Here is a 230,686-nt window from a genome sequence, read left to right on the forward strand (position 1 = left end):
CCAAAGACCTGGTCGCTTCGTACCTGCCGTACAACTACAAAATCGAAACGGTCAGCGGGATGTTCTTCAACATCTTCAACTTCGACAACGGCAAGAGCTGGTCGACCCCCTGGGTGGTCGACGATCCTGCTTTCTACGTCGGCCGTCGTTAATCTAACTCGCTGGCACGGCGGAAGCGTCCGACGCGATAGCTTCCGCCTTGGGCATCGGCAGCAGGTAACCTCGCAGCGATTCGACCGTCCGCGGTCCGATACCTTTCACGCGCTGCAGGTCCGAGTGATCGAGAAACGGTCCCTGCATTTCTCGCGAATCCACAATCCGCCTGGCCAACGTTTCGCCAACCCCCGGCAACTGAGCGAGTTCCGACCAATCGGCCTGGTTCACATCGACCAGAAACCGATATTCGACGCTGGGTGCCTGGTCGATGTCGATGTAGTCGATCGACCGCATCTTCTGCATGCCGAAGTAAGCGGCCCCGGAAAGCACCGTCATCACCAGGATCGACGCAATCACAAGCTGATCGCCGCGGCGCAGAAACCACCGCATAACGATTCGCTCTTCCGGTTTTTGCCGCCTGGTACCCATGTCACCCCTTGGTCGTGAAGCTCCCATTATCGACAATGAATCGCACCAGGGCGAGCAAGAATGTGTCGCCCGTCGAAATCCCCTCGAAAATGCAACGAAAATCATGGCCAAACAGTTCCATCAAGTCGCCTGGGATGACCTGCTGCAGGACGATAGCCGACAACTTCTCGACCTGGCCGTGCGCGAGGATTTAGGCCGCGAGCACGACTGGTCGACCCTCAGCCTGATTCCCGAATCGGCCACCGGCGAAGTCCGCATCGTGGCTCGACAGGAAGGGGTACTCGCCGGCAGCCGAATCATCGACTTGATGATCGACGAACTGGAACTCGATATCGAAGCGACCTATCACCACAGCGACCGCTCGGCCATGCAGCCCGGCGACAAGCTGATCACCCTCGGCGGCAGCGTGCGTGATTTGCTCACCACCGAACGCATCGTCTTGAATTTCCTCGGCCGCCTGGTCGGGGTCGCCACGCTTACGCGCACGTACGTCGAGCAGGTCCAGGGAACAGCCGCCCAGGTATACGACACCCGCAAGACCACGCCGGGCTGGCGTCGTCTGGAAAAGTATGCCGTGCAGTGCGGCGGGGGAACCAATCACCGCACCGGTTTGTACGAAGCGGTGATGTTGAAAGACAATCACCTGGCCTGGTACACGCAGTTCACCGGCAAGTCGGCCCAGCTTGGCGACCTGGTTGGCATCGTGCGGCAGTTTCTGATCGATCAACTGGGCGAGACCAACGGCGCGCGACGGATCATTGAAATCGAAGTCGATCGAATCGAACAGCTCCAGCAGGTACTACCCAGCAAGCCAGATATCATCTTGCTGGATAACATGAACTGCGAAACGCTCCGCGCCGCGGTCGAGCTTCGTAATCAGTTGGCTCCGGAAGTCGAGCTGGAAGCATCCGGCGGAGTGAATCTACAGACCATCCGCGGCATTGCCGAAACAGGCGTCGAGCGGATTAGCGTCGGGGCTCTGACGCACTCTGCGGTCAACGTCGACTTGGGATACGATTGGGGCTGATCGCCGCTGGCATGTTGCTTTTTTGCAACACGCCCCCCGAGCGATGCGGTCTTTTTTCGATTATCTGCGGCAACTCTCGTCGCGAAAATTGACGACGACCAGGGCAAACCTAAGTTTCAGACGGACCCTCAGGCATACGTAATGGCCTGACACCCTCGCTTCACGCGGCGTCTGAAACTCGGAATCATGCCTACAATCGTCACCCTAAACCGTCTCCGCACTGGCTTCTCGCTGATGGAAGCTGTCGTCGCGATGTCGATTGTGGCGTTTGCCAGCAGCGTGCTGCTGCTGGGTGTCGAAGCGACCATGGAGTCGGTCCACGAGCAGGAAGAGATCACGATCGCCGATGGCCTGGCCCGACAGATGCTCGACGAGATTCAAGGCCAAAGCTGGGTCGATCCCGCTTTGCGTTCCCACCCCTATCAGACATCGCTCTCGGCCTCGCCCGACGAACTGCTGGGGCCTGGCCGATCGAAGTTCGACGATACCGACGACTACAACAATTACAAAGCGACCCCTCCGGTGCATGTCAACGGCAAGGCTCTCGCAGCGACGGACTCGTCAGGAGACACCCTCCCGGAAGCATTTCGCCCGCGCAGCAATTTTTTGTCTAGCTGGCGGATCACGGTCGAGGTCGCTTATTTGAACGAAAACAATCATTCGGTTCAGGTCGCCGATTACCAACCCACGAATTACCGCGTGCTGATTTGCCGCGTCTATCGCCAGAACCGCGACAACACCCGGCGCGAGGTCGTCTCCCGCGAACGAGTCATTTCATACATTCCCGCCCATGACTAACCGCACCCACAATCCGAAACGAGGTCTCTCGTTGGCCGAGCTGTTGGTTGCTAGCGCGGTGATGGGAATTATCTGCCTGTCCTTTGGCACACTGGCCATGTCGGTCCAGATGGCCAACGAGTATTCGCAGGAAAAGAACCTCGTCGGTCAGCATGCCCGGGTCATACTGCAGCGGATCGAACGCACCATGCAAGGTGCCCACGCCACCGAGAGCTTCCCAGGCATTCTCCCGATCACTTACTACTATACGAGCTACGACTTTCCTCAAGCGGTCGCGATTTGGGACCCCGCAGGGGATGCACTTTCGAGTTACCCGCAGGTCTCCGAACTGGTCCTCTTCGCGATCGACCCGCAAAACCCGAATCAACTTCTCGAGATCCGAAACAAACTCGATACGCGCACGGCTCCGGGTCTTGCCGATGAAGCTGGCTGGCGAACGCTCGTTGCCGATCTGATCGATAGCTCAGACAGCGAGATCGTCGAAATCAGCGACTTGCTACGAGCCGGTAAAGCCGGATCGAACTATTACAGCACGCTTCGCTTTCAAACGCGAGTCGTTCCTAGCGATGCCGACATCGCGGCCGCTCGGGCAGGCTCGCTTGATTGGGAAGATCTGAACTGGGCCACCAGTATTTATTCGTCCAAAGCAGGCGTCCGCCAGGTCTGGTGTCACTTCGAGTGGCAACTGGTTCCCAGTTCGGACGTTAGCCAGCACAGCGGCCTGCGTGAACAAGCGGTTCCGTTCTTTGGTTCCTCGGCCATCTATTACCAGGTGACGAAATAGCCATGAACATTCATCTCCATCCCCCTCGCCGCCAGGGCTTTGCTGTTGTGATTGTCTTGGCACTGTTGTCGGTGACGCTGGCGTTGTCGTATTCGATGATGCGTGTGCAATCGACCACCAGTCAAATCCAGCAGAACATGAGCCGCCAGGCCGATGCCCGTCAAGCGGCCATCTCTGGCCTCTCGGCCGGCATGCGCGAGATGTACGAAAGCGACTGGGGCGGAATTGACTCGACACTGCAAATGAACCTGGGCAACAATCGCTCGTACCAGGTCAGCTACCAATCAGGCGACGCCTGGCTGGAAGCCGACGACCCGGACTACTCTGAGAAGCCCTTTCGCGTGACCGTTGTCTCGACAGGATACGCGTTCGACACCATCAATCCGACGGTACGTTCCGAGTACAAGATTCGCGCCGTGGTGCAGCTTGTCCGCCGAAAGCTACAGTCCAACCCTAGCAGCTATGCTGCCGCCGCAGGACATTCGATGTACAGCCACGGGACCGGCACCAATACGCTGGAATCTCCCACCCAGGTTCACGGTAAAACGTTCATCAACGGCAAGCTCAATCTTTGCGAAGACTGGGAAAAGACCAATCGGCCATTCCACGGCTTGATTGACGAAATAGCCATTTACGACCGCGACATGGGCAGCTTTGAAATCTTTACGATTAGCCTGGTTGGTAATCTTACCAACTCGACCCTTTCCAGTGCCTTGTCGACCACCGGCATTCGGCATTGGTGGCGATTCAATGAAGCGAGCTCTTCGGCGACGGTCGCGACCGACTCCGCCGGTTCACGCAACGGAACCTATCAGGGAGGCGTCTATCCTGGCATCGATATCGGTGGCGGCAACAAGGCCGTCTACCTCGATGGTGTCTCGGGACGCGTCGATTTGGGGAATATGTCGCTTCCCAACCCGTACAACTTCACGATCATGGCTTGGGTCATGCCGATGACCCTCACCGGCAACAATGAAGACGGAAGAATTCTTTCCAAGGCCACGCATACCAATGCCAACAACCATCAATGGATGCTCAGCACGACAAGAAGTGGCGGATATTCCTACCCCAGGGTTCGCTTAAAAACGTCGAGCAATTTCTACGAACGAGTCCCCAACAGCGGCGCATTGTCGACCAATTCCTGGGTCCTTCTGACGCTCACGTTCAATTCCAGTACGAACCAGGCCAAGTTGTACGTTAACGGAACGCTGCGAGATTCATGGACCGCCTACGGCATTCCTCAATCTTCCAGCGACATCCTGGCCTGGATCGGCGACAACCCACCTGGCTCGGCGAGAACCCGTTATTTAGAGGCCACCAAAAGCCTGGCCGATGCCGATCAGGGAGATTATCGTCCGCTGGCCGGGGATGTCACGCTTTCCAGTGATCGCAACGAATTGAGCACCGCGCTGACCGTCAGTCGGCAACTGGGATGCAACCTTTCCTACACTTCGACACCTACCACTTCCACAAGTGGCTCGACATTCGCCGGCTCGACGTATCGCCTGTACCCAGGCGGCAAAGAGTACACGATCCCCTTGCTCAGTTCGACCGTCAACTATCAAACGCTCGAACCTGATCTCGATACCAATCCACTGGGAATCTTTCGCAGCTCTGGTACGGTTACCCTGGATCATGCGACCACTTTGCGTGGAACGTTGATTGCGCAGAATTCAGGCAGCGATATTCAATTGCGAGGAAACCCGCTCACCATTAAAGGGGTTAATCTACCAGCTCTCGACGGAGATTCGACCGTCTATCAGTTGCCGACCCTACTCGCGAGCGATGACATTCACGCCCTCTACAGCGTCAACGCTACGATCGAAGGCGCTGTGGCTGCGATCGGTGACTTGCAGATCGATAACCTGTATACCAGTTCATCGCTTCAACTTACCGGTCAGGCCTACGTCGACCAGTTCGACCTGAACGCCAAAACCGAGTGGGCCGCGGTTGCCTACTATTCCTCGTACTATTTAGCCAACTTCGTCAACTACGTGGGGCATTCCAACACGTCGGCGAACTTCGCCAGCTGGTTGAACGAAACAACCTCTGCGAAATTCGAGCATAAGGTTACAATCGATCTGCCTGAAACGGCTCCGACCTACCAATGGCTAGACCTCGGCCAACCGATCTACCAGAAGGGGGACAGCGATACAGGCCTCGTGTGGGAGCTCGTCCGTTGGAAGGACGACGGCGGCATTTAAACCAAAGGAGTTTGAACATGAACGATACCCAAAAACGCTGGCAACTGTTGATCATTGCAAACATCGTTTGCCTGGCTGGGGGATGGTGGTACTCGCAAGGGCACGCGGCACCGCCGGAAACGAAACAGCCATTTGCCAACGCGGTACAACAGCGAGAATCGATGATTCGACTCTTGCAGGAATCGAATCAACTCCTGCGCGAGCAAAACATGTTGCTCAAGTCTGGCAAATTAAAAGTTCAAGTCACGGAATCGAAGTAAATCGATGCTCGCTACGACGACAAGTAATTCGCTCCAACCGCCGCGCATGCGTCGTGGGCTGACGTTGATCGAGATCTTGATCACCGTGGCGATCCTGGGGATCCTGGCCGCGGCCATCATTCCCCAATTCGGTGCGACCGCCCCGGACCAGGTACGGGGTGCGGCACAGATCGTTGCGGCCGACATGGAATATGCCCGTTCGCTGGCGATTTCTAACAACTCGACCTACCTGGTCACCTTTCACAAAACACGAAATGGCTACGTCCTGACCCATTCCGGTACGAATACCTCGCTGGATACCTTGCCGGACAATCCATTTCGCAAGCCTTCGGATGATGAGAAGTCGCTGATCGTGCTCCTCTCAGATTTCCCGCACGTCGGCTCAGGTGCCAGAATCGGTGCAATCGTCACAGACGAACCATCGCCCCAAGAGGTCACTTCGATTGAATTCGACACGCTCGGTCAGACCACGCGAAAGCAACCTACACTTATTTGGCTTTCCTCCAGGGCTGGGGCGGAGGAGATCTACTTGCCGATCGAGATCAATCCGGTAACCGGGCTGACCACCATTGGCGAGATCACGAACGTGGCCCCAAACATTTTGAGCGCAAAAGCCTCGACCTGATCGTACGCCAGCCGAACTTTAGCGGCCGCGTCCGTGGCCCGGCTTTCGGTTTCCCTACGACTGCTATGATTCGGCTTCCCTTAGCTCGCTACAACCCGATCGGCATCGACATCGGTTCTAAATCGATCAAGATGATCCAGTTCGCTAAGGACTACAGTTCGATCCAAGAAGCGACGTCCGTCGACTTTCCGGAAGACGTATCGGCCGAGAAGGACTTCGACACCTATTTAGACGTGTTGAACCAAACCCTCCAGCGTGCGCGGACGGGCCATAATTTCCGTGGGAACGACGCGATCATCTGCATTCACCAACGCGATTTGTTCCTGCATAACATTCGCGTCGGAAAGAACGACACCAAAGCCCTGTCCAACATCGTTCACCAGGAAGCGGCCGACCGCATTCCTTACTCCATGCTCGATGCCGAAATTCGCTTTGTCGAGTCCGAAGAGATTCGCCAAGGCGAGCAGATCCTGCGTGAAGTCATCATCATGGCCTGCTTCCGACCCAAGCTCGAAGCGATTCTCGAAACGTGCGAAAAGAGCGGTTTCCGCCCCGTTTCGGTCGATGTCGAACCGATGGCCATCTTGCGATCGTTTACCACCCAATACCGGCGCGAAGCCGACGAAGAGGACCGTGTCATCTACCTTCATGTGGGCTATACCAACACGCTGGTCATCATCGCCCAGGGGAAGCAGGCACTGTTCGTCAAGTACATCGATGTCGGCGGGCGGCACTTCGACGAAGCCGTTGCCCGGCAACTCGACATGAGCTTGTCCGACGCCGTCAACCTTCGCAAACACAACTCCGACCGTCGCCGTTCGCAGCAGACACCGGAAGTCGAACGCAGCGTTATCAACGCCATGCGAGACGAACTCGAACGTTTGCAGTCCGAACTGGCCATGTGCATTCGGTACCATAGCGTGACATTCCGCGGCAAGCCGCTGGTCCGCATGGTTCTCTCCGGCGGCGAAGCCACCGAGTCTCTCCGCACGGAACTACAGCGTGTCACCGGAATCGAAACCGATTTGGGCGACCCACTGCGTATTTACGAAACAAGTCTGAACCTTGGCCGACGTTCGCAATGGGATGTCGCCGCGGGTCTGGCTGCCCGGCAGTTGGGAGGCTCGAAATGACTTCCGACGAAATCGAATTCTTGCCGAAGAAGTACCGCGAAAAACGCAAGAGCCACAACTTTCAGGTCTCGCGTTTGCTGTTGATCGTCGTGATCGTGGCAGGCATGTCAGCCGTCCTGCTGTACCAACTGGCATCGCTGCATGCGGTGAATCTTCAAGTATCAGCGCTCGACTCGCAGCACGAAAAGATCATGCAACTGATGCAGGAAGTCGAACGCAGCCGAGCGGAGGTCGCCGTCAAACGACATCACGCCAAGCTGCAGACTTTCCTCGACCATCCCTATCCGAAGTCGCAGATCATCGCCGCGATCGCTAACCCGCTTCCAACCGAGATCACCATCACGCGGCTGCAGGTCACGGTCGAACAGCTGGCTGCTACCAGCGCCAAGCCTCCTTCCGAAAAGGGAAAGAGCGTTCCGCAAGGACACCCGATGGTATTAGACCTCAAGCAACTGATCGGCGAAGCCAAAGCGCATCGCTGCACGGTCGAAGTCGAAGGAACCACCGACGATACTTCGTGCCTGTACACGTTTCTCGCCTCGCTTCACCAGGCCGAGATTATCGAGTCGGCCAAAATCGAGTCGATCGACCCCCATCAAAAGTCGGACGGTAGCGAGTTCTCGAATTTCACCGCCCATGTCAAAGTCAAACGTGGCTACCTGAATCACTTCGAGACCCTCGTAGGCCGCACGATCGAAGCCGCGCCCCTTGCCGAGGGCATCCGATGAAATTAGACCTGACCAAAAGTTCGACCTCGATCCTGCTGGTAATCCTGGGACTGCTGGCCACCTTCGTGATGCTGGTTTACCTGCCGCTTAATCGAAGCATCGCCGCGGCACACGACGCGCTGGAACTGAAGCAATCGCTCGTCAGCCAGGAAGAGTCGCTGCTAGCACAAATTCAACGCCACGCCCAAGAGCTGGAAGATGTGAAAGCGTACACCAAGGACTGGGAAGAAGTCCCCAACGCGAACTTCTACCTCAGCCAACTACTGGGCGAGATCTCGCAGCACGCCAAGCAAGCCGGCACCGACGCGCTGCGTCTGGAACCAGGCCAGGTTATCGAGATGCAAGCAGTGCAGCGTATCCCGGTGCGGCTGGGCTGCAGCGGCACCTTTCAAGAGATTCACGACCTTGTCGGCAGGATCGAAAGCCTGCCGTATAAGATCTGGCTTCGCCAAATCGAGCTAGCACCCAAGAGCGAGCAACAACGCGACCTTACCTGTGAGATGGAATTTGAGGCTTTTATCGTCTCGGTAAAGAATTCGCATTAGGAAGACTATTCCGTAAGTCCGATAAGACGAAAGAAGAGATGCCCCGGTATCTCGTCCAAACTGTGAATATTCAAAAACATACCAATCAACTGACTCGAGAAATCAAACGGAATCCTGCCAAGGCAGCGGTCCTGGGTGGTTTGCTTTTGGTCGCTATCTGGTTCTGGTACCCTCTCGTCCAAAAATGGATGGGCAGCGGCACCCGCAGCGTGGCGAACAAAACCGAGGAGCAAGACCTGGTCATCCCACAGGCGACAACACTTCCCACCCCGGAAGCGTCTGCGGCCCCCAAGCAGGCTCCTATCGGCAAAACCGACTGGCGATCGATTGCCCAGCAGATCAGTGACGATCCCTGGATGAAGAAGGGAACGTTACGCCACGAGAACTTCGATCCGTTTTTTCCTGAGCCGGAACCCAAGACGATCCTGACCTCGACCCGTGTCGAGACAGACTCGACTCCCGATTTGGACGTGCCGCCGGAAACGGCCGGACTGGTCGTTACGTCGGTCATCGTGGGTGGTCGCGTTCCCATTGCCCGAATCAATAACCAGAACTACCGCGTCGGAGACACCATCCGTGCCACCGATGCCAACATCCAATACACGCTCGTCCAAGTGCACCCATGGGGCGTCTCGTTAAAGGGATCTCAACGAGTCCATGAGTTGCCCATCGACGAAGTAACCCTGACGGACAATCACCGATTGGTCCTCCGCAACGGAAACTTGATTTCCCCCGAGAACTGAGATCCGCCATCGACATGGAAGTCGAATGAAAAAATTTCTAATTCTATCGCTGCTGCTGGTCAGTACCTCTGGCGGGATTGCCTTGGCAATCTTCCTGGAGTCGTGCGATTTATCTCAGTGGGAACTCCCGACATTCCTGGCCCAGCAAACGCAAGTAGTCGCGCCGGCGGATCCCCAGCCTGAAGTCGCTATCACTACGCCAACGGTACACATCGATCCGGCCGTTCGCCCCGCCTCGCAAATCGAACTCGAACCACGCGTGACGCAGCAGTTCGATCTCGAAGCGATCAAGAAGACCCTGGAAGACTCGCAGGCCACGCAGCAAAAGATGGCCGACTCGCAAAATCGTTCGTGGGAAGTCGTGAACAAGGCGATCGATTCCATGAAGGAAGTCGCCACTTCCAAAGTCGAAACCAGTAAGCCCGAAACGCAAACCACCGCCGTGCAAGCTCCGCTGCCGGTGGAAGAAGCTCCGGCACCCAGCCCCAGCGACAACCTGCTGCCGCGTCCCACGCAGCCCCGCATCATCCCCGATGAAGGGGACGACAAGCTGACGATCGTGATTCAAGACAGCGACATACGCGAAGTCCTGGAACTGCTCAGCGAACAAGGGCAACTCAACATTCTGCCCAGCCAAAGCGTGCAAGGCACCGTCTCCGCTTCCCTCACCAAGGTCGACGTTCGCACGGCACTAGCCGCCATCTTGCGTTCGACCGGGTACGTCATGCAGCAAGAAGGGGACTTCATCTACGTCGGCACGCCGGCAGACATGCAGAACATGCAGCGTCTGCAAGACCAGATCGGCACACGCATCTATCGCCTGAAATATATCCGGGCCATCGAAGTGCAGACGCTGATCACCCCCATGCTGACCGAATCGGTCGGTTCGCTCAGCATTTCCACCGAATCGAAGATAGGCATCGCCGCCGACGCCAACAACCCCGGCTCCGACGACTACGCCGGCGTCGAAACGGTCATCATCCGCGACTACGAACAGAACCTCGCCAAGATCGACCGCGCGATCCTCGAGATCGACTGCCGACCGCTGCAAGTTGCTATCGAAGCAATGATTCTCAGCGTGCAACTGGATGACTCGCTCGACATGGGCGTCAGCTTTGAAGCACTCCGCCAGAACAACAACATTCGTCTGATCTCCGGGTTTCCTCCGCAAAGTCTCGCCTCGTTGGATCTCACCGAAGGGGGGCTCAAGCTCGGTTACCTCGACGCCAACTTGTCGCTGTTTGTCGAAGCGTTGGAAGCGGTCGGCGAAACCAACGTGATCGCCGCGCCTCAACTGCTGGTATTGAACAAGCAACGCGCTGAAATCCTGATCGGTGAACAAAAGGGCTATATCAGCACGACCGTCACCGAAACGGCCTCGACCCAGTCGGTCGAGTTTCTGGAAGTGGGTACGCAGCTGCGTATCCGTCCTTTCATCACCAACGACGGCATGGTTCGCCTGGATGTTCATCCGGAAATCTCGACCGGCGAAGTCCGTGTCGAATCAGGCCTCACCATTCCCGACAAAGAAGTCACCCAGGTCACCACCAACATCATGTGCCCCGACGGCAAAACGGTGGTCATTGGTGGTCTGATCAAAAGCAGCCAAACGAAGTCAACTTTCCAGATCCCTTACCTGGGCAGCTTGCCGGGGGCAGGGCTCCTCTTCCGTCAAAAGCATGAAGAACTCGAACGCCAGGAACTGATTGTTCTGATCACGCCACGTATCGTCGATCCGAACCACATCAACAACGACGGCGAAAAGGCACGCGACCTGTTCGAGTTGCAGCACGAATACAGCGCCGACAAGATGAGCCCGCTCAGCAAGCGGCACATTGGCCGCAACTACTATCGCCTGGCCACCTCGGCCTGGGCCACCGGCGATGCCTATTCGGCCCTGCGATACGTCAACCTGGCGATTCACTACGACAACCAACTGCTGGAAGCGGTTGCCCTGCGTGACGAGATCACCACCCAGACCGGCCTGGGAGACCGCACGGTTCATTCCCACTTGAAAGAAGGCCTCGCTCCATGGAACCATCCCCATGGTGTGCAAGTCTCGCCGTGGCACCTCGACCAGATCGAATCAGGCCCGCCGATTTCGTCCGACTACCAACCGCCGGAACTGATTCCCAATCCGCGGATTGTCCCCCATCAATAGTTAAGTCGTCGCTATGCTCACACGTTCGGTCACCTTGTTGATTCTGACGGCTACGATTGCTCAAAGCATCGGCTGCGCCATTTCGCCGTCGATCCGCCAGGCATTCATGGACCCAGGCAAAGAGCAGCGCGAGCGCAAGCAAGAGATTCATCGCCTGGTTGACCAGCGGCATATCCAAACACGTCTGCAAGCGGCCTCGGCCATGCTCGATGCCGGTCGTTATGCCGACTGCGAACGTGTGCTGGCCGAGATCGAAAAGATCGACCCCAACTGCAAAGAGATGGTCCTGGTTCGCGGCGAAGCGTTGATGGCCCAAAACAAGTTTGCCGAAGCCGCCGCAATCTATGATAAGGTTCTCCAGGCTCACCCCGCCGACGCCAATCTGCATCACTTGCATGCGGTGGCCCTCGAACTCTCTGGCGACTCAGTCTCGGCCATGCTGGCCTTTCAACGGGCCGCGGAACTCTCGCCGGACAGCTCATTGATTCAGCTCAGCCAGATTCGCACCGAAGCCCCTGGCACGACCACGCGCTGACCTCTAAGCTACAAACGAACCGCGTTTCGTTACCTTAGCATTGTTAGCCGCGCGTCATGAACATCCTGGCACTCGAGCCCTATTACGGCGGCAGCCATCGTGCCTTTCTCGATGGCTGGATTGCCCAGAGCCGCCACGCGTGGACCTGTTTGACGCTGCCTGCCCACCACTGGAAATGGCGGATGCGGCACGCGGCGATCACGTTTGCGGATGAGATCGCACAGCGCCCTGACACGCACTTCGACGCGATCTTCTGCACCGACATGCTGAACCTGGCCGCGTTCCGCGGTCTGGCTCCACAGCCAATCGCGAGCCTGCCGGCGATCGTCTACTTTCACGAGAACCAGCTAACCTACCCCGACGATACGCGCACCCAGCGTGACTTCCATTACGCATTCGATAACTTCCAAACCCTGCTGGCCGCCGACCAGGCCTGGTTCAATTCCGCCTACCATCGCACCGAGTTCTTCACGCAGTGCCGGGCATTCCTGAAAAAGTTTCCCGACTACACGTTAGATGCTCATCTCGATCGCGCGCACGAGAAAACCATCGTCGCAGCGCCAGGCCTGCCTGAGATCACGCCGAATCAACGAGACCACAACTTCGCTTGTCCGCATATCGTGTGGGCGGCACGCTGGGAGAAGGACAAGAACCCCGAAGGCTTCTTCGCCGCGATGATCGAACTAAAGCAGCAAGGTCAACCCTTTCGCTTGAGTGTCGTGGGAGAGTCGTTCCGCGATACGCCGCCGATCTTCGAGCATGCCCGCGAGCTTCTGGCCGATCGTATCGACCAGTGGGGCTTTCTTGCCAGCCACGACGATTATCTTCAGCTACTTCGCACCAGCGACCTCTTCGTCTCGACCGCCGTGCACGAGTTCTTCGGCATCTCAGCCGCCGAGGCGATTCTCGCCGGAGCCATGCCCATCTTGCCCAATCGCTTGGCCTATCCCGAGCTTGTCGACGGCCAGCCGAACTTACTCTACGACGGCACAACCGCCGGCCTGATCGCGCACCTGCGAAAGCTGTGCGAGGACGAGGCCTTCCAAGCGGCTGCGACGGGGCAACTATCACTGGTCACCCAGAAGCTCGATGCCCTGCGTTGGTCGCAACTGGCTCCCGTGTATGACGAACATCTGCAGCGGGTCGTCGATCGGACGACTGCCCGATAGGGGGACCGCGCAACGGTAATCCTTTTGACAAACCAGCCCTCTTCCAGTAGGCTGAGATCGACATCAAGCCCGAATTGCCATGCACACTGAATAACTCTTCTTCCTCTTGGCAATTCCCCATCCCGCCCCTTAGAAGATCCGTGCCCTTATGAATCGCTTCTTCAGTTCGCTCATCGCGCTGATTGCGTTGGTTCCTGCCGCTTTGGCAGTTGCAGACGAGCCGATTAGCTACTCGCGCGACATCAAGCCGCTGCTCTCCAACAGTTGCTACACATGCCATGGGCCAGACCAGCACACGCGCGAAGCCGACCTTCGTCTCGATATGCGCGACGCAGCGATCAGCCACGCGATTGTCCCTGGCAAGCCAGGGGAAAGCGAACTGATTGCCCGAATCGCAAGTAACGAGGCCGATACCCAGATGCCGCCGGCCGAATCGAATCGCCCTCGGTTGACGCCTGAGGAAGTCGACCTCATGCGGGAGTGGATCGCACAAGGGGCCAAGTATGACGAGCATTGGTCGTACATCCCTGCCCAGCGCCATCAGATTCCTGAAGCCAACCGCACGTCTCCGATCGATTACTTCATCAACCAGCGACTTGCGGAGAAAAACATCACGCCGGCCAGCAAGGCCGATGCCCGGACCTTGATTCGCCGACTCTACTTCGACTTGAATGGCCTGCCCCCCACCTCCGCCGATGTGGCCATCTTCGAGGCCGATCCATCCCCCCAGGCCTACCAAATGTATGTCGACAGGCTGCTCGCCTCGCCACGCTTCGGCGAACGGATGGCCATCCACTGGCTGGACCTGGTGCGTTACGGCGACTCGGTTGGCATCCACGGCGACCAGGAATGGAGCATGTCGCCGTACCGCGACTATGTCATTCAGTCGTTCAACGAAAACAAACCGTTCGACCAGTTCACCATCGAACAGCTCGCCGGCGACCTGCTGCCCGATGCGACCCGCGAGCAGCAGATCGCCTCTGGCTACAACCGCTTGAACATGATCACCGCCGAAGGAGGTGCCCAGGCCAAGGAGTACCTGGCCAAGTATGCCGCCGACCGCGTTCGTACAACCAGCACGGTTTGGCTCGGCGCTACGATGGGATGCAGCGAGTGCCACGATCATAAGTTCGATCCTTACACAATCAAGGAGTTCTACGAGTTCGCCGCCTTCTTTGCCGACTTGAAAGAGCAGGGGGTCTACAGCGGCAGCAGCCGGACCAGCTACTGGGGACCGAACATCATGGTCCCCACCGACGACCAGGCAACACGCTTGCAAGAACTCGACCAACAAATTGCGGCTCTCGAAAAACAACTGCAAACCGATACGCCAGAACTGGCCAGCGACCAGCGTCAATGGGAAGCGGAACTTCCCGCAGCCGCCGCATGGCATCCCTTGAAACCAACCAGCCTCACATCGAAACCGGAAGTCACCTGGAAGCAGTTGGACGACGACTCCCTTCTGGCCACCGGAGCCAACCCCGACAAGCCAACCTACGAACTTCAGTTCACGACCAATCTCCCCAAGGCGACCGCCATCCGCCTGGAAGTCATGCCCGACGATTCGCTGCCGGCCAAAGGCCCCGGACGCGCTGGCAACGGCAACTTCGTTCTTAACGGCTTTCAGCTTTCGGTCGATGACAAGCCGGTCGCACTGCACTCGGCAACGGCCACCCATGCCCAGGATGGTTGGGCACCAGGCGGCTTGTTGTCCGCAAAGCCGGGCGACGGCTGGGCGATCTTGCCGCAGGTTGGAAAGGCGAACGAAGTCGTCTTCGAACTGAAGGAAGACCTCGCGCTAACGCCTGCCAGCAAGCTGACCGTCACCATGACGCACAACTATGGCAGTAGCCATGCGATCGGCCGGTTCCGCATCTCGCTGGTCGATTCGCCACGTCCTGTGCTGGCTGGCAAAGGAGTGGGAGTTCCCAATGACATTCGCGCAATCGTCGATCTTCCCAACAACCAGCGCACGCCCGAGCAGCAGCAAAAGCTGGCCACTTTCTATCGGACGATCGCCCCACGGCTGGATCAGGCCCGGAAGGATCTGGCCGCGCGAAAGGAAGACCATAAAAAGCTGACTGATTCGATCACCACCACGCTCGTCTCCGTGTCGGTCGAACCGCGCACCATGCGGGTTCTGCCGCGCGGCAATTGGTTGGACGACAGTGGCGAGATCGTTCAGCCGGGCGTACCTGGCTTTTTGGGGTACGATATCGAAGCCGGCGATCAGCGGGCCACGCGGCTCGATCTGGCACATTGGCTGGTCGATCGTCGCAACCCACTCACCGCGCGGGTGTTTGTGAATCGCTTGTGGCAACTGATGTTCGGCCGCGGCCTGGTCACCACCTCCGACGACCTCGGCTCGCAGGGATCGGTCCCCAGCAATCCGCAGCTACTCGACTGGCTGGCCGGTGAGTTCGTCGACAGTGGCTGGAACGTGAAACACATCATTCGCCTGATCGTTCTTTCCGACGCTTACCAGCGGTCTTCTGCCCGCTCGCCCGAGCTGAAACAAAAGGACCTCAACAATTCGCTGCTGGCGGCTCAGTCTTCGTTCCGTCTGCCGGCCGAAATGATTCGCGACAACGCTCTCGCGTCCAGCGGACTGCTGGTCGAAAAGCTGGGGGGCGAAAGTGCTCGGCCTTATCAGCCCCCTGGTTACTGGTCGCACCTCAACTTTCCGATGCGTGAGTATCAGCGCGATCATGGCGATAATCTTTATCGTCGCGGGCTCTACACGCATTGGCAGCGAACCTATCTGCACCCGAGCCTGGCGGCATTCGATGCACCAACGCGGGAAGAATGCACCGTTCGCCGAAACCTTTCAAACACACCGCAGCAGGCCTTGGTGCTGATGAACGATCCCACCTACGTCGAAGCTGCCCGGGCCCTCGCCGCGCTGCTGATCCAGCAAGGGGGTGATACGCCGCGCAACAAAATCAACTTCGGTATGCAGGCCGTGCAGCAGCGGAATGCTTCTGACGAGGAAGCACACATCCTGCTCGACATCTACCAGAAGCATCACCAGCAGTACGCGGCCGATAACGACGCGGCCCGCAAGCTGCTGGAGGTAGGCGAGTACCAGGTTCCCGCTGATATCGATCCCGCCAACCTGGCTGCCTGGATGTCGGTGGCTCGCGTTTTGTTGAATTTAAACGAGACGATCACTCGGTATTAGTGCCGCGAAGCAGGCACCTGTTCCGATTTATCCCCCCATAGGCGATCCCATGTTCGATCCACACGAAGCCGCTATCCGACAAACCAGGCGTACCTTCCTTGGGCAAGGCATGGCCGGGCTCGGTACGGCGGCGCTCGCTTCGCTGATGAATGCCTCGACCGCGCATGCCAACGAGGCACCAGGGCTGTTCCCCAACTTCGCTCCGAAGGCGAAGCGGGTGATCGTCCTGTGTCAGGCGGGTGGTCCTTCGCACCTGGAAACGTTCGACGAAAAGCCGGAGCTGAAGCGTCTCAACGATCAGCCGATGCCCGAGTCGTTCACCAAAGGGCAACCGATCGCGCAGCTGCAAGGGCGGGCCCTCAAGTGCTACGCGCCTCGTTTCGACTTCAACCATTACGGCGAGTCGGGGCAGTCGATTGTTTCGCTATTCCCCAAGATGGGCGAAATCGCGGACGACCTGTGCATCATCAACTCGATGGTGACCGAGCAGATCAATCACGACCCGGCGCATACGTTCATGAACACCGGCACGTCGATCTCTGGCCGACCGTCGATGGGTTCGTGGGTGCAGTATGGCCTAGGGAGCGAAGCGGACGACCTGCCTGGCTTCGTCGTGCTGACCTCAGTTGGCAAGGGAGGCCAGGCCCAGCCAATCGCGGCGCGGCAGTGGCACAGTGGCTTTCTGCCGAGCCGTTACCAAGGGGTCGAATTCCGCTCGACCGGAGATCCGGTTTTGTACGTGCAGAACCCGCCTGGGATTACCACGGGGCGTCAGCGCGACGTTGTCGATGCCGTCAACCAGATGAACGCGCTGCGGCAGCCGATGCTGGACGATCCCGAGATCGCCACGCGAATCGCCCAGTACGAACTGGCGTTCAAGATGCAGACCAGCGTGCCGAGCTTGATGGACGTCTCGGGGGAACCGCAGCACATTCTCGACATGTACGGCACGAAGGGGGCTGACGGAACGTTTGCCGCGAACTGTTTGCTCGCCCGGCGGCTGGCCGAGCGCGGCGTCCGTTTCGTGCAGTTGTATCATCGCGGCTGGGACCATCACGGCGGCATCGAACGCGGCATGCAGATCTGTGCTTCCGAAGTCGATCAGGCCTCGGCCGCGCTGGTGACCGACCTGAAAAACCGCGGGATGCTCGACGAGACGCTGGTGGTCTGGGGTGGCGAGTTCGGCCGCACCCCGATGGCCCAAGGGAGTGGCCGCGACCATCACATCAAAGGCTTTTCGATCTGGATGGCTGGCGGCGGCATCAAGGGGGGCATCAAGTACGGCAAGACCGACGAACTGGGTTACAACGCCGTCGAAGACATCGTCCACGTCCACGACTTCCACGCGACGCTGTTGCATCTGCTGGGCATCAACCACGAAAAACTGACCGTCCGTCACCAAGGGCGCGACTTCCGTCTGACCGACGTCCATGGCCGCGTGGTGAAAGAGATCTTGGCGTAACGGTTCTTGCGGAACCTCCGGCCGCTGCTCCGCTTGCGGCGGATCTGGTTGCTTGGCCGGTGCCTTCTCAGGCTGTTCGGCCAGTTGCCTTCGCAGCTGGTCAAGCTCTTGCTGCTGCTTTTGAAGGATCTCGTCTTGCTTGTCGCAGACATCGATCAGGCGCTGAAAGAGCGCCGCTTCCCGCTGCGCACGAGTCGCCGGCGAGCCATTGGAATGGGGGTGAGAGTGGTGAGACATAGCAATGCTGCTCCGAAAAAAAGGAATACGGTGATCACGCGAACAGCGCGTGATGTGTTTGTGTTGAACAATTCGTAAGAAGCCTGCAAAGGTGCAGGAAATAACGCCCAGGCCAAAGCGGGCACAGGACTTAGCACGCCCAAATCAAGAGCGACTGGCGGGCTGATGCATGTAATTTATTTGGCAAGCGCTTCCGTTAAAAAGTACGCCTGGGAAATTTTCTGGGAAAAAGTTTGGGGGGGGGAATCGTCGGCACGAAATGCCAACATTCCCCGGGTGAAAGTGAACGCGTGCGTGTATCATTGGCCTCTGGCCAGTGCGAATCAGGTACCCGCCGGCCGAAGAGGTGAGGTATTGTACTGAGTGACTCAGGGAGACAATTTCATCTTGCAGGGACTCATCGAACAGAAGTTCCGAGGTGTATCGTCTGAAGATGGAAGCCGCATCGCACTGGCCAGAGGCCAGTGGCACACGGCGAGTCGAGTCTGGCTTGGAAACCATTCCGCCGGACAGGATGGTGAGCGTATCATTGCACGACTTGATGTTCGTCCATCAGACGTTAGCGGAGTTGGAAACAAAAGGGGACGGGGGTCTTCTTCAGGCTCTCTTGTTAAACTGCAATTAAAGCCCCCCGTCCCCATTTTTGCCCTCCAATGATCTGAATAGAAATTAGTTATGAAGACAACTAAGGCTCTGGCCCCACCAAGTGCTCCTCGCATCAGTAAACTGCAAGATCATTTCGAGATCGAGTTTCCTGACGACTATTTGACATTCTTAAAGGAAAACAATGGTGGGGTTCCAGATTTGAACGTGTTTTCCATGAGAGGGTATGACTTTGTCGTGGAACGATTTCTACCAATCCTAGACGACCCGAGACAAGACAATGAGCATGGTTGGTATGATATTTCTGTTGTAACATCGCAGCTAGATTGTCGCTTGATCGATGACGAAGATTCGACTGGGATGAATGTCTTGCCAATCGCGGCGCTATTTGGGGGCGATTTTGTTTGCCTAGACTATAGGGAATCGGCATCTCCCTGCGTTTCCGTATGGAAGCATGAGACCTCAGATGAGTTTTCACCTGACCTAATCACGGTTGCCAACTCATTTACAAGTTTCTTGTCGATGTTCGTCAAAGCCGCCTTGGAGTAACGGCGGGGCAGCACTGGCAAACAACTTGAACTCGACGCAAGTCAGGCTGATACCCAGTTGCCCCGCCACACAACACGCTCTGCCGAAAAGGAAGCCGCATCTGCCATGAGTTATGACATCGCCGTTTGGGATTTGCCTCGGACATTCTCACGTCAAGAAGCGAACCAAGCATGGAGCGAAATGTTCGACGGCGACGACACGTCGGAACTGCTGGAGGACTCACCCAAGATTGACGCGTTTCAGCGTGAGCTTGAGGAGAAGTATCCTCAGCTCGACACGCTGCCTGACGACCAGCTTGACGCGTCTCCCTGGTCTTGCGAATTCGGTCCGGAGGGGCCGACGTTGACCCTCTCGTATGCCTGGTCTAGAGCCGAGGAGATCGCCCACGTTGTTTTCGATCTCGCGATGAAGCACAACCTGGCGGTGTTCGACTTCAACTCGGAATTGATCTACATGCCTCCGGGCCTGATGACGCCGACCGATTGCACGCTTGAGTCGCCCCATCTGCTCAAGACGATCCCAGCCTATCCCGAGATCATACCGGACATCCTGGATATCCTTGTCGGCCGGCAAAATCCCTACTTGATCGTCGATCGCGGAAATGAGTTCTACATTCAAACCATGTGGACCGAGGAGGGCTACCTGCTGGAGTATCGCAGTGGCAGCGAAGCGGAACACTACGAGTCACCCCAGCCACTGAAAGCGGCCGAGGTCGCCCGCATCATCCAGGGTTACCTTACCCATAGCTCTTGGCAGGATGGCTGCACGTTTGAACGTGTGATGCTGTGAAAGTTGAACCGCGTAGCAAAAGACGTCCCGCGTGTCGCGGAGTCCGGGCGTGGCTGGCGCAGGTCGCCGATGCCGTTGAAAAGGGTGAACGACCCGACTTAATCGACGCATAGCCAACACCGGCGCATAGAAATGAATTAGCGTGAGAACATGCAAGAAGAAGACTTCGACATCCTGTGGGCAAATCTGGTCGAGCGATCGTACAAGCCAGGCTCCGCTGCGTTGTCGGAATGCGAGTGGAACTTTTACGCAGTGAATTTGTTGCGAGGCTCGGTCCCGAGAAGCGGTTTCATCGGCTATTTCGAGAACTTTACGGGCCAGGAAATTCTCGACGCCCATGCCGGCCTCAAAGCACTTGGACTCGACTCGGTTCTCGCCCTGCTGGAGAAAGCCGAAGCGGTGGTTCTGGGCGGCAAGCCGATCTTGCCGAGTGCGTCCCCCTTGGAGATCATCCCCAGTTCATTGACCGAAGAAGAGTACGAGCAGGCCATTGACCGAATGGATGAAGCGCTCGGCCCCGTCTCTGAGGCATTCTACGCCCAGGAGGAAAGCATCTGGAATGCACTGTGCCAGTATGCCGATGAGAACAACCTGAAGCCTAGAAGTTAGGCGAGCGTAACCGGCGGCTGGGTGGCACTGATGATGGCTAACGGATTGCACGCCCAAGCAGACTTGGGCGTGGCACCCCGGGATTTCTTTGATCGGGTCGTGTGGGTTACGCCTTCTTCACGAATTCCGATTTCAGCGCCATCGCGCCGATGCCGTCGATCTTGCAGTCGATGTCGTGGTCTCCGCCGACGATGCGGATGTTCTTCACCTTGGTCCCCCCTTTGACGACGCCTCCTTTGAACTTCAGGTCTTTGATGACCACGACCGTGTCGCCATCTTCCAGGACGTTGCCGTTGGCATCGCGGGTAACGTCGTCATCGGCGGCGGCTGCCTGATCGGTGGCGGACCACTCGTGACCGCAGGTTGGGCAGACTAGCAGAGGTCCGTCTTCGTAGGTGAATTCGCCTTGGCACTGAGGGCAGTTGGGGAGTTGGCTCATGATTTGTTTCCCTGATGAAGTGAGAGGATCTCTCGATTGTCATGAATCAGCGCCGCATGAAAAGAGGTGTCCCCCAAAAGAGCCTGGCCGTGCATGGCGTGTGCCTGCGAGTTTGCAGCGAAAAGAAGACCAAGTTATCATTTCAATACTTTCCCTAATCCCACTTCCCACCTGACGAGTAATCCTTCTCATGCTGCGATTTCTAATAGTTTGCGCTATGGCCCTTGCCAGCTTCGCTACGTTGGCGTCTTCGAGCGATGCAGCGGATAAGCTTCCCAACATTGTTGTGATCTTCATCGACGATATGGGGTATGCCGATATCGGGCCGTTTGGGGCCGAGGCTTACAAGACGCCGAATCTCGACCAGATGGCGGCCGAGGGGCGGACGTTTACCGACTTCTATGTCACCCAGGCCGTGTGTTCCGCTTCGCGGGCTGGGCTGATGACGGGTTGCTACAACGTGCGAGTTGGCATTCAAGGAGCGCTCGGGCCGAACTCGAAGATTGGGATCAACCCCGAAGAGATGACCATGGCCGAACTATGCAAGCAGAAGGGCTATGCGACGGCTTGCTTCGGTAAGTGGCACCTGGGGGATAAAGAGCCGTTCCTGCCGCTGCAGAATGGGTTCGACGAATACTTCGGGCTGCCGTACTCGAACGATATGTGGCCTTACCATCCTGGCGTGCGGCATCTTTCCGAAGAGGAACGCCTGAAGCGTTGGCCGCATCTGCCGCTGTTTGAGGGCAACGAGGTCGTTAATCCGAAGGTCGACGGCACCGCCCAGGAACAACTCACCACGCAGTACACCGAGCACGCCGTCGCGTTCATCGATAAGAACAAGGACAAGCCGTTCTTTTTGTACCTGCCGCATAGCATGGTGCACGTGCCGTTGTATGTTTCCGACAAGTTCAAAGGCAAGTCGGGGGCAGGGCTGTTTGGAGACGTGGTGATGGAAGTCGACTGGTCGGTGGGTCAGGTGCTGGATGCGTTGAAGCGAAACAAGATCGACGACAACACGCTGGTGATCTTCACCTCGGACAATGGCCCGTGGCTTTCGTACGGCGACCATGCTGGCAGCGCGGGGCCGCTGCGTGAAGGGAAGGGGACCATGTGGGAAGGGGGCTGCCGCGAGCCCACCATCATGCGTTGGCCAGGCAAAATTCCGGCCGGCACCGTTTGCGATACGCCAGCGATGACGATCGATATCTTCCCGACGGTGGCCAAGCTGATTGGGGCCGACCTGCCGGAGAAGCCGATCGACGGCAAGAACATCTGGCCCCTGATCGCCGGCGAAGAAGGTGCCCAATCGCCGCACGATGCGTACTACTTCTACTATGGCAGCGGCCTGAAAGCCGTTCGTAGCGGCAAGTGGAAGCTGGTCTTCCCGCACGAATACCGCACCATGGCCGGCAAGCCAGGTGGGACCGGCGGCATCCCGGCCAATTACTCGAATGCCACCACGCCGCTGGCCCTGTTCGATCTGCAAGCGGACGTCGGCGAGCAGCACAACGTCCTCGATCAACATCCCGATGTCGTCAAACAGCTAGAGAAGCTGGCCGACGGCATTCGCGAAAAGCTGGGGGACTCGCACCAAAAAATAAAGGGGACGGAAAACCGTCCCCCAGGTCGCATTTAAGCGAGTCAATCTAACGCGGTGGGCGTTCTTTCTATCTTTCAGCAGCCATACAAGGCACCGCCAATCACTTTCCTGGCGGTGCCCACAATCGCTGTCATACCCTCTCCACAATCTGACCAAGGAGAGGATGAAACAACCTCCAGGTTCAGCGCGACCCGCCCACATGCACACCAAGAGAGGGGCAGTTAACCTTGTAACCAAGAACACGCAACACGTTCTTAACACAAGGGTATTAACATAAGGAGCAATACCAAGTTCATACCGCTAATGGCACTTCTGGTTACTTAGAACGCGATGACACACGTGCCCAGTACAATTGTTTGGGGGTTTATCCTCAATTCGTCGCGGATCATCGAATCGCTCGAGAAAAACGGTCGAATACGCGTTGCCTGTTGGCTCGGTCAAAAGGAAATCACGAGCCTGCACATGCACCCCGAGAAATGCCTCTCGGCAGGCTCTGGGATTTGTGATCGGCAGGTATTCGAATCGATGTTGCCGCACTTCCCCATTTTCCAGCGTCTCTACTTGCGGCACGCGCGACAGAAGACACAGATCGGAACGCCGTCGTTGCATGATCTGCAGGACCGTTTTCGATTCTACTGCGACTACCTTTTCGACCTGCTCAAGAGAACCGAGTGTGAGCTGATTCTATTCTCGAACATTCCTCACGAGGGAGCCGACTTCGTCTTATATGAACTCGCCAAGTTACTCGGCATCAAAACGCTGATGACGTTTCAGTTACCGTTTCCCAATCGACATCTCATTCTAGAGTCGGCCAACGAACTAGGAGACTACTCCCAGTATCCGCAGCTACGCGAACCGGAACGGATCTCGATCCCCCGAGAGTTTAAGAAGTATCATTTCTATATGAAGAGTTGGCATAGCCACGAGAAACGTGTCCTGGGGATCATACCGGAAATCTATCTCAAGCCAGCACATCAACAACATATTGCTCAGCTGATCTACCAGCGTTACATCAAGTCCCCCGTCACAACCTTTTACAACAGTTCCCACAATGCAAGATTCCGCAAGCGGGTTCGAAAGTGTTCCGTTGTCCCCAATCTTTCCGAACCGTTTGTTTACTTTCCGCTTCACCTTCAACCCGAGCTGACCACCGACGCAATTGGCGGCAAGTACGCCGACCAGGCGCTCGCCATTGAAGAACTTCACGCCATGCTTCCCCAGGGCTGGAAAATCTACGTCAAAGAGAACCCCAAGCAGCGGGCATTTGCACGTGGCCCCTTCTTTTTTGATCGAATTCGACGCATCCCGGGTGCTCAGATCGTGCCGCTAGAGACAGACACGTACGAGCTCATCAAGCATTCTCAGTTCGTGAGTTCCATCACCGGCACCGCCGGCTGGGAAGCAATCACCGGAGGAAAGCCCGTTCTCGTTTTCGGCAAGGCCTGGTACCGAAAACTACCAGGTGTCTTCGAATTTCCCACCAGCATGTCTGCCGAGCAAATCGCCGCGACAGAAATCGACCATTCGCATTTAGAGGAATCGGTTGCCGACATGCTGAGTCGTTCTTGTATCGGAGTTACCGATCCACACTACTCTCTAATCGTCGACAATTACGACGAGGATACCAACGCCTCGTTAGTCGCATCAACGCTGGGGGATCGAATTGCCATGCAGTTTGCATCCCCCGTGGTTTCATGCTAGAAGTCGGCTGACGGAGCCATTCACGACATCTATCCGAGCCGAAATTACTTGCGGCTCTGTCGGCGGCGATCTGTTTCTTTCAGCAGGATCTTACGCAGACGGATGTGGTTTGGTGTGACTTCGACCAGTTCGTCGTCCTCGATGTATTCCAGGGCGACTTCCAGGCTCATGTCTCTCGGTGGACGAAGTACGATGTTTTCGTCCGAGCCAGAGGCCCGCATGTTGGTCAGCTTCTTTTCCTTGGTGGGGTTCACGGTCAGGTCGTCGCTGCGCGAGTTCTCGCCGACGATCATCCCTTCGTACACTTCGTCGCCGTGACGCACGAACATGTCCGAGCGTTCCTGCAGCGCGAACAAGGCGAAACCGACAGCCTTGCCGGAAACCATGCTGATCATCGCGCCGTTGGCTCGGCGAGGCACTTCGCCTGACACCGGCTGGTACGATTCGAAGCGGTGATTGACAATCGCTTCGCCTTGCGTGGCATTGAGCAACTTAGTACGCAGACCGATCAAACCACGCGACGGAATCGTGAAGATCACCTGGCTGTAGTCACCGCGGGGCTGCATTTCGACCAGTTCGCCGCGACGTTCGCCAACCAGTTCCATGACCGGGCCCATCTTTTCCGATGGCACTTCGATCACCAGTTGTTCGTAGGGCTCTTCCTTCACGCCGTTGTTATCACGCATGATCACCTGCGGCTTGCCGACCGCCAGTTCGTACCCTTCGCGGCGCATCGTTTCGATCAGCACGGCCAGGTGCAACACACCACGACCGCTGACCAGAAAGCTATCGCCAGATTCGCCTGGACGAACACGCAAAGCGACGTTGCGTTCGAGTTCTTTTTCCAGACGATCTCGCAGGTTACGCGAGGTGACGTACTTGCCGTCTTTGCCCAGCAGCGGCGAGGTGTTGATGGTGAACATCATCTCGAGCGTCGGGGCATCGACCGCCACGCGCGGCAGCGGCGTGGGGTTTTCGATGGCACAGATCGTGTCGCCGATATCGATGTCTTCCAGACCGGTCACGGCGATAATATCACCGGCACCTGCTTCGTCGACTTCGATACGTCCGAGGTTTTCAAACGCATGCAAGGCGACGATGCGTCCGCGTTCGAAGGTGTCGTCGGCCTTCGAGATCATCACCGACTGCCCCTTCTTGATCTTGCCCGACTTGATGCGGCCGATCGCGATACGGCCGGTATACTCCGACCAGTCGAGCGTCGTGACGCGCATCTGTAGCGGACCGTCCGGGTTGACGTCGGGACCGGGAATGTGCTTCAGCACCAGGTCCAACAGCGGACGCATGTCCCCTTCGCGGACGTCAGGGTCTGGCGAAGCGAAGCCAGCCTTGGCACTGGCGAACAAGTACGGGAACTCGGCGATGTCGTCGGTGGCACCCAGCGAGAGGAACAGGTCCAACACTTCATCGACCACTTCGTGCGGACGGGCATCGGGCTTGTCGATCTTGTTGATCAGCACGATCGGCTTCAGGCCGCATTCCAGCGCTTTGGAAAGCACGAACCGCGTTTGCGGCATGGGACCTTCGGCGGCATCGACCAGAACCACCGCACCGTCGGCCATGCTCAGCACGCGTTCGACTTCACCACCGAAGTCGGCGTGCCCAGGCGTATCGACGATATTGATCTTCACCCCTTCGTAGGGCAGGGCAATGTTCTTTGCCAAGATCGTGATACCACGTTCCTTTTCCAGGTCGTTCGAGTCGAGAATTCGCTCGCTCGAAAGCTGGCTTGCCCGGAACTGACCGCTTTGGTGCAGCAGGCAGTCCACCAGGGTCGTTTTACCATGGTCAACGTGGGCAATAATGACAATATTTCGTAGGTCGTCGCGTCGCATACTGGTTCGTGCTTATAAGGCAGGCCTAAACTTCCCCGTCCAAGAACCGGAAATCCTATCAGATTCACCTAATTTTGGGGTAGGGGACCCGCCCTTACATTCGCAAATCCGCAGGAAAGGGGCTGGGAATTCTCAAATCGATAATCCCCTCAAGCCCCCATTTCCCCAGAATCGACCCCATCCGGGGAGGTCCGCGCGATCCACAGCAGGGCAGAAACGAGGGTCAGGCCGTCTACCACGTCCGCCGATTGCCCTAGGCGAAATCCCCTCGTCCCTCTCGATTCGGCCTGACAATTGCACTACGAGGTCGGTGTTGTCTCCACCCAATTGCTCAAACCACGATCCCGGGCCAGTCTCCGATGCAAACCTTTCGCTGCCAGTGCGGGCATAAGTTGTTCTTTGGAAGCTCCTTCTGTGTCTCTTGCCAAGAGACCGTCGGCATGTGCCCCACGTGCCGCCAGGTGACCGCTTTGAAATCGCTGGACAACGAGACCTGGCAGTGTATGAACCAGGCCTGTGGTCAGAAGCTGAAGCTCTGCCGGAATCGCGTCGAGTACAAGGCCTGCAACTGCACGATCGCCATCGAAGAGCCAGACCAGGCCTATTGCAACTACTGCCGGTTGAACCAGGTGATCCCCAATCTCTCGATCGAAGGCAACCTGGTGAAATGGCGTCGTCTGGAAGCGGCCAAACGACGCGTGCTGTATGGAGTCGAGTCGAATGGACTCCCGATCGGCGATCCCAGCCGCAACGATTACTTACCGCTGAAGTTCGAATTCAAAGAAGACGATGCCCGGCCGGTTTCCACCGGACATGCGTGCGGCCTGATTACGATCAACCTGCAAGAGGCCGACAGCGTCAAGCGAGAACAAACGCGCGTCGAATTCGGCGAACCCCAACGAACTCTGGTCGGGCACTTCCGGCACGAGCTCGGCCATTATTACTGGGACATGCTGGTCGAACCCTCGAAGCTGGAGGCATTTCGCCAACTGTTTGGCAACGAAGAGAACCCCACGTACGCCGACGCACAAGCTGCGTACTACGCCAACGGCCCTCAGCCCGATTGGCAGTCGCGGTTCATTTCGGCGTACGCCAGCATGCACCCGTGGGAAGACTTCGCCGAGAGCTTTGCCGCCTACCTGGATATGACTTCGATCGTCAGCACGGCCCAGTCCTTTCCGCGGATCAACGCGGCCGTTCCGCCTGATGACTTCGATGCGTGGCTCAAAGCGTATCGCGAGATCGGCGTGATGGCCAACGAGTTCAACCGCGACATTGGCCTTTTAGATCTTGTGCCTGAGGTCTTCAATAAGCTGGTGATCGAAAAGCTGCGGTTCATGCACGACTTGCAGGAGATCCGCGTTCAATCGCCGGAAAGCTCTGGCTCGTCGTCGTCATCCTGATCCTCTTCGGCACGACCCGATGTTTCCACGATCTTGGGAACCTTGTGATCGTCCAGCGGCACGAAACGCAGCGTTTCGCGCGGGGGATCGCAGATCCCGTTCTCGAATTGGATGGCCGCCCAACGAATGTCGCCGGGACCATCCATCGTTTCGCCATCGTTGATGATCGCTCCGCTTTGTACCAGGTAATTCGACGCATTGCGGAGGAAGTTGGCAACGTCGTTCACTTCGTAATCGTCGACGACGAAACAGGCCTCGATATCGGGGACTTCCAACTGCCAGTTGCCAACCGTATCCATCAGTGCCCAAGTCTCGTCGATGTTGAACAGTCGCACATTCGACCAGATATCCAGCGGTAGAAGTTCGTTGGCCCAGCCATAATTCAAGCTGTTGCGGAAGCTGTCTTGATCGAGCAGCACTTCACCGTTGGGGTTGTAATAGCACAAAGCCCCTTCCAGGTTAAGCAGGGCCTGGACAAGCTTGTTGTTGAATTGCAGTTCGGCGATCGGATCGTATTCTTCCGGCAGGCACTTGGCGTCTTCCCCTTTGCCGATCACGTAACTGGTTCGCAGTCGCACGAATCCCCGGTGACGCTCGACTACCTCGGGGGCGTCGCGCCAGGCCCACGACTGCTGTTCCGCCCGATCGAGCCCGCCCGGGTAGGCAAAAGGCCCGAAGTGCCCCATCGACCAGGCCCCGAACACCATGAACTCTGTCTGGGGATCCCCCATGCCATCGGGCCACTCGTGATCGACCGTGTCGACGGTAACCGTTCCGCCGGTGGCTTCGTCGAACATGACCAGGGCACTTGCGCCCCCCATCGCCCATTCTTCGCTTTCTTCACGTATCCCCAGCACTTCAAAGTCACTTAAAGCCGACGCCACCTCGGCGATTGAAACGGGGCGATCCAGCAGTACGCAAACCCCTTGCGTGAAGATTCCCTTGGCCATGACGCGTGCCTTCGTTGGTGCAGATGTCGCGGAAGTCGTTGCGATGCCAAGCATACGCCTAAGTCGATAAGGCGTCAAACATTAGCGCACCTCATCACGTTGTCAGGAAATGCGGCAAAACAAGCTTCCCTCAGAATTGGGCATGAGCTAAAAACTGGGCATACCTATTGGCTTAACCATCGCTGAGATCCACCCATGGTAAATATCACGGAAATCGCCCCCGATCTGTTCCGCCTTTCGGTGTTCGCTGCTGAGTTGAACATGCAGTTCAACCACTTTCTCGTGCGGGACGATAAGCCGCTGCTGTTTCATACGGGACTCAAGGGGATGTTTCCGCTGCTTTATGAAGCCGTGGCCAAGATCATCGATCCGGCGACGCTGCGGTATATTGCCTGGAGCCACTTTGAATCGGACGAATGCGGAGCACTCAACGAATGGTTGAAGGTTGCCCCCCACGCCGAGCCGGTCTGCACGCTGATTGGCAAGCTGGTCAGCGTCGACGACTTCTCTGATCGCCCCGCCAAAGGGATGACACCCAGCGATGTGCTGGAAACGGGCAAGTATCGCTACCGGTTCTATCCATCGCCCCACATTCCGCACGGTTGGGATGCGGGCGTGCTGTTTGAAGAGACCACGAAGACGCTCTTCTGCTCGGACCTGTTTCATCACTTTGGCGACACGGCACCGCTGACCAGCGATTCGCTGATCGAACCCACCCAGCACGGCATGCAGCTGCTGCAGCAAGGTCCGTTGGCCGGGTACATGCCGTACACCTCGCAAACCGAAGGAGTGCTACGGCAATTGGCCAATTTGAAACCAGAAACTCTGGCCGTCATGCATGGCTCTTCCTACCAAGGGGCAGGGGACCAGCTACTGTTGGACCTGGCCGGCGTTATCCAGCAGACGTTCGATCAGAGGGCCGGATAACGCAGGCCTGCAGTTCCAATTACTTCAAATCGAAGTCGATCTTCCCTTCGCCTTGCGGAATATCCGCGGTGAGGGTGGTTCGTTGGTTGTACTCGGCCGGGATGGTCTCTTGGGTGGCGACCAGACCGGTTTCGTCCGGCTTACCAACGGGCTTCGGCGAGCGAATGAGGACCTTCTTCTTACCGGGCGTCACCCTGGCAGTGTAGGTGCCGGCGGAGATCTCGGCGAATGCTTCCGATCCGTTACTGATGTCCTCAGGCGAGGTAAATTGAATTTGCCCCGACTCTAAAGGGGTACCATTCAGCGTGACAGTACCGGTGATTTCGCTGGTTCCCGCGAAACGATCGTCGGATGTTCCTTGTTGACAACCCAAGACGGAAAGACAAAGCATAACAAGAACAAGGCGTAGGCAACCCGCCATGATATCTACTCCTGGAATGAAAAGCTGGCGATGAAAAGAGGCGGCAAGTCGAACGGCTGACCGCGCGACTTGCCGCAAAGATCCGTCTAATGCGATTTAGAATGGGTCGAGCACATTGCCATCGTTACGCACGGCAAGATTGCCAAGGGTCGTGTTATTGATCGTTTCGGCGATAAACCGCACCGATCCATCCCCCAGCAAACCGAGCACGCCACCAGCGTGTGGCGAACGGAGCGGGCTGTTCACGCCCATGTTTTGGCAAACGCCATCATCGCAGGCTGTGGTGAAGAACTGATTCTTGCCTGGGTTGACCTTGTAACGCACCGTAACCGTATTAAATACACGCCCATCCGCGGAGGTCGGCAGTACGGTCGTGTTGTTGTTGCTACCTTTGCAACCCATCGCAAAGCCATGCTGACGGCCTGGGCGATAATCGATACGCGTTGTGGCATCGTTGTAGACGTAGTCCCCCACTTCGCTCACCATCAGCGTATTGCTACTTCCGTCAGTGATCGAACCGAACTTGCTTTGCGAGTTGTAATACAAAATTCCGTTGGTGGCAGCGGTGCCGTATGCGGTGTTTGTATACTCGGTCGCCCCCGATATGCCACCAAAGCCATTGACCGCGCCGGCAATGCCTACGTAGTCAGGAATCATCGAATACGGAGCACTCAGCGACGTCTTGTCAGGCAGGGCACTCGACGGACAGACGTAGACGTCGAAAATCGGCGTTTTACCGGTTCCGTTACCTACGGCGTTGGTGATTGCGGTGGTGTTGTAGCCGGCTCCGGAGCCGAAGTTCCCGGCCTCGTAAGCGTTACCAAGTTCGATCTGCGGCATGATATAGACCAGCCACGACATGCCCCAGTTGTTTGTCCCACCGGTACCAAATGGCTGCCGATCGTTCGATGCCCCGGGGGGGAAGCGGCCATAAGTGTCGTGGAAATTGTGCAGCCCCAAGCCATGCTGCTTCAGATTGTTTGTGCACTGCATCCGCCGAGCGGCCTCGCGGGCTTGCTGCACAGCCGGCAACAACAATGCAATCAGCACGCCGATGATCGCAATGACCACCAGCAACTCAACTAATGTAAAACCTCGATAAGTTCGCATAACCTAGCCTCTTCCCGATACTCAATGAAAAGAACGTACGACATGAAAAGAAAATACGACAATAGTGGCCTTAGGAGCCCCCAATAAAGCGCACGGCTATTATTCCCAATATTTACAAAAAACACACGATCAGAAACAGGGTTTCGTTAAAAAATGCCCGATATGCAAATTTATATTTAATCGCAGAAATTTATTGACACTCCAGCAAGACAGGAGCCAGCAGCAGGCACGACCGTTTTGCCCAGGTCGTAGCGAGAAAAAAGCTGCCCTAGAGTGTCAGGCGTTACTTTTTGCACGCTCCGGCAATCGCACAGCTTGTGCAAGAATCGCCACATCCGCCTGCTTTCTCTGCCGTCCCACAGCCAGGACCGCAGCCTGTTTCCAGCAGATCAGAAAACTGGCTGATGCCAGCAGCCGCGTTGTAGGTCTCGGCCAGGCGACCAGTTAGCTCGGCGACTTCTTCGGGAACGTCGCCCAGGAAGTAGAAATAGAGCGAGCCCCCGTCGAACAGTTGCTCGACCTCAAGCAGAGGGACGCGGATACCACGCTCGGCCAGTTCTTTCTCGCAGGCCGCGAACGCTTCCTGGCGATTGCGTTCCAGACGAGCCAGGATCAGGTTGTCTTCCACGGTCATGCCGCGGACGATCGAGCCGTCGCTGTCGGTTCCCTCTGACTCGCCAGCCGGGCCGAGGATTTCGCCGACTTCGAGCCCGCGGGAAGTGCGACAGATGACGCGCATACCGCGAACATAGGCAATCGCATCGACCGATGTGAACCTGCCGACATGCCCCAGCACGCTGACGCGAACAAAATGATGACGCCCAATGGCCGTTTCTTGTACCAAAATGGTCTCCTTACCCTCATTTTCACTGATCGTCGCAAGCTTGCCAAGTGTCGGCAGGCACTCACCTTACAATTCACCGCCAACCGTTTTAGAATGGGCACTTGGCCTAATCGGCCAAAAGTTGCTATTTCAATCGACCGTTAAAGAAGAGTACGCCGCCGATGTCAATGTCGACGCTATCGTGGTCCGCCTTGGCCGAAGAAGTCTTGCGTGGTCATCAATTGACCGTGGAAGAAGGTCTTTCGATCCTCCATTCGTCTGACGACGAGTTGCTGGACGTGATGTCCGCCGCGTTCAAGATTCGTTGCCAAGCGTTTGGCAAAACGGTACAGCTTTATCAACTGATGAACGCCAAGAGCGGCCTGTGCCCGGAAGATTGCGGCTACTGTTCGCAGTCGAAGGTCTCAGACGCCGAAATCCCCAAATACAACTTCCTCAGCCGTGACAAACTGATGGAAGGTGCCAAGATCGCCGCCGAGCGTGACGTGAAGACCTACTGCATCGTCATTTCGGCCCGCGGCCCGAACGAACGCGAAATGAAAGCCGTCGAGACGATTGTGCCGGAGATCAAGGAAAAGTACGACCTGAAGATCTGCGCCTGCCTGGGCCTGTTGAGCCCCGAACAAGCCGATCGCCTGAAGGCCTGCGGTGTCGATCGCGTGAACCACAACGTGAACACCAGTGCCGAGTACTACGAGAAGATCTGCTCGACCCACACCTATGCCGACCGCATCGAGACCCTCAACGCCGTCAAGAACGCCGGCCTGGAGATGTGCAGTGGTGGTATCGTGGGGATGGGTGAGTCAGACGAGGACGTCGTGAAGATGGCTCTCGAACTGCGCGACCTGGGCGTGCACTCGATTCCGGTCAACTTCCTCAACCCGATCGACGGCACACCGCTGCAGGGCCTGGGCAAAGACCTGACCCCACGACAGTGTCTGCGGATCCTGGCCGTTTACCGCTTTGCCAATCCCACGGCCGAACTGCGCATCGCTGGCGGTCGCGAGATCCACCTGCGAAGCCTGCAGCCACTGGGGCTGTACGCGGCGAACTCGATCTTCCTGGGTGACTACCTGACCACGCCAGGGCAGACCGCGGAAGACGACTACAAGATGCTCGCAGACCTCGGCTTCACCGTCACCAAAACGGAAGAAGTCTCGATCGGCTCGGCCAACTAGCACCGCGTTGGTTCATCGACACGCCCTCTCTTAGCCCTGGAAGGGCGACCGAAACTGCAATAATTGTTTTCGGTCGCCCTTTCAGGGCTCTTTGTTTTTCGAGACGGCTACCAGAGGCTTTCGACCCTGGCTACAATCGGCTGCCCTTTCAGGGCGTAAGAGAGAACCACGCTTGCACTCCCATTCCAGCATACTCGCACGTTCGTTTTGCTCTCTTTGCCAATTCCGGGCATAATGCGAGTTCTCTTCGGCCAATGCTCTGATCCTCGTTACCCACGGTACGTCATGATTGTTCGAATCCTCTTGGGACTGATCCTCGGACTGGCGAGTACATCCCATGCGTTTGCGGACCTGGTTCTCTACAACGTCCCAGGCACAAACCTGGTTTTCATCCTGCAAGGGCGAGCCACCGTCAACCCCGGGGCGACCGTCACCTTCCGGCATCCGACGTTCGGCAATCTGTTTATGAATGCCGCGGACGTGAAGATCTTCAAAGTCCGCAGCGTTCAGTCGCAAGTGACCAACCATTTAAATACGGCCAAGGCAGCCGGTGACTTGAACCAATGCCTCGAGGCGGCTCGTGAAGCGTTGAAGATCGGCAAGCTCGATCTTTTCTACCAGGCCTGTAAAGCGGCGTGGGAAATCAACCCGAACGACGACCGGGTAAAGAAGCTGGTCGAACTGAAACAAGCGATCGACAAGCCGGTAGCGATCGATCCGGCACAGGAAAAGATCATGCGCGACTTCACCAAGAATCGCGCCGACATGAAATTCGTCCGCAGCAAACACTTTCTCCTGCTGCACGACACTTCCGACCGCAAGGACGAACGCACCGACATGACGCGTGCCCAGGAACGGCTGGAGCTTCTGGAAACGGTTTACGAAAGCTTTTTGATGAAGTTCTGCCTGGAAGGGGTGGAACTGGATGTGCCTGACAAGCTGCTGATGGTGGTCCTCTTTGCCGAGCACGAAGAGTACCTGAAGTTTGTTACGCTGTTGGGCCCAGACCTGGCATCGGCGGCCGGTTTTTATCATCGCATCGATAACGTGGCCGTCTTCTACGACCAAGGGACCGACCAGTCGTTCGAACTGCTGAATGCTTTGAATCATCAGCTACAAAGTGATCGAGACGAGATCCGCCGGCGCAAGCTGAGCGGCCTGGCCGACGTGGTCCGCTTTGCCGATACGCTGAGCCTATTGATTGAAGTGAAGCGAGCGAACCTGGACATCGAAGTCGTCAGCCACGAGGCGACCCACCAGCTATCGGCCAACACCGGCCTGATGCCAGGTGACTCTCCCATTCCCGTTTGGGCCGCCGAAGGACTGGCCACCTATTTCGAGTCTCCCAAGCAAGCGGCCTGGAGCGGCATTGGTGCGGTCAATGCGGAACGCCTGGAATGGTACCGCGAACTGGCTCCGCTGACGAAGATCTCGAACATCGATTTCATCGTATCCGATCAACTCTTCACGCGTTCGGCTAACAACTTCACCACGCTGCACGCCTACGGCCAGTCATGGGCACTGACCCACTTCCTGATGGAAAAGCACTTCGACAAGCTGGTCGCTTATTACCGAGAGCTCGGTAAGCTCCCCAAAGCAACCCATACCACCCCCGAAGAGCTGCAAAAGGTGTTCGACAAGGTCTTCGGCAAAGACAAAACAGCCCTCGACAAAGAGTGGCGATCGTACATGCGATCACTGAAAACCGACCTGGAAAAAACACTGGCCGAAGCGAAGTAACGCTTCGGCCTCCCAGGTCCCATGGGACCGGCCTACAAGCCTTCGCCGATCTTCAGCAGCTTGCCGGTGGCTGGCGTTTTGCTTTCGTCTTTGCCGTCGCCGTTGCCGAAGAGAGTGATGAACAACTCCCCTTCATTGTTGAACGCCAGGGCCGTGGGCTGGTCGAGGTCGAGCAGTTTGGTCGCTTTCACAACCTGCTTGCCATCACGACGCACGGCGTCCAGGCGGTACAGACCTCCTTGCTTCGGATCGGCCCAACTGTAATCGACCGCGTAAAGCCGGCCGGTCTTGGGGCTAAAGGCCAGGCCCACCAGGTCGAACACTTCGGCCGGCAAGCTCAGCAGCAGGCTCTTCGACTTCTGATCGTAGAAGGTCAGCAGGCTATCTTTCTGATCGTTGATTTCCCCCATCTGACCTACCACAACTTCTCGCCGAGGGCTGATCGCGATGGCGGCCGGGGCGTCGACATTAACGCTCTCTTTCGTGGCGATGAAGCGTTCGAGCTTGCCGACCTTCTCCTTGTCGACCGTTACCCGAGCTACCCAGCCCTTCTTGTCGTCGCCGTTAGCGGTGGTGTAAATCTCGCCAGCATCGATCGCCACGCCGTAGAAGTTTCCTTCGCCTGGGATATCTCCTTCGGCTGCCAGGGGATTGGTCTTCTGCCCGGCATCGGCGGCGAGGGCCTCTTTGCCGTTTTCAGGAACGTCGAAAATACGAATGACTTCTTCACCATCCTTCAAGCTACCGTCGCCAACCACCAGGCGGTTCTTGTCCAGGAATGCCAACCCCAAGGGACCGATCTGATAGACGGGGCCTTTGCCATATTCGTCGGCAGGAAAGTCTTTCACGACGACTTCCGCTTTGCCGTCGACCACGCGAATAACCTGCGAAGCGGCTGTCTCGGCGACGAATACCGTGCCGGTTTCCGGCTGAACGGCGACACCGCTGGGGCACTTCAGTCCCTCGAGAATAACCTCAGGCTTGATCTCGGCTTGGGTGGAAGCAACCAGAAACAGAACAAACGCCAGCGGCAGGGAAACTCGGTGAAGCATAACAGTCCTCGTCCATGTGATCGTGAAGCGACTTAGCCGTATAGTGTGGCCCACCTGCCGACCGATTCCAACCATGGGCGCACAAAAAAAGGCGAACCGTAGTTCGCCGCACTTGCCCTCTCATCCTTACCCTCTCCCCCGAAGACGGTGGAGAGGGGACGAGAGCGAGGTAAGTACTATCACCCTTACGCGCCGATTCCGTTGGCTTGTTCGTAGGCGGCGATCTTGTCTTCCAATTCCAGCGTGCTGGCAATGTCGTCCAGGCCTTTGAGCAGCTTGTGACGGCGGTGCTCGTCGACGTCGAACGAATATTCCAGGCCGTGTGCGTCGCTGATCGTTTTCGTCTCCAGATCGACGGTCAACCTGTAGCCGGGATACTTGGCAAATCGCGCGAACAACTCGTCGACCTGCTCTTCGCTGAGAGCGATCGGCAGCAAGCCGTTCTTGAAGCAGTTGTTGTAGAAGATGTCGGCAAAGCTTGGTGCAATGACAGCGCGAATACCGTAGTCATCGATCGCCCACACGGCATGTTCGCGGCTCGAACCACTACCGAAGTTGCGACGCGCGACCAGAATCGAAGCCCCGGCAACGGCGGGGTGATTCAGCTCGAATTCGGGATGCAGTTCGCCGTCGTCCATGAAACGCCAATCGAAAAACAGGAACTGGCCGAAACCGGTTCGTTCGATACGTTTCAGGAACTGCTTGGGAATGATTTGATCGGTGTCGACGTTGGCCCGATCCATAACGGCGACAACGCCGGTCTCTTTGACAAATGGTTGCATGATACTGAACTATAAAAAGAGGGTTGGTCGTTCGCTTCGGATAGCAGGGCTTATTTAAAATCCCACTCACGAATGTCAACAAAATGCCCGGCGACACCTGCCGCGGCGGCCATTTCGGGGCTGACCAGGTGGGTTCGGCCACCACGTCCTTGACGCCCTTCAAAATTACGATTGCTGGTCGAAGCACAGCGCTCGCCTGGTTCCAGCTTGTCGGGGTTCATCGCCAGGCACATGCTGCAGCCAGCTTCTCGCCATTCAAAACCAGCCTCGGTGAAGATCTTGTCGAGACCTTCTTCCTGGGCTTGCAGGCGAACCAGACCGCTGCCCGGCACCACCATCGCGTGAACGTGGTCGGCCTTCTTGTGTCCCTTGACGACACTCGCGGCGGCACGCAGGTCTTCGATCCGACCGTTGGTGCACGATCCGATGAAGACGCGATCGATGTTGACAGTCGACATCGGCTCGCCAGCTTTCAGGTCCATGTATTCCAGGGCCAGTTCGGTCGAGCGGCGTTCGGTCGCGTCGGCGAAATCGCCAGGGGCCGGAACCGGCTTGTCGACGGCACAAACCTGACCAGGGTTGGTTCCCCAGGTCACTTGCGGAGCGATGTCCTTGGCGTCGAATTCGATCACCTTGTCGTACTTCGCACCAGGGTCCGAAGGAAGATTCTTCCAACGCTCGATAGCGGCTTCGATATCCTTCGGAGCGAACTCACGGCCGCGGATGTAATCGTAGGTGACGTCGTCCGGAGCGATCATACCGGCACGGGCACCTGCTTCGATCGACATGTTACAGACGGTCATCCGCTGTTCCATGGTCAGGTTGCGGACTGCTTCGCCCGTGTATTCCAGGACATACCCGGTACCGCCGGCGGTGGTCAGGTGACCGATCAAAAACAGCACGAGGTCCTTCGCCGTGACGCCGCGAGACAACTTGCCGTTGACGCGGAGTTCCATCGTCTTGGGGGCGGTCTGAATGAGCGTCTGCGTGGCGAGCACGTGTTCGACTTCGCTGGTACCGATGCCGAATGCCAACGCGCCGAAAGCACCGTGCGTGGCCGTATGGCTATCGCCACACACGATCGTCATGCCAGGCTGCGTGAGCCCCAGTTCGGGGCCGATCACGTGGACAACGCCTTGCTTGACGTCGTTCAGGTCGAACAGCTGAACGCCGAAGTCTTTGCAGTTCTGACGCAGGGTGTCGATCTGCTGCTTCGAGATCTCGTCGACGATCGGCAGCGAGCGATCGGTGGTGGGAACGTTGTGGTCGGGAGTCGCCTTGGTCAGTTCAGGACGGCGAACCTTACGACCGGCCAGTCGCAGGCCTTCAAATGCCTGTGGGCTGGTCACTTCGTGAACCAGGTGCAGGTCGATGTACAGCAGGGCCTGCTTGTGAGGTTCGGCGTCGACAACGTGGTTGTCCCAGATTTTCTGGAACATGGTACGGGGGGCGTTTTCCGCGATCATTCGTCTTTCCCCTAACGGCTTTTGCTAGGTCCACAAAGAGATTCACGAGCGAGACGGGGTTCGCTCGGTTTGCCGCCGCCCTCTATGGACAGGGTGGAGAGCAGGGCATAAGGGATAGTCCAGCATTATAGCCGGATTTCATCAAAACGGGAGGGGCAGGGGGGCAAGCCCCAAAGAAGGGGCCATGCCAGGGTCATTCGCCGCCTGTAAGCATTACCCGCGAATCGCAGCGATCCGAGTTTCGTCGGTCGGCTGGGCTTCTTCCCCCGGCTGAGGGCATTCGGCGATCGTTTCGTTCTCGGTCCACCACTGCACGGCATCGGCCTGGAGCCAACTGCCGGAAGACTCGCAGCGGTCCAAAGCGGCAGCCATGTCGAGGATCGACTGGTACCGATCGTCCGGATCTTTGGCCAGGCACCGCATCACGATCGCTTCCAGATCGTGCGGAACCGACGGAACGTGCTCTGACGGGGGTACGACCGCTTCGTGAGCGTGGGCGATGATCACCTTGATCGGCCGATCGTACTCGAACGGAGTGTGACCGGTCAGCATGAAGTATGCCAGGATGCCGACCGAGTAGATATCGCTGCGGGCATCGGGTTCGCTTTCGCCGCTGGCCTGCTCGGGAGACATGAACAACGGCGAACCGGTGATCATCCCTTCCTGGGTCAGGTTGGAATCTTCGGTCGATGCGATCGGCTTGGCCAGGCCAAAGTCCAACAGCTTGGCGACATCGTAAAAACCACCACGCTTGGCCGCGAACACGTTGGCGGGCTTGATGTCGCGGTGGATCATTCCCTGCGAGTGGGCTTCGTTCAATGCGTCGCACACCTGACGCAGCAGGTGAATCACGCGCCCAGGAGACAACGGCCCAAACCGCTTGACCAGGTCCGAAACGTTCAGCCCCGGCAGGTATTCCATCACGTAGTAGAACGTACCGTCTTCGGTGCGGCCGTAGTCGTAGATATCGATATTGTTCCAGTGCGAAAGCTTCGACGAGGCGTGCACTTCCCGCTCGAAACGGGCCAGCACGTTCGAGTCGCCTGCCTTTTCGGGGCGTATGATCTTGATCGCACAGGGGCGTTTCATCAGGTAATGATGTGCCAGGTAAACCTCGCCCATGCCGCCAGCCCCCAGGCTGCGACTGAGACGATACTGCCCAAGCTGCTTCGCATGGAATGCTTCGGTTCGCAGCATGTTGATCGTGTACACACCAAACACGGCGACCGCACCACTGATGATCATCTTCAAAGCCACTTCGGCCAGAATTTCCGGGTTGCCATACATGATCGTGTAGCAAAGTTGATCGGTCATCCAGGCGTAACCCAACAGGCCCAGCGGCGCGACGACCATCGCTCCGATGACAATCGCGGCCCTCTGCCAGGTGTTGGGAATGAACAGGGCATAGATGAAGATCAACAACATCCACCCTGGTGCCGGATTCTGAATCATCTGGTACTCACGCACACAGAGATGCATCGAGTTGTACTGGGCCAGCAAAAGTAAGACGGCCGGCAGACCAAATGTGACGATCTCTTGCGAACGCAACAGTCCCTTGCGGACATCACACCGCGGGCACAGCAAATAGCCTGTGGTGGCCAGCAGCACCAAAAGCCCCGCATGCAGGGCGATCAGAAACGGACTTTCCGTTGCGTTGTCGACAAATGCGAAGTCGTAGACGTGCCACACGAAGTAGATGGCAAAAATGCCAAACATGACGAACGTCGCAACCCTCAAGCGAAGTCGCAACAGCGACTGAGTTAGCCGCGAGAAGTGGGGACTGGACGACGACCCTTCCACCAAAGCAATATGGGGCGAGGAAGTGCTCGTCTTATCGACGCCAGAATCGCTAGGCGCAACGACGGTCTCCTCAAAGTGCCGATCCATCGAGTTTGGGGGAGTCGAATCAGTCATAGAGTCAATTTAGAAAGCATCTCGCAATTCTAGCGGAGCATCCGTCCGACGATTTATATTAACGTGTTCGATATCATTAGGCGAATCTTAATCCAACTCGCGGTTCTAACTTTTCAGATAGCCGCTATCAGCGATTCGCAGCAAATTCGCAGTAACCAACAATTCACACCCTTGAATCAGTATTACCGGTGATGTCCTTACCCTCAAGGGGAATCGACCGCTCCGCTGGTTCATGATCCTATTCCTTTTAGTAGCGCTTACTCGAAAAGACACGCCGATGGCTGAAAATGTTCTGCTTTCTTACGAATCTCTCCGCCAGAAGCTGGCCGATCAGTCTGCCGTTGTGGGGGTGATCGGCATGGGTTACGTCGGGCTGCCGTTGGTCAAGACGTTCGCCGACTGTGGTTTCCGCTGCTTGGGCTTCGATACTGATCCTAACAAAGTCGACAAACTTCACCGTGGGGAAAGCTACATAAAGCACATCGCAAGCGAGTGGATTGCCTCAAATGTTAAAATGGGGCGTTTCTCGGCAACTTGCGACAATGCCCGGATGGCCGAGGCCGATGTGCTTTTGATCTGCGTGCCCACCCCGCTGGATAGTTCCCGCGACCCCGACCTGAAGTACGTCGAGCTCACCGCCGAGGCCATCAGTAAGTCACTACGCCAGGGACAGCTTGTGGTCCTCGAAAGCACGACCTACCCCGGCACCACGCGGGATGTCGTGCTGCCGATTCTCGAGCGAAGCGGTCTGAAGCCTGGTGTCGATTTCTTCGTCGCCTACAGTCCCGAACGCGAAGACCCAGGCAATCCTCAGTTTTCCGCCGCGAACATCCCCAAAGTAATCGGCGGGCTTGAAGAGCACAGCCTGAAGTTGGCCTGCGAGCTATACGAGAAGGCGATCGTCGAGATCATCCCGGTCAGCAGCCTGGAAGTGGCCGAGGCGTGCAAGATCCTTGAGAACACCTACCGAGCCGTAAACATCGCGTTGGTGAACGAACTGAAGGTGCTGTTCGATCGGATGGACCTCGATCTGTGGGAAGTGATCGACGCGGCCAAGACCAAGCCGTTCGGGTTCCAGGCGTTCTACCCGGGCCCAGGCCTCGGTGGGCACTGCATTCCGATCGATCCGTTCTATCTCAGTTGGCTAGCCCGCAAACAAGGCATGCCGACGCGCTTCATTGAACTGGCCGGCGAAATCAACACCAGCATGCCGCAGTTCGTCGTGCAGAAACTGATGTTGGCCCTGAACGCCGCCGGCAAGGCCGTCCGCGGCAGCAAGATTCTGATGCTGGGTGTAGCCTACAAACCCAACGTCGACGATCCCCGCGAAAGCCCGGCCTTCGCGATCATGGAACTGTTGGAACCGCTAGGGGCCGAGATCCAATACAACGATCCGTACATCCCCCAGTTGCCGAAGATGCGGAGCTTCGAGTTCTCCCGCAAGGAAAGCATCGAGCTGACGTCCGAGAGCCTGGCTGCGGCGGATGCCGTACTGATTGTCACCAATCATAAGGATTACGACTGGGAGTTTATTGCCAAGCACGCCAAGCTGGTGATTGATACACGCAACGCCCTGGGGAAGATTGAGCAGCGTGGCAACATTCGCAAGGCTTAACTCCGGCCAGATGAGAAGTTGCCTAATGGCAAACTGAAAAAGCGGCAGTACTATGCCTCCCCCCTTGGTGTATACTGGCAACTACTCCCTTGCCGTCGATTCCTGAAACGGACTTTTGATATGTCGATTCTTCGCTACTCCGTCACTGCTGCTTTCAGCTTGACTGCGATCGTGATGGCCTGTGCTGCGGCCCATGCCCAGAACATCAACTATGCCACGAACCAGTCGAACTACACCTTCAAAAGCAAGCACGGCAACTTCGAGTTCACCGGCAAGGCGCTCAAGCGAGAAGGGGAGTACGTCCTGTTTCGTAACACCGACCGTACCGAGATCTGGATGCCGGTCAAACACCTCAGTAGCGAAACGCTCGCCTACTTGAAGTATCTCAACGGCGAAGGCCCGGCACCGACCGGCATTACGGCCTTGCCGATGAACGACTCCACTACCGGCCCAGCCACCGGAGCGATGGCGAACAACAGCGCCGGCGGTACCTCGACCGACAACGGTACTTCCACGCCGATGGACACCAAGCCGGCCGATCCCGGTAAGGGAGACCCCGACAAGATCTACACGCCTGGCACGCCAATCGATGTGCTAGTCGACAGCAAGTGGTATCCCGGCAAGGTCTTTGCCCGCCGTCCTTCGGACAACGCCTACTTCGTTTCGTACAGTGTTGATGGCCGACCGAAATCGGCTTGGATTCCTGCCGTCGAGCTTCGCCCTCAGGGTGGCGAACAGCCGATGACCGACAGTCCCATGACGGACGAACCGATGACCGACAAGCCGACGGAGGAAGCCCCAACCACCGACGATACGACCTCCGGCGATCTCCCTTCGTTCACAGGCAAGCAGGTAACGGTAACCGCGAAAGATCCGGTGGGCTACGTGGTCGGCCCGGTGCATAAAGGGGATGTCATCTCGCTGCAGTATGTTTCCGGCAAATGGAAAACATGGGGCGGCATCGCCAGCGCCTCGCCAGACGACGAAAATGTTGCCGGTGGCGACAAATGCCGCATGGGCATTTGTGCCTTGTTCCCCAATAACGATCTGCAAAAGCTGACGCTGGTACCAGGGCTAACGGTGAATAACCCGTTCAGTTGGACGGCCGATAAAGACTACGAGAAGATCATTCTGCAGGTCAACGACGACGACGGTGACTTCGCTTCCAATCCGGATAAAGACGTCACCTACGCCATGTCGATCGAGCGGGCCGCCGCTCAGTAAACCGTAACTTTAGGCAGCGCGGCGAACCGGGCTAGTGGTCATCGCTTCGATCTGGCTCATGCTGTAGCGACCGAAGCTGAGCTCTCCCTTGGCATCTTTCACTTCCCACAGCACCAGGCTCTTATCGTTGAGCATCCGCGGGATCCACGAGATCGACTGGCGGATGCTTTCGACATCCTGGTCGGCTGAAATGATCAGCAACTGCACGTCTCGGAACGCGTTCGCCACGCGGGGCAGGGCACTGGCAGCGTCGCCGGGAACAAGCTGAACTTTGGCTCCCAGGGCATTGAGCGTTTTGTGGGCGGTCTTCAGCGGAATACCATCGCCACCGGGGCGACCTTCGAACATGTCGATGCCCAGGAACTGGATTTGGCAATCTTCGGCGTAGAGCTGAGCGAACTCAATGATCTCTTGAGCACGCTGGGTCTTCCCCAAGCCAACCTCCGCGATCTTTACGATCGGAGCATGCTGGCGGATCCACGAGTAGATTTCTCGCTGATGGACCGGCTTGGAAAACCACGACTTCAGCAAATAACGAAAAACACGCCCGGCAGCCAATTTTGATTCCCTTCAAAACGACGCCCATACTTTTAGTAGAAAGACACGAACGTTTTTTCGGCAGAACGACGGCCTGGTCCGCAGTTTTTCCGCGGCTACCTGCAAAGGGACAGACGGCTCCCCTTAAAGCTTTGGCAGATTGCCTAAACCAACTATGCGTGGGACATACTTTCCTCACTTCGCAAGGCGTAAGCGATCCCCGGTACAAACCGTCCAATGTAGGTAATTCTTACGCCTGGGTATCGCACGTTTCCTGGAATTGATAAGCTTCGAGGACCCAAATGGTGCGCTTCGGCGCCCGGAAGGCCGCGCTGACAGGAAGCAGGTTGTCGGCCGACTCCAGCTGTCAATTTGAAGTGAAGAGTGTCGTTTGTGAAATACGCATCCATAGGTCCCATCTCTACTTACCTTCCCCAAAGGATTGAGACCAACCAGCAGCTCCAAGACGAATTCCCGAGCTGGGACATGGATCTCATTTATACCAAGACCGGAATCGCATCGCGTCATATCGCCGAGCCCGGAGAGACTGCGTCCGATCTGGGGGTGAACGCGGCCCAGCGGCTGTTCGAAGAGCACAACATCGATCCGCAATCGATCGACTTCCTCCTCTTCTGCACGCAAACGCCTGACTATCCCCTACCAACGACGGCCTGCCTGATGCAGCAGCGACTGGGGCTACGGATCTCTTGCGGAGCGTTGGATTTTAACCTGGGGTGTTCAGGGTTTATTTATGGCCTGTCGCTGGCCGAGGGGCTCATCCGTGCTGGCATCGCCAAGCGTGTCCTCTTTATTACGGCTGAGACCTACTCCAAGTACATCGATCCCGACGACCGCAGCCTGCGGACGATTTTCGGCGACGGAGCCGCGGCGACACTGCTGGAAGCCAGCAGCGAACCAACGCTTGATGGCTTCCACTTTGGTACCGATGGCAGCGGTGCCGACACGCTGATGGTGACCGACGGTGGTGCCCGCCTGGCTGAAGACGCCCACACGCCGCGGCATCGCAAACGCTGGAACAGCCGCTTGTACATGGATGGTCCCGCTTTGATCAACTTCACCGTCGGGGCGATTCCCCAGTTGGTGCAAAGCATCTTCGCGGCCGCCGGGATTCCGAAATCAGAGGTGGAACTCTATCTATTTCATCAGGCGACCCGTAAAATGCTGGAGCAGTTGCAGGAAGCCCTGGAGATCGAACCCGATCGTATGCCCATTGTATTAGAGACTGTAGGTAACACAGTCTCGGCGACGATTCCCCTGATGATTCACGACTTGCGACAGCAGAATCGACTGACCAAAGGATCCAAGCATCTGCTGGTGGGCTTTGGCGTCGGTTGGTCCTGGGGCGGATGCATCTGGCACGATCATTACGGCAACGGTGATTGACCCGTTTGTTCTGACTCCTGAGGAGCTACGCCAGCGATGCAATCTTTGGCCGGACAATTTCTGATTGCGTCTCCCTACCTTCCCGATCCTAATTTCCTGCGAACCGTCGTCTTGATGGTTCAGCACGACGACGAAGGGGCCCTGGGGCTGGTGCTTACTCGCCCGATCCATGTCACCGTGCAGGAAATCTGGAAGAACGTCTCTGGCGAGAGCATCGACGCCCCCGAAAACGTGCTGCAAGGGGGCCCGGTCGAAGGTCCGTTGATGGCCCTGCATCAGGAAGAGAAACTCGCGGAGCTGGAAGTGATTCCCGGTGTCTACTTCTCGAGCCAGCGCGAGAACATCGAACCTCTCATCCGCGAAAGCCGCAACGAGTTCCGCTTGTTCCTCGGCTACTCTGGCTGGGGTGCCCAGCAACTGGAAGCCGAAATGGAAGTGGGAGGTTGGCTCACGCTGCCGGCCACCAAAGAGCAGGTCTTCGAGACCAACAACGACCTCCTCTGGAAAAGCGTCTCCGGCGAAGTGGGCACGAACATCATGCGCGAATCGCTCAACCTGAAACGCATGCCGCAAGACCCGAATATGAACTAACCGGTCGGCGAAGTGAGATGTTCCCGAAGGTAACGTAGGGTGCGAACAACGCAGCTAGTTGCACCATGTAAAACGCTAAGTTAGTAACGCCCTCGCATGCATTCTTCCGTCAGCTCCAAAGGAGCGACCGTTAATAGCCAGGGGCGGTAGCCCCTGGAAAGCCTAATAAAAACGTCTTAAGCCCCAAGGGGGCGGCCGAACGGATACTCGCGCATTCGGCCGCCCCCTTGGGGCTTAGGACTCATTGTGGTGGCCATCGATACCAGGGGCTTCCGCCCCTGGCTATTAACGGTCGCCCCCTTGGGGCTGGCAGGCGATGGCTGACCGCGTTCGTTGGCCGAGTGCCAGGCTCAATTCTGCTTGAGCGTGCTGTGATACTGGCTGAGGCTTACAGGACCGGCGTTAGGCCAGTTCCATCTTGAAGGGGGAGAGGTTTTCGATACCGGTCTCGGTGACCAGGTAGTCGTTTTCCAGCCGCATGCCGAACTTCAGTCGGGCATCGTAGAGGCCTGGTTCGCAGGTGAAGACATCGCCGACGGCGAAAGTATCATCCCAGCATGAATTCAGGTGCGGGGCTTCATGCGGGTAAAGGCCGATGCCGTGCCCCAGGTGATGAGGGAACTCGCCGATGGGGGCTGCTTTGAGGATGTCTTGAACTTCCAGGAACAGTTCTTTGCAGCTCTTGCCGGGCTTCACGACCGATTCGAGGTGAGCGAAGACCTTCATGATGTAGGTCCATGCTTCCTGCTGCTCGTCGGTGGGCTTGCCGTTAACGGCGATCGCGCGGCTGTTATCGGCAAAGTATCCTCGGAAGGCCGGCCCCAGGTCGAGAATGTACAGTTCGCCATCTTCTACGCGGCGATCACGGGCAGGTCCCCCCATCTCGCCGCTGGCGTAGTCGTTGCCGGTACCGGTCAGGGCTTCGCCAAACTGCACCACGGCGGCCGCTTGCAACTGGTTGAAGACTTCCAGCTCGTTGATGCCGGGGCAGATGATCTCGCGGGCCTTTTCGTACATCTTCTCGGTGCCGCTGATGGCCATGCGGATCTTGGCCAGTTCATCGGCGTCTTTCTTGCGGCGTTGCCGGTAGATTTCAGGCTCAACATCGATCAGCTCAGCGCTGAACTGACTGGAAACGTGAACCGGGTAACTGGAGTACTCTACCCCAAGACGTTTGATCGAGCCAGCTTCTTTTAAGATCGCGAGAAGCTGTTGGCTGGACGCGGCGCGTTGATCGTTTCGCAGGGTGCAAAGCCACTGAGCTTCGTACGTGCGAATCTCGTCGGCAGCGGCCGTTTCGGGGGCTTCGTTCGGAGCGACCAGGGCCAAGCGGCCATCGGCAAACAGGACAGCGGCGGGCGAAAACTTGAACTCGTAGCGAGGGCCGGCCAGCCATTGGACGTGCTCGTTCTGCGTGACAACGATGGCGTCGAGCGATTGGCTTTCCAATGCGTTCAACAGGCGTTTTTGACGGCTACGGCAGGCCTCGACGTCGATTCCAAGCATGATTGTGCTCCGCTGCAATGATCTTGGTGAGATAGGATGAATGCGGAGGACAACCTAACAGCCTGGGAGCACGCTGAAAAGTATGCCCAAGCGCTGAATTTCCCGATCCCCAGTGCGAGCAAAGATTTGCAGCGCGCAAAACAAGGGCCGCCCCCGGGAAGGCGCGGCCCTTGCTTGCGATCTTGATGGCTATTCGCCTCCGTCGAGCGATTAACCTTCCAGATCCGAGTTGAAGTCCCAGTCGGCGAACAAGTCGTCGACCTGGGTCGAGTCGTCTTCGATGGCGAAGTATTCGGCCCCTTCAACCGAATCAACCAACAGCAGCGAGGCATCGTCGACCAGGATGGCCACGGCCGAATCCAGTTCTTCGATTTGCTGTTGTACTTCGCTGGACGAAGAGGTGGTTACGCGGACGCCGTTGCGGATCAGTTCGCTGTAGACGGCCGGCGAGATCGCGGCTTCGTAGCCGGTACGGCCACTGACGCTTTCAACATCGACCACCTTATCGAACACGAACCCGACAGGGCTTTGGGTTTCGACCACTGGGGCGATCGTTTCTTCCACGATGGCCTGCGTGGTTACCGTGGCATGCAGAGCAGCCGTTCCACCCAATACCGAATGACCGGCGAGGGCCGAATCGTAAGCCGTTTGCAGGATCTGGACATCCAGAGCCGAAATCAGCTTGCGTTGACCTGGATCGAGGGCAGCATTCATCACGTCGCCCATGTGCTCGGTTGCATCCAGGTGCTGAGCATAGTCATCCAGGACGGCGACAAAGTCGGAACCGATGAAGAGTTTGTTCCCTTCGTGATCGGTTACCACGTTGTCTGCGAAGCCAGCGTAGTGCGACATGAAGCCGTACAAGTGACCCAGTTCGTGCAGGATCACGGTGTACAAGTCGTACTGGCCTTCAGCTGGGCCACCTTCCAGGTCAGAGCTCCAACCCAGACCGGCACCATCGTCATCCAGCGTCAGGATACCGAACTGCGGCAGGCCGTTTTCGTCCAGAGCCAGGAGTTCTGCTTCACCCAGTTGGGCATCGCCGAAGTCTTTCACCACCAGCTTGACGTCGATTGGATCTTCCCAACCCAGAGCTTCTTGCCAGTCGCTGACGGCTTTGTCGAAGACTTCCTGCAGGCTGTCAGGCCCATTCAGTTCGGCTCCCTTACCAACCCACATCTGGGTGAAGGTTTCAGGGTACTGAATGCTTTCCGCATTCAGCTTGTTCTTACCGTAGTTCTGGATGAAGGCCGAGAAGTCGCCCAGGCCAACCTTACCGTTGTTATCGAAGTCCAACGCGGCCAGCATGGCGGTGTCAGCGGTTAGCGTCGACTTGCCGTAAGCACTGATGAACTGGCTGAAGTCCGAGATGCCGATCTTGCCGTCGTCGTTGGCATCGTAGGCAACTGCCCAGACATCGACGTCCGCCACTTCGGTTACCCCAGGAACCACTTCGCCAACTCCGCTGAGCAGCAGCTTGGTGTTGGAAACAGACAAGCCGAGCGACTCGGCGGTCAGGTCGCCACCGACCGAGACGTCGATGCCGTCGCCTGGCAGCGATTCGAGCTTGACGCGGCCCAGCAGGACGAACGAGCCGTTGCCCAGGTCGTACTGCTGAGACTGGCTGCCCAGACCGGTGATCAGGCCGTTGGCATCGTCGATCGTACCGGTGCGGCCGACACCCATCGACGAGGCGTATTCGATCTCAGTAGCCGTGAACAGGTTGGTGTTGTAGGCCAGGTCGAGCGAACCACCGTAGAGACCGGCGGCATCGGCCGTGTTGCCCCAAACTTCAACCCACAGCGAATCCCATTCCGAGGCCCAGTCGACATTATCAGGCAGCTCGGCTACCTGGCCGTTGGCATCGGTACCGGTACGGGTCTTGTTGACCGTGACAAACAGGCCGGAACCATCTTCCAGCGGCTGTCCATCCTTGGCGAAGACGGTACCTTGCAGCGGTACTGCACCACCGGCCGTCGCCACCACGGTTCCATTGAAGAAGAAGTTGACCGGAACCGACGAGCCACTGACGTCGAAGGTGCCGGAGATGATTCGGTTGAGGTCCAGGGTCAGGACGTAACCGCCAGCTCCGTTGCCTTCAATGCTGGAGCTTTCCGTGCCGTTGGTTGCCAGGCTGAGGCCAGCCAGGGTCTCGCGTTCCGCAACACTCGCACCTGCACCATTGAAGGCGGTCTTGGTCTGAATGTCGGCGAAGCCGGCAGAGATTCCCATGCCGAAGGCCGACGAGTCGAAGCCTACGTTACCGTTGAATGGATTGCTGCCCAAAACCACTTCCGGGCTACCGGCGATACGGATGACTGTTTCTCGCACGGCGACGAAGTGATCGGTAGTGATGGTGCCGCCATTGCCGGCATCGACCGACTGGTGAGCTTCCACGCCGAAGTTACCGGCACTGGTACCGTTGACGATCGGGTTACCGCCGTCGACGGTTGGTTCACCTGGCGTGTAATTTCCGCTATCGGCCAGGAACAGTTCGGTACCGATGATCTCGAACGAGCTCGGGTTCGTTGGACTGCCGTTGAACAGGACAAAGATGTTACCGGTGAAGCTCGATTGATTCCCGGTACCGTTTTGTCCGATCACTTCCAGGCCACCGATGGTGCTGACCTCAGGAGCCCCTTGAACCGCGAGGACGGCTGGGCTGTTGTTGGCACCTGACACGACGGTGAACTTGGTGGCATCGACGATTTCAACCGGCGTGCTGGCGATGGTGATCTGCGACATGTTGATATCGGTTTCGATATCAGCGGTTCGCGGAATGCCCGTTTCAGGGTCACCACCCATCACGACGTCCGCTTCGTCGGCACCGTTGAGGGCGATGCTCGTTTCAGGATCGCTGAAGTTGATCGAAACCAGGTCATCGACACTGCCGATGCTAACACCTGCCTTGGCTCGCAATTCGAGGTAGCCAAGACGGACATAGCTGCCGTCGCCACCAATCGAGTTGAAGCCTGGGATTGGCGGTTCCAGGTCGAGCGGATCTGCCGAACCGAAGAAGGCATTGAAGTTATCGACCGAACCGTTCGCCCATGTGATCGGGTCGCCACCTTCACCCAAAGCCTGGGCCGGGGCCACGATCGAAATCACGTCGACCAGGTCGTCACGGTATTCCAAGCCCAGAACCACCAGGCGGAAGCCTTCGATCCAGGCGTTGCCGTCGGCGACATCATCTTGGCCGACCAGGGTGGTACCCCAGATTTCGACGAAGAAGGTTTGCTCGTCGGCGAAGCGATCGGTTGCCGTTGGCAGGCCAGCGGAGTTGACGCCGTCGAACCCACCGGTGCTATCCATGGTTGGATTGAGCACAGGAATGAACTGGAAGTCAACCGACTTTTCGTTGGTGACCGAGACGGTGATGTTGAGCGGCGTGGTTGCCTGGAGCATGTCCACGGTGTCTTCCACAGCGATCAGTTCGATCTCAGTCGGAGCTCGGTCCTGATCGACACCGAAGTATTCAAACGTCACGACCAGTTGATCGTTCACGTTGTCGAACACGGCACTGACGATGTGGCCTCCAGCGGTGAAGTCTGGGGTGTCCATATCGAAATCGGTGTTCACCTGCAGCAGGATGTCATCCCCTTCAGGATCGGTGTAGAAGCTGGAGACATCAATATCAAAGCGTTTTTGGAACGTCGACCCGGCACTTCCGTCGGCGATTTCCTGAGCCGTCAGGTTCGCTTCATCAACGATCGGCAGGGCAAAGTCGGCCCCGATGAACTCGGGAGCTTCGTTGACGTCGCCCACGTTGATGGTGAACGACTTGGAATCGAACAGCTTGTTCGTGCCTTGCGTTGGACCGCCGTTGTCGGTCACCTTGATTTCGAGCGTGTAACTCTGCGTGGTCTCGAAGTCGATCGTGGAATTATCCGCGATCGTAATGTTACCGCTGCTGTCGATCGCAAAGACGCCGTTCGGATCGCCACTGACGATTTCATACGTAAACGTGTCGACGATCGTGATATCTGGATCGCTGATCGCCACCGTACCCACCGCGGTGCCGTTGGTGTCGTCTTCGACGATGCTGAACGGACCTGGGTTGTTGGTGATGACCGGGGCTTCATTGATATTGTTGATGGTCACCGTGATCGACATCGGCGTCATGTTCATCGCTTCGTCGATCGCGAACACCGTGAAGGTGATCGTGCTGTTCTGCTCGAAGTTCAGATCGGTACCATCCTGGATGCGGATGTCGCCGTTGTTGTCGATCGAGAACGTGCCGGTTGGATCGTCGATGCTGTAGGTAACCGTTTCCCCTTCGGGATCGGTCGCCGATACGGTCTGTACGATGGCAGTACCATCAGGCGTGTTTTCATCCAGCGAGAAGTCGTAGTTACCCTGATCGAAGGTAGCTGGCGGGTTCTGGAAGACGCGAATCGTCAGCGTGAAGGGAGCGAAACCGAGATCGGTGTTCGAGTCGAGTCGGTCACCGCCAACCCCGTCGTTGTAATCGAACGTCAGGGTGAAGAAGCGTTCCTGGTTCACGAAATCCATGTCCGGAACGTTCTGGATCAGCGAGATCGTGCCGTCGCTACCCAGCGCGAAGTACTCGTAGCCGGTACCACCCATCGTAACCTGCGAGTAGTTGATCGTATCCCCTTCAGGATCGGTCACCGTCAGCACGCTGGAGATGTTGCCAACGGCAACGGGCGTACCCGAGAACTCGTCGTCGACGTCAGCAAACGAGATATCGAACGGATCGGTTGGGGTGTCGTAAATCGGCAGTTCGTTCTTTGCGTTGATTGCGATGTCGATCGCGCCGGTAACGGTGCTGTTGGCTTCGCCTTGGTTATCGTTGGCGGTAATCGTCAGCGTGATGCTCGGCGGAACTAGCCCCTCGAAGTTGAGCATTTCAGCTTGATCGACGACGATCTTACCGTTTTCGATCTTGAACGCACCGGAAACGTCGGTGGAGGTTCCTGTTACGACGGCCGAATCAATGGTGTAGGTCAGGTTGGCAGCAGTGTCGATGTCGGCGAATGCACCACTAAGGGTGTACACTTCGTCGCCGGAATTGGTCGTGAACGAACCAGTTGACGACTGGACGAATTCGTCGACGTTCACGCCCGCTGGGGCGGTGAAGGTTGGCGTGTTGTTTTCGTCGGTAACGGTGATGGTGATGGTCTTGATGGTTTCGCGGCCGACGAAGTCGGTGGCAACCAGGTCGATGTTGAACACACCACCGGTTGCTCCCATCAGGTTGACGTCGATGAACGTCAAGTTGTCGGCATCGGCGACGACCAGTTCGTAGGTGTCGTCGTTCGGGTCGCCGGTACCGTTGTCGCTGACCAGCTGCAGAGCGAACAAGTCCACCAGGGCCTGGCTGGAGTTTGTAGCACTAGGAGCCAGGCTGAACGTGATGGCATCGTTCTCGGCATCGGTTGCAGTGACGATGACCGAAGGATTGAGGCTGGCTCCAATGATGATGCTGCCATCGACGTTTTCTTCGATGGTAAACGCGTTGCCAACCGGCGAGGTGAAGACAGGAGCTTCGTTGTCGGTGACCTTAAACTGCAGCGTGTAAGGACCGGTGCTCAGGTCCTGGTGATCCGTGAGGGTCGCGTTGTCGTCGTCCATGTAGAACGTGATCGTAAAGATACGCTCACCGTTCACGTCGAGATCGCCCTGGGTCAATTCCTTCAAAAGGGTGATCGTGCCGTCGGAGTTCAGACGGAAGAAGCCGTCGACATCCTCAGCGGGCACAGTGAACATGTCGTCGCCGGCATAGGTGAGAACATCACCTTCTGGATCGACCAGGCCGATATTACGAATGACATTTCCGACTTCGCCGACTTCATCGACGTCGAGCAGGGAAATGTTTGGCGTCAGGTTAACCGTACCACCGTCAATGGCCGGCAGTTCGTTCCGGTCGGTGAGCGTGATATTGACCGTTGCATTTTTGGTAATCGCGCTTCCCAGTTCACCGCTTCCCAGACCGTTCGCATTGTCTGTAACGGAAACCGTGAGGGTAAACGACTTCTGGCCGTCGACTTCCTCGAAGTCGAAGACCGAGTTATCGAGAACCGTGATTTCACCCGTCGCGGAATCGATCGCGAAATATGCCGAATCCCCACCTGGAACGATCGCGTAGGTCAGATCGCCTGGGGCATCATCGTCGGCATCGACGTCCGTTGCGGAAATGAAACCAACCGAGTCGCCAATATTGGCATCTTCAGGCAGTTGATCGAAGGTGAATGGATCACTATCGAATACAGGGGCTTCGTTGACATCCAGAACATTGATGGTCAGCGTGATGCTGGTGGTCAGTACCGAGCCCACTTCACCCAGCCCATTGCCGTCCAGGTTGTCGGTAACGTCGATATCGAGCGTGTACTGCTGCGTGCCTCCTTCAAAGTTCAGGGAAGCCGTGCTAATGACGGTGATCTCGCCGGTTGCACTGTCGATTTCAAAGACACCGACCCCACTGCCGCCGGTGATGGCGAACGTGAACGGTGGATCGTCTTCATCCACGTCGGTGGCGGTTACCGTGGCAACGAGCGTTCCATCGGCCGAGTTTTCGGCCACGTCAGCCGTGGTGCTGCTGGTGATAACCGGAGCTTCGTTGACGTCGATCACATTGACGGTGGCAATCTGGGTTACGGTGTTCACGCCACCGACTTCACCGGTGAGGTTATCGGTAACCGAGATTTCCAGTGTGTAGGAAGTGTCGGTTTCGTAGTCGAGCGTGGCCGACTTGACGGTCACCACGCCGGTGCTGGGGTCGATATCGAACAGCGATGCACCTGTACCGCCGATGATGGCGTAGGTCAGGTCGCCAGGTGCGTCATCGTCGGCGTCGACGTCCGTTGCTACGATCGGGCCGCCACCGAGTTCAACTCCGATAGCGGAGTTTTCTTCAATGGTCAGCGTGTAAGGATCTTGAACGAAGACAGGAGCTTCGTTGACGTCGTTGACGTTGATCGTGATGTTCTGGGTCGTGACCAGACCTGCACCGCCGAGGCCATCCCCCTTGCTGTCGGTGACCTGAATTTCGAGCGTGAAGGACGTCTTGTCTTCAAAGTTCAGCAGCAGCGGGTCGTTGACCTGAAGTTCGCCGGTGGTCGCGTTGATCTTGAACGCTCCCATGTAGCCAGCATCGATGCCGGTGATGGCGTAAGTCAGCGTATCGGTAGGACCATCGCCGGAACTGGCGGTGACGTTGCCAAGCGATGTTCCAAGAATCGAGTTTTCGTCGACAGAGAAGACACCAGCATCGATGGTTGGCGCGGTGTTACGGAAGACCGTGAACGGCGTGGGGGTCGATTGATTGCCGGCAGCATCGGTGGCGACGAATGTGAAGTTGTTTTCACCCAGGGCCAAAGCGATGCTGTCGCCCAGGACGAAGGTGAAGTCGCCGGAACCATTGGCAGTCGTCGTAGCAACGACAGTCGAGTTGCTATCGAGAATGGTTACGATGGCGTTGGCTTCGGTCGAGCCGGTGAAGGTCGCCGTGTTTTCTGGAGTCAGATTGGCGTTGGTTGGGTTGTTCGTCTGTACGATCGCCGAAACGTCGGCCGGACTAACGGTGTCGATCACAATCGTCAGTGCCGTCGAGGCAATGCTGACGTTGCCAGCGGTATCGGTGGCCTTAGCGGTGATCTGATGGGTACCTTCCGCCAATCCAGCGCCCATGGGGACGGTGAACGAAACGTTACCGGAGCCATCGGCCACGGCGGTTCCCAGTGGCGTGCCACTCAAGTCGCTAAAGAAAGTCACCGTGGAATTCGCTTCCGCGGTGAGCGTGAAAGTCGGAGTGGTGATGTTGGTCAGGTTGTCCGTTGCGCTCGTTCCCGAGTCACTGGCGGCGATCAGATCTGCGGTGGTAGGCGCACTTGGTGCCAAAGTGTCGAACTCGAATACCAACGAAAACGGCGTGATGCTGGTGTTACCCAGTTCGTCTTCGGTGGTAACCAACAGGGTGTAGCTACCCGTGTTGAGGACCGTACCGCTGCCCAGCAGGGCATCCAGGTCGGCGATGCTCAGCGTGAACGTGATTTCGTTGTCGGTCTGGTTCAGGCTGGAGATCGACGGTGGAGTCACCGTGTCGGCCAGGTCAATGCTGCCGCCGGTGCCACCTTGAATGGAAACCTCAGCCGAGACGATCTTGCTAAAGTCAGAGATCGTCCCTGAGATGCCGGTAGAGTCGCTAGTGATGTTGTCGGTGTCAGAGCTACCGGTGTCGACAGCAACAGCAGCTTCGACAGCAGGTGCCTCGTTGTCACCAATCAGGTCGAGGATGACCGGAGCGCCTCCCTTGTTCGATTCGACGTAACCGACTTCGAAGCCATCAATCTTGCCGTTCAGGTTGGCGTCGAAGGCGACGTTGTACTGCGACTCGTTGAAGTTGATTCCGTAAACGGATTGGAAATAGGCAGCCGTGTTGTGATTGCCAGCACCGCGTGCTTGCAGTTCGGCGGCAACGGCTTGCATGTATTCGTGTTCGGAAACAGACTCATCGCCATCAGTCGAACCGAAAAGCATTACTTCCGCCAGGAACCCGCCCGATCCCGAAGTTCCCCCGACTTCGATCGTGAAATTCTGGCCGGCAGATACCTGGAACAGCACGATGCTGTCGGTGGTACCATTGGCGTCGGCCATGGCCTGCATCAGTGGTACGTGGTTGGCAGGATTGTTGCGATCAGCGTCCTGTATAAACACCAGCGGAATGGCTGGGTCCAGGTTGCCACTGGTGCCATGGATTCGCAGGGCAACGATTGCCGAACCCGACATCGGGTCGACTTCCAGTTGCAGGTCTCGCTTTTCGCCCGGCGAACCAATTTCAAGGTTGTCGACGAAGTCGAGCGTATTCGCAGCGAGGAGGTCACGAATCTCGAGACTTTCCAGTTGCATGCTGCGAGCACCGCGAATGGATTTACGCGGCTTGTTGGAAGCGAGGGGGAGATTACGAACGAGAGTGTTATTTTTCATTCTTTGCACCAACGGCCAATCAAAGTTCCCGGGGAATGGTCGGTTTGCAGTTCTAAGTGGAGAGTGGGGTTTACAAAGACTAGGAAGAAGGGGGTGTGCCTAGCCTTGAGACTCCGATTTCTGAACAGACAGTCCACCTGGATTAGAGAGGAATGCTCGGATCAGGTAGTTCCATTAAAATCAGGGGTTGTATCAATTTCAATGAATTACTAGGAATCTAATTGCCCATTCTCACTAATTTGCCCATACAACGCGTCAATTCTGAGCTAAGCGTCAAAGTCCACCTCAAAGGCGCGGCCTCCAGACACACAAAAAATCACGTAACCGCCTATAAATAAACACGTTACTGCACATCACCTGCCCCTGCGATTGGCGTGTCGCTCAATTTGCGCAGGACAGGTAAAATGGCGATTATGCCAGCTATAGCGATTCTACCGAGGAACATCTGCTCGAAATCATCCAGATCGCTCACCCTTTGCTTGTCAGGCGTTACGATCAGACCGGTTATGCCAGTCGACAGTGATTGCGCGTCTTCCCTAGTCAGCAGTGACGAGTCTGTGCACCCCAAAAGAGGTAACAACAAGATAGGGTATCTGCGTCAACTTTTCCAGCCCTCAAGAAGTAAACCTAGTGATATCCGGTACTTCCGTCAAACTTTTGGTGGCCACCAAACCGAATCCAATACGGACAACGCATCCGTTTCATTTCACACGGATATTGCCAACATCGCGAAAGATCGTTGCCAACGGAATTCACGACACGTTGTACTAGACCCGCTTCCCAGAGGCATCACTTTGGGATTTGAGTACAAGGAATGGGAAACATGCTCCGTCGCCTGACGACTGCCACCCTGGCAATCGGCGGCCTCATTGCAGGCCTCAATACAACTCAGCTGCCTGCTCAGGACTTCCTCGACACCGAGGTACGCCCTACCGAGCTAGAAGTGGCTCCCATTCTGTATGCGGAGTCGACCGCGAATGAAATGGCCGCCAGCCAAGCCGTAGAAATGCAGCTGAGCAATTGCGCGCCATGCGAATCGGGCACCTGTGGGTCGTATTGGGACCAATGCTGCTCGGGCGACTGGTTCATGGACGGGTGGCTCGAGCAGGGCTACACGGCAAACACCGATCACCCAGGCAGTAACTTCAATGGCCCCTTGGGGTTCAACGATCGAGCCGACGACTACCAGCTGAACCAGCTCTATCTGACTTTCGGTAAGAAAATCGACGAAGACTGCTGCTCCTGGGATTTTGGCGGCCGTGTCGACGTGCTCTACGGTACCGACTATTTCTGGGTTGAATCGAACGGCCTGGAACGTGAACGGGACGGCTCGCGGAAATGGAACGGCCAAGGTCCGCGCGATGGAGATACCCGTGCCCTCAATGGCCTGGCATTGCCTCAGTTCTATGCCGAGACCTTCATCCCGGTTGGTTCCGGCCTAAAAGCGAAGTTCGGGCACTTTTACTCGCTTCTAGGCTACGAAGCGGTACCCGCTCCGGAGAACTTCTTCTACTCGCACAGCTATAGCTTTGTATACGGTAACCCCAAGACGCACACCGGCTTTGTGACCTCCTACAGTCCAACGACCTGCTTCACCATTCAGGCCGGTATGACCAACGGTTGGGACAATTTCGAGAACATCAATGGTGCCTATGGTTTCCTGCTGGGCACGAACTGGACCAACGGCGTTTCCGGGCTGTCGTATGCCATGCACACCGGCAGCGAAGATCCGACCGGAAGCCAGAACCGTTACACCCATACGATCGCCTACACGCGCAAGCTGGGCTGCAACTGGGACTACGCATTGGTGCACGACTTTGGGGTACAAAACGACGTTGCCCTCGACGGAGCGTTTAACGACAAAGACGCCTTCTTCTACAGCTTCACGAACTACCTGTACTACCACTGGAACGATCAGCTTTCGTTTGGTGGTCGTTTCGAGTGGTTCTGTGACGAAGACAACTGGCGTATTCAGCAGATCCCGGTCGATGCTTTGTTCACCGGTCGCAACTACTACGATGTCACGCTGGGTGCCAACTGGAAGCCATGCGACCACGTCTTGATCCGACCAGAAGCTCGGTATGACTGGTCAGACCTCGTCCCTGCTGGTCGAGATGGTGTCTACAACGACTTCCTAAAGAAGGACATGTACACCTTCTCGCTTGACATCATCTTGTTCTTCTAGAACTTGATACAGAGCTCGTTCCAAGTGGGGCATCAGCAGTGGCCAGCCCAGCAATGCTGTCACTGCTGGCGAGACAATCGCGCAAATCGAACTAATTCCTATCAACTGGGTGGGTCGGGAATACCGATACGATTGATACGATTTGCAGAATCGCCCCTCAAAGGTTTGCGCGGCTCCCTGGCCCGCATGAGCAGCCATGAAAAGCTATCAAACTACCAAAATCGTCGCTTGTTCCTTCCTGTTAGGCGCTATCCTGGCTTCCCCAGGGCTTGCGCAGACCAGCGTGAAGGCTTCAGCACCACGTACCGGCTCGCAGGTCGAACAAACATCGGCTCTCATGCCAGCATCCGCTGTTTCGCTGGAAATGGGCGAAACGATGATCGAGCCGGCAAGCTCCTGCTGCGGGAATTCTGGCTGCCTGGAATGCGCCGGCGTCTGCTCGTCTCCTTGCTGGAACCTGTGCGATCAGTGGTTCCTCAACGGCTGGCTGGAACAGGGGTTCACCGGTAACCCCAACGCCGACGGAGGTCTGATTGGCCCCGCTGGTACCAATGGGCCACTGATCTTCAACGATCAGGCCAACGAATACATGATGAATCAGCTTTACCTCTCTTTCGGTCGAGAGGTTTGCCAGGATCCCTGCACTTGGGACATTGGTGGTCGTGTCGACGTGCTCTACGGTACCGACTACTACTTCATCCAAGCGACCGGACTTGAAACTTACGACGACAATTCGCAGAAGTGGAACAGCAGCACCGGTCCACGCAATGCTGGCAATGCCGGCCTGTACGGTATCGCACTGCCACAGTTCTACCTGGAAGCCAACGTACCGTGGGGAAATGGTCTGAACGTGAAAGCAGGCCACTTCTATACCATCATGGGTTACGAGTCGGTAATGGCTCCGGAGAACTTCTTCTACTCGCACTCTTACATGATGCAGTACGGCGAACCGTTCACACACACCGGCATTCTGGCCAGCTATCCGACCTCGTCGTGTATGACCTGGTACGGTGGTGTTACCCGTGGCTGGAACACCTTCGACCAGCCTAATGGCCAAGTTGGTTTCCTGGGTGGCTTCCGCTGGGTAAGCCCTCACGAGGCAACCAAGCTGAGCTTCACGCTGCAGACCGGCAGCGAAGACCCAACCGGCGAGAACAACCGCACGACCTACAGCCTGGTATTTCAGCAACGCATCAACCAGTGCTGGACCTACGTGATGGAACACAACCTGGGCGTCGAAGAAAACGCCCGCCTGAACACCTCGAACGACCTGGCACAGGCAACCTGGTTTGGTATCTCGAACTACCTGTACTACACCGTCAATCCATGCCTGGACTTGGGTATTCGCTTCGAGTGGTTTGATGACCGAGACAACGCACGTGTCTTCGGCCTGGCCAACGACAACGTCGCCAGCGGCGGAGATTACTACGAGCTCACGTTGGGTGCCAACTACCATCCGAACTCGTGGTTCATTCTGCGACCAGAAGCTCGTTGGGACTATAGCGACCTGTCCGCCCCAGGCATCAGCGGTGCCTATGACAACGGCACCTCTAAGAACCAGTTCACGATCGGCTTCGACCTGATCACGGTATTCTAAGCCCCAACGAAGTGCCGCCATGGTAAGAGCCTGGCGGCACAAAGCTTGAACGACCTTAGTCTTCGTCGCTGCCGAATAGCTGATCGACCGCCGAAACGTAGAAGCTCTCTTCCAACACGTCGGTATCCCAGTCGATCAGACGCTCGCCAGGCAGAATGGTTGTGCTCATTAGACCATCCGCCGAATGCTCTAAGCCGGCGACATGACCCAGTTCGTGCATCAGCACCGACAGCAAGTCGATCTTGCCGGAAGCAGAGGAAGTACTCGTGGCGAGCAAACGGCTGCTCTCGCTGTCGATACTGTATTCAGACGAGTCGAGCGGAGTCAAATCGATGAACCAGCCCCAGCCAGCAGCGTCGTGATCGAGATAAATCGTGTTCCCGATTGTCGATGCTAATTGGCTACCAGGCAGGTCGACGATCTGAATCGTCACCACGTTGGTATCATTCCCGATGCTCGAGGCGATCACCTCCGGCGGCAAGGCAGCCGTAACAATGCCAACATCACCAGACGTCAACGACGCAGCATTGCCACCCACGTTTACGCTTGAGGTGAGGATCGAATCGCTCATGGCCGCTTTGAGCAAAATGGGGGACCAATCGAACGAATGGCTCGGCCCATTATGCGAATCCCCGAAAGCGGTTCGGAAGTAAGAGAACCCGCTGCCATACACGTCGCCCGTCAAATCGAAATCGATGAAGGCATTCGAGCTGCTGCTTCCGATCGCGCTAATATACGCACTGAAGTCGGCAACACCCACTCGCCCGTCGTCGTTCAAGTCGTAAATCATCGGTAGCAATCGCACCGACAAATCTACGTCTGACGTGGGACTACCGACCACGCCAACCCCGTCCACGGTTAGCGATACGCCAGACATCGAGGTCAGGAAGTTATTGAAATCGACGCCTAGCGTTCCACCAATCTCCGGAGCATCCAGACCATTGGCGACCGGCTCGAAGCGAATTCGTCCCAAGCGGATACGTTGCCCTGCGCTCAAGGTAACGCCGGAGGAGGTCACGTTGAGCGTTGCGGTGCCGGCTGCATTATTCACGCCGGTACCTGTTGCGACGGTAAAGTTTGAATCGAGAACGATCGAGGTGGCCCGATAAATGGACGAATCAAAGTTCAATGTCGCGGCAGCCGCGGTAATGGCATCACCACCGGTGCCATCAGGCGTGCCCCAAACCTCTACCCAGAAGGAGTCCCATTCGCCGATAATCTCGTCGCTCTGCGGTCGGCTATCGACGATCCCATCGCCACCGGTGTCGGTCACATCGCGGACCGCGGTGATGGTGAAATTGGTAAGGCCGCGCACTTCAACGGTGACCGTCGCGGTCGACTCCATCCCGTCGTCGTTGATCGTGTAGGTGAAAGTATCGGAACCGGTGAAGTTGGCCGCAGGGGTGTATTGCACATGGTCGCCAACAACCACCACAGTCCCACCGGCAGCGGTGCTACTCGAGTCCAGAGTAATCAGGACAGAAGAATTCGCTTCGCTGGGGCCTCCCTTGTCGTCGTTCTTCAGCACCGGCAGCAGGGTTGCCGTATCTCGATCGGCAATGAAGATGTCGTCTAGTGCTTCGGGCTCGTCATTGACCGGTGCCACGACCAGGCTCACCGTGGCAGGCGTACCGTAAAGCCCAAAAGCATTCGCCACGTTGTATTGAAACGAAACGGTGCCGTTGTAGTCGGCGGGGGGCGTAAACGTGATTTCGCCCGTCGTGTTATTAACGGTCAACTCGCCGACAGCCGGTTGCGACAGAAGATGCAACGTTGACGGATCCAGCGTGCTGTTCGACCCGTTATCGTTTGCCAGGGGATTGAAAGTAATCGACGTGTCTTCATTCAGATTGACAACATCCTGAGCCAACAACGGCCGGTTCGCCACGGTGACATTGATCACATCGTAGTCGATCAGGCTGGGAACAATCTCACCTTCGAGGTCGTTCGAGGCAGCGACCATAATCTTGTAAACACCAGGTGCGAGTCCTGCGCTGGCATTGATCTGCAGCACACCGGTGGTGGCATCCACCGAGTAGGAAAGCCCATTGGGAGCGTAATATGGGAGCCGCTTTGATGTATCCGTATTGTTACTGGGGAAGTAACTTTGGTCATGATAGACGATCGCCCCACTATCCCAATCCTTGGCGCTTAACTGAAACGTAAAGCTACTGTTGGGCGTCATCGTGACATCGGGAATGAACGACAAGTAGGGATTCGTGGTGTAGTTGTCATTAGGAGCATACGATACGTCGAACGACCGGCTGAGGGTGTGTCCTTGCCCGTCCGACACCGTAACCGTAATCGTGTCAGTTCCCGTTGCCCCATCGGGGATCTTCAATCGCAAGACACCATTTTCCATATCGACGAAGGTTGTCACTTCGTCCATGACGACCTGCCACTGGGGCGTCGTACCGCCGCCGGTGTACGTTCCGCTGATCGACTCGCGAACGCGTTCGCCTTCGGTCAGAAAACCAAAGACCGAATGCTGGAAATCCAGATGCGGGGCAGTCCCTTCCATAATGAAGAACTGCGAGTTGTTCGTATCGTCGAACGACTTGGCGAACGACAAGACCCCCGTGCCGTTATGGCGAAGATCGGGATCGTACTCGTCTTCAAAGTCCGACAGCGTAGACCCGCCGGTACCGTTGCCGTTGGGATCGCCACCCTGAATCACGAAGCTTTGATAGATCCGATGGAACGTCAGACCATCGTAGAAACCGCTCTCGGCCAGTTCGATGATGCGCGAGGTCGCACGACTGGCTTCCTCTTCAAACAGATAGAACTCCATCGTGCCGTAGCGCGCGTTGTAAATTCGCAGGCTCTTGTTTCCCTGCATCACCGTTGCGATGACGGTCCCTGACGACGAGGTCACGGTGTACGTCAACGGCTGCCCGGAAGGGGAGTAGCCATCCAATGCAATGTGATACGACTGCCCCGAGATCAAGTCGTTCTGGTCTGGGATCTCTTCGAAGTACAGGTCCTCGCCCTGCGGGATGGTGATGCCGGTGTAGGCGATCAGGTCTTCGATTTCCTGCACCCCGGTAACACGAGTCCCATCCGCGAATACCCAGGTAGGAAGTTGCGTAATATTCTTCTCGACACCAAGGGCATTGAGCGTGTGATTGGGATTGGTGACTTCTTCGAACGGCAGTTCGGAATAACCATCGCCGAACATCGCTTTCTGCCTGGTGCAGTGGGGGCACCAGTCGGCACCGTAGAATTTAGCTCCGCTATCGAAGATCGCTTTGGCCAAGGCTTTCAAGTCGACGTTGTCGTACGTGACGCCATTGACGGTGATCGATTCCCCCTCCAGAGCCAAGGCCTCGCTGGCCAACGCGCCATCGAGAAGTTGTCGCGATTCAAGCTGCTGCCCTTGTGGTTGCCATTGGCCGCGACGTCGCTTTTGCGCATAGCACGGCGTTACCCGTCGCCGGTACGAGGCGATCGCCGCACTCAGCAAAACGATCAGCAACAGTCCAACGACGACGGTAGCAGCGAAAAAGAATAAAGGTTCAACAACGGCCATGGAGTCTAAGTCAGGCATGGGGATACTGGTGTGGGAAATCACTTAGTCCGACAGGTGCCAAAACAGCTAGGGTGATCATCGTAAATGTCACAAACCCAAGCTTATATGGTACATGGGGTAATAATACTTTCCAGTAAACTTCCGCTTATAAACCCCTAAAGTAGACACTCCCTTAACCTCTTGGACGCCCGCTACGGGAGTTTCGTTCCTGGATTGCGCATAAAAAAACGCGGAACAGCCAAGGCCGTTCCGCGTTTGGATTTACGTTCTCAGTCGGGACTATTCAGCTGACTGGCGCTGAGCCGAAGGAATCACGCGCTTTTGGATGTCGGTTTCAAGGGTACCGAAAGCAGCTTCGTGACGCTGAACGGCCATGTGCAGAGCCCCCAGCATACGCTTGGCGGTGTAGTAGTTCAGGATGATTCGCTGCTGGACTTTGATCTTTTCTTGCGACTGAACCATTGGCTGGGTATTCAAACCGAAGTCAATGATCAATTCCTCTGGCGTGCCGGTCACACGGCAGAAGTTGGCGTAACAAGCGATCGCGCTGGTTTCGTCCAATTCAACTTGCTTCGGTGCAGGGGCAGCTTGACCTTGGTTTTCAGGGGCGTCCGACATGTAGATTGTCTCCTTGGAATTTAATGTTCACCGTAATGGTATTGAGCTAGTTTAGTCAGGACCCTCGGCACTTCGAGATGGCCCAAGCATAGTTTGTCACATCAAAAGATGGCTTCAACCAGCCCTAACCATCAAAACCGTAACAACTGGAAGAAAGCCCGAGACTTTACGTAAATTGGCGACTACAGGTAGAAATGGAACGTCCGCGAGATGTATCGCCACAGGCGAGTTCCCATTGGTTCCCACTGTACCCAGACCTTCGCCCGGCCACGCATTCCCAGCTTCAGCTCTTCGTCGATTCCGTTCAAAGGAACCTGCGCCGGGAAGGTCGCGCTCTGGGGACGTAGCCGTCCTGACTCTTGGTCGGTTATGGCCGGCAGTTCGCCTCCTTGTTGCGTGCTGAGGGCAGGCGGAATGAACTCGACCTCTTTGCTTCCCATGACGGCGATGCGACCGGTGAACGTTCGGCCTGGGAAAGCATCGAGCTTGATGGCGACTTCCTGATCGGGGTTCACCAGTTCGATATGATCCTGGTCGATATACAGCACGGCTTCCATCTCGTCGGCGTTGCCGATCTGGCACACGATGTCACTGGTCGAAAGCTTGGCTCCTTCGTTCTTTTTGTCGAAGATCGAACCGGACCATTCAGACAGCATCCCGCTATCGCCGCCTCGGCTTTTCTTATCGGGAACGGGGAACACGGTTCCATCAATTGGGGCCGGCACGTCGATCAGTGCGACCTGCTGACGTTTCTTTTCAAGCTGTTGGTGAACAGACTTCAACTGCTGAATGACTTCGAGGTAAGTCTGCTCGACTTCGCCTCCTTGCTCTGCCCGCAACCGCTGGTTGTTGAGCGAATCGGAAAGCAGTTCGAGCCGTTCCTCTTCGTTTTCCAGCTCCGAAAGTTCCAGCAGCAAGTCGAGGTTGGTAACCCGTGCGAGCTTGGTGCCTTGGGTAACCTGCTGACCAGGCTTGACCAGCATGCTTTCCAACTGACCTGGCACGACCACGAAGACGCTCTCGGCGTTTCTTGGTTGCACTTCCACCGGGCACTTTACCCATTGGGGGACGGGAACGTACACGATTCCCGCGATCACCGCTGCCACGACCGAGGCGGTAATCAACACATTTTTCCGCTTCACCTGTGACATTCTCCCAGGGACATACAGGAACTTGCACAATTGATAGATAGGCATGACCACCAAACCGTAGATCCCCGCCAAGGCGATCATCTGACCGATGACCTGCAAGCCGTACGGCTTGAAGACCTGGTTCAAGAAGAGCATGATCGACGCGGTCACGAACAAGCGATAAACGTTTGACGCAACGGTGTAGAGGCCAAAAAAGAACTGGTTTCGTTCCGGCAGGAACGGATCTTCGGGAAGTTCCATTCCCAGGCAATACTTCGACATGTAGCGATGCAGCACGCTGCTCGCCTTCTGACGCATGTTCGGAACTTCCATGATGTCCGACAGGATGTAATAACCGTCGTAGCGGAGCAGGGGGTTACCGTTAAAGATCACCGTGCTCACCGAACTGACGAACATGACCTGCAGCGCCAAGTGATTCAGCAAACCAGGCTCGCTAAACCACCAGATAAATGTGGCGATACAAGCCAGGAAAACTTCGACATACATCCCCGCCGCACCGATCATCGCACGGTGCCACTTGTTGGGCAGCATCCACGAGTCGGAAACGTTGCAGTACAAGCACGGCGTCATCACCAGGAACATGACACCCATTTCGTGGCATTCGCCGCCGTATCGCTTACAGGACAAACCGTGGCCGAATTCGTGCAGCACCTTGGTGAAGCCCAGCACGGCACCTAGCAGCAGCCAGTTCGACGGTCCGAAGAACTCTTGAAACGACGGCAGCCGACTGCGGAAGACGTCGTTCTGCACGGTAACCAGCCCGACCGCCGCGGCACAAAGCAGCGCCACGAAGATGAACGCCGGCATCGTAAAGAACCAGCGAGTGTACGGATTGAGCGCGGTCAGCAGACGATCAGGATCGAAACCTTTGAAGCGGACAGCCAGGATGTTGGACATCAACTGGACGGTCTCTTTCCACTTCCGCTCGTCACGACGAGCTTTCAACTGACGCCCCTGGTCCATCGCCGTGGTGATCACCAGACCGCTGCGATGCAAGGTTCCGATGAACTGCTGCAGGTCGGTAAAGCTGATCTTCTGCGGCGCGAACTCTTTCTCGAACTTCTCTTTGATCTCCTGCAAAGAAGTCTTGCCATCGAGCATGCCCAAAATGGCGTATTCTTCTTCCTGGAAACGAAAGTAGTTCAGCCCAATTGGTTCCTTCACGACCCAGTAACCACGCCCCTGGTAGGTATGCTGCCGGGCGGTGAGGTCTGGACGTTTACGCAGCGGCAGTGGACGACTGCTACTGGCAACCAAACTGTCTTGAAGACTGACCAATGCTAAATCTCGGGGCGGGGTAGGGGAATCGTAAGCTTGACGCGGCGGCGATTATTTGCGGCTACCGTCGAGATGAGCGCTGAGCGTCGAAGGACGATCCAGGTGAACCGTTACGTCGGCCACGTCCCCTGGGAAGAGCATCCACGAACTGGTCGATGGTTGGTTCTGCACTTCGGCGGTGAAGTCGAAGTTGCCGGTGGCGTCGATTTCTGGACTGGCGAAAACCACGGTTCCTTCCAGCTTGATCAAACCGCCTGGCGTTTCGGCCTGAACCGTAACCGGCTTGCCGATCACCATGCCAGGAACATACGTATCGGCGTTGAGCGAGCCTTCAACCTTCAGACGCTTCAGCCCCACAACCCGCATCAACGGATCGCCAGGGCGAACCCATTCTCCTTCGTGGCGATACTTTTGCACGACGACACCATCAATCGGCGTGGTGGTCTTGCATTTGTCGATAATCATGTCGGCCGCTTCCATTTCAGCTTCGGCCTCTCCGGCGGTCATGCCGGCGACCTTGAAGTTCATGTCGGCTTGCTCGGCTTGCAGCAGGGCCTTTTCCCACTGGAGTTGAGCCTTGCGAATGGTGATTTCCGCGATGGCCCCTTTGACCCCTTTGTTGGCGGCTTCCAACTGTTCGAACTCCGCCTTGGCGACTTCAGCTGCTTTGGCGGCATACTTGATGTCGACCTGGTTGGTGGCTTGTTCGGTGGCCTTATCAAACTTCAGCTTGGCAATCTCGCGCTGCTTGGTGGGAAGCGAGTCGTCAATCTGAGCGATCTGAGTACCAACGGTCACGTAGTCGCCACGTTCAACCGGAATGCTTACCAACACGCCGGTCTCTTGAGCCGGAACATTGACTTCATCAATCAACGACACCAGGCAGCGTTCGACGACCACCTCGGAAGGTGCCGCTGAAGTTTGAGCGAAAACGTGTCCGGCAATCAGTAGCGATGTGGCAACCGAAAGAATCACAGACTTGGACATGGGTTTCTTACCTCGTGCGATGATGGATCCTGCAGACTCATTGCAGGGCCGAAAAAGCTTGAATTGAACGCATCACGATCGATGCCGGATTTAAAACAACAACCGCGATTCGACGAATTCAAAGAGTTCGTGGAACCAGGTATAGCCCAGCGGAGCCGTTCCGCAGTGGACCTTCGCGGTGGCCGTGGCACCCGCTCGTAGATGCTCAATGTCTTGTTTGTCGATTGCCACTTTCAGCTTCACGACCTGGCCTTCCGTTTCGTCGGGCTGGGCCAGTCGCTGAATCTCGGTGACGTGCCCAGTGAGCTGACGACCAGGATCGCTGGCCATGATGTAGGTCACCTCCAGGCCCTCCGCTGCCTCTTGATGCTCCAGGGCGTACTGAATGTGCTGGATTCGTTTTTCCGGCATGCGGATTTCCAGAATCCAATCCTGGGTCGGATCGATGACGGTCATCAGCACCTGACCCGGCTGAACAGGACGCTGCATCAGGTTGTCTCGTACATCCCAGGTCACAATCTCGCCGGTAATCGGGCTGGCAACATCCAGGCGTGCCATCTTCTCTTCGATCAGCGTGATCTGTTCGTTCAGGTGTTCGTACTTCTGGCGAGCCTGACCGAGATCGATGGTCAACTGGGTTGCTTCCGAAGCGTTACGCATTTCCTGCGGACGACGCTTGCGATACTCAAGCGAATTGATAGTCGACAAGAGTTTTTCGCGATCGCCGGTAAACTGCTTGTACTGACGTTCGAGTTCGGTGTTACGCAGGCGGGCCACCATCTGGCCTTGTTCGACATGATCGCCATGGTCGACCGGAACTTCAATGACTTCCCCTTCGACGTTGACAAACACTTCGCGCTGCACCACCGGTGTCAGCGTAGCGGCCCCTGCCACTTTGAACGGAGCGGGAATCAAAAACAGGGCGGCGATAACGGCTACGGCCCCGACAATCGCCAAAACGGTTTTAGGCAGGTTGCGAGCCGTGACCAAAACCTTCGACTTACCCAGAACGCGCCAGAGCGGCGTCAGCGGAATCGAGTTGTAGTCGATCGCATTGGCCAAAGCGCGGCTGCTGTGCTCGGAGATCAGCTCGACCCCTTTCGAGAACTCTTCCTGCTGCGAGCTGTCTTCAATCTGCTCGACAACCAGGGCACCGAGGATCTCGCCTTGGAATTGGCGTTCTTCTTCTCCTTCTTCCCGCTTCATGTTGTCGGTCGCGTGTTCCGGGCGACGCAGCGGGATGACGGCGATGGTTTTGGTGTGCGATTCGTCGACATAGTCGTGGACCGCAGTCTCTAACTGCGGAGACAGATCGTCCGTCTGTCCATTGAACCAGAATGGTTCGCCCGTCTCGATGACACGCGACGCCAACTTGCCGAGCAACTGCACCTGGCTCGCTCGCGAGTCGAATACGTCTTGTCCGCTGACGGCTTCCACCTTCCAGCGTCCGCGACGCAACACAACCGATACGCGATCGCAGCCGATCAGTCGTCGGCCTTCGTTGGCGATGGTATAGGCCGTTTGGCGGAGGTCTAAGTTTTCGTGAACGGCGCGGCTGAATTGTTCGATCTTCGACCACAGCGACTGACGATCGTTGAAGTCGCGCAGCTTGCGAGTCTTGAACCAGTCGGTGGCCAGCCCGCACATCTGCTCTAAAAAGCGGAGGTAACCGCGTTGGCTGTTAGGGGCTGAGTTCGGTCGCTGGAAGATCTCGATGACCCCTTCGACCTTATCTTCGACCTGAATCGGTGCGACGACCAGAAGTTGATTGGTGGGGTTACCGGCCGAGTTCTCTTCGGCACCGCCAGACTGAGGAGCCAAGAGCTGAGCTTCGGCACCCTTGAACATCGTTTCGATCAAACGGAGGTGACGAATACCTTCGTCGCTTTTCGGATCGACAAGCCCACGGGCCAGATTGATCTGGTAAATCAACTGCGGTCGGCGCTGCTCGTCATAGATCCAGGCAGCCCCACCAACAGCAGCCAAAGCGGAAACCACTTTGGGCAGGACTTCCTTGAAATATTCCTCTGGAGGGACATCCCGTTTGGAAAGTTGGGCAATCTCCTGAATCAGACCTCGAATCTGCTTTTTAGTGCTTTCGAGGGTCTCGGGATTCACGGACGAGGGCTCTGTGGACATGCCGGGACTATTCATAATGGGAATTTAAGGTTAGAGGCCGATCGATTCGCGATCGCAAAATCCTACGTCTCACCATAACAAGGGAGGTGAGAATCGAAAATCTTGAAAGCCGAAAAGGTGTCAACCAGGGATGCCGGGCGGCGGGATGTATCGGTTACAAGGGTCGTATCGCCGAAGAACTCTACATGGCCTGGAAGTCGTTTGTTCACTATCTGACAAGAAGTTACGGTAAGAAATCTTACAAGCTGTGCTGCCATCGGGATAATAAAACGCAACGTTCGACGGAACTTAGGGTGACTTCGTTCCATCTGTCTCGAAACCACATCACACTGGTTAATCTGGTGAATCCAGATAAGGATCCTGTCCCATTTCGCGATGCATCTTCTTGCGCTGTTTCTCGTGATAAAGCAGGACCTTGCGATCACTAAAGTGCTTCTTCTCGATCTTACGCTGGGCCTTTCGGAAGAGCTTCGAGTAGCCAGGCAGTTCGCCCAATCGCTCTTCGCCGTAAGCAACCAGCTTCTTGTAGCGATGTGGGCCTAAACCAACCAGCAAGCAGTCGTCATCCAGGGCCATGAATTGTCGCGTACTGCCAGGGTCCCCCTGACGACCACAACGGCCGACCAACTGGCGGTCGATACGGGCCGAGTCGTGCAGTTCGGTGCAAATCACATGAAGCCCACCCAGCGAATGGACCCCTTCGCCCAACTTGATGTCCGTACCGCGGCCGGCCATGTTCGTGGCAACGGTCACTTTACCGGGCTGCCCGGCACGAGAAACGATGTCGGCTTCAACAGCAACCTGGTGGGCATTCAAGACTTCGTGTTCGATGCCTTCCTCTTCCAATAGCTTCGAGAGATGCTCGCTCTTTTCGATCGTACGCGTACCAACCAACACAGGCCTGCCTTGCGAGTTAATCTCACGAATCTCATCGACAATCGCCGCCCACTTGGCATCGCCGTTACCAAACACGCGATCGGGCCAAAGTTTTCGCTGCGGGATGCGGTTGGTAGGACACTTAATCACGTTCAGCTTGTAAATCTTCTTGAATTCACCCTTGGAACTCGAAGCCGTACCGGTCATTCCGCCCAGGTGACGATAGCGTAAGAAGAGATCCTGAACGGTGATTCGGGCAGCTTGCCCGGTCGCAACCGTGACCTCGACTCCTTCTTTCGCTTCGATCGCCTGGTGGATGCCGTAGCTCCACTTACGACCTTCAGCGATACGCCCTGTCGATTCGTCCACGATCACGACTTCACCATCACGGATGACGTAGTGCTGCCCGCTATGAAAGTCGCGTTTGACCTTGATCGCTCGTTCGATGTAGTCGTACAGATCGACCAGCCCCACGGTGTCGAGCAGCTTCGGCTTGGGAACCTGGCGAACCAAGAGTCGCCCCGTAACGGTAAGCTCGACCGACTTTTTGTCATGGTCGTATTCGTAGTGGTGATCTTCCTCGAATTCCTCTTCGGCCTTGGCTGCCCATTGATGACAAGCGACCGCCACCTTTTCAGCCTCGCCAGGAATCGCACTGATCACCAGCGGCGTACGGGCATCGTCGATCAACACACTATCGGCTTCGTCCACCAATGCAAAGAAATGCTCTCGCTGAACTGGCTCTTCGCTTTTCTCGGACTTGCCCGCTAGCAGCGGCCCCAGAACACCAAGACCTTGCTCGCGTGTCTGGCGGATTAGTAGCCGGTCGCGGAGAAAATCGAAGCCGAATTCCTTCGATGTTCCATAAGTAATGTCGCAGGAATACGCTTTTCGTCGATCTGCCGAGGACATTTGGGATTCGATCACGCCGACGCTCATCCCCAGCATCTTATAGATGGGCATCATCAGCTCGGCGTCGCGGGCCGCCAGGTAGTCGTTCACCGTGGCCACATGCACTCCTTTGCCAGGCAGTGCGTAAAGATAGGTAGGTAAGGTTGCGGTAAGGGTTTTCCCTTCGCCCGTTTCCATCTCAGCGATAGAACCATTGAACATGATCATCCCGCCGATCAACTGCACCTCGTAGTGGCGCATGTTCATCGTTCGGGCACCGGCGATTCGCACCAACGCAAAAGCCTCGGGAAGCAGCTTCTGAAGCGTCTCACCACTTTTGGCTCGATGCCGCAGGCCTAGGCTATGCTTGCGCAGATCGCGATCCGAGAGGTCTTTCAGTTGTTCTTCGAAACGATCGATCAGAGGCAACCTGGCCACAAAGCGGGCCAGCCCCGAGCGCGTGATCTGCGAGTAGGCCGAGCCCAACGGATTGGAGCTGAACTTGCGCGGAGCGCCTCGCGTGGGGGCTTCCGGCTTGGTCGACTCTTCCGCCTGAGGTGCTTCCAAGGTCTGTTGATTTGTATCCAAACTACTATGGTCCCCGCGGGTTTGCTGCCACTACGTTAGGTGGGTGGGGCATTCTAAACGTTACCCACATTAGATTTTAGTATGAAAGACAAGTCTTTCCGTTCCCAATATCCGGTGAAGGGATTCCTAAGATTTGCGAAGGTTGATTGGTGTGACGTCCGCTACAACCCGAATCACCTGTTTCATCCGTTAAACTCTTCGCAAAACCCCCATCTTCTCGTTTTATCTCCGCTCTGGTTGGAGAATTCCGTTTATACGGGTTGCACGTTGCTTTTTGCTTAACCGGCACACACCTGACGGCCGACATTCCTAATACGTCCGGAATAATCGTACGCGGACCGTTCGAGCGCAGGGCAAGCGTCCTGACAACAGAAACCATTCCGCCCGATGAACTTGGCCCCTTACCAATCCAAGTTAGTCGTTGGCTATTCGATTTTGGATGTCCATCAGACGCAAGCGGTAGCTCTTGTAACTCCTTCCGTAACTCGGAACGAGGCAGGGCCTTGGGAGCGACAGCATTAGTTTGCGAGCACACAACATGAAGCTTAAATACTCCACCCTAGCTTTCTCGATCGCGGCCGTGCTTATCGGCTCTGGTCGATCCTATGCCCAAGAGGGTTACGCTCCGATGGGATCCCCATATCCCGCCGGTGCTCCGGCTCCCTACGGTCCCGGTGGGATGCAACCGGGTTACGCACCTCAAGCAATGATGGGTGCTCCTGGTCCCATGGGCCCCATGGCTGGTCCCGGTCCCATGATGGGCGGTCCAGATCCTTATGCTTACATGGCTGCAGCTAATGGCTACGGGCAAACGACGCCTGGCATGCAGTATGGCGGTCCGGTTGATGGTTCGATGTACGAACCCGCCGGCGATTACGTTCAATACGAAAACTTTGCCGGTGGCACGTGCAACGATTGCGGCGACGGCTGTGCTCTTCCGCCACGTGTTTACGGCAGCTTCGACACCTTGGTCGTCTGGCGTCATGGGGGCAACTACCCCGCGATTCTGACCACCAGCGATCCGGCTGACGAAGGTGTCCTCGGTGCACCTAGCACCCGAGTGCTGTTCGGCGATGGCTACGAAACGGGCGATGCCGGTATCGGCGGTCGTATTACGGTTGGCCTGTGGCTGGATGACTACCAAAACTGGAGTGTCGGCGGCCGCTTCCTGGCCCTGGCCGAAGAAGGTGCCAGCTACAGTACGACTTCTGACGCCTACTCGACCCTGGCGTTTCCGTTCTTTAACACCAACACGGGGCTGCAAGACTCGGTGGTGGTGGCCTTGCCAGGCAACGGCGACAATGCCGCGGATAACACCACGGTCAGCCTGAATAACGATAACACCGTCTATATGGGCGACTTCTTCGTTACCAAGCACATCTACACCAACCAAGGCAACCGCTGGGACTTTGTCACCGGTTATAGCTATGCCAAGTTGGAAGATGGCTTCAGCATCAATGCTCAATACACCGTCCAAGACGCGGCACCACCAAGCGGTTTCGCCCAAGGGGACGTGGTTGTCCTGCATGACAGCTTCAACGCAACCAACGAGTTCCACGGCGGCCAGTTTGGCTTGATCGCGGAGTTCCAAGACGGCCCTTTCAGCTGGCGAGCCATGGGTAAGATCAGCGTCGGTGGTATGAAGCAAGAAGCTGCAATTTCGGGCTATACCACCATCAATGGTGCTGATTCAGACAACCAAGGCATTTACGCTCGCAGCACGAACTCGGGTAGCTACAGCCGCGATCAGTTTGCTTACATTCCAGAAGCAAGCATCGACATGATCTACGCTTACAACTGCAACCTCGACTTCAAACTGGGTACCAACTTCGTCTACTTCAGCGACGTTGCCACCGGAGCGACCTTGATCAATACGAACATCGACCCCAGCGTTCTCAACCCGACCGATCCTCAGTTCAACTTCATTGAACAAGACTACTGGATCGTGGGTCTGACCTTAGGTATGGAATTCCACTACTAAGGCCTGAGTCGCGTCTTTCAAGAAACAAAAAGAGCCGGTCCTGTTGGATCGGCTCTTTTTTTGTTTCTTGTCTGCGACCGAAGTCTACATGCTGGCGAAAGCCGCATCGACCACGGATGTCAGATTGGACATGACCTGATCAGCCGCACCGTTAATGCGAACGATCAAGCCGTCAGGGCCGTTGGCAACCACCATGTAGCCTGGAGTCGAGGTCGAGAAGGCCTGAACCACGATCACTGGATCGTCCAACCCTTCGACACTTACTTCAAAGGCAATTTGGCTTGCACCGGTCGTTGCGTCGAAGTAGCTGAGATCCGATCGAACGCGAACCAGGTTCTCCCAGCCCATGTCGACGGTAAACCACTCAAGCGAATCCAGCCCGCCTGGCTTCGAGAACGCCAGAACGATGCTGTTTTCCGTGTTGGAAGCGATCGAGTCACCCAGGCCGATATACTTGTATTCGCGGCCAACGTAACCGAAGTTCAAACCGGTATAGGTACCAGGCTGGCCATTGCCAATCCCAATGCCGCTGATGGTATTACCCGAAAGGGTAAAGCTTCCGCTAGTGGTCAGCCCCTTACGAGTAAATCGCGGATCGGTGATACGGATCGAGTAAGTCCCTTCATCGAAGCCTGCGAAACTGTAAGCACCGGTTGCGTCGGTGACCGAAGTCTGGATGACGTTCAAACCACTATCCAGCAATTCGACCGTCACGCCACCAATGCGGGTTTCGGGGCTGGCGTCGGTGCCGATATTGTCGTCGACGATGCCGTCGTTGTCGCTGTCGAAGTAGACTACCCCCGAGAGCAGGCTATCAAACAACGTCTTGAAGATGATCGTACCTTCAGTGATCTGGTTATTGCCGTCACTGACCTGGTAAGTGATCATCTCGACGAGACCTGGAATGTTCGACACGTAGGTGAACTCACCGGTCGGATTATTCATTCCGTCGAGAACCGGAGTGAACGTCCCTTGCAGGTCGGCAGGGGTCAGTAGGCCACCATTTTCATCGAAGAAATCGATGAACGTTGGCACGTCGGACGGTTCGCCCGGGGTGACGTTGTCCATGATATCGAGCACGCCAGTCGAAACCCCTTCGGTGACTTCAACCTGCAGCGGATCTTCAATCAGCAGCACGCCCTGATCGACTTCGGTGATCGAGACGTAAACGCCCCCCACGGTGGTAGCCGCGTTATCAGGCGAGCCGCTATCGGTCATCGTGTAAGTAAAGGTTTCGGCAATGCCACCCACGCCTGCGGGAACCTGGTACAGCAGTACCTGGTGCGAAGCGATCCCGGCGTTGACGATTTCAGGCACGTTTTGAGCGTCCAATTCGATGGTCACCGAGCCTTGTGCTGGTTGAGTGACCGAGTCGATATTAAAGCGTGAACGAGGTGCCGCTACCGGATTGAGGGCGCTATCCAGATCGTTCTCGAGCACGTCCAGCACGTAGTACTGAACGCCGCTGATCGTGACAACCGGAGGATCGTTGTCGCCCGGAGGAACGGCGCTGGCTTCCTGGTAGTCTTCGACAACTTCGTAACTGTCGAAGTTGGCACCGGAAACCGGGTCTTGCATGATGTCTAACGAGACAATACCACCGGTCCATCGCGAGATTTCGGCGGTTCCCGATGCTTCAAAGAACGTGGCGTTGACGTTCGCATCGGTAAAGGCCTCACCATTTCGGGCGAGGTCATTGAACGAGCTCGCTACGTCTGCGGCATCGACACTCTGAGGATTGTCTTGAACAACCACTTCAAAGTCGAGAGTACCCTCGGCAACGGTAGTGAAGGTCAGCGTAGCCACCAGGCGACCTAAAGCAGTATCGGTTGTTCCCGCTCCAATTTCCTGACCACCGATGAAGCGAAGCGTATTCGGCAGAATGTAGCCGTTATCGACCGCCCCATTCAATGTGCCGTAAGGAGTTACGTTGTTCGGAGTATCGCCGGTCAGCGAAGTGAAACCAGGTGCCAGGACGATGCCGGTGGCCGGATTCAGGGTTACCAGCGATTGATCGAAGGTGATGTCGACGAAAGCAGCATCGATACCCGATGTCGTCGTCGAGGTATCCTTCACCCAAACTTGAAGCTGGAAGGTCTCGTTGAGATCTGCCGAGCCCGTCATGGTTTCGTCCACAGTGCCGCCGACGGTAAGAAGGCGGAGATTCACGTCGGCACTGAACGTGGCATCGGCGAGTTCCCCTTCGAGGGCCAACGCGTCCATCGCGGACAGCAAGTCACGGTTGGTCAATCGACCGTCGTTATCGACGTCGAGAAACAGGGTTTGTTCCCCTTCGAGCAGACCACGAGCAGATGCCTGCTGCGTCTTTCTCGACTGCAGACTCGAGATAATCGTGTCGACGTCCACTTGGTCGAACACGCCGTCGGCGTTCACATCGTGTGAAAATGTTTGGTTATGGACGGCGGACATCAAATCCCCCGCCAGCATGGAGCGCGTCTCCAAAGTTTCCATGCGGCGAATCGTTCGCTGCCGTCTGGCTCGCTTGTTCAACTTGGAAGGGACCCGGTGCTGGCGGCTCTTGTTCTTTTTCATGGCGACCTACGGCAACCTATGTTTTCGATTAGGCAAGTAGCAAAATAAGCAACTTGGGAAATTAGGGCGATTTAATCAGCGTCATCCAGACTAATTGGGCAAATTTGCCTTTGCAAACTTTTTCTTACCCTCGTTAGATCCCTTAATGGGAGTAAAACCCCCGCGATCCACATAATTTTCCAGTTACCTAGCCACTTGGTCGCAGCTTGCAGGGCAGAAGTTCCTGCTGACTTGAAGAAAAGATTCCAAATTTCCTGGATTTGCGTTCTCTGCCGGAACTAATAGGGCTCGATCTCGTCCAAAGTTATGGCTCGTCACGATATCTCAGGGGTTACAACCGGTATAACCCCTAAAGTCAGAACTGCTAAGGGTTTTACGCGATTGCGTTGGCCAGACTCGCAATTACGCTGATACTTAGGCAATCCTGCTCGCGACTTGCCCATTATCACCAGTCAACCCATTTACCCAGCATGTTCCCAAATCCATGGGGCATGGTTTAAACGCGCAATCGCCATGAAAAAAGCACGTTCCCGCTCGGCATCTAAGAATTCGCTTCGTCGCCACTGGAATCATGTTTCGCGCCTCGAAATGCTCGAAGGGCGCGAAATGCTCAACGCGACCAACGAACTGCTTTCGTTGCGTCTGGAAGCCACCGACTTGCACGGAAACGTCATCACGCAGATCGAACAGGGGGAAGCCTTCCTGATTAAGGCCTACCTCGACGATCGCCGGGATGAGCCAGAAGTAGACGTAACCCCCATTACGGGCAGTGTTTCCGCGAATGCTCTCGGTTTCTTTAGTGCCTATTTCAATGTCACCTTCGATTCAGCGGGATTCGAGTTCGACCCCACCTATGGGGACGGGGGCGTCAAATACGGTCCATCAATTTCTCCGATCGACCTGATTCCGATCACACCCAACACCGATTACGACGGCTACATCGGATACCTGGGCGTGCAAAACCTGAATATCGGCGTCGCTGGCGAAATCGAAGCCCTCTCATTTCGCATGATTGCCCAGGCACCCGGTACCTACGACATGGAAGAAGCGTTTCTTCCGCACTTCCATTTTGATGTCGTCGACCTGGATGAGAATCCCAACCAGAACATGGAGGACTGGCAACCGAACTATGTCAACGGTGTGCCGCAGTTGGAACGTCTGACGGGCTCGGAATACAACGCAGCGATTCAAGATGATTTTTTCGCACTGTACATCTACGGTGAAGAACGTCTCGTTCAGGAAAGCCAGGTTTACTTCGAGGGGGTCGACCTGGAAGTGGTTGCTTCCCCAGATGCGGACTACCAACTCCGCTTTGTGACGACCCAAACGTTAACGAACAATGGCGAAGTAAACAGCCTGCCGACAAACGTTGACGTGATCGATGAATGGAATCATTTCTACGTTGAGGTTTACGCGAAAGCTCCGGCTGGCAACTCCGTTCAGGCAGGCTTTGTAGAGATAAGCTACGACACCAACGACTTCAGCTTTGTACGAACCATCGGTCGCACGGAAGATCCTTCCAACTTGCGGTACTCGATTACTTCGACCGAAGTCGATGAAGAAAATGGTACCGTTCGGATCGGTTTCAGCACCCTCTCGACCAATCTCGGCGACAATCTTTATGCCCTGGTTGGCCGTATCCAATTGAAATCGGATATGGAACTTCCGGCCAACTACACGAATGGACCGCTAACGTTCACTCAATCATCGGACATTACTCTCTCTGACACCAACGCAACCGTTTACAACCTGACGTCCCACACATCTGCTGTTATTAACGGCTCGGCCTTGGCCAGCCACAGCTTTGAAGTTTGGCCGGTAATCTATGACGTAGGTTCCAACGGTGAAGATCGCAAGGTGGGTATCACCGACTTCGCTGGTTTCATCGGCCAGTACGGCAAGTTTGTCAACAACGATCCTAACCTGCGTAAATTCGATTTCAACAACAATGGCAAGGTCGACCTCGCCGACTTTAGTTTGTTCATTCAAAACTATGGCGAATCGGATCAGGCCGCGACAACTCGCGACTATCCCACTGGCTACCCAGGCAGCATTGGTGGGGCACCACTGATGGGCAGTTCCTTCTTGTTGGAAGGTGAACCGGTAGACACGCGTTCGACGTCGCAAACCACTACGACAACCACATCGTCGGCCACGACCACCACCGAAGACGAGCCAGCCAGTCTTTCGGGCCAGTCTTTAAGCATCACGCTGCCGTTGACCCAAATCGTGCCGAGCGGTTCCGCTTCTGAAGGAGCAAGCCAAGACGACCAGGCTGTTTCGCCTGTCGAGGAATCGACCGACGCAGTGATTTCATCGCTTGATGATCAGACCGATTTGATCGTTATGACCAGCCAAGATTCCGATTCCTCGCTCGCCTCGGACGAGGACGAGAACGAATTTGCGGCACAGGCCGATGAAGTGCTTGCCATCTGGGAGGATGAAACAGCCTTGTAATCGGTCGGATGAGTTCCAAACGAATTCCGTTTCGATCCTCTTCGACTTCTTCCCATCCAATTTCCGAGCGTCATCCGCTGGATTAATCCATGTTTCGTTCCTCCTCTCATCGACGCTCTGCCAATTGCAGAGTGAACAAACGGGCTGGCAGATCAGCCCGTCGAGTGCAGAGGTTTGAGCAACTGGAATCACGCTTGGCTCTTTCGGCCGTGCCGCTAAACGCCCAACCGTTGGACACCGGCGAGTTCATGTTGGGGGATGTCACCGTTACGGTCGTGTTCTTCGAGTCAGACGGCACCGTCGATCCCAACACCGAGACCTGGACCGCTTCGCACACCAACCAGGTCAAACAACGGATCGAAGAGGGGCTGCAATGGTGGGTGGATACGCTCGCGCTTCAATCAAGCGTGCATGAACTGAATTTCGATATCGACTATACCTACGCCGATAACCCGATTCCCATCGGGATCGAGCCGATCTCACGAATCGCAACCGATCTCGAAATCTGGGTGGGCGAGTTTCTCGATTACGTCGGTGCCGAGCGGACTGACAAAATCGACAACGACGTGCGGTTGTTCAACCACACTCAGCGGGTCGCCAACGATACCAACTGGGCGTTCACCCTCTTTGTCATCAATGCCCAAAACGACGCCGACGGCCTCTTTCCGGTCGGAAGCGTTCGTGGCGGATTCTCGCTTGCTGGCGGCTCGTTCCTGGCGATTCCATCCGAGCGACCGGCTAGTTCGATTGCTCACGAAGTTTCCCATCAGTTCTGGGCGATGGACGAGTACGCCGGTGCCGGCCACTACGAAGATACGCGGGGCTACTACGACACCCAGAACACCAATGCGATTGACGGGAATCCAACACCCACCAGCTTAGAAACGAGCCTGCTACGAGAGTCGAACTCACTACTGACGGCCTACGCGACCCATACCAGTAGCACCTCCTCGTTTGAGTCGATTGGCTGGAAGGACTCCGATGGGGACGGGATATTCGATGTCTTCGACGTTCCGATCTCGTTTTCGGCAACCAGTCAGTTTGATCCCATCACCAATCAAATGCGGATCAACGGCAGTGCTTCGATCGGGGTGCTTCCCAATCAGAACTCATGGGGCCTGCAAAACTCGGTTACGACCAATCGCCTGAGCCATATCGAATTCCGCCTGGATGGGGGCGAATGGGTATTGGGACCGGCGATTGATGACTACACCGCCGATTTTGATTTCCTGATTCAACTTCCAGACGCGAACTCCCACGAAATCGAAGTTCGGATTGTCGATAAAACGGGGCTCATCTACTCGCAATCACTTCTCGCGTCGACGGCCCATATCGACTCGACCGCCGTACATGGCTTCACCGGCTATATCACTTACGATGAAAACGACGATGGCATTTTCAATGCCGGCGAGCAAGGGCTGGCTGGCTGGATCGTTGAAGTCGTCGACTTGGCCGGTACCCCACAAGTAACACAAACGATCATCGAGCCTGATGATTTTGCCGTAAACGACGTCTTTTACGATACGATTGGCGGAGTGACGCTGATCGCTCAAGGCTCTGAGATCGACCCCAACTTTACGGAAGTTTCGTCCCGCATCAGTTCTCTTTCCAGCACCGGCACCCAAGGGTTCTTCAACCATTCTGGTAGCTCTTGGAGTAATGCCTGGTCGGAAAAACGCCAGCTGAAGATCGCCTTCGATACGCCCGTTAGTCGCGTGTCGATCGACGCAATCGCGCAAAGTGACGGCGACGTGGGAATTCTGGAACTCTACGATTCTCAAAACAACTTGCTGGGGCGATATACGACCAGCCCGATGGCGGCCGGAGCGTCCGAAACCATGGTCGTGGAACTCGACCTGGCCGAAGCGACCTACGCGATTGCCCGCGGCCACCTGACCGATACGGATGACCCGCGTCGCACGCTACGCTACGTTGCCCTCGACAATCTTCAGGTTGGACGTTCTCATTCGGTCGTGACCGATCAGTTCGGAGCATTCACGCTTCCGTTTGATATTGACGGCAACTTCCGCTTGAAGGTAACCGCCCCCAATGGGACCGACGCCTACTTCACCACGCTCTCGCAAGCTGACGTCAGCTTGACAGCTCAGGCAGGAACAAGCCGAGTTGCGTGGTCTGCGTCGATCGCCGACGACTCATGGCATAATCCGCTGCTGCCAACCGACGTGAACCACGACGGATTCATTGACTCCAACGACGTTGACCAGGTTTTCAACGAATTGGTCAATCCGCAGTTCACTTCAGGGCAATCGGCACAAGGTCGAGCACTCAATGAGAATCCATTGCCCGGCTCTCCCTACTTGGATGTCAACGCAGATGGCCGGCTGAATAAGCTCGACCTGCTGTCGGTGATGGACAAGGCTTATTTACAGAGCCAGTTTTCTCAATCGACCAATCCCGAGCCAGTCACCTCGCAGGTGTTCTACCCAGCCCCTGTCGCGATGAGTTCTGGCCATAGCATCACACAGACACTCACGACGACGACTTCCGAATTCGGCGTCTTGGAAGGGGAGCCCATCGGCCCACTGCCAACCGTGACGTATGAAACCGAAGCAATCGGCGATACCCTTGCGGTTACGCAGGACGCTCCTGCCCTGGCCGATCCCTTCCTAGGGGTCGTTTTGCCTTCTCAAGATTCGGCCGTCATCGCTTCGGCTGCTAACGCTGACCAACTGGCAGCTTCGTCCAAGTCTATGGACGATGAAGCGGTCGACGCGATCCTCTCAGACCTGGACGCTTCTCTCGAACTCCTTTAATCGTTCGTTCTGCTTCATACTTTGGAAAGCAGTAGTAACTTTCCATGTAGAGCATGGTCCATTCGATCTGTAGCGTTCTGGCTGGCTGCAACGGCGCTGGACTTCGTTGACCTGCATCGGCAAATCTCGTGGATTCGCCTGCTTCGGTCGCCTTGTCCAACTTGCCTCGTCTACGCCTGTGACGCTACAACTCTCATGGAAATGCTCTAGCATCCGTCCAAGCATATGGCAGGTATCGACGATGCGGGGTAGGGGAGTGCCGCGCGATGTCGTTGAACTCGACGAAGCGATGCCCTACAGAACGTTGTCGGAATAAAGGCCAGGCATAAAAAATCGCCCGCGGGAATGATCCGGCGGGCGATAATCGATTACGTGTTGATCGTTTCAGACGACTAGCTGATGTCGCCTGGATCGCTGATCAAGGAGAGCAGTTCGTCCAGTTCGTCAGAATCGGCATCTTCATCCGACTCTTCACTGAACTGCTTGCCATCCCAGCTCGAGCTGAGATCATCGGCCATGTCACCGATCAGCTGATCGAACTGATCGTCGTAGCTGACCGATTCAAGGGCGATCGCCTCGTCGCTGAAGGAGGCATCGATGATGCTCGACTCAACTTCGTAGCTGTAGCTTTGAGCATACCCCATCAGTTCAAGAGCCGATTTCATCTGAAGATCGGAGTAGCTCGGTGCGATGGCATCGAAGCTCGAACTCGAGACCAGCGAATCATTCACCACCACTGGCGTGTTCACCACATTAGCCGACGAAGGAATTGCCTCGGCGAATTCGTACGAACTGACTTCCACTGGTGCAACCGTGTCGCTCGAAACCGTTTCTCCAGCGATCATCGACAAGGAAATTGGCTCTGGGCTTGCGGTATAGCTAAACAGAATTGTCTGCAGTCGCAGCAAGTCTGCGTCCGTGATACGACGATCGTTATTCACGTCCAGCTTCGCAGGAACATTTCCTGGAGGAATGACATCTGGCTCGAAACCAGGCTTGAAATCACCTTCCGAGGCACCAATCACCAAGGCGGCTTCCGCGGCACTGTAGGTGTAGTTGTGGTTACGAAGTTCTTCCAGCAACAGCACGTAGTCCAAGCTGGTGATGCTATTGTCGCCAATCGAGATCGCACCCGGGTTGGAACTGTTGTGCCATGGGTTCACCCCTTCTTCGGCGATGGTGATCTGGTAGTCTTCGACTTCCCCATCTTCAGCCAGGCCGGTCGGAGTCAGACCACCGGTGCTGCTCAAGCGGAAACGAGCGTAGGTATCACCCAGCAACGCCCCATCTGGCAGGTCGCCCAGGGTGATCAACTGACCCTTACCACCAGGAGAACCGAGCGGATCGACGGCATCCTTACTCAAAGCGACGCTGATCAAGATCTGTTCGCCAACATCCTCGAAGTCGCCGTCCTGATTGAAGTCGACCCAAGCATCCAGGAAGCCATACGAGGTGGATCCGGTGGGTGCCTTGGAAGTGACGTAGATCTCGTTGTTGATACCATCACGCAACGTGAAGTCCAGGAAGCCTCCCATGTTGTTTGGATCTTCGGTGCGGATAAAGATACCGTCATCGGTGGTACCGTCGCCGTCTGCGGCGAATGTTGGTTGACCTTCGATTTCAGCATCGACACCTTGGCCGAGATAGAAGTTCTCGATCAGGTTGTGACGAGCACCATCCGATCCCAACAGCGTACCGTAGCTGTCTGGAGCATCACCAAAGTCGACCAGTCCGCCAACTTGAATCAGGAAGCGAGTTTCACCGACCATCGTTCCCGTACCGTCATCAACCAGATTGTTGAAGGCGATCGGGTTGCCAGCGATGTCACGAATGATGCTAACGGCAAGATCGTTTGGATCATCTCGACTGTCCAGCGTGACCTTGTACAACACACCTTCCTGGAAGACGCCGGAAACCGGCACCAAACGGATGATGTTGTTCGTTGTGTCGTAGTCGAACGTATAGTCGACACCCAAAGTCAGGACGCGAGGCACGTCGCCTGCGAGGATCTCAAGCTTGACCGAATCAGCGGTCACGGTCGAGTCGTCGATGCCGGTACCTTGGACCTGATTCGAGATGTCACCTTGATCCAGCAGCTGGATTGAAATGTTGGTCAGTGGACCATTGATCCATTGAACCACGTCCGGAGTTTCGTCCAGGTCGCGATCGGCCGCATCGTTGTCTTGCGGATCGATCAGGTAACCGGTCGGTCCGGTGAAGTCAGCTCGATCGAAAGCACCGATGTCACGGAAGGTCACCCCACCAACACCACCGCTGGAGACGACGTTCGGATCGTCAACGCGGAGCTGACCGGTAATATCCTTCTCTGGAGCCAACAGCGGAGTGCTGTCGATACCCAGCGGATTGACCACCTGGCTGACTTCGGCTCGTTCCTGAATCGCATCGACGGCTGCGTCGATCGCCTGGCTTCCTTCTTCGAGGTAGAAGTTCTTGCCGGCCGCATCGACAAACAATGGATCGGTCGTTCCCAGCACGATAGCCAGGTTGCCGTTGCCACCGAAGCCGGTCGTGTTGGTCGTATTGTCTTGATACAGCGTTCGCGAAATGACCGTGGTGGCCTTGGAGCTTGCATCAACCGAGATACCGGTCGTGAAGTTCGCGACGATGTTGTTCAACAGCGTTGGGCCGGCCGACTCTTCAACGGTCACGCCCGTGTCACCGGCACCGGTGCCATACAGCGTGTTGTTGATAATACGACCGAACGGAACGGCACCCGCCGGGTTGTTGACAGGATCGCCACTGTACAGAATGGCACCTGTCGCACTGTCGAAGATCACGTTGTTCTCGACGGTCACCCCGGTCGCCAATCGCTGCGAGTTAGCAGCCGATGGAACGTTGATCGGAGCACCCTGATGCGGTCGGTTGTTACCGGCCCCGGCATCGGTAACCGTGTTGCGGCTACCAGCGTCGATCAACACACCGTAGTTGGCCGAGTTCGAGATCATATTCGAGCTGATAATGATCTGTCCCTGGTCGCGGTGACGATTCGAGTCACCAATCAGGTCGAAGCCAGCCAGTTGGTCGTGACGCTTGATAACCATATTGGTCGATCGGGTCGTTGGCTCGCCAAACAGCCCGAAATCATTGTTAACAAAGTACGTCGTATCAACGACCACCGTGTTAAAGTCATCGGCAACCGAAATCCCAAGCTCATAGGTACCTTCATAGGTCCGTACCTGGCGGCTCGCATCATTCTTTGCGACCTTAGCCGGATCGTAACCTAGTGGCGTCGAAGCCTGGTTTCCGTTCGCTGGCAACGGAAGCGTATTGGCAGCAATCGCGACAAAGTACGTACCCGTCGTCGTTGCATTGAAGGTGTAAGTGTCGAAACCAACATTGTGGACGACATTGGCAACTACTTCAGTGATTGCTCCGGTAGGCGTTGCCTGGAGGAACAATCGCAACACACCATTCAGGCCCATGAGGTCGGCGAAACTAGTCACCAGGTTCATTTCCAACTGCTGACCAGCACGCATTGCGAACTTGAATACGTCGACGTCGGCAAAGCCATCCATCTTTTCGGCCGGGTCGTTATCGCCGATCGTACCATTGATACCGACGTTAACCCGTTGGGTTGCAGTGAGATCCGTCCCGTCGAGACCGATATCGAGTGCTTCTCGGAAGGCGTCATTCGATTGGATATCGTATTCCAAGCGAACTTCGTCGGAAGTGGTCTTCGGCGAAAGGTCGACACGGTTGCTTGTGGTGATACCGCTGCGCGAGTTCACCTGAGCGTAGACACCCAAGCCGCCGCTGGTGGTGCTGATCAAACCGCGAGCGATCTGCCCGGCGTGATCGTTGATAGCATTCATCAACTTGACGGCCATCTGAGCTTCGGTATCGGTGTTGTAGAAACCGATGCTGTAGATGTTGTTATCGGCGTCGTACGAGGTTCGAGTGCTCGTTCCGGCCGATCCACGCTTTTGGCGTTCGGTAATCGAATCGAGGTCGAAGAACTCGAACGTCACCCAGTCAGTACCGTCACCAACCCGAATGCGATCGAGATTGCCGGTCAACGCACCCGATGCAGCCAGCACCGTGTAGCTACCGTTGAGACGGTCGTTCGTATCGAAGGTAAACGTCGGCAGCAAATCGAGCAGACCTGGAACGAGCGACGGCACACCGTAGTCGGTACCGCGGCGGATTTCCAGTTGGTATTCACCCGTCAGGATTTCAAACGCACGCAGTTGCTGGTTGTGCGTGAAGTTGGTGTTGGTAGTCGCACCGGTCACCATTTCACCGCGTTCAGCAAAGCCGATGATGATATCGTCGATCAGCACACCGCGATGCTGGTTATCCTGGCCACGCTGATCGGCAGTCGTATTGGTGGCCGTAGGGGATCCCATCTTGCTATCGTTGGCGTAGCCGAAGTCATCACCCTGCAGCGAGCCGTCAAAGCCCAGACCGCTATTGTTGATATCGAACGTGTAACCGTTACCGAAGATGAACTCTTCCTGGCGGTTGAACGTGACGTAGTTCTGAGCAGTTGCCTGCGGAGCCATCTTCGTATTCATCAACACCTGAGTGGTCGTGGCCAGTTGAGTGGCCGTCGTCTGGCTGTTGTAGTTGATGATGACGATATTTGGATCGGCATTAGGAATGGCACTTCCCTTGACCGACATACCCCAGGCCAGATCTGCTGGCGTGAGATCTTCAATACCTTGAATATTGAAGGTGTCGTCCGATTCGGTGTACATGGTCACACCTGCCATCCCCTGATTCAGAATCGCTGTGCGAGTCAACAGGGCGATTTCGCTTGGCGAATCGGTGATCGAGAAGACAATCGGAACGTTGCCGACTGCCTGGTCACCGTCCTTCAGAACGTATTCAAACGTTACCGGCAAACCAACCGGAAGGTTGTTTACGTAGTCATACGACTGAAGCGTAAAGACATTCGACCCCGTTGGTGCCAGCGAATTGAACGCATCGGCGATGCGGGCACCGCTGTCAAACGTGAGGGACTGACCCTTGTTGAACTCGAAGGTTGCCGAGGTGTTGTTGATCGGATCGTTCACGGTGAACGTACCGCCGTCCTCGATCTGGGCACCGCGAAGGAATCGCAGTTCCTGCGTGTTCAAGTCTGTCCCGCTCGTAATGTGCCGACCACCCAGGTTGATCGAACCACCAGTCGAGAAGTCAAACCGCAGACGCAGGTTGTCTTGCCCGGCGAAGGCCGACAAGTCAACACGAGCTTGTCGCCAGCCGGTGTTGTCGAACAGAGGTTGAACGCCTTCGGTACCTGCTTGTGCGTCAGCACGCAGACCTTCCGAAACCGCCGCATCGCTCGCCCAGTCACCAATCGTATCGAATTCATCGTCTCCGCCTGGGGCCAGGTCGTTCACACGATACGTGTTATTGGTTGCCAGCAAGTGCCATTCACCATCGTCACCGGCAATAAAGACACGCAGGGTGTCGCGGGCCGGATCGTCTGGGTCTGGGCCCCCGTTGTAGTCATTTCCATCGGTCTGCAAGTCGTAATTGAAGTACAACGTTGGCAGATCACCGGCGTTATAGCCGTACAAGCTGAACGGATCGGTAATGACCGTACCGTGGGCATCGCCGGGGAAGTCGTAGTTGTTGGTGGTGGCATTACCGTCGGCGTTCTCGGCCGTGAAGGTCTTATCGGTATTACCGAAGTACAAGCTGCTTCCACCAGAAACGCCGGTACGCGAGTTGTCGACCGGAACGGTGATCCCGTGCCCGGCTTCATCCTTGCCGATGCCGTTGATGTTCCACAGGTTTTCATTCAACGTACCGAACTGCAAACCGTTGATACCACTCAAGCCGGTTGAAATGTTCGACCGGTTCCCGTGGAAGACGAATTGTGCGGCACCGTTACCATCGAACGCGTAGATATCACCAGATGTGGTAACACCAAACAGGACGTCCGAGTACTGCGTATTGCCACCTTCCGCACGGGAAGGCCCGGCCGAGAGGCTGGCAAAGGTGAGCGGGGCACCCTTGCTGTCAGTCAACGTGGTGATGAAGTCGGCAGCGATTTCATCATTGCCAACCGTCGGCGTGAAATTGCCATCGGTGGTCAGCAGGAACAAGCCGCCGGTGTTCGTCACGGCATAGACATTGTTACCCACCCAAGCCACACCGGTCACAAAACCACCACTGGCGTCGCCACCAACGGTAAACGGCGTATCGAACGCTGTATTGATTTCGATATCGGCCGCCGGGTCGAACGTCACCACATTCGAGCTGAAACCACCAGTAACATTGGTAGCGGTGATCCCCACACGAGTTGCCGCAGCCGAGATGGAGTCACCCACGTCATCGGCCAGGTATCCGGCACCAATCTGGACGATCTCGCCCGTGGTCACCCCCTTCGAGGCAGTGAAGAGGGGGTCTAAAAGTGCATCAAACGCACTATTAGCTGGCAAGTTGTTATAGCCCACCGAAGTAGGCATTGCCTGGGTACCTTCCAGGAAGTTGAACCGGCTACCGTCGACACTTACCGAGAGGGTCGTTTGACCGGCACCGCGGGCAGCCGTGACCGCCGCTTGAATCGCATTCGCGACAGCGGTTCCCGACATGGTTTCTTCGACGTTGACAACAATGTTGTTCAGGCTTGACGTCAGATTGTACGAGCCTTCGATAATAATCCCGCCAACACCGCCAGAAATCGAAGCATTGGTATCGCCGGTCAGCGTAATTCGTCCTGGAATCGTGGCATCGGCAACCACGTTCAGTCCAGGCGAATTCACATTGATGGCCGTGACCAACTTGGCGGCAATCGTGGTTGGATTATCACCGTCGTTATAAGCAACGCGAACATCCGTACCGCTGATGGCCAATGTGCCATTGTCTTCGTTGTCGAACACGTAAGTTCGCGAATTCGATCCATCGCTGATCGTGATGGAACTACGAGCAGCCGGGTTCAGCGAATTCGCCACGGTGCTGGCCACAAAGTTCGAAACATCAATGACAGCCCCGGTCTGGAAGACAATGTTATTGGCGACAGAGCCTTCGACCTGGAACGTCATGTCATTCTTGACGTATTTGCTTCCGCCAGGATTGAGCACCAGATTGAAGTCGTTACCCAGATCCAGTTCAAACACCGTCTTAGTCAGCGGACCGGCACCATCCGGATCGACTTCAAACAACATTCCGTCTTGCAACAACGCGGAACCATCCAAATTGGTCGCATCGGTCACCAGCAACGCGTTGGTGCCGGCGGTTACTCCGTAGTCGAACGAAGTATTGATCCGGAATGTTTGATCGCCGCGAACGTTGGTCTCGGTAATATCCCCGAAGACACCTTTATTGACAGCAATTGTGTTGGTGGGCGTACCGATCTGAGCTCCGTCACCGTCCGAGTTGCTGGCATCCATCAAGAAGAGGACGTTGGCGAAATCGTCCGTAAAGTCGCCGTTACCAGTCGTTCCCGACACGTCGCCACGGCTACCGATGGCATACAACTGAAGTCCATCGGCGCTGAAGTTGTTGTGGAACGTGGTAGCCTCGAACTGCCAACCGTAACCGGTACCCGTACCAGGTCCGTTGACAAAGTTCGTCAGAATCGGGTTTCCGTTCGCATCGCGAACATAGGTACCAATCCCGTCATCGTACAGCACCGTAGCGGCACCAGTGCCGGTATCGATCTGCAGGAAGTTACCCGAGTTGGCATCTTCGATTCGTCCAACCGTATCGACATTATAGGCGTACAGCGTACCATCGGGAGCCATCGCCAAGTCGCGGTAGGCGGCGCTGCCTCGGCCCAAGTAAGCTTCGACGGCACCGGTAAACGGATCGATCGCGTAGACGTCGGTGCTGTTACCAACCGTTTGGCTCATGAACACGACAAAGTCACCCAGCACATAAGGCACGACGTTGGCGTTGCTGACGATACTGGTCGAATCGGGAACCGCGGCCGAGGTGTACGTGCCGCTCGAGATGTGATCTTCCACGATTCGATGGACCGAGTTGATTGGTTCAAGACGTACCAGCGTGTTGGCAGCGTTAGACTGGAAGAACTGGTTCATCTGAATCGGGGATCGTTCCTGCGAACTGACCGCGACGAAGTAGGTCACGGGATTCTCAGGCGTACCAGCTGGCAACATGATCGTGCCCAGGTACGGATCGCCATTGTTGCTCGAACCACGTTCCAGGTCGGTCAAACCGGCATTACCTGGAGTTTGCGGGTGCATCAGGTCATCGTTCACGGCACCACTGTCACTGATGAAGATCAATTCGCCCGTGGAGCTATAAACCGAGACAATGGTGTTCGCATTGTCGAGACCGGCGGCATAGTCCAGATCGATGACCAGCGAACCCCATTCACCAGCGGCACTTTTACCAGGAATGGACTGGATGCCGTCAAAGTTGAACGAAATCTCGTACCAGTCGACGTCGGAACCGCTCGTATCGGCGTTACCAGCAACACTGATAGCAGCCCGATCCGAATTCAGCACGTTCCCCAGACCCTGAGCACCCCCCAACGTGTTGTTGGCACCGGTGGTCTCGGCCGACTCACCCAGTACCGGCGAATGGCCTGGCTGACCGTAGATCGAGATACCATTCTGGGCATATCGAATGTCAGCGAACTGAATCGACGAGCCAGCCAGTTCGTCGACTTCACGCAGACGAATATTGAGCTGGTACACACCATTGGTGTTGCCCGCTTGAACATTCCCGTTCACCGAAGTCAGGTCGTCCGTATTGGCACGAACGCGAATGTGATAGGTTCGGGCCGTTCCCGGCTGACCTGGCAGCACGACTCGCATGCCGGCATCGCGCGGGTTAATCGACCAGAAATCTTCTTCGTAGAAACCAGACTTCTGCAGTGGGTTGGTGACCTTCAAGAGCGAGTTCTGGCCGTAGAAGCTATTACCCGACTGATCGAACGAGTTGGTCGAGGCGGCCAGTACGTTGCCGTTGCCGTCGACAAGTTCAACCACGGCGTCCAGGTAGTAGCTGGTCTTGTCCAGGTCGAACCACACTTCGGTGCCCGGCTCGGCAACAAAGCTATAGACGTCGACGTCGGCCTTGTTGCTCAGGTAACCGTTGACCTCGAAGCCCAGACGGCGATTGTCGTCGCCGCCGTACTCATCAGGAGCCAAGCGTCCCAACGACTGTGCGGTCTGTGGAATGCCGTTGACGCCCTGACCGGTCAGGTTGTTGGCTTCGGCTTCGACGATCACCTGCACGTTGCGATCGTTGGCAAACTGATCGATCGTCAGCCCTTCCCACGAACCTGGCAGCGGAATCGCAGCGGTTGGATCGACGCCAGCGATACCGTCGTTATTGGTATCGGTCTGTGGCGTACCGTACTGAGTGAAACCAGCACCGACCGAGTCGTCGCGAATGTCAGTAAAGACAACCGGGAAACCGGCCTGACCGACAACGTGCAGCATACCACCGATGCGATCATCGATGTCCACCTGACTACCGGTGGCGACGAAACCGGCATTGTTGCCAAACAGCTTCACTACCAGGCTCTCAGTGGCCGAGCTTTCCAGGCGGATACCGCCATAGGTGTGGAAGTTGGTCGAGTAGATGGTGCTGAACAAAGCGTGCACGATATCGGTATCGTCCCATACGCTTTGCGTGGTCAGCGTGCCACCGCGAACAACCAATGCATTGAGCAGGTTGTCGGTGAGCAGGTTGCGGCGAATGAGTGCACCTTGGTTGTCACCCAGGCCACGTTGACGATCCAGGTCGCCAGTCGACCGGCCCCAGTCGACAATCAGCTCGTGGCTGAGCGAACTGGTATCGACATTCATGACGTAGGCATCGTTGAACCGGAAATTGTTTCCAACGATGATCGGCTGCGAGTCTCGCATGAAGATGACCGCGTTATCGTTGCTCATGTGGCCGTTGCGAGTTGCCCCCCCAACGCCAGCACCTTGCCCGTCTTCGTTGTACTCGAAGGTCGAGTTCGTAATGCGAACCTTGGCCTGGTGAATTTCAACCACGTTGAAATGAGCCTGGCCGCCGTCGATGTTCGATTCACCACCACCGTAAGCGAGTAGGGCATTGTCGATGCTGCCGCTGGAAACGTGAGCGAAGTAGATACCGCTCCAATCACCGGCCGATGGCGTGGAAGCCGCACCATCGTTGTTGGTGTCGAACGTACCACCGAAACCGTATCGGTCGTCTTTCAGCGAGGTGAAGACCACCGGTCGGCCTGGCGCACCTTCGGCGATGAAGTTAGCACCCATTTCAACTTCGATGCGACCGGCGTTGAATTTCACAACCACGTTCGGGTCGACAACCAGGCTTGAATCCAATCGGGCATCCAAGATCGGAGCGACAACAATCCCACCATTTCCGGCGAAGTAGGTTGCCGTGTATTCACCGCTAATGCGAATATTGCCGTTGGTGGCAACCGGATCGATATCGATGAAGTAAGGACCACCATTAGCAGGCGACACGAAGGCCTGGGCGTCGCGGAAGCGGCGGATCAAGATAGCGATCTGCTCGGCAAGCGACGACTCGGTGAAGCTGCCGTCGAAGTCCGTAGGAACTTCGCTGTTGGTCATCGTCGTGAGATCGATCTCGTAAATCGAGCCTCCGGCAAACGTCGAGGAAACCGGCGTGCCATTGACGAATGTAATGAACAGAGTACGACTTGCGCCCGTGTCGGAAGTCGCAATGATTCGGAGCGAAGATCCTGCGGTGACACCGGACAGATGCGGTACCTTGATCTCGACTTCACTCGTCGACGTTGGGCCACCAGGCGTCGAGTTAATGTGCAGAGCTTCTTGGATCACGTACACGATGTCGGTATCGTCAAAGCGTGCGGTAACGGTCAACTCTTCCAGCGGAGCACCAGGTGCCGAGAGGATTCGCACGAGCATACCGTTGGTCGAGTTTTCGACGATACGGTTGCCGAAGATATCGGGACCAACGCGCGAGACGTCTGGCGTAAACGCAGCCGGGGCACCCTGGTAAACCGTGTAGTTCGATTCTTCGAAGCTGTTCGGGTCGGCCGACAAAGCAGCACCCGAGCTGAGGCGGATGATGTTGTAGTTAATCGTCGGACGGGTTTCTTCCATGTAGATTGGTGCCAACGAGATGTCTGCACCATCCACTTCGGTGATACCACCGGCGTAACGGAATTCAGCACCAATCACCGAGTTCATGAAGATACCAGCGTCTTCGTAGGTACCTCGCAGTTGCTCGCGATCGACTTCTTGATTGAAGAGAATACCACCCCAGTCGCCTGGACCAGCGGTATCTTGCGTGTAGCTGTCATGACCAACCAACTCGCCGTTAGGGTCGTTGAGCAGCGTGGTTTCGCGGTACGAAGTCAACGTCACGCGGCGATTCTGACGATCGGTATCCAGGGTAACGGTGCCGCCCGTTTGAGTATTGGGCTGGTAACGTTCCGGAATACCCAGAATTTGCAATGCGGCAAAGCTGCGGTCGTCAATGACCGAGGTGCTACCGACCTGAATGCTGGAGTTGGCGAACTTCAGAATCGCACCTTCGTCGATCATCATGGTCACCCCCTTAGGCAACACGATATCGACACCATCCTTCAGCGGAGCATTGTTCAGCGGATTGCGACCGATCAGGTACGCAATGTTGTCTTCTAGCGTCGTTGGGTCGTCGTCCACGCCACCCAGACCAATCACGCGGATCACGTCCCCACGGCCGGCATTTTCCGCAGCAGTGATCGCAGCGGCAATGGTGGAAAATGGCTGAGTGATCGAACCGGTTTGCGTGACTCCGGTGTAGGTCGCATCGACGAACAAGGTACGCGGAGCGGTCGTTGCCAGCCCGGTGTAGGTCGAGGGCTCGGCTCGGAACCAGAAGTTGAAAGCGCCCCCTGCGGTACCGTCGAGATCACCATCGATCGCGGCACCAGCGGCGGCACCACTGGTCACGACGATCGACTGGGCCAGGATGATACCTGGATCCAGGGTAATGGGGTTGTTGCTCGCCAGGTTTCGCAGTTCGATACGATTACCCGTCGACGAAGCAACCACGTTGAAGCTGGCGTTGTTGATGGCATCTACCAACGCGGCAACCACTTCGCTTTGCAGCATATTGTTGTTCAGCACAACGCGTTCGTTGTTCGTGTTGTTGAGCGTGCTATCGAAATCGATTTCGAAGGTCCGCGTCATCTGGCCATCACGCAGGATGATCGTCTGGCCATCGCTGAAGCCCGAACCACCGGTACGAACCACCATGGTGTTGAGCTGCGAGACGGACGCCCCAGTGTCACGAATCGAATCGTTCAACGTTGGGGTGAAACGAAGTTGCAGTTGGTACTCACCATCGGAAGTACCGCCGAATCCGGAGTCTTCGATAGTTGGATCGTAGACATCGTTGCCGCTGGCCGTAACACCGATGAAGTAGGTGCCTGGCTGCAGCGTGATTTCCAGGAACGAGTCTTCGCTGAAGTAGTCGCTATTGCGTGCCAGTGCGGTGTAAGAACCGTCCCCATTAAGACGGTACAGCGTCAGCGTCGTATCGAGACGGCTCGAATCGGCCAGGCGTTCGGCCACGATTTCAGCCGACAGTTTGCCCGATTCGGTCAGATCGAACCGGTACATGTCGATATCGATCACGTCCGGACGATAGAGATGCTGCAGGTGCGTCAGATCGAAGTCACCTGGCAAGAGCGACTCTGGGCCGATGCCGAAATTCAGGTTACCATCGTCTCCCATGATCGTTCCTGGTGGAAGATCGTAGGTGTGATCCAAGCCCAGGAAGTGACCGATTTCATGGAAGGCCGTTTCCTGCCACACAGCGCCAACTTCGTCGTCACCAGGCTGGTCGTGGTCGGCCGTTTCCATGATGACCAAACCGCCGGACTGGATACCGGCAACACCACCAGGACCGGTGATGATATCGGGCGCGACACCGCGCAGGTCACCCGTGACAACCCCAACGCTGGCAGCAACATCGCCAGGCACTTCGATGAAATCGATACCGGCATAGAACCCGTAGATTTCAAAGATTTCGCGGGCACGGTTCTTTTGCTCTTCGGTAATCTGGTTGGCCAGAGGTTCGCCGGTTGGGCTGGCCGGATCAATGCCGTAGGTATCTGGGAAGTTATAGGTGTAAACCGTAACGCCGTAGGGATTGGTATCGCTACCGGTGAGATGGTTCTCGCCATCGAGCTCGACATCGCGATGCCCCGGTTCATCGTTACCGCCGGGCAGATCAATGTTGACATATCCGTCCGGCAGGTTGGCACCGTAAGGACTGACATTGCTGATTTCGGCGCGGATCACCAGGGCCTGGGTCCGGTCGACGATCAGACCGGTTGACTTGGTTCCCAACACCATGCTGACGCGGTTACCGTCGGTACCGCGGAGCTGCGAACGATCCGTACTGAAGCCAGCAACCGTATCGGCATTCACTAGGAATGTAGCGGAAGCCTCGGCATTGATGGCATTCCGAATTGCCATTGCCAGGTCGATCGTCGAATCGCCCAGGCCGCTGATGTCGATCGGAATGTTGCCCGCCGTAAAGTTGCCGACGTTGTCAGTCAACTCGAAGGTACGTAGATTTCCGCGTCCGTCGTCGATAGTGAAGGTCGTGTGATTGACGTCCACGCCAGCCACGCCGTCGACGTCGATGGTTGCCCCGCGCGTGACGCGGAACTCATGATTACCGGCGAACAGGTTCGTTGGATTCGTGGGCGTGCCGTAATCTTCGTAGCCCGATTCACTTTGCAGAGTCCCCATGAAGCTCGACAGATTGGTCGCGGTGTCGAAGCTCGAGTTCTGCTCGGGGGCTTCGGTAACCAGATCCAGAATCTGCGATCCCTTGCTGGCAATACCACGGACACCCACCTGCAAACGGAAGACCGTTGCGTATTCAGCGTTCGAATCGAGGGTGCTGATCAATTCTTCGATCGGACCATCAAACTTCAGCATGGCCACGTCGTTGATCGGATCGTATTCGACACTGATCGGGTAGAAGGCCTGCGAGTCATTACCCAACCCCAAGTCACTATTGGAAGCCGTTCCACTACCATTTTCGGCACGCTGGAACGTCAACTGATAGTAGTCAGGATTTTCCGCCAGGGCTGGATCGAGATCGTCGTCATTGAAGTAGACGTAGATCATGTCGCGGGCGATATCGAGCGAACCGTCCGCATTACGTGTGACCGGTTGCGGCACCACGGACATCACCTGCGGAGCCAGGTTCAACTCGAAGTTACGAGTAAACGCCTGCGCAGCCTGACCTTCCATGTCTTTCAGGGCGCTGGTGATCTGAATACGGTAGAGGTCGTCCGGCAGAGCCTCGCCAAATCGGACGATCACCTGGTTCAGCTGATCACCGATACCAATGAAGCCTTCGAAGTTCGAGTTCGGTCCCGTGATTCGCACGTCGTCAGCCGTACCCAACTTGCCGTCCAAACCAGCTCGCGAGATCACGATGCCATCAGCCAAAGTCGTCGGATCGATCAGGTCGCCAGCGTCAGTGACTTCGGCAAAGTTGAACGTGAGCGATCGCGGCGAGATCCCACGAACGTCGTTCTCTTGCAGCAGCTCACCACTGTTTGGCTGGATACCCACAAGCTGTGGTACCACGTTTGCAGCCAGCAACTCGCGCTTTTCCAGCGGCTCGTGCATCATCGAGCGCTGTTTGGTCTGACGAAGAAGACGAGTCTTCTTGTTGAGATCACGACGTTGGGCACGGGTTAGCTTACTCGCATGACGGTTGGTCATTTGGCAAACCTTTTATCTTCGTTAAAGCTGGAGGCTCGAGTAGTTAGGTTGGACAGCAACATCCTGTCGCGGATCGGGTGACAAGTCCTGAGGCTCACAATTCCTGGCAAGGCAAATGCCCAAGGGGAAATTAGGGAGACATTTGGTAAACCCAAGTCGGATTATAATTACCCAAATTAACACAGCAAATTCTAACGGGGGGCAATGATCCATTTTGCCCATTTAACTCAAACCGACTGTCTCATCTGCTTTGGCGTTAAAGATGCAGATCTCAAACACCAAATTCAATCGATAACCCGTTGCTGTTTTTGTACTTAGGAATTTATACCAACCTCGATTCCTGCCGTCGTAATGGCGAGAAAACAGGGCTTGTCGATGGTTTGACGTCTTGACCTGCGTGCTAGTTCCCGCATTTCCCCTAGAATCTTGCCAATCGAACTAAATCTTAGAGGGGGAATATGCCGAGAGCGAGGGCTGGCTGACCAGTCAATCCAGCACTGGTATTTTCGCGCAAATCCATGAAAAAAGCCCCCCATGTAAGGGAGGCTTCTTGGATTTCTGCATACGGGCCGAGAACTAGTAGCTCAGCAGTTCACTATCCCATTCCGGATCGGCAAAGACATCGTCTTCGGCCTCGCCGGCGGAGGAAGCGAGTTCCAGTTCGTCACTATCGCTCCACAGCAGGTCGCTCTGATCGCTTCCCAGCGAGCTGAAGGCCAGTTCGGTGGTGAACTCGTCGAGAACGATTTCCGCTTCAACCGTGTCCGAGTCGCCCGTTTCCGAGGCGATCACCAGATCGGAAGCAACTACCTGGAACTTGCTGTAGGACTGCAGGGCAGGGGCCGTCGGAGCGACGACTTCCGTTTCAGTCTTCGTTAGCAGAGCCGCTACTTCAACTTCCGGCGTGGCCGAAAGCATCTCTACTGGCTCTTGTTCCAGCGATTCACCCTGAGCGTTGTAGGTCTCCAGGATGGCGGTTAGCCTCAGCAAGTCGAGAGGCGAGAAGCGTCCGTCGGCATTAATGTCGATGAACATGTTGAAGTTCGACGAACCGCTACCGAAGTTCGGCAGGTTGCGAGAGCCATTGGTACGCAGTTCCTTCAGGATCGTGACGTAGTCCAGGCTGGTCAAACTGCCGTCGTTGTTGACGTCAGCGGCAAAGTTCTTGTTGTTGAACGCCAACTGATTCGCGGTAACCGTTGTTGCCAGCGGATCAATCGGAGCCACCAAAGTAACCGTGGCCGTTTCGGTGAGGCCAGCCGAATCCTTAACCGTGTACTCGAAAGTAATGTCTTCGGTCAGGTCCATCACGCCGGCACCATCAAAGATGATCCGCGTTCCGTCCGGCGAAACATAAATGTCCAGCGGCGGCGTTGTTACCGGGCTGATGTTGGTAACGCTGCCTGGGACGATCGTCAACGAACGGTTGAAGAAGCTCGTATCGTTGGCCAGAACGTTAAAGACCTGACCATCGGTGTCTTCTTCGTAGGTAAAGACGTCGTCGACCGCAATCAGACCGCTATCGGCAGCTTGAGTGATGAAGACCTTGTAGTCTTCGATTTCGCCGAACGAGTCATCAGCCGTTGGGCCGATGTTCAGCGTCGGACCAACGCGGAAGCGGATGTTAGCAGCCAAGCGAGCTGCATCCGGCAGAACGGAATCGTCGAAGATGTTCTGCGGAATGGTAAACGTGTAGTCGTGCTGACCAGGGGTCAGCTTGACGTTGGTGAAGATGCGTTCGTTGGCATCGTTGAAGTCACCATCCTTGTTCAAGTCGAGCCAGGCGTTGAGAACAACGTTGTTGTGCTCGACACTGGAAATGATAGTAACCGTGTTGGTTCCCTTCTTGATGCCGTTGCCGAAGAAGACACCGTCGTCTGCGATCGGGCTGGCTCCGAGATAGGCACCTTGAACAACCGGCGTGCTGCCACCCAGTCCACCGTTGCCGCCATCGGAACCGGCGATCACGCCGAATTCAAGTGGTGCACTCAGCGTTGCCGTTCCATCATTGGCGATGGTAACGTAAATCGGAGTGGTCGTCGTCACGACAGCACCAGGGCTTGGAACTGGCATGATCCGGAACGTGCCGGAATAAGCCGATCGCATGATGAATTGACCGGCGGCATTCGCGGTAGCGGTTGGTTCGCACAGACCGATGATGCCGTCGCCGTTGTAGTCGAGGAAGAACTTCGCACCCCCGACACCCATTTCGATGGCATCGTGGAAGCCGTTCATGTTCAGGTCCTCGAAGGCCAAGCCAATGATACCTTGGGTGGTTCCGCCAGGCACATCGGCAGCTGGCATGATCTGATCGTTGAAGAAGGCGACTCCAGCGGCAGCGACCGAGATCGATTCGCCAATATAGCGTTGTTCCAGCGAAGACAGATCGCTATCAAACCCGCTGTAGTAGTAAGTCGCGCCAGCGGCATCCACCATCGTATCGGTGATCCCCAGCAGTTGACCTTCCGGCGTCACTTCAAAACCATCCAGCGGATCCAGACCGGTTTGCAGCGTGGTCGTCAAAGCGCCCGTCGGCAGGAAGTCGTGGTAGGTGGTATCACCGCCCGAGGCACCGACCCACAAGTCGAGTCCACGGTCGTTAACCGCATTGGCAATGTTATCTTCCACGGTCGCCCACAAGTCCATTTCCGTGGTCGAAAGGCCATCGGTGACGGCCGCTTCGCTGGAAAGAACGATGATCAGATCGTGTTCGATCAGTTCATTGAAAACGGAAGGGTCGATGAAGTTAATGTTGTAGAAGTCGGTACGTTCGTAACCGGTTGCTTCTTGCGTTCCGTTAGAAAACGCCCAGGCAACATCGCCGTTACCCACAACCGCGATCGAGTACTGCGACTTGGGAATTTCGGTTGTCGTACCACTGCCACGCAGGAAGTCGAGGATGACTTCGTCGTAACCCAGTTGCCCTGGGTTGGCACCATCGAGGATGGCATGGTTCGAGGCGAAGAAGTTACCGCCAACGGCACCGGCGAACGAAGTCGTCCCGTCCGGCAGAGCAACACCGCACACGTCGACTCCACCACCACCGCCACCGCCGCCACCGATACCTTGCACAACGGTCAGGTTCGCATCGGTGATGTCGTAGAAGATATTACCGACGGCTTCGATACGGAAACGTACCTGACTTGAGGCAACATTCGGAACGGTCAGTTCTTCGCTACCATCGTTGGAGGTGCTGTCGGTCACGACTTCGCTGAAGGTCAAACCACCGTCGACCGACATCGTGATTCGCACGTTCTGTGCGTTGATCGCCCCGGCATTGGTTCCGGCAACATCCCAGGTGAACGTAAACAGATCACCACCGGTCAGCGTCAGACCTGGCGTTGGGTCGATGAAGCGGAATGGGGTTCCCGTGTTGATGACGGACACCACCATGTTGTCGCTGTTGATTTCCGAGAAGGTACCGTTGTTGTCACGAACGGTCACTCGGAAGTTGAGATCACGGTCAGTCGCTGGGTAAACTTCGCCAATCGACAACGTGTTGTTCAACACGTCGTCGTAGGCGGGGAAGTAGCGCTGGTTGCTCGTGGTTGGAGCGGTAAAGGTGAAGATCGCGTTGCTGCCGTTATCTCCTGTGGCAAGCGTTGCGGTCGTACCTTCATCCATTTGTTCCCAGGTGTACGTCAGCGTGTTCCCTTCAGGATCGGAACCGTTGGCGGTCAACACAAACGGTGTGTTCGCGGGGATCACATAGTCCGCACCGGCATCGACCGTTGGCGTTTGATTGCCGGTCGCGATTCGAGTTCCGACATTCGGAATCGAAGTATCGACGTAGGTCAGAATCTGATCAAAGCTGTACGCGCTGAAGTAAGGAATCGACTCCGCGGCAAGGTCGTCGACGCCGCAGGTACCGGCGTAGCTCATGATCGTAATACCGCTACCAGGCTCGACGGCAGCGCCGGTTCCTTCGGTACCAGGCGAGCCATTGCACGACGACCAGGTGTGGTTGGCACCAAACTGATGCCCCATTTCGTGGGCGACCAGCAGATAGAAGAAGTCGGTATCCAGTTCCCAGAGCGTCGAGACACCCATGGCCTTTTCGGCGTCGACACCGACGTCGCCGGGGCCGTAGCCACCAAAGCCAAAGGGATGGTAGCCGAACATGTGACCGATATCGTAGTTCGCGGCACCAATCGCATTGGTGACGGCCGTTTGGTTTTCGCCGGCCGTCGTGGTGATCAAGTCGTTGAACGTGTTGATGTCGGAGTAAGGATCATTCGCTGGATCGGTGAAGATGATCTGATCGTTGTTCGCCACCAATTCCATACGAATACCGAGCTCGGTCTCGAAAATGCCCGAGATTCGGTTCATGGCAGTCGTCACGGCGGCCAAACCATTGGCAACCGTTCCACCGAAGAACTGGGTGTATTCGCCGTTGGCCGCGATCGCAGCACGGTAAACCCGCAATTCTCCGGCGGTGCTGCGGGCAACGGGGTTCAAGTCCAGATTGAAATTCGAGATCGCTTCGCCTGCGAGAGCCAAAGCGTTGGCATCGGGGTCTTCAATACCGTCGTCGTGATCTTCAACACCGAAATTGAAGTTAAAACCTGGCGCATCCAGATCAGGGGCGATGATGTCGCTGCGGAAGTAAGACGTATAGTAATCGTCTTCCAGGTGGTAATAAGGATCGATGAGATAGCTGCCTTCGGGGCTCAAAACCTGAGCGTGAAAACCGATTGGCGTGATATCCATGCGAAGCGAACCGAAATCGTTATCCAACGAATGACCAGTGAAGGTCATGATTTCGGTGTACTTGGCGGCCAGGTCAGGATGCATGACGTAAGTCGAGAAGACCTCGAACCGCTCAAAGGTTCCGTCTGGTCGCGGCAGTTCCACGACGATCCCGCTCTGACCCGAGAACTCATTAGCGGCCGTCGCGAGCAAATCTCGCATCGCGTCGGCATCAAGTGCCAATTCTTCATAGCTGGTGGCGAGTTCTTTACCTTCAGCACCGGATGGACTGGCAGGAATCGTTTCCAACGATTGCCACAAGTCGGCAGAGAGCATCGACCGGATTTCTAGCTGTTCTAACTGACTTCGATGCACGTCATTAGGGCGACGCTTCGAGGATTTACGGTTGCCGCGGCGCTTCATGGAATCACTCCCCTTACGCAGGATGAATCTCAGGTTGTTTCTGATGAAATGGGCGAACAAGGCAAACTGCAAATTGAACGAGCGATAATGATGAGTATCTGCGCCAGATCAAAAAGAGGTCGTCTCCAGGCTCCTCAGTGAGCCCTGCGGAAACTCCGTAACTTGCCTTGCCCCGCCATGTAGGTAGTTTGACGGAATATACTTAGACTGACGATAGTTACGAATGTTCCGATTTTCTACCCATTTCCCCAGAAATTGACAAAAACGATTCCCCCCGGCAGGCTGGTAACTGCCAGAAGAATCGTTGTAAGTGTCCATTCAGCGCAAAAAAATAGGGCCGACCAACTGGCCGACCCTATTTGAGATTCTTCTAAGACCGAAGTGAGACCACCTTACCAGGTGTACTCGAAACCGACCGTAGGACCGTGATAAAGAGCGTTCCCGTTGTCGTTAATGAACGCCTGGCGTCCGGCGAGGGCCGTTCCCAGTGGGCTGGCACCCCCAGTTTGGAAGTTGAACGAGTCACTCCCCAGGGCGATGCCGTCGATGTACACGATCTGGTATCCGGCTCGCAGGGTACCGCGAGGAACAATCTTGAAGGTACTCAGGAAGCCAGCTTCGAGAACCATCGAGGCCCGTCGCGAGGCGGCCGTTTCCTGCAGCACGGTCGTGGCATTGTTCAGGGCGATCGTCGAGTCCTGGGTGGCACGGTTACCGTACACACCGATTTCACCGAACATCGACAAGGTCCAGCGAGTCGTCAGACGCAGAGCCGAATCCATACCGAACTGAGCACCGAACAGGTCGTTGTCAGCGTCGATAGAGTAGGCCAGGTCGCCCGAAGCACCCATCGTGTTGTAGACGGCGTCGTCGTCAACGCGAACGTATCGCATACCAACCCACCACGAGCTTTGCCACCAGCAGTTAGCCGAGGTGAAGAAGCGTCGCATGTTCAGCTCGAACGAATCGAAGCGATTCGAGGTCGAGAAGATCTGCAGGCTGCCTTGATCGGTTTCAGCATAGCCACCAGCCGGATCGACACCGAATCCAGAGAATGGCGAGTACAAGTCACCAACACCCTGAACCGTTTGCGTCGAAGCCCAGTTGCCCATGCCCATATAGCTGAATTCGAGGTAGCTACCGACCATGAAGGTGCGGTTGAGCGACATCCGGACACCACCTTGGTTGGTGAAGTCGTAGTTGTCAGTCCCGAAAACAGGGTTATTAGCACCACCTTGCGAGGTCAGCACGGTCGAGTTGTTACCTGGCTCGAACATGAAGAAGGTCGCATCAACCACAACGTCAGCCCAACGCGGAGCACATGGACCGCCGTAAGGAGTCATGTCCCAGGCGTTGCCAATCCCGCGGCTGAAGCCACAGTAAACGTGACCGCCGGTCAAGCCGCAGCATCCGCCGCAACCAGCACCGCCGCAACCTTGGCAGCTTCCATCGGCACATGGCTTGCCCAGATGACCGCCGTGGCCGCCACCCATGCACTGCTGGCAACCAGCACCGCCGCAGGCCTGACAGCCGTAGCCACCCCAGTGGCTCGCTGGCATCACGCTAGGATCCATCATCGGACCGCCAGGACCGGCCATTCCGTAGTCAGGCCCCATGGGCATTCCGTAACCGGCGTACATGACGCCGCCCGGAGCATAGCCGCCGGCCATGCCTGGCATCATCATCTGGCCGTACGGGTCCATCGCCATGTAAGGGTCCATCCCCGGCTGCATTTGCTGCATGGGCTGACCTTCCGGATGACGTTCAACGCGCCAGTCACCGCCTGCGATACTCGCAACAGCGGACGACTCCTGCTCGATCGTCTTCTGACCGGTTTGGTTGGCATAGGTTGTCTTATCAGCGTTTGCCTGTCCGGCTAGTAACACTGTGGACAACGTTAAGGCGGTCCACAAGGTAGTGGCTCTCATGGGTTCCTCTTTCGCAATCGAAAGGCAACTGGATGGCCCAGTGGTCGACAACGGTTGGTGAATTGGCATTCAGGAGGTCGCCACAAGGACAGACCCCAAGTGCATCTCAGGTTGAATCTTCGATACCTTCAACACAACCAATCGGCACGGAAACGCAGGCAGAACCAACACTTTCAGTACGAGCCGCAAAGATTTTGCAAATTAACATCGAACCTCCCATCGCTAGCGTCGCCAGCTATGGTGCAAGTACTCGATTCTCAACGGCAAGATGCCAGCAGATATGAGTTGGCCCAAGAAACAAGAAAAATGGGATCTCAAAGAGACACAGAATCCCAGCCAGATGGTGGATATTGTGCTGACGGTACGGCCCCAATGGTCAGTGACTATTAGTAATGCCGCAAACAGGGCGATAAGCCTACCCCTCCCGAAGGATATCTGCTACAATAATAGTGGATCTTCCTCCAGCAAAGTCCACTCATGGTGGCCATTTCGATCGCAACATCAGAGTAGCCACGGGACATCCATACTATTTATTTCGCTTCATATCACCTTTCCCCTGCTGCCCATGCGGGCCCTTTGACAAGGAATAGAACGAATGCAAATACCTAAGAGAATAGGCTTTACGCTTGTCGAGCTATTAGTGGTCATTGCCATCATCGGCGTATTGATCGCCCTGTTGCTGCCGGCCGTTCAACAGGCCCGGGAAGCCGCTCGACGCATGAGCTGCAACAACAACCTGAAGAACCTGGCTCTGGGACTTCACAATCACCACGATACCTTTGGCAAGTTCCCCTCCGGTGGCGATCATTCGACCGATGACGAGCGACAGATGTGGGGCTGGGGTGCCCATATCCTGCCGTTCATCGAGCAAGGAAGCCTGCACGATCAGCTGCTTGTATCTCAGCAGGATCTGAAAGTCACCTTAGACAACTCCACGCTTCGACTGCTGACCCAAACACCTTTGCAAGTGTTCATTTGCCCCTCCGATCCAGGAGGCCCATTGATGAATGGCGGCAAGAGCAACCTGAATAGTGGAACAGGGCGGCACTTCAGTGGCGACGCCAACATTGGTACATCGTTCCGCGTCGCCAAGTCGAACTACGTGGCGATTTGTGGATTCTTTGACGTCAACCATCAGAAGAACAACGGCACGCTTTACCGCGGCAGCGCGCACCGGTTTGCCGACATTACCGACGGTACCTCGAATACCTTTTTGTTAGGCGAACGGAATCTCCGCTGTGCACAAGGGGCTTGGGTTGGCAACCGCAACATGCCTGGCAGCGGACCTCAAGGGGCCGACTATACGATGGGACGCATCAGCCGCCCACTGAACGACCCGCAAAACGACTCGAATCAATGCGTCGAGGGATTTGCCAGCCAGCATCCCGGCGGAGCACTATTTGCGTATGCCGATGGTTCGGTTCATTTCATCTCCGACACCATTAACTACAGCAATGACGGTGTCGACGGAAACGCCACGCAGAACAATACGGATCCGCCTGTTCTCGATTTCTCGGATCTCGGCATCTATCAGCGGCTGGGGATTCGCAGCGACGGTCAACCGATCGGCGAGTACTAATCGACATTTCCCCAGCGATATGAATCGTTCATATCGCTGGGGTCTGTTTGTTGAAGACCTACTCAGACGGAAATGAAATACAATGAAAAACCGATTCCTAGTTGTGTTACTCTTTGGATCCCTTTTGCTGGTCGGTTGCCAGGGGGGCGACACGGAAGCAGTCACCGGCACCGTGACATTAGATGGAACACCGTTGCCCAATGCCGAAATCGTATTTACTCCAGAAGAGGGCGGTCGCCCCGGCTCGGCGATCACGAATGATTCTGGCAAATATGATTTGCGCTATACCGTCGACAAGCCAGGTGCCCCGGCGGGTAAATACACGGTGGTAATTCGAACCGGCACATCCAAGCTTGGATCAGACGGAAGCGAAGTGAAGGTCCCGGAAGTGGTGCCTGCGAAGTACAACCGCAAGACCGAACTCACCGCGGAAATCATCGATGGCCGTACGAACCAATTCGACTTCGATCTGAAATCGAGCAACTAGCCTCGACCATGAAAGAACACAGCCAATCGCCGCATTCGTTGCATGGCGGCCTTGGCTGTCTTTAAGCGATCTCTGACGCTTGCACGCGGTGTGACTTTCTCCAAGCCCACCAGTTCACCCCGCACGAAAGCAGAAAAGCCAGCAGGCCAACGGCTGCCGTCGCATAAGTCACCAGGGCGGGATCCGAGTCCCACCCGGTACAGCCATCCAAACAGTATTTGATGAACGACCCCGGCAGGGGACCTTCTCCCAACGCACGCTTTACTTGCCAATGCCAGTCGGTAAACGGACAGTATCCCCATCCGTAATACGGGCTAAGCACTGTCCACGAGGCCAGCGTCAATAAAATCAGGATCAAATGGGCCTTCCGCGTCCGTTCAAACGCCCAGCCCAGGGCATTGAACGCGGTCAGGGCCAGATGAAAGATCAGCAGGAAGTAGTCCAGAAAGATAAGCATCACACATGGTCCTGCGGCTCGGTAAAGGGAGAGAAAACTCTGACTTACCTAGAGGACGATGCAGGCCAGGCAATCGATTTCGTGGTCGATCCGCCAGACAGCCAGAGCCGATCGCCGATTAGCCACACGACGCATCTAAGCTGTTGCTAAGAAAGGACATGAAGAAGACGAACTTCCCCGCTCAAGAAACATTGGAAGGGCAAGCCTGGCGTGCAGGCTGCCCTTCCGGTCCAATCGCTCCCAGTAAGGAAGTAGGCGGTGATTAGGGGATCCAGTAAACGGCCCCCAGCACGGCTGCGGCCTGGAAGGCGGCGCCGCGGGCACTCAGTGGTACCGGTGGAATCAGGTGCGGAGCACAGTTGCCTGGTCGGTAGTAACCCAACGCATAGCGGCATTCGGTCGGCGGATACATGCCCATCTGGTAAGGCAGCAGTGCCGCACTTCCGAAGAAGTGAGCCCCCGACAGGGCAACCTGCGAGATCGGACCGGTCGTGTGACCGTAGCGTTCCAGTGCTCGTTCTTCAAAGTACAGTGGCTTGTGGCATAGTGCCGAAGCGGTCCAGTTGACTTCCAGCGGAGCCCAGTTGCGGCCCATGAACGGCTGATCGGTCCAACCACATTCGTACGGCAAGTTCCAATGAGCCGTCAGGAAGCACTTCTCGTCGCTACCCAGGTCTTGGATACGAATCCGCTTGATTTCGTTACCATCGTCGATCAACACCCGGCGATCGCGAATGTCGAGCATGCGGCCGTCGGCCACAATGTCGCCATGAATGTTACGCCACTGGCGGGACGGAGCAGCTTGCATGGCCTGGGCCTGCATCGACTCGGCCACGGCCTCATCGTCTTCGTCCGGAGCAAACGGCGAAGAGATGTCGAGCGAGATCTTGCGAATGTTGAAACGACCGAGTTCGTTGCGAATCTCGCGGCAACTGTCCGACTCTTCGCAGCAGTTGCGGTCCAAGTAAACCTGTTCGCAATCAGCGTCCGACTTCTTCGGAATCTCAGGCTGCGTACGGAACAGCGGCGGCGGCAGATCGTTACGCGAACGGGGTGGCGTTTGCGGCGTCATCGGCTGCATCGGAGTGATTTCTGGCATCGGCTTTTCCGCAGGCGCTTCTTCCATCGGCATCGGCTCGGTAGGAGCCGGCTGCATGGGGACTGGCTGCATCGGAGCCGGACGCATCGGCGGCGTGGAAGGGACTTCCAACATCGGCGACTCAGTCATTGGTGCCGGCATTGGCTCTTCGGCAGGGCGGCTCGGCGGGGCCGAGAACCGGCTTGGCGGCGAAGTCTGCTGAGCGGTGTAGCGGGGGATCTGGTCGCCGAAGGGATCGTTGAACGGGTCAGCCGGGGGGAGCGTCGAAGCGTTTTGAACGACCGAGTGACCGTCCGCAGCGGACAGTTGCACATGCGAAGCAGGCTGAATCTTGCTGGCCGGCTGTTGGGCCGGAGCGCTGATCTTGGAAGAAGGTCGCCACTTGAGGTGGCTTTGTACCGCGGTGGTACTTTCGATCGGTGCGGCTTCCACAACCGAACGAGGCAGAGTACGCGGTGCCTGGGCCTGGGCCTCGGCAGCGAGTCCGCCCAGCACCACGCCACCTTGAACCATCAAGGTGGCGATTAGCTTGAAGCTATTCGTTGTCGTGTGTCTCCGGGCTGTAGTTAGGAGACTCTTGAGTGATCGCGATGTCATGAGGATGGCTTTCCCTAACACTAGCCGAGGTAACTCGGATAAAGGTGGCGTCCTTGCGCAACTCCTCGATGGTTCGCGTTCCGCAGTATCCCATGCCGGCTCGTAATCCGCCGACCAACTGATACACGAACGCGTTCAAATTACCTTTGAACGGCACACGACCTTCAACCCCTTCGGGGACCAGCTTGCCACCGTCGGTGACACTGCCTTGTCGGTACCGCTCTTTAGAGCCTTTCACCATCGCTCCGAGGCTGCCCATCCCGCGGTAAACCTTGAAGGTTCGACCTTGGTACAGAATCACCTCGCCAGGGCTTTCGGCCACGCCGGCGAACAAACCGCCAATCATAACCACGCTAGCACCTGCTGCGATCGCCTTGGTAATGTCGCCCGAGAATCGAACGCCGCCGTCCGCGATGATCGGAATTCCATATTTCGCGGCGACCACGCTTGTGTCGTGAATTGCCGTGATTTGAGGAACACCCACCCCGGAGACGACTCGGGTTGTACAGATCGAGCCAGGCCCGATGCCAACCTTAACCGCGTCCGCGCCCGCTTTGATCAAGTCTTCGCATCCTTCCGCAGTCGCCACGTTGCCGGCGATCACGTCGATGTTCCAGTTCTTCTTAATCTCGCGAACGGTCTCGATGACATTCTTGGAGTGCCCGTGAGCACTATCCACTACCAACACGTCGACGTCGGCATTGATGAGACTTTGAACCCGGTCGAAATCCATCACACCAACGGCGGCTCCAGCCCTCAAACGTCCCATCGAGTCTTTGGACGCCTGGGGGAACCGGTTCATCATGTCAATGTCTTTGATCGTGATGAGACCCGTCAGTTTGTAATCTTCGTCAACCAGTAAAAGTTTCTCCACCTTTTTAGCCGTTAAAATTTGCTCAGCTTCCGTAAGCGTTACGGTCCCCGTTGCTGTCACGAGGTTGTCTTTCGTCATAACCTCGTTGATAGAAAGGTCATTCGACTCAAGGAAGCGTAAATCGCGGCGGGTGATGATACCAGCTAGCTTGCCATCAGTACCAATGATAGGAACGCCCGAAACGTGATGCTGATCCATCACACGCTTCGCTTCGTTGACCGGTGCTGTCGGTGGTAGCGTGACCGGATCGACGATAATCCCGTTGGCCGAACGCTTCACCTTGGTGACTTCTTCGGTCTGCACTTCGGTCGACAGATTCTTATGGATCATCCCCAGGCCACCTTCTTTGGCCAGGGCAATCGCCATCTCCGATTCGGTGACCGTATCCATCGGCGAGCTCAGCAGCGGAATGTTCAAGGCGATGTTCGCCGTCAGCTGCGTCATGGTCGTCACGTCCGCTGGCACAAAGTCGCTATAGCGCGGGGCAAGCAGCACGTCATCAAACGTAATCGCGACCTTGGCAAAGCGATCTTCCATAGACATTCAAACTCCAGTCGGCTTATGGATACGAGCAAGTCAGGGTAGAGAAACCCTGCATTATGCACCAAAGCATGCACTTATGGCAACGCGTGGAACTTTAGAGAAAATCCACAGCCAAGGGGGTTTTGTGAGCGTTATTGTCCCCGTGACTATTTACCCTGCCAGGTCGGCCGGCAGTACCAGACAGGCGACCTCGCGATGCCCTGGCAAATGGTGAAATGGAATCGACAGCGACCTGGGGGCTAAGAAAACTCAACCGAGCGTCGGCTAAACAGGTTGTACTCGAATTCTTCCAGCACGAACTTTGGTTTCCCCTCATGAACGCTCGCTGCGCCAGCGGTCACCAAAAGTGGCAGAAAGTGATCCGGCGTAGGATGATTACGCTGCACCTCAGGCCCCTTCGTCGCGTAGTCCATCAGCACATCGTAGTGGCGTCCTTCGATCGCGGCTTTGGCCCAATCGTCGAAGTCTTGGGCAAACGTTGGCGTCTGCCGAGGCAGACCACGCCGCAGTTCCTGCATAGGATGGGTAATGTTTCCGCTGCCGACGATCAGCACCCCTTCGTCTCGCAAGGGTGCCAGGGCTTGGCCGAAGTCGAACAACCCCTGCGGCCCCTCGCGGCTGGGCATCGAGATCTGCAGCACCGGCACATCCGCCTGCGGATACAAATGCACCAGCGGCGTCCAGGCACCATGATCTAACCCACGATCCGACCGAGCCACCGAAGACTTCGGCAGAATCGACTCGATACGCGAAGCCAATTCCTTCGCCGCTGGGGCGTCGTAGCGCACTTCATATAAAGGACGCGGGAAACCACTGAAATCGTAGACCAGCCCCGTCGGCTGCGTGGAGCTGAGCATCACCGGTCGCGTCTTCTCCCAATGAGCCGACACCACCAGAATCGCCTTGGGACGGGCAAGTTCCTTCCCCCACTTCGTAAACGGAGCCCCACGCACCGGGTCGACCGCCAGTTCCGGTGAACCGTGAGCAATGAAGATCACCGGCATTCGCGCGGTGCTATCAGTCCCGACTTCACTTGGCTCGGCCCATGCCTGTCCAGTTGATTGACTCGATATCGCCATCGCGACTCCTCCTGCAAGCAATTCTGAAGTAAAAGCCCGACGGCTGATCGGCGATTGCCCGTTATTGCTCGTTACGTCCATCGACACCATCCCTGAGACCTTGCCTGGCTGAAACGACTCGCACGCCAGGATCGCTCCTGGCTCTATTTATTTATATATCAACTATACATCGATAAACAACCCCTCTTATCTGGGATGAAAACCCGCGGCCTGAGAAAAACCGCCATCGACCTTATCCCCCACGCGATGTAAGGTCCCCACCACAGCTTTCAGCAAGTTTCCCAGCCCCCTGGAGACAACCCATGAAGACCGCTTCTACCGTGATTGTTGTGTTTTTAATCCTCATTGCCGCGGCTTCCTGGTCCATGGCAGAGGAAAAGCCAGCTCCCACCCAGGCAGAAATGGTGACACTGAAGATTCGTGTCTTGGAAGCCAACTTCGGCGAGATCCCGCGAGAATTGGCATCTCCCCTGATCATGACGGCGACCGGCCGTGAGGTCCGTTTCCAAAGCGGAGGTAAAGTGAAATCGAAGTTCGACGACGAGACCCATGATATCGGTACACGTGTCGTGGCGAAGATCGACGCCCTGGGCGAGAACAAGTACCGACTTAAATTCGAGGCCTCGTTGGGCAATGCCACCCTGCCAGAACAAGAACCAGAGACCGAGTGTTTTGTCCAACAGAAGCTAACGGCGAGGATCATCGTCGAGTCAGGCAAAATGAAGAGACTACCAGTCTCCTCCCATTGCTGGTACGAAGTAACCGTTGGCGATCCCAAGCTCATGCATTTGGATCGCGGCAACGGCCTCGACCCACAGCCGACCACGGAACCTTCAACCTCCGGAAGATAATAAGGCTATCCCGACATGGTCTATTTCCGCACGTGCATCACCAAGATCGACTCCAGACGAGATGCAGTTGATGATGCGTTTGGGCTATTTGCGATCTGAGAGTGCGTGTCCGTGTGGCACGTCTATCTTCCGCTTCACATTGCCGAGGGCGGCAGTGCCACCCGTAAACTTGGAACTCACCGCGCCCCCCTCTATACTAAAAGCCACCTGCCCATCCTGGCTCCCTTCTTCTTTTCCCAGCGAAACACCATCATGCGAACGCTTCTGTTGAGCTTCGTGCTCGTGCTGCTGACCTCTTCGTACCTGGCCGCGGAGAACACGCGTCCGAACGTACTGATCCTCATCGGCGATGACATCGACCGTGACTCGCTCGGCCCTTGGGGTGGTCAGGCACACACGCCCAATCTTGATCAGCTGGCCAAGGATGGGATGCGGCTCGATGACGTCTACGCGAATACTGCCATGTGTGCTCCGTTTCGCCAAGAGCTTTACAGCGGCCGCACCGTCTGGCGAACGCGGGCCATGCCCAACCACAGCAAGTCGGTCGCCGGCACCCAAAGCTTGCCCCATTACCTGCAGCCGCTGGGGTACCGCGTAGGGCTACTCGGTAAAACACATATCGGCCCCAAGGATGCCTATCCGTTCGATTACCTGGGGGACGTCAGCAAGCAGAAGGATGGCAACCCGCAGCTAGTCCAGCGGGCCAAGGCCTACATCACCGCGGCCAAGCAGGCAGGCGATCCGTTCTGCCTGGTGGTCGCTTCGCACGATGGCCACGGCCCGTTCACGACCGGCGATCCTTCCCAGTACGACAAGGAAGCCCTTGAGATGGAAGTCGACAAGATCGATACGCCAGCTTATCGCAGCGAGTACCAACTTCACCTGGCCGAAGTGACCAATCTCGATAAGCTGTTGGGCGAACTACGTGGCGTGCTGGCCGAAGAGAAATTAACCGACAACACGCTGGTGATCTTCTGCTCGGAACAAGGGAACTCGTTCCCGTTCGCCAAGTGGTCCTGCTTTAACGACGGCCTGGCCAGCGGCGTGGTGGTCGCCCTGCCTGGCACCATTCCCGCCGGCAAAAGTAGCGATCAGCTCACCTGGATCGCCGATATCACCCCGACGCTGGTCGAAGCCGTCGGCGTGAAGGCCGCGGCCGAAGACTTCGACGGCAAGAGCCAGTGGCAAAACTGGACCGGCGGCAACCAGCAGGTTCACGAGTATGCTTACGGGGCGTTCACCAACTGCAACATCATCGGCAACCGCGACCGCGTCTATCCGATCCGTTCAATCCGCGACGACCGCTTCACGCTGATCTGGTCCCCACGGCACGACGAAGAGATCACCTCGAACACCACGCTGACCGAAGCCCTGGCGTGGCTCGAATCGGAACCGAAAGATGGCAAGGCCAGCACCGCCGCGACCTGGGTTCGCAAAGCAAAACGCACTAAGACCGAAGCGGACGACCAGCTCGTTCATCGTCTGCACCATCGCCCCGAGTGGGCCCTGTACGACCGGATGACCGATCCGGAAGAACTGACCAACTTGATCGACGACCCGAAGCATGCCCAGGATGCCGAGCGTCTAAAGAAAGAACTGCAAGCCTGGCTGGCCAAGTGGAACGACGCCGACCCCGTCGCCACCGAACGCAGCTTTTTGCCCACGAACTAACGACCTCTGACATGACTAACCTACCTCGTGTAATCACCTCCTGCCTGTTTCTACTAGCCGCCGCTGCGCAGTCGCAGGCCGAGCTTCATGTGGCCAACATCTTTCAAGATCACATGGTCTTGCAGCGCGGTGTGCCCGTTAAAGTCTGGGGCAGGGCAGGCAGCGGCGAGAAGCTCTCGGTTCGCTTTGCTTCCGAAACAATCGAAACAACCGCCGACGATCGCGGCGACTGGTCGGTCACCCTCCAGCCGTTGCCGACGCGGCATCGACCGCAAACGCTGCATGTAACCGGCCAGAGCGAGTCGAAAGTGATTCGCGATATTCTTGTCGGCGAAGTGTGGCATGCCTGTGGGCAGTCGAACATGGCCATGACGGTCGGGCAGATGGCGAAACAGTTGCCTGAGATCGAGAAAGACATCGCCGCGGCCGACATCCCCATGATCCGGTTCTGTCGCATTCACGCAGGCCCACAGCGGCAACCACTCGAAGACCTCGAGTCACCGGCCAGCTGGGTCGTGTGCTCGCCGCAAACGGTGGGCGGCTTCTCAGGCGTCAGCTACTACTTTGCCCGTCAGCTGCAAAACGAACTCGTCGTGCCGATCGGCATCGTCGACACGTCACGCGGCGGAACTCCCATCGAACCGTTCATCCCCGAGGCCGCATTCACTGCGCACCCAACCCTGAAAAAGGAACGCGAGCTGGGCCATCGCGAAGACCTGGAAGCACTACGCCGCCTGCCAGGCGGAGTGTACGCTCGCGACGCGAACTGGCTACCAGGGCGGCTATTCAACTCGCGACTGGCCCCCATCATGCCTTTTCCAGCTCGGGGAGCGATCTGGTACCAAGGGGAATCGAACAGCGGCACCCAGGAAGACCCGCACGACTACGCCCACAAGATGCGAGCTCTGATCCACGGCTGGCGCGCGGCGACGAAGCAGAAGGAGATGCCATTCTACTTCGTGCAACTCCCTGGCAGTGGTGCCGGGGCAGGCTGGCCGTACCTGCGTGAAGAGCAGCGTCTGGCCGCCGACCTGCCGCACACCGGCATGGTCGTCACGCTCGACCTGGTCGGTGGCGACATTCACCCGCCGAACAAGATCGACGTCGGCCAGCGACTCGCCCGCTGGGCCCTGGCCCACGATTACCACAAACAAGTTCCCTTCAGCGGCCCGATGTTCGCTTCGCAAGAGATCGATGGCAACCGCATTGTCGTCCACTTCCAGCACGCCGACACCGGCCTGATGATCGCCCACAAACAAGGCCTGGCCGAGCCCAAAGAAACGCCGGGCGTCAAGCTAACCCACTTCGAGATCGCCGATGCCAACGGCCAGTGGCACGCCGCCGACGCCACCATCGACGGCCAAACGGTTATCGTCACCAGCGAAAAAGTCACCCAGCCGATCGCCGTAAGGTATGCCTACGAGGTCTCGCCCGAGAGCATCCCCCTCTACAACCGAGCAGGCCTGCCCACCTCGCCGTTTTGTAGCCAGGCAGAGCTTCTGAAGTACGATCCGCATCTGCCGAAGTAGCAATTGCTTCTTTCGGAACCGAACGAAGACTTCCGCTCCCTTTAACTCGAATTCGGCTAAACAAGGCCTACCATGCGTCATTTCCCAATCATCTTGCATGCTGCTCTGTTGGTCGTGATGGCCGGCTGTTCGTCCAGTTCACCTGGACAGCCCTCGCAAGGTTTAGTCGACCAACCTCCCCAGCCGAAAGTCCTTAGTGACGGCGTCCATGTGATCACACTGAATAGCAACGAGTACGCATTCCCTCCTGAACTGGAATTCGACGATGGAAATTGGATACGGGAGGAACCTCTCTGGATTGATAGGACATTTTATGGGTATTCGTACGTCCATACCCAACAGCCACGAAAAATGAGATACAAGGCTGATCACTCCATCGAGGGCACGGGTTTTATTTTCCAGGAAGGTGACCTGCAAAATGGCGAGTGGCTTGCCAATGGGAAAGAGTTTATTGAATTTCCTGATGGAACTTCACAGGAAAAGTCTTACGTTCACGGCATTGAAAATAGTCAATGGAAGTACTATCGCCAGGACGGCTCACTTGAATTCTCCATGACCATGGTAAACGGAACGGCTCATGGCTTGTGTTCCGTATTCTATAAGAACGGGCAGCTACAGGGTGTAATTGAAATGATCGAAGGTAAGAATGGCCCTATCTTGGAGCACTACGACCAGGACGGCAACGAAATGCCCACGAATGTCGCATCTCAAGATTTGTTCAAAATGCAATAGAAGAAGGCCTACCGGCTTCGCCTGGAGAAGACAAGGCGATGAATAAGGAGACGGGGGTCTTCATTGCGAAATACCCCCGCCCCTAATATTCTGCGTCCACTTATATTCTGAACCGATTCGGCTAGAAATCAGCCAGGTCGAAATCGATCGTGTTTTCACCTTCGGCAACCTCGACCACCTTGCTGTAACCGGCTCGCGTGGTCGGTTTGCTCTCTTTCCCGGTTGGCTCGGGAATGGTGAGCAGTACGGTGTGTTTGCCTGGTTGTGTTCCAGGTTTTCCGTTGGAGTACATCAAGCGGTACTCGCCGTTGGCGTCGGTATTCGCGCCGGCAGGGGCACCTCCCCCTTCTTCCGGCACAAACATGACGACGATGCCCGCCTTTGGCTGTTGTCGATCGGTGACGCGGCCCGTTACTTCTGCGAGTCCGTCACTTTGTTGACAGCCTGCCAAAGGGACCAGCAGGACGATCAACAGCAGATACGCCACCCAGTATTTCTGAGCGAACGGTTTCGATTGAGAAAGAACATTCATGTTGAACTTTCCATACCTTTCATGAGTGTTGATGGAAGAAGTCTCCACCATCGTTGGAAGTTCACACGATTAGTTCGATCCCAGAACGAGACCATCATCACGAATGGCAAGCTTAAGCAGATTACGCAGATCGGTCGTCTCGGTAACGAATCGCACCGAGCCATCCAGCAAGACGAACTGAGCACCGCCGGGATGATTCGACCGGATCGAGGTATTCTTCGCCAGCGCGTGAAAAGCGGTGCAGCTGTAGTTATTGTAAAGATGCCAGTTGACCGGTTCGCGAATCGTCGTGGTATTGTAGGCCTGAGAATTGGAGTCCGCCGTGGCACTGCCAGACGACCACATGCCGCCGGCAATATTTCCGGCGCGGCAGTCCCTCAGATTGCCACTTTCCCGCAGGGAAGAAGACTGCTCTCCGACGCAAAACGTATTGCTCGTACCGTCGGTTATTTGAGCCAACGACAACGCTTGTTGCCGTTGGGGACTGCTACCAATGCCATTGACCATGTTGACGATCGGCATCGCACCATTGAAGCTCATTCTGCCGACGCCATTTCGGCCTGGAGCCGTACTGAGGTCTGAAGGCTCCAGACCTGCCCCTGCAATGGCAACGTAACTGGCAACCTGAACGTTGATCGTCGCAGGGGCTCCGAGGGATTGCGTGCCCGAGTTGGTGCCTTGCTGTCGTGTCGGGTCAAGATCGCTCGATGGGCACAGCAGCGAACCAATGACGATGTCGTGTTTGAGTTTCCAGTTGACGTCCAAATTGCGTCCCGACCAGTCCGTTCCCGCGAAGACGGCTTGATTGGTGATGGTCGATTGTTCAAGGAAGGGGAGAATGCGAACAATCCATGACGGCTGGTGCTCGCCGGCATGGGCCGTCGTTCCCTGTGGCATGCCGCCTGGCGGAAGGACAAGATACGTATCGTGATAATTCTGGAGGGCGAGACCGATTTGCTTCAGGTTGTTACTGCACTGCATTCGACGTGCTGCCTCGCGTGCCTGTTGCACGGCCGGAAGCAACAAGGCGATAAGCACCCCAATAATGGCAATCACCACCAGCAACTCAACAAGCGTAAAGCCGTGTCGCCCAGCGCGAACTCTTGTTATTTTTCCCATCGATTCAGTGTTCCTGTCGAAAATAATAGAAGAGGAATCGCCCTGAATATCCCGAGATATCACTGGACGCAAAAAGAGAGGATTGGGTGTATTCAATATTCATTTTCAGGGTGCGTTTGTTCGAGGTTACATGACTCAAAACGCATTGTCAATTGAATCTTGGGGAGCAGTGCCACAAGAAACTCGATCTATCGGATTCGATCTTCCCGGGAAAGAAAAAGCATTCTTCCTTTTTAATTTACCTCTCATTACGGCGAGAACTTCCGCAGGTAGGCTTCCATCTCGGCCTTGGTGTTGCACCTGGTCAATCCGACCGTATCCGTGTGTTCATCCATTTCGATGGGGTAACGGGAAACGCCGTCGTCGTCGATCAGGTAGGCCATGCCATCGAGGGCGACGAACTGCATCTTGCCATCTTTGCCCCGTACCAGCGGCACGCCGCCGCTGTTGTAGTCGACCAGTTGATCATCGAGCATCTCCAACTGGGTCGCTCCTGGCGGGTAGATCCGGATGATCGCAAAGGCTAGTCGGTCGCCGTTTCCGAAGTAGCCGTAACTGGCATCGACTCGCGAATTCCCCATCGCAAAGCCGACGCCACTTTGCTGCAGCCCAACAAACGGCGCAAAGGCCGGGCTATTCATCAGCAGCGCCGCGACGGCAAGCAGCCCCGGGACCACCAACACGGCAATCAGAATAAAGAGTGTTCGCCGCATTCTCGCTTGGGCTATGCCCCCTTACTTGCTCTTCAACTCAAAGTTATGCGTCTGCGAGCCTGGTTGGACATCGAATTCCAGTTCGGTCTTCGAGTTGTACTTGGCTGGTACTTGTTCTTTCTGGAACCACACCTTGCCCGTTTCTTCGTCGCGTTTCTCGCCGCCGTTGGTGATGGTGACGCTGTTCATGCCCACGGTCGCGCCCGCCTGGCTGCCGGTGTACATCATGCGGTACTTGCCATCTTCGCCTGTCTTGCCGTAGGCAGGCCGGCCGCCGGTGGGCTGGAAGGTGATCACGGCGTGTTTCAGCGGCTCGCCATCGAGCGTGATCGTGCCGCTCACTTCACCCAGGTTATCGTACTGGCCGCCGCCACAACCGATGGCCGACATCGCCGCGACACCCAACAGCACCGCCAGCAGGCGATGCTTCAGTAACATTGCAAACATGGAATCTTATCCCTGTAAGGACCAAGATGAATGAAGAATAAGAATAGCTTCGATTCGCGCCCGGCTTAATACTCGCCGACCGGCTGGCCGTCGTTGCGTGCCCCGAGCTTCTCGTACACCGAATCGATATTAGTATCTTGCAGCGGATCGTGCTCGATCGTTTCAGGAATAAAACTGACCGACGCGTCCATCAGCATCGCCATCACGCCCCCGGGGTGGTTGCTGGAAAGGTTGCCGTTGAGTCGCCAGTTATCCGGGTGATTCGAGTTGGGGGACAAGGCCGTCGAAGCCATGCAGTCGTAACGGTGATCGCACGAGTGAGTGGTCGCCGCCGAACTGGCCCACACGGCAGCCCGGTAGTGCTGGTTGCCCAGGCGGTTGCAGCGTTCCCCCATGCCCAGCACGTTGCTGGTACCGTCGGTTATATCGGCGAACTTCAGCCCGCGACTGACGATGAACGAACCGGTTTGCGCGTCGGTGTTGTTAGCGAACAGCCCGGCATTGGTATCACGCGTGAAGTGGGCCATGGCCACGTAGTTCATCGTGGCAATGTCGTTCGCCCCGCGCGACATCGACCACCCCAAGTGCGGGTTCAATTCTTCGGTCGTGTCCGATGGGCAGCGGTAACCGGCAATCGGCGTTTGCATCAGCCGTAAGCGAGTTGGGTCCTGATATGCCTCGTCGGCATACACACCCTGCGTGATGCCCAACTGATCGTGCATCGCTTGCTGCTCGATGAACGGCAGAATCAAGGCCGACCAATTCCACGCGCTGGGGGAAGACAACACGTCCCAGGTCGCGTTGCGGCTGTAGTTCACGATGATCCCCGGCGGAAAGCTGCCGTAGGTGTCGTGATAATTGTGCACGGCCAGGCCGATCTGCTTCAGGTGGTTACTGCACTGCATCCGGCGAGCCGCCTCGCGGGCCTGCTGCACGGCAGGCAAGAGCAGGGCAATCAGCACCCCGATAATGGCGATCACAACCAACAGTTCAACCAAAGTAAACGCGCGGCGCGCTGACGTCGTAAGGAAGAGTCGCATGATGGAAACTCCTGAAGAGGGGATAGGCGGGGGCAAAGGAGTAGTAAGAAATAATTACTAGTTATGTAATAAACTAAGCCCCACCGATCAACAACTCAACATGCCTTTGCGTAAATTGAGCAGCGACAATAGGTTGCGAACGAAAATCATCGCAAAGAATCGCGATAAACTTGAGTCTGACTGCATAATCGCAAGAAGAGCCGAGCCGTGCATGTCTCAGGCCGATCGATCCGACGCAGTTTATTCGCTGTCGTCGAACACGCGTCGTTGTTGACGCTTGTTGCGGAAGAGGCCTGTCTTCGAGGTCGTGGCGTTGGCTGGCTCGGTGGCGACTTCGTAGTTCAGAAGCTGCACGGTCGTCTTCGATTTGAGCTTGCCGGCGGCGTCGTAGGCGGTCATCCACGTCCCCACCACGAAGCCTGGTACCTCGGTGCATTGCGCTTCGACGGTTTCGGTTGTCTCGTCGGCCGAGGTGGTCTTCTGCACGATGAACGCGACCGTTTTGATCTCGGTCAGCACTGGGTAAGGCTTATTCAGGGCCACCACTTCCGCCACCATCTCCTTCTGCGGGGCCTCGGCTCCTTCGGCCTTAAACGTATGCTCGCGCCGCAAGATGTACGGTGGGGTGCTCGCGTTGTAAAAGACCTTACCGGTGATCTTGGTCGGCTCGCCGAGGACTTCCATCTGCCGCACTTCGCAGTTGTACGGCTTACCTAGAATGGAAATCTTCTGTTCGCCACCCGGCGTGATCCGCACGCGCTGGCCGCTGCTTTGGCCATTGAGCCCGCTGCGGAATTCGCGAATCGGCTTCTCGAAGACCTGGCCGCTCACTTCCGACTTCGCTTCGCGCTCGAGGACAATGTAGTCTTTGCCCACTTCCTTCAAGCGAATAGTCAGGGTGGTCGTCATCGACGAAACCAGTTCCCCCTCCTTGAAGGTCTCGGTGACCTGCTTGACCTGCTTCCACGAGCCCTCGGGAAAGCTGGCCCACTCGTGATGCTGATGCGGGACGAGCAGTTCCTGCGCTTGCCCCCACATGGGCAATGTCAGCACGAACATCATGGCAACCGCTCGCAGCATCAAACCATCTCACAAAGGAATATCTATTGGGGACCTGAACAGGAAGAAGCAGCGTCTACAGAGCACGCACGCTGCTTATAGCTTATCTTGCCTAAGCTACCTTATCTTGGGTTATCTTGCATCCAAGAGTGCCGATTTAGCCTTTCAACTCTTGCTATTTTTCGGCATTTCCCATGCAATCCCCCTCATTGATACTATTTTCCGGCACTAACTTGCTCACTAGTTGCGCGTCATTTCGGGGGAACAGAGACCGCAGATCGAGCACCACTTCTTCCGCATTTTGGCTCCAGCAAGCCACCGCCGGAAACGCTTGCAAATGGGCCTGCAGCATTTCGGCCCCTTCAGGGGTCGGCTTCAACGTCACGTGTCGCGTGGGTAATTTGATGCTACCAGGCAAGACAAACGCCTCGGCCGAGGTCGTTATCGCTTCGGCAATCCAAGGGGAAACCGAAAGCTGTTCGGCCAGCCGCGTGGCTCGCAGATCGAGGTTTTCTTCCGAAGTGGAAAGCAGCGACATCACGGGAATCCGATCGTCGACCCGTTCGCCCGACTGATGAATTCGCAGCGTCACTTCCAACTCGGCCAGGCTCGCCGGCGAAGCTTGCAAGTAGTCGGCAATTGGCAGTTCCGCCAATTGAGAAACACATTCCGCTTTGCCCAGCACGATCGCACAGCCAGGGCCACCCAGCAGAAAGCCGCCGCCAACCAGCACGGCATCGGCACCGGCATTCAGTGCCTGCTTCGCACTGCAGAGGCCAAGCTCTTCGTGAATCGCATCAGGCAGCAGCCCAGCCACGCCCAGTGCCACCCAAAGACTCACGCCCGATGACTTTAGCGTACCGATCGCTTCCAGCGTTGAAGGGAAGACATCGGCACCACTGGCCGCGAAGTTGGTTTTGTCCAGCCACAGCAGATGCTCGGCATTGCCGGAAACCTCGCTGGCCAGCGCATCCAGATCGATTGCATTGCTCGACCCCACTTCCTGCACGCCCGCTTCTTCGAGCAGCTTCGGTACCGCGATCTGGTCGAAGGTCGACGACATTTGCGAGCGGGGAACCATGGTCTTCGCACCGCCAAGCGCCTGGGCCAACAGATAGACGGCTGCCTGACGGTCGCTGACGATCAGCGCGGCCTGGGCCCCGGTCATTTCGCACAGAAGCTGCTCGACGGCGAGGCGGTAGTTTTCCTGGGCACTCGCCAGGCGATAGTCATGACGCCGGGCATGGGCCTGAACGAGAATCTCTTCGGCAATCGGCCCAGCCGGAAAATCAGCCCCCAGCACCTGCCCGGTCGCATTGATCACCTCAGGCCGGCTGAGCCCGTGCTCGCCGAGTATCCAGTCCGAGATCTCGCTGGCCAGGCTCTGCAGCGAAGCATACGGCAGCGTCCGAGCTGCCTCCATGGCCATCTTCTGGTACGGCTGCAAATAGGCCTTCACCCCAGCAGCCACCGTGCTGCTGGAAACCTTATGAGCCAAATCCTTCAACGGCCTCAGTTCCATCAGCTGCGAGATCGAAGGAATACGATTAACGTTTGATTCAGACACGGGGCACCTCTGGTCAGGGTACGAAGCATACCTCTATTATGACTGCTAACCCACCCGATCTAAAACGGTGGGGAAGGAGAATTTTCATCTGAAAACGAAATGAACAAGTCCTTCAATCTGTCCCGCTTCCAGTTCACAAAACGACCATGCACTTTCATGACGATCCCCAGCCGCTCATTTCCCAGCTAGACACGGCCTGGAACGACTACCAAAGTCATTTTGATGCCAAGGTCGAACAGGCTCTTGGCACGATCGTCACCTGGCGATCTGCCACCGACGACATGTTCCCGTCGCATCCACTATTTGGACAAGCCGATACCACGCCGGTGGCAGAGCCTTGGCGTCCCTTTACCAGGCATTGGCTCAAAGAGGATGCCCCAAGCCCGCAGGACAGCCAGGCCTGGCTGCATGGATTCGACGAGTCTGGTCGCATTATCCTGTCGAGAAACCACGTCTGGGGCTACCTATCGATCTGGGGCAGCGGCTACTGCGATCGTTTGCGAATTCACGAGTCGAAGGAAGAGAAAGGGCGATTGATTTGGCGGCTTCCTCGGCAAGACCGGGTCGAATTCTCGCGATATTGGTACGACGAGAACGGCCGCATCCAATGCCTGGCCTGCTACCTTCGCGAGAACGAAACCCACTTCCGAGAACTCGAGTGGTTTGATTTCGCCGACGGCCGCTGCGTCGAGTCGATTCAGCAGGGCTATCAGATCATGACGGAACTCCCCTGGTACCAGAAAGACAAGCCGGAAAGCGAACTCCGCCAAAACTATCGACCACTCCAGGGAGACGCACTGACGAACAACCTGATTGAGACGATGTACTCACGTCGTCGCGTCGAATACAGCTACAGCCCCGACGGCGAACTGGTGAAGGCCGAAGAATTCAAGCCCGACGGGAAAGCGGTCGACGAGTTACGCTTTCACAAGCTCCCATCACGTCCGATCGAAGAGACGATCGCCGAGTTGGTGCAAACGACGGCCAATACGATTTTCAAAAGCGTCAAGAAGCGCGCAACTGCCAAGCCATATCGCGGCCTGATTCTGGTTTACTCTGCCGAACATGCCCACTGCGGCTTGCCCCACGACGTGTCGGTTCTCGGTCACGACCATCCTTGGCCGGAAGATCGCTACTACTACGAAGAGTATGCCAACGATCTCGGTGTTGAATTCAAGCGGCCGATCACCAAGCTCCTAACGGAGTACAACCAGCGTTTAAGTGCCCGCTTCACCTTCGATGATCTTGACGAAGAAACGGCACTGACCGTTTCGGTCCTCCGACAAATAGCGGAACAACTCTACAGCGACTTAGCAGGAACCAAGCACGTCACCGAAGACTTTGCGGTACTGGCCATCGACGACCACGGTGACGTCGATGGATTCGAGGTGAGTTAATGCTTGATACCGCTTAGCAGATAAGATTGCAGCCCAGACAACATCGCCCATCGCGATCCACGAGACCAACCCCCATGCTTACGCCCCACGAACCGCTCAGCACCAGCATTCTGGTCATGATGTATTTCGGCGAAGTCGTGTTCGCGGTCAGTGGTGCGCTCACCGCGGCGCGGTACCGGATGGATATCGTCGGCTATGCGATGGTCGGAACGGTGACCGGAATCGGCGGGGGAACGATTCGCGATCTACTGCTGGGCAGAACCGTCTGGTGGACCGAAGACCCAACCGAACTGCTGTTGTGCCTGACCGCCTCGCTGGCGACGTTCTTCTTCATCCGCCACGACATCTCGCACCGTAAAGAAATGATCTGGGCCGACGCACTGGGGCTGTCGGTCTTTGGCGTGGTCGGCTGTTACATCTCGCTACAGCAGGGAACCCCCTTCGTCATCGCGGTTTTCATGGGCATGATCACCGCCACCGGCGGAGGCGTCATCCGCGACGTCCTGACCAACAACGTCCCCATGATCATCTCGTGCGGGCAGCCCTACGCCACGGTCGCGCTGCTGGGTTCGCTTTGCTACGCAACACTGCGTTACCTGGAAGTGCCCGAGATCCCCTCCGAAGCCATCGCCTGCGGGGCAGCCTTCACGCTGCGAGCCTATGCGATCCTCTTTGATATCCAAACGGGCCCACCCGGCGAGTTCCTGCGGTTTGGCAAGCGACCAGAATCGAACACGAACGATGGAAGTGAAGAGCAGGGGAGTTGAGCACATCCCCCAAGCCTCATCACTCAAACACCGCCAGTTGCGGCAGATGATCACTCAAGGCGAAGGCCTGCGAATCGGCATTATTCACGCGGAACGCACCCTCGAATAGCGGGCGTGACTCTTGAACCCTTTCAGCAATCGGGCCTGCGGCCATCACGTAGTCGATGCGGCGATCTGGCGTGTCGGCTTTGATTGTCAGGCCATCTCCTTCGCCTACCTTCGTGAAAGTATCGACCCAGCCGGCATCGATCCACAGCTTGTACTCTTCGACGTCCGGCGTGTGATTCAGGTCTCCCATCAACAGCATCGAGCGGCCTGCGTTCAGGTCGTTCTGCATCGACTCGATCATCAGTGGAATCTCTCGCAGCCGCGTGTCTGGCTCGGGACTGGGATGCAGATGGGCCGAGTGCACCACCAGCGATTCACCACCCGGCAGCTTCACCGTTGCCTGCCCCCAATGCCGCGTGAACAGATCGCTCGGTCGCTCTCCCTTTACTAGCGGCACGTTCTTCGCGTCGACAATCTCGTACTTGCTTAAAAGTGTGCCTGGCCAATTGCCGCCGCTGGGGAAGCGGACGTAGTTCATCCCTAGACGTTTGGCAATTTCCTGCACGACTTCTTCCTTGGGGGATTCCGAGAAGTTGATGATATCGGGCTGATAAAGGGCCAGTTCGTGGGCGAAGCGATCCGGCATTTGCCCCAGTGCCGTCGCCTTCTTCCCCAGTTCCCGATCCTTCGGCCAGCCGGTGCATTCGTACACGTTGTAAGCAATCACCCGCAGCGGCTGCTTCGCCGAGTCGGCGGCAAACAAACGGCTCACACCGCTGGTCGCCAACATAACGCCAGCGGCAGACGAGAACTGCAACATCTTGCGACGGGTAATCGATGGCTTCGAAGGCTGGCTGGTCATGGTGTCTACTCTCTTACGCATGGTTTGGGATTCCTGGCCAAATTCTAAAGAGCAGGGCGGGTGAATGAAACCAAATTCTGAGTGTTGGTTCACACGGCCAAACAAGGTCGAACGCCTCTTGGAAAAACTTGGGAAAAATTTTCCGCAGATACTATACAAGTGTTCACTCATCTTGCTACACTGACCTCCTGCATGGGAACACTTCCCCAAACACTACGAGTTCCCCCCAATGTCTTCACCCAGCGCACAACCGAACGACCACGGATCGTTCTCGCCAGAGAACCTTCCGCAGGCCTTCGTGCGCGCGGGGAAGGTTTATCTCTGTTCGTCGTGCGGAACACTCGTCGAACTGCCGGCCGACGTGGTGGGGAAGCTGGGCTGGGCGGAACAGCAGTTGCCCAAGCAACCCTCTGCCGAAGATGGCACCACCGGCGAAGCGTCCTCCCAAGGATGCGTCCGCGTGATGCCTGACTTCAGTTTCCCCGTACGAACCCAAGCGCCGCCTGCGGCGACCCAACAACGACCCAAACGGCCGCCGCAACCCCAACGTCCCCAGAAGCCGACACTTCCCACATGGGCCGGCAAAGCAGTCGACGGAATCCCCGTCCCCACCGGCAAACAGCTTGATCAGGCCTTCAAGTGGATCACGTATCACCTGAAGGTGATCGACCGCCAAGAGAGCGAATTCAAGCGGCTGAAGAAGCTACTGAAAACCGAACGACGCAAAACCGAATCAACCATCCGGGCACCACGCCCAAATCCGCTTGGGCGTGCGAGTGGAGCCACCACAGCAGACCCGCGCAAACCATCCGTTCAACCCATCGAAGAGCACGCCCAAGCGGACTTGGGCGTGGCCCCCGGGGTGTTGTCGGGAATATCATCCGAAGCCAGCGAGCGCGGACCACCGTAACTCGTCAGCCCCAACCGGGCGACCGTTCATAGCCAGGGGCGGCAGCCCCTGAAAAGTGTTTCCATAGAAACATCCTAAGCCCTGAAAGGGCGGCCGAAATGCTGCGCGCACACTACGGCACATCACTGGCAATCTTCAGGGTGCCACACCCAAGTCTGCTTGGGCGTGCGTTCGCTGCGCGCTTTCGGCTCGCCGAAGTACCGCATCGGAACCTGCATCCTGTCAGGGGGATGGTCCCCGCAAAGCCAGCGAATAAGATGGCAAGCCTGCTCTGGCCATGGAATCATTCGCTCTCATCACCCCAGACAAGGTAACCCCATGTCGGTCGAATCCTTTTTGACGCACGTGAAAGCCCCTTCACCAATGTTTCATTGCTATGAATGTGGCGACCGATCCGAATCACTTGCCCTGATCGCTCCGTTGTCACACACGTTGGGGCCACCTGCGGACCTGACCGCGATCCAACTTCTGCAAGAGTATCTCGGCCCCCAGGCCGATGCGTTTGTCGACCTCTATTCCGAGCACGATGGTTTCACTTTATACCGAGACCGCCAAGGGGACGCGGAGGGACTGCGTTTCTTCCCAGTCGAGCAGTGGGAGCGTCTCACCCAATCGATGAAGGAGTCGTTCTCGGCCATGGGCTTCGAGCCTGAAGAGTGGCCGGAAGCGGCCGTCGATTCCTTGGCATTCGGCGAAATCCCTCATTCCGGCAACTTCTTGACGGTGAAGATTTCCGGTTCGAAACGGGGCCAGGTTTTCTACGCCGACCACGATGACTTCACGGAAGAGGCATTCGCCAAGTCGCTCAGCGAATTTCTGGCTCGAATCGTCGAGGATCCGGCTCAATTCCTCTACGATGCCGGCTGTTACACGCGTTACAGCGATGGCTCCACGTCCGCTCAGTGGATTCCCAAGCAGTTTGAAGCAAGGTGAATGGATAAGTTACAAGCGTTATCGGCCTGTGAAAGCCTCGGTGCGCGCACGAAAAACCGCCCTGCGGAGAGTCAGGGCGGTTTCCGGGAATTGGCTGGTGGGCCGCTTGCTTAGAACTTGGCGCGTTCCAGGTCTAAGAAGTCGCTGACCGTTTGTGGCGGGCCTGGCTCCGGTTCGGAATACATCCAGTCGAACCAACCGGGCTCTTCCTGTTTCTGTTTACCGCGATAACCGCCGTTATAGCTGTATCGCTCCTTCTTCTTGTGATCGTCGGCGTCGTTGAACGGATTCATGTAATCCGCCGTCTTGTAGAAGAAGTTCTTCGTGTTCGTGTTGATTTTGGAAAGCGTGCTGGGACCGCTCGACTTCTTTTTAGGAGACGAACTCATCCAGCTCATGGGGTTGTACCACTCGGCGGAAGCAATCGTCGGTACGGAAACCACACATACGCAAACGAGTGTCCAGATGACCAATTGTTTGTTACGAATCATTTCTCCGACTCCCTCAGTAGAAATTTGGCAGGGGCGGATAGTGTCAAGTTCCGTGGGCCGTGTCTAGATCAATTCAACAATTTTTTACCCAGGTGCCAGCACGCATGCCGATTGTTCCCCCAACCGATATTACGTAGAGTGACTGCACCTTTGGAATTGAATAGGAAGCATTGATGTCAACGAAATCACCCCGCGTGGGTTTTCTGGGTGCTGGCCAGATGGCCCTGGCCATGGCCCATGGCTTTGTCGCTCGTGGGGGCGTGCCGGCAGCGAACATCCTCGCCGCCGACCCCTATCCCGCCGCACGAACTCGTTTCGAGCAAGAGATTTCCGGTGCCAAGACCACCGACGACAACCAGGCCGTGATCGACCAGAGCGATGTCGTCATTCTTGCGGTCAAACCGCAGATGATGGCCGAAGCCGCCCAGTCGCTGACCCAGGTGCCAGCTAAGTGCCTGCTGATCTCGATTGCGGCCGGAATCACCCTAAAGCGGCTAAACTCGCTATTTTCCACCCAACGGATCATCCGCGTGATGCCCAACACGCCGTGCCTGGTGGGTCTTTCAGCTTGCGCATTTTCCGCAAATGATGGCTTCGCCCCACAGGACTTCGAGCTCACACAAAGCCTGCTCGAATCGACCGGCATGGCCTTCCAGGTACCGGAAAAGCTGCTGGATGCCGTCACCGGGCTCTCAGGCAGCGGGCCTGCGTTTGTCTACATGATGATCGAAGCGATGAGCGATGCCGGCGTCCGGCAGGGCTTGCCGCGATCGGTCGCGCTGCAGCTGGCAGCACAAACCGTAAAGGGTGCTGCGGAAATGGTTTTGGCGACCGGGCAGCATCCGGCGGCCCTGAAAGATAATGTCACCAGTCCCGGCGGAACGACGATCGCGGGCGTGCACGAGCTCGAAAAACAGGGCTTCCGCGGGGCGGTGATCGACGCAATTTCGGCTGCGGCGGCGCGTTCTCGAGAATTAGGGCAGGATTGACAACGCAAACCGCCGATGCCAGTAATATAATGAAATGGTTAAAGAGACTGCCTGTATGAAAAGGAGTCGCCCATGAGTTCGCTCTTTTGCATCATCGACGACAAGCACGTACCGATCTATCGCATCTTATGGATCTCAGACGTACCACACTTCTGTGGTGAGGACGATTGCCAATGCGAAGGCCGGTATGAAGTTCGCCTGGAACAAGGCGAATCCCTGTGGACCAATCGCGAAGAACGCGATGAAGTCCTGAAGGTTCTCGAAAAATGGCATACCGGGGACGACCTGGATGCCGGGGGCCCCGACTCCGAGAACTGGTCTTAAACTTAACGGATTACCCAGGCCATATGTGCCATAGAAAAAGGACCTGACCGCTAACCGGCCAGGTCCTTATTTATCAGAGATCAGCGTCTTTCCCGGATCCTTCCACCAGGCAGCGAAGCAGACTACTTTTTGGCAGCCTTCTTCTTGGCGGCCTTTTTCTTAGGTGCAGCGGTGCTCGCCTTCTTGCCGCTCGTTTTCGCAGCGGCCTTGCTCGTCGACTTCTTGGTGGTGGACTTCTTTTTGGCAGGGGCGGCACCGAAAGCCGACTCCCAACCGGAAGAATACTTTTCGGTGGAACCCACGCGAATGATAGACACGGTAAAAACCTCCTAGGAACTGCTGATGCCTGAGCCAATGTCAGGCTTGTGAATCATTGTGTTAGTTAAAAACGTTTTTGGTCGATTGGTCAAGGACTAACCTTTTAGCGATTAGTCCGAACCTAGCCGATTAGCGCTGCAGCTTCTTGTACTTGAACCGATGCGGTTCATCCGCGCTAACCCCCAAACGTTCCTTGCGTTGACGCTCGTAGGTATCGAAGTTCCCTTCGCACCAGTGAACGTAACCATCCCCTTCAAAGGCCAGGATATGCGTTGCAATACGATCCAAGAACCAGCGATCGTGGCTCGTCACAACAACGCAGCCGGCGTAGTTCAAAATGGCTTCCTCGAGCGCTCTGAGCGTATCAACGTCCAAGTCGTTCGTCGGTTCGTCCAACAGCAGGACGTTCGAACCGCGACGCAGAAGCGTGGCCAGGTGGACGCGGTTGCGTTCACCGCCGGAAAGGACACCGACTTTCTTTTCCTGATCGGGGCCTTTGAAATTGAAGCGGGAAACATAGGCCCGGGCGTTGATCTTCCGCTTGCCCAGTTCGATCGTATCGTGGCCGCCGCTGATCTCTTGGAAGACGGTCTTCTCCGGATCCAACGCATCGCGCGACTGATCGACGTAACCGAGTTCGACCGTATCGCCGATGACAATCTCGCCTGCGTCAGGCGATTCCTGACCGGTCAGCATGCGGAACAAAGTTGTCTTGCCGGCACCGTTAGGACCGATGATGCCGACGATACCGCCAGGGGGCAGACGGAAGTTGAGGTCTTCGACCAGCAGCCGATCGCCATACCCTTTGTTGACGCTTTTGACTTCGATGACCAGGTCGCCCAGGCGTTTGCCCGAGGGGATCTGGATTTCAAATTCGTCGGGCTGGTCATCATACTGTTCGGAGACCAGCTTTTCGTAGGCGTTGATACGTGCCTTACCCTTGGACTGCTTCGCCTTGGCGGAAGAGCGAATCCATTCCAGTTCCTTGGCCAGGGTCTTTTGGCGAGCTTCGCTTTGCTTCTCTTCGACGGCCAGACGCTTCTGTTTCTGTTCCAGCCACGACGAGTAGTTCCCCTCGAAAGGAATGCCTTTGCCGCGGTCGAGTTCCAGAATCCAGCCGGCGACGTTATCCAGGAAGTAACGATCGTGGGTCACGGCGACGATCGTGCCGGGGTAATCGGCCAGGTGGTGTTCGAGCCACAGAATCGATTCGGCGTCCAAGTGGTTCGTCGGTTCGTCCAGCAGCAGCAGGTCAGGCTTGCGAAGCAGCAGTTGGCACAAAGCCACACGGCGGCGTTCACCACCAGACAGGTTCGTGACGCCAGATTCCGGCTCGGGAAGGTTCATCGCGCTCATGGCGATTTCGATCTCGCGATCGAGTTCCCAGCTGTTGGTCGCTTCGATCTTGTCCTGCAAGGTCGCCATCTCTTCGTAGAGGGCGTTCATCTCGTCTTCAGGCAGATCTTCCCCCAGTTTGCCGGTGATTTCGTTGAAGCGATCGAGCAAACCACGGCGCTGGGCGACCGCTTCCTCGACGTTTTCGAGGACATTCTTGCTTTCGTCGAGCTTTGGCTCCTGAGGCAAATAGCCCACCGTAAACCCATCACTAAGACGGGCTTCTCCGTCAAATTCCTTGTCGATCCCGGCCATAATCTTGAGCAGGGTCGATTTACCGGCCCCATTTCGACCAAGAACGCCAATTTTTGCCCCTGGATAGAATGCTAGCCAGACTTCCTTTAGTATCTCGCGAGGACCAATCTTCTTGGTCAACTGTTCCATCTGGAAGATGTATTTCTTGCTCATTGAAATCGCCTAATCCCGATTTATGGGAAAGTTACTAGTCCTTGCGCTTTACCGTACTATTAAGCTTCTGCGATGCCTTATGCAAAACATGGCACCACAAACCGTTTTTCGCCGGAAAATAATCTACCATCAGCTAGTTTTTAATGCTTGCAAGCTGGTGATTCTCTGGTACGATCCGAAGTGTTGGAAGCACACTCCAACGCTCACTAATCTCATATCTTTTCGGTACGAAAAGAATTCGGTTTCGAGGATTTCCATCCCCTTCCTCGCCCCGCCAAAACTGAATTTGAATCGCACCTTCCCGATCAACAGCGTGGCTAGTCCCCCTAGCCACGCTTTTTTCGTTTCTTGCCGTCATCTACCGGGAAGCTTATTCCCACTCGATCGTCGCGGGGGGCTTGGTGCTGATGTCGTAGCACACCCGATTCACCCCTTTGACCTCGTTAATAATACGAGTCGAGATGCGAGCCAGGACCTCGTAGGGGAGGTCGCTCCAGGTAGCCGTCATGAAGTCGTCGGTATCGACGCAGCGAACGCACACGGCGTTGTCGTACGTGCGGGCATCTCCCATCACGCCAACGCTTTGCACCGGCAGCAGCACCGCGAAGCACTGCGAGGTCGAACGATACAGGTTAGCCGACTTGATCTCGTTAACCACAATCGCGTCTGCTTCTCGCAGCACGGCCAATTTTTCCTCGGTCACTTCGCCCAGGCAACGCACCGCCAAGCCAGGGCCTGGGAACGGATGCCGCCAGACGATATCTTCCGGCAGCCCCAGTTCGATCCCCAGCTTGCGGACTTCGTCTTTAAACAAGTCACGCAGCGGCTCGACCAGATCGAAGCCCAGTTCCTTCGGCAGACCGCCCACGTTGTGGTGCAGTTTGATCACCGCGGCCGGGCCGTCTTGAGCGGCACCACTTTCGATCACGTCGGGATAAAGCGTCCCTTGCGCCAGGAACTTGGCGTCTTTGATCTTGGTCGCTTCTTCCTTGAAGCACTCGATGAATTCGTAGCCGATGATCTTCCGCTTTTCCTGCGGCTCGGTCACGCCAGCCAGCTTCGTCAGGAAACGCTCTTTCGCGTTCACCACGTGCAAGTCGGTCTTGAAGTGCGAGGAAAACTCGGAGATTACCGCACCCTCTTCGTCTTTCCGCAAAAGGCCATTATCGACCAGAATGCAGGACAATTGATCGCCAATCGCCCGGTAGAGCAGGGCGGCCACCACCGACGAATCGACCCCGCCAGACAGGCCGCAAATGACGCGGGCATCCCCCACTTCTTCGCGAATGCGGGCAATTGTTTCGCGGGCAAAGTCACCCAGCTTCCACGTTCCTTCGCAGCCGCAGATGGTGATCACGAAGTTACGCAAGATCTGGCTACCCAGCGGCGTGTGGGTGACTTCGGGATGGAACTGAATGCCGTACTGCTTGTGCTCGACGTGACGCATCGCGGCCACGGGGCACGTACGGGTCGAAGCCAATGGGCGAAACAAACCGCTGATCTGCTCGACCTGGTCGCCATGGCTCATCCAGACGTCAGTTTCGTCAGGCAGACCGGCTAGCAGGTCTTTGGCGTCGTTGATTTTGATGTGGGCGTGGCCGTACTCGCGGGCCGAGGCGTTACGAACTTTGCCGCCAAACCGATCGCACATCAGCTGCATGCCGTAGCAGATGCCCAGGATCGGAATGTCGAGGTCAAAGATCTCGGGATCGCACTTCGGAGCGTCCGCTTCGTATACGCTGGAAGGCCCGCCTGAGAGGATGATTCCCTTAGGAGCCAGTTCCTTGATCCGCTCGGCAGTAATATCGTGCCGCACGATTTCGCAGTAGACGTGCTGTTCCCGCACGCGGCGAGCGATCAACTGGGCGTACTGCGACCCAAAGTCGAGCACCAGCACGCGTTCCGAGTAGATGTCGTTGGCCGGAGGGGAACTGACGGAGGCGGTATCAGGCATGGTTTCCGTCCGTGATCGTCAGGCAAATGGGCCTGACCGGGAAATGAAAAATCCCGCCAAACTATCGGGCGGGACATGGAAACGGGCGATTATATCGCGACTTTGGCAGCCGTCCAACCGTCTCGTAACCCGTTTGGGGTGAACTCGCGGGAAACCTTGCCCTTAGTTTGGGAAGTTTTAAGTGTTCCGTTTTCAGTAAGGGGAACCATGGTAATCAGCAGGCCAGAATCCGCCCGTTCGGGTGGGGTTTGTGGTATGATGCTTGGGCAGGACGATCAACCGGACATCTACACAACCATAGGCGTATCCATGCAGCAATATCGAAAGTGGGCCGCTCGGGGACGGATGGTCGTTTGGGGACTGCTTGCCCTGGCGGTCTTCTACTTTAACGTTCGGCTGTATGGCACCTCTCCGCTGGTGAAAGAAGTCGACCAGGTGCCGCCTGAGTTGGTAGCTCAGCTTGCCGCCAGTCGGGCAGCGCTCGATGCAGGCAGTGCCTCGCAGATGCAAGAACATTTCCCGGAAGGCTTCTACTTCAGCTATCTCTTTCATGGCCTGACGTGGGTCGAACTGGCAATGCGTGATCCGACTTATACAGACCAGGCCACCGACGAGGCCAAACTCTGTTTGGACAAACTCAATTCCGCACAGGGGCGTCGGCCATTCCCGGTTCAATTGCCGCCGGGGCATGGCATGTTCTACTGTGCTTGGAAAAGCTCGTTGCGGGCTGGCTTAGTCATGGTCCAACAGGGAAGCGACGTCGATCAACTCGCGTTGCTTCAAAACGAATGCGATGCGATTGCCGAGGCGATCGAAACTTCTCAGACACCATTTCTAGCGTCTTACTATGGATCGGCCTGGCCGTGTGATACGGTGCCGGCAATTCATGCGATGCGCGTTTACGATCATGTGACTGGCGAAAATCGGTACGATGAAACCATCGACCACTGGCTTCGCGAAGCCAGCCAGCGACTCGATCCCGAAACTAGTTTATTGCCTCACACGGCGGAATTACCGAGTGGCCAGGCAGTCGGGGTCGCTCGGGCAACTTCGCAAATGATTATGCTCCGCCTGCTGCCCGACATCGAACCGGCGTTCGCCAAACAGCAGTACGAAATCTTTCGCGAGCGTTTCCAGACGACGTTACTGGGTGCCCCATGCTTACTTGAGTATCCCACCGGTATCTCCGGCAGCGGAGATGTCGACAGCGGACCGCTGATCTTCGGACGAAGTTTATCGGCCACCGTGTTGATGATGGGTATCGCCCAGATCTATGGCGATCATTCGGTAGCCGATGCGATTGCCGTTACAGGCGAAGCGGTCGGCCTGCCGTGGACCACTCATGGGCAAAAGCAATACGCCGGAGGCATTCTCCCCATCGGCGACCTCATGGTGACCTACGCCCATGTTGCCCGCCCTTGGATTGCGAAGCAGGAACACTACCCAGAGTCTATGCACCATGTCTCGGCCTGGTGGCGTTGGTCCATCCACGCGGTGTCGACGATTGTCTTGCTGCCAGCGGTCGTGTACCTGGTATGCTGGCGAATGCGTTCCGCGAAAGGGACTAACGTTGAAGAATGAATGCCTAAGTTCGACGACCAATAGGCCGCTTATTCCCCAGAAAGCTAGGTGCCTTGCCCACGTCCGCATGGGTATGCGAAGCGTCGAATGACGGAGCCCGGGTCAACAAAGTATCACGATAAAAGTTCAGCCGTATGACGCAAGACAAGGGTGTAAGACAGGCCCACGAAGACGTGAGCCTGGCACCCTGGCTCCCGATAAGAAAAACTCACCCTGCTACAAAGAACAAGCTACCATGCGTGGGAAGATGTGGTTCGGGGGACGGTTACATTCATGCGTTATAATTTAGCGCCGGGGAATCGCATACGGAAGATTGGTTTTCAACAGGGCAAATAATCATCGGCGGAAATAGGAATGTTAATCGTTGCGTACAGCGTGTTCCTGTGTGTGTTACTTACGTTGTTGTTATTCGTCGCCAAGTTTAGCAGGCATCCAATTTCTCTGATAGGAAGCCTTATTGTAGTAGAAATCGTCTTGGTTTCGGCATTTTCACCAGCTGATTTGGGTGAATTTGCCGAGGCTGCCTTTACACGACTTTTTGCGTGGAATATGGGTACAGTAGGTGTGCTTTTTGCGCTGCGTGGATTTATATTGAACGATTCAATTAGAGGTTTAGCATGGAGGTTTTTTCTGCTAATAGCACCCATCGGGATTGTTCTATTTATGGCTATTCGAGATCAATAGCCGGGTGCCATGCCAAGACACCTCGAACCAACCACCGCTAAGCATTATGCCGCGGATTGCTATCGGTGGGTCTTGCCCCAGCCAACGCAACTAGCTTTTTCCGTAGGAAAACACCAATGGATGACCGATGGAATGTTGCCCCAGATCCTCTGCAATATCTCCGTGAAGCTTCCGAGAAATACAGTGCGAACCTAATTTGCCCTTATGATGAAACGCTTAAACGCCACGTCCGCTTCGTGGAACGCATGTCGCAACAGCAACGAAACGTCTTTGAGCAAACTTGCAGAAAGATCGTATCCCCAGGAGAGATGTCCGTCATCGGTGATTGGTGCGAGTCGGTAAGCCATGGCACTGAGACGGAGAGACACGTCGCAGATTCAATTCGTCAACTCCTTTGGTTCCTGATGGAACTAGCCGAAGATGGCATGCCTCCTTTTGACGAGATACTGCGAGGCGTCGAAATACCCTTTCTTTATCAGAAGGACGCTTGGAACTGGGACTTACCCAAAGACCTACGCTATATCATCGGACCAGCTTTGTACTTTGGAGAAAGGTTCCCTAATGAATCTAAAATGCTGCACTTCTTCGAACGCTCTTCACGAAGTGAGCAGGAATGGCTCACAAGTATCGCGACGCGAATTGGTGAGAATCACGACTGGCCGAGGATTTCCCAATGGCTATCGGACAGCAAGTCATTACACACTCTTGACGTCTGGCGACTTGGGAATCTCATGGACCTCTGTGATATGGATTGTTTTGACTAGCAGGGTGCCAGGCCCACGAAGACGTGAGCCTGGCACCCTGGCAACTTAATCCTTCGTCGTATCACGAAACGAAATCGCCGGGACATCGTGTCGGTCGACAAACATTTCCTGGATTGCCAGTAGCGATTCGAGGAGCGTGCGGGGGCTGGCGGGCTTTTTGTGGGTGATCGACAGCTGGCTGGGGGTCACGCTGACTTTGCCTGGGATGCCGGCGATGCTCACGCTGCAGTAGGTTACGTCGGGATCGTAATCGAGGGTGATGCGGTCGTCCTCGAAGTCTTCGAGTCGGTCGATCAGTTCGGTTAACTCTGCCCGCTGAGGCATCTCGAAGACGACGGTGTTGAAAACCTGATCGAACAGTTGGGCGAATGGTTCGCTGAAGATCTGATCGGGCTCTTTGATGGCGTCGACGGAACGCAGCCAGATGGCCATCGAGGGATCGTTTTCGTCGAGATGAACGGCGATCGAGTAGTTGAAGTACGGCGTGATGATTGTGGCGGTCCCGTCGCCGTGATTGCTGACGTTCATCGCGGTTCGCTTGAAGCGGAAGAGATCTCGCAGGCTGCGGAAGACGGTGTTGATGTCCTCGTCGATTTCCTCCTTCGCGATCTTGGCAAGGAACGCGTCGGCCGCGGTATTGTTTTGGGTAGGGACGGTGTGATTACTACGCCGGAAGCCTGCCAGGTTACGCACGCGAACGGCCTTCTTGGCCAGAAGGGTTACACTACGTACGGTGCCTGCGTCGGCCTTGGCGGTCCCTTTTCGCTGGGCCAGAAGCTCGGTCATATCGGCCAGCAGGAACTCGCCCTCGGATGAATCAACGTACCACGGCGTTTGAACGCGCTTGGTCGCGTAGAGCGTTCGCAGGGTGCCAGGGACCGCTTGCTGCAAATAGTTTTGCAGCGACCCGGCCGTCAGCGACTTGCTCCTTTCCAAGGCCCGGGGAGCATTGCCGCCGAGCGTTTCGATAAGGTGATACGCCCACACTCCGTGACGCAGCTTCGCGTTCGCATGCGACGTTTCGCCGGGCCTGCACGAGGCGAAGCAGGCGCGGTGCTGACTGGCACCGAAGAAGGTTTCGAGTTCAGCATCGTTTAGCGGCGCGTAGCGATCACGCAGATCATCGGTCGTCAGCAGGCCCTTTTCGCACGCGTCGAGAAAGAAGGCGACCTGCTGACAGGCCGACTTCTGAAACTGATCGAAGAGCCAGGCCAGCTTGATACTGGTGCGGGTCAGGTCATCGGGGTTGGTGTCGTGACAGGTGAGGTAGTTCACCCCTTTTTTCGAGAAGCCATGGCCGGCGTAATAGACGAACAGTTCGTCATCGTGATGCAGCCCCTTGATGGCCCGCTGCACGCGTGACTTGACCTGCTTGTGAGTTGCCTCACTGCTGAGGATGACCACACGATCGGCACCCGCGAACTCATGCTGCTGGAGAACGCCTGCCAGGGCGGTGGCATCGCTTTCCGCATAGCGGGCACGTTTGATCCGCGAATCGGCGTATTGTTCAATCGCGATGAGGATAGCAAGTTTCACGATGGCTCATATTTGCGGGATTGCAAACTGGGAAATCACGCATTGTAACGCCGAAAAGCGGGTCTTTGAAGCGAGTGTGGTCGCAGGGAGAGTCGAACAGGGCAGTGTTATTACTCGGCCTGTTTACGTTCTCTCGGAACGAACCAGCCAACCACAAACGCAATAACGCCGGAGCCAATCGCGGCGGCACCTAGAAACAGCAGGGCACCCAGTCCGGGGTACTGGGGCGAACGTTTCACTTCTCGCAGACACCAGAAGTAGAGCAACCAGAAGCCAGACCAGGTACCGACAAACGAGACGGCCATCAGCGCGTACCAGAACCGGTTGCTGCAGAAACGCTGCTTGACGACCACCGGAATGAATGCACCGAGGGTGCCCATGATCCAGCAGCCACTAAGAACCCAAACGGAGAACACCTCTTTCAGGCGCGGAAACTGCGGCAGCAGCGAAAACGAACCGAACATCAACGCGATGAACGCGACGATGACAAAGAAAGTGCGAAGATTAAATCGGTTCATATTGTTTGCCTTGGTGCATCGAGTGATCTCTGCATCGTGACGGCCCCGGTCATATGGCTATGCCTGCCTCGCTTGCCACTCCGATGCCAACAGCCCGTAGACGACGTGATCGAGGTAGCGTCCGTCGATCGATTCGGCGGAGCGGATGGTTCCTTCCTGGGTGAAGCCCAGTCGCTGGGGGATCGCGCGGCTTCTGGTGTTTTCGGTCGCGCAGCGGATTTCGAGGCGGTGCAGGTCAAGTTCGGTGAATGCGTGGGTGATGTACGCCGAGCAGGCCTTGGTCATGATGCCTTGGCCCTGGTGCTTTTCGGCCAGCCAATAGCCGAGCGAGGTCGACCGGTTGGGCCAGTCGATCTTGTGCATACCGATGACTCCGACGATTTCCTGCCCGGCGCGAATGGCCGTTTGAAAGCCGTTGTTTTCAGCCATCTGCTGGCGGGTTGTGGCGATGAAGGACTCGACATCGGCGACCGACTGAGTGGTTGCCACCCACGGCATCCAGGGGCTGAGGTGCTGCCGGTTTTCATTCACGGCGTTATACAACTCGGGCGCATGCTGCCGTGTGAGCAGTTCGAGCCGGAGGTTGGTGTCGAGTTGATACGAGAACATCGCAGGTTGCCTTGGCGGGGGTGCTGTTGCGTTTGATTATCTCAACAGTGCCAGGCCAATGGCAAATGGTTCGCGATGTTGCCGCTTGGGCTTGCTTAGGTTCCGTTCGCCGGGGCGGCGGCTGGGGTGTCTCGGCGGATCATGCTTTGCATAACAATCACGGCGTCGATTGATTCCGGGTCATTGGAAAGAAGCGAGAAGTCGATTTGGCTGTTCGTGTTCTTGTGCGTCGTGGAATTGAAAACGAGCTTCCAATCGGGGGCTCTGCCCGAGAACTCCAGGCCGGTTGCCACCATTGGCAGCGAAAACCGTCCGTCCCAATTGGTGACCACCGGGGTGACTCCTTCGGCACTGCCTTTGATTCCGACGACGACGCCTGGGATGGGGTCGCCGGTGAGGGCATCGGTGACTCGGCCGCTAATCTTGATCGGATAAAGCCGTGAACAACCCAGGGTTGCCGTGGCGATCGCCAGACAGACCAGGAACAAGCTTGCTCGCGATGCGATCAGGCAATTCATGATTTCACTTCCTCGAATACCGACCGTGGGAAACGCGGCGAGACGAACTCCGGGGCTTCTCCTGGCGAAGATCCCTTGCTGACGCCCCGTGAGGCGGTGCTCACCCTAAAAGACGAGCTTCTTCCACGAATAGTTTTTGGGCGTGTGAGACATCGTTGTTGCTGCCCCAGACCAGGGGGAAGGCACTGTATGGCCCTTAGAAGAAACGCTGATAGTGCTGACGAATGACTTAAGGGGCTTTGAGCAGCCACCAACCCGCAAACTGCCTATTTTAACCGGCAAAGATTCACAATCTTTTACCGCAAAAATACATTGGGTGAAATGTAATTTCTTGATAGTATCTCGGTTGTGCTGCCCCCCGAATTTCTGGTCATCCATCCACCTTTTCTTCGATTCTGTCCTAGTCGAAACAACCAACATCTTGTCATTTGAGGTTGCCATGGACGAACTTTGCAGACCTGCTTTGCATCGTGCGACAAACCGTTTTCTTGTGGCTACGTTGTGCTCAGTCAGCCTTGTTTGCCTGACGCTGACAGGCTGCGGCCAAGGTCGAACATCGGCCGGAGCGACCGCTTCCGGCATCGTGACGGTCGAAGGCGTTCCCCTAACCGGTGGAACGGTGGCCTTCTCGCCGGTTAACTCAGGGTCGTCCGCATTCGGGCACATTCAGCCCGACGGCACCTATCATGTCGAAACCGATTCGCAGACCACCGGCCTGGCCCCTGGTGACTATCAGATCGCGATCTATTTCTCACCGCCAGAAACGGAAGACGCCGCGGGGAATACCGTGGTCGGCGAGAATCCCGTTGCCAAGAAGTATGCCGACTTCGATCGCTCTGGTTTGAAGGTCACGGCCAACGCAGGGGACAACAAGTTTGACTTCGATCTCGATCCGAAGAAGGCAGGTCGCAAAAAGTAATTTCGATTCCATCAGGTAGCCCGCCGCGGATTGTTGTCGCGGGCAAACCGTTCTCTTCTCTTCTTTTCTTATCTAGATTTTGCAAGGAGTTGTCATGTCTTATTCTTCTTTTCGAAGGCATGCCTTCACGCTGGTTGAGTTGCTTGTCGTGATTGCGATTATTGGCGTGCTGATTGCGTTGTTATTGCCGGCGGTTCAGCAAGCCCGTGAAGCCGCACGGCGGATGCAGTGCACTAACAACATGAAACAGTTGGGGCTGGCGATGCATACCTATCACGACGTGGTCGGCAGCTTGCCGCCTGCCTACGTCTTCACCGGCGACACGACACACGATCGGATTGCGCTGTGGGCCTGGGGAGCGATGCTGGCTCCTTACTTCGAGCAGAACTCTGCTTACGACATTCTTGAGGTAAGTAGCGATTCGGCAGTGAACGCGGTCAATAAAGGTGCCAAGCGAAAGGTGATTCAAACGCCAATAGCTGGCGTTCGTTGCCCTTCGGATGCTGGTCCCGAAAAGCACAACGACTCGGTTGCCAACCGCAAATATCGCGACACGATCGCGGACGTGAACCGCCATGGCATCGTTTCCAACTACGTGGTGAACAACAGCAGCGGCCAGATTCGCAACGACCGCGGCACTCCCAACGGCAAAGCGGACGGCGCATTCTTTCGCAACAGCTACATCGGTTTCCGCGACCTGACCGACGGGACTTCGAACACGATTCTGATTGGGGAACGCAGTTACTTCAATCCGCTTTCCGGCAACAACGAACCCCAGGGAGCGATGTTCTGGGGAACGAGCGGGTATTTCGATAACGACGGCAAAGGGCTGGGTGCGGTTTCCGCCGGCGGCCATCGCAAAATCAATTGCCCGGAGAACGATCAATGTCGCCGATCGTATACCAGCATGCACCCTGGCGGTGCCCAGTTCTGCCTGGGAGACGGTTCGGTTCGGTTCATTCCGGAAACGATCGAGCACAACACCAACGCCGCGGTGAACTCGACGTTTGAGTACCTGCTTTCGATCTCCGATGGCAACGTGATTGGCGATTACTAAACCGCCAGGTTCGATTGGCATGTGCGGCCCCGGACTTAGCTTCCGGGGCCATTGACACGCGCGAGCAAAGTCAGCATTTTCCATCGATGGCGGCGTGTTTCGTGGTATCTTAGCGGCAGCTTTTCACCACGACTTGTCCCTCTCGGAAAATGCCGCATGCCAGGCCGACTTCTCATCGCCGCGATCGTTCTGCTGCTGGCTGGTAGTGGATCATCGTTTGCCCAGCCAGCGGATCATTGGCGAGTCACGGTGCAAGATGTTTCCTTGCATCCTCTCGCGGTTTCCGCTGACGGAAAGCTGGTTGCCGGGCGGGGGAACTGGGCTCAGGCAATCTTTTACGTCGTTGACTACGAAAAGTCTCAGGTGCTACTTTCCGTGCCTATGTCGCATGCGATTCGTGCGGCCGCGTTCTCGCCCGATGGCCAGTGGTGTATTGTCTCGACGTACGAGCATGTCTATCGCATTGACCTTAAGGATGCTTCTTCCCAACTGCTAATCGAGAAGGTGGCCGGAGCAGTCGCGATCGATGCCACTGGCGAACAGTTAGCCGTACTAGGCGACCTGAATCTTGAGTTCCCCGTTTCGCCCAGCTACGAGACTAAGCAAACGCAACTAGGAATCTGGGACCTGAAACAAAGTCAATGGAAAACGAAAATCGATACGCCTATCAAGGTGGATCATTTGGTCGTGTTTGACGGCGATAGCGTGATTGGAGCAGGCGTGGGAGGCAGGATTAGAACCCGATCAGGAACAGGGAGTTTCCCGTGTCATGTTCAGTTCCACGTGACCACCGGCAAGAAGAGCTACGGTATTGGCGAAGGAGGAGACTCGCTTGACTACGGTGCTCCTGAAAACCCGCTGGGAACTCCGATACCAGACTATGAGTTCCCGCCGGCGATCAAGCGATTGCAGGCCGGCATCTCTGCGGTGACACCCCGCACACCAGTAGAACAGGCAAAGTTTACCGCCCAGAGCAATGGCCTCACTGGCAGTGTTTGGGCGTTGGTGGCAGACAATCAGCGCATTGCCGCCGTAATGGATCATGGCGATCAGAAGCGTAGCTTATTGACGATTCCCATCACCGGAAATCTCACCGCGAGTGATGCCAAGGTTCCATACGACATCGAGGTGTGTCGCGGCCGAATCGTGCAGGAATTGCAAGGTCGCGTCACGGACATCGAAACGGGTCAACAAGTCACCCGTTTCCCTGACTTCCCCCGCAATCGCGACAGAGACAACCGCTGGGATCAGTTTATTGGGACCGGCTGGCTCATTCGCGATGGTGTCCGAATGAGCTATTACGTACCAGGGCACCAGGGTCCTGTTTGGGAGCGTGAGTGCCCCGAAGGCTTACGCAAGTTTATCCCTGTCGCATGCAGCTCGGATGGCAGCCGCATAGGCATGTTTGCGCTACTTGATGGCGCTGCGTTCCAGGTGCTGGACTCCGCCACGGGAAAGGTTCTGATGCAGCCGCCGTTGGATCCTGAAAAGGACTCAACGCCCCCGGTGAGACTAGGGGCACTTAGTTCCGACGGCAGCAAGGTGTTGGTCATTTACCACACTTTTCGTCGCGAGCGTTACGAGTCGTTGCTAAGTAAAGTTCGCCCCGATCTCGAAACTACGCGGACCGTCCACATTCAGTCGCTCCGCGAATACGACGTCGCGACCGGAGAAATCACCTACGAGCGTGTCCTGAAGGAGGGTGAGTATTACCAAACGATCGTTCATACGGGACAAGCCTGGGTTTTAGGAGGCTATGGGAATTCGCTTTACCTTGCTGACAAGACACATACGGAGTTAACGATTCCGTTTGCCAGAATCGACTGGGTAACGCCGATTCCGAATCGGCAGGATGATGCCCTATTGGTCGAATACCGGAAATCAGCAAATGCCGTCGTCACACCCGACGGAAAGCTTCTAGGCACGTGGTACGGATATTGGCTAGGCCCTGGTCGCAATGGCCGGAATTTAACGCCGATGTCGGGTATCGCGTTCAACGGCAAAGTTTTCGCCCGGCGGACCGGAGCAGGTGAAATCGAACTGCGCGACGCCCAAACGTTCGATACCATCGCGTGGGTGCATGTCCTTCAACAAGCACAAAACTACGAGTGGATCGTCTACACGCCAGACGGGTACTGGGATGCATCGCCCGGTGCCGAGAAGTTTGTACTGGTGACCAGGAACGGAAGCGCTGTCACACCGGCCGATCTCCAGTCGCGCAGGGCTGCGGCACTTTTGAAATCACGGTTGCCGCAGTGATAGGATATGCCCACTAGCATCCTGCCAGCCAAAAGGGAAATCTTATGCCCGATCAACCAGCTTCCGATTCGGTGGAAACCCTTCTCGACGACATGCTACAAGACGTGGGGCACTCTGCGTTGAAGTATTCCACTTGGAAGAACACCGTATTGTCAGCATTTCTAGGAACCACAGGTAGCGACTACCAAAACGAGCTTATGATCGTCGGTCGAGCGCTCAATGGAAATAATGGGACGTGGTTGCCTCCAGAGATGCAAGATCAAGCCAGGCGAAGTGAAGTCGTTGAGAACGCAGCGCATCAATGGGACAATCGAGGGCTCAATTGGGTACTCAAGTATTGGAAACAGATTCGTGCTTGTGAGGACTGCCAGGAGAACTATTTCGGTCGGAAATCGCAATGCCCTAAGTGCCGGAGCTCGAAAACAAAGCGGCTATATTGCACGCGGACCTCCGCGTTCTGGCGAGTGATCCGCCATGTGGTACGCAATATCCCATTTCCAGAATCGCTCTGGGACACGTGGGCCAATCACGTTGCATGGACGAATCTCTATAAAATCTCACCCAGTGGCGGCGGCAATCCCACAACCTCATTGCGACAACTTCAGCATCCGTACTGCGAGCAGATTCTCCGTCTCGAAATCCAAGCCTGGCAGCCTCGACGGATCTTGTTTCTTTCTGGCTATGACTGGATGAATCACTTCTGTGAGGGGCTCGGAATCGCAGGACAAATCACCGAGAATGCCAAGTTCGTTCAGTTTGCTGGCACGCTAACCTCGACAGGCGCGAAGGTGGTCGTCGGGCCTCATCCGCAAGACCGAGGAGCAAAGCCTGAACGCGACTTTGCCAAGGAGATTGCCACTTACTTCCGCCAGTCGTGAGAAAATAAAAATCTCAACCGATGATTATGGCTTAGCTTTCACCGCGACCAAAATCTTATCGGCCACTGCGGCGGCCAGGCGGTCTCGGCCGGCGTCGTTGTAGTGGACGTCGTCTTCGCCCAGTTGGTACTTGGCTCGGTCGTCGCCGATCACTTCGTAGAGGTTGTTGATCGTTACGCCGTGCTTGTTCATCACGGCGATGGCGGCGGCGTTGAACTCTTGGGCCTGGGCTTCGCTGACGACGAACTTCACCTTCTTTTCCGGACCGATGCAGGGGGGCGTCGTCACACCGAAGATCAGCGTGGCGTCGGTCTTGGCCTTCAGCTTGGTGACGATCGTGTCGAGGCTTTTCGCGTACGACTCAGGCGTGGCTTTGACGGACTGGCTCCAGCCGTACCAGTCCCACAAGCCGAAATTGAAATGAACGACGTCCCACTTCGAATCCCCCACCCACTGGTCGATGTGCTCGGCACCGAATGCGGACCAGCGGCAATTGGTGTTGGGGCGATGGACGTTGGCTTTACCGTCGAGCAGCTTGCGAACGCGCGGCGTGTAACCGATCGAGATCGAATCCCCCACGATCAACACGCGAGGCAGTTGGGCGTTATCGACCGGGTTGGCAAACGGATCGCGAAACGGATCCGGCTTCGCTTTCTCTTGAGCCAGAGTTGGTGAAACAGAGAGGCCGCATAACAAAAGAGCCAAAAACCAGGTTCGCATGAGGGTGCTTTCCAATCGGTAGGACTTGCCTTGAGGACGAGAATCTCGCTAGGCCAAGTCTAACCGCCACGGTTGGCAGATCAACTACGTGCAAGAACGGGGAACGCGGGCCGAGCGTTACTGCGGCGATTCGACCTGGAAGTCGATTGTGTTGGTGCCAGTCACAGGCAAGTTATTGAACAAGCCATATCCCCGAATCGGCTGCGATGCCAAATGGCTTCGGCCTGGCCATGTGATCTAAATCGGGCAGAGCAATCCCCCGTTTTTGGCATTTTTTATGTAAGCGCCAAGCCCGAGAAAGCCCTGACATATCGCCCGACGCGATACCTGCCAACGTTAAGCCTTTGCGAGCCACGTGTACCGACGTTCAAATTGCCGTAAGATGGAAGAAAAACCCGAGGTGGAACCACGATGAAAATTCTTCTAGCGAATGACGACGGCATTTACGCACCTGGCCTGGCGGCCATGGAAAAGGCGTTGCGGGCCATTGGGGATGTGACCGTGATTGCTCCGGCAACCGAGCAGAGCGGGGTAGGGCACTCGATTACCTTCTTGTCGCCGCTGGTCTGCAAAGAGATCTACGATGGCGATCGAAAGCGCGGCTATGCCGTGGAAGGGAGCCCGGCCGACTGCGTGAAGCTGGGGGTGGTCGAACTGATGGACGAGCGGCCTGACCTGATTGTCAGCGGCATCAACGGCGGACTGAACGCCGGGATCAACGTGCTTTACTCCGGCACAGTCGGGGCGGCAATCGAAGGAGCCTTCTTTGGCATCACCAGCATTGCCGTGTCGCTGGAATGGGACGAGCATGCTCAATTCGACCGGGCAGCGGAGATGGCTCGGCAGATCATCAGCCAGATCCTCGAGCACAAATCGAAGTCTCCCAGGCTGTATAACCTGAACATTCCCACCCCCGCCACGAAACTACCGCCGGGCGAGGCCGAACTGAAGATCGTGCCGATGGGGGTGGCCCGCTACGGCGAGCACTTCATCAAGCGGAAAGACCCCCGAAACCGTGACTATTACTGGGCTACCGGCGATCCTCGGCCAGAGCATGGCGAGGAAGAAACCGATCTCTCGGCGCTCGAAAAAGGGTATCTGACCCTCACGCCGCTGCACTTCGACATGACCGAACGTGCGCAAATCGACGAAATGAAGCCTTGGAATCTGAAAGTCCTTGATTAGGGTAGAAGTACCCCGATTCACTTTTCAATTTTATTTACCGGCAACTGAGGCCGGCGTCGAAGTGCGCACCTGTGCGTGGATGGATTCCGCGTCGCTGCGCGTGATTGATCGACACTATCATGTTTGCAAGAAAAGTGACTCTGCTTGGACTTCTGTCCCTGGCCTTTGGCCTTATCGCAATTAGTACCGCGTCGGCAAACGACTGGTTGCTCGCGCCCAGCTTTTATAGCCACGACCCACAAACGGGTCAGCGGGCCGTGCAATATTCGCAGCCGCAGCCAGCGTTCGTGTACGAGAACCCCACCTATTTGAAGTCAGGCTATCACCATCGCCGTTCGAGCATCCGCGGCGTTGACGGCAGCCTGGACCAATTGCACATCGTGGAAGAATGGGGCCGTCCGGTGCGTCCGTATGGCGAATGGGAACGACCGTTCCGTCCGTACTCGGTTCCGTATCAATTGTGGGGACCACCGTACGGCGGCTTAGGCCCGATCTATCAGAACTTCCCCGGGCAGTTCCCGTACCCCACACCACTTCCCGGCCAGGGTGGACCGGGCCAGGGTGGTCCATGGCAAGGTGGCCCTGGCCATGGTGGTGGTTACAACGGCGGCCCCGGCGGCGGTTACGGCGACCAATCGATCTAAGAACTAAGAAGCAAGCCGCTACGCCATACACGGCTCGTAGGATGGCTACGCCTTCCGAGGCGATAGCCATCTTGAAGCATTCCACCAACTTAAGGTGGCTATCCGCCAAAGACGTCGGTAGCCACCCTACGACTTTCTAATTGGCTTCCGCGAACCAGTCCGGTGCATTGGCCGTGGCCTGGTCGTACTTCTCAAGCAAGGCCTTCTTCAACTGGGCAACGATCTGGGGATGATCGGCCGAAACATCTTTGGTCTCGCCGATATCTTCGGTCAGGTTGTAAAGCTCGAACGCGGTGAACTTCGCGTCTTTGATCTTCGAGTAGTCTCCCTTTTGATAGGCGGCACCAGGTTTGACTTCCCCTTGGTCCCACAGGGCGACCAGCTTCCAGTCCCCGTCACGCACGGCGACCTTGGCATTGTCGTAGGCTCGATAGTAGTGCCAGAACAGCGGCTTGGCGCGCTGGATCGGCTGGCCACGGAAGAGCCCGACCAGGCTGGTGCCGTCGAGCTGCGCATCGGCCGGAATCTCGACGCCAGCCATTTCGCAGAACGTGGGAAGGATATCGAGCGAACAGACCGGCACGTCCGACTCGATCCCGGCGTCGAGCTTCCCGGGGAAGCGAGCAATGCCGGGCACACGAATTCCACCATCGTAGATGTGCAGCTTCATCCCTCGCAGCGGGCCAGGCGAACCGTGCGAACGCCAGGCATTGGGATAGCGATCGAGCGTTTCCGGCCCGTTGTCGCTGGTGAATAGCACAAGCGTGTTGTCGGCCAGGCCCAGCTTGTCGAGCGTCTGCATCAAGCTGCCGACAGCCCGGTCCATGTTGGTCACGTTGGCGTAGTACAACGCCTGGCCGCGTTTGTCGGCGTCGGGATAGGTGTTCACCAGGTCGTCCGGCGAAGCGATCGGCTCGTGCGGTTCGTGAAAGGTGACCAGGGCGAAGAAAGGCTTGCCGTCGTCGTTGATGTCTTCGAGCCAGTGGCTGGCCTCAGCGGCCACTACCTGGCAGGAGAAACCGGTCGTGGGGCCAACCTCTTTGCCGTTACGGACGAAGTTCTTGGGGTTCTCGTGCGAAGGGGCCGCGTTGTTCTGCGTGGCGAACCAATAGTCGAAACCAAGATCCCCCGGCTGCGGCTGCTTGGGGGAATTGAACATGCCGTTGCAGTGCCACTTGCCAAAGAGCCCCGTCTGGTAGCCGGCCGATTTAAGCAGCTTCGCGACGGTGTGCTCGCTGGCTTTCACATGCATGGGGGAACCACCGGGGATCCAATCGTAGATTCCTACCTGCGTCGGCGTTTGCCCCGTGACCAGGCCAGCACGCGATGGCGAACAGACCGGCGCGGCGCTGTAGCACGACGTAAAGCGAACCCCTTGCGAGGCCAGCTTGTTGAGGTTGGGCGTTTTGATCGAGGGGTGGCCGTAGCACTGCAAGTCGCCGTAGCCGAGGTCGTCGCACTGGATGACCAGGAAGTTAGGCAGTTCTTGAGCGGAAGTCACCTGCGAGCCAATCGCGAGCAGAAGCAGCGCGATGAAAAGGGAAAGTCGCTTCATGGGAGGCATCTTTTCGGGGTGGGAGTTGGATGAGCGTGAGCCGTGGGGACGCGTCCCAGGATAACGCACCCAGGCGTGCGATGCTACTTTTCGCCGTCGGCCTGCTGCTTTTGACGCCGGAGAATATCGCGATGGGCGATACCGGCGGTCTCCCACATGTAGGTGCTGATCCGCGAAGGACCGGCTTCCAACAGCTTGGGATCGGCGGCCATCTTCAGGTACTTGGCCGCCAGGTCGTCCTTTCCTTCGGCGACGTAATACAGCCCGACATAAAGCAGAGTGTAGAAGCGATAGCCAGCGGCGGCTTCGCCGGTGAGCTTGGTGGCTTCCATCTGCTCGAGCAGTTTCTCTGGGGTCACGTTGCCGCGATAGAGTTCCAGTACTTCTTGCAGGCCGGGTCGCGAGTCGCGTTCGATGTTGATCAGCGTCTCGCGGGCCTTCGCGAGGCTATCGGACTTGGCCAGGCACAAGTAGCGCCAGACCGAGTTCTCGACGTCTTGATCGTGGTAGTTCTGATAGTCGAGAAACTGCTTCGCTCCGTCGGCATAGTCGCCGGCGTAATAGCACGAGATGCCGCGTTCCCACAGGCTATCGCTACGGGCTGGCTGCAGTTTGATCAGTTGATCGAAGTCGTCGACCGACTGGCGGAAGTTCTCGGCAAAAAAGTTTTCAGTTGCACGGTAGTAATACAGATTCGGAATGGCCGGCTTGAGCTTGATCATCTCGTCCAGCAGAGTGATCGCCTGCTGGTGATCGTCTTTGTCGAGGGCCCCGCGAAGCTGCACGTTCAGCTTGTCGAACGCGTCGTCTTGGGCAAGCCCGAGAGCCGGGCGGAGAAGCACCAGGCTAAGGACTATCAAACAGCGGAACCTGGTCACTGAACTGGCGATGAACATCTTGAACGATCCGTTGCAGGGGCTTTCGGCGGATACGTCGCTGGGCTTCTTCCAATAGGCACCAGCGATAGCGGAAGTCGAGCGGTCCGGTGGCTTCCGGTTGCTTACCCAAATATTGAAACACGTAGGCCTTGATCACGCCAGGATCTTCGTTTCGAGAGCGCGGCAGCGTGGCGACAGGCTTAGATGCTAGCGAAAGCACCTTGAGATGCCAACGGTCTTGGATGTGATGCACTATCTTATGGTGGTCGCTATGGTCCACCAACAAGAAGTCGGGAAATGCCCATCGCGAACGCTCTTGGTCTGATTTCAACCAGAATTCCATTCCCAGCGACGTTCGTCGAACGACCACTGCACAGATCCATTTTCCCTGGGGCATTCGAGGTCGTACTAAGATAAAGCCAATTCATAGCGGACTAACGCACATAGCCCAATAGCGGGCCCCTCTGAAATGGTACTATATAGATAGGATTTCGGCAATGATTCAGAAAGCTAAATAGGATTTTTCTGGAAATTGCCACCTAGGCGAGGGAGCACCTGTCCTGCTAGTTGGTGCTCCTGACGGCTTTCCATCCACGCCCCTAAATGTCCGGCATCTGCGGTTTAATTCGTTGGTTTTCTGTAAACCGACTTGATTGACAAGCGACCAACGGCCGGAACGGCTGATAGGGGCTTTCACCTGGCGTCTGAGCTGGGCAGACTAAGAGTAGCTTACCCCAAAACCCATCGCACCCCTATATTCAACTATTTATAGGCCCTGCACGAACAACAATTGACCACTTTGCGTCGCTTCAACGCGTATAGATTGCTCGATCAGTCAAAATGAGAAGGGGGTCAGGACACCCCAAACCTGGTTCTAAGAGCCCGGAATCAGGCGAAAATGATCTCAGATTGACCGTAGGATCTCATATTAAGACAGCGTGTCGGCCATGCGATCTGATTTCTTGAGCCAAATCGAACAAATTTTTCCAATCGAAAAGCATTGAGACAGAATAACTTACGAGAAACTCAAGGTCATCCCAGACAGTTTTTTCAACTTCTGGCCCTTGAGTTGCGTTAGTTGGACAGCACGGCGAGGGTGTTCGACACGCAGGGTGTCGAGACCTCACCAAGGGCACAGTACCCGGTCAAGACGATCCAGTTTCATTAGCCACGGAGGAGTGAGGTCATGTTAGTTCTGAGTCGAAAAGTTGGCGATTCCATCAAGATTGGCGACAACATCGAAATCGTCGTGAATCGCATTTCTGGCAATCGAGTCACCATTGGTGTTGATGCTCCGAAGGATGTCCGTATCCTGCGTGGTGAAGTCGAACTGGAACTCGACGAAGACGCTGTCCTGGCCCTGACTGGCCTGATGAACGCGAATCAATCCAGCTATAGCCACTCTGCCAGCTAAAGCCTTTGCCCCAACGCCGTTGGTTATGACAACCATGAAACTTGATCGCGGCGTTGGGAGTCAGATGCTCTCGCTGTCAGGGCTAGTCCCGCTTCGGATCGCGGCATCCAGTTCTCGCGAGATCCACTGGGCAATCCAATCGATTGCCACTGGCGCTTGCAGCAGGATGGGATGGTGAAGAATCAACGTTCGGGACGAGGCACACTCAGCCGATTGCAGGGTTCCCACTTTACGAGCCTGACTACTTGGGCGTTTCGTAAAACCACGAAACCCACTTGCCAGTGGCACTCCCGCTGCTTCTGCTTTGGTCACCAGCAAGCTGGCAACTTGCTCTGAACTGGCCAGCCAGGCGTGCTTGTAGAATGCTGGCTCACCATCTGGGTGTAACTCAATGGGCTGCAATTGGTCTTCGCTTGCTGCGAGAAGTTCCCGCAGTCTTTGCACGTTATGAAATCTCGCCTCATTCTGCGCGACGAGTCGTTTTAGTTGCGGTAGCAGCACGGCCGCTTGCAGTTCGCTCAACGGAAACGCGTGATTTCCCCGTTCGCAGAAGATCTTGGCCCGCTGTAGCACTTCGGCCCGTTGGGTCAGAATCGCTCCGCCTCTTCCGGCCGTCAGCAGCTTGCTTCCCCCGAAGCTGAGCACACCTACGTCGCCAAAGGTCCCCAAGCGATTGCCGTTGAGCTTGCCACCGGGGGCCTGACAGGCATCTTCCACGATGGCAATCCCGCGGCGATCGGCCATTTCACGGATTACAGGCATGTCGGCGATGCCTCCATGCAGGTGCGAAACGATCACGGCCGAAGTCTTCTTGCTGATGGCCGCTTCAATCGTCTCGGCATCCAAGCACCAGGTACGTGGGTTGATATCGACCAACACCGGAAACAGCCCGCTGTCTTGAATGGCGCGGAAGTTCCCAGGGAAATCGTACGCCGCCAGAATCACTTCAGATCCTTCCGGTAAGTTCAAACCACGTAGAGCGATCTGTACGGCGATGGTGCCCGAGGCACACGACAGCGATGCTGGCACCTCGTGGAACACGGCCAGTTCAGCTTCGAGCTGCTCGACATGGGGACCATGATAGCGGCCCCAACTGCCGTCCTGGTAAGCGCGGAGCAGGGCCTCTCGAACGGCCGGGTCATCGGGCAGGGGCCACTCGCTCCAACGGGGATCAAACGGAGGAAGATCGTTGCGATCGCTGATCGTAAAACTCCTTGGCAGCAACCAACAATTTCTTGCTGATCTCACATTGACGTACTTTTCTGGATCTTTGTATTGTCTTCCGGCCTCTTGCCATGTCCAGCGTAGGACGTGACTTCCAGGCATTTGTGCCCCTGGAGTTCCTAAATACACGATTCGAGATCGCGTACCATGATCCATCCTCAACACTGGTTCATGCCTGCCATCATTGGGCGAGGTTCGCGCTGGGAAACCAGGTGGATCGTCGTATTGCTATTGGGAATCTCGATTACCTCGGGCTGTGCAACGCAAAAGTGGGCCAGTGTTCGGAAATCGCCGAGCAATCCGCTGGAAGGTCCGCTGCAGTTGATGTCGCACACAGGCCCCAAAGTCACCGACCGAACCCGGCAATCGCTACGTGTGCTGGGGCTGGAAAGGTACGCCGACGGGAGCTACGAAAAAGGGCTGGCCGAACTAGCCGAGATCATCGAGCGCGAACCGACGCCTGAAAACCTTTATACGTTTGCCGAACTCTCGTACATTGCGGCCACACGGGCCGATGCGATGGGCAAGGACGCGACCGCCTTGGAACTGTACGCCGGCAGCGTGTCGCACGCCTATTACTTTCTGTTCGAATGCAAAGAAGGGGTCGCGGCCGACGGCTACGACCCACGCTTCCGTCAGGCCTGCGACATTTACAATAAGTCGCTGGAAGGATCGTTGCGGCTGGTCAAAGCTCAAGGCCGCTTGAAGCAGGGAGAAACGTATCGGATCAAGACTCCGAATCATGTCTTCCATGTGTCGCTCGATACCGTCGGCCGATGGAAGGACACCCAGTTTCAAGACTTCAAGTTCACTTCCGACTACCAAGTTGAAGGGCTCAAGAACCAACATCGCCAGTATGGTCTAGGCGTGCCGCTGATTGCGGAATGCAAAGACAACCCGCCGAAAGCCCCAGGGTCTGAATACTTCCCGCCGAACCTGACGTTCGCGCTGACGGCGTTCTTAAAAGTGGAACACACGCCGCAAATCGATCCCGAGACGAACAAGAAAATTCACTACTGCAAGATCTTGCTATACGATCCGCTCGAACAGCCTGAGCTCGAAATCCACGGCCGCGAGATTCCGCTGGAAGCCGACATCAGCACGCCACTGGCTTACCTCTTGGATGCAGGCAAGGTATCGCAAACTTACCTGGCAACGTTAGGCATGTTGACGCCTGGCGAGCAGCAGGAACAACGCGGCATCTACATGCTCGAGCCGTACGATCCGAAGAAAATCCCGGTGGTGATGGTGCATGGCTTGTGGTCCAGCCCCATGACCTGGCTCGAAATGTTCAACGACCTGCGTGCTCAGCCCGAGATTCGCAAAGATTACCAGTTCTGGTTCTATCTCTACCCGACAGGGCAACCATTCTGGATCTCAGCCACTCAGTTCCGATCCGACCTGGACGCCATGCGAGCAGACCTCGACCCGCAGCATGCGGCGATAGCACTCGATCAGATGGTGCTTGTCGGTCACAGCATGGGAGGGCTCGTCTCGCGCATGCAGACGATCGAAAGCCAGAACGACTTCTGGAACCTGGTTTCCGATCAACCACCGAGCCTGCTCAAAGGCAGCCCAGAAGACACCGAGGCGCTTAAGAGCGTGCTGTTCTTTGAACCCAGCACCTCGGTCCGCCGAGTGATTACCATGGGTACGCCGCACCGCGGAAGTGACTTTGCCAACTCGACCACACGCTGGCTGGGCAAGAACTTGATTGCACTTCCGAGCTTTGTCACGGGCAGCAGCAATCGGTTGATCGCCGAGAACCCTGGCTTCTTCCGCAATCGAGACCTGCTAGAAATCAGCACCAGCGTCGACTCGCTGGCCCCGGATTCGCCGGTATTGCCAGAGATTCTGGACGCCCCGAAAGCACCATGGGTCAAATACCATACGGTGATCGGCGTGGTCGATCAGGATACCTGGCTGGGGTATTTCTCAGGACGCAGCGATGGTGTCGTGAAGTACGAGAGTGCCCACTTGGACGAGGCCTTATCCGAGAAGATCGTTACTGCGGATCACAACACGGTCCATCGCAATCCAGAAAGCGTGATCGAAGTTCGACGGATCTTGCGAGAACATGTCGACCAGTTGAAAGCGGAATACTTCAGTTCGCTTCAGCAGCCGGCGATCGAACCCATCATGCACGATCCGGTGATGCCGGCAAATCACCTGGCCCCAGTTGAAAGAGTTGCCCCTGAGCAGCCCAATCCGCTACGGACCAGCATCTATACGACTCCCCCGTCGCCCAATTAAGCGTCTTCCAGGGGAGTCGTCTGCGTCCGCTTAACCTACCGAGTTAGCAGCGCGGGCAGCGAGAAAGTCACGCATGCTGGCGGCTCGCGGCGAATCGTTTCGCTTGACGTCGGTCGACTCTTGCTTCACGCGGAAGGAGAGGACGCGGTAGTCTTCCTGAGCCTGGCTACCAGCGGTCGCTGTTTCGATCTGATCGATCCGCGACACGGTTGACTGAGGCTCGACTTCGTCGGCAGCAGGAGCAGCTTCCTCTTCAGGTTCCAATTCGGCACGAACGATCTTCACGTCGTTGGGGGCTTCGATCCCAATACGAACCGTGTTTCCCTTCACCTTCAAGATGGTGATGGTGACGCCTTCGCCGATTTGGATTTGCTGCTGCTGCTTGCGAGTCAGAACTAACATGGGTTTACACTCCGTTGCAAAAAGGGGGAAATCCTTAAGTGGTTGTTTTGGTATCTCTGAGCAATTGCACAGACCGTGCCAAACTATGACCAAAAGACGCGATTTGGTCTTAAATGGTTCATTTCATTGGCTTTAGTGTAAATCTGTCCATTTGCCGAGCTGCCAAGTAGTGTACAAATTTCCAATGTTTTGGCAACTAGATTTGTCGAAATGACAATTTGGCAGAGGAAGAATTGCCAAAGTCCCCTCAGTTGGAATAGTGACCGTGGATAAGAACTGCTGGCAACCGTGCATTAACGCACAGTGAGGATGCGAGAGAAGATTTTGACCACCGATTACACAGATGGCCACGGAGAGGAAGAAGCGGTAACGAATAAGGATCCCTTACATAGGGTGTCCCAGGGCAATGGTCGCGGCTTCTTCTCATCCGTGACCATCGGTGGTTACTCTTCTTCCGTCCCCCCGGTCTTACTTAGAGAAGACCTTTTATAGCCCGCGCAGAAAAAGTGCCCAGCCACATGACCAAGGGCAGCGTGCCGCTGATAAAGCGACTCAGGTCATATGGCCGGGCTGGGGCTTGGTATTGAGCGGTGATGAAAGTGTGCGCTGGCAAGCGACGCCTTAAGCCCCGATTTACAAACCGAAGTTTACCTTCTCTTTGACTACGGAAATTACCGTAATTGGCATTCCGCGTAATATTTTTCAAAATCCCGGAAGCAACACAGCCGAAATAGGTGGGGTTATCTCGCCTGCCTGTTCTCCGCGCGGGTCGAAAAACTGGTAAGAGATCACGCGCCACTCGCCGTCGGGATCTTGCTGAAAGGTGAGAACCATGAACGTGGCGAAATCGCCGTTCCATTCCTGGTTGTTCTTCAGATGCCCGGTCATTTTTACGTTCAGCTTGGCCACCCCAATGATGGGTGTGCTGCCGGGGTTGATGGTGACTTCCAGGTTTCGTTTCAGCTTGACGCTTTCGATCTGCACGTAGGCCATCTGCCGTTGGGCTTCGGCTTTGAGCTGCGGCGAGTCGTCGGAGATATACGACTTCACCGCTTCGGCATCGTTGGCCTCCAGGGCTTCCGCAATCTGATAGATCACCGCTTCGATGCGTTCCCCTTCGGTAACGATCGAGTATTCCACGGCCAACAGCAGGGCACAAACAGCGATCCAACCAATCAGCAGGTACAGGAAAAGCTGCTTACCGGTTTGCAGCATCGTGCCGGCGAGAATCGCGCCGCCGATGACGGCCATGATGATGATTGGCAATGATTGTTCGAAGATCCACATACGCTAATCACCGTGAGGTTGAAGTCTCGGGCGTCTCTTTTCCCCAGTTGCGAAACCGCACATACCACAGCCGGATCCATCCGACCGCAACCAATAGGCCCAGCACGGCAACCAGGTAGTTCCACCCGATCAACGTGTTGCCAGGGCTCGATACCACCACCGATGAATCGCTGGCGACCTCGTCCCCATGATTGGCAATCTGACGTGCCTGGTGCTGCCGTTCGATGTTGGCCTGCCGGATATTGAGCTTCCCTTGGAAGACAATCAGCAGGATCAGCGCCACCGTGGCAAACAGATACAGCCAAAACCAAGGGGAATCGGTAATCGGCTCTTGCTGTGGGGTCGAACTCTCGCTCATGTCACTAGTCTAACCCACCCCAGCACTTTGGGCGAAAGAAAAAGCAAGGGGCCTCACTGGGCCCCCTACTATGGTTCTATTTTACGGATGCAACCGTCGAAGTACCGTCGTCGACCGATGGGTGCCACGCCCAAGTCTGTTTTGGGCGTATGAACAAAGATCGAGAAGGCACGCCCAAGCAGACTTGGGCGTGGTACCCGGTACATGAAATCGTTGCGAGTTACTTACCGCGACGCTTCAGCAGAGCTGGGCCGCCGTACAGGGCCAGGTCGCCCAGTTCGGCTTCGATTCGCAGCAACTGGTTGTACTTGGCCATACGATCGCTACGCGAAGCCGAGCCGGTTTTGATCTGACCGGTACCCAGAGCAACGGCCAGATCCGAGATGAACGAGTCCTCGGTTTCACCGCTGCGGTGGCTGGCGATGCTGGTGTAATCGTTGGCGTGGGCCAGTTGGATAGCGTTGATCGTTTCGGTCAACGAACCAATCTGGTTCACCTTGATCAAAATGCTGTTGGCGATGTTTTCGTCGATACCACGTTGCAGACGCGTGGTGTTGGTGACGAACAAGTCGTCGCCGACCAGCTGGACCTTGTCGCCGATCTTGTCGGTCAGCATCTTCCAGCCTGCCCAGTCGTCTTCGTCGCAGCCGTCTTCGATCGAGATGATTGGGTACTTGTCGGCCCAAGCAGCCAGGAAGTCGACCATGCCGGCGGAATCAATTTCCTTACCGTCGATCGTGTAGGTCTTCTTTTCCTTGTTGTAAAGTTCGCTGGAAGCAACGTCCAAAGCGATGTAAACCTGCTCGCCGGCCTTGTAACCAGCGGCTTCGATCGATTCCATGATCAGGTCGAGCGCTTCGATGTTGCTGCCCAGGTCAGGGGCGAAACCACCTTCGTCACCGACAGCCGTGTTGAGGCCCTTACCCTTGAGCACCTTCTTCAGGCTGTGGAACACTTCCACGCCGCAGCGAAGGGCGTCGCCGAACTTATCGAAGCCCAGCGGGAAGACCATGAACTCTTGAACGTCGACGTTGTTGTCGGCGTGCGAACCACCGTTGACGATGTTCATCATCGGAGCTGGCAGCGTGCGAGCACCGACACCGCCGAGGTAACGGTACAGCGGCAGGCCGGAAGAAGCTGCGGCGGCCTTGGCAACGGCCAGCGAAACACCCAGGATCGCGTTAGCGCCCAGCTTGGCCTTGTTCGGGGTGCCGTCCAGTTCGATCATCAGTTCGTCGATGTGCGTCTGGCTGGTAGCGTCTTCACCAATCAAAGCGTCGGCGATCACGTCGTTGACGTTCTCGACAGCTTTGGTGACACCTTTGCCCAGGTAAACGCTCTTATCACCGTCGCGAAGCTCCAAAGCTTCGTGCACGCCGGTCGAGGCACCACTGGGAACGGCAGCGCGGCCAACCACGCCACTGTCCAAAATCACTTCGACTTCCACCGTGGGGTTACCGCGGCTGTCCAGGATCTGAAGTCCGCGAACGTCGACAATCATGCTCATGGTTTTGGCTCGTCTTCTTACAAAGTTGAAAAATAGAGAGTGTGTATTTCCGAATTCCATGCGAACGCGTCGGAATGCGGCAAAGCTCGAATCGCCCTAGTGATTCAAGCGGTTTTTTAAAATTCGCCGCTATTTTGACCCATCTTAGGGGCACTTGCCAAGGATGGGACGGGTCGTTGTGGGGAAATTTCCCTGCCGTTAAATTCGTGAGTAGTCATTACCACGCATGCGAAACCCCAATTGGGACTGCCCAAGGATCACCATGTTTACTGGCCTGGTTGAAACGCAAGGAAAAGTCGTCGCCCTTAAGCCCGAGGGACCGGGGGTTCGACTGTCATTAGAGAGTCCACTGATCGCCGGCAGCGCCGAGATCGGGGACAGCATCGCCGTCAACGGATGCTGCCTGACCGTGGTCAGTATTGCGGAAAATGTTGTCGATTTTGAAGCAGGCGAAGAGACGTTAAAGAGAACCAATCTTGGCCAACTTGAAAATGGGAGCGTCGTGAACCTGGAACGCTCCCTTCAATTGGGTGCTCGACTCGGCGGCCATTTGGTCACCGGACACATCGATACGACCGCCACCCTAGTCGAGCGTAACGACGACGGCGAGTGGTGTACGATGTGGTTTGAAGTCCCGAAAGAGTATGCCCGGCAGATGGCCAGCAAAGGGAGCGTAGCGATCGACGGTATCAGCCTGACGCTGGTCGACGTGACCGATACGCGGTTCAGCGTGGCCTTGATCCCCCATACGCTGGACGCCACCACCCTGGGTGGGCGAAAGCAGGGAGACACCGTCAACATCGAGACCGACCTGCTGGCCAAGTACGTCCAGCGGCAACTCGAAACCACATAGAAACCATTCCATCGGGTGCCACGCCCCCCGGATTGTTTTGGTCACCGATATTTCAATTCAACTAAGTACGACTTACAGAAACCGATTTCGCACATGCCTGAATTTCGCAATCAAACGATCTCGTACCTTACGAGCAAATTCCGCGAAATCGGAATCCGCCCGGTCTCGAAGCACGGGCAGAACTTTCTGATCGACATGAATCTGCTGGACCTGTTGGTTCGCTCGGCGGATATCCAGAAGGATGACGTCATCCTGGAAATCGGCACCGGCACCGGGACGCTTTCGACCCGCATGGCCGACCAGGCCGGCTACCTGGTGACGGTGGAAATCGATCCGCACATGGCGACGTTCGCGACCGAGGAACTCGACCCGTTCGAGAACGTCGTCCTGCTAAACTACGACGCTCTACGCAACAAAAACAACTTCCGCCCCGAGATGATCGAGACCATCAAAGAGAAGATGGCCGAGATCGGCACCGATCACTTCAAACTGGCAGCCAACCTGCCGTACAACGTGGCGACACCGATCATCTCGAACCTGCTGCGAACCGAGATCACGCCCAAAAGCATGACGGTGACGATCCAGAAGGAACTGGCCGAACGGATCATCGCCACGCCAGGGACCAAGGACTATAGCGCCCTGTCGGTGTGGATTCAGTCCCAATGCCGCTGCGAACTCGTTCGCATTCTACCGCCAAGCGTTTTCTGGCCGGCCCCCAAAGTGCATTCCGCCATTCTGCACATTGAAGTAGAACCAGAACGCCGAGCCGCGATTCCCGACCTCGAATTCTTCCACGAGTTCAACCGCTCGCTCTTCTTCCACCGCCGCAAGTTCCTGCGCAGCGTGCTGCAAAGTTCGTTCAAAGGAAAGCTGGATAAAGCGGAAGTCGACCAGGTGATGGAGCAGGGAGGCCTCGACCCAAGTGCCCGAGCCGAGAACTTTACCGTCGACGAAATCCTGGCGATGACCGAACTGTTCCGTCATAAGCTGGCCGAGAAAGACGCTTAACGGAGATGAAATGAGTCGTGTCGGGAAAGAAGCGAGGCACTAGACGGCATCGAAAAAACGGGGACTCGCCAGAGCAGTCTGCGGAAGAGTCGTCGCCACCTGTTTCCTGGTACTGGTATGCCGTGGTGATCGCGATCAGCCTGGTGCTGTTTGCCGTCTTTATCGTGACGCAATTCGACCCGATCGATCGGGTCACGATGGCTTGTGCCTCGATTGTCTGTATCGGTCTGGCATTTCTGATCATCGGTGCCGTTACGGCCGTGGGGAATTTCGAGTTTACCGACGATTCCCCCACGCAAAGTTTTTTACTGCATCTGTGGGGGCAGGCTCAGCCACAAAGGCGTTTCGGAGAAGTGTTCTACTCGCGCGATGCCCTCTACGTGGTATTCGAGAAAATCCTGATCGCCATCGTTATTCCCCTGGGAATCATCCTTGCCTTCGTACGCCCGAAACAAACCTGGCCTGCCATCCTGTGGGTCGGAGGAGGCATCCTGGCAATCTTGGGCGTTTACCTGGGAAGCGTCATCTATCAAGAGATAAACTACTGATTCAAAGCTCTCGCTGAGGATAAGCCCATAACGGGCTACCCAGAGATCGCAGGATGGCGAATGCCTCGGAAGGCTTAGCCATCAGATCGCTTACCGCGTCAGCTTGGCCGTAATTGGCAAGTGATCCGAAGGGGTGTGGCCGTCGCGATGGATGGGCAGGATCTTCGCCTCGACGACGTTCCAGCCGCGGCCGACGCCGATCCAGTCGATGCGGGCACCACCGGTGTTCTTCACGTCGAAATTGGAGAACGTTCCTTCGCCTTCCTTCTTTTCGGGATGAATCGTGCGGTAAGTATCGACAACCGGGGACTCTTCAGCGAACAGCGCGATGTAAGGTTTCGAGCCTTCATCGGCGTTGAAATCGCCGGTCAGGATGACGTCGGCATCGGCGAATTGACTGATCTTCTCACGAATCATCTTGGCCGACTCGAACCGGGCATCGGGGCCGCGGTGATCGAAGTGCGTGTTGATATAGACGATCGGCTTGGCATCTGGGGCCTTCTTATCCTTTAGCTTCACCCAACTGGCCATCCGCGGCAGGCTGCTGTCCCAGCTTTTGCTGCCAGGGACGTCCGGCGCTTCGCTCAGCCAGAAGTGGCCGGCGTCGAGTTTCTCGAAGCGATCGGTGCGATAGAAGATCGCACACATTTCGCCCTGTTCCTTACCATCTTCACGAGCAGCGGCGTGTACCTGATACCCAGGCAGATGCTTGGCTAGAAAATCGCGTTGAAAGCCCAAACATTCCTGCGTCCCCAAGAGATCGGAGTTTACCTGCTGGATGGTCTCGGCGACGAACTCTTTGCGTTTGTCCCAGTGGTTCTCGCCATCTTTCGCGGTGCCATAGCGGATGTTGAACGACATCACTTCAACGGCGTTCTCGTTGGGCTCGGCACCAAACAGGGTCGAAACCGTCATACCGGCCAGCAAGGCCACGCTCAGTAGCAGGAAAGTACGCATAGGTAAGCGTTGCTCTCAAAAAATCTCGGGGAAGGGGAGGGGGCGTGTCACTACTGGACGAGCCAGTAGTGACACCGGGATCTTGTCGTTAGTGGGCACGCTTCGCACCGGGGATACCTGACTCGACCACGTACGATGCCCGCGTGATCTTGGGGGCCCCTGGCTTGTCGACGAACTCGACCACCTGGTAATCGCTGCGCCATTCTTCGGGAGTGACCGTGCAGCTGACGTAGCCGCGTTCGGCATTGAAGAACTTGACGAAGGGGTTCTCGCTGGTGAGGATCTTGGCCGCCGCTTCGGCCTGTTCGCCGTTGCCGCCTGAGGTGATCGAGGTGCAAACGAATTCGGTCCCCATGACCGGGTCCTTCTCGTCCTCGAAGTTCACCTTCAGATCGTTGACCCAATTCTTATGGATATCGCCGGTCAAAACCACCGGGTTAGGCACTTTGCGGTCTCGCATGAAGCCCAGCAGTCGGTCGCGCGAGTGGGTGTAGCCTGGCCACTGATCCATGCTGAAGGCCTTTTCTGCTCCTTCTTCGCGATCGACAGGGGCCATCATGACCTGCTGTCCGAGAACATTCCAGTTGCTTTGCGAAGCGATCAGGTCTCGCATCAGCCAATGCTCTTGCTTGTCTCCCAGCAGCGTATTCTTGGGGTCGCGCGCCGCATCGTTCAGCGGGCTCTTTTTGTCGCCGTTGGGCTGATCGGTACGATACTGCCGCGTGTCGAGCATCTCGAAATTCGCCAGGCGGCCGTAAGGAATCCGGCGATAAAGCTGCATGTGCGGTCCGCGCGGCATGCAGCGGCTTCGCAGCGGCATCATTTCGTAGTAGGCCTGGTAGGCAGCCGCTCGACGCAACAGGTACTCTTCCGGATTGACGCTTTCCTCTTCCGAAATATCCCCGGCACAGTTGTTGTCGAACTCGTGGTCGTCCCACACCAATAACCAAGGGCACAACGCGTGCGCCGCCTGCAGGTGCTCGTCGGTACGATAAAGAGCATAGCGATTGCGGTAGTCATTAAGCGACTGAATCTCTTCGCCGATATGCTGGCGAATGGCCTTGCTGTTGCCGCGGTACTCGTAGATATAGTCCCCCAGGTGCAGCACCAGGTCTAAGTCTTCCTGGGCCATGTGCTCGTAGGCGGTAAACAGGCCGTGTTCGTAATGCTGGCACGAAGCAAATGCGAACCGCAGCTTGTCGGCCATCACGTCGTAACCAGGGGTCGTGCGGGCGCGGCCGACAGGGCTGATCGCGTCGCCACATTGAAAGCGATAAAAGTACCAGCGATCGGCCGGCAACCCTTGTACTTCGACATGCACGCTATGTCCCAGTTGCGGAGTCGCCAATGCTTTGCCGCTGTGCGCAATCTTCTTGAACGATAGGTCTTCCGAGATTTCCCAGGTGACCTCATAGGCTTCGCTGGGCATGCCGCCACCGCCCAGGGGTTCTGGAGCGAGCCGCGTCCACAGCACGAAACCATCGGGCTGAGGATCGCCTGAGGCAACGCCGAGCGTGAAAGGATCCTTATCGAAGGAGGTATTCGACTTCATCGCCCCTTGAACACATTGCCCCAGCCAAGGAAGTAAGGCCAACGAGCCGGCCCCTAATACGAACTGGCGACGATCCGATAGAAACGCATTGGCAGTCGATTGAAACGAACGAAGCGACACAGGCGGGACTCCCAGGAAAGAATGTTGCCGAAGGTGGGTGGCATCGGTGTAGGGTATCGCGATCGCTTGCCCTGGCAACCAGGATGACTTGTTCCGACGAAGATCTCAACACGATCTTCACACGAATTGCGGCTGCCCCTGGGTGCCTGTCCCCCGAAAAAACTACCGCCACCCTTAGTTCGCATCCCCCATAGGGCCGGTTTTTCAATGGCAAATCTCCATACGTGATACTCCCCTTGCGGTCGGTTTACGTTATCATGGACGATTGCCCTTTTCTGGGCCGAAAGTGTCTTAAGCTCGTTCATAGCCGAAAGTTTGCAAGCCATGCAGTTCATCGAAATGACAGGCAAAGAATTGATGGATGCCTTGACCGATGACGAATTGACCGCCGAAGACCTGAAGAAGTCCCATATCACCGAGACTTCCATCGTTCGCATCAACCGCCAGGGGGACATCGAAGTTCGTCGTCCTGACTGCTGGGATGTCGTCGGTGGCCTGATCGGCGAGTATGAAGGGCGTATCACCAAATGCAGCGGTCGTACGTGGGCTTGATGATATCAGCCGTGAGAATGGAATGCGGCTCGGCCGCTCTACTATTCAATGCACCAATTTGATACCTACTCTTGTCCTACTGCTCACTACTCGGCGTTAAAGTGCCGGTTGCCATCTCGAGCGTGACCACCAAAGACGTTGGCCCCCTCGAACTTCCATGGCCCTTTGCGATTTGTCCCAGCGGAGACTGAAAAGCTCGTGACTCCAGAGATGCTTAACTCGTTTACTCCTCCTTCCACCAGCATCGTCGATCGTTTGCGCCACCGGGCCGAACATCTGGGATCGCAGGTAGCTTTCACGTTTCTGGTCGACGGAGAAGACGAAGAGATCAAGCTCACCTACGAGCAACTCGACAAACGCTGCCAGGCGATCGCCGCAGAACTTCAGGCACGCGGCATGGAAGGGGAGCGAGCCCTGCTGCTGTTTCCACCGGGCCTCGATTTCATTGCGGCATTCTTTGGCTGTTTATACGCCGGCGTGATCGCTGTCCCCGCCTATCCTCCGCGTCGTAACCGCAACATGGTGCGTATCCAGGCCATCGCCGAGGACGCCCAAGCCAAAGTCGCGCTGACTATCTCGGACGTCTTCGACCGCATGGTCCCGATGTTCGAGGAAACCCCCAAGCTCAAAACGATCGAGTGGATCAGCACCGACAAGGTCGAAGACAATCTAGCCGCCAAGTGGAACCAGCCCCGCATCACCGCCGAGACGCTCGCCTTCCTGCAGTACACGTCCGGTTCGACGGGCACGCCTAAGGGCGTGATGCTGAACCACGGCAACATGATGCACAACTCGGCGCTCATCTCGTACGCGTTCGAGACGACTCGTAGCGTTCGGGCCTGCTTCTGGCTGCCCATGTACCACGACATGGGCCTGATCGGCGGCGTGCTACAGCCTATGCAGATCGGCCAGCCCAATGTGTTGATGTCGCCCATGGCCTTCCTGCAACAGCCGTATCGCTGGCTGCGGGCTATCTCGAAGTACCAGTGCAACGTCAGCGGCGGTCCGAACTTCGCGTACGAACTATGCGTGCAGAAGATCACACCGGAACAACGCGAGAAGCTCGACCTGAGCAGCTGGGAATTGGCCTTCAACGGGGCCGAGCCGGTCAAACCGGAAACGCTCGATCGCTTTGCCAAAACATTCGAGCCGTGTGGTTTCCGACGTGAAGCGTTCTACCCGTGCTACGGCATGGCCGAAGCCACGCTCATCATTTCGGGCGGTATGAAGAAGAGCCCTCCGGTTATTCAAGCGGTCGATGGCTACTCGCTCGACCAGCACCAGGTCGTCGACGCAGACCCCGATGACGATGGGGCCCGCTTGATCGTCGGCTGCGGTAACACGCTGCCTGACCAGAGAATCCTGATTGTCGATCCTGAAACATTCACCAAGCGGCAACCGGACGAAGTCGGTGAAGTTTGGGTCCAAGGCCCCAGTATCGCCAAGGGGTATTGGCGGAACGAAGAAGCGACCGAGGCAATCTTCAACGCCTACACCAGCGACACCCAGGAAGGCCCCTTCCTGCGAACCGGCGATCTCGGTTTCATGCAGGCCAAAGGTGAGTTGTTCATCACCGGCCGTTTGAAAGACATGATCATCGTCCGCGGCGTGAATCGTTATCCGCAGGACATCGAGCAAACCGTCACCCAGTGCCACGACTTGCTCGACGGCATGACCGCTGCCGCCGTGATGGCGGAAGTTGCCGACAAGGAACGCCTGATCATCGTGGCCGAAGCGCCCCGGGCGAAACGCAAAGACCTGACCGACATCATCGCGGCCATTCGCCGCGAAGTGGCCATCGAACACGAAGTCTCGGTCGACGGGGTGGCCCTCATTCGTCGTGGCTCGATCCCCAAGACCTCCAGCGGCAAGATCCAGCGTCACGCGTGCCGCGAGCACTTCCTCACCCACACGCTACCGGTACTTGAGCGCTGGGTGGCCTGGGACGAAGTTCAGGTTTCTGAAGAGATCCAACGCGTCAAGCTGCGTCGTGCTCAGTTGGAAGCTGCCCGTGCCGATGCCGAAGGGCTGGCCGTTTCCGATCCGATGGTGCGTCAGCGCACCGTGCAGATGGTGATCGACAAAATCCGCGAGATCGCTAAAGATCGCGGTCGCCAGATCGAACCCGATACCGACATCCTGGAGCTCGATCTCGATTCGCTCGAACGCATGGAAATCATCGCCTCGATCGAAGATCATTACGGCGCTCGCTTTCCAGACGACATCTTGCCGTCGATGCGAACCGTCGCCCAGGTTGCCGATTGTATTGAGATTTACCTGGCGACCGACGAGATGCTGCCGACCTCGTCCGGCGAGATCCCGCAAGAGATGTACGGTTTCTCGGCATTGCCCGAGTATCGCCAGGTGCGTCAGATTTCCGAACAATTGGGAGACCTCGGTCTGCCCAACCCTTACTTCCAGGTTCTCGATAGCGCTACCTCGGCCACGGCGATTGTCGACGGGAAGGAAGTGATCAACTTCGCCGGTTACAACTACCTGGGTCTGGCCGACCACGCCGAAGTGAAGAAAGCCGCTATTCAGGCAATCGAGACCCTTGGCGTTTCCACCAGCGGAAGCCGATTGATCTCCGGCGAACGGGCCCTGCATCGCGACTTGGAAAGCGAACTGGCCAAGTTCATCGGCGTGCAAAGTTCGATGCTCATGTCTGGTGGACATGCGGCCAACGAAACAACAATCGGCCATTTGCTGCGAACGGGCGACTTGATCGTGCACGACTCGATGGCCCATAGCAGTATCATTACCGGGGCCAACCTCAGCGGTGCTCGTCGGCGTCCCTATCCGCACAACGACTGGCGCGAACTCGACGAGATCCTGCATGACATCCGCAAAGACTATCGCCGCGTGCTGATCGTCGCCGAAGGGATTTACGGCATGGAAGGGGACGTCTGCCCGCTTCCGCAACTAGTTGAGATTCGCAATCGTCATAAGACGTGGTTGATGGTCAACGAAGCCCACTCGCTGGGCACGCTCGGCAAGACTGGCCGGGGTGTGTGCGAACACTTTGGCATCGACCCGAACCAAATCGACATCTGGATCGGGACGCTCAGCAAGGCCTTCGGCTCGTCTGGCGGCTACGTGGCCGGCAGTCACGAACTGGTCGATTACCTGAAGCATACGGCTTCCGGCTTTGTTTACAGTGCGGGCCTTTCCCCTCCAGCAACCGCCGCCGCCCTGGCCGGGCTGCGTCAGCTTGAGCAGAACCCAGGCTGGGTGACCAAGCTACAGCAAAACGCCGACCTGGTTCGCGAGTTGGCGAAGAAGGCTGGTCTGAACATCGGTGGCAGCGACAAGTCACCAATCGTGCCGATCATTGTCGGAGATTCGATGATGACCATGATTCTCGCGCAGAAGCTGCTGGCCGATGGCGTCAACGCTCGTCCACTGACCTACCCGGCAGTAGAAGAATCGGCAGCTCGTCTGCGGCTGTTCGTTAACGCCCACCACACCAAAGATCAGATCCGCCAGACGATCAACAAGCTGGCGGCCCTCTGGTCGAAGCTGCAACGAGAGAATCACGCCAGCGCAGGTTAGTGAGTTCGCCGTGAGCGAATGCCCGCTGGCCGGCGCGATCGATCGTCGGCCTACGTCTGCGTGATTCCCACTCGTTCCTTTCGGAAGAGCACCTCATGCAAACGCGTAAACTTGGTCGGACTGGCCTCGATGTCAGTCTGCTTTCTATTGGCGGCCTGTACACTTCGTCTCTTGCCGGGGGTGTGAGCGAGACGAAACGGATCATGCAGAAGGCTGTCGATCTCGGCATCAACGCCGTCGATACGGCCCCGGCCTACGCCGACAGCGAACTGACCCTCGGCAATGCGATTGCTGATCTGACGGCCCCCCTGGTGATTACCACCAAGCTTGGTGGCCGCCCCACGCCGTTCGATCCGCAAGATGCCAATGGCCTGCGAGCTTCGGTCGAAGAGAGCCTGCGTCTGCTGGGCCGAGACCACGTCGACATTCTCATGATCCACGAGCCAGACCGGCCGCAACAGTACCCGTGGTGGAGCAGCTACGACCCTTTGGATGGCCCGGTGCTTGAGGTGATCGCCTCGTTGAAGCAAGCCGGAACGATTCGCTTCAGCGGTCTGGCCGGCACCACTGTCAACGAGATGACCTATCTCGTGCAGCAGAACAAGTTCGACGTCGTCCTGACGGCATTCAACTACAACGCCCTGTTTCGTGAAGCCGATTCGACCGTTATCCGCTCGGCAAGCGCTCGTGAAATGGGGATTGTGCTCGGCTCGGTCATGGGACAAGGTTTCCTGACCCGGCCTCACAGCGTTTCCGATCCCCATAACCAGGTCTGGCTGGCCGATGCTCGCCGGCAGCAGTTAGAGCAGTATGTGCAGTTGCTCGACCAGTCTGGCATGTCGGCCGTCGAGCTTTGCTTGCGGTTTGCCATCGAGGACCCACGTATCCATACCATTCCGATTGGCTGCAAGACGATCGAGCAGTTGGAAGCGTCTGTGGCGGCCGTCGAGAAAGGCCCGCTGCCTGTTGATGTTCGCTCACGTCTTGACGAGATCGCCGCCTTGCTGCCATACCGGCCCTACGAAGAACCGATGATCTTGCCGCTGGGCAAAAACTATCACGGCCCCGGCATCGCCAACATGGGAGCCGCCGTGCAGGTTGGCAAGCTGAAGAATTGAGTTCGCGCGACTCTTCTCATCCAGTCCTCTCGCCCCTTGTACTGGGGAGGAGAGGGGACAAGAAACGGAAAAAGCCTCGCGACAACTCGCGAGGCTTTTTGCTTTGTCTGTGGAAGTCGCAGGACTTAGCGGTTCAGCGTGAAACCGAAGATCACACCCGAGAACGTCATGTCGTCGCTGTCCTGGAAGTTCGGGTCGCGACCGATACCGGTACCGAAGTACATGTGTTGCCAGGCTACGTCGATGGTGATCTCGCGAGTGAGGTTGTAGGCAGCACCCAGGCTGAACTCACCACCAACCACACCGTTGGAGTAATCTTCGATATCGCCGCGGAAGATCCAGTTCTGACCACCGAAAGCTCGGACGGTCGAGTACAGGGTCCACTGGCCACGGTGCGAGAAGATACGTCCACCCAACTGCCCCAGCAGCATGTTGTTCTGGACGAAGACCGGTGCGGGAACCACGGTGGTCTTGTCGTTGAACTGGGCGTATCGCAGACCGATCATCGGTTCGATCCAGAACCCTTGATGAAACTGATCCAGACGCCAGGTTCGGTTGACTTCAAAGCTGTTGAAGTCAGCACGGTTGACCAGGTCGTACGAAGGACCGTCTAAACGCCAGCCACTGCAGAGCCAGCCGTAGTTGTCGTCGGTCATGTAACCGAAGTCGACACGGTTACCGTAGGTGGCATCACCGTCCCAGGGACCTGGGGCGGATTGTGCGCGGCTCACGTTCATGAACATGCGGTGATACTCGAAGAATATCCCGGTGTTCGGATCGATCGTGTCCTGCCCGTACTGCTCGGTGATCGGGGGAGCGAACCACTGGAAATCATAGTTATCCAGATTGACGTCGCTAAAAGGCTGCATTGCGCCGGGAAATGCGGTTTCATACTGTGCTTGCACGCTGGACGCGACAGCCAGGTTGGCTGCAATGACCAGGGTCCACAGTGCTTTACGATAGCTCAACATGGTCCACTTCTACCTTGTGACTTCCACGGTAATGGTATGGACGACGTCACCTTTCACGATGACGAAAGTTCCTGCGTTGCGGTTTGTATCGGTACGTCTGCGATTGGGAATTGAACCAGTTTGGTAAACTCTGCCGAAAATTCGGGCTAATCCGTAAATCCCCCCAGATATTGCCCTTGCCGCCCCTTATTTTTTGCCTCTTCGATTTCTTTTTCCCTTCTGGAAACGAACTGCGTATATTGCGGGTAAGATACATGCAGACTGTTTTGCTAGCGATATTCAAGGATTTCCCATGTCACGTTTCCCCCTCCTCAGTGTCATACGACCTCTGATCGACCGTCGCCTATGGACGCTGGTTCTTTCGGTCCTGCTAGCATCGAGCGCCCAGGCTGATCCCAAAATCGAAAGTGATGCCCCTGAGTTCGTCCGCGTGAAGAAGAACGCCAGCGAGCGTCCTGTCGCCCTGCAAACGGCCATTGCGCATTATCAGTCGCAAGACGGTGCCCTGAAGATCGACCTGGTGGGGGCCGTTCACATTGGCGAAGACACCTACTACCAAGAGCTCAACAAACGCTTCAAATCGTACGATGCTGTCATGTACGAACTGGTCGCCCCCGAAGGAACTCGCGTCCCCCAAGGGCACAAGGGAACCGGCAGCCCAGTCAGCGGCTTGCAAAACGGCATGAAGGACATGCTTGAACTCGAGTTTCAACTGGAGAAGGTCGACTATTCGCCTGCGAATTTCGTCCACGCCGATATGTCGCCGGAAGAATTTGCCAAAGACATGGAGGAACGCGGCGACGGTCTGCTGCATATGTTCGCCCGAGCAATGGGACAGGGGCTCGTTCAGCAGTCCAAAGGGGAATCGAGTGACGCAGCGGTCATGATGGCCTTGTTCTCCCAGGATCGGGCCATGAAGCTCCGCCGTATCTTTGCCTCGCAGATCTCGGACATGGACAACGCCATGAAAGCGATCGAAGGGGAAAACGGCTCGACCATTATCTCGCAGCGTAACGCCAAGGCCTTCGAGGTGATGGGCAAGAGCATCAAGGACGGCAAAAAGAATATCGCTGTCTTCTACGGTGCAGGGCACCTGGAAGACATGCACGATCGCCTGAAGAAAGATTTTGGCATGGAGCTGAAGTCGGTCGAGTATCTGGATGCCTGGAAGCTTCAGTAGGCAAGTTTTCAGTGTTCAGGAAAGCTTAGCGAGTAGCCCAGACTGCTGGCAGCCGTGGGCTACCCATTTTTACCATCTCGTGACAGCGTCTCCCTCTACAGACGCACGTGCTATCACGATATGCCAAAGCGTCTGTTTATTCTTTCCTGAAAACCGAAAAATGAACTCTGAAAACTCGCTCGTCAAGCCGTTTACAAATTAACTTCGATTCCTATACTTGGCTTCACTTCGCAGCCGCGTGTGACGGAAACAACGCGGCCCAGGGCAGATCTCTTTTCTCATAAAAGTGTCGCACGGATGGCCAAGTTCTCGATGAACCAGATGACCACGTTACGCTGGTCGTTTGAACAAGACTGCTTCCGATACCGCGAGGCAGGCCTCTCGGCAATTCATGTCTGGCGGGACAAACTGCACGACTTCGGCGAGGCCAAAGGGGCGATCCTGCTGGAAGAGCTCGGGCTCGAAGTATCCGCACTCAGTTGGGCTGGCGGTTTCACCGGCAGTGATGGACGCAACTACAAAGACGCCATCAACGACGCCAAGCATGCCGTCGATCTCGCCCAGGAACTGAACGCCGGCTGCCTGATCGTTTATAGCGGAGCACGTGGAGGGCACATCAGCAAGCATGCCCAACGGTTGTTCTCTGGGGCGCTCGAAGAACTGATTCCCTACGCCGAAACGCACGGCGTGACGCTCGCCATCAAACCGATCCGGCACAAGTATGGCTGCGACTGGACGCTGGTCCGCCGCATGACCGATGCGTTGCAGCTGATCGACATCATCGACTCGCCACGTTTCAAACTGGTGCTCGACCTGTACGAGTTCGGCGATCAGGCCGAAGTGCTCGACAACTTGCACCTGTTAGTGCCGTACCTGGCCCTGGTTCAAGTCGGCGACCGCGGCTGCGAACCGCTGGAAGAACCCAACCGCTGCCTGCTTGGCGACGGACACCTGTCGCTAAACGCCACGATCGGAAAGCTAATCCAACTCGGCTACGACGGCCCCTTCGATATCGAACTGATGGGACGCGACGTCCAGCAGCACGAGTACGAACACCTGCTGGCCCACAGCATGGGTTACCTGCAGGCAATGAATAGCGCGACGTAGCTGCCTGCAAACCGGTTCTACTTCCCCGGTAGAATTGCCTGCAAACAGACCAGCCGATCATCCCCCCGCACAAACAAGCGTCCGTCGGAAAGAATGGGTGCCGCCCATGCCGGAGGTTTGAGCAACGCGTTGCCGTTTTGGTCTTCTAAGAAAACCTCTGAGATCGCTTCGTACTTCTGTGGGTTCGCTTTCAAGAGCCGGAGGGTGCCGTACTCGCTCAGGCAAATCAGATAGTCCTCGACTAAAAGCAGCGAGCTCCGCGACAGGCCGGACTCGGCCCACATCACTTTGCCGGTCTGCCATTCAATGCACCGCAGTTCGGCCTGATGCGAATGGCGTCCACTGCTGGCGTACAGGTAGCCATCTTTGTATACGGCTGTGTTCCAGTGTGTTTCCATCGCGTGATCGCGACTGCGTTCTTCGTCCTTCCACACCACTTCGTACCCGCCTGGCTTCACCTTCAACAGCGTGCTGCCGAGGGCGTAGCATTCCGAGATGAAGACTTCGTCCCCGACAATCACCGGAGTGCTGGCGTTCACGCTTTCGAGCTTCTTGGCCCGCCATGGGTAATGAAAATCGATCTTGCCGTTGCGCGGATCGAAACCTAGCAGACCACCTCGCAGGAATGCGAAGCACCATGGGCGGCCATCGATCTCGGCCAGGGTCAGACTTGCATAGCTGGCCAGTTCGTCGGAGATCTTATAGAGGGTCTTGCCTGTTTTCTTATCCATTGCCACGATCGCGCTGCCGTTGCCCGTCACACGATCGATTTGATAGGGCCCCAGTCCTTTGAACTCGTCGGGGCTCCCACCGACCATCACCAGCAGCTTGCCTTCAAAGATGACCGGCGTGCTGCCGACACCAAAGAAGTTGGGCACCACGTTAAACTCTTCCGACAGGTTACGCTTCCAGATGGCCTCGTGCGTTTTGATGCTGATGCAGTGAAGTTCTCCTTCGGCACCATAGATGTAAACGCGGTCTTCGTCGATCACGGGGCTGCAGCGCGGGCCGTTGTTGTAGCCGAGCGCGTCTTCGTACTGGGTTGGATATTCGTACTGCCACAGTTTGTTCCCGGTGGTTACTTCCAAGACTTCCAGGCGGTTCTGATCGCCGTGCCGATCGAACTGGAAGAACTTTCCATCGGCAATGCTACCGATCCCGTAGCCAGTCCCTAGTTTCGTTTGCCACAGGATTTCCGGGCCTCCCTTAGGCCAGGGAACCTGTAGTCCCGTTTCGATGGATGTGCTGTTATGACGCGGTCCCAGGAAGGTTGGCCAGTCTTCGGCAATCAACAAGACAGGGGAGAGTAACGCTAGAAGCAGGAGGGGGGAACAGGCAAGGAAGTGAACCCGAGTCGGCATGCTGCGGTCCTTCAGCGAACGAGGGTAGTTCTCGATGAGAATTCAACATATCCTGGCAGTATAGCCAAGTGTGAAGTTTGTCCCAAACCGTCCTAGTATCTTGAACCAGCGTGTGTCAGTCGCATGTCGACCTTTGATATCAGCCCGTCCATCCGCATCCCCTGGAGCGAATTGCAGTTTTCGTACTCGCGTTCAAGCGGGCCAGGGGGGCAGCACGTCAACAAGACCAACACCAAGGCCACGCTGAAGTGGGACGTGCACGCGACGGAAGCTTTGCCGCCAACGGTCAAACAGCGATTTGAGAAGAACTGGGGGGCCCGCATCAACAAAGAAGGCTTCCTGGTTATCAGCAGCGAAGAAAGCCGCGAACAGCGTAGCAATATGGAGGCCTGCCTGGACAAGCTCAAGCACATGGTGACTCTCTCGGCCCAGCGGCCCAAGACGCGGATCCCCACCAAGCCATCACGCAGTTCGGTCCAGCGCACCCAGGAAAAGAAACGCCAACATAGCGACCGCAAGAACCAGCGTCGCGACTCGAAGAACATCTCGTACCGCAAAGATTAACGGCACTTACGACTTGGTGAGGACGCTTTTCGCCTTGTCCCCTCGCCCCCTTGGGGAAAAGGTTAGGGTGAGGGGCAAACCAGGCACCCGCACCCCAATCCTACCGCGTCCTTTCCCGATTTCCGGGATGGCCTATAATCTTGTTGGACGTTGAAATATCGCTATCGTGACTAGGAACCTATGGACTCCCCCGATCACTCTGAAAACATCGACCACATCCTGAACACGTGGAAATTTGAGCCTGGCCGGCTAACGGCCCGGATCACGACCGCGTCGGATGGGCGTGACGTACTGCAGATGCGGATCGAGATGGGTCTGTTGCAGATGGAAATCAATGGAAGGCCTGACGGTGAAAGGCCTTACAACTTTGATTCGTATCTCGAATACCTGCACTCCCAGTTCCTGACTGACCCGGCGGCCACGTTGAGCGAGGACGACTGTGTCGAGATCGACCGCGAGTTTGTCCAGCTTTATCATCGCCGAATCTGCTGGCTAGCCCTGCGAGAGTACGAGAAGGCCGTCCGCGACGCCGATCACACATTGGCCCTGATGGATGTCTGCCGCGATCACTCGAGCGATGAAGAGTGGATCGACAGCCACGAGCATTTTCGTCCGTTTGTGATGTTCCACCGCATTCAAGCCAAAGCCTTGATCGAGCTGGAGAAACACACACCAGAACACGCGATCGAGCAACTGACCGAAGGGGTCGAGCAGCTTCGTAGCTTCTACGAAGCCGAAGGAATGGAAGACGGCGAAGAGTTCGAGTCGGACGAACTGCATGTCCGCCTGATCGAGCTGCGAGAAACGCTTCGCGAGCAATTCGACGTCGGGCAAACGCTCAACGAGCAACTGGCCGATGCCGTGGCCAACGAACGCTACGAACAGGCCGCAAAACTGCGTGATCGTATTCATCGCCGCGAAGACCCCCGCTAAGCGAGGGGCCATTTCGACGTAAGCGACTTATCTGTATGGCCTTACGATCACTTGCCAGCCATTTTCACCGGGCCTATTCCCCCGCGTGTGGATAAACTTTGTTGCATTCACTTCCCGATCTGGATAGAATTCTGTCACACACCTTTTTAATGCTTTCAAGCACATATCCCGGTATATCCCACCTTCAAGCGATCCAAGGAACTGCTATGTCCGAGAAGTCGACTAATCCCTCGCCACAGAAAAATGTCCAGCGTCGTACCTTCCTCAAAGGCTCTGCTGCACTGGGTACCGCCGCTGCGGTTGGCAGCCTGACGCTGGCCCGTTCGGCCCATGCTGCTGGTAACGACGAATTGAAAGTGGCTCTGATCGGTTGTGGTGGCCGTGGTAACGGAGCCGCCGTCAACGCGACCAAGGGGGACGAGAATCTGAAGATTACCGTCCTGGCCGATATCTTCCCGGACAAGGTCGAAGCATCCAAGCGAATTCTGGCCCGACAGCTGGGTGACCGCCTGGCTGTGACCGACGAAAACTGCTTCAGCGGTTTCGATGCTTATAAGCAAGTGATGGACACCGATGTCGACGTTGTGCTGCTGTGCACCACGCCTCACTTCCGCCCGGCTCACCTGGAAGCCGCCATCGCCGCCGGCAAGCACGTCTTCTGCGAAAAGCCTGTCGCGATCGATGCTCCTGGTTGCCGCAAGGTGATGGAAACCGTCGAGAAGGCCAAGCAAAAGAACCTGAGTATCGTTAGCGGTCTGTGCTGGCGTTACCATCCGTCGGTGATCGCCACCGTCGAAAAGATCAAAGAAGGCCTGATCGGCGACGTTGTTTCGATGCAGGAAAACTACCTGGCCGGCACCCTCTGGCACCGTGGTAACAAAGAAGAATGGTCGGAGATGGAATACCAGATCCGCAACTGGCTGTACTTCACTTGGCTCTCGGGCGACCACATCGCCGAACAAGCGATTCACAGCATCGACAAGGGGCAGTGGATCATGGACGACCAGACCCCGGTTAGCTGCTACGGTCTGGGCGGTCGTGAAGTCCGCACCGGCGAAGAATACGGTAATATCTTCGATCACCATGCTGTCATGTACGAATACGCTGGCGGTCAGAAGATGTTCCACTACACGCGTCAGATGGCTGGCTGCTTCAACGAGACCGAAGACTTCATCATGGGTACCAAGGGGAACGCCAAGATCCTCAGCGGTGTCATTGAAGGCCAGAACAACTGGAAGTACGACGGCCCTGGTGGCAACATGTACGACCTGGAACACAAAGCCCTCTACGAAGGCATGCGTTCAGGCAACATCATCAACAACGGCGACTACATGACCAAGAGCACCATGTGTGCGATCATGGGCCGCATGGCGACCTACACCGGTAAGAAGGTCACCTGGGAAGAAGCTTGGAACAGCCAGGAAGACCTGACTCCCAAGTCGTACGAATGGGGCGCGGTCACCATCCCCACTCCAATCGCCGTTCCTGGCAAGACCAAGTTGGTCTAAGCCACTGATCGTGCGAGCGATGAAATCGGATTACACTAGAGGCCAGGAATTTCCCTGGCCTCTTTTCTTTTCCGCTTGTGACTTTGCACCCATCCCCAGTTCGACATCCTCTGTTGCCGGTGCCCCTGTTTGCACTGGCCGTTGTCGCGATCGTCCTCGCGTTTTGGCTCTGGGGCGACCCTCTTTCGATTCGCCTGGCCTTCGCCACATCGCTGTACGCATTGGCGGTGATCGCGATGACCTTGCCCCCTGCGATCGCAACGAGCCTGCTGCTATTTCGTACGAACCTTATCGGCCGCCGCGTCTTGCTTGCGCTGCTGGTGATTTGGCTGTTCATTCCTATCTATGTGCATATCGCCGGCTGGCGTGATCTATTCGGGCCGCAAGGGTGGCTGGAGGTTGCCAGCCCTTTTGATCCCAGTGCCAACCTGATCGACGGCTGGACAGGCCTCTTGTGGCTACATGGCCTGGCCGCGTTTCCGTGGGCCGTGCTGATCACCGGCATGGCCTTCACGCGAAGTTCGGCTGGTCTGGAAGACGATGCCCGCCTGGAAATCACACCGCTGGCCGTGCTGGCGAGGGTCACCCTGCGGCAAAACTGGGACGCCGTACTTGTCGCAGCCGCGTGGATCGTCGTCACCGTTTTCGGCGAAATGAGTATCGCCAGCGTGTGCAACGTGCGAACGTATGCCGAAGTCGTCTTCACCGGCATTCCACTCGGGCAATCGACTACCGAATCGACACTGACCATCGCCCCAGGGGGCGCTCTGATGATCGGTCTGATCTTGCTTACCGCATGGCTCGCCCATGGCCTGCGACCTGCCCCTACTGACGCTGAAGTGAAACGAGCGAAGTTATTGCCGCTGGCGGGCCGTCGCGTATTGGCATCGCTGGTGGTATGGTCGCTATTCCTGATCCCCCTAGCGCCGCCGATCGCTGGGCTGGTTTACAAAGTGGGAATCACCATCGACCAGGTCGACGGACAATTCATTCGAGGCTGGTCGCTGGCCAAGGCCTTCACTTTGACACTCAGTAGCGCGAGCATCTATCAGAAAGAACTGCTCTGGACGCTGGCCCTCAGCATGACCGTAGCGGTCATCACCACAATCGTCAGCTTGCTGCTAAGTGATCTCGCGACGCGAAGTCGCTGGTCAGGGAGCTTCGTTACCTTACTGTGCGCCGCTTTGTTCGCTCTGCCGGGACCGATCGTGGGGCTTGGCATTGCCTGGGGGTCGAATCGGCCGTGGCTCGCCCCCCTGGCTCCCTTGATCGATCGCAGCATCTTCAATCCAACGCTGGCAATTCTGACGGTGACCGTGCCGCTGGTGACGTTCTTTTACTGGCACGCGATGCATACTTCGCGGCAGATCTACGAGATGGCTCGCATCGACGGCAGCTCCTGGTGGCGAACGTGGACACGGATTGTGCTGCCGGCAAACATCCCGGTGATTGTCGCTGGCGCACTGATCGCCCTGGTGCTGGCAGCCAACGATGTGTCGGCCTCGGTGATGGTGCTACCGGCAGGCATCGATACGATTTCGCGACGCATTTTCGGCCTGCTGCACTTTGGCGGGGAAGATAACGTCGCCGGGATTCTGTTGATGAACCTGGCAGTGGTCGCCGCGTTGTCGGTGGTGATTGGGCGTCTGGCCAGCTGGCGCGATCGTAACGATTTTGGCGATTCGGTGCCGTAATCCGCAATGGCGTACTATACTGCCAGTGTTCGACCAACTGACGAAGGAGGCCCCATGCGTTTATGGAATTCACTGCCGCTGCTACTCGCTTTGCTCGCCGCGGCACCTCTATGCGCGGACGAGATCGCGTTTGAACGTGATGACAAGCGCATCGACCTCAAGGGACAGGTCATTGCCACGCACGAGGCCGGCATTATTCTGCACACGCCTGACGGTAAGATGTGGCCGATTCAAAATGCCGAGATCGTCGAACGAACGAAGACGGCGGCTCCCTTCGACCTGCAAACCAAAGAGCAACTGATCGAGACCGTCCTGGCCGAAATGCCGCCGGGTTCGCAGGTCATCGAAACCACCCACTACGTCGTCGCCTACAACACCTCGCGGGCCTACGCGCAGTGGGTCGCCGGGATGCTCGAGCGACTGCATCGCGGGTTCACCAGTTATTGGACGCAGCGCGGCCTCAAACTGGAAGAGCCACAGCAGCCGCTGGTGGCCTTGGTATTCGACAATCAAGATAGCTTCGCCCGGTACGGCCAGGCCGAACTGGGGGACGCAGCGAAGAGCGTCATCGGCTTCTACAGCATGCACACGAACTACGTCGTGATGTTCGACCTGACAGGGGGCGGTGCAGGGGATGCCTCGAAACGAACGATAGGCATTCGCGATATTCAGCGGCTGATGTCACGCCCTGACTTTCAATGGAGCCTGGCCACGATCGTACATGAAGCTACCCATCAGTTGGCCTTCAATACCGGCTTGCAGAAGCGTTATGCGGACGTGCCGCTGTGGTTCTCGGAAGGGCTGGCCATCTACTTTGAAACACCGGACGTCTCGAGCAGTCGCGGCTGGCGAGGCATCGGTCAGGTTAGTGCCCCACGGCTACAGCAGTTCCAAAAGGCGGCCCGCGACAGCTCGCAGCCTTTTCTCCCAGACATGCTGATCAACGACGACTCGCTTCGCAAAGCGGCGACGGCCATGGATCGCTACTCGCAAGCGTGGGCCGTGACGTACTTCTTGCAGAAGCGAAAGCCTGAAGCATACGATGCCTATCTCAAAGAGCTATCGCAGATCGAACCGCTACACGATCCATCGCAAACCGAACGTGTTCGACTGTTTCAAAAACACTTCGGCGTCGATCTGACGGAACTCGAAAACGAAGTCCGCCAGATGATGCAAGGCTTAAGGCCATAGTGGCTAAACAGGATTAGCCACTGTGCTCTCTGTGGCAAAATCTCTTCTACTTCTCTTCGCGAATGCGGTAGAGGTTATCGGCAGTGCGGATGACCAGGTTTCCGTCCAGGAAGATCGGGTTGGCCATGATGCGTTCGCCCAGGTCGTTTTCGGCGATCACGTCATATTCATCCCCTGGCTTGATGACGGTCGTCATGCCTGATTCGCTGCAGAAGTAGATGCGTCCGTTGGCATACGTGGGGGACGCGCTGTAGTTCCCGCCCATGCGACTGGTCCACACCTCTTGCCCCGTCGCAGCATCCACACAAGTCGCCACGCCGCGATCGCTGACCATGTAGATTCGACCATCGATAATTACTGGGGAAGGGGTCGTAGGCACCTGACGGCTGAAGGTCCATTCGATGTGCGAGTTGGTTACGTCCCCTTCGCCATCGGTGCGAATCGCCACTAACTGGGGACGCATGAAACCAGAACAAATATAGACGGTGCCGTTTTCGAACACAGGTGCCGGCACATTCGAGAAACCGCTGCCGTGATCGGCTCGCCATAGTTCCTTACCGGTCTGTGGATCGTAGGCACAAACCCACTGAGCACCCGGGATGATGACCTGGGTTTGCCCATTGATCTCGACCACCAGTGGCGTGGCGTATGCTTTCTTACGATCGCCATCGTCGGTACGGAAAGGAGGACGCGCGGTCTTCCAGGCAGTCTTGCCGGTCTTCTTATCAACGGCGGTGATGTACTGCTCGTTGACCCCGTCGCAAGTCAGGATAACCAGGTCACCGACAACCACCGGCGAACTGCCAGGGCCGACGTTGTACTCGAGGGCATTGTCGTTGTTCTTCCACACTACCTCGGCCGATTCAGTATCGATACAGCACGCGCCGTAGGTTCCGAAGTAGCAGTAGACGAACTTGCCTTCAGCCACAGGGGTTGGCGAGGCGTACGAATTGGTGAGATGAACCGGCAGTGGATCGGTCACGTGAAACAGGTCGACCGTTCGCAGCAGTTTGCCGGTCTTGTAATCGACTTCGACGGCCTTAAGGTCAACATCCGAAGCGAGGTTCGATTGATCACGCTGAAACGGCTTGGCGTCCTTCAATCGTTCATTCTTCTCTTCTTCCGACAACAGGTTCACCATCGCCGTAGTCAGCCAGATCTTGTCCCCGACGAGCACTGGCGACGACCAGCCTTTGCCGGGGATCTCGGTCTTCCAAACAACATTCTCATCGGCTCCCCATTTCAGCGGGACGTTCTTGGCCGGTGCGATACCGTCTCCACTGGGTCCGCGAAACTGCGGCCAGCTTTCAGCCGAGGCGGTGCCAATCAAAAGTCCCGTCACAAGTGCGAGCGATAGCAGACGAACAGTGGTCATGGGCGAAAACCTGATCTGGTGGGAAGCAATTACGAGGGAAGGAGAGTGGCTCAATCGTGTTAGCCTAAATGACAGCCACCGGTACCACATTGAGGCAAACCACATCCGCCGCCGCTGGGCATCGGACCGCAGACCGGCAGTTGATTCGATTTACCACCGGTATGGGCCGCTGGGACACTCCAGGCCTTTTCCAGCTTGGCACTGCCACACTCGGGGCACTTTGGCTTTTCGCTCCCCCGCACCAACAATTCAAACTGGCTTTGGCACGCCTCGCATGTGTATTCAAACAGCGGCATCGGTTCACCTGAGATCAAAATCGGTTAGAGTCAAATTAGAGCTGACCGTATTGTAAATGATAACCCAGGAAACTCCATCCATGTCTGATCGACCTTTGCTCACCCGACAGCAGTCCCGCGCCGTCGATACAATCGCCGCCGAGAAGTACCACATCCCCGGGGTCATCCTTATGGAAAACGCTGGCCGAGGTTGTGCCGAACTGTTGCTCTCGCACAGTCCGGCCAGCGTCCTGATCTGCTGCGGGCCTGGCAACAACGGAGGCGATGGCTATGTTATTGCCAGGCACTTAGACCTCTTGGGTGTCCCGGTGAAAATCGCCCTATTCTGTCCTCGCGAGCGCATCCACGGTGACGCACTGATCAATTTTAGGATTATCGAAGCCGCCGGCATTGAGATTCTCGACTTTGCCGATGAGCCTCTTTGCGAATGGTTTGCCTCGCGACTGCACGAGGCAGATTGGGTCGTCGACGCGATGCTGGGGACCGGTGTCACTTCGCCGCCGCGTGAACCGATGGCTTCAGCCATTCGCCAGATTAATGCGGCTTCAGCCCAGGTCATGGCAATCGATATTCCCAGCGGACTCGACTGCGATACCGGGCAGCCCAACACCCCAACGATCGAAGCCAACTTCACGGCCACGTTTGTTACCTCGAAGCCTGGCTACGCGAAACCTTCAGCAAAGCCGTACGTGGGAGAGGTACACGTTGTCGATATCGGGACGCCTCAGGCACTGCTGGGCGAGATCTTCCGCTAGGAATTCATCCCCGGGCAGATGGTGACCAGGGGACGGGATCAAAGATCGATCGACTTTTTGAAGAAGCTCATCGCGTCGGTGCCTGGGTCTCCGGCGACGAATCCGTGCCGCAGATATAACTGGCGTGCCCGGTTGTCGGCCCGGACTTCGAGCGTGACATAAGCACATGCTTCTTCCTTGGCCAACTGATCGACCGCTTGAAGCAACGCACCGCCGACTCCCTGGCCGCGTGCTTCAGGAGCGACGGCCAGATCGTGAATGTTGATCAGCGGCTGGGCTTTGAAGGTCGAGAAACCGAGGAAACAATTGGCCAGCCCGACAAACTTTCCATCCGCACTAGCCAACAGCCCACGAAACTGATCGACCTTACGCAGACGCTCGATCAGATTCTCGTAAACGTCCGGCGAGAGAGGAGCGGCACCCCCCATCGGATCGCGGGCATACTGATCTAACAGCTGAACCAGTGCCGAGGCGTGCTGCGGATCGTTCAAGTCAATGCGAATGATCTTGCCAGAGAAAACAGGCATGCTCGAACCTCGCCTAGAAAAATCAACCTGGCGAAGACTAGTCGTTCGCGCTTTGAATATTGTCGAAGTCGAGGTCCTTCCACTTCATCGCCCGTCGCGATGGCTCGATGCGAAGGACGACTTCTCCTCCCTGGAACAAGCGAACCGTTCCGTTCGACTCGCTGACGGCAATGGAGATGGCCTTGGTCTTTTTGCTGATCGCAGCGGCGGCCCAGTGGCGCGCCCCCAACCCTTTGCTCAGCGTAACGCTGGCCGAAGTCACGTCCAGCATGCGGCCAGCGGCCTCGACGGTCCCATCGGCGTTGACGACAAACGCTCCGTCGAGCTGCGCGATTTCCTTGAGGTTTTCGCGAACGCTACGATCGCCAATGTGGCGATCCTTCTTGGCATACCCTTTCAGTGGATCGAAACCACTGGGGGCGCTGTTGGAAAGAACCTTGCGATGATCTCCGACAACGAAGCAGGTCCCAACCGGTTTCCCTTCGCGGCCTTCGCGACCGATCTCGACTGCCAGGTCGACCACGATTTTAAGGGTTTCCAGCGGGACACTCGTTTCGAGCTTCCGCAGGTCTCGCGAGGTCAGGCGGCCCAGGCGTTCGTCCAGGCGAATGAAGCTGATGGTATCGATGCGTTCTTCGTCGAAGCCACTGTACAAGGCAACGACCTTGGCACCGGTCGAGAGCTGGTCGTTGGCGACTGCTTCGACCAGGGCATGCATCAGCTTTTCGAGGATCGGGCTCTCTTCCAGTTCGACGACTACGCCGTGCAGGCCAGTATCTTCGATGCCCTCTAAGAACTCTTCGCGATCAGCGGCGACGATGACCTTGTGGTTATCAGCCACGGCCTTGAGCTTTTCCCACTCAGGCTGACCATCCACAAAAATAAGTACCGCATCCGCCTCGGCGATTTCGAGCATTCGAATCGCGAGCTTCAGGAACTCAGTGAACTGACTCGAGAGCTTTTGATATTTCATCCTCGGCGGAGTTTCATTCCCAGAAGTGAAGCCGGCTATCAACGCGCATGTGCCGACAATCGTAGGACAGATCCCCTCCACTGACAAGCGCTGCCCAGCCATTTCAGGACCTGGGTCAGCCAATTTTCTTGGAGAAACCCCCTGCGATTAGTCGTGCGACGTTTGCAGAATCTCTTCGGTGCGGCTGCCAGGCTTGGTGCCGAACACCAACTGGTCGTACAGCACCAACGCATGAAGCGCATGTCCCTTGGGACCGATGCTCCAATCGTGCTTCGGATTCTGCTCCATGATCGTGGTAATGTAGTTCACAGCCCGCACGATTTCAGGAGAGGTCAGCTCTTCCTTCGGCAGGGAGAAGATCAGGAACTCCAGGATATGGCCAGAGGTCTGCAGCCGACGGTCGATGTCGCGGTCCATGCCGCGTCCCTCGAACCAATTGGTGCTGAAGCTGCCGTCCCGGTTTTGAATCTGAAACGAATGCTGGTGGTAGGCGCTGAGATACTCTTCGGCCTTGGCCCAGGCACCATCCATGGGCAAACCGGCCTTCTTACGGCTGGCAACGGCAAACGCAATGCCGGTCAAACGGTGCGTACCACCACACGCCGCCCCTACAACCTTCTGGGTGATTTCTTCCTTGAGCAGCCGTTCCATGTTCCACTCTTGGCCATCCCGCGCGGTCCAGGTCGCATCTGCTGGCAGATAGTATGAAAGGGAAATCAGCTTGAAAGTCAGTTCCGACTTCGGCTGGCAGGTTTCCTTCTCGAATTCGATCAGGTCGGCCACGGTGAACGACTGGCCGTCGACTTGAATCTCGTACGAAGCTGGAACATAGCTCTGGGCGAGCATGGCCAGGAACTGGCCGTGATGCCCTTGGACACGCGGCCCTTGTCTGGCCTCGAGCTTGCCGTTGTTGATTTCAAACAGACGATGTCCGCGGCAGGGCTTGTTCCAGCAAATCCACCCAATGGTGCTCACTGGCTGGCGATACTGGGGCGTGCGAATCAATGCATCGACACCCCATGGCAGAAAGCCGTGCATCGTCTCCCACACATCATGCTTCGTCGCGTCGGAAAGTTGGGTGCGATAATAGTAGTTGAGCACCCGAGCAATGCGTGGTTGCAGGGCTCGAACTTCCGGCGAAAGAGGCTTCTCGATTTCAGGTTCTTCATCGGTAATCGATTCCGGAGCCTCGGTTTTCTTCTTGCCAGCTTCCTCTTCGTCCTTAATCGGACGAGCATCTTTGTCCTGCATCAACGGAGCGGGCTGCTGCGCCGCAGCTTCCTCCAACTTCGCGGGCTCTGCTTCCTTCTTTTCCGGCTCAAGCGAATCGGCAGGTATATCCATCGTCTTGGATGGGTCCGACTTTGATTCAGCAGTCTGCCCTTTCTGCTCACTCTTCGCTACTGGTGCATCCTTTGCAGAAGCACCACTATCAGCAGACTCGCCAGTCTTCTCTTCTTTTCCAGCAGTTGGAACCGCCGCTTCTTTTGGTTCTTCTGTGGGAGGTGCCGGCTTGAAGGGATCGTTTTTCTCTTGCGGGACAGCCGCAATACGGATCATCGGTTTATCGATCGAAAGCTCCGTCGCAGAGCCATCCGCATGATTCAATATCGGAGCCACGACCACCTCTTGAGCGAACGTCGTGGTGATCGAGAGCGTTGTCGTACCCCAGAACGCGATGGCGCCGAGGAGGTTTACATTCCGTCTTAGCATGCGTCTTCGTCTTTAGTTCTTAGGCAGCCTGGTGGATGGGATTTTAGGCTGCGAGAGAGTCATCGAACAGTTCAAACCGAAACGTGGGGCAAAATGCAGGAGGTGTTGTGGATTCTCGCACAAGCGGCCGAGCAAGATAAAACACCGCGTTGTCGTTGCGAGGCTCATGCATCTTCGTTTCTGGCTTCAGTTATACGGCACGTTACGCTAATAGCAAACGGCATCCGCGGTGGCTCAACTGAAATGAAACCCATGCCATTCCCCGTTTTTGCGCCCCCATCAACACTGGTCAATTGGCGCAAGATGGGAATCCGTAACCGCGTCACTTTTTCTAAAGTTCGTGCTTATCGGTTATTCGTATCGCGCCGGACAACTACCGGAAAAAGCTGGGCACAATCTGATCGGCAATTGAAAATGGTGGAGGCTCGGGATTACCACCCATCGCAAATTCTCGCCACTTGGCCGTATCGCCTTGGTAGTCGACATTGCTGGTTTTGCGGAGTGATTCGATTGCGGCAAAACGCATCGCTGGATCGCGTGCATCCAGCGCCGGGACGAGGGCCTCCTTCGCATTGGGTGTCTTAAATTGCCCCAGCGCAGTAGCCGCGGCGATCCGGACATCGTAGTCCCGGTCGCGAATCAGCACGTCTGCCAGTGTTTCGACCGCTTCCGGGTTCTTCGATTCACCCAGCGCCACCACCGCCTCGCGGCGAACGAATTCGTCCGTATCGAAGATCGACGACTTGATCGCCGCAAAGGACTCTGGCGTATTCAATTTGGCTAAGCTACGCAGCATATGAACGCGAATCACTTCGTTCTCTTCTTCCGGAAGCGCCTTGGCGATCTTGGCGGCTTCTTCCGCTCGGCGCTCTGGCGACAAGCTACGGGCACTCGCAGCTAAACTGTCCAACGCTTCAATTCGCTGAACCGGGGTTGGGCCATACTTGGCGATGTCGGCTGGATCTTCATTATCCCACCAAATGATCGGGTCGATGATCGCACCGTTCGAGGCACATCCGGTCAGCCCCAGAAGAAGGGCTATTAGGATTCCGCAAAGCGGGGACTTCTGGTCCATGAATTTTGTCCAACTGGCCTAGGATTAAAGACTTTTTGCGACGTAAGCGGGCAGACGCTACCAAAATGATCGACCCCGTTCCAGGCGAATTCCCACTCATTTTTTATGTCTACGATCTACCCCTTAAAAAGTTCCAGAGATTGTTTCCCAGAACACCAAAAACCTGATATGGTAACGGCTTAGCGTGATCTTGCGGGCCACCGTATGCATCGTTGTCAGCCGATGGATTCCAAGATTCCGCGTTTGCCAGCGAAACACAGGCGGAGATTTCAATCCAACTTGTGTGGACTTTGCAACCAATCATGACAACTCATCGCACAATAAACAGAGACCCAGGTTTGGTTGTCTCTTGTTCTTTACCCCCATTGGGAGGCCTCCGGTGATCGATCCTCAACAACATGCCAAGAATCGAGGGCTCGTCGAGTCGATACTCCAGTACATCCCTGGTTTTTCCGGCTACCTGGCTCGTGAATATCGCCGCGAGAGCGACAGCATGACCCGGAACTTTCTGGCCGACAAACTACAGAAGTCGAAGAAAGGGCTCGACGAATACGGCAACACGCTGGTTGGTCTTGGTGCCATCGACCAACTGCCGATGCTCGAACGCCTTCGCAGTCGGCTAGATCTGGCTATCAATCGCTTGAAGTCTCAGATGCCAGGCTACAGCGGATTCTTCGACTTCGTTCAAGTTGACGAAGAACTGCTGACCGACCTATACGAACACGATCTGGCCCTTGTCCAACAAGTTGACACGCTGGCCAACGATATCCAGAACCTGGGCACCTCGCAGTTGACGCCAGCTCAGGTGGTACCAGAGATCACCGCCAAGATCGACGGCCTACTGGGCAAAATCGACCACCGCGAGCACATGCTCAAAGGGGTCGCCGCCGGCGGCGATGCTCCGCAGTAACTTCGCAAACCGACAAAACGGGTGCCACGCCCTAGTCTTCTTGGGCGTGCTTTCCCTCAAACATCTCATCGCAAATTAACGACCTAGAAAGAGAGAACCCTGATGAGCCTGCAACTGGAAGTCATTCAGTTTTTCGATAACTCGAATCGCTCCATCGTGCATCGCATGCCGCCTGAGGGCTCGGCCGCCATCAAGTATGGTGCCCAACTGATAGTGCAGCAGAATCAGGAAGCCGTCTTCTTCATGGACGGCAAGGCGATGGATTCGTTCGGTCCTGGGCGTTATACGCTCCAGACGCAGAACATCCCGCTGATTACCAGCATTCTCACCATGCCGTGGGAAAAGTCTCCGTTTCAGGCGTCGGTCTATTACTTCGGCAAACAGACCTTCCTCGACCAGAAATGGGGGACCCGGCAACCGATCACGATCCGCGATCGTGACTTCGGCATGATTCGCCTGCGGAGCTTCGGGAAGTTCTCGTTCCGCGTGGTCGATGCCCCGCTGATGCTCAACACGATCGTCGGCACCCAGGGCAAGTACACCACCGACGAAGTCAGCGGCTACCTGAAAGACCTGATCGTTTCGCGTCTGACCGATCTGCTTGGTACGTCGCAGATCAGCATGTTGGACTTGCCGAGCAAGTTTGACGAGATCGCTGCCGGTACACGAATTAAAGTCGCCGACGACTTCGCCAAATACGGGCTCGAACTGGTCGACTTCTTCATCAACGCGATCACCCCTCCGGAAGAAGTGCAAAAGGCGATCGACGCTCGCAGCAGCATGGGCGCGATCGGCGATCTGCGTGCATTCACCATGTACCAGGCCGCCAACAGCATGAGCAAGATGGCCGAGAACAGTGGAGAAGGGGGTGGCGCTGGCCCTGGTGCGATGCAAATGGGGATGGGTGCCGGTTTCGGCATGATGATGCCAGGCATGATGCACGCTGCGATGCAAGGCTATCAACAGCCAGGTGCACCACCGATGGGCGGCCCCGGCACACAGCCCATGGGCGCACCAACGGGTTCTAACCCTGGCCCGGCACCAGCCGCAGCGGCCATGGGGGGAGCGATGAGCTTCGACGACCTACACGGCAGCGCTGGAGCGGCACCGACACCAAAATTCAGTGCGAAGGACATCATCAAAGCCGTCGCCCAGACCAGCAACTGGCCTCTGACCGAAAACAGCGAAAGCGACTGGACCATCAACGTTCCTGTCAGCTCGCTTCGCAAACAAAATGTGCACGTCACGTTCGGCCAGAAAGATGACGACGGCAACGAACTGGTCGTCTACCACAGCCTGTGCGGCCCGGCCAACGAACGCAACGCAATGGCCTTGCTACGCTACAACACGAAGATGATCCACGGAGCGTTCGCCGTCGAAAAGGGAGAAGCAGGCGAAGTCATCACCGTCCGCGCTAACCAACTGGCCGACGCCGTCGACCAACTGGAAGTCACCAAAACCATCACCGCAATCGCCTGGCAGGCGGATAAGGTGGAGGAGAAGATTTTGGGGACGGATAATTACTAGACCGGCGTTTTTGCTGCAAGATGATGTACTGTCGTCGGCCTGAGGCCGTTTGTAGATATAAGTCGCACAACTAGGCCCCGAAGACCATTGCCACAACCCCTCTATAGGTGTAGCATGATACGGCCATTTCGACTTAGTGCCAACTTGTATCGGAAATACGTTGCATGCTGCGAGAGGCTCTGATTCAAACGAACGTTCTTCCCATCATTTCGCTTCTTATGCTTGTGGTTTTGATGGCAATTCCTCAGGTCGCGAACTCAGAAGAGCTAAGCGATGCTGACCTTTTCGCCGCTGTAAACAAGCAAACCAACACCTTCTCACGGGTCCGAAAGCTTTATGTCTTTCCGCCTGGCAGGAACAAGCGGATTACATTTGTTCGAACCGATACACACAAGCTGTACATCATTGATACGGCTGAGGATTTGGTCTTCTATGTTTCCGCTGGCATTGGAATTCCAGAAAAAGCAAAACGCAAAATGGACGCCTATCGCGCGGAGTTCGCTCACGTGGTAAAGAGCACCGTACAGGATGCCGTTCGCAATCATGACGACAAGATGCGTGCCAAGGTCGTTGAAATATTTACTCCCAAAGTCGCCAATATCCAGCCTAAAACAATTTCGGACCCACCTCCGCCAACACTCGATTCGTACCACATTAGCTACGCCGCTCTTAAGGGAAAGCACAACTTTCCCAGCGACTTACCGCTCACGGCAAAAGTAATTGTGGGAGACAACACCTACAGCCTAAAAACGACGCTTCAATACTACAGCTTGCCAAACATGCGTGTGATTACCAATTAGATTAAGACAGGGAATCCACTAATCCCCCTACACTCACCAAAACACCAACATGCCCACTGCAGCTTTCACCACTTCTAGGTAAACAACTTACACAAATGATACGCCTGTGCGGTCTTATCAAGCACGGCGGGGTTACCAGTTGTTCAAAACAGGTAATCTATAACGGAAACGGTACGAGAAAACCCGTTTTGACCTCTGATTTCCGATAAGTATTGTATTGAGCCAAATGCAGCATGCGGTGGCATTTCGAACCATACTTTAGGGAAATTAGGGCGGGCAGTCATGCGATTTACTGAGGGAATCACGGCGGCCATTTTATTTACGGTCATCTCGTTGAGTGGTGCTGCTAGTTCGGCTAACGCTGGTGAGCTGTACGATCCTTGCGACCTGTCGTGTGCGACGACATGCTGTGGGGACGATTCCATCTGCGGGTGTTCGTCTTGCGGCGGTTGCTCCTCGTGTGGTGGATGTGGTGCAGGCATGCTCGATCTGCTACACCCCAGCGATCACTGCTTCGACGACTTCATCAGCCCGATGATCAACTTCGTGTTCTTCGAAGACCCTCGTACCGTCACCGAGCTTCGCCCGATCTTTGTCAATCACTGGGTACCCGGCACCATCGGCAACAACATTCCCGCCGGTGGAACCGTGCAGTTGTATGCCGCCCAATTCCGCGTAGCGCTGACCGACCGCCTGAGCGTGATTGCCACCAAAGACGGCTTTATCGTCGACAACACTGAAGGCGGGCTCGATGGCCTGCTAGACGACGGTTGGGCTGACGTCTCGGCCGGTCTGAAGTACAACCTGCTGCGTGATCCTTGCTCCGGCACCATCGTTTCGACCGGCTTCACCTACGAGCTTCCCGTGGGAAGCAGCGATGCTCTGCAAGCCCAGGGCGACGGCGAATTCCACCTGTTTCTGACTGGCGGTCAGCGTCTGTGGAATGGTGATGCCCACATCCTGTCGAGCGTTGGCTACCGTTTGCCGGTAGACTCGAGCCTGCAGACTTCGGCAATTCACTGGTCGAACCACTTCGACGTTCGATTGACCGACCGTGTTTACCTGTTCACCGAACTCGCCTGGTGGCATTGGACCGACGATGCTTCGCAAGGTGCCGCACTAGGTGTGGCAGGGCACGACCTGTTCAACTTGCGTGTTAACGACGTCGCCGGCAATAACCTGGTCACGCAGAACGTCGGTATGCGATACAAGCCAAACGGCCATCTTGAAACGGGCGTTGCCTACGAGTTCCCACTGACGGGCTTCGAAGACATTACCCAAAGCCGACTGACGGTCGACATGATCTTCCGCTACTAAAGCTTGAATCACTCCGATTCCGCCGCTAAAAGCCGCTTGAGTCATCAAGCGGCTTTTTTTACGCTTGGTCTGGCCGCGAACCTTCCCCCTGGGGCCGTTGTCATCGGGGTTGTTTCTCCGGCGTTTCCCTTGAGAATCGTGCATGACCGACCAGCAGTTTCTGAGTGCATTTCTATCTTGCTCGCTTCCACCTGAAGAGTGGACGCATCGAGCGCACGTTAGGGTGGCCGTGTTGATCGCTTCCCGCAATCCGTGGGCAGATGCGGTCCGCGAGATTCGATCGCGGATTCAAGCCTACAACGCGGTAACCAATACGCCGGAAGAGCTTGAACGGGGTTATCACGAAACGATGACTCTGGCATTCATGAGATTGATCTACGCGGCATTCCTTCAGGACGGCTGTTTCTCGACGGCAGACGCCTTCATGGAACGTCATCCTGAACTCCTGGAAAAGAAGGTTCTCTTACAATATTATTCGCGCGAGCGGATCTTAACGTGGGACGCGAAACGGCGGTTCGTGTCTCCCGACATTCAGCCCCTTCCCAACTTCAAAGGCGAGACGATGCCTGAGCATCTTACGTTAGAGCAATTACACAGCGGCCTACCTCATATCCAACAATCACCGCGCGACGAAGGGGTACTGAAAGCGATCGTCATTCGCCCCAAGACCGACGAGCGAAGCCAATTAGCCTACTGCGAACTGAGTCTTGAAGGAGGAGTACACGGCGACAACTGGGCATTGGGCTGTTGGAAATCGCTGCCGGATGGATCGCCGCATCCGGACGTACAAATCGCGATCACCAATTCGCGAGCGATCGACCTGATTGCCGGGGACTCGGGACGATGGGCGTTGGCTGGCGATAATCTGTATGTCGACTTCGACCTGTCCGAAGAGAACTTACCGGCAGGGCAGCAACTGGCAATCGGCGAGGTAGTGCTGGAAGTCACCGAGATCCCACACAACGGCTGCCGGAAGTTCTCGGACCGTTTCGGAGGCGACGCGTTGAAGTTTGTGAACTCCTCGGTTGGCAAAGAGCTGCATTTGCGAGGCATTTACGCCCGCGTGGTAAAGTCGGGTATCGTGCGCGTTGGTGATGAAATCCGGAAACTAACAGCCACTTAGGCGGGGTACCGGGCCCGAGATGCCGTGGAAATACCAGTTTCTTGGCATGTTTACCAGAATTTCCCGTAAGACGGCCAAGAAACAGACAAAGAATAGGTACAAACCAGTCCGAACCACTCCACCCTCCACCTCTTCTTCGATCCCCATGAATCACCGCACACTGCTGATCCTTTGCCTGTTTACCTGCTTCGCTTCAATTACCGACGCCGCCGACCGCAAGCAGCCCAACATCATTTACATCATGCTCGACGACGCCGGGTACAACGATTTCGGCGCGATGGGATCGAAGCATGTGCAAACGCCAGTCTTCGATCGCATGGCCGCCGAAGGGATGCGATTCACCGATCACTACAGTGGATCGTGCGTATGCGCACCGACTCGCTGCGTATTAATGACCGGTCTGCACACGGGGCATTGCCGACGACGCGACAACCAGGCAAGTGCCAATCGCAATAAAACCGACGAAAACGGTCTGGTCTTTCTACAGGATGAAGACCTCACCGTAGCCGAAGTGATGAAGCAAGCAGGCTACGTGACCGGCGGGATCGGCAAGTGGGGCCTGGGCAACCCAGGCTTTGCCGGTTCGCCCGACAAGCAGGGATTCGATCACTTCCTGGGCTATCTCGATCAAATGCACGCTCATTCGTATTACACCGACTGGCTCTGGAATGACGGCCAGCGGATGGAGACCAATAAGCGATACTCGCACTACATCTTCGAGGAAGACACTCTACGATTCATTCGCGAAAACCAGGGCAAACCGTTCTTTCTTTACCTGCCGTACACCTTGCCGCACGGCAAGTACGAAATCCCTGCGGATGATCCGGCATATCAGATCTACCAAGATAAGAATTGGCCCCAAGAGGTGAAGAATTACGCCGCGATGATCACCCGGGCCGACATGACCGTCGGAAAGATCCTGGACCTGCTGAAAGAACTCGACATCGACGACAACACCATCGTGTTCTACACCTCAGACAATGGCCCCAATCCGCCGTTTGTGAATCATCTTGAGTCCAACGCTCCGCTGAGCGGCATCAAACGCAGCTTAAAGGAAGGAGGCATTCGAGCAGCCATGACGGTTCGCTGGCCTGGCGTCGTGCCTGCTGGTGAGACGAGCGATTTCGTGTGGGACATGCGCGATGTCTTTCCGACAGCGTGCGATCTAGCTGGAACCGAGGCACCTTCCCATCTCGACGGAATCTCGGTGCTCCCGACGCTCAAAGGTGAATCGCAAGCGGCACGCCCGCACATGTACTGGGAGTTCCCCTTTCGCTCGCAACAGGCCGTCCGGATGGGTAAGTGGAAAGGATACCGCGAAGGGACCGAGTCACCACTGCAGTTGTTTGACCTGACCAGTGACCCTGCCGAGAAGCACAATGTCGCCGGCAAACACCCCAAGATCGTGGAGCAAATGGAGACGATCATGGCCCAGTCGCATGTTCCCAGCGAGTTTTGGCCGCTGGACTCTGGCAAGAAAAAAGGGAAAATGAAGCGGTAACCTGCCGCCGCTCCTGCCCTAAGAAAGCCCGCCATGATTCGCTACCTGATTTCGCTACTCTTCTGCGCGCTTTCCCTTTCATCGCTCGTCGCAGATGAAGTCCCGTGGCTGGCCGAGGTGAATACGCCGCCTGCCGAACTACTTGCTACCGAACAGATCGGGCATCCAGAGGCCTTTGTCCGTCAAGCATGGCCGCAGCAGCACACCAAAATCCGCGACCAGTGGAAAGCGTTTCTCGGAGCTTACTCGTTCCCTGATCTTCCCTTAAGGATGGAAACGCTAAAGGAAGAGCGTCTCGAACATTGCACGCGGCGACTGATTCGCTACCAGGCCGAACCAGGCCGCATGGTGCGAGCGTACGTGTTGATTCCTCACGACCATGCCGACGAGAAGCTACCAGCCATCGTGGCGTTTCATGGAACGAACCCACGGACGTTTGACAAGCTGGTTGGCCTCGACGCCGAGCCGGAACGTCACATGGGCTTGCGGCTGGCCGAGCAGGGATTCGTGGTAATTTGTCCCGAGAACTTTCTATGGGAAAAGGACTCGTACAAGGCCTCCACCGAAGCGGCCCTGAAGAACCATCCCAGTAGCAAAGGAATGGCCGTCATGCTGGCCGATGGGATGCGAGCGGTCGACGTGCTGCTCCGCTTCGACAACGTCGATCCCCAGAGAATCGGGGCCTACGGGCATTCACTTGGGGCGAAAGAAGCGTTCTACCTGATCGCGATGGACGATCGAATCCGCGCGGCGGTGGCCAGTGAAGGGGGAATCGAGATCGGCTTCAGCAACTGGGATGCCGTGTGGTACTTGGGAAGTGACGTGAAGCAGGCAGGCTTCGAGCGGAAGCATGAAGAGCTAGTCTCGCTGATCGCTGGTCGACCGTTTCTCGTGCTCGGTGGAGAAACGGGCCGCGGCTGTGCTGATGGCGAGCGCAGCTGGCCAGCACTTTACCATGGGCACGAAATCTGGAAGGCCTGCTGGCCCGAACCCGTACGGATCGGGCTCTTGAATCACGGGCAAGGTCACTCGTTGCCATGGAACGCAGGCGAGAAAGCGATCCAGTGGCTGACGGCATACGTGGCGAAACGTGCGGCGGAGTAATCCGCTTTTCGTTTCAACCCAGGCGAAATGCGTGTTACGATAACCGCTCTTCGGTCGATTTCCCCCTGCCAAAAGCGAGCCTGCCTGATGCGTTGCCTTGCGATTCTTTTATTGACAACGATGTGCCCGGCCCATGTGCTTCTGGCGGGTGATCTTGCCGTCGACAGCGACTTCTCAAGCGGGTCGGCAAAAGTCATTGAGATCGATCAAAAGAATCGCATTATTCGTATTGAGCCAGAAGCGAATCCCGAGCGTGGCTGGGAATGCTGGTGGTACATGCAGGTTACCGGCATCGAGCCTGGCGAAACAATCACGATCGACGTCGGCAGTGCCCCTTGGGCCACACCCAATCAGGCCGCTGTGAGTTCCGACAATCGGACCTGGCAACAATCGTCCGCAGGCAAGCGAGACGGAAAACGCATTGCCTACCAGCATAAGGCCGAAAGCGAGACTTGCTGGTTTGCCTGGGGACCACCATTCACAGTAGAAGATGCCCAGCGTCTGGTCGACCAGTCGGCTAAGAATAGCCCACATGTTACCTCCTTCGAACTGTGCCAAACGCGTGCAGGCCGGACGGTCCCTGCTTTGCGTGTGAAAGAAGAAGGAGTGCCTGACGAGCAGCGAAAAGGGATCTGGATTCAAGCACGGCAGCATGCATGGGAATCTGGTTCGAGTTGGGTTTCCCGTGGCTTTGTCCAGTGGCTGCTGAGTGACGATCCGCGCGCGACGACGCTACGTCAGAAATCGCTCATCACTATTGTCCCGGTGATGGATATCGATAATGTCGCAATCGGAGCAGGGGGGAAGAACCAGATCCCGCAGGATCATAATCGCGACTGGAGTGACAAACCGCACTGGAATAGCGTGAAAGTGGCCCAGCAACAGATCCTCGAGCAAGACAAAGCCGGGCAGTTCGACTTGTTCGTCGATCTGCATAATCCCGATGCGGGAGCCAAGAATCCTTACTTCTACACCACGACGTCCGACTACCTTTCCGAGGAAGGGAATCGCAATCTTCAGCACTTCCTGGCAACTTCACGTCTGGAAATCACCGGCCCCTTGGCATTCAAAGGTGAGACGCGCGAATCAGGTCCAAGCTACGATAAGAACTGGACTCAGATCAGTAAGAACTGGGTTACCAAGAATACGACCAAGGGCGTTGTGGCAGTAACGCTCGAGACAGCCTGGAACACACCGCATAGCAACCAGGAAGGCTACATGACCGTCGGTCATCAACTGGGACTGGCTATCGAGCGTTACTTCCGCACGATGCCGTAGCGTCACGCCGCGTTACTTCGGCGGCGAGAACTGGCTGATTAGCGATTTCTTTTTGTCATCGGCTTCGAATACATGCAGCCCGAATTTTTGGGCGAGCTCTTCAAAGACCTTGATACCGCGCACGCTATTTCCCTTGACATCGAGCTTTGGCGAGAACGTCCCGATACCACCCTGCCCAGGAATCACGGCGACGATACCACCTCCGACGCCACTTTTTGCGGGAATGCCGATACGGTAAGCCCACTCGCCGGCGTAGTCGTACATGCCGCAGGTATGCATCACGCTGAGCAGGTCTTTCACATATTCGGCGTCGATCGCCCGCACACCGGTAATCGGATTCACGCCGCCGTTAGCCAGGGTCGCCCCCATCACTGCCAGGTCGTGGCAGGTAACCAGCAAACTGCACTGTTGAAAGTAAAGCTCCAAGGTTTCGTCGAGTCGATCGCTGACCATGTCGAAATTGAGCATCAAGTGACCAATCGCTCGATTTCGATGGCCGGTCATTCGCTCTGATGTGAAGACCGAGTTGTCGACGTAAACGGTGCGTCCGCAGTATCGACCGAACATCTCGATCATCCGCGTGACTCGCTCGGGGTAGTCCTTGCCGTCGACCAGGTCGGCCGCAGCAATCGCCCCGGCATTAATCATCGGGTTGAAAGGGCGATTGGCGACTTGATCGAGCGTGATGGAATTGAAGGCCTCGCCAATGGGCTGCACGCCGATCTTAGAAAGGACGTGCTCGCGGCCGTGGTCTTCCAGGGCCAGGCCAAACATAAACGGCTTCGAAGCAGACTGTATCGTGAACTGCTGATCACTGTCCCCTACATCGATCGCCTGACCTTGCACGGAAACGGCTGATATACCAAACCAGGCAGGGTTGGCCTTGGCCAGTTCCGGGATATAGCTGGCAACCACGCCGTCATCAAGCGACGCGTACTTTGCGTGAATCTCTCGCAAGACCTCCCGCAACGGGGATGCAGCGGATTTCATCCGCGTAAGCAAAGCATCCAAATGCGACAGGGGCTCATCGGTACCGTTTTGAGAGGAGTTCATACAGTTTTCCCCACGCCACTACTTGATCAGCGAGTTGGCGACTAGATTCAACTCGCGGGTGAAAGGATGCTCGGGATAACGATTAACGAACAAACCACTACTGGCCATGCGTACCAACTCAAAATTAAGCGGCAGCAGGGCCAGCACTTCAGCGCTGTAGATCGTTTCCACCTTATTCTTGAGTTGGGCTCTATCCATTCCCGGAGGAATCTTGTTGACGATCAAAGAGACCTCGCTTACATCGAGCCGTCGGGCCAACTCCAACGTGACCGAGCTGCCCTGAAAGTCTTGCTGATCGGGACGCAGCACCAGCAAGAGACGGTCGGAGATGACAATCGATAACAGCGTTTCTTCATTCACGCCGGGATGCGTATCGATTAGCAGGAAATCGAGATTCAGCTTTTGAATCAATCGTTTGAAACCATCGTTAAGCAGACCGACATCGTAACCTTCTTTCAGGACACGACCGATCTCACTTGTCTTGATGCTCGCCGGCACCAGGAACACCCGTGGGCGTTCGTCGCCGGCAGCGACATTGCCAATCGCCGCATCGGTTACATCGTAAGCGGCATCCTCGATCTGACAGTCTCCCCACAAAAAATCATTCAAACAGTGGGTAACACGATCTTCGGTCAGATGAAAGACGACGTGGATACCAGGGGACTGGATGTCCGTATCCACGATTCCCACGCGATAGCCGGCTCGGGCAATCGTGACTGCAAGATTCGCAGTTACGTTCGACTTTCCCGTCCCTCCGCGAAAGGAGTGAATAGAAACAATTTTCGACACGCTAAATTTTCCCGGAGAGTAGGACTTGAAGCGATAACACGGAAGCAAATCGAAAGGATAATCCGGCGACTACTGGTCCTTCATCTTGCGAGCTCGTTCCTGTAATTCTCGAAAGACTTCGGTATCGGCAATGTTTTTGACTTCCTCTTCCAGCTTGCTTTCGTCGACCATCAAAAAATCGAGTGCGATCGGATCGATTTCATTCAGTGTCTGCAGACTCGAAACCGATTCGCTGGAAGTCGAAAACTGAAAGGATGGCCCGTTAGGCCCCAACTGAAAGATCGAATGGTCACTTAGCAGTTCGTCGTTAATCATCATCCCGTCCAGGACCGTTCCATTACGCCCCAAAGAAACGATTGCCCAATTGCCATCCCGCAGCAGCAACTCGACATGAACTCGAGAGACCTGCGGATCGGCCAGGCTGATATCGTTCTCGGCTGCTCGTCCGATCGTGACGCGACGGCAATCGGTGAAGTTCCACGTTTGAATCGCATGCCCTCGTGAAGAATCGAGCAACTTGAGTGTAAAGGGAATAACCACCCCGTCGGTTGCATTTCCCATGAACCGCCTCGTTCGTAAGGATTACCTAGGTTGAAAACTCCCTGTATGCAAGTTGCGTACCTCTCGATGCAGTGGCGCTATTTTCTTTTCACAACATTCAAGAAAGAAAGGATTTACGGTACAGCAACCGATTCTTGGTCTAGCCTTACGCTGCCCAATATGAAGGCATCCGTCCAGTGAAAGAAGAAAAGCTGCTCATAAATGCGAGGGATGGCCTTCGCCCCGAAAGAGCGAGGCGAAGGCCTGAGCAGGTTCGTTCGTCCGCTTACTTCGAGAGTTTCTTCTTGGCGGTGGTAATCCCTTTGCTCACTGTATCGAACGCTTCGGCCGCGTCCATCTTAGCCAGTAATAGAAAGGCTTCGCTAAGGACGCGTTTGGTTTCCGCCACGGTGATTTCAGTTTTATCGGTATCAACGTTTCGAGAAACTTCGTTGTAGAAATCATTCAACTTCATGGTGCTTTCCTTTTACGCCAGGGTGTAGTGGTGACAGAGACCTGCCGTAATGTAACGGAATTCATCCCTCAAGTCATGGTTTCATTTAGTGGCTTCTAGCGGGATGCCGACGAGTCCTGGTTTTGCTCGACGATCTGCAACAAATCGCGGCTATCCATGATGGAATTCTTACGGGCTAGATACTGCGATTCGACTTCACGAAGTGAAACCTTCTGCCCTCGCTGTACGAGCATGATGTAAGCCTCGGTCACCAGCTTCACATCCGAACCGCGAAGCCGCATACCGATAATGTCGAAGAGGGATGCCTTGCCGCCGGACAAGAACACCTGAAGCCACGGGCGAAAGATATTAAACACGGTGGAAACCCAGTACAGGATTACCGCCAAGAGAAGGCCAGTGAGAATTCCGTAGACAAAGCTTGGTACATCCATTGTGCTGGCCCAGTCAGAAGTGTGCGAAAACAACGATGATGATAACGCAGAAAAGTCGCAAACAAAATCAAAGCTTAAAATTCGCATCTGGGATGGCGATCGACTACGATACCCACAGAACACACCTACTCTTTCTCCTCCACGAGAGTCACCATGCTGAATATTCGCCCCGCGTTGGCCTGCCTGCTGTTATTCGCGACATCCGCTTTCGCCGCTAAGCCTGAAGGGAAAGCTACCGTCTACAAGACTGTCGACGGCCGCGAACTAAAGCTCTATGTCACCAAGCCTGAAAACTGGAAGAAAACCGATAGCCGTCCGGCGATCGTCTTCTTTCACGGCGGCGGCTGGGTGGGGGGTGCCCCAGGACAATTTACCGAACACAGTAAGCATTTGGCCGAGCACGGTATGGTGTGCGTTCAGGTCGAGTACCGCTTGCTCGATCGCAAGAACGACGACCCGCCAGTCATCTGCACCGAAGATGCTTTGGACGCGATGCGTTGGGTCCGCTCGCACGCGAAAGAACTAGGCATCGACTCCGATCGTATCGCAACAGGTGGCGGATCGGCTGGTGGGCATCTGGCCGCTTACCTGGGAACAGTCGACCAGGCGAAACAAGAGGTATCGACCAAACCAAACGCGATGGTGCTGTTCAATCCGGTGTACGACAACGGCCCCGGTGGCTGGGGCACGCAGCGTGTGAAGGATCGCTACAAGGAATTCTCGCCCGCCCACAACATCAGCGCCGACGATCCGCCGTCGATCGTGTTTCTTGGTTCCAAGGACAACCTGATCCCAGTTGCCACTGCCGAGCGGTTTCAGAAAGAGATGAAAGCAGCAGGCGTCAACAGCGAACTTCGTGTGTACGAAGGACAAGGGCACGGCTTCTTCAACCATGGCAAGGACAATAACCGCTGGTACAACGAAACAGTCCAAGAGATGGACAAGTTTCTCTCCGCGCTCGGTTGGGTTCAGTCCGATAACCAATAGGCAAGTTATGGTTGGATGGGGATGCGATCAGCCAGGGGCGTTTCCCCGCGGATCATCTTCGTCCCTTCGCCGGTCAGGCGTAGGTACCAATCCGACGGTAGCCCTTCGTAGGTTGCGAAGTTAGCTTCAGGTGGAGGATCGTTCGTCACTTTGAAGATCGCGGTGGCCTCGTCGACTTCGTCGAACATCGCAACATAGGCCATCCCGCTTCCTAGCTTTTTCGCCGCGACGAACTGCTCCCAGAAGAATGCGCCACCGCGTCGATCGATGGTGTCTCGTTCAGCCCGGGGACCTTTCAGATTCGTCCAATCAAACCCCGGATAGATGACCGGCAGGTACTTGGCACCTGCCTGCTGCGCGGCAGCGAAATCTTGTTGCCAAACATGGGTATTGGCAATCTTCTTTCCCCCGCGTCTTTCGATATTCCCTACGTTCCAGGGACTGATCACGTCAAGCTTGCCAAACGCGGAGGCCCAACTCGCGTTGCTCTCGCTTCGCCAATCAGGCGGGACACCGCCAACGACCGTTGCCCGGTAGGGTCCCTCTTGATGAAAAAAGTCGATCAACTGATGCGCGATGTCGGCTGAAAAGCGATCGGGATATAGTCCCCAGATGAAAACAACCGGCAGCCCATCGTGATCGAGGTAGCGCTCGTCACGTGTGACTTTCCGTTCGTCGCAAAGCTGCTTCCAATCGTCGGTCAGGCGGCCCACGATACGTTCAGTCGGATACCCCGACAAGTCGTAGCAGACGGCAAACGTCCGTCCGGTATCTTTGGCCGACGTTCGAACGTGTTCCAGAATAGTATCGAAGGAGGGCTGACGAAGGTTGACCAGAAAGCGTTGTACGAACACTCCATCGATGCCGTATTGCTGCATCCACTGAAAGTGCCGTTGGATCGTTTTCTGGTGCACGCTGCTGTACAGGTAGGCAGGCCGGCCATTGGGATACTTTATGCCAGGAACAGCGTACATTTCCGAAGGAGTGAACTCCGACAGGTCAGGCCACATCTGGAAGGTCATCGACTGAGGGGTGATGGTAGGGCGGCGGCTCCAGTGTTGCCACGCCGAATTGGTTCCGTCATCTGGGCAGCGGAACCAGGCCTGATAGCCGCACATGACCTTGCCGTCGAGCGTGGTCGCATCGACCGGCGGTAGCTGCTGGGCCATAACAAGACTCGCCGTAAAGCTGATCACGATCAAGCACACCGCGATCAGCAACTTACGGAACGAGCAGGAAAGGGAAGGCAGGTCCCAGGTAAGCATGACGACTCCTTAGCGGTCTCAATCAAAGCGTCTTGTGGCAGGCCTTACTTCCGCGCCGCCACCGCTTCGATTTTACCACTTGAGACGCTGGAAATCTTAGGCTCATCAGACTCGGCAGATTCCTCGCCAGCGATTTGATTCGAGGCTTCCTCTGCTGACTTAGGTGCCTTGAGCGACTCCAGGAACTTCAGAATGGCCACTTGCTCCTTCTCACTAAGCTGAGCGAAGTTCGCCCGGGAAACCATCGCTTCCCCTCCGTGCCATTCAATGGCAGCGCGAAGTGTTGTAGCTCGACCGTCGTGCATGAAGGGGGCTGAATCCGCAACGCCCCACAGCGGCGGCGTGCGGAATTCTTTGTAGTGGTTCTGTTCTTCGATGGAATAAAACTTACGTGTCTTTGTGCTGGAAGCGATATCCGCAATGGTGTTAGGCTCAGAACCGTAGTACTGGGGCATCGGGAATGAAATTTGGGTTTCCCCAGCCGTCACAACGGTTTGCTTAACGCGTTGGGCAGGCACCGGATCTTCGAACTCCGATCCCATGTCATGCAGTAAGAAGTCGGAGAATACATCGTTGAGCTGACCGACGTCTTTCACGTGACACTCGGCACAACCAATCGCGTCAAACAGCACGGCTCCTTGATTCACGAAACTGCGTTCGTTGGGATCCTCTGGTATGACTTGCTCTGGGCGGGGGAGCGACCGGACAAAAGCCACCAACTGATCAGTTTGCTCTCTGGTGAGATCGATGCCTTTGTTCTGATAGTCTGGTTTCAAGGGGTCTTTCGATTGATTCATCTCTTGAACCTGCAGACCGACTTCCGCAGCACAAGCACCTTTGACAAAGAGATCAAGATCTTCCAACTGACCTCGCCAGCCGAAACGGCCTGTGAAGCGGCCCGAGACGCCGTTGTTACTTTGCTGCTGCTGCCGCGCGATTGCTTCGATTTCGCCATCGTCAATCAACGTATCGATCAGATGGGCCCCAAACAGTTGGGGAGGGTTTCGTTCGGCCAAAGCATATTGCATATCGTGATCGTGAATCACCAGCTTTAGTGGCAGCATCGTGATTTCGGAAATGCCGCGACGATTGAGCATTCTGCGAATCCGACTGCGTGACTCAATGGTTTCATCCAGTGGCGTGGTTACCTTGTCATGCACTTCGGCGTACTCAGGCGTCGTGCTATAGCGGTGCAATAGAATACCGGTGAAATAGCGTCCCTGGGCATCGACGAATTCCGGATGCATATTCTTCAAGCGACTGAGGAACGTTTTAGCAGTCCGCACGGTGGGTTCGCCAGGTTCAGGGACAATAGCCAGCATCTGGGCGTTGTGGTCTTTCGGGCCACTACCTCCCACGCCCCCCTGGGCATGACAAGCCACGCAGCTGGTCGCGTTGTACAAAGGTCCCAGTCCGTCTCCGTTGGGACTTAGCTTATCGTTCGGCTGCCACTGGTGAACAAATAGTTCGCGGCCGCGAGCCACCGTTTCGTCCGTGGGATCGAACTGAGCGAAGAGAGAGGGACTGATTGTAAGAAGAGCACCTAACGCGAGAAGCGACGTAACGCGAGCCATTTGAATTCCCTTTTCCAACAAAGCAATGGGGCAACCTGAAGAGAGGGACTGCTTCCCCCCTTATGTATGCGATTGCTACTTTGCTTGCAATCATTTTGCACAGACAATCGTATGCAAAAATTTCACCGCATTACATCAATGCCTTGCGATGGGAATCAAAAGGATGGTGTGGGAATAAACGCCACGTCCTCGATCAATTCCCGAGGGGCTTCTTCGGCCGATTGTGGGGCTTTGAGCGTTTCGAGAAACTTGAGCAAGCTGAACTGTTTCTCTTCGCTCAACAACGAGAAGCGCCGGAACGACGAGTAAGCCTCTCCCCCGTGCCATTCAATCGCGGCTCGCAGCGTGGTTGCCCGGCCGTCGTGCATGTAGGGGGCCGAATCGGCAATTCCCCACAGCGGCGGCGTTTTGTATTCGGTGTGCTGTTCGGGACCGACCTCCATCGTCTTGACAAGTTCGGTCGAGACAGGGCGACGAGTCATGCCGTGGTAACTGGTGATCACATCCATCCGTGCTCCTTCCGAGACATTCGTCAACGGCTCGGCAGGGATAGGGTCTTCAAACTGGGTACCCATGTTATGGAGCAGGAAGTCCGAGTAGACGCCTGACACCCTACCAACGTCCGCCACATGACACTCTGCGCAGCCGATCGCCGTAAACAGCTTGTTACCTTCGGCAATTGTTTCCAGTTCGAGGTGGTTATCCGGGAGAACCTGGCGCGGCATATCGAACGAACGGACGTAGCGAATCAGATCGCCCACCTGCTGTTCACTTAAGTCGTTTCCTTTCAAGGAGTAATCTTGGCGAAGGGGATCCTTTGTTTGTTCAAACTCATGAACCTGAAGGCCGATCTCCGTCGCACAGGCCCCTTTAACAAAGAGATCCAGGCTTCGCATCTGACCACGCCAACCAAACTTGCCGGCCATTCGGCCAGAGACCCCGGTGCGGCTCTTCGTTTGAGCCTCGACGATTTTCTGCCGATCTTCATCTGTGATATTGCGATCAATCGCATCCAAACCAAACAGCTGCGGTGGATTGCGTTCGGCCAGCGCGTATTGAAGCTCATCCTGGTAGGTCACCAATTTGAGCGGCAAGGCATCGACCGGGCGAATGTTCCGTTTGCTGAGCATCCGCCGAATGCGTAGTCGCGAATCGAAATTCGACACAAGTGGCGTCGTCACCTCGCCGTGGACCTCGGCGTACTCTGGAGTGGTACTTTGTCGATGCAGCAGCACTCCGAACGAGAACTGATCCTTGTTGTCGACAAAGTCGGGATGCATTTTCTTCAAGCGACCGAGAAAACTCTTGATCGCGTCTTCCGTGAACTTGCCGGACTCGGGCAAAAAGGAGAGAAACTGGGCATTCCTTTTGCTTTCGCCACTACCACCAACGCCCCCCAGAGAATGGCATTCGACGCAACTCTTCCCATTAAACATTGGTCCCAGACCGTCACCATTGGGGCTCAGTGAATCGCCTGGTGTCCACTGATGCAGGAAAAGCTCTCTTCCGCGAGCAACCTGTCCATCGGCAGTAACGTTTTGGGCAAAAAGCGATTCGATCGACATGAAAAGAATCGCGATGAAGAGCAGGGGAATAATTCGACTCACCAGAGTCTCCTTGGTCAGTTGGCTGGCACGAACGACGGCTTTCAAACCATCTACTGTTTAAGCCATTACTAACAAAGGAGCAACGAAATTGTATGGGAAGTTTTGCAGTGCCAGAGGGCCTCGTAGCCGAGTTGGCCATGCTGCGTAGAATAGAAAGCACTCAGTCCAACAGAATTAGTCCCTTCGATCGGTCCGTAAAATGTCGCAGTACAACCCACTCAACGATTCGGAACGCCACGTGATTCACCACAAGGGGACCGAATACCCGCACACTGGCGAATACACCGACCACGAGGAAGACGGCACGTTCATTTGCCGGCAGTGCAACTTGCCCATCTATCATTCGGAAGACAAATTCCATAGCGGCTGCGGCTGGCCCAGTTTTGACGAGCACCTTCCTGATGGCGTAAAACGTGTCCCTGATGCCGATGGCCGCCGAACCGAAATCGTGTGTGCCAACTGCGGAGGGCACCTTGGGCATGTCTTCGAAGGAGAAGGGTTTACCTCCAAGGATACGCGGCACTGCGTGAACTCGATTTCCATGCGATTCATTCCCGAGGGTGAACCCTTGCCGGAAGTAATTCGCCCGAAGTAGCACCACCAGGAAATGTCCGCTCTAGGCATGGCAAATAAAATGCATGTCTTGCATAATAAATGCTCGCACCATGTATTATTTGCATCGACCAGACATCGTAGGCCATGCCCATGGAAATCGAGCAGCTTCAGCAGTTTCTTAAAGTGGCCGAACTGGGCAACTTCACGCGGGCAGCCGAGTGCCTGGCGATCTCACAGCCGGCACTGAGCCGTTCGATTGCCCGCCTGGAAGAAGCCCTCGGGCAACCGCTGTTCGAGCGACAATCACGCAAGGTCACGCTGACCGATGCCGGGCAACTGTTATTACCCAGGGCACATCGTATCGTCGCGCTGGTCGACGACACCAAGGCCGAGATCTCCGACGACGGCGAAAGCGGACGCATTCGCCTGGGGGCAATTCCGACGATCGCTCCGTTCTTTCTGCCGGAGATGCTGAGCCCATTTGCTGAATCGTTTCCCAAAGCACAGTTGACCGTCCAGGAAGACACGACCGACAATCTTCTGCGACGGTGCCAACAAGGGGAGATCGATCTGGCGATCCTCGCCCTGCCGATTTCGGCGAAGCACTTGGAAGTAGAAGCCCTGTTCGAAGAAGAACTGCTGCTGGTGCTGCCGGTCGATCACCCGCTGTGCGCAAAGAAGCAGATCAAGTTGGCGGACGTCGAGCCGTATCCATTCATCCTGCTGGATGAAGCTCACTGTTTGTCTGATAACATTGTGACCTTCTGCCGCCATCGATCGTTCAACCCTGTCTCGGTCGAAAGAACCAGCCAGTTGGCAACGGTGCAAGAGCTTGTTTCACTACGGCATGGCGTTTCGATGATTCCTGAAATGGCGAAACAGTTGGACATGAGCAAGCGTCGCGTTTACCGATCATTATCTGGCACGAAGCCAACACGCACGATCGCCATGATCTGGAACCCGTATCGATTCCAATGCAAACTGCTGGATCGATTCAAAGACCACGTTCGCCAATTTGCTCACGAGTTTCCATCGAAGCCCACTTAGGGTTCCAACTCGTCCTTATCAGAAAAAAAGGGGGTCGTTTGAACCCCTTTCTTTTTGAACATGCGGAATCAGCCTGCCCGCTTGTTATAGATCGCGAGAGCTTTTCAAAGCGCGGAGTTCGTCGCGAAGCTGTTGCACCTCTTGCTCGAGATCTCGTACCCGGCGACTCAATGAATCGACTTGTTCCTGCGTGGCGATTCCCCCCGGCAGTTCGCCATTACCGTCCATGGCTTCCATAGCCTTCTGCAGCATCCGCAGGGCAGGGCGGTCTTCGCCATAGCCAGGGTTAGTCCCAGGACCAGGCTGCGGAGGCAATGTACGAGGATCACCATAGAAGAGTTGCGTCGCTTCCATTCGATTGCCGTAGTAATAGTTGACTGGAATCATCCGATCGGTTGGCGAATTGCGAACCATTTGGATCAGCCCAACCGCATCGTCGACACGTCGACCATCGTAAGACACGATCACGGCACCTACGGGGATATTGCCTTGATCGGCAACACTACCGCGGCTGACACTTTCGACGTAAGCCCCCCGGCGAACGGAGATACCGGTTTGGGCTCGGATCTGATCAGTCAGCGGCACCACGCGTACGCCAAGCACTCGCGGCGAGTCATCGACCACCGGGGGTGGTAGCGGATCGGCGGGACGCGGCATCTCTCCTTCGACATCGAGTGGATCGTATGGTCGCGGTGGGCGTGGCGGGTTAGGTCGCACAGGGACCTCGACCTCTCGACTTCCCAAAGTCAGCGTCACGCCGACGGTGTGATCGTTGTTGCGTATCGCCTTGATGATGACTCGATCACCAGGCTTCGTGGTTTCGAGCCACTGGCTGACCTCCTCAATGGAATTGGGTGCCTTATCGTTGAACGACAGGATGCGATCCCCCTTTTTCAAACCAGCCTGGTCGGCTGGTCCGCCTGGATTGACTTCCGTAACAACAACTCCCCGCAAACCGTTGGAATCGGGTTCGGCAACCGAGTCGAGCATAGCTCCCAGGTAAGGACGCTGCACCGTCGTGGTTTCTGGTGCTGGTCGTGGGCGATCAGGACGGTTTTGTTGTACCTGATTGAGAATGTCTCCGAGTTTATCCAAGGCCCCTTGAGCCAGCACGGCTCTCGGAGTGAGGAGCAGAATCCCTCCTAAAACGATGGACAGTCCGAGCAAATATCGTGTCCGCATAAGATTCTCCTTCTCTGAGTTCTGCCGCAGCACCGCAGCGTGGGACCAATTTGTCTTGCCGTTCTCATTGTCCCGCATCTACTGCAAGAAGGAAAGCGAATCCCCGCCGAACGAGCGGCAAAATCCATGAAGACACAAGCGGGCCTCGCTGTTACGCTAGAAAGTATGAATTCAAACTCCCCTGATCACCCTGAAATTGGTCCTGCCACGCCAGACCACTACGGAGCCGCATTGTGGATGGCAACCGGTGGCCGCTCGAGACATGCCCATCGAGGACGGGTCACTGCACTGTTGGCGGCAGAAAAGCAGGGGCGAATTAGCTTCGACGGGCTCATGACCGCGACGCGTGGCAGCCGGGTTGTCTCTTCTATCTGGTGTTTGAGTCAACCAGGAAAGATAGGCACCGTATGGGGACCAGGCATCCTCTCCGAAGAATCGGATGCCACAGCCGACTTGCTCATTCAACGTGCAGTTGAGTTTGCCAGACAGCGTGAGTGTCACCTAGTACAAAGCCTGGTTGGCCAGGAAAATCCCATCGCTGGCAATCTACTCTGCAGTAGTGGCTTTCGCTCGATTACGCTTTTGAGCCACCTCGAAGCACTGACCGAAGACATTCAAGCCGAGCCCCCCCGCAGTGACCTGCAATTTCGCCGCTGCGAGGACTTTCGCTCCGAGTCGTTCCGCAACCTGGTCGCCCAAACGTATGAGAACAGTCTCGACTGCCCCGAACTGGACACCATGCGCGAAGTCGAGGACGTTTTAGAGGGCTACCACGCCACGAGCAATCGATCGACCTATAACTGGTATACGCTTGAGTACGAAGGGGAGTCGATCGGCGTCATCATTACCGCCCATCATGCCGAACCGCAACAGCTCGAACTGATTTACTTCGGCCTGACCGTAGGCTTTCGGAAACTCGGGCTGGGGGGTGAGATCCTTCGCTTTGTGTTGCAACTGGCCCAGTTCCTTGGCTGCCGGTCCACCATAACGGGGGTCGACCAAAGAAACGTTCCCGCCACAGCCCTTTACCGCCGCTTTGGTTTCCAACAGGCAGATGTGAAAGAGCTTTTCCTGCTTCCCCTGCGATTGCCGAATGTTGCCGTTGCGTAAGCGACCTCGAAGCAGCATTTACCGATGCTTCCAATATTCTTCATAAGGCGTGACCAAACGTGTCCCCACCTGTTTTGGGTTATATTTCCGCTTTAAAGTGTTGTGAAATAAGAGAATAGGATGACACATCGATGAACTCTTGAGCCAGAGTTATCAGGTTTCGACAATTTATCCACGCTTGTGTTCAGATCATGTTAGAAAATGGAAAGCCACCGCTCGCAGCAAATCTCCGGGAAATCGCGGGCATTCGGCAGGTCGGTTATCTCCCCTTGGCTTTTTTTCTTCCGGGGTGCTATCGAGAGGTTTGACAGGGGTGCTAGCTTGCCTACAATCATCCTCCACGCGGTTAATGATGCCGCCTGTTTTTGCCTCTCTCCCGTCTGGGGTTGAAGGACGATTTTCGGATTGGAAATCGCGAATTCAACTCGCTGAAAGAGTCAGCCTGTGGTCACGGAAGACATCGAAATTCTGCCCGCGTTGCGTCTTGCAATGATTGATAGGGTAGGACAAGATCGCTTCGAACTTTGGTTCGGTACGAACAACACGCAGCTTCGCCTTGGCGAAGGGTGTTTGTTGATCGAATCGACAAGTCGAATGAATCTCGATTTCCTCCGCAAGAACTTCCACGAGGCAATTCGTCAGGCCCTTTCCGACGTCCAACTGCCAGGGCATCAAGTCATCTACCGCGAAGGATCGGCCCCGGTTCCTAAAGCTCCATCGCCATCCGCCGTGAAAGCGGAAAAGAAGATGCCATCAGCGGCTTCGAGTACCCAACCGACTCGCGCTTCGTCGAGCAGTTCGACGATTATCCAGCGCCGCCGGTTCGCCTCGCTGAAGGACTTTGTCGTAAGCGATTGCAACTCGATGGCCAAAACGGCCGCCACGATGGTGCTTCAGCAGCCAGGTCAGATTTCGCCACTATATATCCATGGTCCATCGGGTAGTGGGAAAACCCATCTGCTGGAAGGTATCTACGGTCTGGCGCAGCAGAAGAAAGAACTCGGCCGCGTCGTGTACCTCTCGGCAGAGCAGTTCACAACCTACTTCCTGGAAGCCTTGCAAACTTCTGGTGTGGCCAGCTTCCGCCGCAAGTATCGTGATGTCGGTGTGCTGATCATTGACGACGTGCAGTTCTTTGCCGGCAAACGAGCTACCAAGACAGAACTCCTTCATACACTCGATGCGATCACGCGTCGTGGCGGTCAGGTCGTTTTGGCCGGTAACCAACGCCCAACCGAACTTTCGGCCCTGGGTACCGAACTGGTTGCCCGTTTCTCGAGCGGTTTGATCTGCAAAGTCGACCCCCTGGACGAAACCTGCAAGACGGCCATGATTCAGCGTCTGGCTGAAAAGCGGGGTGTTGCGTTGACCGAATCGGTCGCCCATTGGCTTACCCGCCAATTGCCTGGCGAAGGTCGGCTTGTTTCGGGCGCAATCAACCGCCTGTGGGCCTACTGCGCCGTGGAAGGAAATACGTTATCCATTCCCGTGCTGGAAAACCTCTTGGCCGATCTCATCCCGCAACGCAGCAGTATGATGCGATTGGATGACGTCGAACAGGCCGTTTGCCGCGTGTTTGGCGTTGATACGAAGCTACTTCGATCGCAATCCAAATCTCGCCGAGCGAGCAACCCTCGCATGTTGGCGATGTGGCTGGCACGCAAACACACGGGTGCCGCCTTGTCCGATATCTGTTTGCACTTTCAGCGTCGTAGTCACAGCACGGTGATCTCGGCCGAGAAGAAAGTGAACAAGTGGCTCGCCGACGACTCGATCGTGCAGATTGCCGATCGCTCTTTGAAAGCTCAGGAGGCCATCGAACTGGCCGAGGCCGAGCTTCGCTCAAGCCGTTAAAAAAATCGTGTCCCCTCGCCCTTCCGCTTGGGAAGGGCGAGGGGACACGATTTTTTGCTTGCGGCTTTGCTGTTATTTGAAGCCCCAGCGACCGGCATGTTTGTCGCGGTCGACTAGCTTGGCCATCTCAGGGCTCAGCGAGTAATAGCGAGACGGGCGATTGATCTCGAGATCGATCTTCAACCGCGTGTGGGGCAGGTTCTGATTGATCACCGCCGCCGGCTCGACGCGCAACACGCTCACCGGTTCTCCGTTCCATTTCACCATGTACAGCGATCCGGCCACGGCGGGCTCTGACTCGAACTTGTAGTGCTGCGTGAGCATGCCAACCAGGCGGCGTTCATCGCCGGTGGTTCCATGAAACGTAATCCGCTGCAAGACTTTGTCTTGATCGAAGTAGTACGTCAGCGATCCGGCTATATCATCGATGCGCGAGCCACTGACCAGCGGCACACGCAGGCCTTCCAGACGAACGTCAGACAGCGTGGTGCTCACCCGGGGCCATGTTTCCATGATCCAACGAGGGTTGGCATTAAAGTTGATGAAGTGATCGAACTGCTCGAACACAGGAGCAGCAGAAGGGGGACCGAGAGGTTTCGCGGCAGCCACAGGTGCCGTGGGAGCACTCACCTGGTTTTGAGGGGTGGGATTACCTTCACCGGCAATCGAGGCCGCAGGAGCACTTTCCCCCGATGGCACAAGTTCGCTGGCCTTGTTCCAATAGGAACTAGCCGTTTCGCGCACGGTGGGGTTGTAATAGCTATACGGCACACCAAAACTGGCGGCTGCGGCAACCCAGAACATGACCGTTCGACGAAACACAATTGACTCCTTCCATTGATGATTCATCCATAGTCATCATCGAGTCCCCAGCACATCTCGCATGAAGGTGATGCCAGCACCTCGCAGGATCCGAGTCGTCGCCACATTTTTCGCAGACCAAAGAAATGCCATCTCCTGACCAATCGGAATCTCTTACCACATGCCAGTGGCTGGTCTCAGGTGACGCCAGATCTTGGTTTGACTGGCTCAGCGGCGTCGACGTGAATGCGATCGGAACCCTCACACGGCTTCGACAGGAACTAGGCAGCGACCGCTCCGCAGCACTTCTCACCCAGGCCGAACTCCGCAAGCGAGCTGCTCGCAAGTTCGCCCAGGCCGAGAGCATGTTCTTCACCGACATCGGTCTGCAGCAATCAACCGACCAGGAGATCGCAGCGTACAAAGCACAACGCTTCCCAGTTGATCAACCACTAGCCGACCTATGCTGCGGCATCGGGGGTGATCTTATCGCACTTGCTCAGCGCGGTCCGACAACTGCGGTGGATGCCTCGTCCGATCATCTTTGCTTTGCCGAAGCAAACGTTTCTGCCGGTGGCGCAAAGCTTGCCGATACCCGTTGCGGCCTGGCCGAAGAAACTCCGCTCGAGCAATTTGCGGCCTGGCATATCGACCCAGATCGGCGACACGACGATCGTCGCACGATTCGCCTGGGCAGCTTCAGCCCGAGCCTCGCGGATCTGGAAGCGATGCTGCGGCGCAACCGCAACGCCGCATTAAAACTGGCCCCAGCCAGCCGCCTGCCGGAAGCCTGGGAAGCGGAAGGCCAGTGCGAATGGATCTCACATCATCGCGAGTGCAAACAATTAGTCGCATGGCTGGGTAAGCTGGCCCAAAAGCCAAGCACGCGTCGAGCTACCCGGATCGATCAGGCAGGAAAGGTGGACTTTTTCGAGGGAACTCCCCGGTCGCTCGTTTCGTCGACGGAAATTGGTAGCTACCTCTTCGACCCTGATCCTTCGCTGGTTGCAGCGGGGCTCGTCGACACGCTGGCCGAGGCCTTTGGTCTGGCGCGACTATCGCCAGACTCGCATTACCTGACTGGTAACCAGGCGATCGATCATCCCTTGCTACAGCCGTTCGAGATAATCTCGCAAGAGAAAGTCGATGCGAAGCGGCTGAAGAAAGCCGTCGCCGAGGCCCAGTGGGGAACGCTAGAGCTCAAACAAAGAGGCCTCGAGCTGAAACTCGAGGTCATGCGTAAGCAACTCAAACCGCGTGGGAAAGGGGAAGGGACGATCGTTTTCACTCCGACCGTGGCAGGGAATCGAGCGATTCTCTGCCGCCGCACTTCATCCTGACGCGAGGGAAGCGACTTATTATTCTGGCAAGCCCAGCTTGAGTTCCTCTTCTTCGACCGGCTTAGTGGATGGATCGGCCAGCGTTGGAACACCATCGACTCTTGGTCGTTCTGGCTTCGAGGCCAGCTTGGCGGCTGGTTCGTCGACCTCAAAAGGCTCTTGTTCAGCCGAACCCTTGATGATCTTGTCCCATGACTTGCTCTCGGTCACATCGCTCTTCACCGGCTTCGTGGTCGGACTGGCAGGCGCTGGCGATTCCTTCAGCTTCTTCGGTGCCATCGGGACCGAGGCAACTTTGGCCGGAGCTTCCTGAATCAACTCTTCGGTCATGCGTCCGAGATAGTTCATCACGCTCGTTTCGCCTTGGAAACCGATAATCGTTTCGTCGAGATCAAGCTGCTGCGAAGCAACGCGGCCTGCTTCGATATCAAACTTGACCGTTCCGCGCGTCAGCTTCTGAATCAATTCGACCTTCAGCATCGGATCGTCAATTGGCGTCAGAATCTGCGTTTCAGTCGAAATGGTCGCGATACCGCCGCTCACGCTCTTCAGGCGGAAGACCTGTCGCGTCTTGATATGCTTCATCGCCCCGTTACCAGCACGCACGGAAATGTCGTCTGGCGAGTACCAGGCAGCACCCACGGCAACCGGTTCGTTAGGCAGGATCGGCAGGATCTGCGATTCGCTGCTGGGCGTCCCACCAAGTTGCTGGCGATCGACCAAGCGACCCATCGCATCGACGGTGATCTTGGCCAGCGGAATCCCCACACTCTTGGCGGCTTCGCTGTAGATAGCCGGGGGCACTTCGTCCTTTTCGCTGTTGTAACGCTGCTCGGGACGGTCAGTCACCTTCTGCCACATGTCGATGTTCTCGACCGAGTGGATGAAGGTTGCTTCGCCGTCGGCGTTGACTTCTTCAACCTTCCAATTCTTGGTCGAAATGCTGCGAGACTGAGCAGTTTGGGTGGAGCCTTTGATCTTGGTTTCGACCGTGGATAGATGCACCACTTTCGAGCGAATCACGTCACCGACGGCGAACTTGTATTCGAGTTTAACCTTGGCATCGTCGGCCATTGCCACGGTGGAAGTGGCCACCAGCAGCGCGAGAGTCGCGAGCGTTTTCATGATTTTGCATCCTTGCAGTTTTGGGTCGTTTGGTGCAAGTTTTCAGTTCTCAGTGTTCAGTTTTCAGCGGGAGATCGAAAAGCGTCGCCATTGCTCGACAATCATTTTCTTGCTGAAAACTGAAAACTGAACACTTCAAACTTGATCATCTACCGTGATCGATTTGACCGCCCCAGCCCAGCTTTTCGCGAAGCGTGCGGTAATAGTTGTAGTCGTGGGTCGCGACGAGCTTGAATCGTGGCTGGGCCTGATCGACGCGAACGCGGTGATCGCTGGTGATCGGACTAAGCACTCGGCCGTCGACCACTACCGACATCGTTCGGTCCGATCCGCGCAAGTGCATCTCGAAACATCGATCACCGGTGTCGACCACGCTCCGCATGGTCAACGTGTGAGGGCTGATCGGACTGACGACGAATGCCCGCAGATCGGCCCGCAAAATAGGACCTCCTGCCGACAGGTTGTGGGCCGTCGACCCAACCGGAGTGCTGATGATTAAGCCATCGCAGCTATATGATGTCGCTAATTGCGTATCGACGTAAAGATCAATCGTGCGGATTTGGAAGGGAGGACCGCCGAGAAGTGCCATTTCGTTCAGGCCAATTCGCTCGGCAATGACCTCATCGTCCTTCAAAACACGGCACCGCAGCATCATATGCTCGATAATCTGACATTCACCGGCACACAGCGCGGCCAGCTGATCGACCACGTGGTCCGGCGTAAAAGCTGCCAGAAACCCGAGCTTACCCATATTCACGCCAACAATGGGAATCTGCTTATATCCCATGCTGCGGGCAGCCCCGAGGATGGAACCATCGCCACCGAGCACAATCGCAAAGTCGGCTTCAATTGCGGAAAGATCCGCTTCCCACTCGAGATCGGTGTGCACGACTTCGGCAAACTGCGGCAGCAAGTGAGAGAGGCGTTCGGCTTCCTCTTCGACGTGCGGACGATTGCCCGCACCCAGCAGCATGACACGCGGCTTCTTTTTCCCAGTCCAGGGAGGTTTCTTCGGGGAAGCGGGATCGACGGTGGTCATCGTTGATGCCCCTCTCGCTTGAAGAGAGAGGGTCAGGGGTGAGGATTTTTGATGCGCTAGGCGGAGGATAAGTCGAGCAGGTGAATGGGTACAAACCCTGCTTTATTTTGATAACTCTATCCTCGTTCGCCCCTCACCCTATCCCTCGGCCCGTAGAGGCGAGGGTACCAGATAGAGAGAGATTAATGCTGCGAGGAAATTTGATCGTGAGCGGCCGCGAGTTCTCGGCATACCTTGGCCATACCGAGGGAGTCGAGATGCAGCTCTGCCAGGATTTCGGCTCTGTCTCCATGTTGCACGAAGATATCGGGAATTCCAAGCCGTTTTACGTGACTGGCGTCCACTCCGGCCTCGTTGGCCGCTTCCAGCAGAGCACTGCCAAAGCCGGTCATCAGGGCTCCTTCTTCGACCGTCACGACAAATGGGGCCTCTTTGAGAATCGGCAAAATGGTTTCGCTATCGATCGGTTTAGCAAAGCGAGCATTGACCAGCGTCACGTTGATGCCATCTTTCGCCAGCAGTTCCACGGCTTTCTTCGCTTCGGGAAGCTGCGCCCCGTAACAGATGATCGCGCCGTCGGAACCTTGCTTCAGGACTTCTGCCTTGCCCATCTCGATCGGCTGGCGATCGCGGCTGATATTTTCAGCGTTGGTCTTGGGATAACGAATGGCCGAAGGATGATCGATCGAAACAGCGAAATTGATCATCTCGGTCAATTCGTCGGCATCGCCAGGGGCCATGACCACCATGTTCGGGAACAGACGCATGTAACCGATATCGTACATACCGTGATGCGTCGGTCCGTCGGCCGCCGTGATACCGGCCCGGTCCATCGTGAAGACGACCGGCAAGTCTTGCAGAGCCACTTCCTGGAAGACCTGGTCGAAGCTGCGCTGCAGGAACGTGCTGTAGATGTTGACGATCGGACGCAGCCCCGCTTTGGCCTGGCCGGCCGCAAATGCGACGGTGTGCGACTCGCAAATGCCGGTATCGAAGAATCGGTCGCCAAACTCATCGCGGAGCGGTTCCATCTTCGTCCCTTGGCACATGGCCGCGGTCATGACGGTGACGCTTTGATTCTTCCGCATCACCTCGGCGATCGCGTCGCGTGCGTAGTTGGTGTAGGCCTTCGAGCCGCCGCTGCTCTCAGGAGCTTCGCAGCTATCTTCGCTCTTACGCAACACTGGCGGGGTGTGGTAGTAGACCGGATCTTCGGCGGCCGGATCGTACCCGTGCCCCTTCTCGGTTACCACGTGCAGCAACGTTGGCCCCTTCTGCGTCTTGACCATTTCCAGGTACTTTCGCAGAAGCTGAATATTGTGACCATCGATCGGGCCGATGTAGTTGATGCCCAGTTCTTCGAAGAGCATCCCACCGTGCAACCCCGCTTTGACTCCTTCTTTGAGCTGAGCGAGGAAGCGTTCGGTCGGGTCGCCGAAAACCGGCACCATGTTTAATGCTTTGACGACTTCGTTTTTAAAGCCTGTGTAGAACGGGTTCATCCGCAGACGATCGAAGTAGTCGGCTACGCCGCCCACACGGGGGCAGATCGACATCTTGTTGTCATTCAAGATGATCAGCAGGTTACCGTTAAGCACCTTGGCGTTGTTCAACGCTTCAAAGACCATCCCGCTGGGGAAAGCCCCGTCGCCAATCACGGCCACCGAGTGCCGGTCGGCATTGCCGTTTAAGAAGTCGCCGCTGGCCAGCCCCATTACCGTCGAGACGCTCGCCCCGGCGTGACCGGTCATGAAGAGGTCGTATTCGCTTTCATGCGGGTTGGGATAGCCCATCAGGCCTCCCTTAGTTCGCATGGTGTTGAACTGGTCGTAACGTCCAGTGACTAGCTTGTGCGGATAGACTTGGTGTCCGGTGTCCCAGATCAAGCGATCTTGGGTGAAATCAAACGTCCGATGCAGGGCAATGCAAAGCTCGACCACGCCCAGATTCGAGGCGAAGTGTGCCGTGCGAGTTGCAACCAGATTGCAGAGGACTTCGCGGATCTCCGCCGCTAACTGATCCAACTGTGCGGCATTGAACCCTTTCAGGTCCTCTGGCGATTTTATCGTGGGGAGTAGTTCCGCCATGGCGATCAGTGATTCCTTTCCAGCACGTAATGAGCCAGGGAAATGAGGGAGTCGCCTCCACTAGGCAGTTTGGCTGCCGCTTCACATGCCTGATGGACTAATTGTTCCGCTTTTCGGCGGCTTTCTTCAATCCCCCAGACTCCTGGGAAGGTCATTTTGCCTTTGTCGGCATCCTTACCCACGCGTTTGCCCATCGACTTCTCATCCCCTTGAACATCCAACAGGTCGTCCGTGATTTGAAAAGCCAAGCCCAGGCAATCGCCATATTTAGTCAGAAGCGTCAACAACGTTTCGTCCGCCCCGGCGACAATTCCGCCCAGACGAAGCGAAATGGTAATCATCGCTCCGGTCTTTCGCCGATGAATGGCCGCCAGGTCGTCGGCCGTTCCGTCAAGTTTCTCAAACCGGAGGTCATCGACCTGACCACCAACCAGTTGGCTGGCACCGGCTGCATAGGTCAATTCGCGAAGGCATCTTCGAGATTGTTCGGCGTCGACGATTTCCGTGGCTAAAACCTCGAAGGCTCGCGTCAGCAGGGCATCGCCAGCCAGGATTGCCGTTGCTTCGTCGAACTGACGATGACACGTAGGCCTCCCACGACGCAAGTCGTCGTCATCCATCGCCGGCAGGTCGTCATGGATCAACGAATACGCATGGATCATCTCGACGGCACATGCCGGAGCGATCGCTCGCTGTAGGTCAGAACCGCATGCTTCAGCGGCCAACAACGCCAGAACGGGTCGCAACCGCTTGCCGGGCGCGAGCAGACTGTAGCGAATCGCTTCGCGCAGACGCTCGGGGCAATCTTGGTCGAACTCCGTCAGTCGGTTCAGAGCCGCGTCGATTTCGGGTCGGAGTCGCTGGGAAACTTCCCGAAAGGTCTCGGTCGACACTTCGGCCATTCTCAATCCTGGGTCGTCGTGGGGGAATCTGGGCAATCGCGGCATATTTTTCGGCGGCCTCCGAGCCGCATCCCGCTGCAACATCCGATTTTAGAACAACTTGCGATCGTCGTCCACGATATCCGAGCTTGATTTACCCCCAGTTTTCTTGGAACTACCCCTCCGTTGAGCCCGCGATTGGGCCTTCTCGTCGAGCGTTAACGGCTCGTCCTCAAAGGGTTGAGTAACGGGGTTTCCTTCCGCATCCACACCCGAAAGAAGTTCGATCTTACGTTCGGTCGTTTTCAGAACACTGTGGCACTGCTTGAGGACCTCGATTCCGCGCTGATATTTTTCGAGCGCAGCGTCCAGGCCCAACTGTCCCCCTTCTAGCTGCTGGACAATTTGCTGCAGTTCTTCCAGCCCCTCTTCAAACTTAGGGGCCGGCTGTTCGTCGCTTTGCTTCTTAGTGGCCAATGGTCATTCCTTGTGGGATTTCATAGGACGCGGCTGCGGAGGCGTCCTTTTTCCAAGATGGTTTCTATTTCGTCCCCCGGCTGCACCTGGGACGGATCGCGCAAGACTTCCTCGCCTGCGGTCCGCGTCACCGAGTAGCCGCGCGACAGGACCGCTAGCGGCGACATGGCTTCCAACTGTGCGGCACGGCGAGCCAAGGCTTCTTGAGCTTGCTGCAAACGATACAGCATGGCCCGGGTTGCCGCGGCGTCTAGCTCGTCGAGCGTGCACTGGTGGTCGTGCACGATCTCGAACGGATGAGTGAATACGCGGTTGCGGGAAAGGAGTTCCAACTTGGCAGCGGCTCGGTCGTAGGTTGCCCGAAGTCCGGTCGCCAGTCGCGACTGCATGCCATTTAAGCGATCTTGAATCTCAGGCATCGATGGCACTGCCAACTCAGCGGCTTCACTGGGGGTTAATGCCCGCTTGTCTGCGGCGAAGTCGGCCAGGGTGACGTCGATCTCGTGCCCAACGGCTGAGATCGTGGGGATTTTAGACTCGGCAATCGCCCGTACAACAATCTCTTCGTTGAAGCACCACAGGTCTTCCATGCTGCCACCACCGCGCCCTACAACCAACACGTCGGGCTTCACAGCCAACTGATTGGCTCGTTTAATACCGGCGGCGATTTCCGCGGCGGCACCTTCCCCCTGAACGCGGGCCGGGATGATCAACACCTCGACGTTCCGCCAACGCCGGTTCATCACTTCCAAAAAGTCACGAACCGCAGCCCCGGTAGGGCTCGTTACGAAGGCGATACGCTTGGGGAACTTGGGAATCGGGCGTTTACGATCTGCCTCAAATAATCCTTCAGCAGCCAGCTTCTGCTGTAGTTGCCTCAGCTTGAGTTGCAGGGAACCGACACCTCGCGGCTCCATCTCGCGGATCACCAGTTGGTAACTTCCGCGCGGCGGATAGACGTCGAGTTGGCCGAAGCACAAGACTTCCTGGCCATCTTCCAGGTCGAAAGGGAGCTTCGCGGCCGTGTTGCGCCACAAGACAGCCCGGATCTGGGCATCATCGTCCTTTAAGGTCAGATAGACGTGCCCTGACCGTGGCTGAGAAAGATTCGAGATCTCGCCCGAAACCCAGACCGGTGGTATCGCCATTTCCAGCGTCCCCTGTATCAGGGCCGTCAGTTGCGAAACGGATAACACAGGCGGCTTCTCGCCGGGACCATCCCATTGTGCGGTTTCGGCGTCCATGTCGATTGTAAAACTTTGAAAAAATCTATTTCCTTCGCACCACGCGAGGTCTCGATGATAGAACAGATTTCGGTAAACCGGAAGACACAGGACGAAGTAAGGGAGGACAGAACGGCCACCTTAAGCTAATATATGAATGTGCGCAACTGCCTACTTTCCCCCCTCGGATCCCTCCCCCATGCTGAAAACCGTTCTTGCGTTTTGTTTGTTGGTGATCACCAGCAGCACCGTTCAAGCCGACGAAACTTCTGTGGCAAAATCGCTGCAATCACGCGTAAAAGCATTTCATGCGGATGCTCCGAAGGAAGAACTCAAACTGAGGGTCATCTACTTCCATGCGGCCGACCGCGAGCCGCTGTCCGACTACCAGGATCGCCTGCATCGAATCGTTTCCGACATCAAGAGGTTCTATGACACCGAGTTTACCCGGATCGGGCTAACCGACATCGAACTTCCGATCGAGATGGAGTCGGGCAAGCTCAAGCTTCATACCGTGAAGGGCCTGGAAAACCATGATGGCTACGACTACAAGTCGGGGCAAAAGATCCTGCGAGAGATCACGGCCAACCTGAAAGGAGTGATCGACCCGGAGCGAGAATTCCTGCTTGTCCTGTGTGGTTTGTGCGACAAGCGAGAAGACGGATCGTATTTCTTCTACTCGCCTTACTACGGCATGGGAGCCAATCAAACCCGCGGCATCTGCTTTGCCGCCGACTGTGAAATGTTAGACACTCGGAATTACAAGAAGACCGAAGAATGGTTTCGTTACGATGAACACAACGGCAAACACCGCCGCACGCTAGGGGACTTCAACAACCTATACATTGGCGGAACGGCCCATGAGCTCGGTCACGGCCTAAGCTTGCCGCACAACCGAGAGCTTCCTACAGAAAAGCGAAAACTGGGTACGGCCCTGATGGGGTCGGGCAACTACACCTTCCGCAAAGAACTGGTCGGTGGAAAGGGAAGCTTCATGACGCTCGCCAGTGCGACGCGGCTGATGTGCCACCCGCTGTTCACCCAGAGCAACAAATCACGATTCGACCGAACCACAATCGACGTCTCGGATATTGAATTCACCAGTAGTGGCAAGGCCCTTACGGTGCGTGGCAAAGTCCAATCGAATATCGAACCGTTCGCTGTTATTGGCTATAGCGATGCGGAAGGGGGGGACAACTACGACGCTTATCAATGGACTTCCGAAGTCGCTCCTGACGGTACGTTTGAGGTAACGCTCGACGTCCACAAGCCTGGCAACAACGCCCTGCGATTGAGCTTCTGTCACGTCAACGGTGCGACCAGCAACGCAAGCTATGCGTTTACAGCTAATCAGCAAGGTGAACCCAACATCCAGGTCCTGAAAGATAACATGGCGATCGCTTCTCTTGAAAAAGAGATGCTTTCGGGAAACATCCTTCAGGCACGTGAATTCGCCCAGCGATACCTGCAGGCCAACCCGCAGACCGAACTAAAGCCGATGTTCGATTACGTCGATGCATTCCACACTAACCCCAAGCTCGTCAAGCTGGCCCAGGTCACGCAAAACGAAGTCTTCCTCTCCGATGCCGAAGCAACCAGCACCAAGGTCGGCTACGGACGCCCCACGCGAAACAGCTATGTACCGATAAAAAGTCGCCAAGACGGCGGTTTCTTCCTTCGACCAGGCGGACAATTTCACGCCCATGGCTTTTATGCACACGCCCCATCGCGGTTTACCTTCGATCTCAATGGAGAATGGAAGAAATTCACCGCAGTGGTCGGCATGCAAGGTGGTGCCTGGGGAACCGCTTCGGCCATCTTTATCGTGAAAGGGGACGGTAAAGAACTCTTTCGTTCCGACAAGCTGCGAACGACCCATGTCGAAAACCTGGATATTGACGTCTCGGGCATCAAGCAGTTGGAGTTGATCACCGAAACAGGCGAAAGCAACAACAGCGGTTGCTGGTCGGTATGGGGATCGCCAAAGCTTAGCCGCTAAGTGGCGCTAACTACGAAGCCGAGCGAAACGGCAAGATCGTGGGCTCGGCTTGTTCTTCAACAACGACTCGTTCGGTTGGCTTTGCGACCAGGTAATCACGCTGCGCTGCCTGGAGCCAGAATCGCCCCTTGGCCGAAGTTTCCTTCTGCTTGTCGAGCGGCGTGGACGTGGCGAAGAAAGAGACTTCGTTTTCACCGGGCAAGTGCGACTCGGCCCATTTTTCCGCGGCCACAGTCAGGTGATTCAAAACGCGTTCGACTTCCACACGGTGAAACTCGACGTCTTCCTTGGAAAGCTTGCGCGGGATCTCGATGGCCTGGCCCATGATCATCCGTGCCCGAGTGAAAGGGCGGGGCACGGCGAACTTGTCCCAGGTCCCGAGACGAAAAGGGCGGTCCATCCCAAATCCCATCGGGATGATGGGCATCTGCAACTTCGAGGCGAGATAGATCGGTCCCTGCGCCATCTCACGACGAGGTCCTCGTGGTCCATCAGGTGTGATCGCCAGATGCTGACGGCGCGAAACTTTGATCAACTCTTTCAGTGCCGCGATACTTCCCCAATTGGAAGAACCTCGGACCGTACCAAACCCCATGATCGATGCAGCGTGGGCCAGCCACTCGGCGTCGCGATGCCGACTCAAAAGCATCGAGAGATTGCAGTGCCCCCTTAGCGCGAAGGGGATCAGGATGTACTCGTGCCAAAAAATATAGATGCCACGCCGTGGACAAAACGGGTTGGCTGGGTCGTTTTGTGCCTGAACATACATTGCCCGCACGTCGAGCGTACTCATCATCGATTTGACCATCGTCACGAGGGCAGCGCCCCCAGCGCGGGCAATCCAAGTAGGATGAGTTTTTCGCATGGCTTCCTTGCCTTATGCAGTGGGTTCGACGTTAGGCGAGTTGAGAATACAGGGGCACGCCATGCGGGACTGGCCAGACTCCGCTGAAGACTTCTTCGGCAGGCCCCGTCATATAAACGTGATTGTCCGATTCGTTCCAGTGCAGTTCTAAATCACCACCGAGCAGATGATTCAAAATCCTTCTTTCGAGCTTGCCAGTCAGCACGCCGGCGACACAAACGGCACTGGCCCCGGTTCCGCAGGCAAGTGTTTCACCGCTGCCGCGTTCCCACGTTCGCTGACGAACTTCGGTCGGACTGATGATCTCGATGAACTCAACATTCACGCGTGCAGGGAACTGAGCCGCTTTCTCGATCTGGGGTCCGATCTTCAAGACCAGGTCGTCGTCCGCTTTGTCGACGAAGATAACGCAGTGCGGATTGCCCATCGAAACGCAGGTCACTTCAAACTCGCGTCCGCCAGCTTCCAAACGTTGCAAGACAACCGGAGTTTCACCGAACGTTGTGGGAATCTTGGCTGCATCAAGGATCGGCTCGCCCATGTTCACGGTAACGCGTTTGGCCAGATTGCCGTCGGTCTCTAGCTGCACCGAAAGGACACCGGCACCCGTTTCGAGGGAAAGCTTGTCCTTCTTGGCGATACCGTGGTCGTAAACGTACTTCGCCACGCAGCGAAGACCGTTGCCGCACATTTCCGCCTCGGAACCATCCGCGTTAAACATCCGCATCCGAGCATCGGCGACCTCAGACGGAGTGATCAAGATCAAACCATCCCCGCCAATTCCGAAATGCCGATCCGAAACCAACGGTGCCAACGTTTCCGGCGGAGCAGGAAGTTGTTCTTCAAACAAATTCACATACACGTAGTCGTTTCCGGCTCCGTGCATTTTCGTAAAACGCAGTTGCGACATCAGGTTTCCAGGCAGCGGTGTAAAGTGATCGGTGCAGTGAAGTTCATATCCTACCGTGAAGAGGGCTAAAAGGTTAAGACCGTTCGCCAGTGATGGCAAATACGATAGAAATTCCGCACTGCCCATGAAAGGGGCAAAGACTTTCGAAACGAGGGCGATCTCGAATCAGGCGTTTCGCCTATGCAAAGACGCTAAGCCCTTGACTAACAAGCAGATAGAAAGCCAGAAAGGAAAGAACGGCCGCTAACAGAGCGATTGTCAGCCGCTCAGGTCGATTTCTCGTCCTGTGATTCCGCTCGGATCTTTCTGGACGCTCGATTCGTAAGTAGCGTCCCCTTCGAGTTCAGCTTCCGGTTCGTCCGAGTCATGGCCAGGGCGTTCCCAGGCGCGTCTTCCGTCTGCGTCTCGGTCTGAAGCCTTCTCGCTTTCGTCCGGGTCACCAATGCCAGCGGCTTTTTCCGCTTTCTCGGTCGAGTCGACCACGCGGGCGTGGGTGCTGGTCGCCTGCTGGGCTCCGGTTACATCCGAGGAATTGCGCTGGGCTAGATTGGTAGCCGCAATCGAACTGGCTATCGATGCCCCCATCGGTCCTACGCTCATGACTTCGATCCTCGGAGTGCCCCAGGCGATGCAGGCTGGAAGTTGCCCGCCGGCACTCCCCTCAACACTTTAGGGAGTGCTCTAGGGTGAACCCTTGGTCAGGTTCCCCTACAAGTCAAACGACTACGGATGCATGAAGGCGAATCGAGGTGATTTCCGCGTGAATATTGCTTCTATTTGATATCATCGTCACGTCTTCCCCCCATCTTAAGGAGACTTCCGAGGGGACATTCGTGCTAGCGAGGAATCGAGTTTCCACGACGAATGGCCGCTGGCGAATCCGAACTGGGAGGCGAGCCGATAGGAAGACGTACGGCTCTCGCCGGAAAAAGTTGTTCCAGAGTTTCATTGACCATGGGGAAAATTTCTTGCTCGGTCGTCGGATTGTCGACCGTTCCCCCCACATGGATCACCATCAAGCTGCGACTGGCCTGGCCAATCATCTGGCGAACGACCGGCACGTCGAACGTTTGGTTGCCGAACTCGGTGTAGAAACGCATGCTGATCTGGCCATCAAGATTGGCCTCGCCGTTCCCTTTCAAAGAGAGCGCCTCGCCAGATAGTCGCATGTCGTCTAGATAAACGTAGTTGCCGGCGACGCGGTATTTGATGTCGGCCGAGTTGAACGCATTGGTATCCGGAAACCGCGCGTTGAGCACGTTCAGCATCGCGACGGCCAGCGGCAGTTGGTACATGTTGGCATCGCGTAACTGCAAGGAACCTGTACCGTCGTAGGTATGCGTTCCTTCCATCGTGCCGGTCAGGCTGATGTTACCAAACAGGCGTCCCGACGTTTGCCCACGGTTCTGTTGTCCCAGGTCAATCAGCATCTGTCCGACGGTACCGTTGACCAGCGTCACGTCGGTTTGAAACGGCTGCGTTCCGGCCAGTTGCATACGACTATCGATCGAGATCACGCCGCCAAAGGTATTCGCGGTGACATGCCGCGGAGGCTGATCTTCCGTTCGAGGGACATGTCGACCGGTAAGAAACTGCGTTTCATCAATCCAGAACGGTCCTCGGACGTTCGATAGTGGAATACCACGGGAGGTGACACTATCTAAGTGAAATTCACCAAACGACCGAGCCCCGGACTCATCGGACTGCCCCTCGAACCGGATTGCTCCGTAAATGTTGCTGATGATGGCACCGCGTCGGATCTGTCCGCCGGCCATGTGCACGGTCATATCCCAGTTCATTTGAACCGGACGACCTGGGTTAGGATTGGAAAGTACAACCACGCCATCGGCATGAAAGAGGGGACCTATTTGCAGTTGCTGCAGTGACGCCTCGAGCTTTTCCGGAACCGCTAACAACAGGTCACGATCGACCACGATGTTTTCGATGCGCAAACCCTCGAACCGAATCTGCCAACGTCGGTCTTCGGGGAAGAAACAGCTACCGTTGGTCGAAACACGCAGGTCGCCATGACGCGCGGTCATCTGCTTGAGAGTGATCTGCCCGTTACGAAATTCGACACTGCCGACGACTTCGTCCAGCACGTACGGAAAGCCAACCGGCTCGACCGAGATCGCACGTCCTGAAAGATTTCGGCTACGCTCCCACTTCTGAGCATTCACCCACAGGTCGCAATCACCGGTCTGGTTAGGCCAATGCAGTTGGACGTCCATGTGATCGATAGAACCGCGAGGGCGAAGTTGATCCCAACCTTCCTGCGCCGAGCCTGGAATGGCCGATTTAAGTTCGTCATCCAGGGGAACGTCTTTGCAGGCAAATGATAGATTCAGGTCGCCTCGTTTATCGCCGGGAACCTCTCGCCAGGTCCCCCGGCATGTGATGTGCCCACTGTCGTTGTAGCCTTGCAACTGCTCGATAGTGACGACCCCATCCTTCCACTCGATCTGGCCGTTGATTTTGGAGATGGGGTAGGGAAACTTCTCGTATTTGACCGACGCGTCGATGATTTCCATCCGCAGCGTCTTATCCGGCTTCTGCTCTGGCTGGCTGTGCGTGACGATGGTGAAATCGACATTGGCAGCCCCCTGCAGATGGAAGGAACGTGCCACGTTGCAGACATCTTCCTGAGCCACATGCAGCGCATGCTCGAACGTCGAATCCCAGTGAACTGGGTCAAGCGAACGAACACGTATCGGTCCGCTGCTGTAGGGACCAGGATCCATCACGCTTCCCACGATCGCAATTCGCGACTTGCCGGCGTGAGCCAGCAGATCAATATCGAGCAGGCGATCCTTGAAGTCGATCTTTCCCCGAGCGTCGGTCACCGGGTACGGGAACTCCTCGAAGACGAAGTTCGTGCCGCGACAGTTCGCATGGATCTCTGGGATCCACTTCTGACCATCGAAGTCAAGCTTCACCGACGCATCGAGCGTCCCTGAGGGTTGATAGCGTCCCCAACTTCGCTGCATACCACTGGGCAGCATGCTGGCCAGCCCCTGGTGCAGGGTAATGTTCTTGAGTGTTGCCGAAACATGCACAGGGCTGTTGGCCTGCCAACCGTTTCTCGAGAGAGACGCACTGACCGAGCCATTCTCATAAAATGCAATCAGCTTCTCGACACGTATGCCAGGAGGCGAAGCGATAAGGCGTCCCTGAATACGCTCGACCGTGCCTGGAATGCGAGGATCGCTCCACGTTCCTTCCCGCACGTCTACGGTGGCCAGGTAGTTAGTAAGTCCGCTTGAATTGCCCGAGACCTGAAAAGAGGCATCGGCCGAAGCTTCAAGATGAACCAAGTCCTTGATGTGGTTCTTCCACTCTTCAGGGCAGAGTTTCCACAGGTCGTCATCGATTTGAAGATTCGAGATGTTTCCCTGGGCGGCGAATGACTGGGCCGTTTCATCGATCAGCCCGGTAACCGTAGCCGACTCCCAGTTCTGACAGTTGAGAGTTGCCTTGATTCGTTTCTGGGTACGCGTTTGCCCGGCGAATTCCCCCATACCAGGAGCCGCTTCGGTTTTGATTTGAAAGTTGACGTTGTCCAGAATTCGCCGCACGTTTCCCCCGCGACGATCGGCCAGCAAGAGCGACGCATCGAAGACTTCGATCGCCGGGTTGTCGTCTCCCCATTTGGGCATGGGAAAGAGATGCTTCAGATTCGTGCTTCCATCGGTATCGATGGTGGCCGTCAACCGGGGACGTCTCGCCACGATCTTGTCGACCTGGAAGTCGCCAGAAGCGAGTTTGCGAGGGTCGGTCGTGCAGTAGACCATGATCTCGTCGACCGACACCATTTCTTGCGATTGGTACAGGCTCGACCGCTGCGCCAGCGATAGGCCACGGATCTCGATTCCTTTCCCTTCGATAAACCGAGCCGAGCGAACCGAGACCAACAGATGGCTATAGTGACTGGCGAATTTCTTCTCGACATGCGATCGAATTTCGTTATTCAGGTTGTGATAGAGATACAACCCGAGCGCGCACGCCAACACGGCCACGGTTAACGTGGTCCATTTGATGAAACGGCACGAAGCAGAAAAAAAACGACTCACCCGGGATGGAATCCTTTCCAAACGGTCAGATGTCGCTAAATCTTGGCAGAATCAGGCCTTCTGGTAAACGTCGGTTTGGGCGCTAGCAAGGGTTTTCTAGCACTCAATTTCAGTTATCGGCAGGAGCACCAGTGGTGGATCGCTGCAGGTAAGTTCTCCACCAGCCAGCAATCAAGCCAGCACTGAGGATCGCCAGGGCTAGCATGGGCGGCTGTCGATACCGAATCGAACTGACGAAGACCATGTGCAGGCAGCAATAATAGAAGATAGGTAAGGCTAACAGAAAATAAACCCACATCCGTCGGGCATACAGCACCATAGCAAGCAGACCGGTTAACACGATTGGCATATAGCCCAAAGCCGTCAAGACATCCATTTTGCCAATCACTGCCGGATCGTTCCCCAGCGGAGTCCAGTAACGCCACAATTTAACGCCAGCCAGATGGAACACCTTGGCAGGGTTTTGTTTGGCCCATTCGATCGAAGCCTGCTTCATGCGGTCGTCGAGACGCGATTCAAATGTCCCAGGCAGGGGGCCATCCATGCCTGCTTCCTCGGCCGCCAAATCGTGCTTGAAACCGGCAACGTAGCTCATATCGCTCGCACCAGTGGCCATGGGACTGATCCCATCGTACAGACTCGCTCCAACCTGAAGCGTCGTCGGCACGAATTTGCCGACCACCACGTAGTTGCGAACCCACCATGGGGTAAGCACCAATACTGCCACAATCGCGGCGGTGGCATAGGTGAGCACCTGCTGTTTGCGATGACCATAAAACAGTAGCCCAATCGGTGCCGCAAACAAGGGAAACATCAGCCAGCTAGGCCGTATCAAAATCGCCAGGCCGAATGCCAATCCGGAAAGAGCTGCGAACTTCGTCCGGCGCGAGCCATCTTCTGCCTGCAACGCGAGAATGAGCCACCCAAGATTCAAAAGCATGAACGGAACGAACGGGGCCTCGCTCAAGATGAAAACGCTCATCGCGATCGCCCCGGGGTAAAGGGCGACGAGCAAAGCCGCCACCACCGCAGCCACAGGATCGAACAGCATCCGGGCAATCCACGCCGCCAGCCAGATTGCGAGCGTCCCGCAAACAATCCCGATCAATCGCAGGGCAAGGGTAGGGGGCTGATCGGTCAGCCAGTATGCCGGAGCCAGAAGCAGTGGATAGCCAGGCGTTCGCGCCACCTGGGCATCTCCGTAGACAAAGTCCTCACCTCGGGCGAGATGCTGAGCCAACACTTCGTAGCTGAGACTATCTCCGAAGAAAAAACGGTCCCCCTCGGGAATTCTCGACTCCCACCAAACGGCCGCCCCCAGTCGAATCACCGCCCCGAAAACAATGATCGCCAGCAACAGCCAGCCGAATTCTCGTTTTTGAGGCTCCGCAACTTGTTGGTTACTAGACATTTAGGTGACCGGCAACGTGAGGAGGATCGTGCTTTTAACGATCCGGCAAAGGAGAACACTGGCAAACCAGGTAAACTATACGCGTTTGTGCAATATTAGCGCCTTAGGGGAAATCTTGCCCGAAATCACCCCAGGACAATAGTTTACTTCCATGAACGAGTCGGTATACTCGGACTGCCACGCAATATGCGAGGCACAAATTCACGTTTTTCTCGTCTTATCCAGTTCCACCCCATGAACTGGTCAAACTCGATCTAGTACTGCCCACACCAAGAGCGGTCGTCAATACTGCCCCCCATTATGCACAGTTTTGTGTAGGAGATTTTCTTCCCATGTCCAATGATACTTCCGCTGCCAGCCCGACCTATCATCGGATGGCACTTCTCATTGCCAGCTTTATGACCCTGATTGCCGCAGGGGTTGGTTTTGGTGTTCGTGCTGGGATTTTGAACGACTGGGCCACTCGCTATGGTTTCACCAAGGTGGAACTCGGAACGATCACCGGCGGCGGTCTGGTTGGCTTCGGTTTTACGATTATCTTCTTCAGCTTTTTGGCCGACAATCTGCTCGGGTACAAGAAACTGCTGGTCTTGGCGTTCGTGCTGCACGTTCTGTCGGTGATCATCACCCTGGCTGCGACCCCTGTGTTTGGGATCGCCGGCAAAGATGCTACCTACTGGTGCTTGTACATCGGCGTGTTCATCTTCGCACTTGCCAATGGTGTTTGCGAAGCGGTAATTAACCCACTGGTGGCGACACTCTTCCCAAAAGAGAAAACACACTATCTCAACATCTTGCACGCAGGCTGGCCGGCTGGTTTGATCATCGGCGGCATCATCGGCTACATGTTCTGTGGCGACAACGCCGCGATCAGCCACTTGCCATGGGAAGTGCCGCTGGCGATGTACATGATTCCGACCCTGGTCTATGGCTTCATGGTGCTGAAGGAAGCATTCCCACCATCGGAAGCGGCTGCCGCTGGTGTCACCACCAAGGAAATGCTGCTGCAGTTCCTCTCGCCGCTGCTGTTGTTCCTGTTTGTGATTCACGCGATGGTGGGTTACGTGGAACTGGGTACTGACAGCTGGATCACCAACATCATGGAAAATGTGATCTCCGGCAAGGCGTTCCTGTTGTTCATTTACACTTCGGCGATCATGTTCGTCCTGCGATTCTTCGCCGGTCCGATCGTGCACCAGATCAATCCGCTGGGCCTGTTGTTCGTCTGTGCCATCTTTGGTTGCAGCGGCCTTTATTGGCTGGGGTCGGCCAACACTGGTTGGGCGATTATCGCTGCGGCCACCGTTTACGGCCTGGGCAAAACCTTCTTCTGGCCAACGATGCTGGGCGTGGTGGGCGAACGCTTTCCACGTGGTGGTGCCATCACGATGGGCGTGATGGGTGGTATCGGGATGCTCTCGGCTGGTCTCTTGGGTGGTCCAGGCATCGGCTACAAGCAAGACTTCTTCGCTACGCAGAAGATGCAGCAACTCGACGATGCCCTGTTCGAGCAGTACCGCTCGCAAAATCAGAAGGCGTTTCTCTTCTTCCCTGAAGTTTACGCATTGGACGGTGCCAAGGTTGGTGTGCTGAAGGACGACGGCGCGGAACTGGCACGTCGCACAGAGATCGAAACCAAAGAAGGTAAGATTTCCGAAGAAACCAAGGCCCTCAACGCCTGGTGGGAAGCCAACAAGCCATCTAGCCCGGAACAACGCCAACACGAAGTCGAAACGATCGAAGCGGCCAACATCTACGGCGGTCGTATGGCACTGAAGTGGACGGCCATCATCCCTGCGACGATGGGGCTGTGCTACTTATTGCTGGTGATCTACTTCTGGACCCAGGGTGGTTACAAGCAGGTCGTGCTGCATGGCGAAGAGTCGGAAACCGAGCAGTACACCGGCGGCGTCCAGGGACCTGTCGAGTAAGACACTGCCTCTATTCCGTTGAACGAAAAACTGAAAAGGCGAGCCTCACACAGGCTCGCCTTTTTTCGTGTCTGAAACTGCCACGCGAGGAGCCGATTCCTACAACGAGCGATCTACCAATTGAACCAACGATAAGCGAACGGCCTACGCGTCTAACGCTTCAGAATCAACACATCCGCCTCGCGTACAGCCCGAATAGCTCCCGGCAACACATCAGCCACGGCATCCGTTTGCCCGAAGGCCAATTCACTTAGTTTTTGCCAATGCAACTGCGTCATGTCTTGCCGCGGCCATTGCTGTTCACGCCAGACGCGAACCAATAGCTCTCGCACCAGGTAGGGCCGGGCACCCTTCAATTTGCTGAGGTCGATATGTACGGCACTCGAATTGGCGATCGTGATCACGTCCTCCATTAGCTTGTCTACCAGGTCATCGATTACTGCCTGACACTCGGTTGCCTGCTGCGAGAGACGATATATGGACTGATCCACCTGATCACCGAATGCTTCCCGCAGCTTTGGCAACAGATCGTTGCGGATCTTATTTCGGGTGAAGTCGTGGCTGGCGTTGGTGGCATCCTCGCGCCACGGCTGGCTAATCGAATTCAGGTAATCGATGATCTCGTTGCGCGTGAACGGAAGCAGAGGGCGCACCAACCCCACCCCCGGCAGCCACTGGCGGGCCTGGGCGATGCCTTTTAAGCCGGCGATGCCTGTTCCCCGCAAGATACGGTGCAGGACCGTTTCAATTTGATCGTCTTGATGATGGGCGGTTACCAGGTAACGGGCCTCGACCTTCTGGGCTACTTCCTGAAAGAAGTCGTAGCGGGCCTCCCTGGCGGCAGCCTCCAGCCCGTCGGCGGTTCGCTCTGGCGAGAGAGCTTCGGCGGAAAGCGAAAGCGTGTGTACGCTCAGCCCCAAGCTTTTGGCCGAATCAACCACAAACCGCTGGTCATCGTCCGAGGCCAAACCACGCAGACCGTGGTTCACATGCACGACGTGCAATTTGCTTCGACCGGTCGGGTCGACCGAGTCGGACATAACCCGGAGTAGAGCCATGCTATCAGCCCCGCCCGATACGGCGACGAGGGTGACTCGCCCATGCCAGGCTTCGGGCGGCCAGCTTTCTAGAAATCGTTGCGGAAATGTCGACATGACTTGCGGATTTGGCAAACGAAAGGCCACCAGGTTCGAGATAATTAAGATGGACTCCCGCAAGAAAAAAATGAATGCTTCCCTCCGACGGGGAACTCTGTTAATATAACGTGAACGGGTTAGGCGCACTACCATTGTGCGCATAGCCCAACGATTGTGTTGACCTAAGCGTTTAACGAGACTTGGCAAACACGTTTGCCAGACGATCGATTAGGGAAAGCTCAGTCGATGTGCCGGATTGGTAAATCCTCTAGCCCCATTTGGCTTTTCGGAGGGCAGATAAGCGTGCAACTACTCCTTCTTTTTCTGATACGGCTCCTTCTGGCGCTTTGTCCATGGAAGGTAGAAATATTGAGCCCTGCTCGCGTTCGCGCGAAATCGGCCCAGCGACACGCAAATTCTCAACGAGAAACCGCAGTGGTTCATTTGCCACTGCTTGGTTGGCTGGAAATTGACGCCCATCTTCTTCCTCATGACGCCTGCCAGCGAGCCCGACAAGGCTCCTCGAAACGTGCTGGCCCAGTCTCCGGAGATTCTTCCGGAAAACGATCTGACTACTGACCTTCCAGGGGCATACTGCGCCCGGGGTTTTGTCGTTCGGGGGAACGAACCAGCAAGTCTGGCACTTCGATAGCCTTCTCGACGTCGTGTCGGTGCATCACTGATGACGCACCGACTTTCCGTCTGCAAAATGCTGCCACGTTAAACGCTATTCCATCCAGCTACAGGAGTAGTGGAACGTGTCCGGGTTTTACTATGCATTGACAGCGGCAATCGCGGCAATTGGAGCCGCTTTGCTCGTCAAGTTTATTGATCGGCTCCGAAAAAAGGACGTGGAGACCGAGGCCCAACAGATCCTGGAAAAAGCCAAGCAGGATTCTGAGAACCTCAAAAAAGAAGCTTTACTCGAAGCTAAAGAAGAAGCTCTACGCCAGAAAACGGAAGCCGAACGCGATCTTTCTAAACAACGAGACGAAATCCGCGAGCGCGAGAAATCGCTCGACCGCCGGGAAGAATCGATCGAACAACAAGCGACCCACTTGCGCAAGCAAGAGAACATGGTCGAAACCACCCAGCGGCGTCTTTCTGAAAAAATTGAAGAG

General features: G+C 56.3%; 173 protein-coding genes (2 of these 173 cut by a window edge). 88 read left to right on the top strand and 85 right to left on the bottom strand.

From position 1 onward, the window contains the following. Positions 1–152, top strand: partial view of a hypothetical protein gene (locus C5Y96_RS21230; RefSeq protein WP_105357575.1) — the 3' portion only. It extends 808 nt beyond the left edge of the window; only the last 152 of its 960 coding nucleotides appear in the window; its start codon lies off the left edge, out of view; the stop codon is at positions 150–152. 1 nt (position 153) lies between these two features. Here the strand turns inward: C5Y96_RS21230 and C5Y96_RS21235 are convergent, their stop codons facing one another. Next, positions 154–546, bottom strand: a complete 393-nt coding sequence (locus C5Y96_RS21235) for a ComEA family DNA-binding protein (RefSeq protein ID WP_158261350.1) — start codon at positions 544–546, stop codon at positions 154–156. Between the two features lie 142 nt (positions 547–688). Here C5Y96_RS21235 and nadC point away from each other — a divergent pair, with 142 nt between their 5' ends. From nadC to C5Y96_RS21335, 18 genes are all read left to right on the top strand, one after another. Further along, entirely contained in the window at positions 689–1,612 is a 924-nt protein-coding gene (gene nadC / locus C5Y96_RS21240) for a carboxylating nicotinate-nucleotide diphosphorylase (RefSeq protein WP_105357579.1), read from the top strand. 186 nt (positions 1,613–1,798) lie between these two features. Then, entirely contained in the window at positions 1,799–2,410 is a 612-nt protein-coding gene (locus C5Y96_RS21245) for a type II secretion system GspH family protein (RefSeq protein WP_105357582.1), read from the top strand. Further along, positions 2,403–3,194 carry a PilW family protein gene (locus C5Y96_RS21250; protein WP_105357584.1) on the top strand — a complete coding sequence of 264 codons (792 nt, stop codon included), beginning with the start codon at positions 2,403–2,405 and terminating at the stop codon, positions 3,192–3,194. Before C5Y96_RS21245 ends, C5Y96_RS21250 begins: the two co-directional genes overlap by 8 nt. Before the next feature lie 2 nt (positions 3,195–3,196). After that, the gene (locus tag C5Y96_RS21255; protein ID WP_105357587.1) at positions 3,197–5,398 is read left to right on the top strand and encodes a LamG-like jellyroll fold domain-containing protein; all 2,202 of its coding nucleotides are present in this window, start codon (positions 3,197–3,199) and stop codon (positions 5,396–5,398) included. A gap of 17 nt (positions 5,399–5,415) precedes the next feature. Continuing rightward, the gene (locus C5Y96_RS21260; protein WP_105357590.1) at positions 5,416–5,658 is read left to right on the top strand and encodes a hypothetical protein; all 243 of its coding nucleotides are present in this window, start codon (positions 5,416–5,418) and stop codon (positions 5,656–5,658) included. 4 nt (positions 5,659–5,662) lie between these two features. Next, entirely contained in the window at positions 5,663–6,283 is a 621-nt protein-coding gene (locus C5Y96_RS21265) for a Tfp pilus assembly protein FimT/FimU (RefSeq protein WP_105357591.1), read from the top strand. A 65-nt stretch (positions 6,284–6,348) separates the two neighbouring features. Further along, positions 6,349–7,416 carry a pilus assembly protein PilM gene (gene pilM / locus C5Y96_RS21270; protein WP_105357593.1) on the top strand — a complete coding sequence of 356 codons (1,068 nt, stop codon included), beginning with the start codon at positions 6,349–6,351 and terminating at the stop codon, positions 7,414–7,416. Further along, on the top strand, positions 7,413–8,144 hold the full coding sequence (locus C5Y96_RS21275; protein ID WP_105357595.1) for a hypothetical protein: 732 nt from the start codon (positions 7,413–7,415) through the stop codon (positions 8,142–8,144). Before pilM ends, C5Y96_RS21275 begins: the two co-directional genes overlap by 4 nt. Continuing rightward, a complete protein-coding gene (gene pilO / locus C5Y96_RS21280) occupies positions 8,141–8,689 on the top strand; it encodes a type 4a pilus biogenesis protein PilO (RefSeq protein WP_105357597.1) in 549 nt (182 codons plus the stop codon). The genes C5Y96_RS21275 and pilO overlap by 4 nt, the downstream gene beginning before the upstream one ends. 38 nt (positions 8,690–8,727) lie before the next feature. Beyond that, complete coding sequence (locus C5Y96_RS21285) at positions 8,728–9,432, top strand: hypothetical protein (RefSeq protein WP_105357599.1); 705 nt, start codon at positions 8,728–8,730, stop codon at positions 9,430–9,432. A 25-nt stretch (positions 9,433–9,457) separates the two neighbouring features. After that, a complete protein-coding gene (locus C5Y96_RS21290; RefSeq protein ID WP_105357601.1) occupies positions 9,458–11,593 on the top strand; it encodes a hypothetical protein in 2,136 nt (711 codons plus the stop codon). Between the two features lie 13 nt (positions 11,594–11,606). Beyond that, entirely contained in the window at positions 11,607–12,128 is a 522-nt protein-coding gene (locus C5Y96_RS21295) for a tetratricopeptide repeat protein (protein WP_105357604.1), read from the top strand. 56 nt (positions 12,129–12,184) lie between these two features. Continuing rightward, positions 12,185–13,297: a DUF3524 domain-containing protein gene (locus C5Y96_RS21300; RefSeq protein ID WP_105357606.1), complete on the top strand. Its 1,113-nt coding sequence runs from the start codon at positions 12,185–12,187 to the stop codon at positions 13,295–13,297. 148 nt (positions 13,298–13,445) lie between these two features. Continuing rightward, positions 13,446–16,478 carry a PSD1 and planctomycete cytochrome C domain-containing protein gene (locus C5Y96_RS21305; protein WP_105357608.1) on the top strand — a complete coding sequence of 1,011 codons (3,033 nt, stop codon included), beginning with the start codon at positions 13,446–13,448 and terminating at the stop codon, positions 16,476–16,478. Between the two features lie 49 nt (positions 16,479–16,527). Beyond that, the gene (locus tag C5Y96_RS21310; RefSeq protein ID WP_105357610.1) at positions 16,528–17,940 is read left to right on the top strand and encodes a DUF1501 domain-containing protein; all 1,413 of its coding nucleotides are present in this window, start codon (positions 16,528–16,530) and stop codon (positions 17,938–17,940) included. A 912-nt stretch (positions 17,941–18,852) separates the two neighbouring features. After that, positions 18,853–19,329 carry an SMI1/KNR4 family protein gene (locus C5Y96_RS21325; RefSeq protein WP_105357613.1) on the top strand — a complete coding sequence of 159 codons (477 nt, stop codon included), beginning with the start codon at positions 18,853–18,855 and terminating at the stop codon, positions 19,327–19,329. 105 nt (positions 19,330–19,434) lie between these two features. After that, positions 19,435–20,118, top strand: a complete 684-nt coding sequence (locus tag C5Y96_RS21330) for a hypothetical protein (RefSeq protein WP_105357614.1) — start codon at positions 19,435–19,437, stop codon at positions 20,116–20,118. A gap of 150 nt (positions 20,119–20,268) precedes the next feature. After that, positions 20,269–20,727 carry a DUF4375 domain-containing protein gene (locus C5Y96_RS21335; protein WP_105357615.1) on the top strand — a complete coding sequence of 153 codons (459 nt, stop codon included), beginning with the start codon at positions 20,269–20,271 and terminating at the stop codon, positions 20,725–20,727. 106 nt (positions 20,728–20,833) lie between these two features. Here C5Y96_RS21335 and C5Y96_RS21340 read toward each other — a convergent pair whose 3' ends face one another. After that, on the bottom strand, positions 20,834–21,166 hold the full coding sequence (locus tag C5Y96_RS21340) for a zinc ribbon domain-containing protein YjdM (RefSeq protein WP_105357616.1): 333 nt from the start codon (positions 21,164–21,166) through the stop codon (positions 20,834–20,836). A gap of 217 nt (positions 21,167–21,383) precedes the next feature. Here C5Y96_RS21340 and C5Y96_RS21345 point away from each other — a divergent pair, with 217 nt between their 5' ends. Both C5Y96_RS21345 and C5Y96_RS21350 read left to right on the top strand, forming a co-directional pair. Next, a complete protein-coding gene (locus C5Y96_RS21345) occupies positions 21,384–22,802 on the top strand; it encodes a sulfatase (RefSeq protein ID WP_199188755.1) in 1,419 nt (472 codons plus the stop codon). Between the two features lie 303 nt (positions 22,803–23,105). Then, positions 23,106–24,467, top strand: coding sequence for a hypothetical protein (locus C5Y96_RS21350; RefSeq protein WP_158261351.1), 1,362 nt, complete (start codon positions 23,106–23,108; stop codon positions 24,465–24,467). Between the two features lie 44 nt (positions 24,468–24,511). Here the strand turns inward: C5Y96_RS21350 and typA are convergent, their stop codons facing one another. Then, entirely contained in the window at positions 24,512–26,320 is a 1,809-nt protein-coding gene (gene typA / locus C5Y96_RS21355) for a translational GTPase TypA (RefSeq protein ID WP_105357619.1), read from the bottom strand. 359 nt (positions 26,321–26,679) lie between these two features. Here typA and C5Y96_RS21360 point away from each other — a divergent pair, with 359 nt between their 5' ends. Then, the gene (locus C5Y96_RS21360) at positions 26,680–27,723 is read left to right on the top strand and encodes a putative zinc-binding metallopeptidase (protein WP_105357620.1); all 1,044 of its coding nucleotides are present in this window, start codon (positions 26,680–26,682) and stop codon (positions 27,721–27,723) included. On the opposite strand, the gene C5Y96_RS21365 is transcribed toward C5Y96_RS21360, so the two are convergent. Further along, complete coding sequence (locus tag C5Y96_RS21365; protein WP_158261352.1) at positions 27,684–28,673, bottom strand: DUF4261 domain-containing protein; 990 nt, start codon at positions 28,671–28,673, stop codon at positions 27,684–27,686. The genes C5Y96_RS21360 and C5Y96_RS21365 overlap by 40 nt on opposite strands. 195 nt (positions 28,674–28,868) lie before the next feature. Between C5Y96_RS21365 and C5Y96_RS21370 the strand changes: the two genes are divergently transcribed. Continuing rightward, complete coding sequence (locus tag C5Y96_RS21370) at positions 28,869–29,600, top strand: MBL fold metallo-hydrolase (RefSeq protein WP_105357622.1); 732 nt, start codon at positions 28,869–28,871, stop codon at positions 29,598–29,600. A gap of 19 nt (positions 29,601–29,619) precedes the next feature. Here the strand turns inward: C5Y96_RS21370 and C5Y96_RS21375 are convergent, their stop codons facing one another. The 3 genes from C5Y96_RS21375 to C5Y96_RS21385 all read right to left on the bottom strand — a co-directional run bounded on the left by C5Y96_RS21375 (position 29,620) and on the right by C5Y96_RS21385 (position 31,975). Beyond that, a complete protein-coding gene (locus C5Y96_RS21375; RefSeq protein WP_105357623.1) occupies positions 29,620–30,021 on the bottom strand; it encodes a hypothetical protein in 402 nt (133 codons plus the stop codon). A 96-nt stretch (positions 30,022–30,117) separates the two neighbouring features. Beyond that, complete coding sequence (locus tag C5Y96_RS21380) at positions 30,118–31,131, bottom strand: DUF1559 domain-containing protein (protein WP_105357624.1); 1,014 nt, start codon at positions 31,129–31,131, stop codon at positions 30,118–30,120. A 283-nt stretch (positions 31,132–31,414) separates the two neighbouring features. Continuing rightward, on the bottom strand, positions 31,415–31,975 hold the full coding sequence (locus C5Y96_RS21385) for a PSP1 C-terminal domain-containing protein (RefSeq protein ID WP_105357625.1): 561 nt from the start codon (positions 31,973–31,975) through the stop codon (positions 31,415–31,417). 161 nt (positions 31,976–32,136) lie between these two features. On the opposite strand from C5Y96_RS21385, the gene bioB reads away from it, so the two are divergent. Together bioB and C5Y96_RS21395 are read left to right on the top strand one after the other, a co-directional pair. Then, positions 32,137–33,153 carry a biotin synthase BioB gene (bioB, locus tag C5Y96_RS21390; protein ID WP_199188756.1) on the top strand — a complete coding sequence of 339 codons (1,017 nt, stop codon included), beginning with the start codon at positions 32,137–32,139 and terminating at the stop codon, positions 33,151–33,153. Between the two features lie 285 nt (positions 33,154–33,438). Next, positions 33,439–34,893, top strand: a complete 1,455-nt coding sequence (locus tag C5Y96_RS21395; RefSeq protein ID WP_158261353.1) for a DUF1570 domain-containing protein — start codon at positions 33,439–33,441, stop codon at positions 34,891–34,893. 32 nt (positions 34,894–34,925) lie between these two features. Here the strand turns inward: C5Y96_RS21395 and C5Y96_RS21400 are convergent, their stop codons facing one another. The 4 genes from C5Y96_RS21400 to C5Y96_RS21415 form a co-directional block, all read right to left on the bottom strand. Beyond that, positions 34,926–35,945, bottom strand: a complete 1,020-nt coding sequence (locus tag C5Y96_RS21400; RefSeq protein ID WP_105357628.1) for a hypothetical protein — start codon at positions 35,943–35,945, stop codon at positions 34,926–34,928. 185 nt (positions 35,946–36,130) lie between these two features. Further along, positions 36,131–36,727: a 3-isopropylmalate dehydratase small subunit gene (gene leuD / locus C5Y96_RS21405; protein WP_105357629.1), complete on the bottom strand. Its 597-nt coding sequence runs from the start codon at positions 36,725–36,727 to the stop codon at positions 36,131–36,133. Between the two features lie 50 nt (positions 36,728–36,777). After that, entirely contained in the window at positions 36,778–38,193 is a 1,416-nt protein-coding gene (gene leuC / locus C5Y96_RS21410) for a 3-isopropylmalate dehydratase large subunit (protein ID WP_105357630.1), read from the bottom strand. Between the two features lie 213 nt (positions 38,194–38,406). Then, positions 38,407–40,107 (bottom strand): serine/threonine protein kinase, encoded by a 1,701-nt coding sequence (locus C5Y96_RS21415; RefSeq protein ID WP_105357631.1) that lies wholly within the window; start codon positions 40,105–40,107, stop codon positions 38,407–38,409. Between the two features lie 277 nt (positions 40,108–40,384). Between C5Y96_RS21415 and C5Y96_RS21420 the strand changes: the two genes are divergently transcribed. Together C5Y96_RS21420 and C5Y96_RS21425 are read left to right on the top strand one after the other, a co-directional pair. After that, a complete protein-coding gene (locus C5Y96_RS21420; RefSeq protein ID WP_105357632.1) occupies positions 40,385–41,722 on the top strand; it encodes a nucleotide sugar dehydrogenase in 1,338 nt (445 codons plus the stop codon). A gap of 120 nt (positions 41,723–41,842) precedes the next feature. Next, positions 41,843–42,946, top strand: a complete 1,104-nt coding sequence (locus C5Y96_RS21425) for a hypothetical protein (RefSeq protein ID WP_105357633.1) — start codon at positions 41,843–41,845, stop codon at positions 42,944–42,946. A 9-nt stretch (positions 42,947–42,955) separates the two neighbouring features. Here C5Y96_RS21425 and C5Y96_RS21430 read toward each other — a convergent pair whose 3' ends face one another. Then, positions 42,956–43,504, bottom strand: coding sequence for a hypothetical protein (locus C5Y96_RS21430; RefSeq protein ID WP_105357634.1), 549 nt, complete (start codon positions 43,502–43,504; stop codon positions 42,956–42,958). A gap of 372 nt (positions 43,505–43,876) precedes the next feature. Between C5Y96_RS21430 and C5Y96_RS21435 the strand changes: the two genes are divergently transcribed. Continuing rightward, a complete protein-coding gene (locus C5Y96_RS21435) occupies positions 43,877–44,887 on the top strand; it encodes a ketoacyl-ACP synthase III (RefSeq protein WP_105358114.1) in 1,011 nt (336 codons plus the stop codon). Between the two features lie 36 nt (positions 44,888–44,923). Beyond that, on the top strand, positions 44,924–45,478 hold the full coding sequence (locus tag C5Y96_RS21440; RefSeq protein ID WP_105357635.1) for a YqgE/AlgH family protein: 555 nt from the start codon (positions 44,924–44,926) through the stop codon (positions 45,476–45,478). 402 nt (positions 45,479–45,880) lie between these two features. On the opposite strand, the gene C5Y96_RS21445 is transcribed toward C5Y96_RS21440, so the two are convergent. Together C5Y96_RS21445 and C5Y96_RS21450 are read right to left on the bottom strand one after the other, a co-directional pair. Next, positions 45,881–46,984 carry a M24 family metallopeptidase gene (locus C5Y96_RS21445; RefSeq protein WP_105357636.1) on the bottom strand — a complete coding sequence of 368 codons (1,104 nt, stop codon included), beginning with the start codon at positions 46,982–46,984 and terminating at the stop codon, positions 45,881–45,883. 210 nt (positions 46,985–47,194) lie between these two features. After that, entirely contained in the window at positions 47,195–55,930 is an 8,736-nt protein-coding gene (locus C5Y96_RS21450) for a cadherin domain-containing protein (RefSeq protein ID WP_105357637.1), read from the bottom strand. Between the two features lie 823 nt (positions 55,931–56,753). Between C5Y96_RS21450 and C5Y96_RS21460 the strand changes: the two genes are divergently transcribed. Together C5Y96_RS21460 and C5Y96_RS21465 are read left to right on the top strand one after the other, a co-directional pair. After that, positions 56,754–58,115 carry an outer membrane beta-barrel protein gene (locus C5Y96_RS21460; protein ID WP_158261354.1) on the top strand — a complete coding sequence of 454 codons (1,362 nt, stop codon included), beginning with the start codon at positions 56,754–56,756 and terminating at the stop codon, positions 58,113–58,115. Between the two features lie 196 nt (positions 58,116–58,311). Continuing rightward, the gene (locus C5Y96_RS21465) at positions 58,312–59,712 is read left to right on the top strand and encodes an outer membrane beta-barrel protein (protein ID WP_105357649.1); all 1,401 of its coding nucleotides are present in this window, start codon (positions 58,312–58,314) and stop codon (positions 59,710–59,712) included. Between the two features lie 55 nt (positions 59,713–59,767). On the opposite strand, the gene C5Y96_RS21470 is transcribed toward C5Y96_RS21465, so the two are convergent. From C5Y96_RS21470 to C5Y96_RS21495, 6 genes are all read right to left on the bottom strand, one after another. Further along, the gene (locus C5Y96_RS21470) at positions 59,768–63,259 is read right to left on the bottom strand and encodes a peptidylprolyl isomerase (RefSeq protein ID WP_105357652.1); all 3,492 of its coding nucleotides are present in this window, start codon (positions 63,257–63,259) and stop codon (positions 59,768–59,770) included. Positions 63,260–63,520: 261 nt separating this feature from the next. Beyond that, a complete protein-coding gene (locus C5Y96_RS21475; RefSeq protein WP_105357655.1) occupies positions 63,521–63,859 on the bottom strand; it encodes a DUF3467 domain-containing protein in 339 nt (112 codons plus the stop codon). 182 nt (positions 63,860–64,041) lie between these two features. Then, positions 64,042–66,288, bottom strand: coding sequence for an efflux RND transporter periplasmic adaptor subunit (locus tag C5Y96_RS21480; protein WP_105357658.1), 2,247 nt, complete (start codon positions 66,286–66,288; stop codon positions 64,042–64,044). Positions 66,289–66,339: 51 nt separating this feature from the next. Beyond that, complete coding sequence (locus C5Y96_RS21485; protein WP_105357660.1) at positions 66,340–67,275, bottom strand: HlyD family secretion protein; 936 nt, start codon at positions 67,273–67,275, stop codon at positions 66,340–66,342. A 90-nt stretch (positions 67,276–67,365) separates the two neighbouring features. Beyond that, positions 67,366–69,414 (bottom strand): HlyD family efflux transporter periplasmic adaptor subunit, encoded by a 2,049-nt coding sequence (locus C5Y96_RS21490; RefSeq protein ID WP_158261355.1) that lies wholly within the window; start codon positions 69,412–69,414, stop codon positions 67,366–67,368. 333 nt (positions 69,415–69,747) lie between these two features. Further along, positions 69,748–71,769 carry a preprotein translocase subunit SecA gene (locus C5Y96_RS21495; protein WP_105357665.1) on the bottom strand — a complete coding sequence of 674 codons (2,022 nt, stop codon included), beginning with the start codon at positions 71,767–71,769 and terminating at the stop codon, positions 69,748–69,750. Between the two features lie 538 nt (positions 71,770–72,307). Between C5Y96_RS21495 and C5Y96_RS21500 the strand changes: the two genes are divergently transcribed. Then, positions 72,308–73,750 carry a BBP7 family outer membrane beta-barrel protein gene (locus C5Y96_RS21500; RefSeq protein WP_105357668.1) on the top strand — a complete coding sequence of 481 codons (1,443 nt, stop codon included), beginning with the start codon at positions 72,308–72,310 and terminating at the stop codon, positions 73,748–73,750. Positions 73,751–73,834: 84 nt separating this feature from the next. On the opposite strand, the gene C5Y96_RS21505 is transcribed toward C5Y96_RS21500, so the two are convergent. After that, on the bottom strand, positions 73,835–76,303 hold the full coding sequence (locus C5Y96_RS21505; RefSeq protein ID WP_105357671.1) for an SdrD B-like domain-containing protein: 2,469 nt from the start codon (positions 76,301–76,303) through the stop codon (positions 73,835–73,837). Between the two features lie 513 nt (positions 76,304–76,816). On the opposite strand from C5Y96_RS21505, the gene C5Y96_RS21510 reads away from it, so the two are divergent. Together C5Y96_RS21510 and C5Y96_RS21515 are read left to right on the top strand one after the other, a co-directional pair. Next, positions 76,817–78,760, top strand: coding sequence for a hypothetical protein (locus C5Y96_RS21510; RefSeq protein WP_105357673.1), 1,944 nt, complete (start codon positions 76,817–76,819; stop codon positions 78,758–78,760). A 194-nt stretch (positions 78,761–78,954) separates the two neighbouring features. After that, the gene (locus C5Y96_RS21515) at positions 78,955–81,534 is read left to right on the top strand and encodes a dockerin type I domain-containing protein (protein WP_105357676.1); all 2,580 of its coding nucleotides are present in this window, start codon (positions 78,955–78,957) and stop codon (positions 81,532–81,534) included. A gap of 392 nt (positions 81,535–81,926) precedes the next feature. Here the strand turns inward: C5Y96_RS21515 and C5Y96_RS21520 are convergent, their stop codons facing one another. The 3 genes from C5Y96_RS21520 to C5Y96_RS21530 all read right to left on the bottom strand — a co-directional run bounded on the left by C5Y96_RS21520 (position 81,927) and on the right by C5Y96_RS21530 (position 103,237). Beyond that, positions 81,927–96,197, bottom strand: a complete 14,271-nt coding sequence (locus tag C5Y96_RS21520; RefSeq protein ID WP_105357679.1) for a GEVED domain-containing protein — start codon at positions 96,195–96,197, stop codon at positions 81,927–81,929. A gap of 576 nt (positions 96,198–96,773) precedes the next feature. After that, the gene (locus tag C5Y96_RS21525; RefSeq protein ID WP_105357681.1) at positions 96,774–101,309 is read right to left on the bottom strand and encodes a reprolysin-like metallopeptidase; all 4,536 of its coding nucleotides are present in this window, start codon (positions 101,307–101,309) and stop codon (positions 96,774–96,776) included. Positions 101,310–101,701: 392 nt separating this feature from the next. Further along, positions 101,702–103,237, bottom strand: coding sequence for a hypothetical protein (locus C5Y96_RS21530; RefSeq protein ID WP_105357684.1), 1,536 nt, complete (start codon positions 103,235–103,237; stop codon positions 101,702–101,704). 595 nt (positions 103,238–103,832) lie between these two features. Here C5Y96_RS21530 and C5Y96_RS21535 point away from each other — a divergent pair. After that, complete coding sequence (locus tag C5Y96_RS21535; RefSeq protein WP_105357687.1) at positions 103,833–104,816, top strand: DUF1559 domain-containing protein; 984 nt, start codon at positions 103,833–103,835, stop codon at positions 104,814–104,816. A gap of 82 nt (positions 104,817–104,898) precedes the next feature. After that, the gene (locus C5Y96_RS21540) at positions 104,899–105,303 is read left to right on the top strand and encodes a carboxypeptidase-like regulatory domain-containing protein (RefSeq protein WP_105357689.1); all 405 of its coding nucleotides are present in this window, start codon (positions 104,899–104,901) and stop codon (positions 105,301–105,303) included. Positions 105,304–105,364: 61 nt separating this feature from the next. Here the strand turns inward: C5Y96_RS21540 and C5Y96_RS21545 are convergent, their stop codons facing one another. From C5Y96_RS21545 to C5Y96_RS21560, 4 genes are all read right to left on the bottom strand, one after another. After that, entirely contained in the window at positions 105,365–105,760 is a 396-nt protein-coding gene (locus tag C5Y96_RS21545; protein WP_105357691.1) for a DUF2784 domain-containing protein, read from the bottom strand. A gap of 262 nt (positions 105,761–106,022) precedes the next feature. Continuing rightward, on the bottom strand, positions 106,023–107,456 hold the full coding sequence (locus tag C5Y96_RS21550; RefSeq protein ID WP_146115759.1) for a hypothetical protein: 1,434 nt from the start codon (positions 107,454–107,456) through the stop codon (positions 106,023–106,025). Further along, positions 107,395–108,867, bottom strand: coding sequence for an IMP dehydrogenase (gene guaB / locus C5Y96_RS21555; RefSeq protein WP_105357697.1), 1,473 nt, complete (start codon positions 108,865–108,867; stop codon positions 107,395–107,397). Before guaB ends, C5Y96_RS21550 begins: the two co-directional genes overlap by 62 nt. 245 nt (positions 108,868–109,112) lie before the next feature. Further along, the gene (locus tag C5Y96_RS21560; RefSeq protein WP_158261356.1) at positions 109,113–109,952 is read right to left on the bottom strand and encodes a DODA-type extradiol aromatic ring-opening family dioxygenase; all 840 of its coding nucleotides are present in this window, start codon (positions 109,950–109,952) and stop codon (positions 109,113–109,115) included. Positions 109,953–110,254: 302 nt separating this feature from the next. Between C5Y96_RS21560 and C5Y96_RS21565 the strand changes: the two genes are divergently transcribed. From C5Y96_RS21565 to C5Y96_RS21580, 4 genes are all read left to right on the top strand, one after another. Next, on the top strand, positions 110,255–110,803 hold the full coding sequence (locus C5Y96_RS21565) for a hypothetical protein (protein ID WP_105357702.1): 549 nt from the start codon (positions 110,255–110,257) through the stop codon (positions 110,801–110,803). A gap of 252 nt (positions 110,804–111,055) precedes the next feature. After that, positions 111,056–112,474, top strand: coding sequence for a sulfatase-like hydrolase/transferase (locus C5Y96_RS21570; protein ID WP_105357705.1), 1,419 nt, complete (start codon positions 111,056–111,058; stop codon positions 112,472–112,474). 11 nt (positions 112,475–112,485) lie between these two features. Further along, the gene (locus tag C5Y96_RS21575) at positions 112,486–114,003 is read left to right on the top strand and encodes a sialate O-acetylesterase (protein WP_233199045.1); all 1,518 of its coding nucleotides are present in this window, start codon (positions 112,486–112,488) and stop codon (positions 114,001–114,003) included. A 72-nt stretch (positions 114,004–114,075) separates the two neighbouring features. Further along, the gene (locus tag C5Y96_RS21580; RefSeq protein ID WP_105357706.1) at positions 114,076–114,735 is read left to right on the top strand and encodes a toxin-antitoxin system YwqK family antitoxin; all 660 of its coding nucleotides are present in this window, start codon (positions 114,076–114,078) and stop codon (positions 114,733–114,735) included. Between the two features lie 121 nt (positions 114,736–114,856). Here C5Y96_RS21580 and C5Y96_RS21585 read toward each other — a convergent pair whose 3' ends face one another. From C5Y96_RS21585 to C5Y96_RS21615, 7 genes are all read right to left on the bottom strand, one after another. Next, a complete protein-coding gene (locus C5Y96_RS21585; RefSeq protein ID WP_105357707.1) occupies positions 114,857–115,267 on the bottom strand; it encodes a carboxypeptidase-like regulatory domain-containing protein in 411 nt (136 codons plus the stop codon). Between the two features lie 69 nt (positions 115,268–115,336). Continuing rightward, positions 115,337–116,386 (bottom strand): DUF1559 domain-containing protein, encoded by a 1,050-nt coding sequence (locus C5Y96_RS21590; protein WP_105357708.1) that lies wholly within the window; start codon positions 116,384–116,386, stop codon positions 115,337–115,339. Between the two features lie 248 nt (positions 116,387–116,634). After that, positions 116,635–117,099 carry a hypothetical protein gene (locus C5Y96_RS21595; protein WP_105357709.1) on the bottom strand — a complete coding sequence of 155 codons (465 nt, stop codon included), beginning with the start codon at positions 117,097–117,099 and terminating at the stop codon, positions 116,635–116,637. A 21-nt stretch (positions 117,100–117,120) separates the two neighbouring features. After that, positions 117,121–117,546, bottom strand: coding sequence for a hypothetical protein (locus tag C5Y96_RS21600; RefSeq protein WP_105357711.1), 426 nt, complete (start codon positions 117,544–117,546; stop codon positions 117,121–117,123). Between the two features lie 65 nt (positions 117,547–117,611). Next, positions 117,612–118,586 (bottom strand): DUF1559 domain-containing protein, encoded by a 975-nt coding sequence (locus tag C5Y96_RS21605; RefSeq protein ID WP_105357713.1) that lies wholly within the window; start codon positions 118,584–118,586, stop codon positions 117,612–117,614. Between the two features lie 240 nt (positions 118,587–118,826). Further along, positions 118,827–119,666, bottom strand: coding sequence for a hypothetical protein (locus C5Y96_RS21610; protein ID WP_105357716.1), 840 nt, complete (start codon positions 119,664–119,666; stop codon positions 118,827–118,829). 154 nt (positions 119,667–119,820) lie between these two features. After that, positions 119,821–121,212: a hypothetical protein gene (locus C5Y96_RS21615; RefSeq protein ID WP_105357719.1), complete on the bottom strand. Its 1,392-nt coding sequence runs from the start codon at positions 121,210–121,212 to the stop codon at positions 119,821–119,823. Between the two features lie 146 nt (positions 121,213–121,358). Here C5Y96_RS21615 and C5Y96_RS21620 point away from each other — a divergent pair, with 146 nt between their 5' ends. Then, positions 121,359–122,609, top strand: coding sequence for a hypothetical protein (locus tag C5Y96_RS21620; RefSeq protein ID WP_105357722.1), 1,251 nt, complete (start codon positions 121,359–121,361; stop codon positions 122,607–122,609). Between the two features lie 74 nt (positions 122,610–122,683). Then, entirely contained in the window at positions 122,684–123,376 is a 693-nt protein-coding gene (locus tag C5Y96_RS21625; protein ID WP_105357724.1) for a trimeric intracellular cation channel family protein, read from the top strand. Positions 123,377–123,395: 19 nt separating this feature from the next. Here the strand turns inward: C5Y96_RS21625 and C5Y96_RS21630 are convergent, their stop codons facing one another. Further along, complete coding sequence (locus tag C5Y96_RS21630; protein ID WP_233199046.1) at positions 123,396–124,307, bottom strand: endonuclease/exonuclease/phosphatase family protein; 912 nt, start codon at positions 124,305–124,307, stop codon at positions 123,396–123,398. Between the two features lie 208 nt (positions 124,308–124,515). Between C5Y96_RS21630 and C5Y96_RS21635 the strand changes: the two genes are divergently transcribed. After that, complete coding sequence (locus C5Y96_RS21635; RefSeq protein ID WP_105357727.1) at positions 124,516–125,196, top strand: hypothetical protein; 681 nt, start codon at positions 124,516–124,518, stop codon at positions 125,194–125,196. A 318-nt stretch (positions 125,197–125,514) separates the two neighbouring features. After that, positions 125,515–126,129 (top strand): SMI1/KNR4 family protein, encoded by a 615-nt coding sequence (locus tag C5Y96_RS21640; RefSeq protein WP_105357730.1) that lies wholly within the window; start codon positions 125,515–125,517, stop codon positions 126,127–126,129. A 110-nt stretch (positions 126,130–126,239) separates the two neighbouring features. On the opposite strand, the gene C5Y96_RS21645 is transcribed toward C5Y96_RS21640, so the two are convergent. Continuing rightward, positions 126,240–126,620 carry a hypothetical protein gene (locus C5Y96_RS21645; protein WP_105357733.1) on the bottom strand — a complete coding sequence of 127 codons (381 nt, stop codon included), beginning with the start codon at positions 126,618–126,620 and terminating at the stop codon, positions 126,240–126,242. 173 nt (positions 126,621–126,793) lie between these two features. Between C5Y96_RS21645 and proC the strand changes: the two genes are divergently transcribed. Both proC and C5Y96_RS21655 read left to right on the top strand, forming a co-directional pair. Continuing rightward, positions 126,794–127,609: a pyrroline-5-carboxylate reductase gene (gene proC / locus C5Y96_RS21650; protein ID WP_105357735.1), complete on the top strand. Its 816-nt coding sequence runs from the start codon at positions 126,794–126,796 to the stop codon at positions 127,607–127,609. Between the two features lie 72 nt (positions 127,610–127,681). Then, on the top strand, positions 127,682–127,933 hold the full coding sequence (locus tag C5Y96_RS21655) for a hypothetical protein (protein WP_105357738.1): 252 nt from the start codon (positions 127,682–127,684) through the stop codon (positions 127,931–127,933). Between the two features lie 122 nt (positions 127,934–128,055). Here the strand turns inward: C5Y96_RS21655 and C5Y96_RS21660 are convergent, their stop codons facing one another. The 3 genes from C5Y96_RS21660 to guaA form a co-directional block, all read right to left on the bottom strand. Next, entirely contained in the window at positions 128,056–128,250 is a 195-nt protein-coding gene (locus C5Y96_RS21660; protein WP_105357740.1) for a hypothetical protein, read from the bottom strand. A gap of 130 nt (positions 128,251–128,380) precedes the next feature. Further along, on the bottom strand, positions 128,381–130,054 hold the full coding sequence (gene ettA, locus C5Y96_RS21665; RefSeq protein ID WP_105357741.1) for an energy-dependent translational throttle protein EttA: 1,674 nt from the start codon (positions 130,052–130,054) through the stop codon (positions 128,381–128,383). Between the two features lie 370 nt (positions 130,055–130,424). After that, a complete protein-coding gene (gene guaA / locus C5Y96_RS21675) occupies positions 130,425–132,008 on the bottom strand; it encodes a glutamine-hydrolyzing GMP synthase (RefSeq protein ID WP_105357743.1) in 1,584 nt (527 codons plus the stop codon). Between the two features lie 309 nt (positions 132,009–132,317). Between guaA and C5Y96_RS21680 the strand changes: the two genes are divergently transcribed. From C5Y96_RS21680 to C5Y96_RS21690, 3 genes are all read left to right on the top strand, one after another. Next, the gene (locus C5Y96_RS21680; RefSeq protein ID WP_146115760.1) at positions 132,318–133,589 is read left to right on the top strand and encodes a hypothetical protein; all 1,272 of its coding nucleotides are present in this window, start codon (positions 132,318–132,320) and stop codon (positions 133,587–133,589) included. Positions 133,590–133,943: 354 nt separating this feature from the next. Further along, positions 133,944–134,273: a hypothetical protein gene (locus C5Y96_RS21685; protein WP_105357745.1), complete on the top strand. Its 330-nt coding sequence runs from the start codon at positions 133,944–133,946 to the stop codon at positions 134,271–134,273. Positions 134,274–134,389: 116 nt separating this feature from the next. After that, positions 134,390–135,037 (top strand): hypothetical protein, encoded by a 648-nt coding sequence (locus C5Y96_RS21690; RefSeq protein WP_105357748.1) that lies wholly within the window; start codon positions 134,390–134,392, stop codon positions 135,035–135,037. A 45-nt stretch (positions 135,038–135,082) separates the two neighbouring features. Here the strand turns inward: C5Y96_RS21690 and C5Y96_RS21695 are convergent, their stop codons facing one another. From C5Y96_RS21695 to C5Y96_RS21710, 4 genes are all read right to left on the bottom strand, one after another. Continuing rightward, the gene (locus C5Y96_RS21695) at positions 135,083–136,573 is read right to left on the bottom strand and encodes a caspase domain-containing protein (RefSeq protein ID WP_158261357.1); all 1,491 of its coding nucleotides are present in this window, start codon (positions 136,571–136,573) and stop codon (positions 135,083–135,085) included. Positions 136,574–136,683: 110 nt separating this feature from the next. Next, positions 136,684–137,091, bottom strand: coding sequence for a hypothetical protein (locus C5Y96_RS21700; RefSeq protein WP_105357753.1), 408 nt, complete (start codon positions 137,089–137,091; stop codon positions 136,684–136,686). Positions 137,092–137,148: 57 nt separating this feature from the next. Continuing rightward, positions 137,149–137,700 (bottom strand): GNAT family N-acetyltransferase, encoded by a 552-nt coding sequence (locus C5Y96_RS21705; protein ID WP_105357756.1) that lies wholly within the window; start codon positions 137,698–137,700, stop codon positions 137,149–137,151. Positions 137,701–137,795: 95 nt separating this feature from the next. Further along, the gene (locus C5Y96_RS21710; RefSeq protein ID WP_105357759.1) at positions 137,796–138,218 is read right to left on the bottom strand and encodes a carboxypeptidase regulatory-like domain-containing protein; all 423 of its coding nucleotides are present in this window, start codon (positions 138,216–138,218) and stop codon (positions 137,796–137,798) included. Between the two features lie 490 nt (positions 138,219–138,708). Here C5Y96_RS21710 and C5Y96_RS21715 point away from each other — a divergent pair, with 490 nt between their 5' ends. The 4 genes from C5Y96_RS21715 (at position 138,709) to C5Y96_RS21730 (ending at position 143,331) form a co-directional block, all read left to right on the top strand. Continuing rightward, complete coding sequence (locus C5Y96_RS21715) at positions 138,709–139,137, top strand: hypothetical protein (RefSeq protein ID WP_146115761.1); 429 nt, start codon at positions 138,709–138,711, stop codon at positions 139,135–139,137. 94 nt (positions 139,138–139,231) lie between these two features. Continuing rightward, positions 139,232–140,194, top strand: a complete 963-nt coding sequence (locus tag C5Y96_RS21720) for a DUF1559 domain-containing protein (protein WP_105357763.1) — start codon at positions 139,232–139,234, stop codon at positions 140,192–140,194. Positions 140,195–140,350: 156 nt separating this feature from the next. Next, complete coding sequence (locus tag C5Y96_RS21725; RefSeq protein ID WP_105357766.1) at positions 140,351–142,453, top strand: hypothetical protein; 2,103 nt, start codon at positions 140,351–140,353, stop codon at positions 142,451–142,453. A gap of 44 nt (positions 142,454–142,497) precedes the next feature. Further along, positions 142,498–143,331 carry a hypothetical protein gene (locus C5Y96_RS21730; RefSeq protein WP_105357768.1) on the top strand — a complete coding sequence of 278 codons (834 nt, stop codon included), beginning with the start codon at positions 142,498–142,500 and terminating at the stop codon, positions 143,329–143,331. 24 nt (positions 143,332–143,355) lie between these two features. Here C5Y96_RS21730 and C5Y96_RS21735 read toward each other — a convergent pair whose 3' ends face one another. Next, positions 143,356–144,051 carry an SGNH/GDSL hydrolase family protein gene (locus C5Y96_RS21735; RefSeq protein ID WP_105357771.1) on the bottom strand — a complete coding sequence of 232 codons (696 nt, stop codon included), beginning with the start codon at positions 144,049–144,051 and terminating at the stop codon, positions 143,356–143,358. 411 nt (positions 144,052–144,462) lie between these two features. Here C5Y96_RS21735 and surE point away from each other — a divergent pair, with 411 nt between their 5' ends. Continuing rightward, positions 144,463–145,236 carry a 5'/3'-nucleotidase SurE gene (surE, locus tag C5Y96_RS21740; RefSeq protein ID WP_105357773.1) on the top strand — a complete coding sequence of 258 codons (774 nt, stop codon included), beginning with the start codon at positions 144,463–144,465 and terminating at the stop codon, positions 145,234–145,236. Between the two features lie 119 nt (positions 145,237–145,355). After that, positions 145,356–145,880: a hypothetical protein gene (locus tag C5Y96_RS21745; protein ID WP_105357775.1), complete on the top strand. Its 525-nt coding sequence runs from the start codon at positions 145,356–145,358 to the stop codon at positions 145,878–145,880. A 136-nt stretch (positions 145,881–146,016) separates the two neighbouring features. On the opposite strand, the gene C5Y96_RS21750 is transcribed toward C5Y96_RS21745, so the two are convergent. The 3 genes from C5Y96_RS21750 to C5Y96_RS21760 all read right to left on the bottom strand — a co-directional run bounded on the left by C5Y96_RS21750 (position 146,017) and on the right by C5Y96_RS21760 (position 148,644). Then, positions 146,017–147,435, bottom strand: a complete 1,419-nt coding sequence (locus C5Y96_RS21750) for a sulfatase-like hydrolase/transferase (protein ID WP_105357777.1) — start codon at positions 147,433–147,435, stop codon at positions 146,017–146,019. 83 nt (positions 147,436–147,518) lie between these two features. Then, positions 147,519–148,295, bottom strand: coding sequence for a tetratricopeptide repeat protein (locus C5Y96_RS21755; RefSeq protein ID WP_146115762.1), 777 nt, complete (start codon positions 148,293–148,295; stop codon positions 147,519–147,521). After that, complete coding sequence (locus C5Y96_RS21760; protein WP_146115763.1) at positions 148,282–148,644, bottom strand: hypothetical protein; 363 nt, start codon at positions 148,642–148,644, stop codon at positions 148,282–148,284. Before C5Y96_RS21760 ends, C5Y96_RS21755 begins: the two co-directional genes overlap by 14 nt. A gap of 855 nt (positions 148,645–149,499) precedes the next feature. On the opposite strand from C5Y96_RS21760, the gene C5Y96_RS21765 reads away from it, so the two are divergent. Continuing rightward, entirely contained in the window at positions 149,500–149,727 is a 228-nt protein-coding gene (locus C5Y96_RS21765; protein ID WP_105357804.1) for a carbon storage regulator, read from the top strand. Between the two features lie 60 nt (positions 149,728–149,787). Here C5Y96_RS21765 and C5Y96_RS21770 read toward each other — a convergent pair whose 3' ends face one another. Further along, entirely contained in the window at positions 149,788–150,951 is a 1,164-nt protein-coding gene (locus tag C5Y96_RS21770; protein ID WP_158261358.1) for an aminotransferase class V-fold PLP-dependent enzyme, read from the bottom strand. 147 nt (positions 150,952–151,098) lie between these two features. Between C5Y96_RS21770 and C5Y96_RS21775 the strand changes: the two genes are divergently transcribed. Further along, positions 151,099–153,204 (top strand): esterase/lipase family protein, encoded by a 2,106-nt coding sequence (locus C5Y96_RS21775; RefSeq protein WP_105357809.1) that lies wholly within the window; start codon positions 151,099–151,101, stop codon positions 153,202–153,204. 30 nt (positions 153,205–153,234) lie between these two features. Here C5Y96_RS21775 and C5Y96_RS28050 read toward each other — a convergent pair whose 3' ends face one another. The 4 genes from C5Y96_RS28050 to eno form a co-directional block, all read right to left on the bottom strand. Further along, on the bottom strand, positions 153,235–153,606 hold the full coding sequence (locus C5Y96_RS28050; protein ID WP_105357811.1) for a carbon storage regulator: 372 nt from the start codon (positions 153,604–153,606) through the stop codon (positions 153,235–153,237). Between the two features lie 702 nt (positions 153,607–154,308). Further along, positions 154,309–154,893: a hypothetical protein gene (locus C5Y96_RS21785; RefSeq protein WP_105357814.1), complete on the bottom strand. Its 585-nt coding sequence runs from the start codon at positions 154,891–154,893 to the stop codon at positions 154,309–154,311. A gap of 7 nt (positions 154,894–154,900) precedes the next feature. Beyond that, a complete protein-coding gene (locus C5Y96_RS21790; RefSeq protein ID WP_105357817.1) occupies positions 154,901–155,251 on the bottom strand; it encodes a hypothetical protein in 351 nt (116 codons plus the stop codon). A gap of 220 nt (positions 155,252–155,471) precedes the next feature. Continuing rightward, on the bottom strand, positions 155,472–156,758 hold the full coding sequence (eno, locus tag C5Y96_RS21795; protein WP_105357819.1) for a phosphopyruvate hydratase: 1,287 nt from the start codon (positions 156,756–156,758) through the stop codon (positions 155,472–155,474). 262 nt (positions 156,759–157,020) lie between these two features. Here eno and C5Y96_RS21800 point away from each other — a divergent pair, with 262 nt between their 5' ends. The 3 genes from C5Y96_RS21800 to C5Y96_RS21810 all read left to right on the top strand — a co-directional run bounded on the left by C5Y96_RS21800 (position 157,021) and on the right by C5Y96_RS21810 (position 159,167). Further along, positions 157,021–157,611, top strand: a complete 591-nt coding sequence (locus C5Y96_RS21800; RefSeq protein ID WP_105357821.1) for a riboflavin synthase — start codon at positions 157,021–157,023, stop codon at positions 157,609–157,611. 93 nt (positions 157,612–157,704) lie between these two features. Next, positions 157,705–158,619: a 16S rRNA (adenine(1518)-N(6)/adenine(1519)-N(6))-dimethyltransferase RsmA gene (rsmA, locus tag C5Y96_RS21805; RefSeq protein ID WP_105357823.1), complete on the top strand. Its 915-nt coding sequence runs from the start codon at positions 157,705–157,707 to the stop codon at positions 158,617–158,619. A gap of 17 nt (positions 158,620–158,636) precedes the next feature. After that, the gene (locus C5Y96_RS21810) at positions 158,637–159,167 is read left to right on the top strand and encodes a hypothetical protein (RefSeq protein ID WP_105357825.1); all 531 of its coding nucleotides are present in this window, start codon (positions 158,637–158,639) and stop codon (positions 159,165–159,167) included. Positions 159,168–159,257: 90 nt separating this feature from the next. Here the strand turns inward: C5Y96_RS21810 and C5Y96_RS21815 are convergent, their stop codons facing one another. Then, positions 159,258–160,124 carry an endonuclease/exonuclease/phosphatase family protein gene (locus C5Y96_RS21815; protein ID WP_105357828.1) on the bottom strand — a complete coding sequence of 289 codons (867 nt, stop codon included), beginning with the start codon at positions 160,122–160,124 and terminating at the stop codon, positions 159,258–159,260. Positions 160,125–160,212: 88 nt separating this feature from the next. Continuing rightward, positions 160,213–161,796 carry an alkaline phosphatase D family protein gene (locus C5Y96_RS21820; RefSeq protein WP_233199047.1) on the bottom strand — a complete coding sequence of 528 codons (1,584 nt, stop codon included), beginning with the start codon at positions 161,794–161,796 and terminating at the stop codon, positions 160,213–160,215. A 324-nt stretch (positions 161,797–162,120) separates the two neighbouring features. Here C5Y96_RS21820 and C5Y96_RS21825 point away from each other — a divergent pair, with 324 nt between their 5' ends. The 3 genes from C5Y96_RS21825 to C5Y96_RS21835 all read left to right on the top strand — a co-directional run bounded on the left by C5Y96_RS21825 (position 162,121) and on the right by C5Y96_RS21835 (position 167,018). Next, entirely contained in the window at positions 162,121–162,348 is a 228-nt protein-coding gene (locus C5Y96_RS21825) for a hypothetical protein (RefSeq protein ID WP_105357830.1), read from the top strand. Positions 162,349–162,546: 198 nt separating this feature from the next. Continuing rightward, positions 162,547–165,900, top strand: a complete 3,354-nt coding sequence (locus C5Y96_RS21830) for an aminotransferase class I/II-fold pyridoxal phosphate-dependent enzyme (RefSeq protein WP_233199048.1) — start codon at positions 162,547–162,549, stop codon at positions 165,898–165,900. 95 nt (positions 165,901–165,995) lie between these two features. Continuing rightward, complete coding sequence (locus C5Y96_RS21835; protein ID WP_105357835.1) at positions 165,996–167,018, top strand: aldo/keto reductase; 1,023 nt, start codon at positions 165,996–165,998, stop codon at positions 167,016–167,018. Between the two features lie 125 nt (positions 167,019–167,143). Here C5Y96_RS21835 and C5Y96_RS21840 read toward each other — a convergent pair whose 3' ends face one another. Then, positions 167,144–167,989 (bottom strand): hypothetical protein, encoded by an 846-nt coding sequence (locus tag C5Y96_RS21840; RefSeq protein WP_105357837.1) that lies wholly within the window; start codon positions 167,987–167,989, stop codon positions 167,144–167,146. Between the two features lie 292 nt (positions 167,990–168,281). Here C5Y96_RS21840 and C5Y96_RS21845 point away from each other — a divergent pair, with 292 nt between their 5' ends. Together C5Y96_RS21845 and C5Y96_RS21850 are read left to right on the top strand one after the other, a co-directional pair. Next, positions 168,282–169,169 (top strand): hypothetical protein, encoded by an 888-nt coding sequence (locus tag C5Y96_RS21845; protein WP_105357840.1) that lies wholly within the window; start codon positions 168,282–168,284, stop codon positions 169,167–169,169. A gap of 297 nt (positions 169,170–169,466) precedes the next feature. After that, positions 169,467–170,276 carry a sugar phosphate isomerase/epimerase family protein gene (locus C5Y96_RS21850; RefSeq protein ID WP_105357843.1) on the top strand — a complete coding sequence of 270 codons (810 nt, stop codon included), beginning with the start codon at positions 169,467–169,469 and terminating at the stop codon, positions 170,274–170,276. 17 nt (positions 170,277–170,293) lie between these two features. On the opposite strand, the gene C5Y96_RS21855 is transcribed toward C5Y96_RS21850, so the two are convergent. Continuing rightward, positions 170,294–171,637 (bottom strand): PQQ-binding-like beta-propeller repeat protein, encoded by a 1,344-nt coding sequence (locus tag C5Y96_RS21855; RefSeq protein ID WP_105357844.1) that lies wholly within the window; start codon positions 171,635–171,637, stop codon positions 170,294–170,296. Between the two features lie 123 nt (positions 171,638–171,760). Between C5Y96_RS21855 and arfB the strand changes: the two genes are divergently transcribed. The 5 genes from arfB to C5Y96_RS21880 all read left to right on the top strand — a co-directional run bounded on the left by arfB (position 171,761) and on the right by C5Y96_RS21880 (position 177,527). After that, the gene (arfB, locus tag C5Y96_RS21860) at positions 171,761–172,201 is read left to right on the top strand and encodes an alternative ribosome rescue aminoacyl-tRNA hydrolase ArfB (protein WP_105357845.1); all 441 of its coding nucleotides are present in this window, start codon (positions 171,761–171,763) and stop codon (positions 172,199–172,201) included. A gap of 180 nt (positions 172,202–172,381) precedes the next feature. Continuing rightward, positions 172,382–173,134 (top strand): UvrB/UvrC motif-containing protein, encoded by a 753-nt coding sequence (locus tag C5Y96_RS21865; protein ID WP_105357846.1) that lies wholly within the window; start codon positions 172,382–172,384, stop codon positions 173,132–173,134. Between the two features lie 206 nt (positions 173,135–173,340). Beyond that, positions 173,341–174,642, top strand: coding sequence for a Gfo/Idh/MocA family oxidoreductase (locus C5Y96_RS21870; RefSeq protein ID WP_105357847.1), 1,302 nt, complete (start codon positions 173,341–173,343; stop codon positions 174,640–174,642). Between the two features lie 119 nt (positions 174,643–174,761). After that, entirely contained in the window at positions 174,762–176,336 is a 1,575-nt protein-coding gene (locus C5Y96_RS21875) for an ABC transporter permease (RefSeq protein WP_409994434.1), read from the top strand. Between the two features lie 54 nt (positions 176,337–176,390). Then, positions 176,391–177,527 (top strand): DUF1570 domain-containing protein, encoded by a 1,137-nt coding sequence (locus tag C5Y96_RS21880; RefSeq protein WP_158261359.1) that lies wholly within the window; start codon positions 176,391–176,393, stop codon positions 177,525–177,527. A gap of 46 nt (positions 177,528–177,573) precedes the next feature. On the opposite strand, the gene C5Y96_RS21885 is transcribed toward C5Y96_RS21880, so the two are convergent. Next, positions 177,574–178,902: a PQQ-like beta-propeller repeat protein gene (locus C5Y96_RS21885; RefSeq protein ID WP_105357854.1), complete on the bottom strand. Its 1,329-nt coding sequence runs from the start codon at positions 178,900–178,902 to the stop codon at positions 177,574–177,576. Between the two features lie 59 nt (positions 178,903–178,961). Continuing rightward, positions 178,962–179,198 (bottom strand): FmdB family zinc ribbon protein, encoded by a 237-nt coding sequence (locus tag C5Y96_RS21890; protein ID WP_105357856.1) that lies wholly within the window; start codon positions 179,196–179,198, stop codon positions 178,962–178,964. A gap of 80 nt (positions 179,199–179,278) precedes the next feature. On the opposite strand from C5Y96_RS21890, the gene C5Y96_RS21895 reads away from it, so the two are divergent. After that, complete coding sequence (locus C5Y96_RS21895; RefSeq protein ID WP_105357858.1) at positions 179,279–179,953, top strand: NAD(P)H-hydrate epimerase; 675 nt, start codon at positions 179,279–179,281, stop codon at positions 179,951–179,953. A gap of 38 nt (positions 179,954–179,991) precedes the next feature. On the opposite strand, the gene C5Y96_RS21900 is transcribed toward C5Y96_RS21895, so the two are convergent. The 4 genes from C5Y96_RS21900 to C5Y96_RS21915 form a co-directional block, all read right to left on the bottom strand. Then, on the bottom strand, positions 179,992–180,480 hold the full coding sequence (locus C5Y96_RS21900; RefSeq protein ID WP_105357860.1) for a GNAT family N-acetyltransferase: 489 nt from the start codon (positions 180,478–180,480) through the stop codon (positions 179,992–179,994). A gap of 37 nt (positions 180,481–180,517) precedes the next feature. Continuing rightward, the gene (locus C5Y96_RS21905) at positions 180,518–181,453 is read right to left on the bottom strand and encodes a DNA integrity scanning protein DisA nucleotide-binding domain protein (RefSeq protein ID WP_105357863.1); all 936 of its coding nucleotides are present in this window, start codon (positions 181,451–181,453) and stop codon (positions 180,518–180,520) included. 147 nt (positions 181,454–181,600) lie between these two features. After that, positions 181,601–183,166, bottom strand: a complete 1,566-nt coding sequence (locus C5Y96_RS21910; RefSeq protein WP_105357865.1) for a hypothetical protein — start codon at positions 183,164–183,166, stop codon at positions 181,601–181,603. 373 nt (positions 183,167–183,539) lie between these two features. Continuing rightward, positions 183,540–184,241, bottom strand: a complete 702-nt coding sequence (locus tag C5Y96_RS21915; protein WP_105357866.1) for a HEAT repeat domain-containing protein — start codon at positions 184,239–184,241, stop codon at positions 183,540–183,542. A gap of 379 nt (positions 184,242–184,620) precedes the next feature. Here C5Y96_RS21915 and C5Y96_RS21920 point away from each other — a divergent pair, with 379 nt between their 5' ends. The 8 genes from C5Y96_RS21920 (at position 184,621) to C5Y96_RS21955 (ending at position 193,801) form a co-directional block, all read left to right on the top strand. Beyond that, positions 184,621–185,151: a hypothetical protein gene (locus C5Y96_RS21920; protein ID WP_105357867.1), complete on the top strand. Its 531-nt coding sequence runs from the start codon at positions 184,621–184,623 to the stop codon at positions 185,149–185,151. A 102-nt stretch (positions 185,152–185,253) separates the two neighbouring features. Then, positions 185,254–186,678 (top strand): SPFH domain-containing protein, encoded by a 1,425-nt coding sequence (locus tag C5Y96_RS21925; RefSeq protein WP_105357868.1) that lies wholly within the window; start codon positions 185,254–185,256, stop codon positions 186,676–186,678. Positions 186,679–186,842: 164 nt separating this feature from the next. Next, the gene (locus C5Y96_RS21930; RefSeq protein ID WP_105357869.1) at positions 186,843–187,478 is read left to right on the top strand and encodes a hypothetical protein; all 636 of its coding nucleotides are present in this window, start codon (positions 186,843–186,845) and stop codon (positions 187,476–187,478) included. 282 nt (positions 187,479–187,760) lie between these two features. Beyond that, a complete protein-coding gene (locus tag C5Y96_RS21935; protein ID WP_315850666.1) occupies positions 187,761–188,795 on the top strand; it encodes a hypothetical protein in 1,035 nt (344 codons plus the stop codon). Between the two features lie 142 nt (positions 188,796–188,937). After that, positions 188,938–189,918, top strand: coding sequence for an MOSC domain-containing protein (locus C5Y96_RS27630; protein WP_199188757.1), 981 nt, complete (start codon positions 188,938–188,940; stop codon positions 189,916–189,918). Between the two features lie 145 nt (positions 189,919–190,063). Beyond that, positions 190,064–191,419 (top strand): arylsulfatase, encoded by a 1,356-nt coding sequence (locus C5Y96_RS21945; protein WP_105357872.1) that lies wholly within the window; start codon positions 190,064–190,066, stop codon positions 191,417–191,419. 33 nt (positions 191,420–191,452) lie between these two features. Further along, positions 191,453–192,523: an alpha/beta hydrolase family protein gene (locus C5Y96_RS21950; RefSeq protein WP_105357874.1), complete on the top strand. Its 1,071-nt coding sequence runs from the start codon at positions 191,453–191,455 to the stop codon at positions 192,521–192,523. A gap of 87 nt (positions 192,524–192,610) precedes the next feature. Continuing rightward, positions 192,611–193,801 carry a M14-type cytosolic carboxypeptidase gene (locus C5Y96_RS21955; protein ID WP_158261360.1) on the top strand — a complete coding sequence of 397 codons (1,191 nt, stop codon included), beginning with the start codon at positions 192,611–192,613 and terminating at the stop codon, positions 193,799–193,801. 12 nt (positions 193,802–193,813) lie between these two features. Here C5Y96_RS21955 and glsA read toward each other — a convergent pair whose 3' ends face one another. From glsA to C5Y96_RS27490, 5 genes are all read right to left on the bottom strand, one after another. Next, a complete protein-coding gene (glsA, locus tag C5Y96_RS21960; RefSeq protein ID WP_105357878.1) occupies positions 193,814–194,854 on the bottom strand; it encodes a glutaminase A in 1,041 nt (346 codons plus the stop codon). An 18-nt stretch (positions 194,855–194,872) separates the two neighbouring features. Further along, positions 194,873–195,643 carry a MinD/ParA family protein gene (locus C5Y96_RS21965; protein ID WP_105357880.1) on the bottom strand — a complete coding sequence of 257 codons (771 nt, stop codon included), beginning with the start codon at positions 195,641–195,643 and terminating at the stop codon, positions 194,873–194,875. A gap of 69 nt (positions 195,644–195,712) precedes the next feature. Further along, positions 195,713–196,204, bottom strand: coding sequence for an FHA domain-containing protein (locus tag C5Y96_RS21970; protein ID WP_105357882.1), 492 nt, complete (start codon positions 196,202–196,204; stop codon positions 195,713–195,715). Positions 196,205–196,469: 265 nt separating this feature from the next. Continuing rightward, positions 196,470–196,658, bottom strand: a complete 189-nt coding sequence (locus C5Y96_RS21975; RefSeq protein ID WP_105357884.1) for a hypothetical protein — start codon at positions 196,656–196,658, stop codon at positions 196,470–196,472. A gap of 95 nt (positions 196,659–196,753) precedes the next feature. After that, positions 196,754–197,176: a flotillin-like FloA family protein gene (locus tag C5Y96_RS27490; RefSeq protein WP_114322201.1), complete on the bottom strand. Its 423-nt coding sequence runs from the start codon at positions 197,174–197,176 to the stop codon at positions 196,754–196,756. A 66-nt stretch (positions 197,177–197,242) separates the two neighbouring features. On the opposite strand from C5Y96_RS27490, the gene C5Y96_RS21985 reads away from it, so the two are divergent. Then, positions 197,243–198,076, top strand: a complete 834-nt coding sequence (locus C5Y96_RS21985; protein WP_105357889.1) for an alpha/beta hydrolase — start codon at positions 197,243–197,245, stop codon at positions 198,074–198,076. A gap of 5 nt (positions 198,077–198,081) precedes the next feature. Here the strand turns inward: C5Y96_RS21985 and C5Y96_RS21990 are convergent, their stop codons facing one another. The 3 genes from C5Y96_RS21990 to C5Y96_RS22000 form a co-directional block, all read right to left on the bottom strand. After that, entirely contained in the window at positions 198,082–199,341 is a 1,260-nt protein-coding gene (locus tag C5Y96_RS21990) for a glycoside hydrolase family 71/99-like protein (protein WP_105357892.1), read from the bottom strand. A 44-nt stretch (positions 199,342–199,385) separates the two neighbouring features. Then, positions 199,386–200,915 carry a di-heme oxidoredictase family protein gene (locus C5Y96_RS21995; RefSeq protein ID WP_114322202.1) on the bottom strand — a complete coding sequence of 510 codons (1,530 nt, stop codon included), beginning with the start codon at positions 200,913–200,915 and terminating at the stop codon, positions 199,386–199,388. 155 nt (positions 200,916–201,070) lie between these two features. Then, positions 201,071–202,522: a di-heme oxidoredictase family protein gene (locus tag C5Y96_RS22000; protein WP_146115765.1), complete on the bottom strand. Its 1,452-nt coding sequence runs from the start codon at positions 202,520–202,522 to the stop codon at positions 201,071–201,073. 199 nt (positions 202,523–202,721) lie between these two features. On the opposite strand from C5Y96_RS22000, the gene C5Y96_RS22005 reads away from it, so the two are divergent. Next, the gene (locus tag C5Y96_RS22005) at positions 202,722–203,117 is read left to right on the top strand and encodes a methionine-R-sulfoxide reductase (protein WP_105357897.1); all 396 of its coding nucleotides are present in this window, start codon (positions 202,722–202,724) and stop codon (positions 203,115–203,117) included. Between the two features lie 110 nt (positions 203,118–203,227). Continuing rightward, entirely contained in the window at positions 203,228–204,124 is an 897-nt protein-coding gene (locus C5Y96_RS22010; RefSeq protein WP_105358123.1) for a LysR family transcriptional regulator, read from the top strand. An 84-nt stretch (positions 204,125–204,208) separates the two neighbouring features. Here C5Y96_RS22010 and C5Y96_RS22015 read toward each other — a convergent pair whose 3' ends face one another. Then, positions 204,209–205,306 carry a PDZ domain-containing protein gene (locus C5Y96_RS22015; RefSeq protein WP_158261362.1) on the bottom strand — a complete coding sequence of 366 codons (1,098 nt, stop codon included), beginning with the start codon at positions 205,304–205,306 and terminating at the stop codon, positions 204,209–204,211. Between the two features lie 165 nt (positions 205,307–205,471). On the opposite strand from C5Y96_RS22015, the gene C5Y96_RS22020 reads away from it, so the two are divergent. Then, positions 205,472–206,416: a GNAT family N-acetyltransferase gene (locus C5Y96_RS22020; RefSeq protein WP_158261363.1), complete on the top strand. Its 945-nt coding sequence runs from the start codon at positions 205,472–205,474 to the stop codon at positions 206,414–206,416. 444 nt (positions 206,417–206,860) lie between these two features. Next, positions 206,861–208,270: a DnaA ATPase domain-containing protein gene (locus C5Y96_RS22025; RefSeq protein WP_105357904.1), complete on the top strand. Its 1,410-nt coding sequence runs from the start codon at positions 206,861–206,863 to the stop codon at positions 208,268–208,270. Between the two features lie 72 nt (positions 208,271–208,342). Here C5Y96_RS22025 and C5Y96_RS22030 read toward each other — a convergent pair whose 3' ends face one another. Further along, complete coding sequence (locus C5Y96_RS22030; RefSeq protein WP_105357907.1) at positions 208,343–209,092, bottom strand: DUF6690 family protein; 750 nt, start codon at positions 209,090–209,092, stop codon at positions 208,343–208,345. A 125-nt stretch (positions 209,093–209,217) separates the two neighbouring features. Between C5Y96_RS22030 and C5Y96_RS22035 the strand changes: the two genes are divergently transcribed. After that, positions 209,218–210,411 (top strand): class I SAM-dependent methyltransferase, encoded by a 1,194-nt coding sequence (locus C5Y96_RS22035; protein ID WP_105357909.1) that lies wholly within the window; start codon positions 209,218–209,220, stop codon positions 210,409–210,411. Positions 210,412–210,429: 18 nt separating this feature from the next. Here C5Y96_RS22035 and C5Y96_RS22040 read toward each other — a convergent pair whose 3' ends face one another. The 6 genes from C5Y96_RS22040 to xseA all read right to left on the bottom strand — a co-directional run bounded on the left by C5Y96_RS22040 (position 210,430) and on the right by xseA (position 217,264). After that, positions 210,430–211,536 carry a hypothetical protein gene (locus C5Y96_RS22040; RefSeq protein WP_105357911.1) on the bottom strand — a complete coding sequence of 369 codons (1,107 nt, stop codon included), beginning with the start codon at positions 211,534–211,536 and terminating at the stop codon, positions 210,430–210,432. A 145-nt stretch (positions 211,537–211,681) separates the two neighbouring features. Further along, positions 211,682–212,575: an NAD(+)/NADH kinase gene (locus tag C5Y96_RS22045; RefSeq protein ID WP_233199049.1), complete on the bottom strand. Its 894-nt coding sequence runs from the start codon at positions 212,573–212,575 to the stop codon at positions 211,682–211,684. 182 nt (positions 212,576–212,757) lie between these two features. After that, complete coding sequence (gene dxs / locus C5Y96_RS22050; protein ID WP_105357913.1) at positions 212,758–214,662, bottom strand: 1-deoxy-D-xylulose-5-phosphate synthase; 1,905 nt, start codon at positions 214,660–214,662, stop codon at positions 212,758–212,760. A 5-nt stretch (positions 214,663–214,667) separates the two neighbouring features. After that, on the bottom strand, positions 214,668–215,564 hold the full coding sequence (locus tag C5Y96_RS22055; RefSeq protein ID WP_105357915.1) for a polyprenyl synthetase family protein: 897 nt from the start codon (positions 215,562–215,564) through the stop codon (positions 214,668–214,670). 90 nt (positions 215,565–215,654) lie between these two features. Beyond that, the gene (gene xseB / locus C5Y96_RS22060; protein ID WP_105357917.1) at positions 215,655–216,020 is read right to left on the bottom strand and encodes an exodeoxyribonuclease VII small subunit; all 366 of its coding nucleotides are present in this window, start codon (positions 216,018–216,020) and stop codon (positions 215,655–215,657) included. A gap of 20 nt (positions 216,021–216,040) precedes the next feature. After that, positions 216,041–217,264 carry an exodeoxyribonuclease VII large subunit gene (gene xseA, locus C5Y96_RS22065; protein WP_105357919.1) on the bottom strand — a complete coding sequence of 408 codons (1,224 nt, stop codon included), beginning with the start codon at positions 217,262–217,264 and terminating at the stop codon, positions 216,041–216,043. Positions 217,265–217,442: 178 nt separating this feature from the next. On the opposite strand from xseA, the gene C5Y96_RS22070 reads away from it, so the two are divergent. Continuing rightward, positions 217,443–219,242 (top strand): NPCBM/NEW2 domain-containing protein, encoded by a 1,800-nt coding sequence (locus C5Y96_RS22070; protein WP_158261364.1) that lies wholly within the window; start codon positions 217,443–217,445, stop codon positions 219,240–219,242. A gap of 10 nt (positions 219,243–219,252) precedes the next feature. On the opposite strand, the gene C5Y96_RS22075 is transcribed toward C5Y96_RS22070, so the two are convergent. The 5 genes from C5Y96_RS22075 to C5Y96_RS22095 form a co-directional block, all read right to left on the bottom strand. Further along, entirely contained in the window at positions 219,253–220,107 is an 855-nt protein-coding gene (locus tag C5Y96_RS22075) for a lysophospholipid acyltransferase family protein (protein WP_105357923.1), read from the bottom strand. Positions 220,108–220,138: 31 nt separating this feature from the next. Beyond that, entirely contained in the window at positions 220,139–221,017 is an 879-nt protein-coding gene (gene dapF, locus C5Y96_RS22080) for a diaminopimelate epimerase (RefSeq protein ID WP_199188758.1), read from the bottom strand. A gap of 258 nt (positions 221,018–221,275) precedes the next feature. Then, entirely contained in the window at positions 221,276–221,617 is a 342-nt protein-coding gene (locus tag C5Y96_RS22085) for a hypothetical protein (RefSeq protein WP_146115766.1), read from the bottom strand. Between the two features lie 236 nt (positions 221,618–221,853). Further along, positions 221,854–225,087, bottom strand: coding sequence for an AsmA-like C-terminal region-containing protein (locus C5Y96_RS22090; RefSeq protein WP_105357927.1), 3,234 nt, complete (start codon positions 225,085–225,087; stop codon positions 221,854–221,856). Positions 225,088–225,196: 109 nt separating this feature from the next. Beyond that, on the bottom strand, positions 225,197–226,498 hold the full coding sequence (locus C5Y96_RS22095) for an ArnT family glycosyltransferase (RefSeq protein ID WP_105357930.1): 1,302 nt from the start codon (positions 226,496–226,498) through the stop codon (positions 225,197–225,199). Positions 226,499–226,830: 332 nt separating this feature from the next. Between C5Y96_RS22095 and C5Y96_RS22100 the strand changes: the two genes are divergently transcribed. Next, positions 226,831–228,429, top strand: coding sequence for an MFS transporter (locus C5Y96_RS22100; RefSeq protein WP_105357933.1), 1,599 nt, complete (start codon positions 226,831–226,833; stop codon positions 228,427–228,429). A 152-nt stretch (positions 228,430–228,581) separates the two neighbouring features. Here the strand turns inward: C5Y96_RS22100 and tilS are convergent, their stop codons facing one another. Beyond that, positions 228,582–229,727: a tRNA lysidine(34) synthetase TilS gene (gene tilS / locus C5Y96_RS22105; protein ID WP_105357935.1), complete on the bottom strand. Its 1,146-nt coding sequence runs from the start codon at positions 229,725–229,727 to the stop codon at positions 228,582–228,584. 596 nt (positions 229,728–230,323) lie between these two features. Here tilS and rny point away from each other — a divergent pair. Continuing rightward, positions 230,324–230,686, top strand: the 5' portion of a protein-coding gene (gene rny, locus C5Y96_RS22115; protein ID WP_105357940.1) for a ribonuclease Y. It continues 1,188 nt past the right edge of the window; 363 of the gene's 1,551 nt are visible here — the first part of the coding sequence; it begins with the start codon at positions 230,324–230,326; its stop codon lies off the right edge, out of view.

It is taken from the genome of Blastopirellula marina, from assembly GCF_002967715.1.
In the GTDB taxonomy this organism is placed as follows: domain Bacteria; phylum Planctomycetota; class Planctomycetia; order Pirellulales; family Pirellulaceae; genus Bremerella; species Bremerella marina_B.

Coding starts and splice junctions, on each gene's coding strand:
- C5Y96_RS21235 (WP_158261350.1), bottom strand. CDS start 546: ATGCGGTGGTTTCTGCGCCGCGGCGATCAGCTTGTGATTGCGTCGATC.
- nadC (WP_105357579.1), top strand. CDS start 689: ATGGCCAAACAGTTCCATCAAGTCGCCTGGGATGACCTGCTGCAGGAC.
- C5Y96_RS21245 (WP_105357582.1), top strand. CDS start 1,799: ATGCCTACAATCGTCACCCTAAACCGTCTCCGCACTGGCTTCTCGCTG.
- C5Y96_RS21250 (WP_105357584.1), top strand. CDS start 2,403: ATGACTAACCGCACCCACAATCCGAAACGAGGTCTCTCGTTGGCCGAG.
- C5Y96_RS21255 (WP_105357587.1), top strand. CDS start 3,197: ATGAACATTCATCTCCATCCCCCTCGCCGCCAGGGCTTTGCTGTTGTG.
- C5Y96_RS21260 (WP_105357590.1), top strand. CDS start 5,416: ATGAACGATACCCAAAAACGCTGGCAACTGTTGATCATTGCAAACATC.
- C5Y96_RS21265 (WP_105357591.1), top strand. CDS start 5,663: ATGCTCGCTACGACGACAAGTAATTCGCTCCAACCGCCGCGCATGCGT.
- pilM (WP_105357593.1), top strand. CDS start 6,349: ATGATTCGGCTTCCCTTAGCTCGCTACAACCCGATCGGCATCGACATC.
- C5Y96_RS21275 (WP_105357595.1), top strand. CDS start 7,413: ATGACTTCCGACGAAATCGAATTCTTGCCGAAGAAGTACCGCGAAAAA.
- pilO (WP_105357597.1), top strand. CDS start 8,141: ATGAAATTAGACCTGACCAAAAGTTCGACCTCGATCCTGCTGGTAATC.
- C5Y96_RS21285 (WP_105357599.1), top strand. CDS start 8,728: ATGCCCCGGTATCTCGTCCAAACTGTGAATATTCAAAAACATACCAAT.
- C5Y96_RS21290 (WP_105357601.1), top strand. CDS start 9,458: ATGAAAAAATTTCTAATTCTATCGCTGCTGCTGGTCAGTACCTCTGGC.
- C5Y96_RS21295 (WP_105357604.1), top strand. CDS start 11,607: ATGCTCACACGTTCGGTCACCTTGTTGATTCTGACGGCTACGATTGCT.
- C5Y96_RS21300 (WP_105357606.1), top strand. CDS start 12,185: ATGAACATCCTGGCACTCGAGCCCTATTACGGCGGCAGCCATCGTGCC.
- C5Y96_RS21305 (WP_105357608.1), top strand. CDS start 13,446: ATGAATCGCTTCTTCAGTTCGCTCATCGCGCTGATTGCGTTGGTTCCT.
- C5Y96_RS21310 (WP_105357610.1), top strand. CDS start 16,528: ATGTTCGATCCACACGAAGCCGCTATCCGACAAACCAGGCGTACCTTC.
- C5Y96_RS21325 (WP_105357613.1), top strand. CDS start 18,853: ATGAAGACAACTAAGGCTCTGGCCCCACCAAGTGCTCCTCGCATCAGT.
- C5Y96_RS21330 (WP_105357614.1), top strand. CDS start 19,435: ATGAGTTATGACATCGCCGTTTGGGATTTGCCTCGGACATTCTCACGT.
- C5Y96_RS21335 (WP_105357615.1), top strand. CDS start 20,269: ATGCAAGAAGAAGACTTCGACATCCTGTGGGCAAATCTGGTCGAGCGA.
- C5Y96_RS21340 (WP_105357616.1), bottom strand. CDS start 21,166: ATGAGCCAACTCCCCAACTGCCCTCAGTGCCAAGGCGAATTCACCTAC.
- C5Y96_RS21345 (WP_199188755.1), top strand. CDS start 21,384: ATGGCCCTTGCCAGCTTCGCTACGTTGGCGTCTTCGAGCGATGCAGCG.
- typA (WP_105357619.1), bottom strand. CDS start 26,320: ATGCGACGCGACGACCTACGAAATATTGTCATTATTGCCCACGTTGAC.
- C5Y96_RS21360 (WP_105357620.1), top strand. CDS start 26,680: ATGCAAACCTTTCGCTGCCAGTGCGGGCATAAGTTGTTCTTTGGAAGC.
- C5Y96_RS21365 (WP_158261352.1), bottom strand. CDS start 28,673: ATGGCCAAGGGAATCTTCACGCAAGGGGTTTGCGTACTGCTGGATCGC.
- C5Y96_RS21370 (WP_105357622.1), top strand. CDS start 28,869: ATGGTAAATATCACGGAAATCGCCCCCGATCTGTTCCGCCTTTCGGTG.
- C5Y96_RS21375 (WP_105357623.1), bottom strand. CDS start 30,021: ATGGCGGGTTGCCTACGCCTTGTTCTTGTTATGCTTTGTCTTTCCGTC.
- C5Y96_RS21380 (WP_105357624.1), bottom strand. CDS start 31,131: ATGCGAACTTATCGAGGTTTTACATTAGTTGAGTTGCTGGTGGTCATT.
- bioB (WP_199188756.1), top strand. CDS start 32,137: ATGTCAATGTCGACGCTATCGTGGTCCGCCTTGGCCGAAGAAGTCTTG.
- C5Y96_RS21395 (WP_158261353.1), top strand. CDS start 33,439: ATGATTGTTCGAATCCTCTTGGGACTGATCCTCGGACTGGCGAGTACA.
- C5Y96_RS21400 (WP_105357628.1), bottom strand. CDS start 35,945: ATGCTTCACCGAGTTTCCCTGCCGCTGGCGTTTGTTCTGTTTCTGGTT.
- leuD (WP_105357629.1), bottom strand. CDS start 36,727: ATGCAACCATTTGTCAAAGAGACCGGCGTTGTCGCCGTTATGGATCGG.
- leuC (WP_105357630.1), bottom strand. CDS start 38,193: ATGATCGCGGAAAACGCCCCCCGTACCATGTTCCAGAAAATCTGGGAC.
- C5Y96_RS21415 (WP_105357631.1), bottom strand. CDS start 40,107: ATGACTGATTCGACTCCCCCAAACTCGATGGATCGGCACTTTGAGGAG.
- C5Y96_RS21420 (WP_105357632.1), top strand. CDS start 40,385: ATGGCTGAAAATGTTCTGCTTTCTTACGAATCTCTCCGCCAGAAGCTG.
- C5Y96_RS21425 (WP_105357633.1), top strand. CDS start 41,843: ATGTCGATTCTTCGCTACTCCGTCACTGCTGCTTTCAGCTTGACTGCG.
- C5Y96_RS21440 (WP_105357635.1), top strand. CDS start 44,924: ATGCAATCTTTGGCCGGACAATTTCTGATTGCGTCTCCCTACCTTCCC.
- C5Y96_RS21445 (WP_105357636.1), bottom strand. CDS start 46,984: ATGCTTGGAATCGACGTCGAGGCCTGCCGTAGCCGTCAAAAACGCCTG.
- C5Y96_RS21450 (WP_105357637.1), bottom strand. CDS start 55,930: ATGAAAAATAACACTCTCGTTCGTAATCTCCCCCTCGCTTCCAACAAG.
- C5Y96_RS21460 (WP_158261354.1), top strand. CDS start 56,754: ATGCTCCGTCGCCTGACGACTGCCACCCTGGCAATCGGCGGCCTCATT.
- C5Y96_RS21465 (WP_105357649.1), top strand. CDS start 58,312: ATGAAAAGCTATCAAACTACCAAAATCGTCGCTTGTTCCTTCCTGTTA.
- C5Y96_RS21470 (WP_105357652.1), bottom strand. CDS start 63,259: ATGCCTGACTTAGACTCCATGGCCGTTGTTGAACCTTTATTCTTTTTC.
- C5Y96_RS21475 (WP_105357655.1), bottom strand. CDS start 63,859: ATGTCGGACGCCCCTGAAAACCAAGGTCAAGCTGCCCCTGCACCGAAG.
- C5Y96_RS21485 (WP_105357660.1), bottom strand. CDS start 67,275: ATGTCCAAGTCTGTGATTCTTTCGGTTGCCACATCGCTACTGATTGCC.
- C5Y96_RS21490 (WP_158261355.1), bottom strand. CDS start 69,414: ATGTCCACAGAGCCCTCGTCCGTGAATCCCGAGACCCTCGAAAGCACT.
- C5Y96_RS21500 (WP_105357668.1), top strand. CDS start 72,308: ATGAAGCTTAAATACTCCACCCTAGCTTTCTCGATCGCGGCCGTGCTT.
- C5Y96_RS21505 (WP_105357671.1), bottom strand. CDS start 76,303: ATGAAAAAGAACAAGAGCCGCCAGCACCGGGTCCCTTCCAAGTTGAAC.
- C5Y96_RS21510 (WP_105357673.1), top strand. CDS start 76,817: ATGAAAAAAGCACGTTCCCGCTCGGCATCTAAGAATTCGCTTCGTCGC.
- C5Y96_RS21520 (WP_105357679.1), bottom strand. CDS start 96,197: ATGACCAACCGTCATGCGAGTAAGCTAACCCGTGCCCAACGTCGTGAT.
- C5Y96_RS21525 (WP_105357681.1), bottom strand. CDS start 101,309: ATGAAGCGCCGCGGCAACCGTAAATCCTCGAAGCGTCGCCCTAATGAC.
- C5Y96_RS21530 (WP_105357684.1), bottom strand. CDS start 103,237: ATGAGAGCCACTACCTTGTGGACCGCCTTAACGTTGTCCACAGTGTTA.
- C5Y96_RS21535 (WP_105357687.1), top strand. CDS start 103,833: ATGCAAATACCTAAGAGAATAGGCTTTACGCTTGTCGAGCTATTAGTG.
- C5Y96_RS21540 (WP_105357689.1), top strand. CDS start 104,899: ATGAAAAACCGATTCCTAGTTGTGTTACTCTTTGGATCCCTTTTGCTG.
- C5Y96_RS21545 (WP_105357691.1), bottom strand. CDS start 105,760: ATGCTTATCTTTCTGGACTACTTCCTGCTGATCTTTCATCTGGCCCTG.
- C5Y96_RS21550 (WP_146115759.1), bottom strand. CDS start 107,456: ATGACATCGCGATCACTCAAGAGTCTCCTAACTACAGCCCGGAGACAC.
- guaB (WP_105357697.1), bottom strand. CDS start 108,867: ATGGAAGATCGCTTTGCCAAGGTCGCGATTACGTTTGATGACGTGCTG.
- C5Y96_RS21560 (WP_158261356.1), bottom strand. CDS start 109,952: ATGGCGATATCGAGTCAATCAACTGGACAGGCATGGGCCGAGCCAAGT.
- C5Y96_RS21565 (WP_105357702.1), top strand. CDS start 110,255: ATGAAGACCGCTTCTACCGTGATTGTTGTGTTTTTAATCCTCATTGCC.
- C5Y96_RS21570 (WP_105357705.1), top strand. CDS start 111,056: ATGCGAACGCTTCTGTTGAGCTTCGTGCTCGTGCTGCTGACCTCTTCG.
- C5Y96_RS21575 (WP_233199045.1), top strand. CDS start 112,486: ATGACTAACCTACCTCGTGTAATCACCTCCTGCCTGTTTCTACTAGCC.
- C5Y96_RS21580 (WP_105357706.1), top strand. CDS start 114,076: ATGCGTCATTTCCCAATCATCTTGCATGCTGCTCTGTTGGTCGTGATG.
- C5Y96_RS21585 (WP_105357707.1), bottom strand. CDS start 115,267: ATGAATGTTCTTTCTCAATCGAAACCGTTCGCTCAGAAATACTGGGTG.
- C5Y96_RS21590 (WP_105357708.1), bottom strand. CDS start 116,386: ATGGGAAAAATAACAAGAGTTCGCGCTGGGCGACACGGCTTTACGCTT.
- C5Y96_RS21595 (WP_105357709.1), bottom strand. CDS start 117,099: ATGCGGCGAACACTCTTTATTCTGATTGCCGTGTTGGTGGTCCCGGGG.
- C5Y96_RS21600 (WP_105357711.1), bottom strand. CDS start 117,546: ATGTTTGCAATGTTACTGAAGCATCGCCTGCTGGCGGTGCTGTTGGGT.
- C5Y96_RS21605 (WP_105357713.1), bottom strand. CDS start 118,586: ATGCGACTCTTCCTTACGACGTCAGCGCGCCGCGCGTTTACTTTGGTT.
- C5Y96_RS21610 (WP_105357716.1), bottom strand. CDS start 119,666: ATGCTGCGAGCGGTTGCCATGATGTTCGTGCTGACATTGCCCATGTGG.
- C5Y96_RS21620 (WP_105357722.1), top strand. CDS start 121,359: ATGCACTTTCATGACGATCCCCAGCCGCTCATTTCCCAGCTAGACACG.
- C5Y96_RS21625 (WP_105357724.1), top strand. CDS start 122,684: ATGCTTACGCCCCACGAACCGCTCAGCACCAGCATTCTGGTCATGATG.
- C5Y96_RS21630 (WP_233199046.1), bottom strand. CDS start 124,307: ATGCGTAAGAGAGTAGACACCATGACCAGCCAGCCTTCGAAGCCATCG.
- C5Y96_RS21635 (WP_105357727.1), top strand. CDS start 124,516: ATGTCTTCACCCAGCGCACAACCGAACGACCACGGATCGTTCTCGCCA.
- C5Y96_RS21640 (WP_105357730.1), top strand. CDS start 125,515: ATGTCGGTCGAATCCTTTTTGACGCACGTGAAAGCCCCTTCACCAATG.
- C5Y96_RS21645 (WP_105357733.1), bottom strand. CDS start 126,620: ATGATTCGTAACAAACAATTGGTCATCTGGACACTCGTTTGCGTATGT.
- proC (WP_105357735.1), top strand. CDS start 126,794: ATGTCAACGAAATCACCCCGCGTGGGTTTTCTGGGTGCTGGCCAGATG.
- C5Y96_RS21655 (WP_105357738.1), top strand. CDS start 127,682: ATGAGTTCGCTCTTTTGCATCATCGACGACAAGCACGTACCGATCTAT.
- ettA (WP_105357741.1), bottom strand. CDS start 130,054: ATGAGCAAGAAATACATCTTCCAGATGGAACAGTTGACCAAGAAGATT.
- guaA (WP_105357743.1), bottom strand. CDS start 132,008: ATGCCTGATACCGCCTCCGTCAGTTCCCCTCCGGCCAACGACATCTAC.
- C5Y96_RS21680 (WP_146115760.1), top strand. CDS start 132,318: ATGCAGCAATATCGAAAGTGGGCCGCTCGGGGACGGATGGTCGTTTGG.
- C5Y96_RS21685 (WP_105357745.1), top strand. CDS start 133,944: ATGTTAATCGTTGCGTACAGCGTGTTCCTGTGTGTGTTACTTACGTTG.
- C5Y96_RS21690 (WP_105357748.1), top strand. CDS start 134,390: ATGGATGACCGATGGAATGTTGCCCCAGATCCTCTGCAATATCTCCGT.
- C5Y96_RS21700 (WP_105357753.1), bottom strand. CDS start 137,091: ATGAACCGATTTAATCTTCGCACTTTCTTTGTCATCGTCGCGTTCATC.
- C5Y96_RS21705 (WP_105357756.1), bottom strand. CDS start 137,700: ATGTTCTCGTATCAACTCGACACCAACCTCCGGCTCGAACTGCTCACA.
- C5Y96_RS21710 (WP_105357759.1), bottom strand. CDS start 138,218: ATGAATTGCCTGATCGCATCGCGAGCAAGCTTGTTCCTGGTCTGTCTG.
- C5Y96_RS21720 (WP_105357763.1), top strand. CDS start 139,232: ATGTCTTATTCTTCTTTTCGAAGGCATGCCTTCACGCTGGTTGAGTTG.
- C5Y96_RS21725 (WP_105357766.1), top strand. CDS start 140,351: ATGCCAGGCCGACTTCTCATCGCCGCGATCGTTCTGCTGCTGGCTGGT.
- C5Y96_RS21730 (WP_105357768.1), top strand. CDS start 142,498: ATGCCCGATCAACCAGCTTCCGATTCGGTGGAAACCCTTCTCGACGAC.
- C5Y96_RS21735 (WP_105357771.1), bottom strand. CDS start 144,051: ATGCGAACCTGGTTTTTGGCTCTTTTGTTATGCGGCCTCTCTGTTTCA.
- surE (WP_105357773.1), top strand. CDS start 144,463: ATGAAAATTCTTCTAGCGAATGACGACGGCATTTACGCACCTGGCCTG.
- C5Y96_RS21745 (WP_105357775.1), top strand. CDS start 145,356: ATGTTTGCAAGAAAAGTGACTCTGCTTGGACTTCTGTCCCTGGCCTTT.
- C5Y96_RS21750 (WP_105357777.1), bottom strand. CDS start 147,435: ATGAAGCGACTTTCCCTTTTCATCGCGCTGCTTCTGCTCGCGATTGGC.
- C5Y96_RS21765 (WP_105357804.1), top strand. CDS start 149,500: ATGTTAGTTCTGAGTCGAAAAGTTGGCGATTCCATCAAGATTGGCGAC.
- C5Y96_RS21775 (WP_105357809.1), top strand. CDS start 151,099: ATGATCCATCCTCAACACTGGTTCATGCCTGCCATCATTGGGCGAGGT.
- C5Y96_RS28050 (WP_105357811.1), bottom strand. CDS start 153,606: ATGTTAGTTCTGACTCGCAAGCAGCAGCAGCAAATCCAAATCGGCGAA.
- C5Y96_RS21785 (WP_105357814.1), bottom strand. CDS start 154,893: ATGTGGATCTTCGAACAATCATTGCCAATCATCATCATGGCCGTCATC.
- C5Y96_RS21790 (WP_105357817.1), bottom strand. CDS start 155,251: ATGAGCGAGAGTTCGACCCCACAGCAAGAGCCGATTACCGATTCCCCT.
- eno (WP_105357819.1), bottom strand. CDS start 156,758: ATGAGCATGATTGTCGACGTTCGCGGACTTCAGATCCTGGACAGCCGC.
- C5Y96_RS21800 (WP_105357821.1), top strand. CDS start 157,021: ATGTTTACTGGCCTGGTTGAAACGCAAGGAAAAGTCGTCGCCCTTAAG.
- rsmA (WP_105357823.1), top strand. CDS start 157,705: ATGCCTGAATTTCGCAATCAAACGATCTCGTACCTTACGAGCAAATTC.
- C5Y96_RS21815 (WP_105357828.1), bottom strand. CDS start 160,124: ATGCGTACTTTCCTGCTACTGAGCGTGGCCTTGCTGGCCGGTATGACG.
- C5Y96_RS21825 (WP_105357830.1), top strand. CDS start 162,121: ATGCAGTTCATCGAAATGACAGGCAAAGAATTGATGGATGCCTTGACC.
- C5Y96_RS21835 (WP_105357835.1), top strand. CDS start 165,996: ATGCAAACGCGTAAACTTGGTCGGACTGGCCTCGATGTCAGTCTGCTT.
- C5Y96_RS21840 (WP_105357837.1), bottom strand. CDS start 167,989: ATGTTGAGCTATCGTAAAGCACTGTGGACCCTGGTCATTGCAGCCAAC.
- C5Y96_RS21845 (WP_105357840.1), top strand. CDS start 168,282: ATGTCACGTTTCCCCCTCCTCAGTGTCATACGACCTCTGATCGACCGT.
- C5Y96_RS21850 (WP_105357843.1), top strand. CDS start 169,467: ATGGCCAAGTTCTCGATGAACCAGATGACCACGTTACGCTGGTCGTTT.
- C5Y96_RS21855 (WP_105357844.1), bottom strand. CDS start 171,637: ATGCCGACTCGGGTTCACTTCCTTGCCTGTTCCCCCCTCCTGCTTCTA.
- arfB (WP_105357845.1), top strand. CDS start 171,761: ATGTCGACCTTTGATATCAGCCCGTCCATCCGCATCCCCTGGAGCGAA.
- C5Y96_RS21865 (WP_105357846.1), top strand. CDS start 172,382: ATGGACTCCCCCGATCACTCTGAAAACATCGACCACATCCTGAACACG.
- C5Y96_RS21870 (WP_105357847.1), top strand. CDS start 173,341: ATGTCCGAGAAGTCGACTAATCCCTCGCCACAGAAAAATGTCCAGCGT.
- C5Y96_RS21880 (WP_158261359.1), top strand. CDS start 176,391: ATGCGTTTATGGAATTCACTGCCGCTGCTACTCGCTTTGCTCGCCGCG.
- C5Y96_RS21885 (WP_105357854.1), bottom strand. CDS start 178,902: ATGACCACTGTTCGTCTGCTATCGCTCGCACTTGTGACGGGACTTTTG.
- C5Y96_RS21890 (WP_105357856.1), bottom strand. CDS start 179,198: ATGCCGCTGTTTGAATACACATGCGAGGCGTGCCAAAGCCAGTTTGAA.
- C5Y96_RS21895 (WP_105357858.1), top strand. CDS start 179,279: ATGTCTGATCGACCTTTGCTCACCCGACAGCAGTCCCGCGCCGTCGAT.
- C5Y96_RS21900 (WP_105357860.1), bottom strand. CDS start 180,480: ATGCCTGTTTTCTCTGGCAAGATCATTCGCATTGACTTGAACGATCCG.
- C5Y96_RS21905 (WP_105357863.1), bottom strand. CDS start 181,453: ATGAAATATCAAAAGCTCTCGAGTCAGTTCACTGAGTTCCTGAAGCTC.
- C5Y96_RS21910 (WP_105357865.1), bottom strand. CDS start 183,166: ATGCTAAGACGGAATGTAAACCTCCTCGGCGCCATCGCGTTCTGGGGT.
- C5Y96_RS21915 (WP_105357866.1), bottom strand. CDS start 184,241: ATGGACCAGAAGTCCCCGCTTTGCGGAATCCTAATAGCCCTTCTTCTG.
- C5Y96_RS21925 (WP_105357868.1), top strand. CDS start 185,254: ATGAGCCTGCAACTGGAAGTCATTCAGTTTTTCGATAACTCGAATCGC.
- C5Y96_RS21930 (WP_105357869.1), top strand. CDS start 186,843: ATGCTGCGAGAGGCTCTGATTCAAACGAACGTTCTTCCCATCATTTCG.
- C5Y96_RS21935 (WP_315850666.1), top strand. CDS start 187,761: ATGCGATTTACTGAGGGAATCACGGCGGCCATTTTATTTACGGTCATC.
- C5Y96_RS27630 (WP_199188757.1), top strand. CDS start 188,938: ATGACCGACCAGCAGTTTCTGAGTGCATTTCTATCTTGCTCGCTTCCA.
- C5Y96_RS21945 (WP_105357872.1), top strand. CDS start 190,064: ATGAATCACCGCACACTGCTGATCCTTTGCCTGTTTACCTGCTTCGCT.
- C5Y96_RS21950 (WP_105357874.1), top strand. CDS start 191,453: ATGATTCGCTACCTGATTTCGCTACTCTTCTGCGCGCTTTCCCTTTCA.
- C5Y96_RS21955 (WP_158261360.1), top strand. CDS start 192,611: ATGCGTTGCCTTGCGATTCTTTTATTGACAACGATGTGCCCGGCCCAT.
- glsA (WP_105357878.1), bottom strand. CDS start 194,854: ATGAACTCCTCTCAAAACGGTACCGATGAGCCCCTGTCGCATTTGGAT.
- C5Y96_RS21970 (WP_105357882.1), bottom strand. CDS start 196,204: ATGGGAAATGCAACCGACGGGGTGGTTATTCCCTTTACACTCAAGTTG.
- C5Y96_RS21975 (WP_105357884.1), bottom strand. CDS start 196,658: ATGAAGTTGAATGATTTCTACAACGAAGTTTCTCGAAACGTTGATACC.
- C5Y96_RS27490 (WP_114322201.1), bottom strand. CDS start 197,176: ATGCGAATTTTAAGCTTTGATTTTGTTTGCGACTTTTCTGCGTTATCA.
- C5Y96_RS21985 (WP_105357889.1), top strand. CDS start 197,243: ATGCTGAATATTCGCCCCGCGTTGGCCTGCCTGCTGTTATTCGCGACA.
- C5Y96_RS21990 (WP_105357892.1), bottom strand. CDS start 199,341: ATGCTTACCTGGGACCTGCCTTCCCTTTCCTGCTCGTTCCGTAAGTTG.
- C5Y96_RS21995 (WP_114322202.1), bottom strand. CDS start 200,915: ATGGCTCGCGTTACGTCGCTTCTCGCGTTAGGTGCTCTTCTTACAATC.
- C5Y96_RS22005 (WP_105357897.1), top strand. CDS start 202,722: ATGTCGCAGTACAACCCACTCAACGATTCGGAACGCCACGTGATTCAC.
- C5Y96_RS22010 (WP_105358123.1), top strand. CDS start 203,228: ATGGAAATCGAGCAGCTTCAGCAGTTTCTTAAAGTGGCCGAACTGGGC.
- C5Y96_RS22015 (WP_158261362.1), bottom strand. CDS start 205,306: ATGCGGACACGATATTTGCTCGGACTGTCCATCGTTTTAGGAGGGATT.
- C5Y96_RS22020 (WP_158261363.1), top strand. CDS start 205,472: ATGAATTCAAACTCCCCTGATCACCCTGAAATTGGTCCTGCCACGCCA.
- C5Y96_RS22035 (WP_105357909.1), top strand. CDS start 209,218: ATGCCATCTCCTGACCAATCGGAATCTCTTACCACATGCCAGTGGCTG.
- C5Y96_RS22040 (WP_105357911.1), bottom strand. CDS start 211,536: ATGAAAACGCTCGCGACTCTCGCGCTGCTGGTGGCCACTTCCACCGTG.
- C5Y96_RS22045 (WP_233199049.1), bottom strand. CDS start 212,575: ATGACCACCGTCGATCCCGCTTCCCCGAAGAAACCTCCCTGGACTGGG.
- dxs (WP_105357913.1), bottom strand. CDS start 214,662: ATGGCGGAACTACTCCCCACGATAAAATCGCCAGAGGACCTGAAAGGG.
- C5Y96_RS22055 (WP_105357915.1), bottom strand. CDS start 215,564: ATGGCCGAAGTGTCGACCGAGACCTTTCGGGAAGTTTCCCAGCGACTC.
- xseA (WP_105357919.1), bottom strand. CDS start 217,264: ATGGACGCCGAAACCGCACAATGGGATGGTCCCGGCGAGAAGCCGCCT.
- C5Y96_RS22070 (WP_158261364.1), top strand. CDS start 217,443: ATGCTGAAAACCGTTCTTGCGTTTTGTTTGTTGGTGATCACCAGCAGC.
- C5Y96_RS22075 (WP_105357923.1), bottom strand. CDS start 220,107: ATGCGAAAAACTCATCCTACTTGGATTGCCCGCGCTGGGGGCGCTGCC.
- dapF (WP_199188758.1), bottom strand. CDS start 221,017: ATGTCGCAACTGCGTTTTACGAAAATGCACGGAGCCGGAAACGACTAC.
- C5Y96_RS22085 (WP_146115766.1), bottom strand. CDS start 221,617: ATGAGCGTAGGACCGATGGGGGCATCGATAGCCAGTTCGATTGCGGCT.
- C5Y96_RS22095 (WP_105357930.1), bottom strand. CDS start 226,498: ATGTCTAGTAACCAACAAGTTGCGGAGCCTCAAAAACGAGAATTCGGC.
- C5Y96_RS22100 (WP_105357933.1), top strand. CDS start 226,831: ATGTCCAATGATACTTCCGCTGCCAGCCCGACCTATCATCGGATGGCA.
- tilS (WP_105357935.1), bottom strand. CDS start 229,727: ATGCGCACAATGGTAGTGCGCCTAACCCGTTCACGTTATATTAACAGA.